The sequence below is a fragment of the Stutzerimonas sp. LR2 genome, from assembly GCF_055755175.1.
The window spans coordinates 112,159-296,878 of the sequence record NZ_JBVTRR010000006.1 but is presented as its reverse complement, the minus strand read 5'-3'; the positions used below and the strand labels follow the sequence as shown (position 1 = coordinate 296,878).

The following is a 184,720-nucleotide window of genomic DNA, read 5'->3' as shown; positions in this document are numbered from 1 at the left end:
TGTCAACCACCTCTTTCAACCGCTTTCGATCAATCCGACCGAAGCCACCAACAGGACTCAACCACCACCCTGTCAGCGCGGCGCATTCTACCCGAATCCGCCACCAGTGCAACCCTTTTATTTAGCTAACCTTTTGATCTACAAGAGGTTTTGCTTGAGGACTGCGCCGGAAGTGGTGCGCATTATAGGCACCTGAAAACAGCCGTCAACCGTTTATTTCGGTTTTGTTGCGAACTTTGTTCTTTCGCGTACGGACTCGCCCCAAAGCAGAAGCCGCGGCTGGAAATCGTAGAGCAAGCAGGATCGCGGCCACGCCAGCATAAAGCGCCCACCTGCCAGCATCGGCACGTACAACCCAGAGCATATGCAGCAACACCACAATGACGATGACGTAGATCAGCTGGTGTAAGGTTTTCCAGCGCTTACCGAGACGGCGCATGCTCCATCGAGAGGAGGTAGCGGCCAAAACTGTCAGCCCCAGCAACCCGAGCATCCCGACGAGAATATAGGGGCGCTCGCTCAACTCTTCGGGCAAACGTGAGAATTCAGCACCCAACAGAAAGAAAAGGTAGCTAGCGAGATGCAGCAATGCATAGCTGAAGCACCAAAGTCCAAGCTGTCTCCGCACAGCGAGCCAGCCGCCCCACCCCGTGACCCGCTGCAGGGGCGTCATGGCAAGCGTCAGAAGCAAGAGAACCAACGCGCCCTGCCCGAGGTTATCCACCAGCACCTTTCCCGGATCGGGACCCAGCGCAAGCGTCCAGGCGAGATACAGCCAGTACACAGGCACGCTCGCGGCGCATAGAAATACGCACAGCCGCCACCACGGGTAGCGCATCAGTAGTCCTTGGTGAGATCCATCGAGGCGTACAAATCCGCCACCTGATCGGCATAGCCATTGAACAGCAGCGTATCCCGCACGTTGGGGCTGAAAAGGCTGCCTGGAAGGCGCCGCTCACGAGCCTGCGACCAACGTGGATGGGAAACTTGCGGATTTACGTTGGCGTAGAACCCATACTCTTCAGGAGCCATCGACTGCCACGTCGTACGCGGCTGCTCGCGTACAAAGCTGATCCGCACGATCGATTTGATGCTTTTGAAGCCATACTTCCAAGGTACGACCAGCCGCAGTGGTGCGCCATTCTGATTAGGCAGTACCCGCCCATACATTCCAACCGCCAGCAGGCTGAGGGGGTGCATCGCCTCGTCCATGCGCAATCCTTCTACGTACGGCCAATCGATCAACGCAAAGCTGGAGCGAGTCCCACGCATCTCGTCGGGGCGGTAGGCCGTTTCGAAGCGGACGAACTTCGCAGCTGAAAGGGGGCGGACCATCTGAACGAGGTCGGCAAGCGGAAATCCCAGCCAGGGGATCACCATGGACCAGGCCTCCACGCATCGCAGCCGATATATCCGTTCCTCCAGCTGGCCTTCAGCAAAAAGGTCATCGAGCGAATAGCGCCCCGGCTTTTCGACTTCGCCATCAACCAACACTGTCCACGGCTCGACTTTCAACTCCGCGGCGTAACGGGCTGGATCGCCTTTGTTGGGACCGAACTCATAGAAGTTGTTGTACTGGGTGGCATCGGCATACGGCGTGATGGCTTCGCCTTGCGCGACGACAGCGCGCCAGCGGGCGTCGCCCAGCTTGCCAACGAACCAAGGCGGGGCTGGAGACGCCGGGACGCCGGGATATTGCTCGGCCGCCCTAGCCAGCAAGGGCACCCCCACCGCCGCCCCAGCAAGCGCCGCCCCCTGAATGAAGCGACGCCGGCTTCGATAGATCGCCTCCGGCGTCACCTCGGATTCATGACAATCACCGCCTGCGGGGATTCTGATGAGCATGGCCAGCTCCGCGTATCGACTACAGACGAGCAATACGCGCAGCCAGGGGGAAAATCAACCCTCGACGCGCTTGCGCCGACGCAGTTGCATCAGGTACTGAACGGGACCCGAAACTGCATAGGCGAGGAAAATCAGCAGGAGAATACGAGGCGGGTCGCTGAATACCACCGCAAACACCAGCACCACGACCAGAATCGCAACGAAAGGAACGCGCCCCTTCAGATCGAGATCCTTGAAGCTGTAGTACTTGATGTTGCTGACCATCAGCAGACCGGCAGCGGCTACCATCAGCGCAAAGAGCATGACCAGCACCAGCGGCAGGTCGACGCCGCGAATACCCGTCTCGTCGAGCGCCCACACCGCCCAGACCCAACCGGCCACCACACCTGCTGCAGCCGGACTGGCCAGCCCGATGAACCAGCGCTTGTCCACCTTGCCGATCTGCGTATTGAAGCGCGCCAGGCGCAGCGCGGCGCAGGCAACGTAGATAAAGGCGACCGTGAGCCCGACATTACCCAACCCCGACAACGCCCATTCATACGCCAGCACAGCGGGCGCCAGACCGAACGCCACCATATCCGACAGCGAGTCGTACTCGGCACCAAAGGCACTCTGAGTATTGGTCAGGCGCGCAACGCGTCCGTCCAGACTATCAAGCACCATCGCGACAAAGACCGTCGCCGCGGCCACATAAAAATTGCCGTTGATCGCCGTGATGATCGAGAAGAACCCTGCGAAAAGGTTGGCAGTGGTGAACAGGTTCGGCAGCAGGTAGATGCCCCGGTGGCGGACCTTGCGGCCGTCGGCCTCCTGGGTTTCCTCCACATGCTCGTCGATCGGCAGAATGCTCTCTGGCTCGACTGGCTTGTTCGGCTCTTCGGATTGTCCACTCATGCGCATTCACCTTCTACAACAGGTACGGATAGATTTCGACCAGATCGGCACACCCACGGTTCAGCCTGGCCAAACCCGCGATTTATACCAGAAGCCTGGGGTGCAGAACGAAAAAACGCGGCCGAAGCCGCGTTTTCTTGAGCAGAAAACCGATCAGTTCTTGCTCTTGTCGACGATCTTGTTCGCCGCGATCCAGGGCATCATCGCGCGCAGCTTCTCGCCGACCACTTCGATGCCATGGGCCGCGTTGTTGCGGCGGTAGGCAGTCATGGACGGATAGTTGGCAGCACCTTCGGTGATGAACATCTTGGCGTACTCACCGTTCTGGATGCGCTTCAGAGCGTTGCGCATGGCAGCACGGGATTCGGCGTTGATGACTTCCGGACCGGTGACATACTCGCCGTACTCGGCGTTGTTGGAGATCGAGTAGTTCATGTTGGCGATACCGCCTTCGAACATCAGGTCGACGATCAGCTTCAGCTCGTGCAGGCACTCGAAGTAGGCCATTTCCGGAGCGTAGCCCGCTTCGACCAGGGTTTCGAAACCGGCTTTGACCAGCTCGACGCAACCGCCGCAGAGAACGGCCTGCTCGCCGAACAGGTCGGTTTCGGTTTCGTCCTTGAAGGTGGTTTCGATGATGCCGGTACGACCGCCGCCGACGCCACAGGCGTAGGACAGCGCGACGTTACGGGCATTGCCGGACGCGTCCTGGTAGATCGCGATCAGGTCAGGGATACCGCCGCCACGGACGAACTCGGAGCGCACGGTGTGGCCCGGAGCCTTCGGAGCGATCATGATCACGTCGAGATCGGCACGCGGCACGACCTGGTTGTAGTGGATCGAGAAACCGTGGGCGAACGCCAGGGTGGCGCCCTGCTTCAGGTTCGGCTCGATCTCTTCCTTGTACAGGCGACCCTGGAATTCGTCCGGGGTGAGGATCATTACCAGGTCGGCGGCAGCAACGGCTGCCGGCACGTCGCTGACCTTCAGGCCATGCGCTTCGGCCTTTGCGATGGAGGACGAGCCCGGGCGCAGGCCAACGGTGACGTCGACGCCGGAGTCCTTCAGGTTGCACGCATGCGCGTGGCCCTGGGAGCCGTAACCGATGATGGCGACCTTCTTGCCCTGGATGATGGAGAGGTCGCAGTCTTTATCGTAAGAAACCTTCATGAATTACCCCTGTTGCCGGCCTCGTGGGCCATTCGATAAAACGTTGCTGACTGACGAGACGAGGTGTCCGCCAGCCGTTAGATACTCAGCACTTTGTCGCCGCGAGAGATTCCGGTGACACCGCTGCGCACCACCTCGAGGATCGAAGCGGTACCAATGGCCTGGATGAAGCTGTCCAATTTGTCACTGGTTCCGGCCAGCTGAATGGTATAGACGCTGGTGGTCACGTCGACGATCTGTCCGCGGAAGATGTCGGTGGTGCGCTTGACCTCGGCGCGCTGGGCGCCGGTGGCCTTGACCTTGATCAGCATCAGTTCACGCTCGATATGGGCGCTCTCCGACAGGTCGACGAGCTTGACCACTTCCACCAGCTTGTTGAGGTTTTTGGTGATCTGTTCGATCACTTCCTCATGGCCCACGGTGGTCAAGGTCAGACGCGACAGGGTCGGGTCTTCGGTCGGCGCCACGGTGAGGCTTTCGATGTTGTAGTTGCGCTGCGAAAACAGGCCGACCACACGAGACAGCGCACCCGGTTCGTTTTCCATCAGCAGGGAAATGATATGTCTCATGATCAGGTCCGCTCCGTCTTGCTCAGCCACATGTCACGCATCGCGCCATCCTTGATCTGCATCGGATAGACGTGCTCGGCGGTGTCGACGGCGATATCGAGGAAGACCAGGCGATTCTTCATGGCGAATGCCTCTTCCATCATCGGCTTGAGGTCCTTGAGATCAGTGATGCGCATGCCGACGTGCCCGTAGGCTTCGGCCAGCTTGACGAAGTCCGGCAGAGACTCCATGTACGAGTGCGAGTAGCGACTGTTGTACACCATGTCCTGCCACTGGCGGACCATGCCCAGCGCACCGTTGTTGAGGTTGATGATCTTCACCGGCAAGTCGTACTGCAGGCAGGTGGACAGCTCCTGGATGTTCATCTGGATGCTGCCTTCACCCGTCACCACCGCGACATCGGCTTCGGGGAAGTTCAGCTTCACCCCCATGGCTGCCGGCAGGCCGAAGCCCATGGTGCCGAGGCCGCCCGAGTTGAGCCAGCGGTTGGGCTTGTCGAACTTGTAGTACTGGCAGGCGAACATCTGATGCTGACCAACGTCCGATGCCACATAGGCCTCGCCCTTGGTCACCTCGCAGAGCACCTCGATTGCGGCCTGCGGCTTGATGATCGAACCATCGCCCTCGTTGTAGGGGAACAGCCGGCCATTGCCGCGCCACTCGTCGATCTGCTTCCACCAGCTGGCCACGGTCTCGGCATTCGGCGCCTGGCCGATCTCCTTGACGATGGCGACCATCTCGGTCAGCACGCTGTCGACTGGGCCAACGATCGGGATATCTGCCTTGATGGTCTTGGAGATGGATGCCGGATCAATGTCGATGTGGATGATCTTCGCATTCGGGCAGAACTTGGTCGCGCCGTTGATGACGCGGTCATCGAAACGCGCGCCGACCGCCAGAATCACATCGGAGTGATGCATCGCCAGGTTGGCGGTGTAGCTGCCGTGCATGCCGAGCATGCCGACGAACTGGCGGTCGCTGCCCGGATAGCAGCCCAAGCCCATCAGCGTATTGGTCACCGGCAGGTTGAGCATCTTCGCCAGCTCGGTCAGTTGTGCCGAGGCCTTGCCTAGGATCACGCCGCCACCGGCGTAGATGATCGGACGCTTGGCGCCCAGCAGCAACTCCGCCGCCTTGCGAATCTGCCCCGAATGCCCACGTACGGCCGGGCTGTACGAACGCAGCTTGGCCTTCTTCGGATAAACGTATTCGAATTTTTCGGCCGGGTTGGTCATGTCTTTCGGAATATCGATGACAACCGGCCCTGGACGCCCGGACTCTGCGAGGTAGAACGCCTTCTTCATCACTTCGGGAATTTCCGAAGGATGCTTGATCATGAAGCTGTGCTTAACGATCGGCCGGGAGATGCCGATCATGTCGGTTTCCTGGAAGGCGTCGGTGCCGACCATGGTGCTCGGCACCTGACCGGAAATGACCACCATCGGGATCGAGTCCATGAAGGCAGTGGCGATGCCGGTGATGGCATTTGTCGCGCCAGGGCCGGAGGTCACCAACACCACGCCGGCCTTGCCAGTCGCGCGCGCATAGCCATCAGCCATGTGGGTGGCAGCCTGTTCGTGGCGAACCAGGATATGTTCGATGGCCTTTTCCTTGAAAAGCGCATCGTAGATATGCAGAACGGCACCGCCCGGGTACCCGTAGATGTACTTAACGCCTTCGTCACGCAGGGAGCGGACGACCATTTCAGCGCCGGATAAGAGTTCCACGTTGTTCACCTCTGAAACGCCAGATAGCGGTCCAAGCCGGAGCCGCCAGAAATAGGTTTACTGCCAACAGGGCATGAGCGACGGTGGTCGCCGACTACGTCAGCCACTGATTGAGCCAGTATTGGAAGAGTCCCTGGTGTCGCGGGCTCTCCACCCAGCGCGAGGTAACGCGTTGCGGGTGATGCAGGTCGGCGCGGGTAGCACCTCATGTCTGTCTAGACTGAGCCGGTATCGCTTGCGGCGAGGCGACTCAGGACAGCAAGCCTCGGATTGTTCGGATTCGGCACCCGCAAGTCAAGCCTGCCGTTGCGTTTGGCCAACCTCGAGCTGTGACGGGGCGCAGAAGCGCGGCGCTGTCTTTTGGGTATAGTGGAGGCCGTTTTCCGACCCGATGAAGGTAACAGCATGCGATTGATGTTTCTTGCGAGCGGCCTGATGCTGGCCCTTTGTGGCAACGCCATGGCGGCCCAGGTGTACAAATGGGTAGACGCCCAGGGCGTCACGCATTTTGGCGCTCAGCCGCCGCAGGGGCAGCAGGTGGAAACCGTGAACACGGTCGTCGCGCCAGGCAAATCGGTAACGCCACCGGCACCGGCGGTTCAGGAAAACGACGCCGAACCCGACCAGCGCACCATTGACCGCAAGGTCAAGCAGCAAGTGGCCGCGCAGGAGGCCGAGCGCAAGCGTTATTGCGAAACCCTGCGTACCAACCTGGCCCAGCTGCAGAACAATCCGCGCGTGCGGGTCGAAGATAATGGTGAAACGCGGCGGGTCACCGAGGAAGAGCGGCAGGCGCGAATCTCGGAAACCCGCGACAAGATTGCGGAAAACTGCAACTGAGCGCCATCTGAGCGACTGGCGCCGCCAAACGCGGCGCTAGCGTGAAGAGCTGTCGATCAGCGCATCGAAGCCGCGCAGGGCCTCAAGCAGCGTCACCACCTGGGACTCCCGATAGACCACTTCGGCCATGGCGCAGATGCCGGAGGCGGCAGGCAAAGGCTGATCTGCCTCGACGATGGCCTTCATCCGCGGCAGGAAAATCCACTGCAACCACTGCTCGAAGCGCAGCGTGTCGACGCAGAACGGCTCCACGCTGGCCAGAGCCTCTGGCGCCGGCGAATCCACACTCCACAGCCCCAGCACCCGCAGCTCGCGCTCGATCAGCAGCAGCTGCTGGGCAATCTCCGGCAGCCGGCGATCCATCACAGACTGACCTTGGCCCGCTCACGGGCCTGGGCCGCACCCGCACTGTCGCCCTGCCGCTCACGCGCCTGGGCGATCAGCTCCCAGAGACTGGCCTGCAAGGCTGGCCGACCACTGGCGTAACTCAACGCTCGACGTGACAACTGTTCGGCCTGGGTCGCGTCGCCCTGAGCCAGACGGACCTGGGCGAGACGGTAAAGCACCTGAGGCTCACGTGGCGCAATGCGCTGAGCGCGCTCGAGGCTCGAGGCGGCACCGTTCAGGTCGCCGCCGCCCTGCTGCTGCTGCGCGGTGGTGAGCAACGCCAGGACCGGGCCATCAAGCTGCTCGTCAGCCGCCAGACCGCTACCTGAGGAAGGAATGCCGCTGGGCATGCTTGGCTGTGGCGTGCTGGGCGGTGCGGAGATCGATGGTGCGGGCTGCCAGGCTGGCTGCGAACCGCTGGCGGCGCCACTGGAAGAAGAAAAAGGCACGTCCGGCGCTGCGAAGGTTTCAAGGGGCGCCGATGATCCTTGCGGCACCATCACCACGACACCGGAATCTTCCTGCTGCTGCCGTGGCACCTGGGCCGGGGCCGTGGCAGCGGGTGCGCGATAGGCCTGCCGCGCGGCCATTTCCTCGGAAACAGGCGCGCCGGCGTCGACGACGGGTATCGAACGACGGTCCACCGTCGCGCAACCCTGGATCAGAACCACTGCTGCTACAACAGCTATCCACTGCTTATTCACTTTCTGACCTCTTCACAAAAAAGCACGGAATGCACGTCGGCTGCACCATCACTGCAACCAGCCACGCACCCAATCCATGACCGACTCTGCAGGGGCCTGTATGCCGCAGCCCGGCCCCGGCGCCGGTTCGCTGCCGCGAATATAGGGCATCTGCACAGCATCCGGGCAGCGTTCGTCGGTACCCAGTCCGCTACGGGCATCGACCCAGGCGTAGGTGACATTGTCCGGAACCGGCATCTGCAACGGCAGCGGGTCGGCCCGTCGCATGAAGTCGGTCCATACCTGCAGCGCCCCGGTGGCACCGGTCAGAGACGTCTTGCCGTTGTCGTCGCGCCCCAGCCAGACCACTGCCAGAAGATCCTGGCTGAAGCCGGCGAACCAGCTGTCACGCGAATCGTTGGTGGTGCCGGTCTTGCCGGCCAGATTGAGCGACTGCGGCAGTCGGTTGTACGCCGAGCGCCCAGTGCCCTCGCGCATGGCGCGCTGCATGGCGTACTGGGTGAGGTAGATCGCACCCGGATCGAAGCGCTGCTGAATCTGGAACGGATAACGCTTGAGCGGCTCGCCGTCGGCCGTCAACACGCTGCGAATGCCCCGCAGCGGGGTGTTGAAGCCACCGTTGGCAAGCGTCTGATACATGTCGGCCACTTCGATCGGACGCAAGCCGCCGGCCCCCAGCAGCATCGACGGGTAAGCCGGCCATTTGGGTGATGCACCCAGGCGCTCGAGCGTCTTCAGCACGTTCGGCACGCCCAGATCGAGCCCGAGCCGCGCGGTCGACAGGTTGTAGGAATTGGCGAGCGCCTGATACAGGTACACCGTTCCATAGGCCTGACGCCCATAATTCTGCGGCTTCCAGACCTGCCCATCGGCACCTTTCACGGAGAAGGGCTCATCCTCGAGCAGACTGGTCAGCGTGTACTGGCTGGGCTTCTCCAGTGCGGCCAGGTAGATGGCCGGCTTGATCAGCGAACCGATCGGTCGTGAGGCATCCAGTGCCCGGTTGAAGCCGGCAAAGCCTGGTTGGCGGCTGCCCAGCATGGCCTGGATCTCACCGGTTTCCGGATTGGTGACGATCATCGCGCCCTCGACGCCCTCGGTGGCCTTGCCGAGTCGCTTGAGGGTTTCGCTCATGGCCTGCTCGGCCTTCAGCTGAAGCACCGGATCGAAGCTGGTGAATACGCGCAGCCCTTCTTCGGTAAGGTCCTCGTCCCGATAGTCCTCTCGCAGCTGGCGCTTGACCAGGTCGAGGAAGGCCGGATAGGAACTGTCCGCCATGCTGCCGCGCTGGGTTACCCCCAGTGGCGCCTGCTTGGCCTTGGCCGCCTCATCGGCGCTGATGACCTGCTGCTCGGCCAAAAGATCGAGCACCAGATTGCGCCTTTCCAGGGCACGCTCGGGATTGCGCCGCGGGTTGTAATAGGTTGGCCCCTTGACCATGCCGACCAGCAACGCCACCTGCGGCAGCTTCAGCTCGGCCAGCGGCTGACCGAAGAAGTACTGACTGGCCAGGCCGAACCCGTGCACCGCGCGACGACCATCCTGACCGAGAAACACCTCGTTCAGATAAGCCTCGAGAATTTCCTGTTTGTCGTAATGCAGCTCAAGCAGCACCGCCATCATCGCTTCGGTGATCTTGCGGGTCATGCTGCGCTCGTTGGTCAGGTAGAAGTTCTTGACCAACTGCTGGGTCAGGGTACTGCCACCCTGGCGAACCTGGCCGGCAGTCAGGTTGACCCAGACCGCGCGGGCAATGGATTTGGGCGACACACCGAAGTGATTGAAGAATTCCCGATCCTCGACCGCAACCAGCGTTTCCACCAGATACGGCGGCACCTGATCCAGCTTGATCAGGATGCGATCCTCGTTGTGCGCGGGATACAACCCACCAATCAGCACGGGCTCCAGACGCGCCACAGGCAGAGCGCTCCCGTTGGCGCTGCTGAGGCCAGCAACGAAATCGCCGGAGAAGCGGACCCGCAACCGTTGCGACTGCTCGGCGCCTTCGTAGAACTGGAAGCCGCGGGTATGCAGTTCGATGTCATTGCCGGCAACCGAAGCGCCGCCCGGGCCGCTGACCGAGCGCTCGCGCCGATAGCCAAGAGCGTCCAGCTCGGCAAGGAAATCGTTCTTGTCCAGCTTCTGACCGACGAACAGTTCCAGCGGCCGCGCATAGACCTTTGCCGGAATCGTCCAGCGCTTGCCGGAGAATTTCTCCTGCACGACAGCATCGAGATAGATGGCGAAACCGGCCAGGATCACCAGGCCGACAATGGAGAGCTTGACCGCCCAGCCCAACCAGGGGCGAGCACCACTGGAGCGGCGCTTGGAGCGATTTCGGGGGGAGCGAGGTTTAGTCATGGCGGCGCATTATACGCACTTTGCCGCAGCGGATTGACGGCCTCTCAGCGGTTTGCAGCGCAACGCTCAGCGGCCATAATGCCGGCGACTTTACGACTGTGTGGACTGCTTCGCAGTGGACTCGCACGCCCCGTTCAAGAACTTCGACAAGGAATGACCGTGAGCCAAGCACTGATCGCCGCCCTGCAGAATCCTGCCCTGTATCCGCACCCCACCGAAAGCTTTCGGGTCATCGAAACCCATATTTCCTGGGTGATCCTCACCGGCCAGTACGCCTACAAGATCAAGAAGCCGGTGGACTTCGGCTTCCTCAACTTCACCGATCTGGCCTCGCGCAAGCATTTCTGCGAAGAAGAGCTGCGCCTCAACCAGCGCATGGCACCTGACCTCTACCTGGAAGTGTTGCCTGTCACCGGCTCGCCTGATGCTCCGGTGATCGGCGGCGACGGCAATCCCTTCGAGTACGTGCTGAAGATGCGCGAGTTCCCGCAGTCCCAGCTGCTGGCCGAGGTCCAGGCCCGCGGCGAGCTGACCGATGCGCATATCGACGCTCTGGCCGAGCAGATCGCAAGCTTCCACCTCAGCACCCCGCAGGTACAGCCGGACCACGCGCTGAACAGCGCCGATGCGATCGTCGCACCGATGCGGCAGAACTTCGAACAGATACGCCCGCTGCTCAGCGAGCCGGAAGACCTGCGCCAGCTGGACGCTCTCGAAGACTGGACCGAAACCAGCATCACGCGCCTGCGCCCACTGCTCGAACAGCGCTGCCAGCAAGGCTTCGTTCGCGAATGCCATGGCGACCTTCACCTGGGCAATGCCACGCTGATCGATGGCAAGGTCGTGCTGTTCGACTGCATCGAATTCAACGAGCCGTTCCGCCTGATCGATGTCGCCTCGGATGCCGCCTTCCTGGCCATGGACCTTGAGGATCGCGGACTGAAATGCCAGGCCCGGCGCTTCATCAATGGCTGGCTGGAGCACACCGGCGACTATGCCGCGCTGGCGTTGCTCAACCTCTATAAGGCCTATCGTGCGTTGGTTCGCGGCAAGGTCAGCCTGTTCCGCCTGTATCAGGAGCAGGACGCCGTGCAGCGCAAGGTTATCCTGCGCCAATACCGCAGTTACGCCAATCTCGCCGAAAGCTACAGCGCGATTCCGTCCCGCTTCCTCGCCATCACTCACGGTGTATCGGCCGTCGGCAAGAGTCACGTCGCGCTACGCCTGGTCGAAGCGCTGGGCGCGGTGCGTCTGCGCTCGGATGTCGAGCGCAAGCGTCTGCACGGCGAGCAGGCCGAGGCGCAGGCGGGCCAGCTCGATAGCGGCATCTACAGCCAGCAAGCCAGCGAAGCGACCTATCGCCACCTGCATCAGCTGGCGACTGCCGCACTGCAGGCCGGGTTCGCCGTGGTCATCGACGCAGCCTACCTGAAGCAGTCGCAACGCCAGACGGCATGGCAGGCGGCCGAAGCGACCGGCGTACCGTTCCTCATCCTCGATTGCGAGGCTCCGGAAGCGGTGATCGCCCAGTGGCTCGCTCAGCGTCAGGCCGAAGGCACCGATCCGTCCGACGCGACAATGGAGGTGGTCCGCGCGCAGCAGGCCAGCCGCGAGCCGCTGAGCGACAGCGAGCGCCTGCACAGCTGCCGGGTCCAGACGCAGGATGCCGGCAGCCTCGACGAGCTGGTCGCCAACATCCGCCAGCGCCTGCCGGGGCTTTGACCGTTAGGCACCGTCGCGGGCAGGCCGCGGCGGTGCCTCTATACTCCCGGTATAACAACCGTGGGAATGCCTATGCCTGCCAGCGAACCCCGCCTCTCCCGAGCCGGAGACAGCGTTCAGCTGTTTTCCAGCCGCTCCGATGACTACGCCCGTTATCGCCCGACCTACCCGGAGGCGCTTTTCGCCTGGCTCGCCAGTCAATGCGAGGCGACCGACAACGCGCTGGACCTGGCCGCCGGGAACGGTCAGGCCAGCCTTCCGCTGAGGAGCCACTTCCGCCAGGTGCTGGCCTGCGATGCCAGCGTCGAGCAACTTGCCGCGGGCGACGGTTGGGCGGACGTACAGCGTTTCGTCGCCCAGGCGGAGCGCCTGCCCCTTCGCAGCGGCCAGCTCGACCTGCTGATCGTCGCCCAGGCACTGCACTGGTTTGCCACGCCGGCGTTTTTCGATCAGGTGCGACAAGCACTGAAACCCGGTGGGCTGTTCTGCGCCTGGTGCTACAGCCTGCTGGAGGTATCGCCGACGCTGGACCCGCTCATTCGACGGCTATACGGGACGACACTCGATGGTTACTGGCCCGCCGGTCGGGCCAGCGTCGATGCCGGCTACAGCGACATCCCACTCCCGTTCGCCCGCACCGATACGCCGGACTTCGCCATCGAAGCGCACTGGAACCTTGCCGAGCTGCTTGGCTACCTGCGCACCTGGTCAGCGGTCAAACAGTGGCAACGCCAACATGGCCGCGACCCCATCGCGCTGCTGGAGCCGGAACTGGCGACCGCCTGGGGGCCACCCCAGCAGCAGCGACCCATCCGCTGGCCGCTGCACCTGCTTGCAGGCTTCCCCAACCGCTAGCACCGCAAGGATGCCGCCATGCACGACGAACTGCTTTCGCTCCGCAATCTCGGCAAGACCTCGGTGCAGTGGCTGCACGCATCGGGCATCCACACTGCTGCGGATCTGCGCCGACTGGGTGCGGTGAGCTCCTATCGCGCGGTGAAGGCACGTGGGTTTGGCGCGTCGAAGGTGCTGCTGTATGCCATCGAAGGCGCCCTGCGAGACGTGCCCTGGCAGCAACTGCCGGCCCCGCTGAAGGAAGAACTGAATCGGAACCTGGGCAGCGAACTCGACAACTAGAGCTAGCTCACAACCTCTGCGCGGCGTGATTTACTCGCTCGCCCGACCAGGCCTATTGTGCGCCGACGTGACCCTGCCAATCGTCTGCCCGTTTCGTTCAAGGATTACCGACATGTATTTACTCGGGGAGCAACCGGCGTACGCCGATCGCCTGATCACTCGCCTCCAAACCATTCCCACCCAGCTGCTGGAAGGTCTGCAGCCATCGGGCCCCAACCTTGAACTCAAACACACCGACGACCTGTGCGCGGAGCTGCCTGCACAGCAGCTGTTCATTATCGAGACCGGGCTGCTGCATGCGCTGATCGATGGCAAGCCACTGTTCTACCTTCAGGAAGGCGACCTGGTCGGTCTGCGCCAGTCGAGCGATCTGCCCGAGTGCCGCTATTGCAGCGACGAGCCCATCAGCCTGGTGCCCTACTCGCGCAACGCCGTATTCCAGCACATCCATGCCGACGAGCACCGCCAGGAGTTGTTCACTCAGTACCTGATCGGTCACACCGCGTTGCTGGGCGACGCCCTGGCGCGCCTCAAGCAGCCGGAGATCCGCCCCGCTACCGGCTTCAAGCATTTCGCCGTAGGTGAGGAGCTCATTCGCCAGGGCGACGAAGCGGACAATGTATTCATCATCATCGAAGGCCACGCCGAAGCCATCGTCGACGGACAGAAGGTTGGCGACGTACAGAAGGACGAGATCTTCGGGGCCATGGCGGTGTTCACCCGCGAGCGGCGCAGCGCAACCGTGGTCGCCAGCGAGCCATGCACTGTCATGGTCATTCCCAAGGAACAGTTCCTCGGCCTGACGCAAAGCAACCCGCGCATCGCCCACAGCCTGATCGAGAGCATGGCCCGACGCATCGACCTGCTGAACAAGGAAGTCACTCACCTGCGGGTCAACGTCGCCGTCTAGCGATCCGCTCGTCGCGGCCGCACATATATTTTTACGAATGCCTGTTGACGCAGAAATGAGAATTGTTATTATTATCGCAACTGATCGCGAGGTCAGCCGATAGCTGAAGGCTCAGGCAGTCGATCCTTCAGGTTATCTCCTCATCAGGCTAATCACGGTTTTGACCCGGCTCTGCCGGGTCTTTTTTTGCCTGTCTTCTGCTCGCGGCAGATAAGGCAGCGCTATTTGCCGCGCTGCCGCAGTTGCTCGCAATGATCCTGCTCTGGTTGTGCCGGTGTATACCAGACGAAGTCTGCCTGCTCGGCGGATACCCTCTCGCCGACCTCGGCAAGCATCAGCACCGTGACAGGCATGTCTGCCAGATCCTCGATATGCAGCGGCACTCCCAGGTCACGCCGCACATGGAACGCCCCCGCCAGCAGCATCGCGGGCTTTGGCGCCGCGAGCAGACGTTCGGCCATGCGTCGATCACGCTGCTGTTGCACCGCCAGCATCGCCGGCAGCTGGCTTGCCGGCAGCATGCCGCAATGCGAGGTTTCGATCTGCGCGAGCAGAGCATCCCTCACCGTGGTCGTTGCCGAAGCGCGCCCCTGCAACCGGGGAGCGGCCCGGTAGATGGACATGATCTCGTCGCGTCCGAGATTTGCCTGCAACAGCGGATAGGACTGCATCAGCGCATGGCTGACCAAAGGCCCGTAGAGGTTCCAGTCCCAGCCCTTCTGCCAGTCCAGCGCCTGGGCAAGATCGCCCGGTGCATGGCCCGCGCGAAGGTCTCGACGCACACTGTCGACACGCGCCTGCTGGCCGGGCTCGAGCATTTCCAGCAGCAGGCTGCCCTGCGGGCGTTGCTGCTCCAGCGCCTGCAGCAGCCAGAGCTGCAGCGCATGGTGATCGGGATTGTCGTGGCGCTCGCCGACCAGCAGGGCCTCGCTGTCCTGCAACCTGGCGACGAGCTGAGCCGGGGTCAGCACAGCGTCATTGCGCAGATCGACGATAAGGCCGAGATCGGCGTGGTCCCGCCCTTCCGGACCCTGCCATTCGGGCAGCGGTGGCAGTACGCTACAAGCGCTCAGCAAGACCACTGTCACTAAAACGATGATGCGCACCACAGACCTCCTCAACGGGCGATGACCAGGGGGTGACCTCGTTCCGGATGCCGCTGGACCAGCACATCCAGGCCGAACACGTCTCGCAGCGGCGCCTCGCGCAGCACCTCGTCCGGCGCGCCGGCGATCTGAGCGCGACCGTTCTTGAGCAGCAACAGGCGATCACAGTAACGGGCAGCCAGATTCAGGTCATGCAGGATCACCAGCGCGGCGCCGCCCTGCTCGGCGAAACCCCGAACCGCCTGGAGGATGCTGTGCTGATGTGCCGGGTCGAGCATCGAGGTGGGCTCGTCGAGCAGCAGCACGCTGCCCTCGTCCCCCGGCCAGAGCTGCGCCAGCACTCGGGCCAGATGCACCCGCTGGCGCTCGCCACCGGACAGCCGCAGATAGCTGCGCCCGGCCAGATGCTGCGCATCCGCGGCCTGGAGTGCAGCGGCCACGATGCGAGCATCAGCCTGACGGCCGCTGCAATGCGGCAGGCGCCCCATCGCGACCACATCCTCGACCTGGAAGGCAAAGCTCAGCGTCGAACTCTGCGGCAATACCGCCAGGCAACGCGCCCGCTCGCGATCCGACCAGCCTTCAAGCGCTCGTCCATGCAGCATGACCTGCCCTCTGGCGGTTTTCAGCTCGCCGGACAGAGCCTCCAGCAAGGTGCTCTTGCCCGCTCCGTTCGGGCCGAGCACACCCGACACCTGTCCCGCCTGCAAGCGCAGAGAAACCCCATCCAGCGCCGTGATGCCACCACGCCTTACCGTCAGATCGCTGCCAACCAGCATCAAACACGCTCCCGGAGCAGCAGGAACAGAAAGAACGGCGCGCCGAGCAGCGCCGTGACGATGCCGATCGGCAACTCGGCAGGTGCGATCACCAGCCGCGCGGCGACATCCGCCAGCAACAGCAAAGTGGCGCCGGCGAGCGCCGAGGCCGGCAAGAGCAGCCGATGATCCGGCCCCACCAGCAGACGCATCAGATGCGGGACGACCAGGCCGACGAAGCCGATCAGGCCCGCGGCAGCAACGGCCGCGCCGACACCCAGCGCGGTACAGACCACCAGCTCGCGCTTGATGCGCTCGACGTCGAAACCCAAATGGCGCGCCTCAGATTCGCCTAGCAAGAGTGCATTCAACGCAGTTGCGCGGCGTGGCAGCCAACCGCCGACGGCAAGCGTGATCAGCAACAGCGGCCATAGCCCCGCGTAGCTGGCGCCGTTCAGGCTGCCGAGATTCCAGAAGGTCAGTGAGCGCAACGTGGTGTCGTCGGCAAGATAGGTGAACAGGCCGACAATGGCACCGGCCAGCGCGGTCAGGGCGATACCCGCCAGCAGCATGGTGGCGACGCGGGTCTGCCCGTCGCGCCGCCCCAGCCGATACACCAGCAAGGTCACCGCGAGGCCGCCGAGGAAGGCGAACATGGACAGCACATAGGGCTGCCAGACCTGCGGCAGCGCGGGCACGAAGGTGCTGCCGACGATCGCGGCAGCCGCACCGAGCGCGGCGCCGCTGGACACCCCGACGAGCCCGGGATCGGCCAAGGGGTTGCGAAAGAGTCCCTGCATCGCCACGCCGCACAGGGCCAGCACGGCACCTGCGGCGCAGCCGAGCAGCGTACGCGGCAGCCGGATCTGGCCCAGGATCAGCTCTGCCTGCTGCAGACCATCATGTCCGATCGGCAGTCCCAGCAGACGCAGCGCCGCCAGCGCGGTGTCGTCCAGCGCCAGGCTCAACGGACCCAGCGCCAACGACAGCCAGACGGCTGCCAGCAACAGCACGCTGAGTACGACAAACAGAATACGTACGGGAACCCGAGTGCCCATCAGGGATGCTTCGCCAGGCGGATGAGGGGCGAAGGATAAGAGCGTGTCGGCGGCGCCGCCACCCCGCGGTTAGCATCGGGCTGCGCACGAGCGGTGCTTGCGGGATAATCGCCGTTCCTGCGAGAGGTCAAGATGATTCGATTGTGCGCAACATCCGAACTGCCGGAAGGGCAGAGCCGCGGTTTCACCGCAGGCGAACTGCAGATCATCGCGGTTCGCCGGGATGGCCGGGCCTACCTGTACGAGAACCGCTGCCCGCACCGGGGCGTGCCGCTGGAATGGCTGCCCGACCGGTTCCTCGACGACAGCGGCAGCCTGCTCCAATGCGCCACCCATGGCGCACTGTTCCTCATCGAATCGGGCGAATGCGTGGCGGGCCCCTGCGCCGGGCAATCGCTACGGCCACTGGATGCGATCGAGCGGGACGACAGCATCTGGTTGCAAACTGTCAGGCAGAGCGACAGTTGAGCACGGGCGCCGAGCTCCGGGCTTGGGTATCATGCCGCCACAGCTTTACCGTGAGATCGCCATGCTTCGCCTGTTGAGTCTGCTGCTTCTGCTCTTCGTGTTACCCGCCAACGCCGGCCTGTTCGACAACAAGCCCAGCGCGAGCTTCGGCGGGCTGAACAACAGCAGCGACTTTCTGCCGGTACGCGAGGCGTTCAAGCTGAGCCTGGTCGAGGCGTCCCCCGAGCGGATCACCCTGCGCTTCGTCGCCGCCGAAGGCTACTACCTCTACCGCCACCGCTTCGCCTTCCAGAGCAGCGACGCGGACGTCACCCTCGGCGAACCACGCATGCCCGATGGCGTCGCCAAGGTGGATGACTATTTCGGCGAGATCGAAGCCTATTACGGCGTTCTCGATATCGAGCTACCGGTAACCAACACCGAAAACCGCCCCTTTACCCTGCAGGTCACCTATCAGGGCTGCGCCGACAAGGGGCTTTGCTACCCACCGGAAACCGAATCGATCACGATCGGCGATGGCGCGGCACCAGGCTCCGCGGCCGCGGCCGCGGGCAGCGAGGCCAACCAGCGCGATGTGTCCTGGCGCTCGATCGCGCTGTTCTTCCTCGCCGGGCTAGGCCTGACCTTCACCCCATGCGTGCTGCCGATGCTGCCGATCCTCACCGGGGTGGTCTTGCGCGGCCAGCCCGGCGGCATGCGCAGCTTCCTGCTGTCGGTGACCTATGTACTGCCGATGGCCGGCGGTTTCGCCGTACTCGGCGCACTGATGGGCGTGTTCGGTGCCGAGCTGAATCTGCAGGCACGCCTGCAGTCGGCGTGGATTCTCGTGCCCTTCGCACTGTTCTTCGTGGTCTTCGCGCTGGCCATGTTCGGCCTGTTCGAGCTGCGCCTGCCGCAGGCCTTGAGCGGCCGCCTCGACCGTCTGGCCGGCAGCGCCCGCGGCGGTTCGTTCACTGGCGCCGCGATGCTGGGCGCGGTGTCCAGCCTGCTGGTATCGCCGTGCGTCTCCGCACCGCTGGCCGGTGCACTGCTCTATATCAGCGCTAGCGGCGACGCCGTGGGCGGCGGGCTGAAGCTGTTCGCCCTGGGCCTGGGCATGGGCGCGCCTCTGGTGTTGTTCGCCACCGGTGGTGGAGCCCTGTTGCCCAAGAGTGGGCCCTGGATGGTCGGCGTGCGCAACCTCTTCGGCGTGCTGCTGCTGGCCGTTGCGATCTGGATGCTCGAGCGCGTCCTGCCAGGCCCCATCGCCCTGGCACTCTGGGGGTTGTTGGCGGCGGGCAGCGCGCTGTTCCTCGGCACCCTGGAGCTCACCAGCAAGACGCCTCGTCAGAAGCTTGCCCAGCTGCTCGGCCTGGCCCTGCTGGTCTACGCCCTTGCCACCTGGGTCGGCGCTTTGCAAGGCGGCTCCGATCCGCTGCGGCCGCTGCCGATGGCCAGCGGCAGCGCGCCGGGCAGCCAGGCCGGCGAAGGTTGGCATACCGTTTCCACGCCTGCGGAATTGGACGCGCAACTGGCCGCTGCCCGTGCCGCCGGCCAGCCGCTGATGCTGGACTGGTATGCCGATTGGTGCATCAGCTGCAAGGTCATCGAACGCGAGGTCTTCGCCAATCCGCAGGTGGCTCCGCGCCTGACCGACTATCGTCTAATCCGCTTCGATATCACCGAGAGCAATGCCGCCCAGCGCAGTCTGCTGGACCGCTACAAACTGTTCGGCCCGCCCGCCATCCTGTTCTTCGGTGGCGACGGAAAAGAGCTGAACGAGGTCCGCGTAGTCGGCGAGATAGACGCCTCCGGCTTCGCCGAGCGACTGGATCGAGCAGCAGCTCTGCGCTAGGTGCGGAGCGCAATCCCCGCGCTTTGTCGCAGATACTCGAGACATCCTCGCGGCCGACGAATGATTGCCGGAATCTTCAGACATAATGCGGGCATTTCCTTCGATCGCGACATGACTGGACAGTCAGCCCTCGCCTGGGGCATAGTTTTTCCCCTCTCGCGACCCGGCCTGCCCCGCCGCGTCGGCGTACCCAGAAAAACAAGGAACACCCATGGCCACCCTACTGGTCCTGCACGGCCCCAACCTCAATCTGCTTGGCACCCGCGAGCCCGGTGTCTATGGCGCGGTGACGCTGGCGCAGATCAATCAGGATCTGGAGCAGCGCGCCCGTGCCGCGGGCCATCATCTGCTCCATCTGCAATCGAATGCCGAGTACGAGCTGATCGAGCGCATCCATGCCGCGCGCAGCGAAGGCGTGGACTTCATCCTGATCAATCCCGCGGCATTCACTCACACCAGCGTCGCATTACGTGACGCATTGCTGGCCGTGAGCATCCCATTCATCGAAGTGCACCTGTCCAACGTGCACAAACGCGAACCTTTCCGCCATCACTCCTATTTCTCCGACGTAGCGGTAGGGGTGATCTGCGGCCTTGGCGCCAGCGGTTACCGACTGGCCCTGGAGGCCGCCCTGGAACAACTCGCTGCTTCCTGATGGGCTCGACGCAGGTGTCGAGTCTTGAAGAAGCGAGCAGCAATGCCCTTTGAACTTACCTGGGAGTCAACGCTTCATGGATATTCGCAAAGTCAAGAAACTGATCGAACTGCTGGAAGAGTCCGGTATCGACGAACTGGAAATCCACGAGGGTGAAGAGTCGGTACGCATCAGCCGTCACAGCAAGCAGGTCGCGATGCAGCAGCCGATCTACGCACAGGCTCCGGCCGCACCGGCGCCTGCTCCGGCCGCCGCTGCCGCCCCGGCTGCTGACGCTGCTCCTGCCGCACCCAAGCTGAACGGCAACGTGGTCCGCTCGCCGATGGTCGGCACCTTCTACCGCGCCTCCTCGCCGGAATCCAAGCCGTTCGTCGAAGTCGGTCAGAGCGTGAAGAAGGGCGACATCCTCTGCATCGTCGAAGCCATGAAGATGATGAACCACATCGAGGCCGAGATCAGCGGCACCATCGAATCCATCCTGGTGGAGAATGGTCAGCCGGTCGAATACGACCAGCCGCTGTTCACCATCGTTTGAACCGCGGAGAGCCAGCGATGTTGGAAAAAGTACTGATCGCCAACCGCGGCGAGATCGCCCTTCGTGTCCTGCGCGCCTGCAAGGAACTGGGCATCAAGACCGTGGCGGTGCACTCCACTGCCGACCGTGACCTGATGCATGTGTCGCTGGCCGACGAGTCCGTGTGCATCGGCCCGGCCTCCTCCGCCCAGTCCTACCTGAGCATTCCGGCCATCATCGCCGCTGCCGAGGTCACTGGTGCCGACGGCATCCATCCCGGTTACGGGTTCCTCGCCGAGAACGCCGACTTCGCCGAGCAGGTGGAAAAATCCGGCTTCACTTTCATCGGCCCGACTGCCGACGTTATCCGCCTGATGGGCGACAAGGTGTCGGCCAAGGACGCCATGAAGCAGGCCGGCGTGCCGACCGTTCCGGGTTCTGACGGCCCACTGCCGGAAGACGAAAAGGAAGCGCTGCGCATCGCCCGCGAAGTGGGCTACCCGGTGATCATCAAGGCCGCCGGTGGCGGTGGTGGCCGCGGCATGCGTGTGGTGCACAAGGAAGAGGACCTGATCGCCTCGGCCAAGCTGACCCGCAACGAAGCCGGCGCCGCCTTCGGCAACCCGATGGTCTACCTCGAGAAGTTCCTCACCAATCCACGCCACGTGGAAATCCAGGTGCTGGCCGACGGCCAGGGCAATGCGATTCACCTGGGCGACCGCGACTGCTCGCTGCAGCGCCGCCACCAGAAGGTGATCGAGGAAGCCCCAGCCCCGCTGATCGATGAAGAAGCCCGCCGCAAGGTCCAGGCCCGCTGCGTCAAAGCGTGCATCGACATCGGCTATCGCGGCGCAGGTACCTTCGAGTTCCTCTATGAAGATGGCAACTTCTACTTCATCGAGATGAACACCCGTGTACAGGTGGAGCACCCGGTCACCGAGATGGTCACCGGCATCGACATCGTCAAGGAAATGCTGCTGATCGGTGGCGGCCAGAAGCTGTCGATCAAGCAGGAAGACGTGGTCATCCGCGGCCATGCCGTCGAATGCCGCATCAACGCCGAAGACCCGCGTACCTTCATGCCCAGCCCGGGCAAGGTGAAGCATTTCCATGCGCCCGGCGGCAACGGCGTGCGCGTCGACTCGCACCTGTACGACGGCTACTCGGTACCGCCGCACTACGACTCGCTGATCGGCAAGCTGATCACCTTCGGCGCGAACCGTGACGAGGCCATGGGCCGGATGCGCAACGCGCTGGACGAACTGATCGTCGACGGCATCAAGACCAACGCCCCGCTGCATCGCGATCTCGTACGCGATCCAGGCTTCTGCAAGGGCGGCGTGAACATCCATTACCTGGAGAAGAAACTGGGTATGGACAAGCACTGAGCCTCGGCTCGGCATGACAGGGGCTGCCTTCGGGCGGCCCTTGTCGTTTCTGCGCCCCCCGCCCGACCGTTTGGGGCAAACCGCGCTGGCCGCCGCCCCCGCTGCTCCAGTAAGCTTGCCCGCTTTCCGCGACCCAACTCGAGAGGCCTTCATGTCCTGGCTGCAGATCCGACTCGCCATCACCCCCGATCAGGCCGAAGCGCTGGAAGACCAGCTGCTGCAGCTGGGTGCGGTCTCGGTCACCTTCATGGATGCCGAAGACCAGCCGATCTTCGAGCCGGACCTCAATACCACGCCGCTCTGGTCGCATACGCACCTGCTGGCACTGTTCGAGGCCGATACCGATCCCGACGCGCTGCTCGCCCATCTGCAGCTTCTGCGCGGCGGTGGCCTGCCCGAGCATCAGACCGAGGTGATCGAGGACCAGGATTGGGAACGCAGCTGGATGGACAACTTCCAGCCAATGCGCTTCGGACGTCGCCTGTGGATCGTGCCCAGCTGGCACGCCGCACCGGAGCCGGACGCGGTCAACCTGCTGCTCGATCCCGGCCTGGCCTTCGGCACCGGCACCCACCCCACCACCGCGCTGTGCCTGGAATGGCTTGACGCACAAACACTGGACGACCGGTCACTGCTCGATTTCGGCTGCGGTTCGGGAATCCTCGCGATCGCTGGCCTGCTGCTGGGTGCTCGCCAGGCCGTGGGCACCGATATCGATCCGCAGGCGCTGGAGGCTTCGCGCGACAATGCCGAGCGCAATGGAATCGCCCCGGAGCGCTTCACCCTCTACCTGCCCGAACAGCTGCCGCAGGAACCGGCCGACGTAGTGGTTGCCAACATCCTTGCCGGGCCGCTCGTCTCACTGGCGCCGCAGATCACCGCTCTGGTCAAGCCGGGCGGCAGGCTGGCGCTGTCCGGCATCCTCGCCGAACAGGCCGACGAGGTTCGCGGGGCTTACAGCGGCGCCTTCGACCTCGACCCGACCGCCGACAAGGACGGCTGGGTACGCATCAGCGGCGTTCGTCGCAGCTGATGTGCAGCGGCATGCGATCGTCCCCGCACACTTGGACAGCAGGCGCGGCGGCCACTGCCGCTGCGCCGCCGGCTTGCGCTAGACTAGCCGGCACCTCCGCGCGGAAACACGCATGACCAGCTTCATCACCCAGTGCCCCAACTGCAGCACCCGCTTTCGCATCAGCCGCAGCCAGCTCCGCGCGGCCCATGGAGCAGTGCGCTGCGGCGCCTGCCTGGAAGTCTTCAATGCAGTCCACCATCTGCTGCGTGACGAGCTGAGCCCGGCCCCGGGGCAGGTTGCGGCGACCACCGCCGCGCAGGCGGAGACTCCGCGCCCGGTCGCAGCCACGCCCGGCGCCGCGCCGACCAGCAAGGCCGATGAAACCCTGTGGATTCACGATGACCTGGATCTGGACAGCCTCGATCTGGACGAGGAACTGGCCAAACTGGAGCAGCAGGAGCGCGAACTGTCGCAGGACCTGCTCAGCCTGGAAACCCGCAGCGGCTCGACGAAGACCGCGCGGGCGTCGGATGCCGCCACCAGCGAGCACGACGAAAGCTGGGCGGAAATCCTGCTGAATGCCGAGCAGACCGCCACGTCCGCCGTACCTGGGAGTGATGGGCCAGTCAGCTTCACCCCGGTCACCGCCGATACCCCGCAGCCACCGAGCCCGCTTGCGGTCAGTGCCCGGCCGCTGTCGGCCGCCAAGGCGCAACAGGCACGCAGCGAACGTGTCGAGCCAGCCCTGAGCCTGCCGGACACCGAGCCCCTCGATCGGCCCGATGACCCTGTCATCCCCCAGCGTGAACCCGAACTGCGCGGCGAGCCGCTGTTCGAACTCGACGACGAGCCGCTGCAACTGGACTGGCAGGAACGCAAGAAACCCTGGGGACGCTGGCTCGGCTGGGGCACGCTGAATCTGCTCGCGGTGCTCGCGCTGGGTGCGCAATACGTCGTCTACAACTACGACGAGCTGTCGCGCCAGCATCAGTACCGCCCCTGGTTCGAGCGTATCTGCCCGACCCTCGGCTGCGAACTGCCGGCCCTGGTCGATATCGGCCAGATCAAGAGCAGCAACCTGGTCGTACGCAGCCACCCTGAGTTCACCGGAGCACTGGTGGTCGATGCGATCCTCTACAACCGCGCCCCCTTTGCACAGCCCTTTCCGCTGCTGGAAATCCGCTTCGCCGACCTGAACGGCAAACTGCTGGCCAGCCGCAGCTTCAAACCCAGCGAGTACCTGTCCGGCGAGCTAGCCGGCCAGACGATCATGCCGCCGCAGGTCCCGATCCACATTGCCCTGGACATCCTCGACCCCGGCGCGAAGGCGGTGAACTACAGCCTGGGCTTCCATTCTCCGGACTAGCTGCCCCCCTCGATCCCGGCCGGTGGCCGGCCCCCCCTCGACATGGGTCAGCCGTTATCCAAACTCTCGGCGATAACGCGGCCGCTGTTCAGAATTTGTTCAAAACAGCCTTTAACCCGTCATGCGTAGCGGGTATTATGCCCACCCTTTTTTGCAGTCCCGATCGACCTAACAAGCAGGCCCCAAGCAGGGAATCTTCATGTCAGCGGTACGCATCGGCCCCTACACCTTGACGAATCGGTTGATTCTCGCGCCCATGGCGGGCGTGACCGATCAGCCGTTCCGCCAGTTGTGCCGCCGCTTCGGCGCGGCCCTGGTGGTCTCGGAAATGCTCACCAGCGATGTGCGCCTGTGGAACAGCCGCAAGTCGCGGTTACGCATGCCCCATGCCGACGAACCCGAGCCACGCTCGGTGCAGATCGCTGGCGGCGACCCGCAGATGCTCGCCGAAGCGGCGCAGCGCAACGTCGAGCTGGGCGCACAGATCATCGATATCAACATGGGTTGCCCGGCAAAGAAGGTCTGCAACAAGGCCGCCGGTTCGGCGCTGATGCGCGATGAGCGGCTGGTCGCGGACATTCTCGAGGCCGTGGTCGCCGCGGTGGATGTGCCGGTGACGCTGAAGATCCGCACCGGCTGGGACCGCCAGAACAAGAATGGCGCGACCATCGCCCGCATCGCCGAACAGTCCGGCATCGCGGCGCTGGCAGTGCACGGGCGCACCCGCGCCGACCTGTATACCGGCGAGGCCGAATACGACACCATCGCCGCCATCAAGCAGGCGGTGTCGATTCCGGTGTTTGCCAACGGCGACATCGATTCGCCGCATAAGGCGGCCAGGGTGCTCCAAGTCACTGGGGCCGATGGCCTGCTGATTGGACGTGCGGCGCAGGGTCGCCCATGGATCTTTCGCGAAGTGGAGCATTATCTGCGCACCGGCGAGTTGCTCGCGGCGCCGACGCTGGGCGAGGTCGAAAGCACCCTGCTGGAACATGTTCAGGCGCTGCACGAATTCTATGGCGAGGTGATGGGAGTTCGTATCGCCCGCAAGCACGTGGGTTGGTATCTCGCAACACTGCCGGGCGCGCGGGACTTCCGCGCCCGTTTCAATCATCTGGAAGACAGGGATGCGCAAGGCTCCAGCATCCGGCAATTCTTTGCCGAACAACGCTCTGGGCCTGGCTCGGTGGATGGAACAGAGGTGGCCGCATGACGCTGTTGAATGAAACATTGGTAAGTGGAACAACATCCGTGAGTGACAACGTGAACCTCAAGCAGCACCTGAACACGCCGAGCGAAGCAGGGCAGACGTTGCGCGGCAGCGTCGAGAAGGCGCTGCACAACTATTTCGCCCGTCTCGAAGGTGCCGACGTCACGGACGTTTACAACCTCGTGCTCTCCGAAGTGGAGGCGCCGCTGCTGGAAACCGTGATGCATTACGTGAAGGGCAACCAGACCAAGGCATCCGAGCTGCTCGGCCTGAATCGCGGCACCCTGCGCAAGAAACTCAAACAGTACGACCTGCTCTGAAGCGACAGCTGGCAGACACGGTCGCCCGGTCCTGCCAGCTTCGCGGCCTCAAGCCTGTAGCCTCTAGGAACCGTCAATGACCGACCAAACCACCCGCCTTCCCGTGCGCCGCGCGCTGATCAGCGTGTCCGACAAGACCGGCGTCGTCGACTTCGCCCGTGAACTCGAAGCCCTTGGCGTCGAGATCCTGTCCACCGGTGGCACCTTCAAGCTGCTGCGCGAGAATGGCATCGCCGCCATCGAGGTCGCCGACTACACCGGCTTCCCGGAAATGATGGATGGCCGGGTGAAGACCCTGCATCCGAAGATCCACGGCGGCATCCTCGGCCGTCGTGATCTGGACGGTGCGGTCATGGCCGAGCACGGCATCGCGCCGATCGATCTGGTGGCGGTCAACCTCTACCCGTTCGCCGCCACCGTGGCCAAGCCCGGTTGCACCCTGCCGGACGCCATCGAGAATATCGATATCGGCGGCCCGACCATGGTCCGCAGCGCGGCGAAGAACCACAAGGATGTCGCCATCGTGGTCAACGCCGAGGACTACGCGGCAGTGGTCGACAACCTGAAGAACGGCGGGCTGACCTATGCCCAACGCTTCGACCTGGCGCTCAAGGCGTTCGAACACACCGCCGGCTATGACGGCATGATCGCCAACTACCTCGGCGGCATCGACCAGAGCACCGAGCAGCTCAGCACCGACAACCGCAGCCTGTTCCCGCGCACCTACAACATGCAGTTCATCAAGGCGCAGGACATGCGCTACGGTGAGAACCCGCACCAGCAGGCCGCCTTCTACGTCGAAAAGCCGGACGAAGCCTGCGTCGCCACCGCCAGGCAATTGCAGGGCAAGGAGCTGTCGTTCAATAACGTGGCCGACACCGACGCCGCGCTGGAATGCGTGAAGAGCTTCACCAAGCCGGCCTGCGTGATCGTCAAGCATGCCAACCCCTGCGGCGTCGCGGTGGTTCCGGAAGACGAAGGCGGCATCCGCAAGGCCTACGACCTGGCCTACGCAACCGACAGCGAGTCGGCCTTCGGCGGCATCATCGCCTTCAACCGCGAGCTGGACGGCGAAACCGCCCAGGCCATCGTCGAGCGTCAGTTCGTCGAGGTGATCATCGCGCCCAAGGTTTCTCAGGCCGCGCGCGACGTCGTCGCCAGCAAGGCCAACGTGCGCCTGCTCGAATGCGGCGAGTGGCCGGCCGAGCGCAGCCCGGGCTGGGACTACAAGCGCGTCAATGGCGGCCTGCTGATCCAGAGCCGTGACATCGGCATGATCACCGAGGCGGACCTCAAGATCGTCACCCAGCGCGCACCGACCGAGCAGGAGATCCACGACCTGATCTTCGCCTGGAAAGTGGCCAAGTTCGTCAAGTCCAACGCCATCGTCTACGCCAAGAACCGCCAGACCGTCGGTGTCGGCGCCGGCCAGATGAGCCGCGTCAACTCCGCGCGCATCGCCGCGATCAAGGCCGAACACGCCGGTCTGCAGGTGCAGGGCGCGGTCATGGCTTCCGATGCCTTCTTCCCGTTCCGCGACGGCATCGACAACGCAGCCAAGGCCGGCATCACCGCAGTGATCCAGCCGGGTGGCTCGATGCGCGACAACGAAGTGATCGCCGCGGCCGACGAAGCCGGTATTGCCATGGTGTTCACCGGCATGCGCCACTTCCGCCACTGATGGTGGCTTGACCGCACTGAAGCGCCCTTCTGCGGCGTTGGCGGCGGACTCGCCGATGCTCATTGCCATCTAGGCAACTGCGCTCGTCGAGCCCGCCGCCTTGCATCCAGACGCTTCATCGCGCCCCGACAGATTTGAATAGGCCGGGCACAGCCCGACACCGGACTCCTAGGGTGGAAAACCGCGCAGCGTTTTCCACCGATGGGCCGCAAGCCACTCCCCCAGGAGGGACACATGAACGTACTGATCATCGGTAGCGGCGGCCGCGAGCATGCCCTGGCCTGGAAGGTCGCGCAGGACCCACGCGTCGCCAAGGTATACGTCGCCCCCGGCAACGCAGGCACCGCCACTGAAGCCAAGTGCGAGAACGTCGCCATCGACGTGCTGGCCATCGAGCAACTGGCGGACTTCGCCGCGGCCAACGTGCAGCTGACCATCGTCGGACCGGAAGCGCCGCTGGTCAAAGGTGTGGTCGATCTGTTCCGCTCGCGCGGGCTGGACATCTTCGGCCCCACCGCTGCCGCCGCGCAGCTGGAAGGCTCCAAGGCCTTCACCAAGGATTTCCTGGCGCGTCACGCCATCCCGACCGCCGACTATCAGAACTTCACCGAAGTCGAACCGGCGCTGGCCTATCTGCGCGAAAAGGGCGCACCGATCGTTATCAAGGCCGACGGCCTGGCGGCCGGCAAGGGCGTGATCGTCGCCATGACCCTGGCTGAAGCCGAGGACGCCGTGCGTGACATGCTCTCCGGCAATGCCTTCGGCGACGCCGGGGCGCGGGTGGTGATCGAGGAGTTCCTCGATGGCGAAGAGGCCAGCTTCATCGTCATGGTCGACGGCGAGCACGTGCTGCCGATGGCCACCAGCCAGGACCACAAGCGCGTCGGCGACGGCGACAGCGGCCCGAATACCGGGGGCATGGGCGCCTATTCGCCGGCTCCGGTGGTCACTGCCGAGGTGCACCAGCGCGTGATGAACGAGGTGATCTACCCGACCGTGCGCGGCATGGCCGCCGAAGGCAACGTCTACACCGGCTTCCTTTATGCCGGGCTGATGATCGACAAGGCCGGCAAGCCTAAGGTCATCGAGTTCAACTGCCGTTTCGGCGACCCGGAAACCCAGCCAATCATGTGCCGCCTGGAGTCCAGCCTGGTGCTGCTGGTCGAGGCCGCGCTGGCCAAGGCGCTGAACAAGGTCGAGGCGACCTGGGACCCGCGACCGACCGTCGGTGTGGTGCTGGCTGCCGGCGGCTACCCGGGCGACTATGCCAAGGGCGACGTGATCGAGGGACTGGACGAAGCAGCCAAGCTGGATGGCAAGGTGTTCCACGCGGGCACCGCTTTGAATGCCGAGGGTCAGGTAGTCACTGCCGGCGGCCGCGTACTCTGTGCCACCGCTATCGGCCGTAGCGTGTCCGAGGCACAGCAGCAGGCCTACCGCCTGGCGGAAAAGATCCGCTGGAATGGCTGTTTCTACCGCAAGGACATCGGCTACCGCGCCATCACCCGCGAGCGTGGCGAGGGTTAAGCTCAGCCTGTCATCAGGAATGCGTGCGGCGCCAGGTTTTATCGCCGTCGCACGCATTACAGGCCGGCTGCGGCATGGCTATAATCCGCCGTCACACTCATGAACGGACTTCTCTAGTGGGTCGGCTCCGGATTGCCATAGCTGTCATCTTCGGCCTGCTGCTGATCAACCTGATCCCGCTGTCGGCCCAGGCTTCCATTGCCCCTTCGCCGGCCCCCGCCACGCTTTCCGCTGATTCCGTACCACAGAACTGGCGCCTGCTGATCGACCAGTCCGGCGGCCTCACGCTGGATGAAGTAGTTTCCCAGCGTGCGCTGTTCCAGCGCCTGGACAAACTTTCCTACAGCGCACCGGCCAGCGATCGGGCGGTCTGGCTGCAGGTCAGCCTGCCGCCACTGACCAAGCCCAAGTGGCTCTGGATGTTCGCACCACGCGCGCAGTATCTGGACTTCTATCTGCTGCGCGACGGCCGACTGGAGCGCCACACAGCGACCGGCGACATGCGCCCGATCAGCGAACGTCCTCTGCCCAGCCGTGCCTACCTGTTCAGCCTGCCCAACGATGGCCAGCCACGTGAGGCCTACATCCGCCTGCAGTCCAGTCACCCACTGATGACCTGGTTCAAGACCGTCGACGAAGCGGGACTGGTGAACCAGAACAAGCCGGCCTATCTGTTCGGTGCGCTGTTCGGCGCGCTCGCGCTGCTGGCGCTCTACAATCTGCTGCGCTTCGCCTACACCCTCAGCTACACCCATATCTGGCTCAGCCTGCTGCACGGTGCGCTGCTGAGCTGCGCCACGGCCAACCTCGGCGTGCTGGCCATATGGCTGCCTTGGTTGACCTACAGCCAGCCGCTGATCGCCGATTTCTCGGCCCTGGCCGCGAGCTGCGCCCTGCTCGGCTACACGCTGGGCTTCTTCAATCAGCGCGGGCGCACCTGGATCACCTGGCTGCTGGGCATCGAACTCAACCTGGTGCTGGCGCTGGCCGCCAGCATCCTGCTTGCTCAATGGCCCTGGTACAGCTGGCTGATCTACTCGCTGGTGCTGGCGGCGGCGTGCAGCGTGCTGGCCGTGGCGAGTTATCACTGGCGGCAAGGCTACAAACCGGCCCGTCTGGTGGTGGCCGGGACGACGCTGTTCGCGCTCGGGATGGTGTTCTTCATGCCAATGCTGCTGGGCTTCGACCAGCTCGATCCGGGCTGGCTCACCGGCGGGCTCTTCAGTCTTGCGACGCTGGCGGGGCTGCTGCTCAGCTTCGCCCTGCTCGAACGGCAGCGGCAACGGCAGTCGGACAGCCGCAGCCAGTACACCGCTGCGGCGGTCAGCACTGCCGAGCTGAAGACCAAGGCCGACTTCCTGTCGAAGATCAGCCATGAGCTGCGTACACCCATGAACGGCGTGCTGGGCATGAGCGAATTGCTGCTGGGCACCTCGCTGTCGGCCAAGCAACGCGACTACGTCCAGACGATTCACAGCTCCGGCAACGAGCTGCTCAACCTGATCAACGAAATCCTCGATATCTCCAAGCTGGAGTCCGGCCAGATCGAACTGGACGAGGTGCAGTTCGACTTCAATGCCTTGATCGAGGACTGCCTGAGCATCTTCCGCGCCAAGGCCGAGCAGCAGAAGGTCGAGCTGATCAGCTTTATCCAGCCGCAGTTGCCGCAAGTGGTCACCGGTGACCCGACCCGCCTGCGGCAGACCCTGCTGAACCTGCTGGAGAATGCCTTCAAGCAGACCGACGAAGGCGAGGTGCTGCTGATCGCGGCGGTCGACGGGCCGACCGAGAGTCCGCGACTGCGCATCACCGTCCAGGACAGCGGCCGTCCGCTGGAGGCCTACGAGCGCGACGCGCTGCTCAACGCCGCGGTAGACAGCCATGACTTCCTCGCGGCGACGCGGCATGGCGGGCGGCTCGGCCTGATCATCGCGCGCCAGCTGGTCCAGCTGATGGATGGCGACTTCGGCATCCAGACCGGGGCCAGCCAAGGCAATACGCTGTGGATCAGCCTGCCCCTGGCCGGCGAGGGTCTGGCACAGAACAACGCGGACCTGGACGGCCCGCTGCAGGGCACGCGCCTGCTGATCGTCGACGACAACGACACCTGCCGCAAGGTACTGCTGCAGCAGTGCAGCGGCTGGGGCCTGGATGTGAGCGCGGTCGCCTCGGGCAAGGAAGCGCTGGCCCTGCTACGGACCAAAGCCCACCTGAAGGAGTACTTCGACGTGGTCCTGCTCGACCAGGACATGCCGGGAATGACCGGCATGCAGCTGGCGAGCAAGATCAAGGAGGACTCCAGCCTCAACCACGACATTCTGCTGATCATGCTCACCGGCATGAGCAGCGCGCCGAGCAAGATCATCGCCCGCAACGCCGGGATCAAGCGCATCCTGGCCAAACCGGTGGCCGGCTACACCCTCAAGACCACTCTGGCCGACGAACTCGCGCAACGCCAGGCAGGCAGCCAGCACCGGCCGAGCCCCACAGCGCAGCCCTTGCCTCCGCTGGAGGTCCCCAGTGACTTCCGCATCCTGGTTGCCGAGGACAACAGCATTTCCACCAAGGTCATCCGCGGCATGCTGAACAAGCTCAACCTGCAACCGGATACTGCCTGCAACGGCGAGGAAGCGCTGGAGGCGATCAAGGCTCAGCCGTACGACCTGGTGCTGATGGATTGTGAGATGCCGGTGCTCGACGGTTTCCAGGCCACGCACCAGTTGCGCGAGTGGGAAGCGCACAATGCCCGGCCGCGTACCCCGGTGGTCGCGCTCACCGCGCATATCCTCAGCGAGCACCGCGAACGTGCCCGAGAGGCCGGCATGGACGGTCACATGGCCAAGCCGGTGGAGCTGTCCCATCTGCGCGAGCTGATCGACCACTGGGTTCGCGTCAAGCAGGCCGAGCACGCCGAATGATGACGTGCCGGCGGCTCAGGATCAGGACGCCCGCGGCCTCACATCGCTGATCAGCAGCCCGCTTTCCGGTTTCGCCGGCATCCGCGAAAGGTCGATCCGCAGGTCCTGCGCCGGCACCGCATAGTCCATCTCCCGAGTCAGCATACGTAGCGCGAGCTTGAGCAGTTCGATCGCCAGCCGCTCGCCCGGGCAGCGATGCCCCTGCGCGGGATCGCCGCCACCCTGAGTCACGAAACTGAAGGCATCGCCCGACCAGTCAACGAAGCGTTCCGGCTGAAAGGCCTCGGGGTCAGTCCAGCGACTCGCCTCGCGATTGGTGCCCCAGAGGTCCAGCATCACGCGCGTGCCGGCCGGGAAGTGATGGCCCTGCCAATCGAAGCCGTCCCGCACCCGCGCGGCCGTGAACGGGAAGAACGCGTGCAGCCGGCGCACCTCCTGGGCGAAAGGCTCGAGCAGTTCGTCCCCGGCGCGCAATCGGTCGCACCAGTGCGGATGCGCCAGCAACTCAAGGGCGGCGTAAGTGATGAAGTAGGCCACCGCAACCGTCGGGCGCAACAGATTGAGCAGCTCGACCGCCGCGATACGGCTGTCCAGCGGTTTGCCGTCCAGGTCCCGATGATGCGCCACGACCATCAGTGCCCGGGTCGGGTCGCCCTGCAGCTCACCGGCACGCACCTGCTCGATCAGGTGCTGCGTCCAGGCCTCGGCCTCGCGACGAGCCTTGCGCGCCGCCAGGTGCCGGGGTCCGATGCCGCCCGCGCCGTCGATCATCTGCGCCAGCTGGTCACGGCGCAGCTCACGCTCGGCGGATGGCAACGGCACTCCGGCCCAGCGGCAGACACTGTCGGTGAGCAGCATCTGCACTTCACCGAGCAGCTGGACTTCGCCCTGTGCCTGCCATTGGCCGATCGCCTGACGCCAGCTCTGCTCGGCCAGGCCGACCAGCTCGTCGACTGCCGCGGCGTCCAGCAGCTGCAGGAACATGCGTTTGCGATGGCGATGCGCCTCGCCATCGAGCCCCTGGACGCCACCCTGTCCGAGCAGCGTCTTCTTCAGCATCCGCGGCATCGCCTTCGCGCGCTGAAAATGGCGCTCGTCATAGAACAGGCGCGCCGCCTGCTCCCCGCTCAGGCAGATGGTGTTCTGCATCAGCAGACGCGCCTGAAAAACATTGCTGTGCAGGCGCTGGCAGCGATCGCGGATGAAGGGATAACCTTCGCCCAGCAGCGCCAGCGAACTATCCAGATGATCATCGCGAGGAATGTCAGTCATGCCGCTCTCCAGTAGCCAGGTCTGCAATCGACAAGCTGGGGCGGGGGACGTTGCCCGAAACAAGGCCCAGGGGTCGGAAACTGAACAAAACTGGCCGGCCGCTGCCGATTACTGGACGAGTCGAAGAAACGGCCAAGGCCTCGATACGCCCATCCGAGCGCGCGCCGTTTCGTCCGAAGGAGCCATGGGATGATGACCCGCCGATGATGAAGAAGAGCGATGTCGCCTGGACCCTCGTTGGGGTCTCGGCTGTGCTGCTGTCCGGCTACTTGCTGTACCACGAGGTTCGCAATATCTCGCTGACCGAGCTGGCCGACAGCCTGCGAGCCATCGGCGCCCGGGGCTGGCTGCTCGCGGCACTGTCGACGCTGGGCGCTTATGTCGCGCTGGCCTGGTATGACCGCATTGCCATGGCCCATCTGGGCAAGACGATTTCTTGGTGGTTCATCGCGCTCTGCTCGTTCACCACCTATGCGCTGGCGCACAACATTGGCGCGTCGGTGTTCTCCGGCGCGCTGGTGCGCTATCGGGCGTATCGCAGCAAGGGCCTGACGCCGCAGGAAATCGGCATTCTGATCGTCTTCTGTTCGCTGACCTTCACCCTCGGCACGCTGCTGGCGGCCGGCGTCGTGCTGATCCTCAAGCCTCAGCTGCTCGATCGCCTGGTCCACAGCGCCGGTTGGGTGTCCCTGGCCATCGGCTGCGGGCTGCTGGCGCTGATAGCACTCTACGTTTTCGGAGCGTGGCGCCAGTTGCCGCCCTGGCGGCTGGGCAAATGGCACATTCAGTATCCGCGCCTGCCGATCGTCGGTCGGCAGCTGCTGGCCGGCCCACTGGAACTGCTCTGCGCGGCGGCGATCATCTATTTCGCGCTACCGGCCGAACACAATCCGGGCTATCTCACGGTGCTCGGGGTGTTTCTCGCGTCCTTCTCGCTCGCGCTGCTGTCCCACGCACCCGGAGGGCTTGGTGTGCTGGAGCTGACGTTCCTTTCGGCGTTGCCGGAGGTGCCCAAGGTGGACGTGCTGGCGGCACTGATCGTCTTTCGCGGTTTCTATCTGCTGCTGCCGTTCGCCCTGGCCATGGTGGTGGTGCTGGTCTTCGAATTCGACCAGTGGCGCAATCGACGCCGCGAAGCGCCGATCCGTTGAGCCGACGGCGGATCGGGAAACACTACGACACCCCATATCGACCAAGATGGTCTGGCGAAGACGCGCCACACAGGCGATCATGCAGCCCTCTTCCGACCTATCCGATGTCATGACCGAAACTGCCCATACCCGCGCCGAACATAAACCGCGCCCGCTGATCGACCTGGCCGTCAGTATCCTGATCCCCTCGCTGATCCTGATGAAACTCAGCGGCGAAGATCGCCTCGGCGCCGATGGTGCCCTGCTGCTCGCCCTGGCCTTCCCGCTGGGCTGGGGGCTTTGGGAGCTGGCCAGATATCGCAAGTTCAACTGGATCGCACTGCTCGGCCTGATCAGCGTGCTACTGACCGGCGGCATCGGCCTGCTGCAGCTGGACACCCAGTGGCTGGCGATCAAGGAAGCGGCGGTGCCGGGCATCATCGGGATCGCGGTACTGGCCTCTACGCGCACCCGCTATCCGCTCATCCGCACGCTGCTGTACAACCCCAAGGTACTCAACGTGGACAAGATCCACGAACAGCTCGAGCGCAACGGCCAGACCGAACACTTCGAGACGCGCCTGTTGCGGGCTACCTACCTGCTCAGCGGCACCTTCTTCTTCTCGTCCTTCATGAACTACGTGCTGGCCAAGTGGATCGTCAACAGCCCGGCAGGCAGCGAGGCGTTCAATGCCGAACTGGGCCGCATGACGCTGCTCAGCTATCCGATGATCGCCATTCCCAGCATGCTGATGATGATGGCGATCTTCTTCTACCTCTGGCGCACCATCCACGGCCTGACCGGCCTGCGCCTCGAAGACATCATGGCTAGCGGAACCCAGGAGCAGGGCGGTAGCAAGTAAACGAAAAAAGGGCTGCCCGGCACGCGCCGAGCAGCCCTTTTAAGCCCCGTCCCGTCAGAACAGCAGCTTGAAGATCCCGATCACCACGATCAGGCCGATGATGAAGATGATGCCCGCGGTTCCGCCAATGAATTTCAGCATGCCGTTCTCTCCCGTTTTTCCAAGTCTGTGATTTTGTGACAGCCCTGGCTCCAGGCCGTTCGACGAAATCCGACCGGGGTAGACGGCGCCGTCAACCTGCGGCCAGCAGCATCCAAAGCGGCAGGCTGACCGCCGCCGCCACGGTGGAAAGGAAGACCGTCGAGCTGACCGCGCGGGTGTCGTCGGAATGTTTCACGAAGGCCAGCACATTGACCCCGCTGGGGCAGGCGGCAAGCAGCACCAGCACGTTTCGCGCATCCTGATTCAGCCCCGGCAGCATACCGCTCAGCCACCAGACAAGGGCCGGGAACAGCGCCAGCTTGATCAGGGTCAGCAGCAGTACCGAAGCGCTCGGCCGCAGCCGATAACGCGACAGACTGATACCCAGCACCATCAGCGCGCAGGGCAGCGCCGCCTGCGCCAGCCAACCGGCGATTCGCCAGAGCGGCTCGGGCAGTTCCAGGCCGGAGAGATTCAGCAGAGCCCCCAGCAGCAGGCCGACGATCAGCGGATTGGCCAGGTTCTTCAACAACGCTGGAACACTGACCTTGTCGCCATCACCGAGCGCCGCATAGAAGCTCTGCAGCGAAAACAGCACCAGGCTGTGGAACACCAGGATGGCGAACACGTATACCAGGCTCTCGGCGCCGAGCAGCGTCGTCACCAGCGGGATGCCGACCAGCACATTGTTCGAGTAGGCGGCCGTGAGACCAAGCGGCGTGGCCCGCCCGGCGCGGCGGTGAGCGACCAGGTTGACCAGCAGGAAAACCAGCAGCACCGGCACGAAGTAGCCCAGAAGGAGCATCGGCGACATGCCATCGCTCAGCTCGGCGCGCGCGATACCGGTGAACAACACCGCTGGCATGAACAGCTTGAAGGTGACGCTGGCCAGCCCGGCAGCACCTTCATTGGTTAGCCACTGACGCCAACCGAACAGATATCCAAGCGTGATCAGACCGAAGATCGGCAGGATCGCCAATACCACTACCATGTGCCCTCCGAGAGCCGAACGTCAGGCCACGCCTTGGCGCGGGGGGCGCAAGAATACACGCTGGGCAGGGAGATCGCACCGGCGGTCCGAGTACCGCCACCGGGTCAGGCGCGGAAGGTCCGCTCCCGCTTGACCGCATTTGCCTCCTGCTGGCGCAGAATTGCCAGCACATCGGCCAGGTCTTCCTGCCAGCGGTGCGGGGCAAGACCGAACGCTGCCTCGAATCGACTGCAATCGAGCACGGACCAGGCCGGTCGCCTGGCCGGCGTCGGATATTGCGCCGTCATGATCGGCGATACCTCGGGCTGCCTGGCGATCAGCCCGGCCGCTTCACCTTGACGGAAGATTTCCACCGCGAAGTCGTACCAGGAGCAGGCAGGCGCGCCGCTGTAGTGGTAGACGCCCCAGGCGAGTTCCGCACCGTCCGCATAGCGCCGGGCCAGCTCGAGCAGCACCGAGGCGATGCTGCCGGCCTGAGTCGGACAGCCGATCTGGTCGCTCACCACACCCAGCGCATCACGCTGGCGCGCCAGGCGCAGCATGGTCTTGACGAAGTTATGCCCATGTACGCCATACACCCAGCTGGTGCGCAGGATCAGATGAGCCGGCAGACAGCTGCGGATCGCCTCTTCACCGGCCAGTTTACTCGCGCCGTAGACGCCGGTCGGACCGGTCTCGTCGCTTTCGGTATAAGGCCGGGTGGCTTCGCCCGAGAACACGTAGTCGGTGGAAATGTGAAACAGCGGAACACCCGCGTGCTTGGCAGCCTCGGCCAGGTGACGCGGACCGTCGCGATTGACCGCATACGCCTGCTCGCCGTGGGACTCGGCATTGTCCACATGGGTATAGGCGGCCGCGTTGATGATCAGCTCGGGACGCTGACGCATCGCGTCGGCCACTTGCTCAGGCTTGGCGATGTCCAGCTGTGCCCGCGCCGGGGCCAGCACATCCAGTCCGAAACGTGACGCCCGCTCCACCAGCTCACGACCAACTTGGCCACCAGCACCGCAAACGAGGATTCGCATTCTTTGTCGCCTCATCGACGACGTTCGCGGCCAGCGCGAACGTCCGAAAATGGTTCTAGCCACGGCATCACGCACGCGTGCGAGGTGTCGCCGCAGGTTCCATCGAAACAGGCAGGAGCGCGTCTTGACGCCGGCTCAAGCGGCGGAGCAGAGCCTGCCCGTGCATGATGGATGTGGTTTCCAGCCACGTTGAGGCCAGACGAAAGGCACTTTGTTCCCGGCCGGATAGAATTTTTTTCCACGTCCCGGCTGCCGACCTTCAGAGCAACACCGGCAAACGTGCGCCGACCCGAAGCTCCACGGGGGACAGCTCGACCCCGTAGGCAAGCACCTCGACACCTGCCGCCACCGCGTCGCGCAGCGCCGCGGCGTACCCCGGATCGATCTCCTCGGCCGGACGGACCGCGTCCACGCCGCTCAGATTGGCGCAGTACAGCTGCACCGCGCGCACCCCGGCGCGCGCCAGCGCCGCCAGTTCGCGCAGATGCCGTGCACCGCGCAGCGTCACGGCATCAGGGAACGCCGCCACTGCCGTGTCGGCGAACCCCAGGGTGACGCTCTTGACCTCAACGTAGGCCGGCCCGCCGTCGAACTCGAGGCGAAAGTCCACGCGACTGTTCTCCACGCCATAGGCCATTTCGCGCTTGAGCGCCGAGAAGCCGGCCAGCTCGGCGATCTGTCCGCCCAGCAATGCTTCCTCGACCAGAGGATTGGCGCGCGCGGTGTTCACGCAGGCCAATCGCCCCTGCGGCGTCTCCACCAGCTCCCAGGTGCCGGGCAGCTTGCGTCGAGGATCGCTGCTGCGCTGGAACCACACCCTCGCGCCCTCGCTCATGCAGTTGAGCATCGAGCCGGTGTTGGGACAGTGGATGCACATCGCCTCGCCCTCGTCGGTGACGATATCGGCGAGAAAGCGCTTGTAGCGCCTGACCAGACGGCCCCGCTCCAGCGGTTGCGCGAAGCGCATCAGGGCCGCCAGCTACGCAGGCCGCAGGCGATGCGCTCGACGGCCTGTTCCAGGCGCGGCAGATCCTGCGTGTAGGCGAAGCGCACATGATGGCCGGCCTGGTGACGGCCGAAATCCAGTCCCGGCGTGATGGCAACGTACTCTGTTTCCAGCATGTGCTGGCAGAACCCATAGGCGTCGCCACCGAAGGCGCTGATGTCTGCATACAGATAGAAGGCTCCCTGCGGCTCGACCGCGATGCCGAAACCCAGCTCGCGCAGGGCTGGCAGCAGGAAGTCCCGACGCCGGGCAAACTCGCCGCGACGCGCCTCGAGGATCTCCAGCGTCGCCGGCTCGAAACAGGCCAGCGCCGCATGCTGGGCCATGCTTGGCGCGCTGATGTATAGGTTCTGTGCCAGCTTTTCCAGCTCGGGCACGGCCGCTGGCGGTGCCACCAGCCAGCCCAGGCGCCAGCCGGTCATGCCGAAGTACTTGGAAAAGCTGTTGAGCACGAAGGCCTCGTCATCGACTTCCAGCACGCTGGCCGCATCCGTGCCGTAGGTCAGCCCGTGATAGATCTCGTCGACCACCAGGTGGCCGCCGCGCTCCTTCAGCGCCGCCGAAAGGGCGGCCAGTTCGGCCCGCTCGAGCAGCGTCCCGGTGGGGTTGGCCGGCGATGCCACCAACGCGCCAACGCTGTCGCCATCCCAATAGCGCTCGACCAGTTCAGGGGTCAGCTGATAGCGCATCTCGGGGCCGACCGGCACGAGCTGCGCGGCGCCCTCCACCAGTCGCAGGAAGTGCCGGTTGCACGGATAACCTGGATCGGCCAGCAGCCAGTGCTTGCCCGGATCCACCAGCAGGCTGGAGGCCAGCAGCAGCGCACCGGAGCCGCCGGGAGTAATCAGGATCCGTTCGGGGTCAATGCTTAATCGATAGCGTTGGGCATAGAAGCCGGCAATCGCCTCGCGCAGCTGTGGCAGGCCACGGGCGGAGGTGTAGCGGGTGTGCCCGGCCGCTAGCGCGGCCTGTCCCGCGGCGATGATGGGCGCGGCGGTGGTGAAGTCCGGCTCGCCGATTTCCAGGTGAATGACGTCGTGGCCTTGAACTTGGAGCTGATTGGCCCGCTCCAACAGCGCCATGACGTGGAAAGGTTCGATTGCGCGACTGCGTGCGCTGTACGACGAGGTCATCTGACCTTCCTGTTGAGAACAAAACGTGAATTCTACCCAAGGTCCCGAAGCCGCTGCAGCCACTGTTGGAAAGGGGAGTAGCGCACCCCGAGCCGATCTGGTAAGTTCGCCCGCTTGCAGCCGCAGGGCCGGCACGGGCCGGCAAGGGACAAATCATCCTGCGCAATGGACATAGCGAGAGGCGTTCATCCATGCCCATTACCAAAGAAACACCGTCGAGCAAGCAACTGATTCGCGCCTTCGAGCCCTACAAGGAAAGCCAGGGCGAGGAATACATGAGCGACAAGATGCGCGCCCACTTCACCGGCATCCTGAACAAGTGGAAGCAGGAGCTGATGGAAGAGGTCGATCGCACCGTGCACCACATGCAGGACGAGGCTGCCAACTTCCCGGATCCGGCCGACCGCGCCAGTCAGGAAGAAGAGTTCAGCCTGGAACTGCGCGCCCGCGACCGCGAGCGCAAGCTGATCAAGAAGATCGACGAGACGCTGCAGCTGATCGAAGACAACGAATACGGCTGGTGCGATTCCTGCGGTGTCGAAATCGGCATCCGTCGCCTGGAAGCGCGCCCCACCGCCACCCTCTGCATCGATTGCAAGACGCTGGCGGAGATCAAGGAAAAGCAGATCGGTTCCTGATCCCGAACGGGGCGCTACGGCGCCCCGCTTCATTTCCAGGCCCTGCACCGTTTCATCCGCCTCGCCATCACCGATCGCGCCGGCCCGCCATGTCCTCCTCCGCCCCGCCCCAGCCCGCACGCTACATCGGTCGCTTTGCACCGACCCCCAGCGGCTACCTGCACTTCGGCTCGCTGATCGCGGCCCTCGCTTCCTATCTCGACGCCCGTTCGGTCGGCGGCCTTTGGTTGCTGCGCATGGAAGACATCGATCCGCCACGGGAGATGCCCGGCGCCCAGCGGGCCATCGTCGAGACGCTGCAGAGCTACGGCTTCGAATGGGACGGCGACATGCTGCGCCAGAGCGAACGTCACGCTGCGTATCGGGACGCCATCGAACGGCTGCTGGATGAAGGCCTGGCGTATGCGTGCACCTGCTCGCGCAAGCAGCTCGAAGGCTACCCGGGCCCCTACCCCGGCTTCTGCCGCGCCGCCGGTCGCAGCCTCGAGGATGCTGCCATCCGCCTGCGCGTACCCGATCGTGAATACGTCTTCATCGATCGTGTGCAAGGCGAGTTCCGCCAGCATCTGGGCCGCGAGGTCGGCGATTTTGTCATTCGCCGCCGCGACGGCCTGATTGCCTATCAGCTGGCCGTGGTACTGGATGACGCCTGGCAAGGTGTCACCGATGTGGTGCGTGGCGCCGACCTGCTCGATTCGACGCCGCGCCAGCTTTATCTGCAGGAAGTCCTCGGCCTGCCACAACCACGCTACCTGCACCTGCCGCTGATCATCCAGCCGGACGGACACAAGCTCGGCAAGAGCTATCGCTCGCCACCGCTGCAAGCCCAGGAGGCCAGCCCGCTGCTGCTTCGCGCGCTGCGCGCCCTTGGCCAGCAACCGCCAGCGGAACTGGACGGCGCGCTGCCGGCGGACATTCTCGGCTGGGCCGTCGCCCACTGGAATGCAGCACGCATCCCGCGGGTCCGCACCCTCGCCGAAGCCCAGCTACGCTGAGCCACGCATGGATCGAACCACCCGAGGCGAGCTTTTGCCTGCCGCTGGTGGCTTGCCGCGTGCCGCTGCTCTACCATCGCCCTCACTTCCGACACGAGACCCGGCATGTATATCTACCGACTGGTGCTGCTCCTGGTGGTGGGGATCTACCTGTTCTCCCCCGCCATCATGGACTGGTGGATCGACCCCAACGGTGCCTGGTATCGGCCCTATCTGCTGTGGCTGATCCTGATCGTGGTGACCTTCATTCTCCAGAGCCAGCGCGATGCAGACGAGCTTTAGCCTGAGCCACCTGATCCTGATCAGCGCCGCCTACCTGTTCATGCTGTTCGGCGTGGCCTGGGTCAGCGATCGCGGGCTGATCCCGCGCTGGATCATCCGCCATCCGCTGACCTACACCCTCTCGCTCGGCGTCTACGCCAGCGCCTGGGCCTTCTATGGCACCGTGGGCCTGGCCTACCAGTATGGCTACGGGTTTCTCGCCACCTATCTCGGCGTGTGCGGCGCCTTTCTGCTGGCGCCGGTGCTGCTCTACCCGATCCTGCGCATCACGCGTACCTATCAGCTGTCGTCGCTGGCCGACCTGGTGGCCTTCCGCTTCCGCAGCACCTGGAGCGGCGCGCTGACCACCATCGTCATGCTGATCGGCATGCTGCCGCTGCTGGCCCTGCAGATCCAGGCGGTCGCCGACGCCATCGGCATCCTGACCCTTGAGCCGCTACAGGAGCGCGTGGCGCTGGGCTACTGCCTGATGATCATGCTGTTCACCATCCTCTTCGGTGCCCGCCACATCGCCACGCGGGAGAAGCACGAAGGGCTGGTGTTCGCCATCGCCTTCGAATCGATCGTCAAGCTGGTGACCTTCGGTGCCATCGGCCTGTACGCCCTGTACGTGGTCTTCGGTGGCCCGCACCAACTGGAGATCTGGCTGCTGCAGAACCAGTCGGCGCTGCAGGCGTTGCACACGCCGCTGCAGGAAGGCCCGTGGCGCACCCTGCTGCTGGTGTTCTTCGCCTCGGCCATCGTCATGCCACACATGTATCACATGACGTTCACCGAGAACCTCAACCCGCGCGGGCTGGTCAGCGCCAGCTGGGGATTGCCGCTGTACCTGCTGCTGATGAGTTTGGCCGTGCCGCTGATCCTCTGGGCCGGCCTTAAGCTGGGCGTCAGCACCAACCCCGAATACTTCACCCTCGGCCTCGGCCTCACCGCACAGAGCGAAACCCTGGCGCTGCTGGCCTTCGTCGGCGGGCTGTCGGCCTCCAGCGGGCTGATCATCGTCAGCACCCTGGCGCTGTCCGGCATGGCCCTCAACCATCTGGTGCTGCCGCTCTATCAACCCTCCAGCGAGGGCAACATCTACCGCTGGCTGAAATGGACCAGACGCAGCCTGATCTTCGCCATCATCCTTGCCGGTTACGGGTTCTACCTGCTGCTCGGCGCCGAGCAGGACCTGTCCAACCTGGGCATCGTCGCCTTCGTTGCCACCCTGCAGTTCCTACCGGGCGTGCTCTCGGTGCTCTACTGGCCGACCGCCAACCGCCGCGGCTACATCGCCGGCCTGCTGGCCGGCATCGGCGTCTGGATGGTGACCATGCTGCTGCCCCTGGTCGGCAATCTGGATGGTTTCTATATCCCGCTGTTCAACGTGGTCTACGTACTCGACGACACCAGCTGGCACCTGGCGGCAATCGCTTCGCTGGCGGTCAACGTGCTGGCCTTCTCGCTGTTCTCGATCTTCAGCGAGACCAGCCCCGAGGAGCAGAGCGCCGCCGAGGCCTGCGCGGTGGAAAACGTGCGCCGGCCGCAGCGGCGTGAACTGATGGCCGCCTCGCCACAGGAGTTCGCCACCCAGCTGGCCAAGCCCCTGGGCGCCAAGACCGCGCAGCGCGAAGTGGAGCAGGCACTGCGCGATCTGCAGCTGCCGTTCGACGAGCACCGCCCCTATGCCCTGCGCCGCCTGCGTGATCGCATCGAAGCCAACCTGTCCGGGCTGATGGGGCCCAGCGTGGCCCAGGACATCGTCGAGAACTTCCTGCCATACAAGAACGGCGCCGAGGGCTACATCACCGAAGACATCCACTTCATCGAGAACCGCCTGGAGGAGTATCACTCGCGCCTGACCGGCCTGGCCGCCGAACTCGACGCGCTGCGCCGCTATCACCGGCAGACGCTGCAGGAGCTGCCCATGGGGGTCTGCTCGCTGGCCAAGGATCAGGAAATTCTCATGTGGAATCGCGCCCTCGAAGAGCTGACCGAAATTCCCGCGCTGCAGGTCGTCGGCTCGCGCCTGTCGACCATCGCCGAACCCTGGCGCAGCCTGCTGGGCGACTTCATCGAGCAGCCCGACGAACACCTGCACAAGCAGCGCCTGGCGCACAACGGCCATCGCCGCTGCCTCAACCTGCACAAGGCAGCCATCGCCGAGCCGCTGGCGCCCGGCAACAGCGGCCTGGTCCTGCTGGTCGAGGACCTGACCGAGACCCAGCAGCTGGAAGACCGCCTGGTGCATTCCGAGCGTCTGGCCAGCATCGGCCGCCTGGCCGCCGGCGTGGCGCACGAAATCGGCAACCCGATCACCGGCATCGCCTGTCTGGCGCAGAACCTGCGGGACGAGCGCGAAGGCGACGGCGAGATCGTCGAAATCAGCGCCCAGATCATCGAGCAGACCAAGCGCGTATCGCGCATCGTGCAGTCGCTGATGAGCTTCGCCCATGCCGGCGAACGCCAGCACCAGCTCTATCTGGTGAGCCTGGCACAGGTCACCCAGGACGCCATCGGCCTGCTCTCGCTCAACCGCAACCGCACCGAGGTGCAGTTCCTCAACCTGTGCCATCCCGATCATGTGGCCGAGGGGGACCCGCAACGCCTGGCGCAGGTGCTGATCAACCTGCTGTCCAACGCCCGCGACGCATCGCCGCCCGGTGGCGTGATCCGGGTGACCAGCGACGTGGCCGAGCAGACGGTCTATCTGACCGTGGAGGACGAAGGCAGCGGCATTCCGAAAGAGATCCAGGACCGCCTGTTCGAGCCGTTCTTCACCACCAAGGACCCGGGCGAAGGCACGGGCCTGGGCCTCGCGCTGGTCTATTCGATCATTGAAGAGCATTATGGCCAGATCGATATCGACAGCCCGGCTGACCCGGAAACGCAACGCGGCACCCGTTTTCGCATCACCCTGCCGCGGCATGTCGAAGCGTCACACGCCGTAAGTTGAAGAGGCGACTGCCGTACCGGCCCGGCGCCGGTTCTGCCTCCAGACCGTCGAGAGAGTACTGATGTCACACATACTGATCGTCGAAGACGAAACCATCATCCGCTCAGCCCTGCGGCGCCTCCTCGAACGCAACCAGTACGAGGTCAGCGAAGCCGGCTCGGTGCAGGAAGCACAGGAGCGCTACAGCATCCCGGGTTTCGACCTCATCGTCAGCGACCTGCGACTGCCCGGCGCACCCGGCACCGAACTGATCAAACTGGCCGAAGGCACACCGGTGCTGATCATGACCAGCTACGCCAGCCTGCGCTCGGCGGTGGACTCCATGAAGATGGGCGCGGTGGACTACATCGCCAAGCCCTTCGACCACGACGAAATGCTGCAGACCGTGGCGCGCATCCTTCAGGATCATCAGCAGAGCGCCGCAGCCCTCGCTCAGCCGAGCCGTGGCAATGGCAGCGCCCCAAGCGACGCGGCACAGGGCGACATCGGCATCATCGGCCACTGCGCACCGATGCAGGACCTGTTCAGCAAGATCCGCAAGGTCGCCCCCACCGATTCCAACGTGCTGATCCAGGGCGAGTCGGGCACCGGCAAGGAACTGGTGGCGCGGGCACTGCACAATCTCTCGCGACGGGCCAAGGCGCCGATGATCTCGGTGAACTGCGCGGCCATTCCGGAAACCCTGATCGAATCCGAGCTGTTCGGCCACGAGAAGGGGGCCTTCACCGGGGCCAGCGCCGGTCGCGCCGGCCTGGTCGAGGCAGCCGATGGCGGCACCCTGTTCCTCGACGAAATCGGCGAACTGCCACTGGAAGCCCAGGCGCGCCTGCTGCGCGTACTGCAGGAAGGTGAGATCCGCCGCGTCGGCTCGGTGCAGTCGCAGAAGGTCGATGTGCGTCTGATCGCCGCCACCCACCGCGACCTGAAAACCCTTGCCAAGACCGGCCAGTTCCGCGAAGACCTTTATTACCGCCTGCACGTGATCGCGCTCAAGCTGCCGCCGCTGCGCGAGCGCGGCAACGACGTGCTCGAAATCGCCAAGGCGTTCCTGGCGCGCCAGGGCGAACGCATGAGCAGCGACGAGATGCGCTTCTCGCGCGACGCCGAACAGGCGATTCGTCACTACTCCTGGCCCGGCAACGTGCGCGAACTGGAAAACGCCATCGAGCGCGCGGCGATCCTCAGCGAGAGCCCGGAGATCGACGCCGAGCTGCTGGGCATCGATATCGAACTCGACGAGCTGGACGATGAATTCGAAGAAGATTCACTCGGCGGCATCCGCGGTATCGCCGGTGGCAACGAGCCGACCGAGGATCTCTCGCTGGAGGACTACTTCCAGCATTTCGTGCTCGAGCATCAGGACCACATGACCGAGACCGAACTGGCGCGCAAGCTCGGCATCAGCCGCAAATGCCTGTGGGAACGCCGCCAGCGCCTGGGCATTCCGCGGCGCAAGTCCAGTAGCGCCGCCGGGTAATTTGTTACCGCCGGCGCATCGTTCGTAACAAAAACCGGGAGCATCGGTAACGACGCCCCGGTTTTTTCTTGCCTTCCGCCAAGCCTGGAAATCACAACTCATTGAAATATAACGATTTCTCAAAACTGGCACGGCAACTGCTTACCTAATGGCACAACAACAATAACAAGCAGATCCCACAATAAGAACAAGACGTAACGGCTCCAGCAAAACAACGACAAGAAGGCGGAGGCGCAGCTAACTGATTCTTTTGGAGAGGACATGCCACGGGGTTCGCCCCACGACCAGGCCGAGAACAACAAAAACTGCATCGAGCAGGCCCTGCACTGGTTGGATCGAAGATCAAGGCAACGTCAGCGACCAAAGAAATCCGTTTGCTATTGGCTCCCACTGTGGGAGCGTTCCCGACGGCCACGGCCCGAAGGACAGGCGAACAACAAGAACAGCAACGCCTGAGAAGACCAATAACAATAAATAAGCACGCGACATTATTCAGAGGGGAGCTTCGGCTCCCCTCAGTGCTATCTGGCTCCGCGGTTTCCTTCCGCACGCCCCGTCCAGACATTTCCTTCCGCGTTGCACCAGGCAGAACCCTCGTCACGCTACACGCGAAGCTTTTTGACACTACCCTGCGCTTCGTTCACCATCCGGCAGTCCCGGTGCTAGAATCCGCGCAGGTTTCGCGGCTTTCGCGACGCCGGCCCGTCATTCCGCCACACAGTTGCCCCTCATGCTGAAAAAGCTGTTCCAGTCTTTTCGTCTTCCGCTGCGCCGCATCCCGCATCCCCGTCGCACACCTGAAATTCTGTCCAGCCGGCAGCATTCCCTGCATCGCAACGAGATCAGCCGTCATGCGGTGAGCGTGGTCGAGCGCCTGCAGCAGGCCGGCTACGAGGCCTATGTCGTGGGTGGCTGTGTGCGCGATCTGCTGCTGCAGCTCAACCCCAAGGATTACGACGTCGCCACCAGTGCGACCCCGGAACAGGTCCGCGCCGAGTTTCGCAACGCACGCGTGATCGGCCGGCGCTTCAAGCTCGTCCACGTGCACTTCGGCCGCGAGATCATCGAAGTCGCCACCTTCCGCGCCAACCACCCGGAAGAAGACGACGAGGATGCCAGCCAGTTGGCCTCGCGCAACGAGAGCGGACGCATCCTTCGCGACAACGTCTATGGCACGCTCGAGGACGACGCCCAGCGCCGCGACTTCACCATCAATGCGCTGTACTACGACCCGACCAGCGAGCGCATCCTCGACCACACCCGCGGCGTGCACGACATCCGCAATCGCCTGATCCGCCTGATCGGCGATCCCGAGCAGCGCTACCAGGAAGACCCGGTACGCATGCTCCGCGCGGTGCGCTTCGCCGCCAAGCTCGACTTCGAAATCGAACGCCACAGTGCCGAGCCCATCGCCGACCTGGCCGAGCTGCTCGACGGCATCCCCTCGGCCCGCCTGTTCGACGAGACGCTCAAGCTGTTCCTCGGCGGCAAGGCCGAGCGGACCTTCGAGCTGCTGCTCGAATACGACCTGTTTGCGCCGCTGTTCCCCGCCAGCGCCGCCGCGCTGGAGCGCAACCCCGAGTATGCCGGCACGCTGATCCGCAACGCGCTGGCCAATACCGACCTGCGCATCCAGCAGGGCAAGCCGGTGACGCCCGCGTTCCTTTTCGCCGCCCTGCTCTGGCCTGCCCTGCCGGCCCGCGTACTGGAGCTGCAGGACCGCGGCATGCCGCCGATTCCGGCGATGCAGGAAGCCGCCCACGACATCATCTGGGAGCAGTGCCAGCGCACCGCGATTCCCAAGCGCTTCACCATCCCCATGCGCGAGATCTGGGACATGCAGGAACGCCTGCCGCGCCGGCAAGGCCGCCGTGCCGACCAGCTTCTGGAGAATCCGCGCTTCCGCGCTGGCTACGACTTTCTCCTGCTGCGCGAAAGCGCGGGCGAGAAGACCGGCGGCCTTGGCGATTGGTGGACCGACTATCAGGAAGCCAACGACAGCGAGCGGCGCAACATGATCCGCGGCCTCAGCGGCAAGGATGACGCCGGCGCGGCCAAGAAACGCCGCCGTGGCGGTCGCCGTCGCCGCACGCCGGGCGACGCCGCCAACCCGGCCGACTGAGATGGAGCGCGTCTACATCGGCCTGGGCAGCAACCTGGCCGATCCCCAGCAGCAGCTGCGTGGTGCTCTGCAGGCTCTGGCCGAGCTGCCAGGTAGCAGGCTGGCTGCAGTCTCCTCGCTCTATGCCAGCGACCCGCTCGGGCCCGCCGACCAGCCACGCTACGTCAACGCGGTTGCGGCACTGGAGACCGACCTCGAGCCGCTGGCGCTGCTCGATGCCCTGCAGCGCATCGAACTGGCGCAGGGCCGTGAACGCAAGGCCGAACGCTGGGGCCCGCGCACCCTGGACCTGGATATCCTGCTGTTCGGCGAGCGACTGATCGACCAGCCGCGCCTCCAGGTTCCGCACTATCACATGCAGGCTCGGGCGTTCGTGCTCTACCCGCTGGCCGAGATCGCTCCGCCGGAGCTGGTGCTGGCCGATGGGCGACGGCTCGTCGACCTGCTCGCGGCCTGCCCGTTCCGCGGGCTGGAGCGGCTCGTCAATACGAGTGTCACCGACGCGGTAACGAACGTAACGCGCAGGTAACACTCGCGATTGACTTACTCTGCCGCCGCCGGGACTATAAGCGCCCTCTGCCACCTGCGGCCGTAGCACCCTTCCGGTGCACCGCCCGGCAATCCTGACCTCCGAGGCTCGAAGAGGACGGCATTCATGCCAGACGTAACCCTGACCACGCTGCAAGGGCTCAAGCAGAAGGGCGAGAAGATCGTCATGCTCACCTGCTATGACGCCACCTTCGCCAAGACGGCCTGCGATGCAGGCGTCGAGATGCTGCTGATCGGCGACTCGCTCGGCATGGTCCTGCAAGGTCACGACAGCACCCTGCCGGTCACCGTCGCCGATATGGCCTACCACACTGCCAGCGTCAAGCGTGGCAACCGCGGCGCAATGATCGTCGCCGACCTGCCGTTCATGGCCAACGCGACCACCGAGCAGACCCTGAACAATTCGGCGCTGCTGATGCAGGCCGGCGCCCACATGATCAAGCTCGAGGGCACCGCCTGGCTGGCCGAGTCGATCCGCCTGCTGGCCGACCGCGGCATCCCGGTGTGCGCGCATATGGGGCTGACCCCGCAGGCGGTCAATCTGTTCGGCGGCTACAAGGTGCAGGGGCGCGAAGAAGCCCAGGCACAGCAGATGCTGGAGGACGCCAAGTCGCTGGAAGCAGCCGGCGCCGCCATGCTGCTGCTCGAATGCGTCCCCAGCGAACTGGCCGCGCGCATTACCCGGGCCGTGCAGATCCCGGTGATCGGCATTGGCGCCGGCAGCGATACCGACGGCCAGGTGCTGGTCCTGCATGACATGCTCGGACTGTCGCTCAGCGGCCGCGTGCCGAAGTTCGTGAAGAACTTCATGCGCGAGCACGGCGACATCCCCGCGGCCATCGCCGGCTACGTCAAGGCGGTCAAGGCCGTCGAATTCCCCGCAGCCGAACACGGTTTCTCCGCATGAACGTCGTCAAGACCATCGCCGACCTGCGCGCCGCGGTCGCCCGCGCGCGCGGCGAGGGCAAACGCATCGGTTTCGTGCCGACCATGGGCAACCTCCACGCCGGTCATATCGCGCTGGTGAAGAAAGCCGGCCAGCGCGCCGACTTCGTGGTCGCCAGCATCTTCGTCAATCCGTTGCAGTTCGGTCCCAACGAGGACCTGGACAACTACCCGCGTACGCTCGCAGCGGACCAGGAAAAGCTGTTCGACGCCGGCTGCCACCTGCTCTTCGCGCCCAGCGTGGAGGAGATGTACCCCCACGGCCAGGCCAACCAGACCATCGTGCGCGTACCCGGCGTATCCGAAGGCCTCTGTGGCGGCAGTCGCCCCGGTCATTTCGACGGTGTCTCCACGGTGGTGAGCAAGCTGTTCAACATGGTCCTGCCGGACCTCGCCGTGTTCGGCCAGAAGGATTTCCAGCAGCTGGCGGTGATCCGCACCATGGTGCGCGACCTGAACATGCCGGTGCAGATCCTCTCCGAACCGACCGTGCGGGCCGACGACGGCCTGGCACTGTCCTCGCGCAACGGTTACCTGAGCGCCGACGAGCGCGCCACGGCGCCTGTCCTCTATCGCACGCTGAACCAGCTCAGGGATGCGCTCCAGGGCGGTCGCCGGGACCTTCCCGCGCTGATCGACGAAGGTCTGGAAGCACTGCGCAACGCCGGCTTGCGTCCGGACTACCTGGACATCCGCAATGCCATCGACCTGCAGCCGGTCACCGACGCCTCCAGCGAGCTGGTCATTCTCGCGGCGGCCTACCTGGGCAAGACGCGGCTGATCGACAACCTGCTGGTCGACCTCCGCACATCGGCCTGATCCCTGCCAATTGCCTGCAGCCTTGATCGCGTTCGAGGCTTCGGGCACACTCTGCGCCGCTTGCGCACCCGCCGGAGGACCCCGCCATGCACGCCATCATGCTCAAGGCCAAACTGCACCGCGCCCAGGTAACCCACTCGGTGCTCGACTATGAAGGATCCTGCGCCATCGACGGCGAGTGGCTGGACCTGGCCGGTATCCGTGAATACGAACAGATCCAGATCTACAACGTCGACAACGGCGAACGCTTCACCACCTACGCCATCCGCGGCGAGGAAGGCTCCAAGATCATCTCGGTCAATGGCGCCGCCGCCCACAAGGCCGGCGTCGGTCATCGCCTGATCATCTGTGCCTATGCGCACTACAGCGAAGCCGAGCTGGCCAACTTCAAACCCCATGTGCTCTACATGGGCGCCGACGGCGAACTGAGCCATACCAGCAACGCCATTCCGGTGCAGGTGGCCTGAGCCCGGCCCCACGCCTGCATTGAATCCAAGCCCGAAGTGTTCCGCACTTCGGGCTTTTTCGTTGGGGCTGGGCGACAGCGGTTGGGATGCGGCATGAGCGCGGGCAGAATAGACGGCGAAAGCCCGGAACGCAGCAGGGGTTTTCCCTGTCTGAGCTGTCTCTGATGGCATAGGATGCGCCTCACCGGCTCGGTGAAAGCCGGGTTCGGCCAGCATCCGCAGCATTCAGGAACGAGTGCCGGCGTGCCCGCACGGTCATACACATCACTGAATTCCGAGGCAATCATGGCGCGCTCGTTGCGCGAATTCCCGGGGTTCAGCGGCCTGTCAAAGCAAAGGAAGCCGCATCACCATGAGCTATTACCAGCATCCGCTCGATGTCACCGGCCTGCCGTCCTGGAAGGCCCTGGAAGAACACCGCCTGGCCATGCAGCACTTCAGCATGCGCGAGGCCTTCAAGGCCGACCCGACGCGCTTCGATGACCTGTCGGTTTCCTGCAGCGGCCTGTTCCTCGACTATTCGAAGAACCTCATCACCCCGCAGACCCGCACCCTGCTGGTCAATCTGGCCCGCGAGGCCGGCGTCGAGCAGGCCGCCCGCGCCATGTTCGAGGGCGAACGGATCAATGCGTCGGAGAATCGCCCGGTGCTGCACACGGCCCTGCGCCGTCCCATGGGCGACTCGGTGATGGTCGACGGCAAGAACATCATGCGCGACGTGCACACCGCCCTGGCACAGATGACCGACATCGTCACCCGCATCCACAACAACCTGTGGCGCGGCTTCAGCGACAAGACCATCACCGACGTCGTGAACATCGGCATCGGTGGCTCGTTCCTCGGCCCACAGCTGGTCTCCGAGGCGCTGCTGCCGTTCACCCAGCACGGCGTGCGGACGCACTACCTGGCCAACATCGACGGCAGCGAATTCCGCGAGGTGACCGCCAAGCTGAATGTCGAGACCACGCTGTTCATCATCTCCAGCAAGACCTTCGGCACCCTCGAGACGCTGAAGAATGCCCAGGCGGCCCGCAACTGGTACCTGGGCAAGGGCGGCACCGAGGAAAAGCTCTACCGCCACTTCATCGCCGTGACCAGCAACAAGCAGGCGGCCGTCGACTTCGGCATTCGCGAGAAGAACATCTTCCCCATGTGGGACTGGGTCGGCGGGCGCTACTCGCTGTGGTCGGCGATCGGCCTGCCCATCGCCCTGGCCATCGGCATGTCCAACTTCAAGGACCTGCTCTCCGGCGCCTACAGCATGGACCAGCATTTCCTCAGCGAGCCGTTCGAAAGCAACATGCCGGTGCTGCTGGCGATGCTCGGCATCTGGTACCACAACTTCTGGGGCGCGCAGAGCTACGCCTTCCTGCCCTACGACCACTACCTGCGCAACTTCGTCAAACACCTGCAGCAGATGGACATGGAATCCAACGGCAAGAGCGTGCGCCAGGATGGCACGCCAGTGTCCTGCAGCACCGGGCCGGTGATCTGGGGCGGTGTCGGTGCCAACGGCCAGCACGCCTACCATCAGCTGTTGCACCAGGGCACGCCCCTGATTCCAGCCGACTTCATCGTGCCGGTCGTCAGTCACAACCCGGTAGCCGATCACCACGAATGGCTCTATGCCAACTGCCTGTCGCAGAGCCAGGCGCTGATGCTCGGCAAGACCCGCGAGGAAGCCGAAGCCGAACTGCGTGCCAAGGGCCTGAGCGAGGCCGAAGTCCAGCGCCTGGCGCCGCACAAGGTGATTCCGGGCAACCGACCGAGCAACACCCTGGTGATGGAAACCATCAGCCCCGGCCGTCTCGGCGCGCTCATCGCGCTGTATGAGCACAAGGTCTTCGTCCAGGGCGTGATCTGGGGCATCAACTCCTTCGACCAGTGGGGTGTCGAGCTGGGCAAGGAGCTGGGCAAGGCCGTCTACAACCAGATGACCCGCTTCGATGCGGCGCCGGCAGAAGACGCCTCGACTCAGGGCCTGATCGACTTCTTCCGCGGCCGTCATCGCGGTTGAACGCACCTGCTGACCGGACGCTGCTGCAGCGTCCGGTCCCCTTCCGTCGCGTGCACCCTGCCCTGCCCGCGGCCGCCGGCGCCTGATCGGGTAACATCGCCAGCTCCCAAGCCTGCAGCGCCGTCACCATGGAATTCATCCGTCGCCCTATCGAAGCACGCGTGCTCAGTCTCACCGGCCTGGCCATCGGCGGGGTGGACTACGAGAACCCGCCGGGCGACCCCGGGCTCTTCGGTCCCGATTCGATCTGCTGGCGGGTGCATGGTGATTTCACCTCGATGATGGTTGGCGGAATCTCCGCGTTGCTGCTGCAGGCCCTGCACCCGCTGGCCCTGGCCGGGGTATGGGATCATTCGAACTTCCGCGAGGACCTGCTCGGCCGACTGCGGCGCACCGGGCAGTTCATTTCCGCCACCACCTTCGGCAGCCATGCTGATGCCGAGCGCCTGATCGAACGGGTACGACGCATCCACCTGAGCGTGACCGGCACGGCGCCGGATGGCCGAGCCTATGCCGCTTACGACCCCGAGCTGCTGACCTGGGTGCACGTCGCCGAGGTCAGCAGTTTCCTCAAGTCGCACCTGCGTTACCGCGACCCTGACCTCAGCGCAGCCGACCAGGATCGTTACTACGCCGAAGTCGCGCTGATCGCCGAGCGCCTCGGCGCAGAAGGCGTGCCACGTTCGCGCGCCGAGGTCGAGACGTACCTCGAGCGCCTCCGTCCGCAGCTGCAGATCGACGCGCGCGCACTGGAGATTCTGCAGATACTGCGCACCGCTCCGGCGCCGAGCCCACTGCTGCGGCCGTTCGGCACGCTGATGCTACATGCCGGTATCGAACTGCTGCCGGAATGGGCCTCAGCAATGTTCGGCCCACCGCTGAGCGACACCCGTCGCCAGCTGATTCGCAGCGGGGTACGCCGTACGGCGCCGGTGCTGCGCTGGGCGGTGCGCAGTGCCTCGGTGCACCGCGCGCGCCGCCGCATGGGCCTGCCACCACGCTAGCAGCGGTTGTCGCGCCGCATTTCTTGCTAGACTGCGCGCCCTCCTTTTTCGAGCCGCGCGCATGCCCTCTCCAGACCAGGCGCTGCGCGCCGCCTTCGATCGCCGCCGCCCACTGCTCGACCAGCTGCACCAGCAGGGCACCGATTGCTACCGCCTGTTCCATGGCAGCCAGGAAGGTGCTGCCGGCCTGACGGTGGATCGCTACGGGCCGCAGCTGATGGTGCAGAGCTTTCACCAGACGCTTGCAGCGGATGCGTTGCTGCGCATCCATGAGCTGGCCATGGATGCGCTCGAACTGCCGCTGCAGCTCGTCTACAACGACCGCTCGCAGGGCAACTCGCGCATCGACCGCAGCCACGCGGCGTACCAGCCGGACGCCGCCGCGCTGGCCGATCAGGTCGGTCATGAATGGGGGCTCGCCTATCGCGTACGCGGGCGCCACGACGGCCAGGACCCGCTGCTGTTCCTCGACCTGCGCAACGCTCGCGGCTGGGTCAAGCAACACAGTGCCGGCAAGTCTGTGCTCAACCTGTTTTCCTATACCTGCGGCGTCGGGCTCTGCGCTGCGGCGGGTGGCGCCCGGGATGTCTGGAACCTCGACTTCGCCGAGCGCAACCTCGCCGTGGGCAGGGAGAATGCAGCGCTGAACCCGGGGCTGGCACCGATGCGCTTCGTCCGCTCCGACTATTTCCCGGCGATCCGCCAACTCGCCGGACTGCCGGTGGCGTCCAGGCGCGGCCGCGCCCTGCCCGACTACCCTCGCCTCGAGCAGCGCCAGTTCGATCTGGTACTGCTCGACCCCCCGGCCTGGGCACGCAGCGCCTTCGGCACGGTGGACCTGCTGCGCGACTACCAGAGCCTGCTGAAACCGGCATTGCTGACCACCGCCGAAGGCGGCGTGCTGATCTGTTGCAACAACCTGGCGAAGGTGCCGATGGACGAATGGCGGACGCAGGTGCTGCGTTGCGCCGACAAGGCGGGCCGGCCGGTACGTGAATGGCAAGTACTGGCACCGGCGGCGGACTTCCCTTCCCATGACGGGCTGCCCCCACTCAAGACCCTGATTCTGCGGCTTTGAGCGCATTGCCGGTATCGCTCGATTCGGGGAACCGCCTGGCCATGCCATACTCCAAGGCATCCATCCGCCAGGAATACTTCCGGTCATGCCCAATGGAATGAAGCGAGCGTTCACCGGCGTGGCGCTCGTGCTGATCTGCTACAGCCTGCTTGGCTTCCTGATCCTGCCGGGTATCGCCCAGCGCATCGCCAATCAGCAATTGGCCAACTACGCCACCGTACCGGCCAGCCTGCAGCGCATCGAATTCAATCCCTTCAGCCTCGAACTCACCCTGTTCGACCTGCGCATCGGCGCGCAGGACGATCGCCAGCTGGCCTTCGAGCGACTCTACCTCGACCTGCAGTGGAACAGCCTCTGGCAACGCACGCTGCACCTGGCCGCCGTACAGCTGGTAGCGCCGCACGCCGAGGTGCGCTTCGCCGAGGACGGCACCCTGAACCTCGGCCAGCTGTTCGATGTCCCCGAAACGCCGCCATCTGCCGACGACGAGCGCGAACTCTTCCCGCTGCGTATCGACCAGTTGCAACTGGTGCGCGGACACCTCGCCTTCCGTGATCGGCGCCCAAGTGAGCCCATCGAGCTGGTCTACGACTCGCTGGATCTCGAGCTGCACAACCTTGCCACCCGCACGGACGGCAGCGCCGACGCCCGCCTCACCGCCACAGGTGCAAGCGGCGGACGCATCGACTGGCAAGGCGACCTCAACCTGCAACCGCTGGCCTCGCGCGGCCAACTGCAGGTCAGCAAACTGCCGCTAAAGGACTTCTGGCCGTATGTGCGCGACGCGGCGCCACTGGTTCTTCGAGAGGGCAGTATCGACCTGAGTACCCGCTACCACCTCGACCTCAGCGACGGCCTGGCCCTGACACTGGACAGCGCCCAGGCCGCCGTGGCCCCGCTGGCCCTCGACAGCCCGGACGGGCGCAAGCTGGTTCGCCTGGAGCGGCTCGAGCTGAGCGAAACCACGCTGGACCTGGCCAGGCGTCAGGTCAGTATCGGCAAACTGCGCAGCCGCCATCTGGAAACCTGGGCCGCCCGCGAGGCCGATGGCGAGCTGGACTGGCAGAAACTGTTCGCCGCGGGCCCGAGCCCGTCGAATGCTGACGAGCAGATCGCGGACAGCGAAACCCAGACAGCCGGCGAACCGTGGCAGGTCTTGCTGCAGGATGCCCAGCTGCGCGATTACCGCGTGCACCTGGCCGATCGCGTGCCGGACGACGAGGTCCAGCTCGAGCTCGGCCCGCTGAACCTGGACATCAGCGATTTCGACAGCCTCGCAACTCGCCCCTTTTCGCTGAAGCTGGACACCGGGGTCGGCAGGCAGGGAGCGCTCCAGGCCCAGGGGCAGCTACAACTCAACCCGATCAGCGGTCAGCTGGCGGTAACTACCCGCGATATCGACCTGCGCATCGCCCAGGCCTACCTGAGCCCGCTGGTGAGCCTGGAGCTGCGCAGCGGCATGCTCAGCAGCGAACTACAGGTCGACCTGCAGGGTACCGAGCCGTTGGCCTTCAGCGTACGCGGCAGCGTCGATGCGACCCAGCTGCATACGCTCGACACCATCAACAACCGCGACTTCGTGAAGTGGCAGCGATTGCAGCTCAGCGGCCTGGACTACCAGCATCCGCGCAGCCTGGACATCGAGCGGATCGATCTGCGCCAGCCGTACGCGCGCTTCGTCGTCAACCCGGATCTGAGTACCAACCTCAACGACCTGCTGGTCAAGCGTGACGAACCGGCTGCCCAGGACGCATCCAAGCAGCAGGCCGCGGAACCGCTGGCCATCCGCATCGGCGGGATCAACATCGCCGACGGTTCGGCCAACTTCGCCGACTTCAGCCTGCGCCCGCCGTTCGTTACCGCCATCCAGTCACTCAATGGTGACATCGGCGTCCTGAGCAATCGCGAGCAAAAAGCCGCCTCGGTGAACATCGCCGGCAAGGTGGACCAGTACGCGCCGGTGAGCATCAAGGGCAGTCTGACGCCATTCGATCCGCTGCAGAGCCTGGACATCGCCACCAGCTTCCGCCAGGTCGAGCTGACCACGCTCACGCCGTATTCCGGCAAGTTCGCCGGCTACCGCATCCGCAAGGGCCGCCTCAATCTGGATCTGCATTACCGGATCGAGCAGGGACGGCTGAACGCCGAGAACAAGGTGGTGCTGGAGCAGCTGCAGCTCGGCGAAAAGGTCGACAGTCCCGATGCCGTGGACCTGCCCGTTCGCCTGGCGGTGGCCTTGCTCAAGGACAGCAAGGGCACCATTTCCATCGAGCTGCCGGTTCAGGGCAACCTGAACGATCCCGAGTTCAGCGTCATGCCGATCGTCTGGCAGACGCTGCGCAACCTGGTGGTGCGGGCGGCCCAGGCGCCGTTCAAGTTCATCGCTGGCTTGGCCGGGGGTGGCGATGACGACCTCAGCCACGTCGCCTTTGCAGGCGCCAGCAGCGAGCTGGACGGCAACGCGCGCAAGACACTGGATACGCTGGCCGCGGCACTGGTGGAGCGCCCGGCCCTGCGGCTTGAGGTTGAAGGCATGGCTAACGCCGCCATCGATGGCCCGATGCTGGCCGAGCAGCGGTTGCAGCAGGAGTTTCGGGAAACCCAGTACCGCATCCTGCAGCGTCGTGGCGACAAGGTTCCGCCAGACCCGTCGGAGATTCGCATCGAAACGAGCGATGAAGCGCCGTTGCTGGAAGGCATCTATCGCAGCCGGCTCAATCAGCAGCCGCCAGCCGAGTGGAAGGAGTTGGACGATGAACAACGCGCCGAGCGGATGCGCCAGGCGGTGATCGACTCCTGGTCTGACAATGCCGCCCTGCTACGCCGTCTGAGCCGCGAGCGGGCCGCCGCGATCAAGGGCTACCTGGTCGACGCGGGCCTGGAGTCCGAGCGCGTGTACCTGCTGGACACCGGAACGACTGAAGAGGCGGATAATGGCCAGGTAGCGACCGTACTGCATCTGGGGAGCGACTGATGAACCTGTACTACCGCCTCGGTGCTGCTGTCCTGCTGATCGCTGCCGCCAATGCCCAGGCCGACACACTGCGCTGCGGCAGCCAGTTGGTCACCACCGGCGACCGCGCGTTCGAGGTCGAACGCAAGTGCGGCGTGCCGCAACACCGCGATCTGGTCGGCTACAGCCTCAGCCGGAACGACCGGCAGGAATTCAGATTGGAAGAATGGGTCTATGGACCACGCAACGGTATGCTCAGCATCCTGACATTCGAAGGGAACCGCCTGGTTCGCATCGAAACCCGCCGTGCCAATTGAAGCACCTGGAGGCACCGATGCATCGTCGCGCATTGCCCCTGCTGCTCTGCCTGTTGCTGGGCAGCCTGCATGCCCAGGCATCCTCTACCTATCGCTGCAACAGCCGCCTGGTGAGCCTCGAAGCGACCACGGCGGAAGTGCTCGCCAAATGCGGCGAGCCAGCCAGCAGCGCACAGCTGGGCTACAAGGAAGTGCTTGACGAATACGGCTATCGACAGGAGGTGGCCGTCGAGGAATGGGTCTACGGGCCGAACAATGGGATGCTGCATTTTCTGCGCTTCGAGGGTAACCGGCTGCGGCAGATCGGCAGCCGCCGCGGAGGCTAACGTAAAAAACCCCGCCAATGGCGGGGTTCTTCGATTCGCGGCGCCCGCCAGTGGCGGGCAGCGACGTCACTCGGCGGTCTTCAGACCGTCTGCAGCGACATCACGGACGCCTTTGATGCCCTTGGCTTTGGCAATGGCGGCTTCTTTTTCGGCTTCGGTGGCTACGGTCCCGGACAGCGAAACCACGCCATCCTTGGTCTCTACTTCGATATCCATGCCGGGGGTGGCGTCTTCAGCCAGCAGCGTGGACTTCACCTTGGTGGTGATCCAGGTATCGGAGGCAGCGTCCCCTGCGTCGTCCATGGTATTGGCAGCGAGCATGACGGTGTCGGTCTTGTCGATTGCAGGCGTGTCGGCCAGCGCAGCACCTGCGAAAGGCAGGCTAAGAGCGGCGGCAATGGCGGCGGCGGTAAGGGTCTGAGTAGTCTTCATAGATGTCACTCCTGTTCTCGTGATTTCTGGGGCATGACTCCGGCCTCAGATGCACAGATAACAGCGCAAGCGGTGTGCCAACTCTGTCACATATTTTTTTCCTTTAAAATCAATTGCTTATAGATAAGCGAAAAACCCGACGACTTGCACAATGCAAGCTTGCGCGTGGCGCTGCTTGCAACTTGCAATATTGGGCGGAGCTGCGGAGACGCGGCGAACAGGCAAACAAAAAGGGCCCAGAGGGCCCTTTCTGTTGACTGCTAGGTTGCCTCAGACGCCCGAGGCTTCCGCTGCAGCCACGTCCTTGATGGACAGTTTGATGCGGCCGCGGTTATCCACGTCCAGCACCAGCACCTTCACTTCCTGACCTTCTTTCAGCACATCGGTGACTTTCTCGATGCGCTGATCGCTAATCTGCGAGATGTGCACCAGGCCATCCTTGCCCGGCAGGATGTTGACGAAGGCACCGAAGTCGACGATGCGCTCAACCTTGCCGACGTAGATCTTGCCGATCTCGGCTTCGGCCGTGATGCTCAGCACGCGCTGCTTGGCCGCCTCGGCCGCTTCCTTGGTTTCCCCGAAGATCTTGATCGAGCCGTCGTCTTCGATATCGATCGATGCCTTGGTCTCGTCACAGATCGCACGAATGGTGGCGCCACCCTTGCCGATCACGTCGCGGATCTTGTCCTGATCGATCTTCATCGCCAGCATGGTCGGTGCGTTGGCCGACAGCTCGCTGCGCGACTGGGCAATGACCTGGTTCATCTGGCCAAGGATGTTCAGACGCGCTTCCAGGGCCTGGCCCAGGGCGATCTCCATGATCTCTTCGGTGATGCCCTGGATCTTGATGTCCATCTGCAGAGCGGTCACGCCCTTGGCAGTACCGGCCACCTTGAAGTCCATGTCGCCCAGGTGATCTTCGTCACCCAGGATGTCGGTCAGGACTGCGAACTTCTCACCTTCCTTGACTAGACCCATGGCGATACCGGCAACCGGCGCCTTCATCGGTACACCGGCATCCATCAGCGCCAGCGAGGCACCGCAGACCGACGCCATGGAGCTGGAGCCGTTGGATTCGGTGATCTCCGACACCACGCGAATGGTGTACGGGAACTCGTCGGCACTCGGCAGCATGGCGGCGACGCCACGACGGGCCAGACGGCCATGGCCGATCTCGCGGCGTCCGGTAGCGCCCATGCGACCGCACTCGCCGACCGAATAGGGCGGGAAGTTGTAGTGCAGCATGAAGGCGTCTTTCTTCTCGCCTTCCAGGGTATCCAGCAGCTGAGCGTCGCGTGCGGTACCGAGGGTGGCGACGACCAGCGCCTGGGTTTCGCCACGGGTGAACAGTGCCGAGCCGTGGGTCTTGTCCAGCACGCCGACTTCTATGGCCAGCGGACGCACGGTACGGGTGTCGCGACCGTCGATACGCGGTTTGCCGTTGACGATGTTCTCGCGCACGGTGCGGTATTCGATCTCGCCGAAGGCATCCTTCACTTCGCCGGCGGAAGGCTGACCTTCCTCACCGGAGAACTTGGCCACGACCTGCTCGCGCAGCTCGTCCAGACGGGCATAGCGCTGCTGCTTGATGGTGATGGTATAGGCTTCGGAGATGGCGGCACCGAACTCGCTGCGGATGGCATCCAGCAGCGCGGTGTTGGCCTGCGGAGCGGTCCAGTCCCAGCGCGGCTTGCCGGCTTCGGCGGCGAGTTCTTCCACGGCCTTGATCACGGCCTGGAACTCGTCATGGGCGAACAGCACAGCGCCCAGCATCTGGTCTTCGGTCAGCTCCTTAGCTTCCGACTCGACCATCAGCACGGCGTCCTTGGTGCCGGCCACGACCATGTCCAGGCTGGAGGCCTTGAGCTGCTCGTAGTTCGGGTTCAGCAGGTAGCCGGTTTCCGGATGGAAGGCCACGCGCGCGGCGCCGATGGGGCCGTCGAACGGAATACCGGAAACGGCCAGAGCGGCCGAAGTACCGATCATCGCGGCGATGTCCGGGTCAGTCTTCTTGCTGGTGGAGACGACGGTGCAGATGACCTGCACTTCGTTCTGGAAGCCTTCCGGGAACAGCGGACGGATCGGACGATCGATCAGACGCGAGGTCAGGGTTTCCTTCTCGGAAGGACGTGCCTCACGCTTGAAGAAGCCGCCGGGGATCTTGCCGGCTGCGTAGGTCTTCTCCTGGTAATGCACGGAGAGCGGGAAGAACCCCTTGCTCGGATCGGCGGTCTTGGCACCGACCACGGTGACCAGCACGCTGACGTCGTCATCGACGGTGACCAGCACGGCGCCAGAGGCCTGGCGGGCGATGCGACCCGTCTCGAGGGTTACGGTCGACTGACCGAACTGAAACTTCTTGATTACCGGATTCACGGTTTTTCCTTCTCTTTGTTGCCTTGGGGAAATCGGCAGAACGCACGGGAGTCGGCCCGAAGCGACCTGCAAGAAAGCCGAAAGCTGGAAGACCGAAGCTGATTGCGCGGGTTGTCCCGGCTTTCAACTTCAGGCTTCCAGCTTCCGGCTTCCAGCTCGGGTGCGTCTTAGCGACGCAGACCCAGACGACCGATCAGGGCGCTGTAACGAGTGGTGTCCTTACCCTTCAGGTAATCCAGCAGCTTGCGACGCTGGTTGACCATGCGGATCAGACCACGACGGGAGTGGTGATCTTTGCCGTTGGCCTTGAAGTGGTCCTGCAGCTTGTTGATGTTGGCGGTCAGCAGGGCTACCTGCACTTCCGGAGAACCGGTATCGCCTTCAGCTTGCTTGTACTCGTTAACGATCTGGGCTTTTTCTTCAACGCTCAGTGCCATGGTAGGGCTCCTTGAGTGAACAGGCCGGGGATTGACCCCGTGTTTAATAAAGAGGCATGACCGTGCCTGCTGACAGCCACCCTCTGACGCAACGCGCGAACGCGCTGCGTACCGGTCATTCCGACCGAATCAGTCGACGCGGCGCAATACGCCCGTCTTCGCTCACCTCACCGATACCGATGAAGCGGCCATTGTTGTCCTGCACGCGCACCATGCCATACTTCGGTGCCTCCGGTGCCCGCACCGGTTGCCCGTGCAGCCAGTAGTAGGCGCTGTGCTCGGAAAGCTGCAGCAGCGGCCAATGCTCCAATCCGCTGTCCACCGGTTGCAGAAGGGCATCCAGCGCCTCGGCACCACCTTCGCCATGCAAACGCTCAAGCGTTTCGAGCGTCACCGTCTGCGACAGGTCGAACGGACCGGCCTGGGTGCGCCGCAGTTCAGCGACATGCGCGCCGCAGCCAAGCTGCTGGCCTAGATCCTCGACCAGCGTGCGGATATAGGTGCCCTTGCTACAGGCGACGGCCAGGCGAGCCTTGTCGCCTTCAAGCGCGAGCAACTCCAAGCGCGCAATATTAACAGAACGCGGCTCGCGCTCCACCACCTCTCCGGCACGCGCCAGTTTGTACAGCGGCTGGCCGTCGCGCTTGAGCGCCGAATACATCGGCGGCACCTGCAGGATGTCGCCACGGAACTGCGGCAACAGCGCCTCCAGCTGCTCGCGCGTCACCGCGACCGGCTTGCGTTCCAGCACCTCGCCTTCGGCATCGGCGGTGGTAGTGGTCACGCCGAGCTGCATGACCGTTTCGTAGGCCTTGTCCGCATCCAGGAGGTACTGCGAGAACTTGGTAGCCTCGCCGAAACACAGCGGCAACACCCCCGTCGCCAATGGATCGAGGCTGCCGGTATGGCCGGCCTTTTCAGCATTGAGCAGCCAGCGAACCTTCTGCAGCGCAGCGTTGGAAGTGAACCCGCGCGGCTTGTCGAGCAGGATGATGCCGCTGACGTCGCGACGTACACGCTTGACCTGGGCCACGCTTATTCTCCGCGCTCGTCGCTGTGCTTGCGATCTTCGGCAACCGCCCGTTCGATCAGCGAGCTCAGCTCGACACCGCGACGGATGCTGGCGTCGTAGTTGAAGTGCAGCTGCGGAACAGTGCGCAACTTCATGCTCTTGCCCAGCTGCATGCGCAGGAATCCGGCAGCATCGTTGAGGATGCGCAGGTTGCCCTTGATTGCTTCCTGATCGTCGTCTTGCCCCATGATGGTGATGAAGATCTTTGCATGGGACAGATCGCGACTGACGTCGACCGCGGTGATGGTAATCAGGCCCAGACGCGGATCCTTGATCTCACGCTGGATAAGCAGCGCCAATTCGCGCTGCATCTGATCGCCGATACGCTGGGTACGACTGAACTCTTTGGCCATAAATTTCTACCCGATTAAAAGCCGAAAGCTGGAAGCTCGAAGCAGTAACCGCACCCAGGCGACCACCGACTCCTTGCTCCCAGCTTTCAGATTGACGCTTGCTTACAGCGAACGCGCCACTTCGACCTTCTCGAACACTTCGATCTTGTCGCCGACCTTGACGTCGTTGTAGCTCTTCACGCCGATACCGCATTCCATGCCGGCGCGGACTTCCGCGACGTCATCCTTGAAGCGGCGCAGCGATTCCAGTTCGCCTTCGAAGATCACGACGTCGTCGCGCAGCACGCGGATCGGACGATTGCGGTGCACCATGCCCTCGGTGACCATGCAACCGGCGATTGCGCCGAACTTCGGCGAACGGAACACGTCACGCACTTCGGCGATGCCGAGGATGTTCTCGCGAACGTCGCTGCCGAGCATACCGGTGAGCGCCTTCTTGACGTCCTCGATGATGTCGTAGATGACGTTGTAGTAGCGCATGTCCAGGCCTTCGGCCTCGACGATCTTGCGCGCACCGGCGTCGGCACGGACGTTGAAGCCGAACAGCACCGCGTTGGACGCCAGCGCCAGGTTGGCATCGGACTCGGTGATACCACCGACACCGCCGCCGACCACGCGCACCTGCACTTCGTCGTTGCCCAGGCCGTTGAGCGAGCCCTGCAGCGCCTCGAGCGAGCCGCGTACGTCCGCCTTGAGCACGATGTTGAGCGTCTTCTTCTCGTCCTGACCCATGGTCTCGAAGATGTTCTCGAGCTTGCCGGCGTGAGCACGGGCCAGCTTCACTTCGCGGAACTTGCCCTGACGGAACAAGGCGACTTCGCGGGCCTTCTTCTCGTCGGCGACCACGGTGAGGTCGTCACCGGCTTCCGGCGTACCGTCCAGACCAAGGATCTCCACCGGAATGGCCGGACCGGCTTCCTTCACCGGCTTGCCATTCTCGTCGAGCATGGCCCGCACGCGGCCGAAGTTCACACCACACAGGACCATATCACCCTGGCGCAGCGTACCGTCCTGAACCAGGACGGTGGCAACCGGGCCACGCCCCTTGTCCAGGCGCGATTCGACCACCACACCGCGACCCGGAGCCGAAGGCGTCGCCTTCAGTTCAAGAATCTCGGCCTGCAGCAGCACCGCTTCGAGCAGCTCGTCGACACCGGTACCGACCTTGGCGGAAACCGGGATGAACGGTGTATCGCCGCCCCACTCTTCCGGAATCACATCCAGCGCGGCCAGGCCGTTCTTGATGTTGTCCGGGTTGGCTTCCGGCTTGTCGATCTTGTTCACCGCGACCACGATCGGAACACCCGCCGCCTTGGCGTGCTGCACCGCTTCCTGGGTCTGCGGCATGACGCCGTCGTCGGCGGCCACGACCAGAATCACGATATCGGTGGCCTTGGCGCCGCGTGCACGCATGGCGGTAAACGCCGCGTGGCCCGGGGTATCAAGGAAAGTGACCATGCCACGCTCGGTCTCGACGTGATAGGCACCGATGTGCTGGGTGATACCGCCGGCTTCGCCGACCGCCACCTTGGCACGACGAATGTAGTCGAGCAGCGAGGTCTTGCCATGGTCGACGTGACCCATGACGGTCACGACCGGCGCACGGGCGACCGACTCGCCTTCGAACTTCAGCAGCTCGGCCAGCTGTTCTTCCAGCGCGTTGTCGCTGACCAGCTTGACCTTGTGGCCCAGTTCTTCGGCGACCAGTTGAGCGGTCTCCTGATCCAGCACTTGGTTGATGGTGACCGGCGAACCCATCTTGAACATGAACTTGATGACTTCGGCCGCTTTCACCGACATCTGCTGGGCCAGTTCGGCCACAGTGATGGTCTCGCCGATCGACACTTCACGCACGACTGGTCCTGTTGGGCTCTGGAACCCATGCTGGTTACGCTTCTTGAGCTTGCTCTTGCCACCACGGCCCCCGCGACGGAAGCCATCGGCTTCGTCTTCACCGCTACGTACGGTACGCGCCAACGGCGCCTTGGTCTTGAGCGAGGGACGATGCTGCGCATGCTTGCGATCACGACGCTCGTCGTCATCGCTGCGAGGTTTCTCGACGCGCCGCGGCTCTTCCTTCTTGCGCTCCGGGGCAGGTGCAGCAGCTTCTACCGCCGCCACTACCTGCGCCGGCTCGGCGCTCGACGCCGACTCGGCAGCGGCCGGAGCAGCCGTTTCGGCAGTCTGGGCCTTGGCCGCTTCGGCCTGGCGACGCGCCTCTTCTTCGGCACGCTCGCGAGCCTCTTGCTCGGCCTTCAGACGGGCAGCCTCTTCGGCAGCACGCTGCTCCTCGAGTTCGCGGCGCTGTTCGGCCTCGATCTCCTCGGCGCTACGCTTGACGAACGTCTTCTTCTTGCGAACTTCGACGCTGATGGTCTTGCTGCCGCCCACTTTCAACTTGGTGGTGGTCTTGCGCTGCAATGTGATCTTGCGCGGCTCGTCCACCTTTGCCCCATGGCTGCTTTTCAGATGCGCCAACAGGGCCTGCTTCTCGTTATCGGTCACTACTTGCTCGGCGCTGGTGTGCGACAGTCCTGCCTCACGCATCTGCTGAAGCAGTCGCTCGACCGGTGTGTCGACCACCTGGGCCAGTTCTTTCACCGTGACTTGCGTCATGCATTTCTCTCCTCAGGCCGCTAAATACTTACTCGAACCAATGGGCTCGGGCGGCCATGATCAGCTTGCCGGCACGTTCTTCATCGATGCCGTCTATGTCGAGCAGGTCGTCGATCGACTGCTCGGCCAGGTCTTCGCGGGTGATGACGCCCCGCACGGCCAACTCGACCGCCAGTTCTTTATCCATGCCATCGAGTGCCAGCAGATCTTCAGCCGGCTGAGCATCCGCCAGCTTCTCTTCGTTGGCGATGGCCTTGGTCAGCAGGCGATCTTTGGCCCGCGTACGCAGCTCATTGACGATGTCCTCGTCGAAGCCTTCGATGCCAAGCATTTCCTCCATGGGGACGTAGGCAATCTCTTCGAGGGAGGTGAAGCCCTCTTCCACCAGGACCTGCGCCAGCTCTTCATCCACGTCCAGCTCTTCGATGAAGTTGCGCAGAATGTCGCCGGTCTCTTCCTGCTGCTTGGCCTGGATATCCGCTTCGGTCATGACATTGAGTGTCCAGCCGGTCAGCTGACTGGCCAGGCGCACGTTCTGACCGCCGCGTCCGATGGCTTGGGCCAGGTTGTCCTCAGCGACTGCGATATCCATGGCATGCGCGTCTTCGTCGACGATGATCGCCGCGACTTCCGCCGGCGCCATGGCATTGATGACGAACTGTGCCGGGTTCTCATCCCACAGCACGATATCGACGCGCTCGCCACCGATCTCTCCCGATACCGCCTGCACACGCGAACCACGCATGCCGATGCAAGCGCCCTGTGGATCGATTCGCTTGTCCTTGGAGCGCACGGCAATCTTGGCGCGCGAGCCCGGATCCCGCGAGGCGCCCATCACTTCGATCAGGCCTTCGGCGATCTCCGGCACCTCGATGCGGAACAGCTCGATCAGCATCTGCGGCGCAGTACGCGACAGGATCAGCTGCGGGCCGCGGTTCTCGGTGCGGATTTCCTTGAGCAGCGCACGAACGCGGGCGCCAACCCGGAAAGTCTCGCGGGCAATGATGTCTTCACGGGCCAGCAGGGCCTCGGCGTTGTTACCGAGGTCGACGATGACGCTGTCACGAGTGACCTTCTTCACCGTACCGGAAATGATCTCGCCGACGCGGTCGCGATAGGCCTCAACGACCTGAGCGCGCTCGGCCTCGCGCACCTTCTGCACGATGACCTGCTTGGCGGTCTGCGCCGCGATCCGGCCGAACTCGATGGACTCGATCTTTTCTTCGAACACGTCACCGAGCTTGGCGTCCGGATTGCGTTCCTGAGCCTGATCGAGCGCCAGCTGGTGAGCCGGGTCCTCGAAGTGCTCATCGTCGACGACCGTCCAACGACGGAAGGTTTCGTAGCTGCCGTTGTGGCGATTGATTTCCACACGCAGATCAACATCGTCCTCGTAGCGCTTCTTGGTAGCCGTGGCCAACGCCAGCTCCAGCGCCTCGAAAATCACACTTGCCGGTACGCCCTTTTCATTGGACACCGACTCCACAACCAGCAGTACTTCTTTGCTCATCGTACGCCTCGCCTTTCGCAATCCATTGGGGTCCGCGGGATCCGCTCTCAGTCAAAACGGGGAATTATGTTGGCCTTATCGATCATGTCGATCGGCAGCAGGTATTCATGGTCATCCACCAGCACCACGACATCCTGCTCTTCCACCCCACGGAGAAGACCCTGGAAATTGCGCCTGCCCTCGAAGGGCGAGCGCAGCTTAATTTTTACCTGATCACCGACATGGGCCACGTACTGTTCAATGGTGAACAGGGGCCTATCCATACCGGGAGAAGAAACCTCAAGGGTGTAGTCCACGCTGATCGGATCTTCCACATCGAGCACGCCACTCAGCTGACGACTCACCTTTTCGCAATCGTCGATGAGAATGCCGTTGGCATGATCGATATAGACTCGCAGCAGTGAATGCCGCCCCTGGGAAATGAACTCAATGCCCCAGCACTGATAGCCAAGCGCCTCAACCACCGGGGCCAACAAGGCCTGCAACTGTTCTAGCTTGCTCGACATCGAAGTCCCTCGCGCATGCTGTACAAATGAAAAATGGGCGAAACGCCCATCCCTTTTGACCGCCTGTAAATGCCGGCGACCTGGCCTCAAGCTAATAAAAAGCCCCTGTACAGGGGCTCTTTATCGACTGGTTGCGGGGGCTGGATTTGAACCAACGACCTTCGGGTTATGAGCCCGACGAGCTACCAGACTGCTCCACCCCGCGTCAAACTGGGCACGAATTATACGACCCGCGACCAACACCGGTCAACCGAAACCCTTAAACACAAGAAAGCCCGCACTAGGCGGGCCTGCTTGTTTGGTACCGAGGAGGGGACTCGAACCCCTACAGCCTATGGCCACTACCACCTCAAGGTAGCGTGTCTACCAATTCCACCACCTCGGCAAAAACCTTATTGCCCTTCTTCCACTTCAGGCAGATCACCTGCAGTATCCGCCGGCTTGCGCTGCTCGAGCACAGGCACATCTTCAACCGCTGGCTTGCTGGCCGGCACTTCCAGCACAGCCGGATCCGGCAGCCCCGCCTGGGACAACTGATCAGCTTGCTGCTTGGCGAAAAACGCCAGACCCAGGCTGGTCAGAAAAAAAACGCCGGCAAGTATAGCAGTAAACCGACTCAGAAAGGTAGCAGAACCTTGGCTTCCGAAAACAGTTGCCGAAGCACCCGAACCGAAAGACGCACCAGCGTCCGCACCCTTGCCCTGCTGCAGCAGCACCAGCGCAACCACACCAAGAGCAACCAGCAGATGCACCACAATCACAACAGTCTGCAACATCTGTTCAGTTCCCCGCGGCGCGACAGATCGCACCGAATTCATCCGCTTTCAGAGAGGCTCCACCAACCAGCCCCCCATCAATATCCGCCATGGCGAACAGCTCAGCGGCATTGTCCGCCTTCACGCTGCCACCATACAGCAGCCTTACACCTTCGGCGATGCGACGATCGCTGCGCGCCAGTTGATCGCGAATGGCGGCGTGCACCTCTTGCGCCTGCTCAGGCGTAGCCGTCAAGCCAGACCCGATGGCCCAGACGGGCTCATACGCAATCACTGCAGACTGGAACGCCTCGACACCTTGATCATCGAGAACCCGTCCCAACTGCCGCGCCACCACTTCCAGCGTTCTTCCAGCCTCGCGCTCCTCGAGCGTCTCACCGAGGCACAGCACAGGCTTCAAACCGCCTGCCTGAGCTGCCGCAAATTTCTGGCTGACCACCTCGTCCGTCTCACCCAATACCAGGCGGCGCTCGGAGTGCCCAACCAATACCCACTCACAACCGAGATCAACCAACTGGTCGGCGGAAACCTCGCCAGTCAGCGCCCCGAAACCCGACTGCAAGGCACAATCCTGAGCACCGACGGAAACTTGCGCCCCATCGACAACATCCAGGACCTGACTGACATGCACAAAGGAGGGAAACACCGCAATCTCAACCGCTGCAGGCAGTGCCTGACGCTGAAAAGACTCGATCAGCTCTGCGACGCTAGCGCGGGTACCGTTCATTTTCCAGTTACCAGCTACCATGGGGCGACGCATGCTTTACCTCATCGGTCAAAGTGGGCGCAGATGTTACTCAACGACTGCGCCCCTGGCAAGCGCGTTCACGCACAAACTTCGGTAACGACCTTGGCCAGCTCTTCCGCCATGCCGCGCACCTGTATTTCGTCGTCACCCTCAACCATTACCCGCACCAGCGGCTCGGTGCCGGACTTGCGCAGCAACACGCGCCCGCGCCCACCCATGCGCTCTGTAACGCTGTCGCAGGCAGCCTTGACGCTGGGATGCGCGATCGGATCTCTATCGCCGGAGAAGCGCACATTGATCAGCACCTGCGGACACTTGTGCCACGCCAGACGCTCCTGAGCGAGGGTCTGGCCACGCCGGCGCAGCGCCAGGACTACTTGCAAGGCCGCGATGATCGCGTCGCCAGTAGTGGTGTGCTGGGCGCAGACGATGTGTCCCGAATTCTCGCCACCGAGAACCCACCCCTTATCCAGCATCTCGGCAATCACGTAACGATCACCCACCTTGGCCCGGCAGAACGGAATCTCGCGCGCCTTAAGGGCGAGCTCGAGCCCGAGGTTGCTCATCAGGGTACCGACGACTCCGCCGGTCAAGCGTTCGCGTTCCTGCAGATCGGTCGCGATGATGTAGAGCAACTCGTCACCATCAACGACCGCACCGGTATGGTCGACCATCATCACCCGATCGCCATCTCCGTCAAAGGCGATCCCGAGATCAGCCCCATGCTCCACCACCGCCTTTTGCAACTGGCCAACATGGGTGGAGCCGACATCGGCATTGATGTTCAGCCCGTCCGGCTGCGCGCCGATCACTACAACCTCGGCTCCCAGCTCGCGAAATACGCTGGGCGCTACCTTATATGTAGCACCATGGGCGCAATCGATGACCAGCTTGAGCCCGGAGAAGTCGGTACTGGTCGGCACGCTGCTCTTGCAGAACTCGATGTAGCGACCGGCCGCATCGTTGATCCGCGATGCCTTGCCCAGCTGTGCCGACTCGACCACAGTCATCGGCGTATCGATCAGCTCCTCGATCATCAGCTCGACCTCGTCGGGAAGCTTGGTTCCGCGACCGGAAAAGAACTTGATGCCGTTGTCGTGATGGGGATTATGCGAGGCGCTGATGACGATGCCGGCCTCGGCATGGAAGGTACGCGTCAGGTAAGCAACCGCTGGCGTCGGCATCGGCCCCAGCAGCAACACATCGGCGCCCGCAGCCGACAGCCCCGCCTGCAGCGCCGACTCGAACATGTAGCCCGAAATACGAGTATCCTTGCCGATCAGGATGCGGCACTTGCCTTGCTTGCGGAAGGCCATGCCTGCCGCCCAGCCCAGCTTGAGCATGAAATCCGGGGTAATAGGCGCTTGCCCAACATGTCCGCGAATGCCGTCGGTGCCGAAATACTTTCTAGTCATGATGTCTTCCCTACTCTGCCGCCTGCACTGCAGCGATCATTCGAATTACGTCAACCGTCTCGGCCACATCGTGCACCCGCACGATCTGCGCCCCCTTGCTGACGGCCAGGGCCGCCAGCGCAAGGCTGCCATACAGCCGCTCACCCACCGGACGCCCCAGCACGCCACCGATCATGCTCTTGCGCGACACGCCCACCAGCAGCGGACGCCCCAGTCGGTGAAGCTTTTCCATATGCTTGAACAGCACGAGGTTGTGATTCAGCGTCTTGGCAAAGCCGAACCCCGGGTCGAGCACGATGCGCTCTGCCAGAATGCCTGCCGCTGCGCACGCTGCCATTCGCTCACCTAGGAACGACGCAACTTCCGCAGTGATATCGTCATAGCGCGGATCGTCCTGCATATCCCCAGGCTCGCCGCGCATGTGCATGAGACAGACCGGCAAACCGGTGTCGGCCGCTGCGTCCAGCGCACCATCGCGTCGTAGCGAGCGCACGTCGTTGATCAGACCGGCACCCAGCCGCGCGCACTCGCGGATCACCGCAGGCGTCGAGGTGTCGACCGAGATCACGACATCCAGCTCGCCGGCAATGGCCTCGACAATGGGGGCAACCCGCTCCAGCTCCTCGGTCGGCGAAACCGAACGCGCGCCCGGACGGGTCGACTCCCCCCCCACATCGATCAGCGTAGCCCCTGCTGCAACCATCGCCCGGGCGTGCCGCAATGCGGCATCGCGCTCAGCGAAGCGACCACCATCGGAAAAGGAATCAGGGGTGACATTGAGAATCCCCATGACATGGGGACGGGAAAGATCGAGGGCTCGACTGCCGCAGACCAGTCGAGCAGGTGAAGACGAGTTGTTCATTCACAAGCCTTGTACGTTCAGGCCGGACGCCCTGGGCAGGCGATCCACGCCAGCTGCACCACCATGGCACAACGGGGTGGACAATTTACACCAGAAGGGGCGCCTATGCGCCCCTTCTGGATACAGCCTTTTGACAGCCGACCGATGAATGTTCGGTCGACGCTACCCTCAATGCTCCCCGGCGGGACCACCAATCGGCGTCTGCGGACGATTGTCATCCGGCACGGCCGGCGTCCCGGACGCGCCGGTACCGCCACCTTCCCAGTCACGTGGCTCGCGCGGCGGACGGCCCGCCATGATGTCATCGATCTGCGGTGCATCGATGGTTTCGTACTTCATGAGTGCTTCGGCCATCATGTCCAGCTTGTCGCGGTTCTCGGTGAGTATCTGCTTGGCGGTGCCATAGCAGTGATCGATGATGCTGCGCACCTCTTCATCGATCAGCTTGGCGGTCTCGCCGGAAACGTTGGCATGCTGACTGCCAGCGCTGCGACCGAGGAAGACTTCACCCTCCTCTTCGGCATACATCAGCGGGCCAAGCTTCTCCGACAAGCCCCACTTGGTCACCATGTTCCGCGCCAACTGAGTGGCGCGCATGATGTCGTTGGAAGCGCCAGTGGTGACGCCTTCGAAACCCAAGGTCATTTCCTCCGCGATTCGACCACCAAACAGCGAGCAGATCTGACTGATCAGTGCGCGTTTCGACAGGCTGTAGCGATCCTCTTCCGGCAGGAACATGGTGACACCCAGCGCCCGCCCGCGAGGAATGATGGAAACCTTGTAGACCGGGTCATGCTCCGGCACCACGCGTCCGACGATGGCGTGCCCAGCCTCGTGATACGCGGTATTGAGCTTCTCTTTCTCAGACATGACCATGGACTTGCGCTCGGCGCCCATCATGATCTTGTCCTTGGCCAGTTCGAACTCGCGCATTTCGACGATGCGCTTGTTGGCCCGCGCAGCGAACAGGGACGCCTCGTTGACCAGGTTGGCCAGATCCGCACCGGAGAAACCCGGCGTACCGCGGGCGATGACCGCCGGCTCGACGTTCTCGCTGACTGGCACCTTGCGCATGTGCACCTTGAGAATCTGCTCGCGACCGCGGATGTCCGGCAAGCCTACGACCACCTGCCGGTCGAAGCGGCCCGGACGCAGCAGCGCCGGATCGAGCACGTCGGGACGGTTGGTAGCCGCGATGACGATGATGCCATCGTTCATCTCGAAGCCATCCATCTCCACCAGCAACTGGTTGAGGGTCTGCTCGCGCTCGTCGTGCCCGCCGCCGAGGCCGGCACCACGATGACGACCGACCGCGTCGATCTCGTCGATGAAGATGATGCAAGGCGCGTGCTTCTTGGCCTGCTCGAACATGTCGCGGACCCGGCTGGCGCCGACACCGACGAACATCTCGACGAAATCCGAACCCGAGATAGTGAAGAACGGCACCTTCGCCTCACCGGCAATCGCCTTGGCCAGCAGCGTCTTACCAGTACCGGGCGGACCGACCATCAGCACGCCACGCGGAATACGGCCGCCGAGACGCTGGAACTTACCCGGGTCGCGGAGAAACTCCACCAGCTCATGCACTTCTTCCTTGGCCTCGTCGCAACCGGCGACGTCAGCGAAGGTGGTCTTGACCTGATCCTCGGAGAGCAGGCGAGCCTTGCTCTTGCCGAAGCTCATAGGCCCGCCCTTGCCGCCGGCACCGCCCTGCATCTGCCGCATGAAGAACATGAACACGGCGATGATCACCAGGATCGGGAAGCTGGCCACCAGCAGCTGTGTCCAGATGCTCTGCTGCTCAGGCTGCTTGCCCTCGATCAGCACATTGTTGTCGAGCAGATCGCCGATCAGGCCGTTGTCCTGGATCGCAGGGCGAATGGTCTTGAAGGTGTCGCCGTCGCTACGCTTGCCGATGATGACAAAACCATCGACGGTCACGCGCTCCACGCGCCCCTCCTTGACCTGCTCAAGGAAGTCCGAGTAGTTCAGCGTCTGCGGCTCGCTCGGGCTGGAGAAGTTGTTCATCACCGTGACCAGGACGGCGGCGATGATCAGCCACAGGATCAGGTTTTTTGCCATGTCGTTCAAATTAACTACCCTCTGGAGCAAACCCGTGTCCGCGGGCCCGCATGACGGCCGGTTGGTTGCTCGGCCTAACTTACTACACAACGCACTGGAACAGGCAGTCGGTCTGTAACCCTATGAAACAGCCTAGTCCTTGCCGTACGGGGCCGTCCATTGGCCGACGCCCGCATGAATAGACCGCCAAACCGGCCTTTTCGCACAAACGGGTCTGTTCGTTCGGCACACCCGTAAAGCCATGGACAAGCAGATATTGCGCACTGGAGCGGTCGCGAGGCCACCGGGGCTTTGCTTGTCTGCATGCTCTCGAACGCCTGCCGCAACGCTTTCAGGTACGCGTCGAGCGCGCATCCTGAAATATCTTGATCAAAAAAACCGAGCCGAATGCAGTATCCGGAGACCGAATCGCGCGCCGTTTCGCAGAAAGCACTACGTCACAACTGGCTGGCAGTCCACACAGCTCTCATATTGGGGCTGCGTTCGCGATCACAAGGTTCCCCACGACAGACTGACTCTACAGCCTGCCAAACCGATCGCTCACCTGTGCGGCCTTGCACCTCTCGGTTACACTAGCCGCCGTTTTTCAAGGGTTCTGACGCAAGGGTCGAAATATGCCGCTCACCAACGAGCAGAAGAAACAGTACAAGTCCATCGGCCATCATCTGAAACCGGTGCTGATCGTTGCCGAAAACGGGCTGACCGAAGGCGTTCAAGCCGAACTGGAGCGAGCCCTGAACGATCACGAACTGATCAAGATCCAGTTCCGCCTTACCGAGCGCGAAGATCGCCGCGCCCTGATGGAAGAGCTGTGCGCAATCGGAAAATGCGAACTGGTGCAGACCATCGGCAAAATGGCGCTGGTCTATCGCAGGAATCCGAAGCCGAACAAACAGCTGTCGAACATCCATCGCTTCCAGGCGTGAAACCGCTGCGGCAGCAGTCTGCCGCCGTCAGTCATTGCTCTCGCCCGGGAACGGGCTGCAATACCAGCATCAAACCGCCCAGCGCCATCGCCAGAACACTGAAACTGGCCCAGTAGATGGACTCGAACCAGCCGGCATTCATCAAAAGATGAGTGCCGGCCAGGGCCATCACCGCCAGCAGCAGCTGCCCCCGCACATCGCGCCACAAACCGCGAAGACCAACAGACTGGACCAATACCAGCGCCTGCAGCGCCACGCAGAACGCGGCGAAGCCGACCATCAGAGGACGCAGACTCCCGGCGACTTCCTCGACCAGTAGCGGTGCCAGGCCGATCCGTCCAAGCGCAGGCAGCACCAGAAACTGCAGCAACCATAGGCCGCCGACCCAGAAGGTCTGGGTCAGCTGCCAGGTGATGAAGCCGGCGCGCGCGGGTTGCCGATCAGATATGGCGGACTTCGACAATCTCGTACTCGATCAGTCCGCTGGGCGTCTTGACCGCCACCACATCGCCCTCTTCCTTGCCGATCAGCGCACGCGCGATCGGTGAACTCACCGACAGCTTGCCCTGTTTGATATCGGCTTCGTCGTCACCGACGATCTGATAGGTCACCTGCTCGTCCGTCTCGACGTTGGCGATGTCCACGGTGGTACCGAAGATCACCTTGCCGGTCGGTGCGATGCTGGCGATGTCGATGACCTGGGCATTCTGCAGGCGACCTTCGATGTCGCGGATGCGTGCCTCGACCATCCCCTGCTGCTCGCGCGCCGCGTGGTACTCGGCGTTCTCCTTAAGGTCACCCAGCTCACGCGCCTCGGCGATGGCCTGGGTGATCTGCGGGCGCAGCACGGTTTTCAGATGTTTGAGCTCTTCTTCCAGGGCGCGAGCGCCCTGGATGGTCATGGGGAATTTTGTCATGCCTTGATTCCTGCATGGAGATCCTGCAAGCGGCGCACGGTCTTCTCGGGACCGAACTTGAGCGCCTCACAGATCGCCTGACCACCCGCGATGGTGGTGGTGATGCAGATCTTGTGTTGCAGGGCGTTGCGACGAATGGAATACGAATCGGCGATGGACTGACGCCCTTCGGTGGTGTTGATGATCAGCGTGACCTCGTCATTCTTGATCATGTCGACCACGTGCGGACGGCCTTCGGTCACCTTGTTCACGCGACGCACCGGCAGCCCGGCCGCCTCGATGATACGCGCCGTGCCAGCGGTGGCAACGACCTCGAAGCCGAGGCCAACCAGATCACGTGCGACCTGTTCGACGTAGGGCTTGTCGTCTTCGCGCACGCTGAGGAAGGCGCAGCCGGAGGTCGGCAGGATTTCACTGGCACCCAGCTGGGCCTTGGCGAAGGCTTCGGCGAAGCTGTCGCCGACACCCATCACCTCGCCGGTGGACTTCATTTCCGGGCCGAGAATGGTATCGACACCCGGGAATTTGGCGAACGGGAACACCGCTTCCTTGACGCTGAAATAGGTCGGGATGATCTCGCGGGTGAAACCGACCTCGGCCAGGCTCTTGCCCGCCATGACGCGCGCAGCGACCTTGGCCAGCGACTCGCCGATGCACTTGGAGACGAACGGCACGGTACGCGAGGCGCGCGGGTTGACCTCGAGCACGTAGATGTCCTCGCCCTGCACGGCCATTTGCACGTTCATCAGACCAACCACGTCGAGCTCCAGGGCCATCTTGCGCACCTGCTCGCGAATCTCGTCCTGGATGTGCTGCGGCAGCGAGTAGGCCGGCAGTGAGCAGGCCGAATCGCCGGAGTGCACGCCGGCCTGTTCGATGTGCTGCATGATGCCGCCAATCACTACCGTCTCGCCGTCGCAGACGGCGTCGACGTCCACTTCGATGGCGCAGTTGAGGAAGTGGTCCAGCAGCACCGGGCTGTCGTTGGACACCTGCACCGCCTCGCGCATGTAGCGCTTGAGCTCTTCTTCCTCGTAGACGATTTCCATCGCGCGACCGCCCAGCACGTAGGACGGACGCACCACCAGCGGATACCCGATGGCCTTGGAGGCAGCGATGGCTTCTTCTTCGCTGCGTGCAGTGGCGTTCTGCGGCTGGCGCAGGTTCAGGCGCTGCACCATCTGCTGGAAACGCTCACGGTCTTCGGCGCGGTCGATGGCATCCGGGCTGGTGCCGATGATCGGCACGCCGGCTTCTTCCAGGGCGCGGCAGATCTTCAGCGGCGTCTGACCGCCGTACTGCACGATCACACCCTTGGGCTGCTCGACGCGAACGATCTCCAGCACGTCTTCCAGGGTCACCGGCTCGAAGTACAGGCGGTCGGACGTGTCGTAATCGGTGGAGACGGTCTCCGGGTTGCAGTTGACCATGATGGTCTCGTATCCGTCTTCACGCATGGCCAACGCGGCATGCACACAGCAGTAGTCGAACTCGATACCCTGACCGATACGGTTGGGGCCACCGCCGAGGATCATGATCTTCTCGCGGCCACTCGGGTTGGCCTCGCACTCTTCCTCATAGGTCGAGTACATGTAGGCGGTGTCGGTGGCGAACTCGGCGGCGCAGGTGTCGACGCGCTTGTAGACCGGCAGCACCTTGAGCTTGTGGCGATGGCTACGCAGGTTCTTTTCGGTGACGCCGAGCAGCTTGGCCAGACGGGCATCGGAGAAACCCTTGCGCTTGAGCTTGTACATCAGGTCACGGTCGATGCTGGACAGGCCGAGCGTCTTGACCTGCTCCTCGTCCTTGACCAGGTCTTCGATCTGCACCAGGAACCACGGATCGATGTTGGTCAGGGCGAACACGTCTTCGACGCTCTTGCCGGCGCGGAAGGCATCGGCCACGAACCAGATGCGGTCGGCGCCCGGCACGGTCAGCTCGCGCTTGAGGGTGCTCTCGGCCTCGGCATCGGCCAGGTTCAGCTTCGGATCGAAACCGGTGGCGCCGACTTCCAGACCGCGCAGGGCTTTCTGCATGGACTCTTGGAAGGTGCGGCCGATGGCCATGACCTCACCGACCGATTTCATCTGGGTGGTCAGACGGGCATCGGCCTTGGGGAATTTCTCGAAGGCGAAGCGCGGCACCTTGGTCACGACATAGTCGATCGCCGGCTCGAACGATGCCGGGGTGCGGCCACCGGTGATGTCGTTGGACAATTCGTCGAGGGTGTAGCCGACGGCCAGCTTGGCGGCGATCTTGGCGATCGGGAACCCGGTGGCCTTGGAGGCCAGCGCCGAGGAACGCGACACGCGCGGGTTCATCTCGATCACGACCATGCGCCCGGTGTTCGGGCAGATGCCGAACTGCACGTTGGAACCGCCAGTTTCCACGCCGATCTCACGCAGCACCGCCAGCGAGGCGTTGCGCATGATCTGGTATTCCTTGTCGGTCAGGGTCTGCGCCGGGGCTACGGTGATGGAGTCGCCGGTGTGGACGCCCATCGGATCGAAGTTCTCGATGGAGCAGACGATGATGCAGTTGTCCTTCTTGTCGCGGACCACCTCCATCTCGTATTCCTTCCAGCCGATCAGCGACTCGTCGATCAGCAGTTCGCTGGTCGGAGACAGATCCAGACCACGGGCGCAGATCTCTTCGAACTCTTCACGGTTGTAGGCGATGCCGCCACCGGTACCGCCCATGGTGAACGACGGACGGATGATGCAGGGGAAGCCGACCTTATCGAGAACCGCGTAGGCCTCTTCCATGTTGTGCGCAATGCCGGATTCCGGGCAGGCCAGGCCGATATTCTTCATCGCCTTGTCGAAGCGCGAACGGTCTTCGGCCTTGTCGATGGTGTCGGCGTTGGCACCGATCATCTCGACACCGAACTTCTCCAGCACACCGTGCTTTTCCAGGTCCAGCGCGCAGTTCAGCGCCGTCTGGCCGCCCATGGTCGGCAGCAGCGCGTCGGGGCGCTCCTTCTCGATGATCTTGGCCACGGTGGCCCACTTGATCGGCTCGATGTAGGTGGCGTCGGCCATGGCCGGGTCGGTCATGATGGTGGCCGGATTGGAGTTCACCAGGATGACGCGGAAGCCTTCTTCCTTCAGCGCCTTGCACGCCTGGGCACCGGAATAGTCGAACTCGCAGGCCTGGCCGATGACGATGGGGCCAGCGCCGAGGATGAGGATGCTTTTGATATCTGTACGTTTTGGCATTTTCTTACTCTCGAATCCTTTGGTCAGTCGGCAGGCTTAGCGGCGCTTGGCCATGGCTTCGATGAAACGGTCGAACAGTGGCGCGACGTCGTGCGGGCCCGGGCTCGCCTCGGGATGGCCCTGGAAGCTGAAGGCGTCCTTGTCGGTACGCTCGATGCCCTGCAGAGTGCCGTCGAACAGCGACTTGTGCGTAGCGCGCACATTGGCCGGCAGGCTGGCTTCGTCCACGGCGAAACCGTGGTTCTGACTGGTGATCATCACCACGCCGGTCTTCAGATCCTGTACCGGATGGTTCGCGCCGTGGTGGCCATTGGGCATCTTCACGGTCTTGGCGCCGGAGGCCAGGGCCAGCAACTGATGGCCGAGGCAGATGCCGAACACCGGGATGTCGGTTTCGAGCACCTGCTGAATCGCCTTGATCGCGTAGTCGCACGGCTCGGGGTCACCCGGGCCGTTGGCCAGGAAGATGCCGTCCGGATTCAGCGCCAGGGCTTCGCTGGCTGGCGTCTGCGCCGGCAGCACGGTGACGCGGCAACCGCGGGCGACCAGCATGCGCAGGATGTTGTACTTCACGCCATAGTCGAAGGCGACGACGTGATAGGGCAGCTCGCTGGCCGGGATCTCGGCATGCGCGTCGTCCTTCAGGCACCAGACACTGGAACGCCACTCGTAACGCTCCTTCACGCTGACTTCCTTGGCCAGGTCCATGCCCTTCAGGCCGGGGAAGCTGCGCGCCAGCTCCAGCGCCTTCTCTTCGGTCGCGTCGGCGCCAGCCAGGATGCAGCCGTTCTGCGCACCTTTCTCGCGCAGGATACGGGTCAGGCGACGGGTATCGATGCCGGCGATGGCAACGGTGCCGTTGGCCTTGAGGTAATCGGGCAGTGATTGCTTGTTGCGCCAGTTGCTGGAAATCAACGGCAGGTCGCGAATCACCAGACCAGCGGCCCAGACTTTCCAGGACTCGGCGTCTTCCGGCGTGGTGCCGGTGTTACCGACATGGGGATAGGTGAGGGTAACGATCTGCTTGGCGTAGGAGGGATCGGTGAGGATTTCCTGATAGCCGGTCATGGCGGTGTTGAACACCACCTCACCAATGGTTTGCCCATCGGCGCCGATGGATTCGCCGCGAAAAATGCTGCCATCGGCAAGGGCCAGAATGGCTGGCGTAAGGGCTGGCTTAGTCAAGAGACCTCCCGTAGATCAAGGCTGGAGCAGACGCAGATTGTAAAAAAGCGGGATGACGTGTGAAGGTCATCCCGCTTTTTGTTTGATTCATTTCTGCGCAACTTTTAGTGGACACACTAAAGCGGGAAGCTTACACAAAACCGCCTTTCCGGTCCAGCCGAAATAGCCGGCCAGCGCACCCGAACGGGGCACAGGGCAACCGGTGCGCGCAGCGAATCATTTCAGGCCGAGCACGTCCTGCATGTCGTAGAGCCCTGCCGGCTTCTCATCCAACCACAGCGCGGCGCGCACCGCCCCCTTGGCGAAGGTCATGCGACTGGAGGCCTTGTGGGTGATCTCGACGCGCTCGCCATCGGCGGCGAACAGCACGGTATGGTCGCCCACGACGTCCCCGGCACGCACAGTCGCGAAGCCGATGGTCTCGCGCGCCCGCGCACCGGTCTGACCTTCGCGACCATAGACGGCAACCTTCTGCAGATCGCGCCCGAGCGCCTCGGCCACCACCTCCCCCATGCGCAGCGCGGTGCCGGACGGCGCATCAACCTTGTGCCGGTGATGCGCCTCGATGATCTCGATATCCACATCGTCACCCAGCACGCGCGCCGCGGTATCCAGCAGCTTGAGGCACAGATTGACGCCAACGCTGAAGTTGGCGGCGAAGACGATCGGGATCTCTCTGGCCGCCGCCACCAGGCGCTCCTTCTCTTCCGGCGAAAAGCCGGTGGTACCGATCACCATGGCCTTGCCGGCGCGGCGGCAAACCTCCAGGTTCTTCAGCGTCACCGAAGGGTGAGTGAAGTCGATCAGCACGTCGAACTCGTCGACAGCCTTGCCGACATCTCCCGTCAGCGGCACGCCCAGCCGCCCGATGGCGGCCAGTTCGCCGGCATCGGCACCCACCAGGGTACTGTCCGGCCGATCGATGGCAGCGGTCAGACCGGCGACGCCGCCAGTCTGCTGCACCGCCTCGATCAGGGTCTTGCCCATGCGCCCGGCGGCGCCCGTCACTGCAATACGTCGCATAGCATCAGCTCCAAGCTGCAAGCCGGAAACCGAGCGCGAGGCCGATGCACCAGGCACCGGACCTCAAGCCCTCAGTTCGACTCAAACATCACCGAAAAAGCGCTTCACACCCTCGAACCAGCCGCTGGCCTTGGGTGAATGGGAGGTGTCGCCCTGTAGCGTGCCGCGGAACTCCTCGAGCATCTCGCGCTGGCGCTTGCTCAGGTTGACCGGCGTTTCGACCACGACGCGACACATCAGGTCGCCCGCCGCACCACCACGCACCGGCGCTACACCCTTGCCCCGCAGACGGAACTGCTTGCCGGTCTGGGTGCCTTCCGGGATTTTCAGCTTGACCCGGCCATCCAGCGTCGGCACCTCGAGCTCACCGCCCAGCGCCGCATCGGCGAAGCTGATCGGCACCTCGCAGTACAGGTGCTTGCCGTCACGCTGGAAGATCGCGTGCTCGCGCACGTTGACCACCACGTAGAGGTCGCCCGCCGGCCCGCCCTGGGTTCCGGCCTCGCCCTCGCCGGAGAGGCGGATGCGGTCGCCGGTATCCACGCCTGGCGGCACCTTGACCGAGAGCGTCTTCTGCTCTTCGACGCGGCCCTGGCCGTGGCAGCTGCCACAGGGGTCGGAAATCATCTTGCCGCTGCCATGGCAGCGCGGACAGGTCTGCTGCACCGAAAAGAAGCCCTGCTGCATGCGCACCTGACCGATGCCGCCGCAGGTAGTACAGGTCACCGGGCTGGTGCCCTTCTTTGCCCCGGAGCCATCGCAGGTCTTGCACTCGACCAGGGTCGGCACGCGGATGGTCACCGTGGTGCCGCGCACGGCTTCTTCCAGATCCAGCTCCAGCGTGTAACGCAGGTCGCTGCCGCGCTGAGCGCCACCGCGGGAGCCGCCACGACCGCCACTGAAGAAATCGCTGAATACATCGCCGAAGATGTCGGAGAAGTTGGCGCCGCCGTAACCGGCTCCACCTGCCCCGGCGCCCATCTGCGGATCGACGCCGGCGTGCCCGTACTGATCGTAGGCAGCCCGCTTGCTCGGGTCGGAAAGCACCTCGTAGGCCTCGTTGGCCTCCTTGAAGGCTTCCTCCGCCGCCTTGTCACCCGGATTGCGGTCGGGGTGATGCTTCATGGCGAGGCGGCGGTAAGCCTTTTTCAGCTCCGCCTCGCTGGCACCGCGCTCAACGCCCAGCACCTCGTAAAAATCGCGTTTGGCCATAACTATCCTGAACCCTCAATTTCATGCCTTCCAGACACGCCGACGCGGGAGCAAGCCCCCGCGTGGCGGTCTTGCCCGCCCCGACGACGTCGAGGGCGGGCTGGAGCGGAAGCAAGCCGGGGCTTACTTGTTGTCCTTGACCTCTTCGAACTCGGCGTCGACCACGTCGTCACCCGGCTTCGCCTGCTCACCTGCGGGCTGACCTTCACCGGCCTGAGCCTGCTCGGCGTACATCTTCTGCGCAACCGGAGTGGAGGCCTGGGACACCGCAGCGATCTTCGCTTCGATCACAGCCTTGTCGTCGCCCTTGATGGCCAGCTCCAGCTCGCCGAGCGCCTTCTCGATCGCAGCCTTGTCATCGTCGCTGGCCTTGTCGCCGGCTTCGGTGAGCATCTTGCGGGTGGCATGCACCAGCTGATCGCCCTGGTTGCGTGCGGTAGCCAGCTCCTCGAACTTGCGGTCTTCCTCGGCATTGGCCTCGGCGTCGCGCACCATCTGCTCGATTTCCTCCTCCGACAGACCGGAGTTGGCCTTGATCACGATGGACTGCTGCTTGCCAGTGGCCTTGTCCTTGGCGGACACGTGCAGGATGCCGTTGGCGTCGATATCGAAGGTGACTTCGATCTGCGGCATGCCGCGCGGGGCCGGCGGAATCTCGGCCAGATCGAAGCGACCCAGCGACTTGTTCTGCGCAGCCTGCTTACGCTCACCCTGCAGCACGTGAATGGTCACAGCGCTCTGGTTGTCGTCGGCAGTGGAGAACACCTGCGACTTCTTGGTCGGGATGGTGGTGTTCTTCTCGATCAGCGGAGTCATCACGCCGCCCAGCGTCTCGATACCCAGGGTCAGCGGGGAGACGTCGAGCAGCAGCACGTCCTTGACGTCGCCCGCCAGCACGGCGCCCTGGATGGCAGCACCCATGGCCACGGCTTCGTCCGGGTTGACGTCCTTGCGCGCTTCCTTGCCGAAGAACTCGGCGACTTTCTGCTGCACCAGCGGCATGCGGGTCTGGCCACCGACCAGGATCACGTCATTGATCTTCGACACATCGATGCCGGCATCCTTCAGCGCGATGCGGCACGGCTCGATGGTGCGCTCGACCAGATCCTCGACCAACGACTCCAGCTTGGCGCGGGAGATCTTCACGTTCAGGTGCTTCGGACCGGACGCGTCAGCCGTGATGTACGGCAGGTTGACGTCGGTCTGCTGGCTCGAGGACAACTCGATCTTGGCTTTCTCGGCAGCTTCTTTCAGGCGCTGCATGGCCAGCGGGTCGCCCTTGAGGTTCATGCCGGTTTCTTTCTTGAATTCGTCGACGAGGTAGTCGATCAGGCGGATGTCGAAGTCTTCGCCACCGAGGAAGGTGTCACCATTGGTAGCCAGCACCTCGAACTGGTGCTCGCCGTCTACCTCGGCGATCTCGATCACCGACACGTCGAAGGTACCGCCACCCAGGTCATAGACGATCACGGTGTGGTCGCCCTTGGCCTTGTCCATGCCATAGGCCAGCGCGGCCGCGGTCGGCTCGTTGATGATGCGCTTGACGTCCAGACCGGCGATGCGACCGGCGTCCTTGGTAGCCTGACGCTGGCTGTCGTTGAAGTAGGCCGGCACGGTGATGACCGCTTCGGTGACCGACTCGCCCAGGTAATCCTCGGCGGTCTTCTTCATCTTCTTCAGCACTTCGGCAGAAATCTGCGGAGGCGCCATCTTCTGGCCCTTCACTTCCACCCAGGCATCACCGTTATCGGCCTTGACGATGGTGTAGGGCACCATCTTGATGTCCTTCTGCACGACATCTTCTTCGAAACGGCGGCCGATCAGGCGCTTGACCGCGTACAGAGTGTTCTGCGGGTTGGTGACTGCCTGGCGCTTGGCCGACTGACCGACCAGCGTCTCGCCATCGTTGGTGTAGGCGATGATGGACGGCGTGGTGCGTCCGCCTTCGGCGTTCTCGATGACCTTGACGTTGCCGTTTTCCATGATGGAGACACAGGAGTTGGTGGTCCCCAGGTCGATACCGATGATCTTGCCCATTTAATTCGCTCTCCAAATTTCGATTGATCCGCGCCTGCCTACCGGCTGCGGGTAACACAAAAACGCTTGGCTACCAGATGGGGATGGGTATGCCGATTTCAAGCCTTCTCATCGATAGAAGGCGGCGCGTCGGCGGGCGCCTTGCTGACCACGACCATCGCCGGACGCAACAGGCGCCCGTTGAGCAGATAACCTTTCTGGAACACCTTGAGCACGCTGCCCGGCTCGACGTGAGTGCTCTCCTCCATCGCCATGGCCTGGTGATGCTCGGGATTGAACGGCTCGCCGTGCGGATCCAGCTGCTCCAGCTGATGACGGGCCAGGGTGTCGAGCAGCAGCTTGAGGGTAAGCTCGACGCCTTCGCGCATCGGCTTGACCGCCTCGTCATCCGGGTTCGACAGCTCGAGACCGCGCTCCAGGCTGTCGGCGACGGCCAGCAGGTCACCGGCGAACTTTTCCAGCGCGAACTTGTGCGCCTTCTCGACATCCTGCTCGGCACGCCGACGGATGTTCTGCAGCTCTGCCGCCACGCGCAGCGACTGATCCTGCGCGGCCGCCAGCTGCTCCTCCAGCGATTGCACGCGGGCTGCCAGATCCTCGGCTACGTCTGCTTGCGATTGCTCTGGCGTTTCCGGGTTCTGGTTATCCAGGTTCTGCTCGTCGGCCATGGGTCCTCCTCTCAGTACGATCAGCGGGCAGCAAGCCCGCGCTTGTGCCGCTATATGGGGGCGCGAAAACCGGCTTCAAGGGTATGCGGCGATGTGCAGCGGGCGAAATGACGAGCGACCGCACATTCATCCTTCTGCGCTTGTGGGCAGCAGGAAAACCACTGTATAAATAGCCAGCCACGCAAAATCGGGAGCCTTGCCATGCTGGTTCATCTGTCGGTTCACAACTACGCCATCGTCGAACACCTGGACCTCGAGCTGAAACGCGGCATGAGCGTGATCAGCGGTGAAACCGGCGCGGGCAAATCGATCATGCTCGATGCCCTCGGCCTGACCCTCGGCGACCGGGCCGACAGCAGCGTGGTGCGCATCGGTGCGGACAAGGCCGACATCCTCGCCAGCTTCGACCTGGACGACATCCCCGACGCCCGCGCCTGGCTGGCCGAACGCGACATGGACAGCGAAGGCCCCTGCATCCTGCGCCGAGTGATCACCGCCGAGGGCCGCTCGCGCGGCTACATCAATGGCACGCCCTGCCCGCAGGGTGACCTCAAGGCGCTGGGCGAACTGCTGATCGATATTCACAGCCAGCACGAGCACCAGTCGCTGCTCAAGACCGACACCCACCGGCGCCTGCTCGACGAGTACAGCGGCAGCCAGGACCTGGCGCGCCAGGTGCAACTGGCCGCGCAGCGCTGGCGGCAGACGCGCCAGACCCTGGAACGGCTGAGCAACAGCAGCGACGAGCAGCGCGCACGCCACCAGCTGCTCAGCTATCAGCTGGAAGAGCTGGAGAATCTCGCGCTCGGCGAGCACGAGCTGGAGCAGCTCGAACAGGAACACAAGAACCTGGCCAACGCCGAGCAGCTGCTCGGCGCCTGCCGCCAGGTCATGGAGCTGTGCAGCGAGAGTGATGCCGGCAACGTGCTCTCCGCCCTGACCAGCAGCCTGCAGCGGCTGACCGCCTTCCAGAATCAGCCGCAGGCGCTGAGCGAGGCGGTCAACCTGCTCGCCAGCGCGCAAATCCAGGTCGAAGAGGCGATCGGTGAGCTCAATCGCTTCGTCGACCATTTCGACGCCGATCCGGAACGCCAACAGATGCTGGAGGAGCGCCTGGACACCATCTACACCCTGGCGCGCAAGCACCGCGTACAGCCGAGCGAACTGCCCAACCTGCACCAGCAGCTGCTGGAAGAACTGGAAGGCCTCAATGCCGATGACGAAGCGGTCGAGCGCCTCGGCGAAGAGCTGGCCGCCTACGCTCGCCACTACGAGGAGAAAGCCGGCGAACTGAGCCGCAACCGTCAGGCTGCCGCCGAACAACTGGCGAGCGCGGTCGAGGCAGAAATCCAGCGCCTGGGCATGCCCGGCGGGCGCTTCAGCGTACAGCTCAAGCCGGCAGCCGAAGGCGAGTACATGCCCTACGGCCTGGAACAGGTGGAGTTCCTGGTCAGCGCCAACCCTGGCCAGCCACTGCGCCCGCTGGCCAAGGTCGCGTCGGGCGGCGAGCTGTCACGGATCAGCCTGGCGATCCAGGTGATCACGGCACAAACCTCGCGCGTGCCGACGCTGGTGTTCGACGAAGTCGATGTCGGCATCGGCGGCCCCACTGCGGAAATCGTCGGCCAGCTACTGCGCCGCCTCGGCGAACGCGGCCAGGTCCTGACCGTCACGCACCTGCCGCAGGTGGCTGCGCAAGGTCACCACCACCTGTTCGTGCACAAGGCCCGCGGTACCGACGAAACCCGCACGGCGGTTACCGAACTGGACCAGGCGGGGCGCGTCGAGGAGATCGCCCGGATGCTGGGCGGCGTCGACCTGACCGAACAATCCCTGGCTCATGCCCGGCAGATGGTCACCTCCGCACAGGCCTGAACGCCAGGCAGAGCGGCATAAAAAAGGCGGCCCATGGCCGCCTTTTCAACATCTATTGAGGATCAGTCCTTCTTGCGCACGTAGAGCACCAGGTTGTGATCCACCAGCTCATAGCCGTGACGCTTGACGATTTCTTTCTGCAGTTTTTCGATTTCCTGGTCGAAGAACTCGATGACATCGCCCGTATCGACGCAGACCATGTGGTCGTGATGCCCGCTATCGGCCAGCTCGAAGACGGCATGACCACCATCGAAGTTGTGCCGAACTACCAGGCCGGCCGCCTCGAACTGGGTCAGCACACGATAGACAGTCGCCAGACCGACATCCTCGCCCGCCTCCATCAACGCCTTGTAGACGTCCTCGGCGCTCATGTGTCGACGGTCGGTCGTATCCAGCATCTGCAGGATCTTGACCCGCGGCAGCGTTACCTTGAGACCTGCTTTACGTAGTTCGCTATTTTCAACCATGGTTGGCTTTCTCGCTGCTGCTGTTTCGCAGCCTCCTTCAATACGGGTATGATCCGGGTTCTTTGCCCAGCCAAGATAGTGGAAGTCACCCACCGATGCAAAACACCAAGCTCATGCTGGCCAGCCTCACCCTCGTGGGTCTGTTCGCACTCGCCGGTTGTTCATTTCCCGGGGTTTACAAGGTCGACATTCAACAGGGCAATGTCGTCACGCAGGACATGATAGACCAGTTGCGGCCTGGAATGACCCGCCAGCAGGTGCGCTTTATCATGGGCAACCCGCTGATCACCGACACTTTCCATCCCAACCGCTGGGATTATCTGTACAGCATTCAGCCCGGCGGCAGTCAGCGCCAGCAGGAGCGCGTGAGCCTGGTGTTCAATGCCAACGACCAGCTGGCCGGCCTGGCAGGCGATTTCATGCCTGGCGTCAGCCGTGACGAACAGATCCTCGGTCGCCAACCCCAGGCGCCGAGCGCACCCGCAGCCACGCCCCGCCAACCGGAAGAGCGCCCGGCGCCCGGATCGCTGCTGGAGCAGATTCAGCGCGAAGTGGACGAAGCGGAAGCCGTTCCGGTACCGATTCCAGAACCACTGGAAACCGAATGAAAAAACGCCCGGCGAGTCCGGGCGTTTTGCTATCTAGCGTTCAAGCATCCTCTGCCTTGTTCTTCGCCGCTTTCGCCGCACGCTGCTTGCGGACTTCCTTCGGATCGGCGATCAGCGGTCGGTAGATCTCGACGCGCTCGCCCTCTTCCAGCACGCGCTCTTCAGGCTTGGGCACGGCCTTGCCGAAGATTCCCAACGGCGCGCTGGCGAGATCGAGACCGGGAAAATGCGCATCCAGCCCGGAACGCAGCGCGGCCTCGCGGACGGTAGTGCCGGCTGGCACGGTCATCTGCAGCAGCTTCTGCTTGTCGGCCAGCGCATACACCACTTCGACGGCAATCGATGACTTATCCATAGAGCTGTTTCGCTCGCTCGCAAAAGGCGTCCACCAGGGTATTGGCGGCCTGATTGAACAGCGGACCAAGCGTCGCCTTGACCAGCGGCCCGGCGTAATCGAAGGTCAGATCGAGGCTGATCTTGCAGGCCTTCTCGCCCAGCGCCTTGAACTCCCAGATGCCGTGCAGGTGACTGAACGGCCCTTCTTCCAATGTCATTTCGATGCGCTTGCCGACTTCCAACGCATTGCGCGTCATGAACCGCTGGCTGAGCCCGGCCTTGGCCACCGTCATGCTGGCGTGCATCTCGGTCTCGCTGCTGGAGAGCACCTCGGTCGCAGAGCACCAGGGCAGGAACTGCGGATAGCTGGCTACGTCGTTGACCATGTCGAACAGCGCGTGCGCGGGGTAAGGCAGCAGCGCGGAACGTTGAATGTGCGTCGTCATGCGGACCTTCTACGTCGTCGTTTCATTGCGCGCCATCCGAACGTCGGCGCAGCCAGCCCGCGACCACGACTTCGACCTTTGCCGAAGCCGCTCAGCGCAAAGCGGGGCACATTGTCGGGGATTAACGGCTGCCCCTCAAGTTTCTGCCGCCAACGCTCCTGCAGGTTGTCGCCAGCCGCAACGGGACTCCCTATAATGCCGCCCCTATGGCCAAACAGAAGAAGCAGTCCCCCGGGACCATCGCGCTGAACAAGAAAGCGCTACACGATTACTTCATCGAGCAGAAGTTCGAGGCCGGCCTCGTCCTTGCCGGCTGGGAAGTGAAAAGCCTGCGCGCCGGCAAGGCGCAGCTGGTGGACAGCTACGTGCTGCTCAAGGATGGCGAAGCCTGGCTGATGGGCGCGCACATCACCCCGCTGACGAGCGCCAGCACCCATGTCATCGCCGACCCGACCCGTACCCGCAAGCTGCTGCTGAACAAGCGCGAGCTGGGCAAGCTGTTCGGCGCCGTGCAGCAGAAGGGCTATGCCTGCGTAGCGCTGTCGCTGTACTGGAAGAAGCACATGATCAAGTGCGAGATCGCCCTGGCCAAGGGCAAGAAGGAATTCGACAAGCGTCACACCGAGAAAGAACGCGATTCCGATCGGGAAATCCAGCGCGCCATGCGTACCAAGGGCAAGGACGACTGATCAGCTCCGGGCGGAGCGCCCACCGCCTCGCCCGCCAACCCCGCAGCACCCATCACCCCGCCTTTTGCGATGCCCCCACTCTCTCCTGCCGGCGCTGCGCGCGCGCCAGCCGCTGGGCTTCCTGCTGGCCTTCGGCAAGCACCTCCTGCACATAGTTGATGTGCCGATGGATGACGTCGCGCGCCTCCACCGCACGCCGCGCCATGATCGCCTCGTACAGCTCGCGATGCTGGCTCATCAGCATGTCGCGGGTCTCGTCGCGCAGGGCGTACATGCCGCCGATATTGGTCACCACGTTGCGCTTGAGCAGATCGAATAGGCCGCGAATGGTGTGCAGCAAAACCGCGTTGTGACTGGCCTCGGCAATCGCCAGGTGGAACTGCGCATCAGCCGCGCCCTCTTCCGCGCGAGTCACCTTGCCCTCACGGGCGTAGCAATCCTGCAGTGCCGAGAAGGCCTCCGTGAGTCGCTTCTGATCCACCTCGGTTGCACGCAGCGCCGCATAGTACGCGCAGCTGCCCTCCAGGGTATGCCGGAACTCCAGCAGGTCGCGCTGGGCATCGCTGTTGTTTTCCAGCAGGTGCAGCAACGGGTCGCTGAAGGTGGAGCCCAGCGACTCGGCGACGAAGGTGCCGCCACCGTGCCGACTGATCAGCAGGCCCTTGGCCGCAAGCTTCTGGATCGCCTCGCGCAGAGAGGGGCGCGACACCCCGAAGCGCTCGGCCAGCACCCGTTCGGCCGGCAGTCGCTCACCGGCCTTGAGGGTGCCCTCCAGAATCATGGTTTCCAACTGCGCGACGATGTCGTCGGCCAGCCGCCGCTGACGCACCATGCCCATGTCCATACCCACCTCAGAAATGGTCTTACCAGTCGGAGAATGCTAGCCGTCGGCCCAAAGCCACACAAGGCCGTCGGCTGCGACCAAAGTCTATGCCCGCCTGATTGACGCTCCCAGACGCAGCTCTTACGCTGGCCATTCGCTTCTGTTAATTGGTCTTACCACTTTACAGAAGCAGCTAACAATAAGAGGACTCAGCATGAGATCTGTGCACAACAACTATTCCACGGTCCGCTCAGGGCCCCATCTGAATCGAACCGTAGGGGACGCCTGACATGTCCAACGGATTGCTCGCACTTTTCGCTTTCACTCCCATTCTGCTCGCGGCCGTGATGCTGATCGGCCTGCGCTGGCCCGCCAGCCGCGCCATGCCGCTGGTCTACCTGTTCACCGCGGCCATCGGCCTGTTCGTCTGGGACATGAGCTTCAACCGGATCATCGCATCCACGCTGCAGGGCCTGGTGATCACGCTCGGTCTGTTGTGGATCATCTTCGGCGCGATCCTGCTGCTGAACACGCTGAAGCACTCCGGCGGCATCACCGCCATCCGCGCCGGCTTCACAACCATCAGCCCCGACCGCCGCATCCAGGCCATCATCATCGCCTGGCTGTTCGGTTGCTTCATCGAAGGTGCCTCCGGCTTCGGCACTCCGGCGGCAATCGCTGCACCGCTGCTGGTCGCGGTCGGCTTTCCGGCAATGGCCGCGGTGCTGCTCGGCATGCTGGTACAGAGTACGCCGGTTTCCTTCGGCGCCGTCGGCACCCCGATCGTGGTGGGCATCAACAGCGGCCTGGACACCGCCACCATCGGCGCGCAACTGACCGCCCAGGGTTCCAGCTGGAGCATCTTCCTGCAGCAGATCACCAGCAGCGTAGCGATCACCCATGCCATCGTCGGCACCGTCATGCCGCTGGTCATGGTGCTGATGCTGACGCGCTTCTTCGGCAAGGAGAAAAGCTGGAAAGCCGGCTTCGAAGTGCTGCCGTTCGCGATCTTCGCCGGTCTGGCCTTCACCCTGCCCTATGCCGCCACCGGCATCTTCCTCGGCCCGGAATTCCCGTCGCTGCTCGGCGGCCTGGTAGGCCTGGCGATCGTCACCACCGCGGCACGCTTCAAGTTCCTGACGCCGAAGACCACCTGGGACTTCGCCGACGCCAAGGAATGGCCGGCCGAATGGCTGGGCACCATCGAGATGAAGCTGGACGACATCGCCGCTCGCCCGATGAGCGCATTCCGTGCCTGGCTGCCCTACGTACTGGTCGGCGCGCTGCTGGTGATCAGCCGCGTGTTCCCGCAGGTGGGCGCCGCGCTGAAATCGGTCTCCGTTGCCTTCGCCAACATCCTCGGTGAGGCCGGCATCAACGCGGGCATCGAGCCGCTGTACCTGCCCGGCGGCATTCTCGTCGCAGTGGTGCTGATCACCTTCTTCCTGCACGGCATGCGTGCCGCCGAACTCAAGGCAGCGGTGAAGGAGTCCAGCAGCGTACTGCTGAGCGCCGGATTCGTTCTGCTGTTCACCGTGCCGATGGTGCGCATCCTGATCAACTCCGGCGTCAACGGCGCCGAACTGGCCAGCATGCCGATCGTCATGGCGCGCTATGTCGCGGACAGCGTAGGCGGTATCTACCCGCTGCTGGCGCCATCGGTCGGCGCACTGGGCGCCTTCCTGGCCGGCTCCAACACCGTCAGCAACATGATGTTCAGCCAGTTCCAGTTCGGTGTCGCACAGTCCCTGGGGATTTCCGGCGCGATGGTCGTCGCCACCCAGGCGGTCGGTGCCGCGGCGGGCAACATGGTCGCGATCCACAACGTGGTCGCCGCCTCCGCCACCGTCGGCCTGCTCGGCCGCGAAGGCTCCACGTTGCGCAAGACCGTATGGCCTACGCTGTACTATGTGCTCTTCACCGGGGTGATCGGCCTGATCGCCATCTACGTGCTGGGCGTCACCGACCCGCTGGTCGGGGTGTAAACGACAGAAACAGACCGTGCCCCCGCTGGGGGCACGGTTGCATTCCAGAAACCGCACTTGACAGTGCTATTGGAAAACGTAGGCGGGGCAGGCAAGACGAGGCAAACGCAGCCAAAGAAAAAGGACTGGGCTCGCATGGGAGTTTAGATTTCCTGAATGAGCGTTCTGAGGCTGCTTTAACGACGTATTGCCAACGCAGTTAGTTTTTCAAAAGCCTGTTTGCGGATAACCGGGCCGACCCGGAGACCAAGCCGATGAGCGAACTCTTCTACAATGCCGCGCCGAACGCCACCCGCGTCGCGCCGCCGCTGCCCAAGCCACGCGAGTATCCAGCCAAGCCGAGCCAGGTCTACCTGTTCGGTACCTGCGTGGTGGATCTGTTCTATCCCGAGGCTGGCCTGGATGCCATCCGCCTGCTCGAGCGCGAAGGACTGACCGTGCACTATCCGCAGGGCCAGACCTGCTGCGGTCAACCGGCCTACACCACCGGCTATACCGACGAGGCGCGCAAGGTCGCCCGCGCGCAGCTGGAGCTGTTCGCCAACGACTGGCCGGTGGTGGTGCCCTCCGGCTCCTGCGCCGGGATGCTGCGCCACCATTACCTTGAGCTGTTCAAGGACGAGCCGGCCACGCTGAAGCAGGCCCAGGCGCTGGCCGAGCGCACCTTCGAGCTGGCCGAGTTCCTGCTCAACGTCTGCAAGGTCGAGTTCAAGGATGCCGGCACACCGACCAAAGTGGCCCTGCATACGTCCTGCTCGGCCCGCCGCGAGATGAACACGCACCTGCACGGCCGCGCCCTGCTCGCCCAGCTGGGCCAGGTCGAGCGTGTCGAGCACGATCACGAGAGCGAATGCTGCGGGTTCGGTGGCACCTTCAGCGTGCGCATGCCCGACATCTCCGGCGCCATGGTGCTGGACAAGACCCGTGCGCTGAAGGAATCCGGCGCGCATCAGGTGGTCAGCGCCGACTGTGGCTGCCTGATGAACATCAACGGCTCGCTGGAAAAGCAGCGCGAATCCCTGCGCGGCCAGCATCTGGCGAGCTTCCTCTGGCAACGCACCGGAGGTGCCCGATGAACGCCGAACAGCGCATCCCAGCGATCCAGATCGAGAACGCCGGCGACCCGGACTTCCGCGCCCGCGCCCGTAAGTCCCTGAAGGACGACCAGCTGCGACGCAACTTCCGCACCGCCATGGATTCGCTGATGACCAAGCGCGCCGCGGCCTTCAGCGATGCCGACGAGCGCGAGCGCCTGCGCGAGATGGGCAACCATATCCGCGCCCGCGCCTTGTCCAAGCTGCCCGAACTGCTCGAGCGACTGGAAGCCAACCTGACCCGCAACGGTGTGAAAGTGCACTGGGCGGAGACGGTCGAGGAGGCCAACAACATCGTCCTCGCGATCGCCCAGGCACGACAGGCGAAACAGGTGATCAAGGGCAAATCGATGGTCAGCGAAGAAATGGAGATGAACCATTTCCTCGAAGGCCACGGGATCGAGAGCCTGGAATCGGACATGGGCGAGTACATCGTCCAGCTCGACCACGAAAAGCCGTCCCACATCATCATGCCGGCGATCCACAAGAATGCCGGCCAGGTCGCCTCGCTGTTCCATGACAAGCTCGGCGTGGAATACACCAAGGATGTCGACCAGCTCATCCAGATCGGCCGCCGTACGCTGCGGCAGAAATTCTTCGAGGCCGATATCGGCGTCTCCGGTGTGAACTTCGCGGTAGCCGAAACCGGCACCCTGCTGCTGGTGGAAAACGAAGGCAACGGCCGCATGAGCACCACAGTGCCACCGGTGCACATCGCCGTCACCGGTATCGAGAAGGTGGTGGAGAATCTGCGCGACGTGGTCCCGCTGCTCTCCTTGCTGACCCGCTCCGCGCTGGGCCAGCCCATCACTACCTACGTCAACATGATCTCCGGCCCGCGCAAGGCGCATGAGCTGGACGGTCCGCAGGAAGTGCACCTGATCCTGCTGGACAACGGCCGCAGCCAGGCCTTCGCCGACAGCGAGCTGCGTCAGACGCTCAACTGCATCCGTTGCGGCGCCTGCATGAACCACTGCCCGGTGTACACCCGCGTCGGCGGCCACACTTACGGCGAGGTCTATCCCGGGCCGATCGGCAAGATCATCACTCCGCACATGGTCGGTCTGGACAAGGTGCCGGACCACCCCAGCGCCTCGTCGCTGTGTGGCGCCTGCGGCGAAGTCTGCCCGGTGAAGATTCCGATTCCGACCATCCTGCGGCGCCTGCGTGAGGAAAACGTCAAGGCACCGGACGACCCGCACAAGGTCATGCGCGGCCAGGGCAGCAAGTACTCTCGCAAGGAGCGGCTGATCTGGGCCGGCTGGCGCCTGCTCAACACCAGCCCGACGCTGTACCGCGTATTCGGCTTCTTCGCCACACGCCTGCGCGGCCTGACGCCATCGAACATCGGCCCCTGGACGCAGAACCACAGCGCACCGAAACCTGCCGCCCGCTCGCTGCACGAGCTGGCTCGCGAGCACCTGGAGGGCAAGCGATGAGCGCCAAGGCCAATATCCTCGCCAAGCTGAAGAAAAGCCTGGAAGGCACCACGCCGGTGGTCGATGACTACGACGCGTCGCTGGTCACCCAGCCCTGGAGCTACGCGCCGGAACAGCGTATCGCTCGTCTGCGTCAGCTGATGGAAGCGGTGCACACCGAAATCCACCTGACCACCGACGCCGGTTGGCCCGCCCTGCTCGAGCAGCTGCTGCACGACCGTCAGCTGCCGAGCCTGCTGATCGCCCCGACCACGCCGTACGGCCAGCGCTTCACCGCGCATTGCGCCGGCCGTGAAGGCCTGCCGGCGCTGAAGGCCTACGATCGCCCAGTCGAGGAGTGGAAGGAAGAGCTGTTCAACGACACCCCGGCGAGCCTCACCGGCACCCTCGGCGCCATCGCCTCCACCGGCAGTCTGATCATGTGGCCGACCCGCGAGGAGCCGCGCCTGATGAGCCTGGTGCCGCCGGTGCATTTCGCCATCCTCAAGGCCAGCGAAATTCACGACAACTTCTACGAAATCCAACAGAAGTTCCAGTGGGCCGCCGGCATGCCGACCAATGCGCTGCTGGTTTCCGGCCCATCGAAGACCGCCGACATCGAGCAGGTGCTGGCCTATGGCGCCCACGGGCCGAAGGATCTGATCGTGCTGATCCTGGAGGACGCATGAACGCCGCCATGCCCCTGGAACGCACTCCGCTGCCGGCGGCGTTCCTCGCCGAGGTCGAGCGGCTGATCCCTGCCGAGCGCCGCTTTGACGACCCGCTTTCCACCCTCGCCTTCGGCACCGACGCCAGCTTTTACCGGCTGATCCCCAAGCTGGTGGTGCGCGTCGAATCCGAAGCCGAGGTGATCGCCCTGCTCAAGCTGGCCCACGCGGAAAACGTCCCGGTGACTTTCCGCGCCGCCGGCACCAGCCTGTCCGGCCAGGCGATCAGCGACTCGGTGCTGATCGTGCTCGGCGACAACTGGAACGGCCGCGAGATTCGCAACGGCGGCGAGCAGATCCGCCTGCAGCCAGGCGTCATCGGCGCCAACGCCAACGCCGTGCTGGCACCTTTTCAGCGCAAGATCGGCCCTGATCCGGCCTCGATCAATGCCGCGAAGATCGGCGGCATCGTCGCCAACAATTCCAGCGGCATGTGCTGCGGTACGGCGCAGAACACCTACAAGACCCTCGCCGGGCTGCGCGTGGTACTGGCCGATGGCACCGTGGTCGACAGCGAGGATGCCGCCAGCGTTGCCGCGTTTCGCCAGAGCCACGCCGCCCTGCTCGAGCAGCTGGCCGAGCTGGGTCGCGAAACCCGCGCCAATACCGAACTGGCCACGAAGATCCGCCACAAGTACCGGCTGAAGAACACCACCGGTTTTTCGCTCAATGCGCTGGTCGACTACGACGAGCCGCTGGACATCCTCAACCACCTGATGGTCGGTTCCGAAGGCACGCTGGGCTTCATCAGCGCAGTGACCTACGACACCGTACCGGACCATCCGCACAAGGCCAGCGCGCTGGTGGTGTTCCCCGACGTGGAAACCTGCTGCCTCGCCGTACCGGTGCTCAAGCAGCAACCGGTGTCCGCGGTGGAGCTGCTCGACCGCCGCAGCCTGCGCTCGGTCGAGCACAAGGCCGGCATGCCCGAGTGGGTGAAGGAACTGTCGCCGACTGCCTGCGCACTCTTGATCGAATCGCGCGCCGCCAGTCAGTCGCTGCTGCACGAGCAGATCAACCTGATCATGACCTCCATCGCGCACTTCCCGGTGGAAAAGCAGGTCGACTTCAGCGAAGACCCGGTGGTCTACAACCAGCTGTGGAAGATCCGCAAGGACACCTTCCCGGCGGTCGGCGCCGTGCGCCAGACCGGCACCACGGTGATCATCGAGGACGTGACCTTCCCGGTCGAGCGCCTGGCCGAGGGCGTCAACCGGCTGATCGAATTGCTCGACAAGCACCGCTACGACGAGGCGATCCTCTTCGGCCACGCGCTGGAGGGCAACCTGCACTTCGTCTTCACCCAGGGCTTCGATGATCCGGCGCAGGTCGCCCGTTACGAAGCCTTCATGGGCGAAGTGGCGCAGCTGGTGGCTGTCGAGTTCGGCGGCGCGCTCAAGGCCGAGCACGGCACCGGGCGCAACATGGCGCCCTTCGTCGAGCTGGAATGGGGCAGCGAGGCCTACGCGCTGATGTGGAAGATCAAGCGCCTGCTCGACCCCAGCGGCATCCTCAATCCGGACGTGGTGCTCTCCGAAGACCCGGACATCCACCTGAAGAACCTCAAGCCGATGCCCGCCGCCGACGAGATCGTCGACAAGTGCATCGAGTGCGGCTTCTGCGAGCCGGTCTGCCCATCCAACGGGCTGACCCTGACGCCGCGCCAGCGTATCGTCATCTGGCGCGATATCCAGGCGCGCAAGCGCGCCGGTGTCGACACCACGGAAATCGAACGGCTCTACCACTACCACGGCGTCGAGACCTGCGCCGCGACCGGCCTCTGCGCCCAGCGCTGCCCGGTCGGCATCAACACCGGCGACCTGGTGCGCAAGCTGCGCGGACGCGAAGCGAGCAAAACAGGAACCGCCAACTGGCTGGCCGATCATTTCTCCACCGCCGTGCAGGGCACCCGGTTCATGCTGCATGCCGCCAATGGTGCGCACATCATTCTCGGCACCAAGCGCCTGGCCAAGCTGTCTGCGACCATGACCAACGCCAGCAAGGGCCGCGTGCCGCAGTGGACCCCTGCGACACCGCAGCCGCTGCAACGCCTGCATCTGCCCAAACCAGCCGTGCAGGACGAGCGTCCACGCGTGGTCTATCTGGCCGCCTGCGTTTCCCGTGCAATGGGCCCGGCGGCACGCGATCAGGAACAGGAGCCGCTGCTCGACAAGACCCGCAGCCTGCTGGAAAAGGCCGGCTACCAGGTGATCTTCCCCGAACAGTTGAACGACCTTTGCTGTGGCCAGCCGTTCGCCTCCAAGGGCTATGCCGAACAGGGCGAGCGCAAGCGCCAGGAAATGCTCGACGCGCTGCTCAAGGCCAGTCGCGGCGGGCTCGACCCGATCTACTGCGACACCAGCCCCTGCACCCTGCGCCTGGTCCAGGGCCTGACCGATCAACGCCTCGACATGTACGACCCGGTGCGCTTCATCCGCACGCATCTGCTCGACAAGCTGGAATTCGTCCCGCAGGACAAGCCGATCGCCGTGCATGTCACGTGCAGCACCCAGCATCTGGGCGAGGCGCAGGCGCTGATCGATATCGCCCGCCGCTGCGCAAACGAGGTGGTCATTCCGGAAGGCATCCACTGCTGCGGCTTCGCTGGCGACAAGGGCTTCACCACGCCGGAACTGAACGAGCACGCACTGCGCAGCCTGAAGAACGCCGTGCAGATCTGCGAGGAAGGCATCTCCACCAGCCGCACCTGCGAGATCGGCCTGTCACGTCATGGCGAGATCGACTATCACGGCCTGGTCTATCTGGTTGACCGTGTAACGCGTCGTAAAACTGCCGACCAACCGCTCTAGCACCAGCGTTACGGCCCCGCTCAGCGGAGCGGGGCCGTTTCGTTTGTGTCGCTTCGATGAACGCTCATGCGCAATCGCAGTCGGATTTTTAGAGCCCCTGACGGGTTCGATTCGACTCGGCGCCGCCGTTTCAGCAGTTCTCAGGCAGGCCCGGGAAGTCCACAAGACTGGAGGACCCACAATGAAAGTTCATGCACTGCTCGCATCCGCGGTACTGCTAGCCAGCCCCGCCGTCTTCGCACAACAGGATCTGTGCCAGACCAACCTGCAGGAAATCGACGACAACATGGCCACCAACACCGCGACCCTGGGTGAGCCGGCCAAGAGCAAAGTCGAGGAGTATGTCCAACAGGCCCGCCAGGCACAGCAGTCCGGCGACACCGAAGCCTGCATCGCCCATTCCACCAAGGCCCTGCAAGAACTCAAGGGCCCAGGCAGCTCCGGCAGCGGCGGCACCGCCGGCTCCGGCTCGGGCGGCGGCAACTGAGCCAAGGCGGCGGGATCGTACCTGCGATCCTGCCGCTGCAGCTGATCATTTTCTAACCAGCATGATTAAAAAGTGATCGACACGCCGTAAAGATCTCCGTACACTTGCGCCCAGCACCACAAGCTGCACCAGGGGCCGATTAGGATTCGACGCCGGTAACGAAACTTGAGGGGCATGCCGAGTTGGTAACAGAACTCGTAAATAAACTGTTGCAAACCTATAGTTGCCAACGACGACAACTACGAAGGGTACGCGCTAGCCGCCTAACCTTCATCTGGTAGCTTCGGCTCCAGCGGTCACTAGGGGATGCCTGTAAACCCGAAATGACCGTCAGATAGAACAGGATCGCCGCCAAGTTCGCTGTAGACGTAACGGCTAAAACTCATACAGCTCGCTCCAAGCACCCTGCCAATCGGGCGGCGCGGAGTTAACTCAGTAGATCTGGCTAAGCATGTAGAACCAATAGCGGAGAGCTGGCGGACGGGGGTTCAAATCCCCCCGGCTCCACCAAACAAACAAAGCCCCGAGAATCTCAAGACTCTCGGGGCTTTTTCTTTGTGGTGTCGGAAGATGGCCGCGGGTCCTGGCAAACATCTCTTGCCCGTTTTCTTGGGCAACGGTATTTCGGTGGCGCCGCGGAATCGCCCATTGCCGGCAGTCAGAAGAACACAGCCCGGTCAGCCGTTGCGTTGACGCTCCCGCAGAATGGCGCCGAGAAGTTCAGGTAGCCACTCAGGCTTGAACGAAGATGGCGCCTCATCTTGCATCTCGCGCAGGCTCCACCACTTCCATCTCTGGATCGTGCCCTGCTCTTCTTCGGTCCATTTTGCAGCGAACACGCTAGTGTTCGCCGGGCACTCTACGAGGAAGTACTTTTCCAACCAACGCGCCGGCGTCGAGCGTGCCACGGCATAGACCTCGTCTCGTTCCTTTAGCAGCTTGCCGATTGGACGCGTAAGGCCGGTCTCTTCATGCAGCTCTCGTGCAGCTGCGTCGGTGTAGCTTTCGCCCGGCTTCAGTTCTCCGCCAGCGGTCGCCCAGAACGGCGGTTGATGTTCGTCCTTGTAGAAAAAAAGCAGCAGCCGCCCATCGGCATCCGCTATGACCAGTCGAGAGCACCTTCTGACTTCCATTGTTTCCTCGCAGTAAATTGGCACGTTGTGGCGTAGGTTACCCAGAGGTCCGGATCAGCGCGCGAGCGTGTCGCGGCCCCCGCAGAATGGCGCTCGGACTGGCCCGCCCCAACCCGTAGACACGCGACCGCAGCCAGCCTCTCGGGGCGTGTTAATTCAGCCCATACGCAGTTCGATCAGCGCCCGGCCCGGATAGTCTCGATGGATGCTCTATGCTGGTTCATTCCAGCCGCCCCATAGCAAGGAGTCCCCATGCCCAGCCTCGAGTATCTGGTTACCTGCCTGGTCGTCGTGCTGATACCTGGCGCGGGTGTGATCTACACGGTATCGACGGCACTGGTGCATGGGCGTCGCGCCGGCATCCTGGCCGCGCTGGCCTGTACGCTCGGGATTCTGCCGCATCTGTTGGCGACCATTCTTGGCGTCGCTGCCATCCTGCATTCCAGTGCGCTGGTTTTCGAGACGCTGCGCTATGTCGGTGCCGCGTACCTGCTCTATCTCGCTTACGCGACCTGGCGTGATCGTTCCGCGCTGGCGGTGGGTGGTGATGGTGCGACACTCGACATTCGATCGCTGGTTGCCAAGGCGCTGCTGGTCAATCTGCTGAACCCGAAACTGACCATCTTCTTTCTGGCCTTCCTGCCGCAGTTCGTCCGGCCCGGCGCCGGTGACGAGCTTGCGCAACTGCTCGGGCTCAGCGCGACCTTCATGCTGATGACCTTTGTCATCTTTGCCATCTACGGCTTGCTGGCCCATGCTTTTCGCAAGGCGGTCGTCGAGTCGCAGCAGGTTCAGGCCTGGCTCCGTCGCGGGTTTGCGGCGTCCTTTGCCGGACTCGGTGCAAACCTGGCGCTGGCCGACCGATGAACGCCCGGGGCGGCTGAAGCCGACCGAGTACAGCAGTCCGAAACCCTGGGCCAGCGCCTCGATCGTCGGCGATGAGGCCGGCCCGCGCTTCTTCTGCGTGACCTGAGTTATGCTGCGGCACGCCCAGCGCTCCAAGCGTTGCGCTTCCATCAGGAACCCTTGCGCCGTGTCGATTCGCTCCCGTCTGGTTTGGCTGGTCATTGCCGTTATAGCCCCGGCATTCGCGTTTGCGCTGTATGGCACCTATGCGGTCTATCGTGCGCAATCGGCGCAAGTCGATCAGGGCATGAAGGAAGTTTCGCGAGCCGTCGCGCTGGCCGTCGATCGCGAGCTGAGTCGGTATGCCACCATCGTCTCGACGCTCGCGGCGTCCCCAACGATCGTCAAAGGTGACGTGCGGACCTTCCACGAGCGCCTTCAGCAGACCGAACATGCGGTGGGCGCCAGCGTGGTGATCTACGATCCGCAAGGCACCCCCTTGGCTGACACGGATCATCCGTTTGGCGCACCCCTGCCAAGCCTGCCGGACTTTCGAACCTTCATAACCACCACGCAGGCCGACGTCAGCCCGGCGTTCCGCGATCCGGTGACGGGGGCGCAGAGCATCGCCATCCGCCACCCGGTGATCCGCGGCGGCGAGGTCGTTTACTACCTGACGATGGACTTTCCGGTTGCAGGCATCGGTGCGCTGCTGGAGCAACAGGCGCTGCCGCAGAAGTGGCTCGGGGTGATCCTGGATCAGAACCAAACCGTCGTCGCGCGCACCCGCGATCCGGACAAGCACATCGGCAAGCGCGCCAGCCCCGATTTCGTCAGCCAACTGCAGGCCGCTGCAGGCGTCGACGGCAAGGTGCAGTCCATCACTCGGGACGACGTGCCGGTAACGACGTTCTTCAGCCATGCACCGGCCTCCGGTTGGACGGCGCTGATCGCCATCCCCCGCAACGACCTGCTGGCCAGCGTGCTTGCGCCGCTGGGGACCGTGGTGCTGGGTATTCTGGTCGTGCTGGCGTTGGCGGTCGTGCTGGCGATCGCGGTCGGTCGAACCATCACCCGACCGCTTGCGCAGCTCGATGATGCGTCCAGCGCGCTGGCGCGAGGCGAGGTATTCGACCCGCCCAGCACGGGAATGGATGAAACCGACCGTACCGCGCAGGTGATGGCCCAGGCCAGCGTGACGATCCATCGCTCCAGCCGGGAGATGGCTCACAGGGTCAAGGAGGCGGTCGCCCAGGCCGAGCGCTCCCATCAGGCCCTGCTCCAGGGGCAGAAGCTCGAAGCGCTGGGCAACCTGACGGCGGGGATTTCCCACGAGTTCAACAACCTGCTGCAAAGCATGACCATGGGCCTGCAGCTGGCCGAAATGCTGACCTCGCATCCGCGCGCCAGGCGTGCCATCGAGGGCTGCCAGCGGTCCGCCCGGCGGGCCACTCGCCTCACACGGCATCTGATGACCTTCAGCAGAAGCCGCACTGCCGACGCCGAACAGGTCGACCTGCGCGTGTTGATCATCGGCATGCACGAGCTGCTGACCGGCGCCCTTCCCAACCGCGTGACGCTGACGCTGGAGCTGCCAGAAGGGGCCTGGCCGACGGTCCTCGATCCGGTGCAGTGCGAGCTGGCCCTCCTCAACCTTGCGATCAACGCCCGTGATGCGATGCCGGAAGGCGGCCCGCTGGTCATCGCCCTGCATCAGCTCACTCTGGTGCAGGACAATCCGTTCGGTCTGGCAGCTGGTCCCTTCCTGTGCGTGGATGTGGAGGATTCCGGCTGCGGCATGAGCCCGGAAGTCCAGGCTCACGTGTTCGAGCCGTTCTTCACCACCAAGCCGGTCGGTGAAGGGACTGGCCTGGGCCTGGCCCAGGTCTATGGTTTCGCCCGCCAATCCGGCGGGACGGTGTCGATCCAGAGCGAGCTCGGCAAGGGAACCCGCGTGTCCTTGCTGCTGCCGCGCATGGAACAGGCTGTCTGCGCCATACCGGAGGATCAGGAGGCGTCCGTGCGGGCCGGCCGCCCGGCACGGGTGCTGGTGGTCGATGATGACGCCGAAGTGCGCGAAGCGATGGTCGCGATGCTCGATGAGCTGGGTTATCAGGTCGACGAAGCACCTTCGGCGGATGACGCGCTGGCGAGGCTGGCCGACCGGCGTCAGCCAGCCATCGACATCCTCCTGTCGGACGTAGTCATGCCTGGGCGGTTGGACGGTGTCGGCCTCGCCGAAGAAGTGCAGCGGCTCTATCCAACGATCCCGATCATCCTCGCATCGGGATACACCACGCGGATTGCCACCGAGCCGGCGGTCAGGGTGCTGGCGAAACCGTTCAGCCATCAGGCCCTGGCCGAGACCCTGTCGGAAATCCTCGACTCGAATACGCCCGCGCCTCCCGCCGCGCCGTGAGCGCCCGGGCAGGCGCCACGCGTGAGAGGGTCGGTTCGCTCCCCTCCCTCCGTCGCTCCGCCCTGCCGCAGCCGCTTACCCGTAGATGGCCGGCTCCCGATAGTGCCGGGTGCACGCCTCGCCGTTCTCGCGGAACAGGTGGCACTTGTCGGCCTTGAGGCCGGCGGCGAAGGTCTCGCCCTCGGTGACGCGCAGGTTGCCGTCGACGCAGAGGGTGATCACATCCTGCAGACGTTCAAGGGTGAGGTGCAGCAGGTTGTACTGGCCCAGGCGCTCGGCCACGGTGATCTGGCCATGGAAGGTGAAATCGGCCTGATCAGGCATGACGAAGTGCTCCGGGCGAATGCCCAGGGTGAGCGGGTCGCCGGGGCTCACCGCGCTGCCGTCCACCGGCAGGGTCAGCGGGAAGCCGCTGGGCAGTTCGATGGTGACGGCCTCGGGGCTGGCGGAGATGGCCCTCACGTCGACGAAGTTCATCTGCGGCGAGCCGAGGAAGCCGGCAACGAAGCGGTTCTGCGGGTAGTGATAAAGGTGCAGCGGCTGACCGACCTGGGCAATCTCGCCGGCGTTGAGCACGACGATCTTGTCGGCCAGGGTCATGGCTTCGACCTGATCGTGGGTCACGTAGATCATGGTGGAGCGGATGCGCTGGTGCAGGCGGGCGATCTCGATGCGCATCTGCACGCGGAGGAAGGCATCGAGGTTCGACAATGGTTCGTCGAACAGGAAAACCTTCGGCTCGCGGACCATGGTGCGGCCGATGGCGACACGCTGGCGCTGACCGCCGGAGAGGTCCTTGGGCTTGCGCTCGAGCAGCTTGTCCAACTGCAGGATCGCCGCGGCCGCCTCGACGCGACGCGCGATCTCGCGTTTCTCGACACTGGCAAGCTTGAGGCCGAAGGCCATGTTCTCGGCCACTGTCATGTGCGGATAGAGCGCGTAGGACTGGAACACCATGCCCACCGAACGGTCCTTGGGGGGCAGGTCGTTGACGCGCTGGTTGTCGATGAACAGGTCACCGGAGGTGATGTCCTCGAGCCCGGCGATCAGCCGCAGCAGGGTGGACTTGCCGCAGCCGGAGGGGCCGACGAAGACGACGAACTCACCGTCTTCGATATCCAGGTCGATATGCCGGGTAATGGGCGTACCGTCGTAACTCTTGCAGATGTCGCGCAGCGTGACACTGGCCATCGTTGTTGTTCTCCGTAGATGTCGCCATGCACTTCGTTCGTTCGCAGCGGCGGGCCGCCCCGCCGCTGCCGGCTCCCTACCGCGCCAGCCGCGCGTAGCCGAAGCCGTGCGCCGGCAACCGCGCCCAGTGGTCATCGTACTCGGCGAAACTCGCCGGCACGTCCACCAGCGGCACCGCCTGTGCCGGCAGCTCGTAGCTGCGTGGCAGGTCGCCGAGGTTGAACAGGCACAACCAGGCTTCCTCGCCCAGCCGGCGCTCGAATACCAGCAGGGCGTCGTCATGGTAGACCATGCGGATGTCGCCCTCGATCAGCAGGCGCTGCTCGCGCCGCCAGCCGAGGAAGCGCCGATAGCAGTTGAGCATCGAATGCGGGTCGGCATCCTGCGCGGCCACCGACAGCGAGCGGTGCGAGTCGTCCACCGGCAGCCACGGCTGGCTGCCAGTGAAGCCGGCGTGATGCGCCTCGCTCTCCCAGGGCATCGGCGTGCGGCAGCCGTCGCGGCCCTTGAATTCCGGCCAGAAGGTGATGCCGTACGGATCGACCAGATCTTCATAGCGCAGTTCCGCCTCCGGCAGACCCAGCTCCTCGCCCTGATAGAGGCAGACGCTGCCGCGCAGGGACAGCAGCAACGCCATCAGCACGCGGCCGCGCTCCGGATCGGGCCGGCCGTCGAGCGCCCAGCGGGTCATCACCCGCACCACATCGTGGTTGCCCATGGACCAGCACGACCAGCCATCGGCCAGCTCGCGCTCGATGCCCTCCACCGTGCGGCGGATATAGGCCGGGCTGCACTGCTCGGTCAGCAGGTCGAAGGAATAGGCCATGTGCAGGGTGTCGCCGCCACTGGTGTAGGCGGCCATGGTGCGCAGGGATTCGTCGCAGCCGATCTCGGCCACCGACGAAGCGCCGGGGTAACGCTGCAGCAGGGCGCGCAGGCGGCGCAGGAAGGCCAGATTTTCCGGACGGGTCTTGTCGTAGATGTGCCGCTGGTAAGCGTAGGGGTTGTCCACGCGCACGCCGATACTGCCCTCGCGGATCTCCAGGTTCGGCGGGTTGTCGCGCAACTCGAGGTCGTGGAAGTAGAAGTTGGCGGCGTCCAGGCGGAAGCCGTCCACGCCGAGCTTGAGCCAGAACTCCATGTCATCGAGCAACTGATCCTGCACGGCCGGGCAGTGGAAATTCAGGTCCGGCTGGCTGGATAGGAAATTGTGCAGGTAGTACTGCCGGCGCCGGCTGTCCCAGCTCCACGCGGGGCCGCCGAAAACCGAGAGCCAGTTGTTCGGCACGGTGCCGTCCGGCTTGGGGTCGGCCCAGACGTACCAGTCAGCCTTGTCGTTGTCGCGGCTGGAGCGGCTCTCCACGAACCAGGGGTGCTGGTCCGAGGAATGGTTGAGCACCTGATCGATCAGCACGCGCATGCCGCGCTCGTGGCAGGCTTCCACCAGCCGGACGAAATCATCCAGCGTGCCGAACAGCGGGTCGACGCCGCGGTAGTCAGCCACGTCGTAGCCGAAATCCTTCATCGGCGAGGTGAAGAAGGGCGACAGCCAGATGGCGTCGACGTTGAGGCTGGCGATGTAGTCCAGCTTGTGCAGCACGCCGGGCAGGTCGCCCACGCCATCGCCGTTGCTGTCGAAGAAGCTGCGCGGGTAGACCTGATAGATCACCCCGCCGCGCCACCAGTTCTGAAGTTGCTCGGACATACCACGTACCTTGAGTGAGCGTGAAGACGGGGCCACTCTAGGTGCGGCAAGCGGTCGCAACATCCTCCGGCGGCGGGCGGGCGCAGGCGTAACAGGCGGGCGTAGCTGGCCTGCCGAGCGAGGGCGTAGAGCGGCCCAGCGAGCCGGTCAGCGCACCCGCGCCGGGTTGCCGACCACGGTGGCGCCGGCCGGCACGTCGCGGGTGACCACGCTGCCGGCACCGATCACCGCATCGTCGCCCACCGTCACACCCGGGAGGATGATCGCCCCGCCACCGACCCAGACGTTGCGACCGATATGGATCGGCCGACCGAACTCCACGCCCGAACGACGCGCCTCGGGGTCACGTGGATGGTCGGCGGTGTAGAGCTGCACCGCCGGCCCGATCTGCGCGCCGGCACCGATGTGCACCTCGACCACATCGAGAATCACACAGTTGAAATTGAGAAAGGCGCCTTCGCCCAGGTGGATGTTGTAGCCGTAGTCGCAGTGGAACGGCGGACGGATCACCGCGCCGGCACCGACCGAGGCCAGCCGCTCGGCCAGCAGCGCCCGGCGCTCGTCCGGCGAGGCTGCCAGCGCTGCGTTGTAGCGCACCATCCAGGCCTTGGCCGCCGCCTGGTCGGCGAGGATTTCCGGGTCGCCTGGGTGGTACAGCTCGCCCGCCAGCATCTTCTGTTTCTCGCTCATCGCCATGGCAACGCCTCCTTCGCTGAAAGCCCGAGGGTGCCACAGCGCCCGCCGCGCCTTCCTCCTCCCTGACGGCCGCGAGCGGATGAGACGATCGACGGTCGCGCCTTCGCATTAAACGCCGGGCTCGACTAGGGTTGTTGCACCTCTCCCCGTCCGGAGCACTGCCCGTGAAACTGATCGGTCGCTACATGTCGCCATTCGTCCGCCGCGTCGGCGTCAGCCTGCATCTACTGGATATACCGTTCACCAACGAGCCCCTCAGCGTTCTGACGGATAGTCTGAAGATCCGCGAGTACTCGCCGCTGGGTCGAGTGCCCGCCTTGGTGCTGGACGATGGCCGGGTGCTGATCGACAGCAACGCCATCCTCGACCATTTCGATCAGCAGGCGGGCGCCGAGCGAGCGCTGCTGCCGCTGTCCGGTGCCGAGCGCAGCGAGGCGATGAACCTGCTGGCCTTCGCCGTCGGTGCCTGCGAGAAAACCGTGGCGGCGTACTACGAACGCGATCGTCGGCCGGAAGGACTGGTGTGGGACGATTGGTACCGCCATTGCGAAGACCAGGCGCGTGGCGCGCTGGCCTTGCTGGACGCACGCCAGGCCGAGCGCGGCGAGCGGCCCTTGCTGGGCGAACGCATGAGCCAGGTGGATATCAGCGCGGTGGTCGCCTATGACTTCGCCCGCCTCACCCTGCCCGACACGCTGGCGCCGGACGGCGCATTCCCCCACCTGGCCGCAGCGTCACAGCGCGCCAACACCCTGCCCGCCTTCGCTCAGACACAGTGGACGGGCTGAGCGCTAGTCGCCCTGAATCTTGCTCAACAGGTCGCGCGCCAGCTGCACGGCCTCGCTGCGGTGGGTGATGTTGAGTTTCTGGTAGAGGCTGCGGATGTGCGTCTTGATGGTGGTCGGCGCGACGTTGAGGTGATCGGCGATCTGCTCGTTGGACTGCCCGGCGTGGATCAGGCTCAGCACCTGCCATTCGCGCCGGGTCAGCGGCGAACGGCGGATCAGCTCGGGCACGTCGGGGCGGTTGATGATGTCCTGGATCACCGCCTCGTCCAGCGTGATGCGAATGGCGCGGCTGAAATCGCGCTGCTGCTGCGCCAGCTGGATCAAGCGCGCGGCGCGCTGGGCCTCGGCTTCATCGAGGGTGCGCTCGTGCAGCAGGCACTTGAGCATGCCGATGATCGGCTTGCCGACGCGCAGGAAGCTGCCGATCGCGCCACTGCCGCTGGCCAGGGTCATGGCCCGCTGCAGGTGGTCCAGTGCCTGCTGGCGCTCCTCGCGCAACCAGTGCAGCTGCGCCAGGAGGATATGGTTGCGGTTGCGGTCCATGATCAGGCCGTGGCGCTCGGCATCGGTCAGCAGCTGGCGCAGGATCGGCAGAGCGCGCTCCAGCTGCCCCAGCGCCAGGTGGGCACGGGCGTGATTGCGTGCATTGAGCTGGGCGAAATGGTTGGCGCCGCCGCACACCGGCGGCGCACTGAGCAGCCACTGGCGGATCGCCTCGCGATCCTGGCTGGAGTCCCAGTAGGCGAGCATGATCGCGTGGGCATTGGCCAGCCAGTCGATGTGGTAGCGGTCGTCGGCGAGCATCGTCTGCAACTGGGCGATGTAGTCGGCACAGGCGTGCTGCTGGCCGCGGGCGTAGGCGACGCCGGCCAGCAGCGCGTAACTCTGCAGGCGCCAGCGTGGGTCGTCCAGTTCGTCGAGTATCTGGATACCCTGCAGCGCGCACTGCTCGGCAGCGTCCAGCTGGTGCCACTCCAGCAGCACCTGGCCGCGCACCCGGTAGATGAACTCGACGATGGGCGTGGCCTGCAGGTTCTGCTGCTCGATGTACTGGATGGCGCGCTCCTGCAGGGTATAGGCCTTCTGCAGATGCCCCTGGGCGATGGCGATTTCCGACAGCTGCCCGAGACTCCAGACCACCAGGTGCGAGGCATTGATCTCCCGCGCGCGGCGCTCGGCTTCCTCGTACTGTTTCTGCGCCTGCGGAAGTTCGCCCTGGACGAAATGCGCCTCGGCCAGGCCCGACATCGCCGCTACCCGTGAGGTGCGCATGATCAGCGGCTCGCGGGTCAACGCCTCCCGCGCCAGGGCGATGGCGCGCTGCTCGTCGCCCTGGTTCATCGCCACCTGCGCGCGTACGGCATTGAACTCGCAGACGATACGCGCCCAGTCCTGCTCCGAGCAGCTGCGCTGCAGCGCCAGCTCGCCGGCCTTGAACCAGCGCTCGACATGATCGAACTGATAGGAGTTCTGCGACACCCAGGCCTGCAGCAGGGTGAGCAGCGGCGAGCCGGCGATCACCGGCTCCGGCAGGGTTTCCAGGCACTGTTGCAGCAACCCGAGACGACCCTGGCGATAGAACGCCCGGCCGTGGCGCTGCAGCATCTCGTCGACCTGCTGCGGGTCGCCGGCCTGCACGGCATGGCGCGCGGCTTCCTCGGGCATGTTCTCGGCCAACAGCGCGGAGGCCGCACGCAGGTGCAGCTGGTTGACCCGCTGCGGCTGGTGGGTGCGCAGCTCGCCCTGCAGGAAGACGGCGAACAGCGGGTGATAGCTGTACCAGCGGCGCAGGCTGTCCAGCGGCTGGATGAACAGGCCGCCACGCTCGAGCCGTTCGAGCATCTCGCGGCCGTGACAGGCTTCGGTCAGGCGATCGGCCAGGGCGGCGTCGAAGCGATCGAGCAGGCAGGTCGCCTCGAGAAAACCGCGCAGGTCCTCGGGCAACCCCTCGATCACCTGTTCGCGCATGTAGTCGCGGATGTCCGGGTGGCCGAGCTGCAGGTTCTCCAGGAACAGGTCCATGCCGCGGCTGGTCTGCACCTCCTGCAGGGCCAGCTGCAGCGCGCAGGGCCAGCCACCGATGCGGCGGTTGAGACGCTCGACCTGCTCGCGGTTGATGCTTGCCGGCACACCCAGTTCCAGCAGCGCCTGTACCTCGTCATCCTCGAAGGCCAGCTGGCGCGCGTCGAGCAACAGCAGCTGGTGCTTGACCCGCAGCTCGGCGACACCCAGTTCGGGCAGGCGTCGGCTGCACACCAGCAGGGTCATCCAGCTCGGCATGTGGCGCAGGAAGAAGCGCAGGCCGGCGATCAGCTCGGCGTCATTCAGCACCTCGAACTCGTCGAGCACGATCAGGATGGCCTCGTGCTCGTCCGGCAGCTCGGCCAGCAACTGGGTGAACAACGCGTCCAGCGATACCCGGCCCTGCTCGGCCAGCGCCACGGACAGAGGACAGCCGGCGTCCAGCTGGCGGTCCAGCGCCTGGGACAGGTAGCGACCGAACTGCAGCCCCAGGTTGTCGCTGGCATGCAGCTGGAACCAGGCGATACGCCCATCGAAGGCCCGCGCCCACTGCGCCGCCAAGGTGGTTTTGCCGAAACCGCTGGCGGCATGCAGCACCGCCAGGCGCACCTGCGGCAGGCGCTGCTGCCACTCGTCCAGGCGCGGCCGTTCGAGCAGGCCCGGCGGCAACATGGGAATCGCCAGCTTGGTGGGGATCAATGGCAGCAGTGGTGGCATCGCGGCATTCATGGACGGTTCCCTGTTCTTGTTCTTGTCGTGGTCTGGCGCACCGGTTCGCACCGCTCCCGCTCCCCGGTTCCGCGCCTCGTTTAACTCAGGTGGTCAGCCCTTCACCCCGCCGGCGGTCAGGCCACCGACGATCCACTTCTGGCAGTAGAGGAACACGGCGGTGATGGGCAGGCCGGAGAGTACCGCGGCGGCGGCGAAGTCGCCCCACAGGTAGTTCTGCGGGTAGAGGTACTGCTGCGCGCCGACCGAGAGGGTGAGCTTGTCCACGTCCATCAGCAGCACCGAGGCGATGGGGTATTCGGTGACGCTGGTGATGAAGGCGAGGATGAACACCACCGCCAGGATCGGCACGCTCATCGGCAGCAGGATATGGAAGAACGCCTGCCAGGTGGTCGCCCCATCGACGATGGCAGCCTCCTCCAGCGAGGCGTCGATGCTTTCGAAGTAGCCCTTGATGGTCCAGATGTGCAGCGCCATGCCGCCCAGCGAGGCGACGATCACCGCGCCGTGGCTGTTCACCCCGAGCCAGCTGACGTGCTGGCCGAGCTGGTCGAACAGGGCATAGATCGCCACCAGCGAGAGCACCGGCGGGAACATCTGGAAGATCAGCATGCCTTTGAGGATCGGCGCCTTGCCGCCGAAGCGCATGCGCGCGAAGGCGTAGGCACTGGTGGTCGACAGGAGCAGGATCAGCGCCGAACTGACCAGGGCGATCTTCACCGAGTTCCACAGCCACAGCAGCACCGGGAACGGCGGGTTCGTCACGCTGCCGTCCTCGTGGGTGTAAGGAATGCCGAGGGCCAGCGACCAGTGCTCCAGTGTCGGGTTCTCGGGAAACAGGCTGCCGGTGGCGAAGTTGCCCTCGCGAAAGGAGATCGACACCACCATCAGCAGCGGGAAGAGGATTGCCGCGACGAAGGCCAGCAGCGCCGCGTGGGTCGCCCAGAGCCGGTAACGCGCGGATTTCGGTTGCACCATGGCCATAACCGTCTCCTTATACCTTCACTTTCGAGAGTTTGAGATTCAGCAGCGCCATGGCACCGACGAGGATGAAGATCATCGTGGCGATGGCCGCGGCCAAGGCGAAGTCCTGCCCGGAATCCTGGAAGGCGATGCGGTAGGTGTAGCTGACCAGCAGGTCCGTGGTGCCCGCCGGTGTGGTCGCGCCGATGATGTCCGGGCCGCCACGGGTCAGCAGGGTGATCAGCACGAAGTTGTTGAAGTTGAAGGCGAAGCAGGCGATCAACAGCGGCATCAGCGGCTTGATCAGCTGCGGCAGGGTAATGCGCAGCAGGTTGTCCAGCGGACTGGCGCCATCGATCGCCGAGGCCTCGTACTGATCCCGCGGGATGGCCTGCAGCAGGCCCATGCACAGCAGCAGCATGTAGGGGTAGCCGAGCCAGGTGTTGACGATGAGGATCATCGTGCGTGCCAGGGTCGGGTCGCTGAACCAGTCCGGACGGATGCCGAACAACCCCTCGAGCAGCAGGTTGATCTCGCCGAAGTTCTGGTTGAACAGCCCGCGGAACACCAGGATGGAAATGAACCCAGGGACCGCATACGGCAGGATCAGCATCAGCCGGTAAAAGGCCTTGCCGCGCACCAGTTCCCATTGCAGCAGGCTGGCCAGCACCAGCCCCACGGCGAGGGTGAAGACCACGGTGAGCCCGGCGAAGGCGAAGGTCCAGGCGAAGATCTGCACGAAGGGTTCACGGATGCTCGGCTCGCTCAGCACCCGGGTGAAGTTGGCGAAGCCGGCGAACACGGTGAAGCCCGGCGGCACCGCCTTGCCCGTCTCGTCCACATAGAAGCCGCGCTCCATGTCGGCAGTCAGGCGTGCACCGCTGCGGGTGTCGACCAGCACACCGGGGCCGTCCTGCCGGTAGACCGGTTCCACCGCGGCGACCTCACGCAGGCCGTACAAGCGCAGCAGGCTGCCGTCCGGTGCCTGTAGTACCCATTGCTCCAGCGCCTTGCGCCGCTGGATGACGCCGCGCACCGGCAGCGCCTCGCCCAGCCCTTCGACGCCCTCGGCCGGCTGCAGCGTCAGCGGCGCCTGCGGGTCCGGCTCGCCGGTCAGCGGCGGGCTGACGAACACACCCAGTTCGCCCTTGTCGATGCGCAGACGCTCGCCATCAGGGCTTGGATGCAGGGTGAAACGGAAGCGCTCGCCGGCCAGGTAGGTCTGGCTCAGGTGGTAGCGCTCCACCTGGGCCTGGCTGAGCAGGTTGCTGCCGCTGTAGTTGGTGAAGCCGATGCCCACCGTGTACAGCAGCGGGAAGATGACGAACACCAGCATCCCGGCCACCGACGGGAAGATGTAGCGCTGCGCGTACATCCGCCGGTTGATGAACAGGTAGCTGGCGATCCCGGTCACCACCAGCCCGAGCAGGGCGAAGGCCATCTGCCCCTGCACGTAGAGCGCGACCACCAGGTACAGCGCAAAGGCGTTGAAGGTCAGCCACGCCAGCCAGCGCAGGCCGTTGGTCAGGGAGCGGGGCAGGCCCCGGGAGGTCGTACGGGTCATGGCTGGGCTGGGCAACTCGGCACGGGCATTCACGGGAGCGGAACCTTTGAGAACGGAGCATAGTCCGCCGGCGCGCCCGAGGCGGCGGCCGGCGACGGGTTCAACGGGTGATGCGCTTGGCGGCATCGTCCAGGGCGGCGTCGACGTCCTGTCGCCCGGAGGTGATGTTGGTCAGCGCGGCGGCCATGGATGACCAGAATGCGCCCATCTCCGGCACGTTGGGCATCGGCTCGCCCATCTGCGCGTTCTCGAAGGTCGCCTTGATGTGCGGATTGCTCGACAGCTCTTCCATGTAGGCGGTGTTGGCCACCGCACCCAGCGGCACGTCGGCGTTCACAGTCTTCAGGCCGTCGACCTCGAGCAGGTAGTTCTCGAGAAACTCCACGGCCAGGTCCTTGTTCGGGCTGGCGGCGTTGAGCAGCGCGGCGGCGACGCCGACGAATGGCTTGCCCGCCTCGCCATCGATGGCGGGGATCGGCGCGACCCCGAAATCGATGCCGCTCTTCTCGATGTTCGACCAGGCCCATGGGCCGCTGATCATCATCGCCGAGTCACCCTTGTTGAAGGCTGCCTCGGCCACGCTGTAATCGGCACCCTTGGGCATCACGCCCTTGTCGATCAAGTCGCGCAGCACCTGTGCACCGGCCTTGGCGCCGGCGTTGTTGACCCCGGTGGATTTGACGTTGTAGCCGCCGTCGGTCTGCTCGAACACATAGCCGCCCTTGGCCGACAGCAGCGGCCAGGTGAAGTAGGTGTTGTTGTAGTCCCAGAGGATGGCGCGCTTGCCCTGGGCGGCGAGCTTCTCGTTCAGCGCCAGGACGTCGTCGAAGCTCTTGGGCGGAGTATCGACCAGGGCCTTGTTGTAGATCAGGCCGATGGTTTCCACCGAGATCGGGTAGCCCCACAGTTTGTTGTCGTAGGTCACCGCCTGCCAGGAGAAGTCGGCGATACCGGACTTGGTCTCGGCGCTGGGGGTGACCGGGGTGAGCAGGCCGCTCTTGGCCCACTCGCCGATACGGTCGTGGGCCCAGATGAAGATGTCCGGGCCGTTGCCGGTGGCCGCCGCCTGCTGGAACTTGTCGGTGGCGCTGTCCGGGTGGGCCACCTCGACCGGGATGCCGGTCTCAGCGGTGAACCGCTTACCGACCTCGGCCAGGCCCTTGTAACCCTTGTCGCCGTTGATCCAGACGACCAGCTTGCCTTCCTCGATCGCTGCCAGGGCCGGCAGCGGCAGGCTGAAGGTGGCCGCCAGGCCAATGGTGGCGAGACACCAGAATTTAGTGTTCATGCTTCGCGTTCCTCGTGGCTTCTTGTTTTTTGTTCCACCCGCTGCCGGCCTTTGGCTCTGGCAGTCGTTCCATCCTCGGCACCTGACGCGCCATCTGCATCCTCCCCTTCGGGGGCACCGAGGGCGTAGAAGCGGGGCGTAGATCGTTCGGCTCAGCTGCGCGAAATACGCCAGGTGATTCAGGCTTACGCCTATACCTGGCCGGCAACGCGCGGTCAAATGTGGCGAAAAAGCACAATGGAGCTTCTCGATGCGTGCCAACCGCCTGCCTGCCCTGCTGCCGCTGCTCTGCTTCTCCCTGCCGCTCTCCGCCCTGGCTGACCCCGAACTGGCCGCCCGACTGGACGACCAGCCGCTGGCGCTGAGCTGGAATGCGCTGGCCAGCGACCGTTACGACATCGAGCTCAGTCTCGCGCCCGGCCAGTTGCAGTTGCGCATGCCTCAGGCCGGCGACGAGGCCGTGCCGCTCGCGCCCTTTCGCCGCCAGCCGCTTGGCAGAGACAGCGCCTACCGCTACGAAGTGCCCGAGGCCGGTCGCTATCGGCTGATCGTCGAGACCGGCGCCGCGCCGGCCCTGCGTCTTCTGCCGATCAAACCCGCCGCTCCGGTGGCAGCCGCCGCGACCTGCAAGCCCTGGGATGGCGGCGAGGTGGAGCTGGTGGTCAGCGAGGTCTTCGGCGAAGGCGAGACCCTGCGCGACGCACTGTCCGGCGCCACCGCGGTGGTCCGCGACGGCCGCGTCAGGCTGCAACCCGCCGCCGGCAGTGACGGTCTGCTGCTGCTCGAACGCGCCGAATCGCCCGAGCAGCCGATCACACGCGACTGGCGCAACGCGATCGTCTACTTCGTGCTCACCGACCGCTTCGCCAACGGTGATCCAGGCAACGACCGCAGCTATGGCCGCGAGCCGGATGGCAAGGATGAGATCGGCACCTTCCACGGTGGCGACCTCAAGGGGCTGACCAAGCGCCTCGACCATATCGCCAGCCTGGGCGTCGATGCGATATGGATCAGCGCGCCCTACGAGCAGATCCACGGCTGGGTCGGCGGCGGCGATCGCGGCGACTTCCGCCACTACGGTTACCACGGCTACTACGCGCTGGACTTCACCCAGCTTGACGCCAACATGGGCAGCGAGAACGACCTGCGTGCCCTCATCAGCGAGGCCCATGCCCGCGGCATCCGCGTGCTGTTCGACGTGGTGCTCAACCATCCGGGCTATTCCACCCTGCAGGACATGCAGCAGCTCGGCTTCGGCGCCCTGCGCGACGGCATGGCCGAGTATCTGCCCGAGCAGTGGAGCGCCTGGCAGCCGGAAGCTCACGAGAATCTGCACGCCTACCACAACCTGGTGGATTACGAGCACCCGAGCTGGGCCGCCTGGTGGGGCCGCGAATGGGTCCGTGCCGGCATCGCCGACTACGACACGCCGCCCAGCAGCACCGTCGATCCACTCAAGGGCTCGCTGGCCTTTCTGCCGGATTTCCGCACCGAGTCCGAGGCGGTCGTCGCGCTGCCGGAGTTTCTCGCGCACAAGGCGCAAACCCGTGCAGAGCCACGCGAAGGCTACCGGGTGCGCGACTACCTGATCGAATGGCTGACCGGCTGGGTCCGCGAGTTCGGCGTCGACGGCTTTCGTGCCGACACCGTCAAGCACGTCGAGCCGTCGACCTGGGCCGAACTGCGCGTGGCGGCCGAGCGCGCCCGCGCCGACTGGGCCCGCGCCAACCCGGACGACCCCATGGCCGGCGAGCCGTTCTGGATGGTCGGAGAAGTGTTCGGCCACGGCCCAGAGGCCAGCGACTATCTCGACCAGGGCTTCGATGCGCTGATCAACTTCGCCTTCCAGGAGCAGGCCGTGGCCGCCAGCGACTGCCTGGCCGCCGCCGAGCCCAGTTACGCCGACTACGCCAGGCGCCTGGCGGAGACGCCCGGTCACAACCTGCTGAGCTACGCCTCGTCCCACGACACCGCCCTGTTCAATCAGCTGGCCAAGGGCGACCTGGCGCACCAGCGCGGTCTCGCCGCCGCCCTGCTACTGGCGCCCGGCGCGGTGCAGATCTACTACGGCGACGAAAGTGCCCGCAGCTTCGGCCCCAGCGGTTCGGACCCGTACCAGGGCACGCGCAGTTCGATGAACTGGGCCGAGCACCAGCGACCCGAGATCGCTGGATTGATCGAGCACTGGCAGCGGATTGGTCAGTTCCGTACGCGCCATCCAGCCATCGGCGCGGGTGAACACAAACTGCTTTCGCCCGGCCAGCCCTATGCCTTCGCCCGCGAGCTGGGCGAGGACAAAGTCATCGTGGTGCAGGCCCGATGAGCGCCGCCTCGTTGACCGCCGCGGCACGGCGCCAGGCCCAGCTGGCCTTTCTCGCCAGCGGCACCGAGTTTCGCCTGGGCCGCCCGGAGGATTGCCCGCTGCCACCGGAACAACTGGCGGCGGTGCGTGGCGACGAGCCCTGGGTACGCGCCTGCCTCGACGACGGCCTGACCGCTCGGGTCTACCGCGTGCAGCTGGCCGGGCGCGACTGGGCGCTGAAGGTCGCCCGGCGGCCCTGTCGTGTGCAGAACCCGGACGGCCAGGCGAGTTTCCTCAACGAGCTGCAGCGCCGCCGCGACCTGGCCCGGCTGATGCGCACACCGGAGCAGGCCGAACGCCTGGCCGGCGTCGTGCCGACGCAGTACGCCTCGCTGCAGCAGGGCATCGTGCTGTCGCCCTGGGTCGAAGGCCGGCGCATCGAGCGCTGGGACGAGCGACAGCTGGTCGAGCTGTTCGACCTGCTGATCGCCCTGCTGCTGGCCGGCCTGTTCGAGTGGGACCTGGCGCCAGGCAATACCCTGGACGATGGCCGCATCCGCCTGTTCGATTTCGGCTACCTCTACCCCTTCGACCCGCTGCGTCAGTACAACAGCGACGGCCTCGCCTCGCCGGGGTTTCATCCGGCCGAACGCTTCGAGACGCGCCAGCTGTTCGCCTGCCTGTTGCGGCTGGAACAGCAAAGCGAGGCCTGGGCGCTGGCCGATTTCGAACTGGAGAAACGCATCGCGCTGGATGCCTACCAGCGCCTGCATCGAGAGCTGACCGCCCGCGGCGCAAGCGAGACGGTATCGGGCTGGCTGAGCGACCTGATGCGTGGCTGGCGAAACGCACTGGCCGGTGATCCGGGCGGGCTGTACCTGCAGGAGGCCTGGCGCTCGCACTGGCTGGACGTGAAGGACGACCTCAGCGGGCAGAGCTGCACGCCGCTTACCCTGCAGCGCCTGGCCTGGCTCCGGGATAAAGCCACTGCCCTGCATGCCGACCTGCTCGCCAGCGGCGCACTGGCCAACACGCGCAACCCTGGCCGCGATGCCTTGCTCGATGAGTTGCGCCAGGCCGAAGCCCAGGCGATTCGCTGGCAGCTGGGCGATACGCAGAATGCCGGATAGCCGTGAGTGACGCGCCGCGGACCCGACGGAAGCTGACTGACCGCAGAGCTGCGTTGGTGGGTTGATGCCCACCGAGCCTGGAGCGGCGCGGCTGCGCACATAGATCTGGACCGAGACCGGTCAACAAAAAGCCCGCCTCACATCGGCGAGGCGGGCCGTCGCTACCGCTTGCGGCTAGAACCGCCCCGCCGTGGTGGCACCCTCGGTGGGCTTCACGCTGTTGTTGGCCCCGCCCTGCCATTGCCGCACCAGCGTTGCATTGGCCTCGTTGCGGATCAGGCACTTCCATTCCACGTTCTGGCCGGCCGGCAGCGAGATGCGACCCTTCCAGGTCGGGTAGCCGCTGGTATCGGTCAGCCGCACCGCAGAAGCCGGGCTCCAGTTGCCGAGCTGGCTGACGTTGCCCACCGCGTAGACGCTGTCGCCGGGTTGCGTCACACCGTTGTCGCAGCGGAAGTTCACGCTGACCAGGGCGCCGGGCTCACCGCCGCCATTGTCACCGCCACCACTGCCGGCGCCGGTCCGCCAGACCCGCACCTGGCCATTGCTGGTATTGACTGCTTCGCTGAAGCTGCCGCTGGCGACCTGGTCGGGATTGCTCAGGTTGGAATTGAGCGCCACCACCAGGGTCTGCTGACTGCCGGTGACGGTGGCGACGAGGCCGCTGTAGCCGCTGTGGAAGCTGATCGCCGAATCGGCACGCACGCCAGCGGCGCGACGCACCTGGATCAGCTGGCGGATGAAGTCGCGGTAGCCCCAGTCGTACATGTGCGACCAGTACACCACCGGCGTGCCGGGGCTGGTGAGGATGTAGGCGTAGGCCTGGCGGATCAGCCCGTCCTGCAGCGGCCAGTGATGCTGCCCACCGTTCTGCCCGGGCGAGTAGCCGGTGTCGTGGTTGTCGACAAAGGTCACAGCCACCTCGCGCCAGCGCGGATCGGGGTTGCCGTTAAGGCCGTTCTTCCAGTCGGCGATCGAGCCGTTCTGCATGCGCTCCTTGAGGGCGAAGTCGAACACCGGGCACTTGGCCCGATCGGACCAGTCCTTGATGATCTGCTGCCAGCTCGCCGTGTTGCGCCAGTCCCAGCTGGGATATTCAGAAGGGCCTTTCCACAGCTCGCCGACGCAGAAGCTGTTGTCGGCACTGTCGGTCATCCAGCTGTTGACCCGCTCCGGTGCGAAGCCGCGGACGAAATCGAAGCGGAAGCCGCCGGCGCCGTACTGGCTGCGCAGGTTGGCGAACTCGTCGCGGAACATGCCGTAGACCTGCGGATGGCCTGTATTGAGGTCCGCATCGCCGCCGACGAAACGATCGCCGTCGTCGCAGTCGTTGGGGTAGTTGCCCGGGTCGGCGCAGTCGTTGCGCCAGAAGCCCTGGCCAGCCGGCAGGTTGATTTCCTTGTTCGGGTAGCCGCGGTTCATGTGGTTGGGCACCACGTCGTAGAGCACCTTCACCCCGGCACCGCCGAGCGCACCGGCCGCCTGACGCAGCTGGGCATCGCTGCCGTAGCGGCCGTTCTTGTTGAAGTCGTGCCAGAAGTAGCCTTCGCCGCCGCCGGACTTGCCGCCTTCGCTCCAGCTGGAGAAGTCACGCCAGGGCACCGGCATCCAGATTGCCGAGAAGCCGTCGGCCGCGATCGTCGAGGCCTGTTGGCGGAGGATGTTGTACCAGTCGTTGGGCGCTTCGCGGACGACGTTCCAGTGGAAGCCCTGGAGGATGATTTCGTCGCCGCCGTGGTAGCGCACCCCGGCCGGGCTCTTGCCGGCCTGATCGGCCAGTGCGGGAAACGGCAGCAGGACCGCCGCCAATACGGCGGCACGCAGGATGTGGCTCATCGCAATACTCCGGTTCTTGTGCTTGTTCGGGTATCCGACGGCAAGGCCGCCGGACGAGGATGAACGCCGGCCGGGTCTTCGACCGGCACCCGCAGGCTGCCCCTGCACGCCCCGGCCACCAACCTCCCCCGCCCAGTTGCAGGCGGCGTAGTGGCCAGGCCGAAGGCCCCTGGCAATCATCTGCGCCCTGCCGGGCGTAGCCCCGCCCCGGGGATTACGCCGCACTCATCCTGATTACGCCCTCGAGCTGCGCCAGCGAAATCTCTGGGCGGGAGGATGCCGCCAGCGGAGCCATCCCCGAGGCTTTCGCCACCGAGCTGCGCCCTGCGACACGCAGCGAAGGCGTGATCGATTCGGCATTAACAAGAAAAACAAGGACCTCGTCATGAAGCACACCGCGCACCCCCTGTTCGTCCTCAAACCCGCCTGCCTGCTTGCCGCCCTGCTGGTCGGCGGCCCGGCCCTGGCAGTCGATTTCCACGGCTATCTGCGTTCGGGCGTCGGCGCCACGGCCGGCGGCGGCGACCAGGCCTGCTTCCAGGCTGCTGGCGCACCGGCGAAATATCGCCTGGGCAACGAATGCGAAACCTACGCCGAGATCGGCCTCGGCCAGGAGGTGTGGAGCGAAGGCAACCGCAGCTTCTACGTCGACAGCATGATCGCCTACCGCTCCGACCAGGGTAACGACTGGGAAGCCACCGGCACCGACACCAACGGCGGCGAGAACAACCCCTTCGACGAGGCCGGCACCACCTCCATCCGCCAGTTCAACGTGGTCGGCAAGAACCTCATCCCGAGCCTGCCGGGCGCGGCGATCTGGGCCGGCAAGCGCTACTACAAGCGCCACGACGTGCACATCAATGACTACTACTACTGGGACGTCTCCGGCCCCGGCGCCGGTATCGAAGACATCGACCTGGGCTTCGCCAAGGCCAGCGTCGCGTGGATTCGCAACACCGACGGCGACTGGGTCTACCAGGGCTCGGGCACCGGCACCAACCTGGCCAACGACACCCTCGACTTCCGCCTCGCCGAGATCGACGTCAACCCGGGCGGCAAGCTGGAGATCGGCTACGACTACGGCAAGGCCAACCTCACCGACGAGCAGGAACGCGACCCCGGCTACCAGGACCAGAAGGGTCATCTGGTCACCCTCGAGCACACCCAGAGCAACTGGTTCGGCGGCTACAACAAGCTCGCCCTGCAGTACGGCACCGACGGCATCATCGGTAGCAGCGGGCGCAACAGCACCGGCAACAGCGACGGCAAGATGTTCCGTCTGGTCAACCAGGGCGTGGTCGGCCTGACCGACAACATCGAGATGATGTACGTGCAGATCTACGAGGACCGCGACTTCGACAACGACTCCGGGCAAACCTGGGCCAGCTTCGGTGTGCGCCCGGTGTACAAGTGGAGCGACGTGATGAGCACCGCGCTGGAGTTCGGCTACGACCGGGTCGATCCGCAGGCCGACGGCGAGCGCACCCGCGACCTGAAGAAGCTCACCCTGGCCCAGCAGTGGTCGGCCGGCAACAGCTTCTGGGCGCGCCCGCAGATCCGCGTGTTCGCCACCTACGCCCAGTGGGACGGCGGCCGCTATCAGGCCGCCAGCGAATCCATCGACGCCGGTGACGACGACGGCATCACCTTCGGCATCCAGGCCGAGGCCTGGTGGTAACCCGCACTGGCTGAACGCCGTTGCGCGCAACGGCAGGCTTTCCGCTCCCACCGTCCAGACGGTGCCTTTTGCCCCGACTCTGGCAGGTCGGGGCATTTTTTATCCGGAGAAGCACCATGCATCCTCTCTCTCTTTTCGCCGCCGGGCTGATCGCCCTGGCACTCGCCGGCTGCAGCAGCGAGCCGCTGCGCCGGGTCGACGCCCTGGCCGCCAGCCCGGCCCCGCTGCAAGGCTCGGTCGAACAGGCCCGTGCCGCGCTGGCGGCCGCGCCGTCCTGCTGCAACGGCCTCGACCAGCTGCCGTACGAGCCCCTGGAGGCAGGCTTCAGCGGCAACGTCGTGATCGACAGCCAGGCACCGGCCTATGCCTTCGAGACCGGCAAGAGCTTCTTGCGCGCCTTCAAGCTGCCGGCCGGCGGCCCGTCGTTCGAGCTGCGCCTGTACAGCCAGGCCGGCAGCAGCGTGCTGGCACCCAATGCCATGCTGCTGGACAGCCGCATGCGCCCGACCCGCCTGCTGGATGCCGACGACTTCGTCTACGTTCCGCCAACCGGGCTCAAGGGCGACAGTCTGGACGCGCGCCTGCGCATCGATCGCTCGCAGCCCGAGCATCCAGGCAACGAGCGCTACCTGATCCTCTACACCAGCGAGGCGCAGATGGCCGGGCAGACCGTCCTGCAACATCCGGCCAAGGCCTACGCCAAGGCGCTGGGCAACGAACCGCCGAGCATCCCCGATCCGGTGGCGCAGCACTCCCCGGTGGGCGTGATCAAGCTGGTGATGATCCCCGACAGTGCCGCCGGATCGAACGCCAAGGGCTACGTACCGGGCTACAGCATCGGCCAGGAGATGGGCAACGAACTGCCCACCGCGCCGGCACCGACGGTGCTGCCGGAAACCTCGGCCTACTATCGCCAGGCGATCGATGCGGCGCTGGCGCAGAAGGACCTGGAGCGCGCCCTGCGCCTGGCCGACGAAGCCGCGCGCGTCGGCGATACCCAGGCGAAGCAGCATCTGCTGCAGCGAATCGAGATTCGCTGACACAGTCGGCAGCAACGGGTGGATGCGCGAGCGAAGTGCTATCCACCCTGCGACGGCTCCCTTGGGCTCTGCTTCAGCGCCGCAGAGTGGAACCCTCAGGACGACCGGCCCTGCCTCAGGCGGTCAATTTCAGCCCCACCAGCCCCGCCAGCAGCAGCACCGCGCTCAGCAACCGCGCCGGCGAGGCGCTTTCGCCGAAGATGACGATGCCCAGCGCCACGGTGCCCAGCGCACCGATGCCGACCCAGATGGCATAGGCGGTACCCACCGGCAGAACCTGCATGGCGCGGGCGAGGAGGAAGAAGCTGGCGGCCATGGCCGCCAGAGTGAGCACGCTCGGCAGCGGGCGGGTGAAACCTTCGGAAGCCTTGAGGCCAATGGCCCAGCCCACTTCGAGCAGGCCGGCGATGATCAGCATGATCCAGGCCGAATGCATGACGATGACTCCAGCAACGGCAGGGCCGTCCCCGCATGATTCGACACGCCCCGGGTCGTCCCGCGGCGGATGCGACCCTAGCACAGTCGCGCACCGTTTTGGACCACTCACAGCGCCCGTTGATCAGTAGCGTTTCTAAGCGGGGATATGCCGAACCATCGCAGATGCCCGCGGTGGATGGGTGAAGCGTCATCCACCCTACGAGTCCCGCGTGGGGTGGAAAACTGCGAAGCATTTTCCACCTCGGATAGCGGACGGATGCCCCTGCCTCAGGCCACCTCATGCCCGCGGGCCGCTTCGCTCAGGTAGAACCAGGCGGGACGGTCCAGCTCCAGGTCGGCGCCCAGCAGCGCCTCCTCGATCCGCTCCCAGCGCAGGCTGCCGAGGATCGGCAACGGCCGGCCGGGCAGCTGCCGCAGCCAGGCCAGCGCCACCTGATTGGCCGTGGCGCCCCGGTCGGCGGCGACTTCATCGAGTGCGCTACATAGCCGATCGCCGAAGCGTCCACCGCCCATGGGCGACCAGGCCAGCACCTGCAGGCCGGCAGCCTGCAACGCATGCAGGCTGCCATCCCATACCCAGTGCTGGGCCTGCAGTGACAGCTCGAGCTGGTTGCAGCGCAGCGGCACGCACTGGGCCAGTGCCTGGCAATGCAGGATGCCGGCGTTGGACAGCCCCACCCAGCCGACCTTGCCGCTGGCGACCAGTCCGTTCAGCGTCTCGGCCACCTCGTCGACCTGCAGCAGCGGGTCCGGGCGATGCAGCAGGAAACCATCGAGTCGTTCCATGCCCAGTCGCGCCAGGCTGTCGTCCACCGCCCGGCGCAGGTAGCCGGCACTGGAGTCGTAGTGCTTGACCCGCCAGCGTGAGCAGTCCTGTCCCGCCGGCACGATATCGGCCTTGCCGATGATCTGCAGGCGCTGGCGCAACCCGGGTGCCTGGCGCAGGGCGGCACCGAAGTGCGCCTCGCATTGCCCGCCGGCATAGATGTCGGCATGGTCGAAGCCGTTCAGCCCGCGCTCGACACAGCGTTCGATAAAGCCCAGCAACGCCTGGGGTTCACCCAGCTCGGGGTATTCCAGCAGGCGCATCATGCCCAGCAACAGCGGCTGGGCGAGCACGGGTGAGGCCATCGTGGCGCTCCGTCAGAAGATGTAGTCGGTGGTCAGGAAGCTCGACTGGCGGTCACGAATGATCCGGTCGACCAGCTCCTTGTTGGCCTCGTTGAAGCGCGTCGCCACCAGGGTACGGATGGAGAACACGCGCAGGGCGTCATGTACCGACAGCGTGCCTTCGGCGGAATTCTTGCGACCATTGAACGGATAGCTGTCCGGTCCGCGCTGGCACTGGGCGTTGATGTTGATGCGCCCGACCTGGTTGACGAAGGCATCCACCAGCCGGCCTACCTGCGCCGGGTCGTTGCCGAAGATCGACAGCTGCTGGCCGTAGTCGGAGGCGGTGACGTAGTCGATCACCTCCTGCAGGTCGCGGTAGGGCACCACCGGCACCAGCGGGCCGAACTGCTCTTCGTGATAGACACGCATGGACGAATCCACCGGGCTCAGCACTGCCGGCTGAAAAAAGGTCTGGTGCGACTCGCCGCCGCCGGCGTTGATCACCCGCGCGCCCTTGGCCACGGCGTCTTCCAGCACCGCATGCAGGTAATCGGTCTTGCCCGGCTCCGGCAGCGGCGTCAGCGCCACGCCCGGCTCCCAGGGCATGCCCGCCTTGAGCGCGTTGACCCGCGCAGCGAAGCGTTCGAGGAAGCCATCGAGCACCGCCTCATGCACGAAAAGGATCTTCAGCGCGGTGCAGCGCTGGCCGTTGAACGACAGCGCTCCGGTCACCGCCTCCTCCACGGCATTGTCGAGATCGACCTGCGGCAGGACGATGCCCGGGTTCTTCGCATCCAGCCCCAGCGCGGCGCGCAGGCGGTGCGGACGCGGGTGCAGTTTCTTCAGGTCGGCGGCGCCCTTGTGCGTGCCGATAAAGGCGAACACGTCGATCTTGCCGCTGGCCATCAGCGCGCTGACCGTCTCGCGACCGCGGCCGTAGATGACGTTGATGACCCCCGCCGGGAAGCTGTCGCGGAAGGCTTCGAGCAGCGGGCGGATCAGCAGTACGCCGAACTTGGCCGGTTTGAACACCACGGTGTTGCCCATGATCAGCGCCGGGATCAGCGTGGTGAAGGTTTCGTTCAGCGGATAGTTGTACGGCCCCATGCACAGCGCCACGCCCATGGGCACGCGGCGGATCTGCCCGAGGGTGCCCTGCTCCAGCTCGAAGCGGCTGGAGCTGCGGTCCAGTTCCTTCAGCGCATGGATGGTGTCGACGATGTAGTCGCAGGTGCGGTCGAATTCCTTCTCCGAATCCTTGAGGTTCTTGCCGATCTCCCACATCAGCAATTTGACCACCGCCTCGCGCTGCTCGCGCATACGCGCCAGGAAGACTTCGACATGGGCGATACGCTCGGCCACGCGCATGGTCGGCCAGGCTCCGCGGCCGTAGTCATAGGCGGCAACGGCGGCGTCCAGTGCACGCAGCGCGGCGTCGGCATCCAGCAGCGGCGTGCTGCCCAGCACCACCTGACGCTCGCTGCCATCGGCCTCGCGCAGAAACACCGGGCTGCGAACTTCCGCCAGCGGGCCGTCCCAGTGCATCAACTCGCCATCGACCAGGTAGTCGCGCTGCTCGACCGGTGCATCCGGCTGATAGGCAGCGGGAATCTCATCGAGACGGGGAAACAGGTCGGCAAGCGGGCGCGCAGTAGTCATGGAACCTCCAGGTAGCGAATCGGGGCGATCACGGCAGGCCCCACGCCCACCGCGATGGGTCGGACGGATTACAGCTCGCGCTGTTCGGCACGCTCGGCGCGCAGGTCGAAGTCGCGCGGCAGTTCGGCTGGCGCTGCGCTGTCCAGCGCCTGCAGGGCCTGGCGCGTGGCGCTTTCGATGGCGGCCCAGTCGCCAGCACGCACGGCCTTGGCGTCGACCATCCAGGTGCCACCGACGCACATCACATTGGACTGCGCCAGGTAGTCCCTGGCGTTGCGCGCGTTGACGCCACCGGTCGGGCAGAAACGGATATTGCCGAACGGCCCGCCCAGCGCCTTGAGTGCGGCGACGCCGCCACAGACTTCGGCCGGGAACAGCTTGAAGCGGCGGTAACCCAGGGCGTAACCGAGCATGATTTCCGAGGCGCTGGCCACGCCCGGCAGCAGCGGCAACGGGCTGTGCAGCGCCGCATCCAGCAGCTCGCCAGTGCTGCCCGGAGAGACGATGAATTGCGCACCGGCCGCCTCGGCCTGGGCCAGCATGGCGGCATCCAGCACGGTGCCGGCGCCGACGATCAGCTCCGGGCGCTGCTCGCGCAGCAGGCGAATGGCGCCCAGGCCCAGCGCCGAACGCAGGGTGATTTCCAGCACGCGCAGGCCACCGGCAGCCAGGGCGTCGGCCAACGGCAGGATGTCCGCCTCACGCTCGATGGTGATCACCGGCAGGATGCGCGCAGCGCTGCACCACTTGTCGATCAGGGCGATCTTGTCGGTCATGCTGACGGCGCGGGTTTGGGTAGATGTCATAAAAGATTCCTTGCGGCCTCAGGGGCACCAGTAGATTTCGAGGGGGCGGGCGAGGAAGGCGCGGATCGGCATCGCTTCATAGGATTCACCGGCCAGGGCCTGGTTGAGCGTGGCCAGCTTGCCCGGGCCGTGCAGGGCGAGCAGGGTCAGCCGCGCGCTGGCCAGCAGCGCCAGAGACATGCTCAGGCGCTGGCGCGGTACGCTCGGCGCCTGCATCGGCAGGCAGCGCCGCGCACCACGCGGGTCGAGCGCCGCTTCCAGGTTCGGGCTGTCGGGGAACAGCGAGGCGGTGTGGCCGTCCTCGCCCATGCCCAGCACCAGCACGTCGATCGGCGGCAGTTTGGCCAATACGGCGTCGGCGCGTTCGGCGGCCTGCTCCAGGCTGGCCGCGCTCTGGTACAGGCCGACCAGGCGCGCCGCAGCGGCCGGCCCCTGCAGCAGATGGCGGCGCAACAGGCCTTCGTTGCTGTCGGAATGGCTGACCGGCACCCAGCGCTCGTCGGCAAGGCTGATGGTGACCTTGGTCCAGTCCAGTTCCTGCTGCGCCAGGCGCTCGAAGAAGGCGATCGGGCTGCGGCCGCCGGACACCACCAGGGTCGCCGCACCGCGCTCGGCGATCGCACTGCGCAGGGCGTTGCTCACCGTCAGCGCCAGTTCGCCGGCCAGCTGGTCGGCGTTGCCGAGGCTGAAACCGAGGGTCTGCACAGGCAGATCGAGATTAGAGATCGTCATACCAACTCCTGCCGTCACGGCTGATCAGGGCAATCGAGGCAGCCGGTCCCCAGCTGCCTGCTGCGTAGGGTTTGGGAGGCGCGCCGACGCGTTGCCAGCCGTCGATCAGCTGGTCGCACCACTTCCAGGCGTATTCGATTTCGTCCTTGCGCACGAAGAGGTTCTGGTTGCCCTTCATCACTTCCAGCAGCAGACGCTCGTAGGCGTCGGGGATGCGCGGGCTCTTGTAGGTTTCCGAGAAGTTCAGCTGCAGCGGGCCGCTGCGCAGCTGCATGCCCTTGTCCAGGCCCTGGTCCTTGGTCATCACCAGCAACGAGATGCCCTCCTGCGGCTGCAGGCGGATGATCAGCTTGTTGCCGATCAGCTGGCGCTGCTCGGGGGCGAAGATGTAATGCGGCGGCGCCTTGAAGTGGATGACGATCTGCGACAGCTTCTGCGGCATGCGCTTGCCGGTCCGCAGATAGAAGGGCACACCCGCCCAGCGCCAGTTGCAGATCTCGGCCCGCAGGGCGACGAAGGTCTCGGTGTCGCTCTGGGTATTGGAGTTTTCCTCCTCCAGATAGCCCGGCACCTGGCGCCCGAGGATGCTGCCGGCCACGTACTGGCCGCGCACCAGCTGCTGACCGAGGTGCTCCGGCGCAATCGGCGCCAGCGCTTTGAGCACCTTGACCTTCTCGTCGCGGATGCTGTCGGCCGAGAGGTCGCTGGGCGGGTCCATGGCGATCAGGCAGAGCAGCTGCAGCAGGTGGTTCTGGATCATGTCGCGCAGCTGGCCGGCCTGGTCGAAGTAGCCCCAGCGGCCCTCGATGCCGACGGTTTCCGCGACGGTGATCTCCACATGGGAAATGTGGTTCTGGTTCCACTGCGTCTCGAACAGGCTGTTGGCAAAGCGCAGGGCGATGAGGTTCTGCACCGTGTCCTTGCCCAGGTAATGATCGATGCGGTAGGTGCGGTCTTCCGGGAAGAAACGCGCCACCGCGTCATTCACCTCGCGGGACGACCCCAGGTCATGGCCGATGGGCTTTTCCAGCACGACGCGGGTGCGTTCGGCCAGCCCCGCCTCCGCCAGCCCGGCGCAGATCGCGCCGTAGACGGAAGCCGGCGTGGCGAAGAAGGCGACGATACGTTCGGCCTGGCCGGCCTTGTCCGCCAGCGCGGCGTAATCCTCGCGGCGGCCGAACTCCATGCTCAGGTAGTCCAGACGGGCCAGGAAACGCTGCAGAACGCTTTCCTCGAGTTCGCGCTCGGCCACATGGCGACGCAGGTGCTCGGCGATCAGCGCCAGATGCGAAGCCGGCTCGCCGCCGTCGCGGGCGAGGCCGAGAATGCGGGTGTCCGCCGGCAGCAGGCCGGCACGGTCGAGCTGATAGAGCGCGGGAAACAGCTTGCGCAAGGCCAGATCACCGAGGGCGCCGAACAGCGCCAGGGTGCAGGGTTCGACAGATAATGGCGTCATGATGTTTGTTCTTCTACTAACACTGCACTATGAATACACGCGAAGCCGCGTTTATTCAAGGATGATGTAGTAATAAAAACAACATTTAGCCAGAAAAGGAGATTCCGGTAGTCGCTCCGCAGCCCGCTCAGTAGCATAGGGCACCTCTGACCCGCCGCATCAGGATCGTCATGGACCGCGTACACAACCTGCTCGAGCAGATCCAGCGTCGCATCGAAGACCTCAACAAGGCCGAGCGCAAGGTGGCCGAAGTCATCCTGCGCAACCCTCAGCAGGCCACCCGCTTCAGCATCGCCGCCCTGGCGCAGACCGCACAGGTCAGCGAGCCGACGGTGAATCGCTTCTGCCGCTCGTTCGGCGTCAGCGGCTACCCGGAACTGAAGATGCAGCTGGCGCAGAGCCTGGCCAGCGGCGCCGCCTATGTCAGCCAGGCGGTAGAGCCCGACGACGGCCCAGCGGAATACACACGCAAGATCTTCGGCTCGGCCATCGCCTCGCTGGACAGCGCCTGCCAGAGCCTCGACCCGCAACTGGTCAGCCGCGCCGTGGACCTGATGATCCAGGCCCGCCAGATCCACTTTTTCGGCCTCGGCGCCTCGGCCTCGGTGGCACTGGATGCGCAGCACAAGTTCTTCCGCTTCAACCTGGCGGTGACCGCCCATTCGGACGTGCTGATGCAGCGCATGCTGGCGTCCGTAGCGCACACGGGCGAGCTGTTCGTGATCATTTCCTACACCGGGCGTACCCGCGAGCTGGTGGAAGTGGCGCGCATCGCGCGCCAGAACGGCGCCTCGGTACTCGGCCTGACCGCCGCCGGCTCGCCGCTGGCCCAGGCCAGCACGCTGAGCCTGAACATTCCACTGCCCGAGGACACCGACATCTACATGCCGATGACCTCGCGCATCATCCAGCTGACGGTGCTCGACGTGCTCGCCACCGGCATGACCCTGCGCCGCGGCGTGGATTTCCAGCCGCACCTGCGCAAGGTGAAGGAAAGCCTCAACGCCAGCCGTTATCCGGCGGACGAGGAGCCGAGCTGACGCCGCCAGCCCGACCGCTCGGGCATCGACAATCCCGAGCGATGATGCGGAGCTCGCAGCCCCTGAAGGAACCACGCACCGCTCCATGATGTTGCTCCAACAACATCATGGATATCGGCCGCGCTAGCCAGGCACGCACGCCAGGGCCTGCTCCAGCGCCACTCCGGCACCTTCGAGCCCCGGATATTCCGCAGTCACCAGCCACACCGGCACGTCGGCGAGATAAGCGCTCATGCAGCCCTTGCTGGCAAAGCCACGGGCGAAGCCGCTGGCGGCGAAGAAATCGGCAAAGCGCGGCACCACACCACCGACGATATACACGCCCGCGCGCGCGCCCAGGGTCAGCACGTTGTTGCCGGCCACGCGACCGAGCCACACGCAGAACTGTTCCAGGGTCGCCGCTGCCAGCGTATCGCCGGCCAGCGCCGCCGCCGTGACCTCGGCCGGCGATGCCAGCCGCGGCGCCTGGTCGTGCAGCAGGCAGAGCGCGCGGTACAGCAGCAGCAGGCCGCCGCCACTGAGCACATCCTCGGCGCGCACATGGCCGAGCCCGGCGAACAGCTGCTGCCACAGCGCCGCCTCGTAGGCATCCGCCAACGGCAGGTCGACATGCCCACCCTCTCCCGGCAGCGCCTGCCAGCCGCCGCCTGCCAGCGGCAGCAGCGTGGCCACACCAAGCCCGGTACCGGGCCCGATCACCAGCGCCGGCGCGCCCGTCTCCGCGGCGCCATTGCAGATGGTGCGCCGCTGCGCTTCGGCGACCCGGGTCATACCCAGCGCCATGGCCGCGAAGTCGTTGATCAGCAGCAGCTCGTCCAGCTGCAGGGCACCACAGAAATCCCTGCGCCCCAACCGCCAGTGGTTGTTGGTGAACACGAACTGCTCGCCCTTGACCGGCCCGGCACAGGCCAGGCAGGCCGCACCGACGCTGCCCGGCGCAAGACCGAGCGACGCTAGGTAGTACTCGACCGCCAGCTCGGGCGTGGCGAAATCCGCCGTCGCCAGCACGCGCACCGCTTCCAGCCGGGCGTTACGCCAGAGCGCGAAGCGCGCATTGGTCCCACCGATGTCACCGACCAGCGCCAGCCTCATCGCAGCACCTCCAGCCCGGCGGTGAACACACTGGCACCCTGTTCCGCCGAGCTGAACGCCGCCCGCATGAAGCCGAACAGCTCGCGGCCGCAACCCTGCACGCCCGTCGCCGACGCCGCTGCCGGCAAGCGATCGGCCAGCTCGGCGGCATCCACCAGCACCTCGAGCACGCCGCCCTGCCCGTCGACGCGCAACAGATCGCCATCGCGCAGCCGCGCCAGCGGCCCGCCATCGATCGCCTCCGGGCATACATGGATCGCCGCCGGCACCTTGCCCGACGCGCCGGACATGCGCCCGTCGGTGACCAGCGCGACCTTGAAGCCGCGGTCCTGCAGCACGCCAAGATAGGGCGTCAGCTTGTGCAGTTCGGGCATGCCATTGGCGCGCGGCCCCTGGAATCGCACCACGGCGACGAAATCACGCTCCAGCTCGCCGGCCTTGAACGCCTCCACCAGCTCCAGCTGATCGGAGAAGATCCGCGCCGGCGCCTCGACCACGCGATGCTCCGGCGCCACGGCGGACACCTTCATCACCCCACGCCCGAGGTTGCCGCTCATCAGCCGCAACCCGCCCTCGACGGAGAACGGCCGCGCCACGGGGCGCAGGATGCTGTCGTCAAGGCTTTGCGCAGCCCCTTCACGCCAGGTCAGCCTGCCATCTTCGAGGAAGGGCTCCTGGGTATAGCGATGCAGGCCTCGCCCCATCACGGTATGCACATCGTCGTGCAGCAGGCCGGCGTCGAGCAGCTCGCGCACCAGCAACGCGACACCGCCAGCGGCATGGAAGTGATTGATGTCCGCCGAGCCATTGGGATAGACGCGGGCCAGCGTCGGCACCACCTCGGAGAGGTCGGCCATGTCCTGCCAGGTCAGCTGAATGCCCGCCGCCTGGGCGATGGCCGGCATGTGCAGGGTGTGGTTGGTCGAGCCGCCGGTGGCATGCAGCGCAACCACGGCGTTGACCAGCACGCGCTCGTCGACCAGCTCGCCGAGGGGCGTGTGGCAGCCCCCTTGAGGCGTGAGCCGCGTGACCTGGCGCGCCGCCTCGATGGTCAGCGCATCGCGCAGCGGCGTCCCCGGATTGACGAAGGACGAGCCCGGCAGGTGCAGCCCCATCACTTCCATCAGCATCTGATTGGTGTTGGCGGTGCCGTAGAAGGTGCAGGTGCCGGGGCTGTGATAGGCCTGCATCTCGGCAGCGAGCAGCTCGTCGCGGCCAGCCTTGCCTTCGGCGTAACGCTGGCGCACCGCGGCCTTGTCCTTGTTGGCCAGGCCGGAGGGCATCGGCCCGGCCGGCACGAACAGCGCCGGCAGATGACCGAAGCGCAGCGCACCGATCAGCAGGCCAGGCACGATCTTGTCGCAGATGCCGAGCAGCAGCGCGGCGTCGAACAGGTTGTGCGACAGCGCCACCGCCGTGCTCATGGCGATCACCTCGCGGCTGGCAATGGCCAGCTCCATGCCAGGCTCGCCCTGGGTCACGCCATCACACATCGCCGGCACGCCGCCGGCCACCTGACCCACCGAACCGATCTCGCGCAGCGCCTGGCGCAGGCGCTCCGGGTACTCCTCGTAGGGCTGGTGCGCCGAGAGCATGTCGTTGTAGGCGGTGACGATGGCCACGTTGGCCGCATCAGGCAGGCGCAGGCGCTGCTTGTCCTTCGCCCCACAGCCGGCGACACCATGGGCGAAATTGGCGCACTGCGCCGCGTTGCGGGCCGGCCCGGCGCTCGCGGCGGCGCGAATCATGGCGAGATAGGCCTCGCGCGTCGGACGGCTGCGCTCGATCAGGCGCTCGGTGACTTCGACGACCCGGGGATGCATGAAACCTCCAAGATTGTAGTTTTTATAACAAACAGGAGCGCATCATAGCCGTACACATCAAGCTTTCGAAGCAATATGTTCGTACTAACAACAAATTTCAGTGCCGCAGCAGCTCGATTTGCCGACGCAACTGGGCGACGTGGGCTTTTTCCGCACGCAACCCCGATGTCAGCTCGGCCTTGTCCTTCTCCAGTCGCACGATCACCTGCCCGAGGCCGTCGAGCAGTTCACGCAACACCGTCAGCTCGCACCGCTGGCTCCTGCGTTCCAGCCACAGCAGCCATAGCAGAACCAGCAGCACCATCACGCTGCACAGCGACCCCCCGATCAGCAGCCAGGCCAGGCTCATCCCATTCATTCCTTCGCTCCTTCCATAACGGCAGAATGCCAATCCAGAGCCGCAACGATATGTAGCCTTATACGACAGGTCGATAATGTTTACTTGAACAGGTAAACAAATGCAGCGGGTTCGCGGTGGCGCAATAGCCATCGCGATCAAGTCTGCGGGGAGCGCTACGCGGGGCGGCTGAGCGACCTGTCGACAAAGCTTACAGGTCGCAAGCAGCTGCCCTATTCGGCCACGTCAACCGCGCGCCGGGAGTCATCGCCGTGGCCAGGGTCGCGGGGCTCCAGCTGCAGAAACAGCGCGGCCGCGAGCATGGCCATGGCACCCACGCAGAGGAAGGTCAGCTGGAAAGCGTGCAGCACCTCGCTGCCCGCCGCACCCTCCACGGTGAAGCCGCCGAGCAGCGCGCCGGCGGTGGCGACACCAAGGCTCATCGACAACTGCACCACCACCGACAGCAGGCTGTTGCCGCTGCTGGCATCGGCATGGCTGAGGCCGATCAGGGTGACCGTGTTCATTGCGGTGAACTGCATGGAGTTGACCATGCCGATCAGCCCGAGATGCACCAGCAGCAGCCAGGTCGGTGTCTGCGTGTCGATGGTCGCCAGGCTGGCGATCAGGCCGCCGAGCAGCAAGGTGTTGCCGATCAGCAGGCGACGATAGCCGAGGCGGTCGATGATCGGCTTGGCCAGGGATTTCACCGCCATCGCCCCCAGGGCCAGCGGAATCATGCTCATGCCCGCCTGAGCCGGCGAATAGCCCAGCGCCACCTGCAGCAACAGCGGCACCAGGAACGGCAGAGCGCCGCCCCCCAGGCGCGCGAACAGGTTGCCGAAGATGCCGACCGCGAAGCTGCGGGTATGGAACAGCGTGGGACTGAACAGCGGCGCATCGATGCGACCGGCGCGCAGCCAGTAGGCAGCCATGCAGGCGGCACCGCCGAACAGCAGCAGCATCACCCGCGCATGCGGCATGTGCATCTCGCCGAGCCCTTCCAGGGCGATGGTGATCAGCACCATCGCGGCACCGAACAGCACGAAACCCAGCGTATCGAAACGCACCCGCTCCGGCCCCTTGAGATCCGGCATGAAGCGCAGCGCGGCGATGCAACCGATCACGCCCACCGGCAGGTTGATCAGGAAGATCCAGTGCCAGGAGGCGTACTCCACCAGCCAGCCACCCAGGGTCGGCCCGAGCAGCGGCCCGACCAGCCCCGGCAACGCGATGAAGGCCATGATCCGCACGAATTCGCTGCGCGGAAAGGCGCGCAGCACCACCAGCCGCCCCACCGGCAGCATCAGCGCCCCGCCCAGCGCCTGCAGCACGCGGGATGCGACGAGCTGGTTGAAGCTGGTGGACAGCGCGCAGAGCAGCGAACCCAGGGAGAACAGCACGATGGCTGCGACAAAGATCCGCCGACTGCCGAAGCGATCGGCAATCCAGCCCGACGCCGGAATCAACAAGGCGACAGTAAGCATGTAGGCGATCACCACACCCTGCATGCGCAGCGGGTTCTCGGCCAGGTCGCGGGCCATGGCCGGCAGCGCGGTATTGAGAATGGTGCCGTCCAGCGTCTGCATGAAGAAGGCGATGGCCACCAGCCACGGCAGAATTCGCGCGGTGCGGGCATCGAGTGCTACGGGCGGTTGCATGAAGTCCCCGGGAACGAAAGGTGCACCATCTTAGAGGATTCCCCCGGCGACGGTTCGCGCCGCCGCGGCTTCGTCAGCGCAGCCGTTCGCTCCACCGGAACGGCGAAGTGCTGCAGCGAGGCTTCGGCACGACCGGAGTCAGTGCCACGACGGCGCTGTGACGACCGGTCGCAGTCAGCCGCCGACGCCCGCCAACAGCGGTCTGCAGCGGCATACGGCTTTGCATACGGGCACCGGTAACAAAATATTTCTTGGGAAATTGACGCGAATCATTATCATTCGGAAGCGCAAGTGCAATCTTCGCCCCGTCCTTTACAGCTTTCCGGAGGCTCCCCAATGCGCATCCCCGCCACGCTCGCCATCACGTCCCTGCTGCTCACCCCGCTCGCCCAGGCGAAGGAATATCCCATCGGCGAACCGCAGCGGTGCGGCGGCATGGAGGTCGGCGCAGTGTACCTGCAACCGGTCGAGATGGACCCGCCGGGCATGATGCGCGCCGCCGCCGAGTCCGACGTGCATCTCGAGGCCGACATCAGCGCCACCGAGGACAACCGCAACGGCTGGCAGGAAGGCAGCTTCGTGCCCTACCTGAGCATCCACTACACGCTGCGCAAGAAGGGCTCCGACGAAGTGGTCGAAGGCGATTTCCATCCGATGGTGGCCAACGACGGCCCGCACTACGGCGACAACGTCAAGCTGCTCGGCCCCGGCAAGTACCAACTGACCTACAAGATCCTGCCGCCGGGCTCCGGCCATGCCATGTTCGGTCGCCACACCGACAAGGAAACCGGCGTCGCGCCCTGGTTCGAAGGCTGCGAGCTGAACTACGAGTTCACCTACGCCGGCATCGGCAAGAAAGGGGGCTACTGATGGGCCGCGCCGGGCGTTCGCTGCTCGGCGTGCTGCCCCTGCTGGCCGGGCTTGCGGGCCCGGTGCAGGCCGCGCTGCCGACCTACGAGCTGACCATCCGTGACGGCCACTTCGAGCCGGCAACCATCGAAGTCCCGGCCCGTCAGCGCTTCAAGATCATCGTGCACAACGCCGGCAGCGGACCGACCGAGTTCGAGAGCACACCGTTGCGCGTCGAGAAGGTGCTGTCACCGGGTGTGACCTCCTTCGTCGTGATCCATCCGTTGAAGCCGGGCCGCTACCCGTTCTTCGACGAATTCCATATGGATCTTCCCGAAGGCGAGATCATCGCCAAGTAGTTTTTCCGAGGAGAACCCCATGGGCCAATCCATGTTCATCGTCTGGCGCGAAAGCGTCGAGGCCCTGCTGGTCATCGGCATCCTGCATGCCTGGCTGCGTCAGCAACCGGGTGCCGGCAACGCCCTGCGCATGCTCTGGGCCGGCGTCGCCGCCGGGCTCGGCCTGGCCGGCGCGCTGGGCTGGGGCGTGCTGCAGGCCGGCGACTGGCTGGCCGGCAGCGGTGGCGAATGGTTCCAGTGCGCGATGCTGCTGGTAGCCAGCCTGCTGATCCTGCACATGGTCGGCTGGATGCACCAGCACGGCCGGACCCTGAAGACCAGCCTGCAGAACAGCGCGGCGGACAAGCTCAGCCAGGGCAGCGGCTTCGGCCTGCTGGTGCTGGCCATGCTCGCCGTTGGGCGCGAAGGCAGCGAGACGGTGGTGTTCCTCTACGGCATCGGCAACCAGCAGCAGGGCCAGGACCTCACCGGCTTCGTCATCGGCGGAGTTCTGGGCTTTGTCCTCGCCCTGCTCAGCTATGCCGCGCTGCAGGCTGGCAGCCGCTACTTCAGCTGGCGGCGTTTCTTCCAGGTCAGCGAGGTGATGTTGCTGCTGCTCGGTGGCGCCCTGCTGATGGCCGCGCTGGATCGCTTCAGCGGCCAGCTGATGGGCATGGATGTACCGGAAGTGTTCTATACGGTGTTCGGCGATCCGCTCTGGGACACCTCCGCCCTGCTGGATGACGGCAGCGCCCTCGGTGGCACCCTGGCCGGCCTCACCGGCTACCGCGCCATGCCGTCACTGGCCGCGGTGGTGATACTCGGCCTGTACTGGCTCGCCGCATGGGCCTGGCTCAAACCCCGGGCCCAGGTGCAGCTCGCTGCGAGGCCGGCGTGATCATCCAGGCGCCGTGGCTGGCGCGACTCGGTGATCTGCTGCGCCAGCATGCGAAGGCCATCCGCACGCTGCAGTGGCTAGTGGTGGGCTTCTACCTGACGCTGCTGGTGATTCCCGCCTTTCTCGACCTGCCGCCGGCCCAGGCCGGCATGCTCGACAACCTGACGGTGCTGGCGCAGTTCATCTTCTGGGGGCTGTGGTGGCCCTTCGTGCTGCTGTCGATGATCTTCTTCGGCCGCCTGTGGTGCGGCGTACTCTGCCCCGAGGGCTCACTCAGCGAGTGGATCAGCTGGCGTGGGCTGAACAAGCGCACGCCGCGCTGGGTGCGCTGGAGCGGCTGGCCGACCATTGCCTTCATCCTCACCACCGTCTATGGCCAGCTGATCAGTGTCTACGACTACGCTCAGGCGGCGCTGCTGATTCTCGGCGGCTCCACCGTCGCGGCGATGCTGGTGGGCTTTCTCTACGGCCGCGGCAAGCGCGTCTGGTGCCGCCATCTGTGCCCGGTCAGCGGCGTGTTCGCCCTGCTCGCCCGGCTGGCGCCGGTGCACTACAAGGTCGATGAGCAGCGCTGGCTGGAAAACCGCGAACCGCACCTGCCGACGCCCAACTGTGCGCCGTTGATCGACATTCGCCGCATGCAGGGCAACGCCGACTGCCATGCCTGCGGCCGCTGCAGCGGACAGCGCGGCGCAGTGCAGCTGAGCGCCCGCTCACCAAACGCTGAAATCCTCATTGTCGGCGGCCAGCGGCAAGGCGAGCACTGGGACAGCACCCTGCTGCTGTTCGGCATGATCGGCCTGGCCATGGGCGCGTTCCAGTGGACGGTCAGCCCCTGGTTCATCGCCCTCAAGCAGGCCGCGGCGGAATGGCTGGTGGATCGCGATATCTTCTGGCCGCTGGAAGCCAACGCGCCCTGGTGGCTGCTGACCCACTATCCGCAGGCCAACGATGCCTTCACCTGGCTCGATGGCGCGGCGATCCTCACCTATATCTTCGGCGCCTCGCTGTTGATTGGCGGCGCACTCTGGCTATTGCTACGTACAGCCGTGCGCGTCATGCGCCGCGGCGACAATGTGTTCCAGCACCTGGCGCTGGCGATGGTGCCGCTGGGCGGCGCCGGGCTGTTTCTCGGCCTCTCGGCGACCACGGTCAAGCTGCTGCGCTACGAGGGCTTTCTGCTGGCCTGGGCACAACCGGCTCGCGCCGCGCTGCTGATCGGCGCCATCGCATGGAGCCTGTATCTGGCCTGGAACGTCATCAGTCGCCACGGCGGCAACGGCCTGCGCCGGCTGCTGGCGTTCGCCTGCGTCAACGCCGGCTGCGCGCTGGTGGGCTATGGCTGGTGGTTGCAGTTCTGGGGTTGGTGAGCCGCCTGCTCATGGTGGACTCAAGCCCACCCGTGTTCCCCTTCTTCACTCCAGCAAGCCCGGCCCCGGGGCCGGGGGCTGCAGGGAGCACCTGCGACTAACCGCGCAACACGAAGGACGGAAACAGCCGATCCAGGCGTTCCCACAGCCGCTGCTGGTCGTAGGGTGCGCGGCTCTCGGCAAGGTTGTCGTCGAGCATGCGCGCGGTGCGCACGCATTGCACGGCGAAGCGTTCGACACCCAGACGGCGCAGGCGCTGGGCCATGTCCCACAAGCTATCGGCATCGAACAGCTGCCAGTGCACGGTGGTCCGGCATTCATGCTCGACACCGCTTTCCAGCAGGTGCTCGAGGCTCCTCCAGTTGGCCTTGCCGCTGCCGTCCACGCCGGTGATCGCCGTGCTCTGCTCGGGCAGCGCCTTGACGTCGAAACCGACCCAGTCCACCAGCGGCAGGATACCGGCGAACAGCTTCGGCTTGATGCCGGCGCTGTGCAGGCCGACCTTGTAGCCCAGCGCCCGCACCTGGGCGATGGCCTCGGGCAGCGCGGTCTGCAGGGTTGGCTCGCCGCCGCTGAACACCACCGCCTCGAGCAGGCCGACGCGTTGCTCGAGGAACGCCAGAATTTCCGACCACGGCCTTTCTTCGTTGCCACAGGCGGGAATCAGCTGCGGGTTGTGGCAGTAGCGACAGCGCCAGCCGCAGCCCTGGCAAAACAGCACGCAGGCCAGATGGTCGGGAAAATCCAGCGTGGTCAGGGGGACCAGCCCCCCGACGCGAAGTGCTGCGGTCACCGCGCCGCCGCTTCAGTGAAGTGCAGGCGCTCGCGATGCTCGGACTGCTTGCCCGGATTGAATGCGGCGACCGGGCGGTGATAGCCCATCACGCGGGTCCAGACTTCGCAACGCTGGCGCTGGTCCTGGGGCAGTTGGTTGGCTTGGGTCATGCTGATGCTCCTTTGCGGGGGGTGAGTATGCGGCGCCGCACCTCATGGCGCGGCGTGACATGGGATCGCAGATCAGACGGCCAGGGCCGCTTCGGCCTGCTGCTTGTGCAGCAGCGCCTCGTCGCATTTCGGGCAGAACTCGTGCTCGCCGGCGAGATAGCCGTGCACCGGACAGATCGAGAAGGTCGGCGTCACCGTCAGGTAGGGCAGGCGGAAGCGCGACAGCGCATTGCGTACCAGCTTCTTGCAGGCTTCGGCCGAGGAAATCTGCTCGGCCATGTACAGGTGCAGCACGGTGCCGCCGGTGTACTTGCACTGCAGTTCGTCCTGCAATGCCAGCGCCTCGAAGGGATCGTCGGTGAAACCCACCGGCAGCTGCGACGAGTTGGTGTAGTACGGCGCCTCGGCCGTACCCGCCTGGAGGATGTCCGGGAAACGCTTGCGGTCTTCCTTGGCGAAGCGATAGGTGGTGCCCTCCGCCGGTGTCGCCTCGAGGTTGTAGAGGTGCCCGGTGTCTTCCTGAAACTGCACCAGCCGCGCCCGCACGTGGTCGAGCACCTCGAGCGCCAGCGCGCGACCGGCTTCGCTGTGCAGCCCCTCGGCGTCATCGGTGAAGTTGCGCAGCATTTCGTGCAGGCCGTTCACGCCGATGGTGGAGAAGTGATTGCGCAGGGTGCCGAGGTAACGCTTGGTGTAGGGGTAGAGCCCGGCATCCATATGCTGCTGGATGACCTTGCGCTTGACCTCCAGGCTCTGCCGCGCCATCTCCAGCAGGCGATCCAGCTGCGCCAGCAGGGCCGCCTTGTCGCCTCGGTAGAGGTAACCCAGCCGCGCACAGTTGATCGTCACCACGCCCAGCGAACCGGTTTGCTCGGCCGAGCCGAACAATCCGCCGCCACGCTTGAGCAGCTCGCGCACGTCCAGCTGCAGGCGGCAGCACATGGAACGCACCTGGTTGGGCTGCATGTCCGAGTTGAGGAAGTTCTGGAAGTACGGCAGCCCGTAGCGCGCGGTCATTTCGAACAGGCGCTCGGCGTTGTCGCTGTCCCAGGGGAAGTCGTGGGTGATGTTGTAGGTCGGGATCGGGAAGGTGAACACCCGGCCGAGGCCGTCGCCGGCCTGCATGACTTCGATGTAGGCGCGGTTGATCAGCTCCATCTCGGCCTGCAGCTCGCCGTAGGCGAAGGGCATTTCCTCGCCGCCGATGTAGGGGATCTGCTCGCGCAGGTCTTCCGGGCAGACCCAGTCGAAGGTCAGGTTGGTGAACGGCGTTTGCGTGCCCCAGCGCGACGGCACGTTGAGGTTGTAGATGAACTCCTGGATCGCCTGCCGCACCTCGTCGTAACCGAGCCGGTCCTTGCGCACGAAGGGCGCAAGGTAGGTATCGAAGCTGCTGAACGCCTGGGCGCCGGCCCATTCGTTCTGCAGCGTGCCGAGGAAGTTGACCATCTGCCCCAGGGCGCTGGACAGGTGCTTCGGCGGGCCCGCCTCGACTCGCCCGGGAATGCCGTTGAAGCCCTCGTTCAACAGCGTGCGCAGCGACCAGCCGGCGCAGTAGCCGGCGAGCATGTCCAGGTCGTGGATATGCAGATCGCCTTCGCGGTGCGCCGTGCCGATCTCCGGGCTGTAGACCTCGTCCAGCCAGTAGTTGGCGGTGACCTTGCCCGACACGTTGAGGATCAACCCACCCAGTGAATAGCCTTGGTTGGCGTTGGCCCGTACGCGCCAATCCTCACGCGAGAGGTATTCGTTCATCGAGGCCGCGACATCCACCACTGCCTTGCGATCACGCCGCAGGCGGGCGTGCCGCTCACGGTAGACGATGTAGGCACGCGCCGTGTCGAAGTGGCCGGCGGCCATCAGCGCACGCTCGACAGCATCCTGCACCTGCTCGACTTCCACTGCCGTGCGGCGGGCCAGTTGTAGCCGCACCGCCTCGGCCAGGGCCTGTGCGACCGCTGCATCGAATTCACCCGTGGCCGCCCCGGCCGCCGCAATGGCGCGCTCGATCTTGGCCAGCTCGAACGCCGCCAAGCGGCCATCGCGCTTGCGCAGCGAGACCGGTTGGTTCACCTCTGCCTGTCTGGGCATCCCCGCCTCCATAACCATATGTAGTGTTATTTTTTCATAAAACCACAATATGGTGTGACTTTAGCGGTGGAACTCCATTGTCGAATTGACCATCGTCAAGCCCGAGCGGCTGGCTGGCGAACGGCATTGACCCTGCGTGACGCGCAGACTTGTCCCTGATCAAGGAACCTCCCGCGGCGGCGCTCCTAGGATGCAGCCAGATAAGACCCGGCCCAGCCCGGGGGAGGAACCATGCTCACCGAAAAGACCCTGGTAGCGGAGCTACGCCGCCATCATCTGTTCAGCCGGCTGCCGGACGCCGCGCTGCAGGAGGTATGCGCTTCGGCCAACCTCAAGCGCCTGCCGGCCGGAGCCTCGCTGTTTCACCAGGGCGACAAGGCCGACCGTTTCTATTTCCTCTTCAGTGGCCAGATCAAGCTGCATCGGGTGGTCTGCGACGGTCAGGAGAAGCTGGTGGAAGTGATGCGCGCCGGCGAGTCGTTCGCCGAGGCGCTGCTGTTCAAGGGCACGCCCTGCTATCCGGTCAGCGCCACCGCCCTCAAGGCCAGCCTGGTGGCAAGCCTGAACGGGCCCCACTACCGACGCATCCTCGAACAGCAGCCGGACATCTGCCTGGACATCCTCGCCACCCTCAGCATCCGTCTGCACCAGCGGATGACCGAGATCGACACCCTGACCCTGGCCAACGCCAGCCATCGGGTGGTGCGCTTTCTCGCGCAGTCGCAGCAGGACGACAGCGGCGTGGTGGTGCTCGATGTGCCGAAACGGCTGATCGCTTCGAAGCTCGGCATCCAGCCGGAAACCTTCTCGCGCATCCTGCATCGACTGATCGACGCCGGAACCATTTCCGTACAGCGTCGGCGCATCGAGATCCTCGACAACCGCAAGCTGGCCGCCTATGACGAATGACCCGCGGCATGTCCGCCCGCCAACCCACACCACTGCCGGGAGCGCGCGATGACCGTCACCCCCATCCCCCTGGTCTATTCCTGTTCCGGCTGCTCGAACGTCGCCCAGCTGGCCAACACCCTGGCCGTGCGTCTCGACCGCGCCGGGCTCGCGGAAATGTCCTGCATCGCCGGCGTCGGCGGCCGCGTCGCGGCGCTGGTGAAGAAGGCCAACTCCGGACGACCGATCCTGGCCATCGACGGATGCCCGATGCACTGCGCCCGCGCCTGCCTGGCACAGCACGGCGTGATGCCCGACGTGCACATCACCCTCAGCAGCTACGGTCTGCGCAAGCGGTATCGGGAAGACTGCAGCGACGAAGAGATCGCGGCGCTGTTCGAGGATATGAAACAGATCATCGCCAGCGACCGCATGCAGATGCGCGCTGTGTGACATCTGCCGAAGCTGACGCTGGCCCGATCAATCCGGGCCAGCGCAACGAGATCACGGTTTGCAGGTGGGCCGAAGCCACCGTTCGTGCCAACGAGCAGAAGCGCCTGTAATTCGCGGCACTCCGGCGTGGCGCCTCGATCAGGCGTTTGCCGCCTGCGCCCGATTGGCCGCGGCCACCTCCTCTCCCGCGCCCTGCAGCAGCTTCCACAGCCAGCTCGGCAGGGTGTCCGGGTCGAGGCTGTCGATCAGGTTCTTGATCGCCAGGCCCAGCTCGGTATCCCCTTCGATGACCAGCCGGCGGCGGAAGAACAGGGTGTCCGGGTCTTCCTGACGGCTGGCCAGCAAGAGGAACTCGCGCCAGTTGCCGCGGATGGTCACCTCGACCGGCGCCTGCGCCGCGATGCGCAGCTTGCCGCGCTCGCAGGTCAGGCACCAGGCGAGCCCCAGATCGGCAACCTCGAGCTTCATCCAATGGCCATCGAGCACATCGAAGGCCCCGTCGTTCAGAGCCTCGGCGAATACCTGATTGAGACTGCGCTCCAACGCCAGGCGCTGGAGCAGGAATGGCGTTTTCGCCGCCAGTGGCAACAGGCGGCCGCTAAGATTCACCAGATGGGCACGCGGATTCAGCATAAACCGGCCTCCTCGGCACCCAGCATGCCCGGCTGGCCATGCCAATAACCATTGCAACCATCCACCGCCAGGGGCGGCAGCGCGCCCTTGCGCACCGCGTCGAAGGCGCCGATCACCTCCTCCATGCCGGCGGCCCGCGGGCTCAGGCGCAGCAGGTCGGCGCCGCTGTCCACCAGCCCCTGATAGTCGGCGAGCAGGTTGCTGACCGAAGCGGACATGGTCTGGATGCCATTGATGGTGAACAGCGCCTCGCCTTCCTGGCTGAGCAGCGGGATGCCCTCGGGGTAGTTCTGGCAGCAGAACTGGCAATCGTCCTTGGGCCGGTTCTCGGCTCGCGCGGTGAAGCAGCGCGCCGAATAGGCCAGTGGCAAGTGCCCGTAGGCGAAGATTTCGATTTCCGGCAGCGCCACGCCCAGTTCCTGCAGTTGCGCGCGGGCGCTCTTGATCAGCTTGCCGGAGGCTTCCACCGGCGGCACCCAGCGGCTCATGCCGCTGGCCACCAGCTCGGCCAGGGCGTGGCCGTTGTAGAGGTTGAGCGCCGGGCCGCCGACGAAGGGCAGCTTGCGCTCGGACATCAGCTGCACTGCGCCCATGTCGTTGGCCTCCACCAGCAGCTCGCCGTTGTCGCACAGGCGGCGCAGGCTGGACAGCTCGGAGGCGGCCTCGACCAGCGTCAGACCGGACAGGACCAGTTGCGCCGACGAGGCTTCGGCCAGGTCGCGGGCCAGCCCCAGCCAGTCGTCGAGCATCATGGCGCGGCGCTTGGAGCACACCGTTTCGCCGAGGTAGATCACGTCCAGTGGCTGTTCCGCCATGTTCGCGTAGAAATCCAGTGTCTGCTGACGATCCCAGTAGAACAGCACCGGGCCGAGAGAGAGTTTCATGCGTGGCTCCTCGTTCATTGCCAGGCTCGGTGGTAGGCACCCAGGGTGGTCTGCGAGCCTTCGGAAAGGCCATCCAGTACCTGCCGCCAGCCGGGTTCGACCGCATAGCGCTGCGGTGCCTTGAGGTAGCTGTCCAGCGCCGCGCGCCAGACCCGGGTGACCTGCTCGACGTAGGCCGGGCTGCGCTGGCGCCCCTCGATCTTCATCGCGGTGACGCCGATGGCGGAAAGCTCCGGGATCAGGTCCAGGGTATTCAGACTGGTTGGTTCCTCCAGCGCATGGAAGCGTTGGCCGTTGACCATGAAGCGACCCTTGCACAGCGTCGGGTAACCGGCCGATTCGCCTGCGGCGTAGCGGTCGATGAGCACGTTGTTCAGGCGCGAGGTCAGCCCCTCAGGCTCCTCGCTCCAGCGCACCGCCTTGGCCGGCGAGCAGACGCCGCAGAGGTTGGGCGACTCGCCGGTGAGATATGAAGACAGATGGCAACGCCCCTCGGCCATGATGCACAGGCTGCCGAAGGCGAACACCTCGATCGGCACCGGACTGCTCGCGGCGACCTGCTTGACCTGCTTGAGCGAGAGCACCCGCGGCAGCACCGCGCGGCTGATGCCGTAGCGCTGCTGATAGAAACCCAGCGCCGCGGCATTGGTGGCCGAGCCCTGTACCGACAGATGCAGCTTGAGCTTGGGGTGGCGCTTGCTGGCATAGCCCAGCACGCCGGGATCGGCGGCGATCAGCGCATCGACGCCCAGGTCGGCCGCCTGATCGACGGCGCGCTGCCAGCGATTCCAACCTTCCGGCTGGGCATAGGTATTGACGGCGATGTACAGCTGCCGCCCCTTTTCACGGATCAGCTGCAGGCCCTTGTCCAGCTGCTTTTCGTCAAGATTGAGGCCGGCGAAATGGCGGGCGTTGGTGTCGTCGCGAAATCCGACGTAGATGGCATCGGCGCCCTGCTGGACGGCGGCCTTGAGCGCGGGCAGGCTTCCTGCCGGGCAGACCAGGTGCATGACAACTCCTAGACATTCGGGTACATGCGCGCCACGCACCGATGGCGTGGCGGTCGTTCGGCTGAACGGAAAACAGCCGGCAGTCTAGGCAGCTGACCAGTGGCCAGCATTGATAGGGGTCAAGATTGACCGGACGTCGCGACTGCGACGAAATGCAGCGAAAAATCCGCGCCGACCGCACGGCCGCCGGCGCAGAGCGGGGCTCTCAGATGCCCTCGTCACCCTCGAATTCCTCGGTGGCGCGGGCGACCATCTGCCGCCAGGCTCCGGACTCTTCGCCGAGCAGGCGCATGGCCTTGAGGCTGGCGGCGAAGGCATCACGGTAATGCAGCGGGTTGTTCTCGCTGGCGGCGCGCTCGGCGAAGGCTTGCGCCTCGTTCAGCAGGGCGTTGAATTCATTGTTGTCCAGGGCCATTGGGCGTTCCTCGAGTGATGACCTGAGGTTAGACCATAGCCGGCCACCGGCGTCCTCGACCGGCCGACAGGCGCTACTTGAGCTTCAGCCGCCGCGCCAGCTTGTGCAGGTTGCTCGGGTCGACATCCAGCAGCCGCGCGGCCTGCGCCCAGTTCTCGCCGGAAGCCTCCAGGGCGTAGACGATGGCCTGGCGCTGCGCCGCGTCCACCGTCTGGCGCAACGGCAGTATCTCGTCGACTGCCACAGGCTGCTCGGCCGGCGCTGGCGCTTCCGTGCCCGCGACATGGCTGTCCAGATCCAGCAGCTCGGGCTCCAGGGTGAGAATCTCGCTGCGCGAGGCGCCCCGGCTGAGCAGGCGCAGGGCCGCGCGGCTGACCACGTGCTCCAGTTCGCGCACGTTGCCCGGCCAGGAATAGGCCAGCAGCGCGCGCTCGGCCGCTGGCGACAGGCGCATGCTGCGCAGCCCCAGGCGCGCGCGGTTGAGTTCGAGAAAATGCCCGGCGAGGATCAGTACGTCATTGCCACGCTCGCGCAGCGGCGGGATCGGCGCCGGGTAGACCGACAGCCGGTGATAGAGGTCGGCGCGGAAATGCCCGTCGCGCACACTGTCGCGCAGGTTTCGGTTAGTCGCAGCGATGATGCGCACATCCACCTGCCGCGGCTTGTCCGCGCCCAGGCGCTGGATCTCGCCGTTCTGCAGGGTGCGCAGCAGCTTGGCCTGCACCGTCAGCGGCAGTTCGCCGACCTCATCGAGCAGCAGCGTGCCGCCGTTGGCGGCATCGAACCGCCCCGGACGGTCGGTGGTGGCGCCGGAGAAGGCGCCCTTGACGTGCCCGAACAGCTCGCTCTCGGCCAGCGACTCCGGCAGCGCCGCGCAATTGACGTGCACCAGCGGCTTGTTGCGACGGCGGGAATGCCGATGCAGCCAGCGCGCGAACAACTCCTTGCCGACCCCGGTTTCGCCCAGCAGCAGCACCGGCAGCTCGGAGTCGGCCACCACCTGCAGCTCGCGCAGCAGCTCGCGGATCGCCTCGCTCTGGCCGAGAATCTCACCCTCGCCGTGCTCCACCGAGGACTCCAGCACATCGCTGCGCGCCAGGCGCAGGCCGCGGTTCTCATGTTCCAGACGGGTCACCCGCACGGCGGCCTCGATCACCAGGGTGAAACGCTGCAGGTCGCAGCGGGCCGCATCGTCGAAGGTGCCGGCATGCAAGGCATCGAGGGTCAGCGCGCCCCACAGCTTGCCCTCGACGTAGAGGCTGACGCCCATGCAGTCGTGCACCGGCAGGGGTTCGCCGACATGCGCGTCGAGCAGGCCGTCGTAGGGGTCGGGCAGGCGACTGTCAGGCTCGAACCAGGTCGGCTCGCGTTGCGAGAGGATCGCCGCCAGCCGCGGGTGCTGGGCAACGACGAAGCGCCGGCCGAGCGCCTCCTGTACCAGACCGACCGCCGCCAGCGGACGCAGGCTGTCCTCGTCCAGCCGCAGCAGCACCACTGCGCCGCAGCGAAAATGCTGGTGCAAGGTGTGCACGAGGCGCTGCAGGCGCACGGCGTTGGGCAGTTCGGTGGTCAGGTCGGCGAGTAGGGCATCAGCCATCATGGTTCTAGTTACCCTCAAGGTTTTCCGAACCATAACCTGCACGGGTAATTTTCACCAGCGGCGTGCTGCAGTTGGCGATTTTCGGTGCCTCCAGCGATGGCACGCCTGTTGCGATGGCTCGGTCATCGTCCATCAGGAACGTTGTCATGAGCACAGACCTTATCGACCAGACCCTCGGCAACCTCGCCTGCTCGCTGCCGGGAGCCACCCGCGTCTTCCGCCACTATCGCCTGGACTTCTGCTGCGGCGGCGATCTCTCGCTGGGCGAGGCCGCACGGCGTATCGGCGTCGAGCCCCAGATCATCGCCGAGGCGCTGCTCGCCCTCGAGCCTGAGGAAGCGCAACGGGACTGGCGCAACGTGCCCGCGGGCGAGCTGATCGACTACCTGCTGGCGCGCTTCCACGAACGTCACCGTGACCAGTTCCCCGAGCTGATCCGCCTGGCCAGCCGGGTCGAGCAGGTTCATGGCAGCCGCCCCGAATGTCCCAACGGACTCGCCCAGCACCTGTGGCACATGCAGCAGGAGCTTGAAAGCCACATGCTCAAGGAGGAGCAGGTTCTCTTCCCCATGCTGCAGCGCGGCATGCGTTTCCCGCAGGCCCAGGGGCCGATCTCGGTGATGCGCTACGAGCATCAGGAGCACGGCAACGCGCTGGAACGACTGGCCGCACTGACCAACAACATCACGCCGCCGGCCAACGCCTGCAATACCTGGCGCGCGCTGTACCGCGGGTTGGAGGAAATGCGCAGCGACCTGATGCAGCACATCCACCTGGAGAACAACGTGCTGTTCCGCAACGCCGAAGCGCCGCTCGCGGCCAGCGCAGACGACGCTCAAACCATCGAGGTGCGGCAGCCATGAAACAGTACCTGCAACCGCTCGCCTGGGGCATGGCCATGGCCTCCATCGTCGCCGTGGCCAGCGGCTTCGCGCTCAGCATGGTGGCCAGTACCGCGCAGGCGGCGATGGCCCACGATCATGGCCCGCACGGCCAGGCAATGATCAGCGAGCCCCCGCCAGGTGCGCGCTGGAGCACCGACGAGGCCCTGCGCGAGGGCATGACCCGCATCCACGAAGCGGTCCAGCGCAGCCTGCCGGACACCCCTGGCCAGCCGATCGGTGACGAAGCCGCCGCCGATCTGCAGCGCGACATCGAGGCAGCGACCAGCTACCTCATTGCCAACTGCAAACTGCCGGAAGCCGCCGATGCCGGGCTGCACGGTCTGCTCATCGACCTGCTCAGGGGCGCCGAGGCGTTGTCCGAGGCCGACCAGCGCGAGCAGGGCCTGCAACGCCTCGTCGAGGCGCTGGAGCGCTACCCGCAGCTGTTCGCCGAGCCGCTCTGGCGTGACGGTTTCGTCGCCCGTCTGCACTGATCCCACGCCGCGGCGACACGACCTATTGGCCAGACCTTGACCGTCATCAACGTCTGGCCTGCGCCATCGCCCAGCACTTGCGCTAGGCTGAAGCCCGACGTTTGTTGTTGTTCAATTGAAACAGGACGCCTTGCATGGTGCTTCACCGCGTACACCACCAGATCCTCCGCAGCCATCACCTGTTCGAACCGCTCAACGAAGAGCAGATGGAAGAACTGCTCAATGCCAGCCAACTGCTCAACCTGGACAAGGGCGACAACCTGTTCCATCAGGGCGAGCCGGCACACAACTTCTACTTCGTCATCTCCGGTGCGGTGAAGGTCTACCGCCTGACACCGGACGGCCAGGAAAAGGTCTTCGAGGTGATCGGCAACCGTCAGACCTTCGCCGAAGCCATGATGCTGATGGACACGCCCAACTACGTCGCCTCGGCCCAGGCGGTCTGCCCGTCGCAGGTCTACCGCTTCTCCAACGCTGCCTACATGCGTCTGCTGGAGGCCAACCAGCGACTGACGTTCGCCCTGCTCGGCAAGCTCTGCGTGCGCCTGCACCAGCGCATCAACGAGATCGAGACGCTGTCGCTGAAGAACGCCACTCACCGCGTGGTGCGCTATCTGCTGACGCAACTGGCGCGGGTGAAGGACGACAGCAACAGCTTCGAACTGCCGATGGCCAAGCAGCTGGTGGCCGGGCACCTGTCGATCCAGCCGGAGACGTTCTCACGGATCATCCGCCGACTGATCGACGAGGGCATCATCACCCAGGAAGGTCGGCAGATCGCCATCCTCGATCGCCAGCGGCTCGAGCAGTTCGAGTGAGTTGATCGCCATCAAAGTCGACGGCGCGAGCAGCGTGTCAGGCTTTGCTGGCGAGGAGGAGCACCACATGCCCAAGTGCCTGTACTGCCAGCAAGACAATCCGCCGGGGGACGCCGAATGCAGCAACTGCGGCATGCCCCTGCCGGAACACGCCGATGGCGCCCCGGAACGCCGCCAACGGCGTTTCCTCTGGTTCTGCATCGCCCTCAGCATCTTCTGCGCGGTGATGATCGTCTGGCTGCCGCGTTATCTGTTCTGATCGCCAGGGCGAATCACGCTTAACCGATCCCCACGAACGGTGCGCCGCGGGCGTGAACAGCGCCATCCACCCTGCATGCCACGCCCGCCGCCCGGCCAACGAACCCCGTCGGTCGCAGGAGGGACCGCGCCTCACCGATTTCACGGAATGGCCATCCACCGAGCGGCTGCTCGGTGGACGTGAAAAGCTACATCCACCCTACCGTCCTGCAATACAGAACCGCGGCGGCTGTAGCACACCGCGATATCCGCCATTGCCCGCCTACGGCTGGGTCAGCTGCTTGTACAACTGCGGCAGGCGGAACGGCAGCTGCTGTGGCTCCTTGATCAGGGTGTAGCCGTTGGCGCCGAACATGTACGGCAGGTAGTCGCCGGCTTCGCGGTCGATGGTGATGCAGAACGGCAGCAGCCCCTGCTTGCGCGCCTCCATGACGGCCTGACGGGTATCCTCGACGCCGTAGCGACCTTCATAGAGGTCCAGGTCATTCGGCTTGCCGTCGGTGACCAGCAGCAACAGCTTGCGCCGCTGCTTGCAGGCACCAAGCAGCTCGGTGGCCTGGCGGATGGCCGCTCCCATGCGGGTGTAGTAACCGGGCTTGAGCGCCTGAATGCGCCCGCGGGTCTCGTCGCCGTAGGGCTGGCGGAAGCTCTTCAGCTCCTGCATGCGCACCTGCTGGCGGCGCAGCGAGGAGAAGCCGTACAGCGCAAAGGGATCGCCCACCGCCGACAGCGCCTCGCCGAACAGCAGCAGGCTGTCGGTCACCACGTCGATCACCCGGTGCTCGTTGTCCAGGTGCGCATCGGTGGACATCGACAGGTCGGCCAGCAGCAGACAGGCCAGGTCGCGGCGATTCTGCCGCTGTTCCATGAACAGGCCGCGCTCGGCGCACTGGCCGTTCTGCCGCTCGACGTGAAAATCGAGCCAGGCCTGCATGTCCAGCTCGGAACCCTGGGGTTGCTGGCGCAGCCACTGGCGGTCGTTGCGCAGATGTTCGAACTGCCGGCGCAGGCGCCGCGCCAGGGGCGACAGGTGCAGCGGCAGCGGCTTCGCCTCGGCGCCACGGGGCAGCATCAGCTGCAGGTTGACGAAGTCCTTCTGCAGGCATTGCTTGCGATAATCCCATTCGGGCAGCTTGATGCCCTCACCCAGCGGCACATCGTCGAAGTCCGCGGCCGGCAGGTCCAGGTCCAGCTTCAGGCCGCCGCCCTGACGCATGCGCTGACGCGACAGAGCCAGTTCATCGAGATCCTCGGCGACACGGGCCGCGTCCAGATCCTCGGTATCGTCGCCGCAGCGATCCAGCTCGATGTGCTCGGACCAGCTGAACAGGTTTTCCAGACGAAACAGCAGCAGGCCGCCCTTGCTCGAGCTTTCCTCGACCCGCCGAGCCCGCTTGCGCTGGCGCGACTCGCCACCGGGCGGGGTTTCCAGATTGCCCTCGCCTTCCTCGGCGCGCTGCGCGGCCTGGGGTTCACCGAGGTTGTCCGCCGGATACAGCCACAGCGGCAATGGCCAGGGCGCGCGCTCGCTACGCGGGAACTGGCTGACGCTGCCCGGTTCACGCAGCGCCTGGCACAGCGCGCGTTCCAGTGCGGCCTCGGCCTTGGGCAGCTGGCTCGGGTCCGGGCGCAACTGCAGATGAGCCTCGACCAGGCGCCGGTAACGCGCACGCATGGCCGGGAACTGCTCGAGGATGGCCTGGGTCCAGCGCTGGTTGTCCCGCGCCCAATGGCGCATCTGCCCCGCCTGCGCGGCGAGCAGCGCCAGCCAGCGATACAGGTCCTGGTTCAGCGAGACTTCCGGGTACACCGCCAGGCTCTGTGGCAGCCGCAGGTTGCTGGCGTCGCACCAGGCCACCGGCAGTTGCTTGCAGGTGCCGGCGACCTGCTGCAGCAGGTTGCGCCGCACGAGCATGTCACGCGCGCTGGCGGCCTCGACACCCACACCGCTGGCGCCGCCCATGGCGCGAAACAGCAGCGACAGCGGCCGCTGCATGCTCTCAAGTTCCACCCGTGCCTCGGGAAAGTCCGGGCTGGCGCGACGGGTGATGAAGCGGTGCCAGACACTGCCGACCCACTCTTCCACTTCGATGGTAAAGGCCATGGCGGGTTACTCCGTGCTGGCAGTTGGAACGCAAAACGGCCCGCTATTACCAGCCGGGCCGTCGATGCTCATTGCGAACCGTCTCAGGCCGCGGCGGCTGCCGCTGCTGCGACCGGTACTCGACCGCGCTGGCGGAAGCTGTACAGGTAGCAGACCAGACCGATCAGGAAGAACACCCCGGCGACCAGGCGCAGCCAGAAGAAGATGGCCAGCTGGTCGGCAGTCGCCATGAAGGACATGGCGGCGCCATCGGCAGGGATGCGTTGCAGCCAGACCTGCACCACGCCGGCAGCAGTCAGGAACAGGGTGATGGCGACCATGGACAGGGTCATCAGCCAGAAGCCCCAGACCTCGACGCGCTGTGCCCGTGCATCCGGTGCCTCACCCAGGCCACGCAGACGCGGCATGGCATAGCTGATCATGGTCATCACGATCATCGCGTAGGCGCCGTAGAAGGCCAGGTGGCCATGCGCAGCGGTCAGCTGCGAACCGTGGGTGTAGTAGTTCACCGGGGCCAGGGTGTGCAGGAAGCCCCATACACCGGCGCCGAGGAAGGCGGTCACGGTGGTGCCGATGGCCCACAGCGAGGCGGCCTTGTTCGGGTGTTCGCGGCGACGACGGTTCACCATGTTCAGGGCGAACAGCACCATGGCGAAGAACGGCAGCGGCTCAAGGGCGGAGAAGATCGAGCCCAGCCACAGCCACACGGTCGGTGCGCCGATCCAGAAGAAGTGGTGGCCGGTGCCGATGATGCCGGTGATCAGCGCCATGGCGATGATCACGTAGAGCCACTTCTCGACCACTTCGCGGTCCACGCCGGTGATCTTGATCAGGACGAAGGCCAGCATCGAACCCATGATCAGTTCCCACACGCCTTCCACCCACAGGTGCACGACGAACCACCAGTAGTACTTGTCACGCGCCAGGTTCTCCGGGTTGTAGAAGGAGAACAGGAAGAACACCGCGAGGCCGATCAGACCGGTCATCATCACCGTGCTGACCACGGTCTTGCGCCCCTTGAGCATGGTCATGCCGATGTTGTAGAGGAAGCCCAGCGCCACGATCACGATGCCGATCTTGGTGATCGTCGGCTGCTCCAGGAACTCGCGCCCCATGGTCGGCAGCAGCTCGTTCTTGGTCATTTCCGCCAGGCCCGCATAGGGCACGAACAGGTAACCGAGAATGGTCAGCACGCCGGCGGCGGCGAACACCCAGAACAGGATGATGGCCAGTTTCGGGCTGTGCAGTTCACGGTCCGCTTCCTCGGGGATGAGGTAGTAGGCCGCGCCCATGAAGCCGAACAGCAACCAGACGATCAGCAGGTTGGTGTGCACCATCCGCGCCACGTTGAACGGCAGCAGCGGGAACAGGAAGTCGCCCACCACGTACTGCAGCCCCATGATCAGACCGAAGAGGATCTGACCGACGAACAGGATCAGTGCAAACACGAAGTAGGGTTTGGCGACCGCCTGCGATTGGAATTTGAGATGCGGGTTAATGATGCCCATCTCGTGGCCCTCCTTTGAATTCGGAAACAAAGACGTTCATCACTCAACCTTCCTTGTTTGGCGGCCAGTTGTTGGTGTCGATCTTCGAAGTCCACTTGAGGAACTCCGCCATATCGTCAACTTGCTGCTCGGTCAGATTGAATTGCGGCATCGCGCGGCGGCCGGGGGCGCCGAGTGGCTGAGCCTTCATCCAGGCGTGCAGGAAGGGCTTGAAGGCCTCCTCACCACCCCGGCGGACGAACACGTTGCCCAGCTCCGGCGCGAAGTAGGCGCCTTCACCCAGCAGGCTGTGGCAGCCGATGCAGTTGTTGTTTTCCCAGACCGCCTTGCCGCGAACCACCGCCTCGGTCATCTCCGATGCATTGGTTCGTTCGGGGAAAGTCTGCTCTGTGTGGTAAGTGAGGCCGAGGAATACCAGGAAGAAGAACACGCTTCCTCCGAAGTAAATATTCCTGGCCATCCCTTTGGTGAAGGTCTCGGACATGGTCGCCTCCTCATGGCTTGGCGTGGCCAGTTTAAGAAGGGGGCTATCGAAACCTGCTTGATGGCAATCAAGAAAAACCCGAACGCAACAGTCAGGCTTTCCAGGGGGATCGAAGGGAGGTCGCAAGCCCTTGCGGGGCAAGGGTTCCAGCGCTTTTCAGGCGCGCCCGCCGGGCATCGTGCCGCTGTGCAACGGGCCTGTGCACCCGCTGGCCGGCGCTGCCGGCGAGGGCGAACGGCAGCGCCGACGGGGGCTCAGGCGCGGCGCTGAGCGGCCAGGCGCAGGCCGGTCTTCTTCAGGATGCGACTGGACACCAGCATCTCGTTCGCGCGACAGGCACTGCCGAGCAGCGCGCGGATCTGGTTGCGGTAGGCCTCGATGTCGCTGGCATCGCGCCCGTGCACCATGGCGAACAGGTTGTAAGGCCAGCCCTCGCGGCGTGGCCGTCGATAGCAGTGGCTGACGAAGGGCTGGGCACCGATCAGCGCACCCAGACGGTCGATCTCGGCATCGTCGACATCCCACACGGTCATGCCGTTGTGCCGGTAACCCAGGCGGTAGTGGTTGGGCACAGCGGCGATCCGCCGAATCGCCCCTTCGGCCTGCAGGCGCTGCAGCAGCGCCAGCGTGTCGTCCACCTCGAGCCCCAGCTCGTCGGCGAGCCAGGCCCAGGGATCGGCCACCAGCGGCAGCCCGGCCTCGGTCAGCTCGACCAAGCGACGCACCAGGACTTCATCAGACAGGGAAGTGCAAACCGACATGAAAGGTTTCCTCCTTCGGCAGGTTGAGCACCGTCAGGCCGGTCTGCGCCTCGATGCGAGCGATGGCTTCGGCGATGCCCGCAGGGGTCTCGCAGCCGAGCACGAACCACATGTTCCACGGGTGCTCGCGGCGGTAGTTGTGGGCGACCTCGGGCATCGCCTCGAGCAGCGCGGCGACCTCGTCGAAACGCGCCTCCGGCACCGCCAGCGCGGCCAGGGTGAAGGCGCCACCGAGGCGGTCGACATCGAACATCGGCCCGAATCGGGTCAGCGTGCCATCGTCGAGCAGGGCCTGGACCCGCTGACGCAGCGTTTCAGCCGAGCTGCCCAGCTCTTCGGTCAACGCCTCCCAGGGATGTCGCACCAGCGGCAGACCGTGCTGCAGGCGGTTGACCAGCAGGCGATCGAGCTCATCCATGGGCAACCTCCCGCGGCGGCGGGGCGAAACGCCCACCGCACTGCTTGAAGGCGCGGGTGCTGAACAGCAGCTGGTGTGGCACGCCGCTCAGGCCGTGCTCGGCCAGCAGCTGCTCGATCAGCTGGCAGACCTGTTCGCGCTCGCGCCCATGCACCATGCAGAACAGGTTGTAGGGCCACTGGGGCAGGCGCCGCGGTCGCTGGTAACAGAGATTGACGCCGGCGGCCTGGCCGAGGCGACGGCCGACTTCGTCCACCTGCTCATCGGGGATGTCCATCACCAGCATGGCGTTGGCCCGGAAACCCAGGGCGCGGTGCTTGAGCACCAGGCCGACGCGGCGGAACAGTCCGACCTGTTGCCACTGTTCCACCTGCTCGAGTACCTGCTGCTCGCTGCAGCCGATCTGCTCGGCCAGCTGACGGTACGGTCGGGCCGCCAGCGGCAACCCGGTTTCCAGCAGGCGCCGCAGCTGCAATGCCCGGGGTTCGTCGAGACAAGCGTTCATCGGATGTCTCCCAGCGGGAAGCCCAGGTCGATACGGAAGGCCTGCTGCATCGGCAGATCGAGCGGCACAAGGCCGGTGTCCGCCTCGATCTCGGCGAGCAGGCGGTCGATATGCGCGCGGTCCGGCCCGGTCAGGACGAACCAGAGGTTGTAGCGATGCTCGCGCAGGTAGTTGTGATTGACCTCGGGAAAGGCGTTGATGCGTGCCGCGACCTGCTCCAGGCGCGCCTCGGGCACGGCCAGCGCTACCAGCGTGCTGGCCCCGGCGCGGCTGTGCTCGAACACCGGGCCGATACGCGACAGCCCGCCCGCCGCCTGCAAGCGCTCCAGGCAGGCGAGCACCTCGCCTTCGCTGCAGCCGAGCTCTTCGGCCATGGCGCGGTAGGGTTCGGCGCACAGCGGCATGCCGTGCTGGTAGCGGTCGATCAGGCGGCGGCTGAGCGTGTCGATCTGCATATCACAGCCCCGTCTCGTGGGCACGGCTGCTGAAGAAGATACCGCTCGGGCTGTGCGCCGGCAGCCGCTTGAGCAGCTTCAGGGTGTAGGGGTCCCAGACCTGGACCTCCTCGCCATCGCGCACCGACAGCCAGAGCTGGTCGCCACGGGCGGTGAACTCCATGTGCAGCACCGCCGGACCGGGCTCCAGGGTGGCGACGATCTCGTGGGTCTCGCTGTCGATGACCTGCACCCTGCCGTTGTCCGGATGAGCGAAGTTGACCCAGATCTGCCGTGCGTCCGGCCGAGCCATGACGAAGATCGGCTGGCCGGCGACGTCGATGGCCGCGGTCTGCTGCCACTTCTGCGAATCCATCACCAAGACCCGGTGCTGGCCGACCGCGGGCACGAAGGTCTGGTTGCCGGCCACGGTCCAGCCCTCCAGGTGCGGCATCTTGTATACCGGCAGCTTCTGCTGACCGCGCCCGTAGCCGTCGAGGATGCGCTCCACGCCACGCTCGGGATGCCAGAGATCGATCTTGGCCATGCCGTCCTCGCCGAACAGGCCGGCGATGTAGTAGCGGCCTTCCGGGGTCAGCAGCGCGTCGTAGGGCTGACGGCCGATGCCTTCGAAGCGGGTGATCCGTGGCTGATTGCCCTGGCTGAAATCCAGCAGCCAGGTTTCATCGGTATCGAACAGGCTGTAGATGAAGCGCCGCCCGGGTACGTCGATGACGCCGACCACTCGCGAGTTGCGGCTGCCATCGGCCAGCGGCGTGGCGGGAATGTCGGCGACCAGCTCCAGGGTCTGGGCATCGAACACCTTGACCCCACCCGGCTCGTAGTTGCCGACGGCGATCAGGCTGCCGTCCTGGCTGATGGCGCCACCAATGCTGTTGCCGCCCTGGATCACCCGACGCTCGATGCGCTGGCGCAGCAGGTCGACCTTGCTCAGGCCTCCATCGCGGCCGAAGACGTAGGCATAGCGCTGATCGCGGGAAAAAACCACCGAGGCGTGGGACAGGTCGCCCAGCCCTTCCACGCGCGCCAGCCGGCTCTGGGTGCTGCTTTCGATGATCTGCAGACTGCCGGTGGCGCGTTCCACCACCACGCCCAGGTCGCCGGTGCCGCGCAGGGGTTGCTGGGCACAGGCGGCGAGCAGGCCGGCCGCAGCCAGCAGCAGAAAGGGGCGCATCATGGCTTGGGATATCCTTCGAGGAGCCGGTCGACCAGCCAGGCGATGTCCTGCTCGTCGAGCAGGGCGTTCCAGCCGGGCATGGCGGTGCCGGGGCGGCCGTGGGTCACGGTGGCAATGAGACTGTCGCGGGGTTTGCCGGCCAGCGCATCGCGCGTCAGCGCCGGGCCGAGTCCGCCGGTCATGCGCAGGCCATGGCAGGAGCCACAGTCCTGAAGCAAGAGATGGTCGAGCTTCGCCTGGCGCTCGGCAGAGGGCGCTGCGGCCAGGGCGAGAGGAATCAGGAGAAAGGACGCCAGGGCCAGCCCCAGACGTGAAACGGCGTGTCGGGCAACTGTCATGGCGTCCTCCGGGAGAGCTTACTTGTGGCTCAGAACCCACTCGGCCAGGATCTTGGCCTCTTCTTCGGTGACCGGGTTTGGCGGCATCGGGATCGGACCCCAGACGCCCTGGCTGCCGTTCTTGATGTGGCCGGCCAGCAGGTCGGCGGCGCCGTCCTGACCGTCATACTTGGCGGCGACTTCCTTGAACGCCGGACCGACCAGCTTGGCATCGATGCTGTGGCAGGCCGCGCAGGGCTTGCTCTTGAACAGCGCTTCACCGTCCTGGGCCAGAGCCGGCTGCAGGGCCAGCGCGCCACCCAGGGCGAGCATCGGGATAAGGATTTTCTTCATTAGAACTATTCCTCAAGGCTAAAGGGGTGAACGTTGCCGCCCACCCAAAGGGTGCTCAGCGAAAGACGCACTGAGCAAGTGCACGGTAAATTTACCGCTTGTGCTAGGCAACCTTTTGTCCTTGGTCATTGTTTGTGGGTTCCGGACCTCAAACGGCTGCGTCGCGACCGGTGCGGGCGAGTTCAGAATGAAGGAGCTGCCTCCCGCCTTCCTTGACTGCAATCAACTCGTTCCGCCGGGCTTCCGCCGGCCGTGTCGGCATTGCCAAAGGCACATGAAAAAAGGGCCGGCGCGGTGCCGGCCCCCTGTTGCCCTGACGCCTTACTGCTTGGCGGCGGTGATGTCGCCCTGGGCGTCGATGCCCAGCGTGTAGCCCAGCGAGACATGGTGGAAACGACCGGTGGCGCTGTCGTCGTGGATGGCGAAGCCGAAGTTGTAGAGGTTGCCGGGTGCCAGTGTGACGTCACCCTCGCCGCCGGCGAACTTGCGGGTGAAGACCACCGACCAGGTGTCGCCGTCGAGCTGGCCCTGAGCATCGACCAGCGCCTGGCCGCCCTCCATCACCCGCTCGGTGGCGACATGACCGTCGAAGGCCTTGTTCTCACCGCTGCGCCACTGGTTCAGGTCATAGAAGATCCCGTTGGCCAGCGAGCCGTCCTTGACGTATTTGGTCTTAGTGTCGGCTGCGCCCGGCATGGTCCGCGCGTCGCCATGGCAGCTGCCCCAGCAACCGCCCGCCTCGGCCAGCTGGACCTTGGAACCGCCTTCGAGCATGTAGGCGATCTTCACCGGGTTATCGGCGTCCATCGGCGCCGCGCCGGATGCTGCTGGCTGTTTCCAGGTGAAGCGCAGGTAGAGGTTCTCGCCGTCGTTGGCAGCCTGGACCTTGGCATTGATGAAGGGCGCCTTGCCGGCGATCGGGGCGGGCTCGAGCTTCTGTCCGCTGGCCATCTTGGCGCCCATGTCGCCGGCTTCCTCGGAGTGGCAGCCGGCGCAGGTTTCGCCTTTTTTCAGGGCGCGCGCCCCGCCGTGCTCGGTGCCCTTGGTGATCCACTCCACCGGCGACACACCGGGGTAGAACAGGGTGACGTCGGTCGCGGCCACCGAGCTCCAGTCGGCAGGCGCGGCGGCCATGGCGCTCTGTGCGCCGAAAGCGATCACCGCCCCCACCGCACTGGCCATCAGAGTCTTTTTCATAGTCGGTTCCTCATCATCGATGGTTGGCTGGCCCGCCAGAACCTGGGTCAGTCTTCGTCTTCTTCGGTCATGCCTTCGGGCAGGTGATGCGCGATGCCCTTGTGGCAGGCGATGCAGGTCAGGCTGTCTTCGCGCGCCATCTCGTGCTGCTTGCGCGCGCGCTGCTTCTGCTTGTCGGAGCTCATGCTCTCGAGGCTGTGGCAGTTGCGGCATTCACGGGAATCGGATGCCCGCATCCGCGCCCATTCACGTCGGGCCAGCGTCAGCCGCTTGGCTTCGAACTTCTCCTGGGTGTCGATGGTGCCGACGATCTTGCCCCACAGCTCCTTGGAGGCCTCGACCTTGCGCACCATCTTGTGCGTCCAGTCGCGCGGGACGTGGCAGTCCGGGCAGGTGGCGCGCACGCCGGTGCGGTTGCTGTAGTGGATGGTTTCCTTGTATTCGGGGTAGACGTTGTTGCCCATCTCGTGACAGGAAATGCAGAAGGTTTCGGTGTTGGTCGCTTCCAGCGCGGTGTTGAACCCGCCCCAGAAGACGATGCCGGCAACGATGCCCACTACCAGAATGCCGCCGAGCGAATAGCGCGTGCTCGGCCGCCGCAGCAGTGCCAGGATGCCGCCGCCCTTTTGTTGCTTGTTGCCGTCTTGATCGGTCATGGAATCGGTTCCCTTGCCAGACCCACCACGCCGGGCGTGGTGGGTGTTAACAGGCAATCCTCGGGCGGATTAGTACACGTCGTGCATGGTGTTGAAGACGTTGAACTTGCCGGTCGGCGTGACGATCGCCGGGTCGGTGATCACCTTCTTCAGCTTCAGCGTCTTGTCGTCGTAGATCACGATCGCGGACTGGTCGGTCTTGCCGCCCCAGAGGGAGATCCACACCTCGTCACCCGCCTCGTTGTACTCGGGGTGGGTGGCACGACGGATCGCCTTGCTTTCCGGCAGGCCGGAGTCCTTGGCGACGTCCAGCCGCTTGGGCGCCTTGCTGAGGTCGGCCAGGTCGTAGACGTAGACGGATTCGGCGACTTCCCGCTCGGGGTTCATCGGCGCGTCGGCCCAGAGGTTCTTCGACTTCGGATGGGTCTTGACGAACAGGTTGCCGGCGCCCGGCATCTTCAGCTCCTGCACCACCTTCCAGTTGTGCTCCTTGTACTTGGCGTACTTCGGATCGTCCGATGCGGTGGAGATCAGCGAGACCACGTCGTCACCCAGGTGGCCGGTGGTCCAGACCGGGCCGAACTGCGGGTGGATGAAGTTGGCGCCGCGCCCCGGGTGCGGGATCTTCGCGGTGTCGACCAGCGCGGCCAGCTTGCCGGTCTTGGTATCGACTGCCGCGACCTTGTTGGAGGCGTTGGCGGCGACCATGAAGTAGCGCTTGGAGTAGTCCCAGCCGCCGTCGTGAAGGAACTTGGCCGACTCGATGGTGGTGGTCTTGAGGTTCTTCAGGTCGGTGTAGTCGACGAGGATGATCTGCCCGGTCTCCTTCACGTTGACCACCCACTCCGGCTTGATGTGCGAGGCGACGATGGACGCCACGCGCGGTTCGGGGTGGTATTCGCCGTCGACCGTCTGGCCACGGGTGGAGACGACCTTGATCGGCTCCAGGGTCTCGCCGTCCATGATCGAGTACTGCGGCGGCCAGTAGGTGCCACCGATCAGGTACTTGTCCTCGTAGCCCTTGAACTTGGAGGTGTCCACGGAGCGGGCATCGGAACCCAGGCGCACGGTGGCGACGGTGGTCGGCTCCTCGTACCACATGTCGATGATGGTGGTCAGGCCGTCGCGGCCCACGGTGTAGACATAGCGACCGGAGGCGGACAGGCGCGAGATGTGCACGGCGTAGCCGGTGTCCAGCACCTTCCAGATGGTGTGGGTGTCGCCGTCCACCAGCGCCAGCTTGCCGGCATCGCGCAGGGTGATGGCGAAGACGTTCTTCAGGTTGATCTTGTTCATCTGCTTCTTCGGACGCTGATCAACCGGAACGATGAGTTTCCAGCTGTCCTTCATGTCCTGCAGGGAGAACTCCGGCGGCACATCCGGGGTGTTCTGGATGTAGCGCGCCATCATGTTGATCTCTTCCTTGGTGAGGATGTCGTCGTAGTTGACCATCCCGCCCTCGGTGCCATAGGCAATGATGTTCTCCAGGCGCTTGGTGCCCAGATTGAGGGTGCCGCCCTCGGTCTTCTTGCCGTCCGCATCGGTCTTGGTCCAGTGCGGTTCGAGGTTCTTGCCCGTTGCGCCCTTGCGCAGAACGCCATGGCAACCGGCGCAGCGTTCGAAATAGATCTGCTTGGCCGCCTCTTTCTCTTCGGCGGTCATCTCTGGGGCGGCAGCCTGGGCGACTGCCAGACCTAGCAGCGAAAGGCCGGCGATCACGCCAGCCAGAATAGGTTTACCGACATTGCTCATCCTTCTCTCCTATGGGAGCGCTCAGGCGCGACTCCTGCTAGTTACGGCGGTGTGGCAGTTCCCGGGGACTTCTTCTTTTTGCGATTCGGATGCTATGAGAGCGCGGAAGCGAAGGCGCTTGACGGTAATCAAGAGGCCCCCCGAGATGCCCCAGACGTGACGCCTTGTCGCGGAGATCGCCGCTACAGCTGCGACAAAGCGCCTCGTTTCGCCGCCTGTTCGTCGCAGATCTCGACGCAGACTTGACCGCAATCAAGCTTTGCCGGCGCACGGCTTGAGGGGGTCGCACGGGGCCGGTAGCGTGGCGATGGAAATAACCAACCGCTGTCGTGAGGTACTGCCTGTGAACGCGCCTGAAATCCGAATCGCCGCTGGCACGCCGGACGCGCCTTTCTATCAACCGCTGGGCAACGAGGAGCAGTTGTTCGAGCAGGCCTGGCAGCACGGCATGCCGGTGCTGATCAAGGGCCCGACCGGCTGTGGCAAGACGCGCTTCGTGCAGCACATGGCGCACCGGCTGAATCTGCCGCTGTACACCGTGGCCTGCCATGACGACCTCTCCGCCGCCGACCTGGTCGGCCGCCACCTGATCGGTGCCCAGGGCACCTGGTGGCAGGACGGCCCGCTGACCCGCGCGGTGCGCGAAGGTGGTATCTGCTACCTGGACGAGGTGGTGGAAGCGCGCCAGGACACCGCCGTGGTGCTGCACCCGCTGGCGGACGACCGCCGCGAACTGTTCATCGAGCGCACCGGCGAGGCGCTCAAGGCGCCGCCGGGCTTCATGCTGGTGGTGTCCTACAACCCCGGTTACCAGAACCTGCTCAAGGGCATGAAGCCCAGCACCCGCCAGCGCTTCGTGGCGATGCGCTTCGACTATCCGCCAGCCGCCGAGGAAGAGCGCATCGTCGCCACCGAGGCGCAGGTCGATGCTGCGCTCGCCGCCCAGGTGGTCAAGCTTGGCCAGGCGCTGCGCCGGCTGGAGCAGCACGATCTGGAGGAAGTCGCGTCGACCCGCCTGCTGATCTTCACCGCGCGCATGATCCGCTCCGGCATGACGCCGCGGCAGGCCTGCCTGGCCTGCCTCGCCGAGCCGCTGTCGGATGACCCGCAAACCGTCGCCGCGCTGATGGATGTGGTCGATGTCCACTTCGGCTGACGTGCTCGCCAGCCCCGCCCGGCGCCTACCGGGTGATCTGGCGATGTGGTTTTTCATCCTCGCCGAGCTGACCGTGTTCGCCATTCTGATCCTGGCGTTCGCGGTCACGCAGATGTTCAACCCGCAGCTGTTCGGCGAAAGCCGCGCGGCGCTGGACAGCTCCATCGGCCTGGCACTGACCCTGAGCCTGCTGACCTCGGGCCTGTTCGCCGCACTGGCCGTCGAGCAGGTTCGCCAGGCTCGGCAGGGACGCGCCGCCTTGCTTCTGCTCGCCGCACTGGGCACCTCATGCGTCTACGTGGTGCTCAAGCTCAACGAGTATGGTCATCTGGCAGGGCTCGGCCTGGGGATGGAGCACAACACCTTCTTCACCCTGTACTGGATTCTCACCGGCTTTCATTTCCTCCACGTGCTGCTGGGCATGGTCATCCTCGCCTGGCTGGCCGAACGCTGCCGGCGTCGTGCCTACCGGCCGGACGACCACGGCGGCCTGGAATCCGGGGTGCTCTACTGGCACATGGTGGATCTGGTCTGGGTGCTGCTGTTTCCGCTGGTCTACGTGCTGAACTGACGAGGCAAACATGTCCGCTTCCAAGGTCCTGGTCGCCTGCTGGCTCGGTCTGGCGGTGCTGTCGATATCCACCGTCGTGCTGGGCAATGCCGGTGCCACCCTCGCGCTGGCAGGCGGCGTGCTGCTCGCTGCGTTCGGCAAGGCCTGGCTGATCACCGATGGCTTCATGGAGCTGCGCCACGCACCCTGGCCGTGGCGCCTGCTGCTGCTCGGCTGGCCGCTGGTCATCGCCGTCGGTGTGCTGCTGACTCTGCTCTGACCGACGGCCTGGCCAGGCCGCGCCGGGCACCAAGGCCGCGCGACTTTTATTGTTTCCGATCAAGGCCAGGCCTATCCCACTCGGTGATCCTGCTGCTCAACCAAGGGGCGGCCAGCACGGCGCGCCCGCTGTGACACGCTGCCGAAGCGGAGCCGCCCATGTTGAGAATCAGCCATTACCTGCGCGCCCTGGCCCAGCCGACCACGCCGGTGCTCGGCGCCCGCAGTGTCAGCGGCAAGCGCCCACCCGTGGTGATCTGGAACCTGCTCAGGCGCTGCAACCTGACCTGCAGGCACTGCTATGCAACCTCCGCCGACAGCGAATTCCGCGACGAGCTGGACACCGCCGAGGCGCTCCGCGTGATCGACGATCTGCACGAAGCCGGTGTGCGCGTGCTGATCCTCTCCGGCGGCGAGCCGCTGCTGCGCGGCGACATCTTCCAGCTGGCCGATTACGCTCGCGACAAGGGCTTCTTCGTCGCCCTGTCGACCAACGGCACGCTGATCGACGAAGGCAACATCGCGCGCATCGCCGCGGTCCGGTTCGATTACGTCGGCATCAGCATCGATGGCCTGGAAGCGGTGCATGACGACTGGCGCCAGCTCAAGGGCAGCTTCGCCGCCTCCATGCACGCCATCGACCTGTGTCGCCAGCACGACATCCGCGTCGGCCTGCGCACCACCCTGACACAGAACAACTACCCGCAGCTGCCCGCCCTGCTGGCACTGATGCGTGAGCACGACGTACAGAAGTTCTACCTCTCGCACCTCAACTACAGCGGCCGTGGCAAGCGCAGCCGCAAGGCCGACGCCCATCACCAGATGACCCGCGATGCCATGCGCCAGCTCTTCGAGCAGGCCTGGGACGACGTGCAGCACGGCCGCGAGACCGACTTCGTCAGCGGCAACAACGACGCCGACGCCATCCTCCTGCTGCAGTGGGTCGAGCAGCACCTGCCCGAGCATCGCGAGCGCCTGGAAGGCATGTTGCGGGCCTGGGGCGGCAACGCCTCGGGCAGCGGCATCGCCAACATCGACAACATCGGCGACGTGCACCCGGACACCTACTGGTGGCAGCACACCGTGGGCAACGTGCGCCGCCAGCGTTTCAGCGACATCTGGCTGCACGCGCCGGCCCCACTGCTGCAGGAGCTGCGCCAGCATCCGCGAGCGGTGAATGGCCGCTGTGCCGAATGCCGCTGGCTGTCGATCTGCAACGGCAACACCCGTACCCGCGCCTGGGCGCAGGGCGACCTCTGGGCCGAGGACCCGGGTTGCTACCTCTCCGACGAGGAGATCGGCCTGCCGACGCCCGAGCGCATTCCCAGCATCGCCATTTGATCGAAGCGGCCGCCAAGCGCCGCCCGCACACCGTAGTCCGATGAGCATTCAGGAGCACCGCATGGACCAGCCACTCACACTTCCCGCTTCGCTGAGCGCCGCGTTCGCCCCCGGCGAAGTCGCTCTGGTCGGCGCCGGCCCGGGTGATCCCGGCCTGCTCACCCTGCGTGCCTGGAGCCTGCTGCAACAGGCCGATGCGGTGGTCTACGACCGGCTGGTCAGCGATGCCCTGATGGACCTGCTGCCTGCCGCCTGCAGCCGCCACTATGTCGGCAAGACCAGCGGTTATCACAGCCTGCCGCAACCGGAAATCAATCAGTTGCTCGCCGACCTGGCAAAGCAGAACAAGCGCGTGGTGCGGCTCAAGGGTGGCGACCCGTTCATCTTCGGTCGCGGCGCCGAAGAGCTGGAGTTCCTTCTGCAGCGCGGCATCGACTGCCAGGTGGTGCCGGGCATCACCGCCGCAGCCGGTTGCAGCGCCTATGCTGGCATCCCGCTGACCCATCGCGACCTGGCGCATTCCTGTCAGTTCATCACCGGCCACCTGCAGACCAACGGCGAACTGCACCTGCCGTGGGACTCACTGGCCCAGGGCGGCCAGACCCTGGTGTTCTACATGGGGCTGGCCAGCCTCGGCGAGATCTCGCGCAACCTGATCGCCGCCGGCCTGCCGGTGGATACCCCGGCCGCACTGATCGGCAACGGCACCCGGCCGGACCAGCAGGTGGTGCGCTGCACGCTACGGCAACTGCCGAACATGGCCGACGAGCAGCACCTCACCCCACCGACTCTCACCGTAATCGGCAAGGTGGTGGGCCTGTTCGCCGAGCGCCAGGTCCGCCACCCGGCGCGCCTGCACGGCGACCCGCTCGCCACCGCGGAGGCCTTATGCAACTGATACCCGCCCTGCTGCTGGCCGCCGCGCTGCCGGCCGCCACCTTCGTCGCCCTCGACATGGCCAGTGCTGCCACGCCGGACGACAGCCAGGCCCTGTATGAACAGCACTGCCAGGCCTGCCACGGCGTCAACCGCCTCGGTGGCGCCGGGCCGGCGCTGCTGCCGGAAAGCCTCAGCCGCATCAAACCGGCCGAGGCCCAGGCGGTGATCCGCGACGGCCGCCCGGCGAGCCAGATGGCCGCCTATTCACACGTGCTGAATGACGCGCAGATCACCGGCCTGGTCGATTACCTGTATCAGCCCTCGGCCGTGCCGCCGACTTGGAGCGATGCCGATATCCGGGCCAGCCACCGCATCCTCACCGACGTCGCCACCCTGCCGACGACTCCGCAGCACGGCGCCGATCCGCGCAACCTGTTCGTCGTGGTCGAGGCTGGCAATCATCACGTGCGGGTGCTGGATGGCGATCGATTCGAGGAACTGGCCAACTTCCAGTCGCACTTCGCCCTGCACGGCGGGCCGAAGTTCTCGCCCGATGGCCGCTTCGTCTATTTCGCCTCCCGCGATGGCTGGGTTAGCGTCTACGACCTGCACAACCTGACCATGCTCGCCGAGGTCCGTGCCGGGCTGAACACCCGCAACCTGGCGGTCAGCAACGACGGCCGCTGGGTGCTGGTGGGCAACTACCTGCCGGGCAACCTGGTGCTGCTCGATGCGCGCGACCTGTCGCTGGTCAAGCACATACCCGCCGTAGGCCGGGACGGCACGCCGTCACGGGTCAGCGCCGTGTATACCGCGCCGCCGCGCGACAGCTTCGTGGTCGCGCTGAAGGACGTGAAAGAGGCCTGGGAGTTCTCCTATGCCGGCGAGCCGACCTTCGAACCGCGGCGCATCGAGGCAGCCGACTTCCTCGATGACTTCTCCTTCACACCGGACTACCGCTACCTGCTGGCCACCTCGCGCAAGGCCCACGGTGGCCAGGTGATCGATCTCGACAACGGCCAGGCAGTCACCGACATTCCGCTGCCGGGCATGCCGCACCTGGGCTCGGGCATCTACTGGAAGCGCAACGGCAAATGGGTGTTCGCCACCCCCAACGTCAGCAAGGGACTGATCTCGGTGCTGGATCTGGACACCTGGAAGCTGATCAAGGAGATCCCCACCGAAGGCCCGGGCTTCTTCATGCGCAGCCAGGCCAACTCGCCCTACGCCTGGACCGACGTGTTCTTCGGCCCGAACAACGACGCCGTGCACCTGATCGACAAGCAGACCCTGGAAGTCGCCCACACGCTGCGGCCGATGCCGGGCAAGAACGCCGCCCACGTCGAATTCACCAACGACGGCCGCTACGCCCTGCTCAGCGTCTGGGACACCGACGGTGCACTGATCGTCTACGACGCCAACACGCTGGAGGAGGTCAAACGCATCCCGATGAACAAGCCATCGGGCAAGTACAACGTCGGCAACAAGATCGAATTCGCCGAAGGCACCTCGCATTAGCACCTTGCGGGTCGCCCGCAGAGAACAGCGGGCGACCGATCATCCGCAAGCCAATACAATCCGTGGTTCCAGCACTTTCATTGCACTGAAGGCCGACCATGGACATCGATCTCGCCCGCACCTTTCTCGAGATCATTCGCAGCGGCAGCTTCATCGCCACCGCCGAACGCCTGCACATCACCCAGACGGCGGTGACCGCACGGGTGCACAACCTCGAGGAGCAGCTGGGTTGCCGGCTGTTCGTGCGCAATCGGGCCGGGGCGCGGTTGACCGATGACGGTCAGCGCTTCGTCGCCTATGCCACTCAGCTGGTGCAGACCTGGGAAGCCGCGCGGCGCGACCTGCCGTTGTCGCAGAGCGGTGACAAGCTGCTGACCCTCGGCTCCGAGGTGAGCCTGTGCAACCCGCTGATGCTGGCCTGGGCCCAGCGCCTGCGACAGGGGTTGGCCAGCCATGCGATACGGCTGGAAGTGGCCAGTGGCGAGGAGCTGCAGAAGAAGCTCGACCTGGGCGTGCTGGACGCCGCGCTGGTGCACCAGCCGGAGTACTGGCCGGGCCTGCAGGTCGAGCAGCTGCTGGAAGAAAAGCTGATCCAGGTGGTGCAGACGCAGAACCCGGCGCCCTACCTGTACGTGGACTGGGGGCCGGCGTTTCGCAAGCAGCACAACCAGGCGCTGCCCGAATGCAGTCGCGCGGCGCTGTCGTTCAGTCTCGGGCCGCTGGCCCTGCAATACCTGGTGCAGTGCGGCGGGCGTGGCTATTTCCGCACCCGCGTCGTGCAGCGCTATCTGGACGAGGGAATTCTCAAGCGGGTGGAACAGGCGCCGGAGTTTTCCTACCCGATCTATCTGGTCCATGCCCGAGCCAGCGAGTCGCCGGCCCTGACCAAAGCCATCGAGCTGCTGCGCGAGATCGCCCTGGACGACTACGACTGGTCGCGCTGGTACTACGCGGAGCTATGAGGCGGGACGCGCGCTGGCGTGGATCGAGCGTTCCGGCAGCACTCAGTCCGGCAACTGTTTGAGCCAGTTGCGATACAGCGCGGCGATCAGGTCGGTCTGGGTGATCATGCCCACCAGGCGCTGCTGCGCGTCGACCACCGGCAGGCAATGCAGGCCGCGATCGGAGAGCAGGTAGACCAGCTCGACCATGTGCGTATCCGGCGTCACCGAAACCACCGGCGAACTCATGATGGCGCGCAGCTTGGTGCCGCGCAGGAAGTTCAGCTGACCGAAGCTGAGCCGCCCCGGGCGCGGGTGGAAGTGCTTGAGCAGGTCGACCTGGGTGACGATGCCCACCAGCCGGAGGTCGTCGCCCTGCACCACCGGCAGCGAGCGCAGCCGATGCGCCTGCAGGGTCTGCCAGGCCTGTTCGATGAAGGTGTCCGGCGTGTGCCAATAGAGGTCGCGCGACATCACGTGCGCCGCGGTGACCTCGCCCATGCTGCGCCGCAGGGCGTGCTTCTCGGTCTGTTTGATCAGCCGTTCCAGGTCATCACGGGTGACGTCGACATACTCGCCGAACTCCTGCAGCGCACGATCCACGTCGTCATGGGTGAAGCTCATGCGCTCGCCCGGCGGCAGGTCGCGGGTGTGATGGCTGTTCGCGCGGCTCAGCCGCGGCTTCGGATAGGGATGCCCGGTCAGGTTGTTGTAGACCAGCGCCACCGCCACCAGGAGCGCCGAATAGAACAGCACGGGCCCGACCAGCATGAAACCGAGGTGATGCAGCTCCGGACTGCCGACCGCCGCCACCAGCGCCAGCGCGATGCTCGGCGGGTGCAGGCAGCGCAGGTAGAACAGGCACAGCAGCGACAGGCACGCCGCCAGCGCCAGCGAAGCCACGCTTGGCAGTCCGCTCATACCCAGACTGATGCCGATCAGCGCGGCCAGCAGATTGCCGGCAAGCACCGCCCAGGGCTGGGCGAACGGGCTGGACGAGGCGACGAATATCAGCACCGCCGAGGCGCCGGCCGGGCCCATGATCTGCAGGGTCAGCGAACTGCCGACCAGCAGATAGCCGCTGCAGAACACCAGCGGCATGACGATGGCGACGCCGAGGGCGGCGCGCAGCCACTCCTTCGGCGAGGCATTCAACGGGGCGGGGATGAACGAGCGAATCCAGAGGGCAAAAGAGTCGTGCATTGGTCCTGCTTGTGTCGAAATCGGAAGAGGCCGCCAGCGGGCGGTGGAGCGGTCCGTCCCTGGACCGGTTTTGAGCGAGATCGCCGGTCGGGCGTTCAGCCGGCCAGCAGCGGCGAAGCCTGCGGCGCGCGCTCTTCACGACGACGGCGCACGGTCAGCCTGGTGTTCAACGCCATCAGCAGCATGCCGCTGGCGAAGATGCCGCCGCCGGCCATGCGCACGACGTAGCCGGGGTGGCTGGCCTGCAGCGCCTCGACGAAGGAATAGGTCAGCGTGCCGTCTTCGTTGATTGCGCGCCACATCAGCCCCTGGGTGATGCCGTTGACCCACATCGAGGCGATGTAGAGCAAGGTACCGATGGCGGCCAACCAGAAGGGCGCGTTGATCAGGCCGAAGCTGTGCATCTGCTCGTGCCCCCGCAGCCGCGGAGTCAGGGTGAACTGACGCACCACGCGGTAGTTGTAGGCAGTGGGTTCGGGGCTGTTGTGCAGTTCGCTCATGCTGCTGGGCGGGCGACGCGGGCGCCAGTGAGCGACCGCGAGATTCACCAGCGCTGCGCTGGCGAGAGTCGACGGACCGGCACGCCGCATCCACTCGCCGCTCCTCCTGATTCGTTGAGTCAGGCGCGGCAGATTGCCGCGCGGACGGGATGCGGGCGGCATTGTCGACAATAACTTCAATAATCTCTAACGAATGTTATTGCTCGTTTGATGCAATTATTTTGAACCAAGCACATCGATGCCGCTCGGCTGGCCATCAGGCGGGATGCCTAGCCCCCGGCGCCGCAGTGCTGGATCACCTCTCCGACAATGCGCATCACCTCGAGATTCGCCTCCTCCATCTGCCCGAGATGCTCCAACGCCCGTTCCAGTGCGTCCTTGCCGAATGCCTCCAGTGCGGCCTGGCCCTGATCGTGGACCTGGGTGTGCGGGCGTTCGATCCGGCGGAAATGCTCCAGGCCCTGCAGCTCACGGTTGCCCTGGCCGTAGTACCAGCGCCCGAAGCGGCAGTCACGCTCGCCGGGAAGCTGCGGCGGGTTGTGCCGCTCGTTGCCCAGCAGGTGGTTGTAGACGACGAACTTGAGCGAAAGCTCATCGAGGTTGGCCAGTTCCACCCCGGCGCGCAACGCCGAGGCCGCGGTGCTCTCGCGCATCACCCCGGCCAGCTGGTGCAGTGTGCCCATGGCCTGTACGGCCTGCTGGGTGGTCTGACTGAAGCCGCGGGCCTGGCTGCCCTGCTGGCGGATGTAGTCGTGCACGTTGGCAATCTCGGCCTGCACCTCGTCGATCTTGCGCACGATATCGCCGGTGGCCAGGGCGGTTTTTTCCGCCAGGCTGCGAATCTCCCCGGCAACCACGGCGAAGCCGCGGCCCGCCTCGCCAGCGCGTGCCGCCTCGATCGCCGCATTGAGCGCCAGCAGATTCGTCTGGCTGGCGATACCGCTGATGAGATCGACGATGCCGTTGATCTCCCGCGAACGCTCGGCCAGGGTGTCGACCTTGTGCGAGGCCTGCTCCAGGCCGCTTTCCATCTCGGCGGAACGGCCCTGCAGTTCACCGAAGTGACGCTGGTTGTCCAGCGCCGCCGTCGCGACCCGCTCAGCGCGGGCGCGGTTTTCTTCCAGTTGTCCGCTGAGGTGCTCGAAGGAGTCCCCGAGATGGGCCACCGAGTGGCTGAAGCGAATCAGGTTGGCCGATACGCCGCGGTAATAATCCAGCTGGCGCTGACCGCAGCGATTGGCCTCCTCGGCCGCGGCCAGCGACAGCTCCAGTGCGGCGATGCGCGCCGCCTGGGCGTCGCACCGGGCATGCAGCGCAGCGAGTTCGTCACGCTGGCGTAGCGCGCGCTTGCTTTCGAACCACATCGGTCACCTCCGTCAGCTGATGGTGTAACCGTTGTCCACCACCCAGTCCTGGCCGAACACACCGCGCGCCCCCTGGGACAGCTGGAACAGAATCACGTTGGCCACCGCCGCCGATTCGAGGAAATGCCCCGGCAGCAGGCGCTTGGTGACGCCATCGGCGACCGCTTCGAGCTGGTCGTCGCTGAGCCCCAGCGTGCCCCAGATCGCCGTTGCGGTCGGCCCCGGCGACACCATGTTCAGGCGCACGTCCAGCGGTGCGAATTCCGCCGCCAGGGTGCGCATCTGCGCAGCCAGCGCCGCCTTGCTGGCGATATAGGCGCCAAGGCCGGGGAATGCCGAGCGGATCAGGAAGGTGCCGATGAACACCACCGAGGCGGGCTTGGCCAGCTCGTTGCGCAACGCGGCGAAGGTGTTCAGCGCGCCGGCGCCGTTGACCGCCCACTGCCGGTCGAAGGCAGCCATGTCCAGCCCGTCGGCGAGTTCGGCGATGCCGGCGTTGGGTACCAGGTAATGCACCGTTCCCAGTTGCGCAGCACGGCGGGCCAGCCGCGCCAGGTCGTCGGCCGACGTCACGTCGCCTTGCAGCCACTGCAGCTGTTCGGCATGGGTTTCCAGCATGGTCTCGAGCCCGCCAAGGCTGCGCGACATCGCCAGCACCCGCGCGCCCCGCTGCAGCAAGGCTGCGCACAGGGCCAGACCGATTCCGGAACTGGCACCGGTGACCACGGCCAGGCGATCCTGAAACTCGCTTTTCATCATCATCTCCGAGCTCGACGCACGCCGAGTCACAGGCTGCCTCCCGGAGGCAGCGGGTTTTGGGTTGGCTGTTGGACGGGCAGATGCGCAGCACCTGCTCCGGTTTCAGGTGCCGCTGTTCAGCCCGGGTGGCCATCCACGCGCGGGGCCAGCAGCATCGGCGCGTAGCGCCAGACATAGAGGGCAAAGGCCAGCGCCCAGCAGATCGCCGCCAGCCACAGACCGGTCACCGGCCAGGCGACCGAGAGAAACACCCGCGACGCAGTGCCCAGGTTGAACAGGACGAAGGCCCCGACGATCCCCGCCGGCAGCTGCAAAGGCCGGCCGGTATGGCCGAGGGTCACCCGGGCGATCATCGCCAGGATCAGTCCGCTCATGGAGCCGACCGTCAGTGCGTGCAGCGCCGGGCTGGACTGCGCCAGCAGGCCGAAATGCCAGAGCGCCAGGCCGAAGGTCGCGACCACCATCCAGAGCATCGCCACGTGCAACGACCAGAGCAGGCCGACCTTCCAGATGCCCTTGTCGTACCAGCGCGCCAGGCGCAGCAGGTGGCCGACACCGATGGCGGCAAACAGCAGCCCCAGCAAGGGTTGCGGGCGCATGGCCAGGCCGAAGGCGTGCAGCAGGGCGATCACACCGGTGCCAACCAGCAGGGCGACGTCCAGCCAGACCCAGGGTTTGACCGCCTCGAGCTTGCCCAGCCCACGCTGGGTGAAGAACGGGATCACCCGGCCGCCGATCAGTGCCATCAGCGCTGCGACCAGCCACAGACCGGCCAGCACACCCTGGCGCTGCAGGGCATCGCTGCCTTGCAGCAAGCCGGTGAGCACCAGCAGATCGGCACCGAACATCAGCGCCAGCACCACCACGATCGGGTAGTTGCGCTTCTGCCGCACGGCCCAGAGCATGCGCGCCATCATCCAGGCCAGGGCCAGCAGGAACAGCAGGTCCAGCGGGGCCAGCCACTCGGCCGGCAGGCCGAACAACCAGCCCAGGCGTGCCGCCAGCCAGAGCAGCGCCAACCCCATCAGGCGATTGCCGGACGGCGCGATCTGCCCGGTCCACGTCTGCACGGCGGTGAGCAGAAAACCGGCGACGATGGCCATGGCGAAGCCGAACAGCATCTCGTGGCGGTGCCAGGCCAGCCAGCCGCCAGTGGGCTGGAAGCCCGGCCAATGGCCGGTCCAGGTCGCCACCCAGAGCGGGATCGCCAGCAACGCGTAAACGCTGCCGGCGAGAAAGAACGGGCGAAATGCGAGCCGCCAGATGGGCGCGATACTCAGGGCTTTTCGCCGATCGATAACTTGCACGGAAGGGCCTCCAGACGTTCTGCGCCCGGCTGCGACAACCGCGACGCGCCGGACTCGATGACCGCTCCCGAATCCGGGAGCCAGGATTACTTTCTACAGGGTAGGTGCCCTCGGCAGACTTGATTGCAATCAGCTTTTTCCGAGGGGGGTGGGAAAGTGACGATCGGCGGGCAAGGGCCGCAGTCAGGCGCACCATGGCGGTGCGAAGCGACGCAGCTGATCGTGCGGAGGTAGGTGGCGGCGGGCACGAGGTGCCCGAGGCAGCCCGTCCAGATGCCGTGGCGCGGCCGGACGGGCTGCTTCGGAGATGACGGCTACTTGAGTTCCTGCTTCACCGTTTCGGTATGGGCGGCGGCCTCGCCTTCGCTCACCGATTTGCGGAACCCGCTGATCGCGCTGCCCAGATCGGAGCCCAGGCCACGCAGGCGCTTGGTGCCGAACAGCATGACCACGATCAGAAGAATGATCAGAAGTTGCCAGACGCTGATACCCATCATTGTGTTATCTCGCAAGTGTCGGAAGACTGGTCGTCACTGTCCGGGGCTCAGTGCCCCGCATGCGCGCCGTGTGCATCGTCGGACAGGTGCCCGTGCATGCCGCCATGTTGCATGCTGGCCGCTTCCTGCAGCAGCGCCTGATCGATCTCGTCGAAGCGCAGCACACGGCCGCCGTGCATGCTCGCCAGGGCCTGGGCGTCCTGCTCCTGGGCGAAGCTGGCGAGCGACGCGCCCATGGCGCCCTTGAGCGTCGTGCCTACCACATAGTAGGCGCTGGTTGCGTCGATCAGATGACCGTCGTCCGGATGTTCCCAGACGCTGCGGCCCATGTCGTGCACGTACAGCCGGGCCTCGAGCAGGCGGTTCTCTGGCTGCAGCCACCAGCCCAGCATCTCGGCGGTGGAGCAGAACTTCTTCACCCCGCCCTTCTCCACCGCCTGACCCTTGGGCCCAGGGAAGTCGCTGATGATCATGCCGCAGACATGGCACTCGTCGCTGGCATGGAAGGCCACCGGCTCGAGCGATTGCCGGACCTCCTCCTGCTCGCCGCAGCCGGCCAGGCCGAGGCCCAGCAGCAGAGCGAAGACGGCGCCGGCGCCGATGCGATGCAAAGTGTTCATGGCGTTCTCCTCGATTCGTGAAAGGTCAGGCCAGGCGCCGGCGGAAGATGCCGTAGGCCAGCAGCAGCGAGACACCGACCCAGGCCAGCAGGCACAGCCAGAGCATGGCCGCCGGCACCGGCAGGTCCGCCCCAAGCGACAGCACGCCCATGGCGCTGCCGCTGCCCTCGAAGCCGGACAGGTTGATCAGCCGGTAGATGTCGGTGGGGTTGAGCAGGAGCAGCCAGGGCAGCAGCTCCGGATTGAACTTGCCTTCGCTGAGCACCAGCAGCGCCAGCAGCACCAGGTCGAAGACCAGCACGAAGAGAAACCAGACGCCGAGCGCAAGGCCCGCGGCGCTGGACTTCTCGTTGACCTTGCCGCTGAGCACGTAGGCAAACGCGAGAAACACCCAGCCGAGCAGCGTAGAGGAGATCATGAAGCGACCGAACGCCCAGAGCAGTAGGCCCAGCTCGACGCCGTCCACCAGCAGGGCGATGGCCAGCGCGGCACAGCCGAAGCCGATCAGCACCGCCAGAGCCAGGATCAGCCCGTGGCCGACGAACTTGCCCAGCAGGATCTGCCCGCGGCCCAGCGGGTAGGTCAACAGCAGCATCAGGGTGCCGCCTTCGTCCTCGCCGACGATGGCGTCATAGGCCAGCAGCAGCGCGATCAGCGGCATCAGAAAGGTGGCCAGGCTGGCCAGGCTGGCGATGGTCGCCGGGATCGAGGTGAAGCCCAGCTGCCCGGAGGCCGCGGCGCCGAGCCAGGCGATGCCCACTGCGAGCACGGCGAACAGCAGGCTGATGGCGAGCAGCCAGCGGTTGCGCAGGCCGTCGCTGAGTTCCTTGCGCGCGATGTTCCAGACCTGGTTCATGGCCGACCCTCCTGGGCGCGCACGTCGCCGGCGCGCTCCATGTAGAAACGATAGAGATCCTCCAGCGACGGCTGGTGGATCTCGATGTCCTCCGGCTCCCCCTCGCCCAGCAGCTGACGCAGCAGCACCAGCTTGTGGCCGTTGACCGCCACCACCTCCAGGCTCGACTCGCTGAGGCCGCGGGCGCTGTGCCCGGCAGCGGCCCAGCGCTGCAGCCAGCTGTCACGCTCGCTGATGCCGCTGGCACGGATGCGCACCGGCAGACCGGCCTCGGCACGCAGGTGCGCCAGGCTGCCTGCGGCCTGCAGGCGACCCTTGGCCAGGATCGCCGCACGATTGATGTGGGCCTCGACACCCGGCAGCACATGAGAGCAGAGGATGATGCTGGTGCCGCGCTGGCGCAGGCGGTCGATCAGCAGGTAGAGGTCCTGGGTGGCGATCGGGTCGAGGCCGACGGTGGGCTCGTCGAGCAGCAACAGCTTCGGTTCGCCGAGCAGCGCCTGGGCCAGGCCGAGACGCTGGCGCATGCCCTTGGAATAGGTCTTCACCCGACGGTCGGCAGCATGGGCCAGGCCGACCTGTTCAAGCAGTTCGTCCACCTGGCCGAGCGCCGCCCCCTTGAGCCGGGCGAAGTGACGCAGGGTCTCGCGGCCGCTGAGCTGCGGGTAGAAGGTGACGTTCTCCGGCAGATAGCCGAGCTGACGGCGCACCTGCGGATCGTTCGGTGCGCGGCCGAGCACCTTAACCTGCCCTTCGCTGGGCGCGAGCAGGCCGAGGATCAGTTTCATGCTGGTGGTCTTGCCGGCGCCGTTGTGGCCGAACAGCCCCAGCACCTCGCCTTCGGCAAGGGTCAGGTTCAGATCGTGCAGCACGGTCATGCTGCCGTAACGCTGGCTTACGCCCTGGATCTCGACGGCGTTCATGACGTTGGTTCCTGCTTGGCGGATAGGAGTTTTTCGGTGGGCAGGCGCATCAGCGGATGGCTGTCCTGGACACCCGGCGACTTGATCACCGGGAAGGCGCGCTGCACCCAGCGCAGCACCTCAATGCTCGGGCTGTTCATCAGCAGACGTACCTGCGGATACAGCCAGAGCAGACGGTCCACGTTGTCGTTGGGCTCGTAGGCGACGTCGCCCAGGCCATCGTCGTTGCGATCCCAACCCAGGTAGTCGCTCCAGTAGTTGCCGCGGCCGTCCACCGACCATTCCTGGGTGCGGCTGGCGACGTACTTGACCTGCTGACGGTTGTCGACGAAGGCATTGCCGCTGATGCGGTTGTCCTCGGAGCCGGCGGTGAGGTGGATGCCCAGCGCGCTCTTCTCGAAATGGTTGTTCTCGATGCTGTTGAACAGCGAGTTGTAGATGAACAGCGCCTTGCCCTCGCCACCGCTGATCATGCTGTCGCCAGTCGACCCGCTGCGCACGTCGCTGACGAAGTTGTCGCGGATGGTCGAGTAGGTGATGTAGTTGAGCAGCATGCCGTAGTTCTGGTCCTGCTCGGAGCGGTTGCCGGTGACGATCAGCTTGCGGCTCTGCATCAGCGCATAGCCGGTACGGGTGCGACGGGTGATGTTGTCGATGAGGCTGTTTTCGTTGGCGAACATGTAGTGCACGCCGTAGCGGACATCCTCGATGAGGTTGCCCTCCATGTGGTTGCCATGAGAGGTATCGATGTAGATGCCATCGCGCACGTCGCGGACCTGGTTGCCGAGGATGCGCGCGCCCTTCACCGCGAACAGGTGAATGCCGTTGCCGCGATCCTGCGAGCGCACGCTGGCGTCGCCGTCGATGCGGTTGCCGCTCACCTCGGCCTGCACGGCGCGATCGAGAAACACGCCGAAGCCCGGGCCCTGCATGCGGTTGTTGCGGATGGCCGCACGCTCGGCCTCCGGCAGGATGAACACGGCCGAGTCCATGGCGGTGAGGTCGCGTCCCCAGTTGCGCAGCGTGCAGCCTTCGACCTGCACATCACTGGCGGCGATTGTCAGCACGTTGCCCTGGCCTTGGGCATCGAGCACCGCGCCTGGCTCGCAGATGAGCTGCAGCGACTCGTCGATGCGGAACTGTCCGGCATATTCACCGGCCGGCAAACGCCAGCGCTGTTCGCCCATGGCCTGCAGCGGCAGGTCGCGGATCGGCTGCGGTGCCGCCTGGGCGAGCCCGGCCAGCAGGGCCAGCGCGCATCCGGCGATCAGCTGAAACGAATGAGGCGCCTGATTTCTGAGCACGACGTTTACCTTCTTCAGCGTTCAGGCAGAAATTCTGGACGGGCCCGACCGCAAGGCCGGGCCCGTGACCGGTACAGCGAACCGGCCCCTGGTCAGCGGGGCCGGCCCCGGCATCAGGCCGGTTCGACCAGCATGCGGCCGACCATCTCCATGTGCAGCGCGTGGCAGAACCAGCTGCAGTAGTACCAGTGCAGGCCCGGCTTGTCCGCGACGAAGGTGATCGAGGAGGTCTGCTGCGGGCTGATCTCCATGCTCACGCCGTGGTTGACCATGACGAAGCCGTGGGACACGTCCTCGATCTGGTCGAGGTTGGTGATGGTCACGGTGACCTCGTCGCCCTGCTTGACGGTGAACTCCTGAACACCATAGCTCGGCGCCATGGAGGTCATGTAGACGCGGACCTTGTTGCCGTCGCGGATGACCTTGTTGTCGGTTTCCAGGTTGATGCCGTCCTTCTTCGCCATTTCCACGGTGGGGGCGAAGAACGGGTCGTTGCGGTCCCAGATCTTCTTGGTCTTGATCTGGTCGCGACGAGCCATGATGCAGTCGTGGGGCTCGGCGTAGGTCGGGCCGTCGTGCACCAGCTTCATCACGTCACCGGAGATGTCGATCAGCTGGTCGTTCTCGGGGTGCAGCGGCCCGGTGGGCAGGAAGCGGTCCTTGGAGAACTTGCACAGCGCCACCAGCCACTTGCCGTCGGCTTCGCTGGTTTCGCAGAGCGAGGCATGAATGTGGCCCGGCTGGTAGTGCACATCGAGCTTCTGCTTGATGTACTCGACCTTCTCGCCCTTGTAGGCGCGTACCGCGTCGGCCATGTTCCACTTCACCACCTGGCTGTCGATGAACAGCGTGGTGTAGGCGTTGCCGCGACCGTCGAAGGTGGTGTGCAGCGGGCCGAGGCCCAGTTCCACTTCCGCCGCCACGGTGTCGCGCGGGTCCTTCAGCTTGCCAGCGAACAGGTCGGGCAGCTTGGCGATCTCGATCATGGTCACGGTCGGCGACAGCTTGCCGTTGGCGATGAAGTACTTGCCATCGGACGAGGTGTTGCAGCCGTGTGGGTTCTTCGGCACCGGGATGTAGCGGGTGAACTCGCTGTCCTTGTCGCCCTTCTTGCGGCCGTCGAGCACCGGCACCTTGGAGTCGCCCAGAGTGATGAACTTGCCGGCCTTGACCGCCTTCTCCGCCGCCTCGATGTCGAATACCACGACCCAGTCGCGCTCGTTGCGCATCATGCCGCCCAGGTCGTAGGCCTTTTCCGAGTTGTAGCAGGTGGACGCGGTGAAGCGGCCGGTGTAGTCCATGTCGGTGTTGTCGAGGTTGCCGTCGACGATGATCTGGAACGCCATCTCCATCTTCTCGGCATCGATGACGTTGTACATGGTGTAGCTGTTCTCATCCTGCAGGTCGAAGACCTTGCCGTCGTTCGGGTGCGGGATGACGAATTCGGCGTTGGCGAACACGTACTTGGTGTATGGCACCTTCTGCAGGCGCAGACCGTGGATGGCCTGGCAGTTGGGCACGGTCAGCATCTTGTCGCACTTCATGATGTCCAGGCGGATACGCGCGACGCGGGTGTTGGCCTTGTCGTTGATGAACACGTACTTGCCGTCGTACTTGCCGTCGGTCATGGAGATGTGCGGGTGGTGGCAGTCGCCGTTGAGGAACTTGGCGCTGTCGCCCATGATCGCGCGGCTTTCGTTGGTCAGGCCCCAACCGCTGGCGGAGTCGACGTTGAACACCGGGATGCGCATCAGCTCGCGCATGGACGGAATGCCCAGCACGCGCACCTCGCCCTGGTGGCCGCCGCTCCAGAAACCGTAATAGTCATCCAGCTCGCCGGGCGCGACGTGGATGTTCTGCTGCGCATCCTTGACCGCGGCGGCCCAGGATTCGCGGGTCATCACCGCGCCGCCGAAGGCGGTGGCCGCAACGGCCGCGCCGGTCACCGCACTGGCGCCGAGGAAGTTACGACGGCTGATGCCGCCCTTCTCCAGCACCTCGGGGTTGTTCTTGCTCTTGTCGCTCATGGGGTTTTGCTCCTTTGGGACATCTGCTTCAAACACACTCGATCGAGCACCTCGCCGGGGCGATGGCTCAGGGTTCCACCACTTGCACTACGGGAATCAGCTCGGCGGATGCCGGCGCCTTCTTGTCGCGCTTCTTGCGCTTGTTCTTGTTCACCAGCGGCGGGCACTTGTGCTCGTTGTGGTAGGTCATCTGGCAATCGAGGCAGTAGTGGCACTCGTTGGCATTGATATGGCCGTCGGGATGGATCGCCTGGATCTCGCATTCCTTGGCGCAGAGCTGGCAGGGGCTGCCACACTCCTTGCGGCGCTTGAGCCAGTCGAACAGGCGCAGCTTGGTCGGGATCGCCAGCGCCGCGCCCAGCGGGCAGACGTAACGGCAGTAAACCTTGCGGGTGAAGATGTTGATGACCAGGAGGAACACCGCGTAGGCGACGAACCACCACTGGCGGTCGAACTTGAGGGTGATGGCGGTCTTGAACGGCTCAACCTCGGCGGCCTTCTCGGCCATCATCATCGACTCGAGGGAGATGCCGAACAGCACCAGCAAGACGATGTACTTGATGGCCCAGAGCCGCTCGTGCACCGCGAAGGGCAGCTCGTACTGCGGGATCTTCAGCTTGCGTGCGGCTTCGTTGATCAGCTCCTGCAGCGCGCCGAACGGACACAGCCAGCCGCAGAACACACCGCGGCCCCAGAGCAGGATGGTGGCGGCGGTGAAGGTCCAGATGATGAAGATCACCGGGTCGGAGAGGAACAGCTCCCAGCGGAAGTCCTGGAACAGCGCGTGGACGAAGGTCAGCACGTTGACCACCGACAGCTGCCCCAGCGCATACCAGCCGATGAACACCACGGTGAACACCAGGTAGCTGCGGCGCAGCCAGTGCAGGAAGCGCGGCCGTTGGGTGAAGGTGTCCTGCAGAAAGAGGATCACCGTGAGCAGGCCGAGGGCGGCGAGGATGACGCCGATCTGGAAGCTCTTCTGGTACCAGATGTTGACCCACATCGGCCGGTTGGCTTCCTCGATGGCAGCCAGTTCCTCGGCGGTGGGCTGCGGCCGCTCGATGTAGCCCTCGAGCATCTGGTAGGGCAGTTCGAAGCTGGTGAACACGCCGCTCACCGGGCCGGTCTGGCGGCGCACCAGCAACTCCAGCACCCAGGGCGAGCCCGGATCGAAGCGGGCAGCCTCACGGACGATGAAGATCGCCATCTCGCTGAAGCGCGGCGCGCCGTCGAGGTAGATGTCGTTCAGGCGTTGGAAGTCGAGGTCGCGGAAGCTGATGATGTCGCCGAACTGGCGCAGCTGGACCCGATCGAAAATGCCGCCGCGCACGTAGCCCGACCCCTTGAACGAATACTCGCCGCTGCCCAGCACGGCGATGGCGTGCTCGCCCGGCTTGAGCTCTTCCATCAGGAAGCGGTACTGATTGTCGCCCAGCAGGTTGCGGCCGATGGTCGGCGGGTTCAGGTCCGCGGCGTAGAGGTCGATGAAGGTCTCGTCGGCGGTCTGTGCGGTGGCCTCGTCGATGCCTTCGGCCTCGGTGCCCTTGAAGGCTTCGTCGATCTGCCCGCGAGTCAGGTGCAGGCGCCGGATCGCGCCACTGCCGGTCAGCTCGGTCCAGTTGGCCGGCTGGTAGACGTCCTGCCGCACGCTGGCGATCTTCGGCCGCGCGTTGCCGGCCCCCTCGATCAGGCCCAGCGAGACGGCCACCTCATGGGCGGCGCGCATGACGATCTCGTTGACCACCATCACGGTCACGGTGGCGCCGGTCACGGCATCGATGGTCACCGCGTTGCTGTCGCTGGAGCGACCGACCACCACGCGCTGGTCGGCCCGGATGCCCTGGTACTTGGCGTTGAAGTCGTGCAGTTTCTGTTCGGGAATGCCGATCAGCAGGATCGGCTCATGGTGCTCCAGCACATAGGCGTCGCGGATCACGCCCTGCGGATCGAGCAGCACCTGCATGTTGATCGGCTTGCCGGAGTAGGCCGGGATCTGAGTGACGTTGATGCTCTGGAACGCATAGCCCAGCACCTCGTCACCCTTGCGCAGGGTACGCACCCGGTAGTCACCTTCGGGCTCGGAGACGCTCTGGACATCGGGGAAGAACTGCTCGATGCGCTGTCGCTCGACCTCGTAATCCTTGGCCTGCAGCGGCAGAACGCCAAAGACCAGACTTAGAAGAACGACAAGCCCCTTGACCCAGGTACCCAAGGCACCGGCCAAGGACGGGAACTCGCGGGGAGCCATCACTTCACCTGCTTCCATGTAAACGTGGCTCGCATGGTAGGTGAGCGGTCGCGCGACTCCCCTTGACTGCAATCAAGGACGTCCTGAGGCGCCGGTTTGGCTGTTCCTTCGTTGTCCCATGTCAATAAACCATGGCGTTCAACTGGCGGCGGGGCGATGCCGGGCCCAGGTCAGGCCCCGGAAATGCGAGGCTGCGCGGCCAGCGAGCCGCGCAGAATCGGCGGGCCCGCGCGATCGAGCGATCGTGCGGCGGCGCAGGCGTTTCGCTCAGTGTCGGCCGGGCGGGGTCAGGTAGGCCGCGGTCGCGCCGCGGGTGGTCTCGCTGGCCATGATCTCCATCTTCGCGATGCTGCGCAGATGCACCTGATCCGGCCCGTCGGCGAAGCGCAGCGCACGGCCGCCGGTCCACATATCGGCCAGCGGCGTGTCCGGGGTCAGGCCCATGGCGCCGTAGACCTGGATGGCGCGGTCGACGACATTGGTGTGCATGCGTGGCACCAGCGCCTTGATCATGGCGATCTCCTTGCGCGCGGCCTTGGCGCCGACCTCGTCGATCATCCAGGCGGTCTTGAGCACCAACAGGCGCGCCTGTTCGATCTCGATGCGCGACTCGGCGATCCAGTCGGCGACGTTGGAATACTGCTGCAGGTACTTGCCGAACGTCTTGCGTTCCTGGCAACGCTCGACCATCAGCTCCAGGGCCAGCTCGGCCATGCCGATCGAGCGCATGCAGTGGTGGATGCGCCCCGGCCCGAGGCGTGCCTGGGCCATCATGAAGCCGTCGCCTTCCTTGCCGAGCAGATTGCTCGCCGGCACCCGCACGTTGCGCAGCAGCAGTTCGCTATGGCCTTCCGGCGCGATGTGGTTCATCACCGGAATGTTGCGCAGCAGCTCGACGCCGGGCGTGTCGAACGGCACCAGAATCATGCTCTGCTGCTGATGGGTCTCGGCGTCAGGGTCGGTCTTGCCCATGACGATCAGGAGCCTGCAGTTGGGATGCGAGGCGTTGGTGATGAACCACTTGCGTCCGTTGATCACGTAGTCGTCGCCGTCGCGGCGGATCAGCGTCTGGATGTTGGTGGCGTCGGAAGACGGCACGTCCGGCTCGGTCATGGCGAAGGCCGAGCGGATCTCGCCGTTCAGCAGCGGCTCGAGCCAGCGCTGGCGCTGCTCGGGCGTGGCGAACAGGTGCAGCAGCTCCATGTTGCCGGTGTCCGGCGCGTTGCAGTTGAACACTTCGGAAGCCCAGTGCACGCGCCCCATGATCTCCGCCAGCGGCGCGTACTCCAGGTTGCTCAGCCCGTTACCCGGCTCGTCTTCGCCAAGCGATGGCAGGAACAGGTTCCACAGTCCCTCCTCCCGCGCCAGCGCCTTCAGGTCCTCCATGAACGACACGGGGTACTGGCCGGCAGCGACTTCCGCGTGCCAGGCGCCGATGCGCGGCACGATGTGGTCGTCCATGAAGGCCTGCAGCTGCTGCCGCAGGGCCTCCACACGCGGGCTGTAGGCGAAGTTCATGGCAGACCTCTGCTGACTGGAATGGATGCAGCCACCTTAGTCGCCGATACGGCGAACGCAACGAGACTGCAGCCACTGAATCGGCCCCGATAAGCACCACGAAAAGCGCCGGCAAACTTGACCGGAATCATCACTCCGCGCGGCGGACCTGCTAAGGCGCCGGACGGATGAAAGCGGGCGTCGACTACCAGTGCAGGTAGAACATGCCCTTGGCCAGCAGCACGATGCCGATCATCTGCAGGAAGATCGCCCAGTGCAGCGTCCGGTAGCGCGCCGGCGTCATCCGCCCCTTGCGCAGCAGCACGGCCACCAGGCCGAAGGTGAGAAACACGCCGACCGCCAGCACGATCTTCAGCGTCAGTTGTGTGGCGAAGCTGCTGGCGAACGGATTGGCCAGTGCCTGGCGGTGATACCAGGCCAGGCCGATACCGGCGCCGTAGACGAACAGCACCACCCAGTGCAGCACCACCCGCGAGCGCGCACCTACGGCGCGCGCCACCAGCGGCATGGTCTGCTCGCCGATCTGCTGACGGATACGGCCGAGGATCATCACCTCGAAGAACAGCGTGCCGATGAAAAAGATCGCGGCCAGCAGATGCACCACATGCAGAACGGAATAACTCATCAGTGCCTCCTCGATGACGGTCAGCCGCGATCATCCCCCATCCGACGGCCGGCGGACCAGCCGCCGTGCATCAGCGGGTCGACGCGGTGACCCGCGCGCCATCGCGCTCGATGTGCTGACCCTGCAGAAAGCGGTCATCCGAAGTGCGGATGCGGGCGATGCTGCCATCCTCGCGCTTGACCACATACAGCGTCTGCTCCAGCCCGGCGGCCTGCTGCGTGCCCTGCCCCATCAGATACCCGACCCCGCCACCGATCAGCGCCCCGATTGGGCCGCCCGCTGCGGCCCCGATCATGAAGCCGCTGAGCCCACCGAAGCCGCCACCGACGGCGCGGTCCTTGTGCACTTCCAGAATCTCGTCCGCACTGGCCAGTCCGCTTGCCAGGATTGCCGCTGCCGCCACCAGAACCTTTGCGCTTTTCATGTAATGCTCCTGTCGTGATTGATTTGCCGCCAAGGCTTCACTTCAGAAAGCGTGCCGCTTTTTACTCCTTTTAAATCATAAAGATATGCATTAGATGGTTGTCAAAACCCAATCGCATAGGGTCTTATTTACCCTTTTACCAGTAAAATAAACCACACCTCAGCTAACGAACGGTCTAGGCTGGATTACCGATAACGAGGGAGGTCTGGTGATAATTCAGTGCAAACGCGCCTATGCACCCGCCGAGGTCACGGACGGCCGCCGGATACTGGTCGACCGGCTATGGCCGCGGGGCTGCGATCGTCAAGGGTTGGCGCTAGAAGCCTGGCTGGCGGATCTGGCGCCATCGACCGAGCTGCGCAGGGCGTTCAAGAACGGCACGCTGAACTTCGCCGAGTTCCGCCGGCGCTACCGCAGCGAGCTGGCGGCGCATCCGGAGCACTGGTGGCCACTGCTGGAGATGGCCGAAGGGGGCACCCTGACGCTGGTCTACGCGGCTCGGGATGAGCACCAGAACAACGCACGGGTACTGGCCGAATGGCTGGAGCAGGAGGGTGAGCGGCTGAACCGCCCGAGCTCGCCGGCCTGCATGGCCGGCGAACTCGATCGCGGCCTCAGCGGCGACGATTGACCGTCATCGCGGCGCGAATCAGGTCCGCACCGATTTCGGCCTCGTAGGTTTTCCATACCGGCAGCATCTGCTCGCGCCAGGCCTGGCGTTCTTCCGGCGTGAGGGTGATCAGCTGGCTGCTGCCGCTGGCCAGGATGCGATCGCGGTCGCGCCGATTGACTGCCGCAGCCTCACGATTCACCGCCTGGGTGACCTCGAGAATGATGCCCTCCAGCTCCGAACGCACGGCGAACGGCATGCTCAGCCAGAATTCGTTGTTGGTGATCAGCATGTAGTCGAGCACACCGTGGTTGGTTTCGGTGATGTACGGCTGAACGCTGTGCATGTTCTGGCTGAGGATGTTCGACCAGGGGTTCTCGGCCCCCTGCACCACGCCGCCCTTGAGCGACTCGTAGACCTTGGCGAACGGCAGCACCACCGACTTGGCACCGACCGCCGCGAACTGCGCCTCAAGCACCGGCGAGGGCTGGATACGGAAGGCCAGACCCGCCGCATCGCTCGGCTTGCGCAGCGGCGCCGTGGCTGAGAGCTGCTTCAGG

At 64.9% G+C, this 184,720-nt stretch carries 171 protein-coding genes, 2 tRNA genes, 1 other RNA gene and 1 pseudogene (1 of these 175 cut by a window edge); 73 read left to right on the top strand and 102 right to left on the bottom strand.

The genetic code is table 11. The features are described 5' to 3' along the window. Positions 1-196, top strand: a pseudogene (locus tag ACVRRC_RS20805) (hypothetical protein); the annotation flags it as partial. Between the two features lie 9 nt (positions 197-205). On the opposite strand, the gene msrQ reads toward ACVRRC_RS20805, so the two are convergent. The 6 genes from msrQ to ACVRRC_RS20775 form a co-directional block, all read right to left on the bottom strand. Further along, complete coding sequence (gene msrQ / locus ACVRRC_RS20800; RefSeq protein WP_017245532.1) at positions 206-838, bottom strand: protein-methionine-sulfoxide reductase heme-binding subunit MsrQ; 633 nt, start codon at positions 836-838, stop codon at positions 206-208. After that, on the bottom strand, positions 838-1,845 hold the full coding sequence (msrP, locus tag ACVRRC_RS20795; protein WP_043942249.1) for a protein-methionine-sulfoxide reductase catalytic subunit MsrP: 1,008 nt from the start codon (positions 1,843-1,845) through the stop codon (positions 838-840). The genes msrQ and msrP overlap by 1 nt, the downstream gene beginning before the upstream one ends. A 54-nt stretch (positions 1,846-1,899) precedes the next feature. Further along, on the bottom strand, positions 1,900-2,739 hold the full coding sequence (gene pssA / locus ACVRRC_RS20790) for a CDP-diacylglycerol--serine O-phosphatidyltransferase (protein ID WP_013983827.1): 840 nt from the start codon (positions 2,737-2,739) through the stop codon (positions 1,900-1,902). A 153-nt stretch (positions 2,740-2,892) separates the two neighbouring features. Further along, positions 2,893-3,909, bottom strand: coding sequence for a ketol-acid reductoisomerase (ilvC, locus tag ACVRRC_RS20785; RefSeq protein ID WP_013983829.1), 1,017 nt, complete (start codon positions 3,907-3,909; stop codon positions 2,893-2,895). A gap of 77 nt (positions 3,910-3,986) precedes the next feature. After that, complete coding sequence (gene ilvN / locus ACVRRC_RS20780) at positions 3,987-4,478, bottom strand: acetolactate synthase small subunit (RefSeq protein ID WP_013983830.1); 492 nt, start codon at positions 4,476-4,478, stop codon at positions 3,987-3,989. 2 nt (positions 4,479-4,480) lie between these two features. Then, a complete protein-coding gene (locus ACVRRC_RS20775) occupies positions 4,481-6,205 on the bottom strand; it encodes an acetolactate synthase 3 large subunit (RefSeq protein ID WP_014597557.1) in 1,725 nt (574 codons plus the stop codon). Between the two features lie 405 nt (positions 6,206-6,610). Here ACVRRC_RS20775 and ACVRRC_RS20770 point away from each other — a divergent pair, with 405 nt between their 5' ends. Then, positions 6,611-7,045 (top strand): DUF4124 domain-containing protein, encoded by a 435-nt coding sequence (locus tag ACVRRC_RS20770; protein ID WP_423567453.1) that lies wholly within the window; start codon positions 6,611-6,613, stop codon positions 7,043-7,045. A 36-nt stretch (positions 7,046-7,081) separates the two neighbouring features. Here ACVRRC_RS20770 and ACVRRC_RS20765 read toward each other — a convergent pair whose 3' ends face one another. From ACVRRC_RS20765 to mrcB, 3 genes are read right to left on the bottom strand one after another with little or no spacing between them, the layout of a single operon-like run. Next, positions 7,082-7,408: a YqcC family protein gene (locus ACVRRC_RS20765; protein ID WP_013983833.1), complete on the bottom strand. Its 327-nt coding sequence runs from the start codon at positions 7,406-7,408 to the stop codon at positions 7,082-7,084. After that, complete coding sequence (locus tag ACVRRC_RS20760; protein WP_013983834.1) at positions 7,408-8,136, bottom strand: tetratricopeptide repeat protein; 729 nt, start codon at positions 8,134-8,136, stop codon at positions 7,408-7,410. The genes ACVRRC_RS20765 and ACVRRC_RS20760 overlap by 1 nt, the downstream gene beginning before the upstream one ends. A 48-nt stretch (positions 8,137-8,184) precedes the next feature. Next, on the bottom strand, positions 8,185-10,497 hold the full coding sequence (mrcB, locus tag ACVRRC_RS20755; RefSeq protein WP_011914326.1) for a penicillin-binding protein 1B: 2,313 nt from the start codon (positions 10,495-10,497) through the stop codon (positions 8,185-8,187). Between the two features lie 159 nt (positions 10,498-10,656). Between mrcB and ACVRRC_RS20750 the strand changes: the two genes are divergently transcribed. From ACVRRC_RS20750 to ACVRRC_RS20735, 4 genes are all read left to right on the top strand, one after another. Continuing rightward, the gene (locus ACVRRC_RS20750) at positions 10,657-12,219 is read left to right on the top strand and encodes an AAA family ATPase (RefSeq protein ID WP_254162885.1); all 1,563 of its coding nucleotides are present in this window, start codon (positions 10,657-10,659) and stop codon (positions 12,217-12,219) included. A 72-nt stretch (positions 12,220-12,291) separates the two neighbouring features. Continuing rightward, positions 12,292-13,074, top strand: a complete 783-nt coding sequence (locus ACVRRC_RS20745) for a class I SAM-dependent methyltransferase (protein WP_126526102.1) — start codon at positions 12,292-12,294, stop codon at positions 13,072-13,074. 18 nt (positions 13,075-13,092) lie between these two features. Next, positions 13,093-13,356 carry a TfoX/Sxy family protein gene (locus tag ACVRRC_RS20740; protein WP_011914329.1) on the top strand — a complete coding sequence of 88 codons (264 nt, stop codon included), beginning with the start codon at positions 13,093-13,095 and terminating at the stop codon, positions 13,354-13,356. A 112-nt stretch (positions 13,357-13,468) separates the two neighbouring features. Beyond that, positions 13,469-14,266 carry a Crp/Fnr family transcriptional regulator gene (locus ACVRRC_RS20735; RefSeq protein WP_013983838.1) on the top strand — a complete coding sequence of 266 codons (798 nt, stop codon included), beginning with the start codon at positions 13,469-13,471 and terminating at the stop codon, positions 14,264-14,266. 221 nt (positions 14,267-14,487) lie between these two features. Here ACVRRC_RS20735 and ACVRRC_RS20730 read toward each other — a convergent pair whose 3' ends face one another. From ACVRRC_RS20730 to ACVRRC_RS20720, 3 genes are read right to left on the bottom strand one after another with little or no spacing between them, the layout of a single operon-like run. Then, the gene (locus tag ACVRRC_RS20730) at positions 14,488-15,372 is read right to left on the bottom strand and encodes a ChaN family lipoprotein (protein ID WP_472997456.1); all 885 of its coding nucleotides are present in this window, start codon (positions 15,370-15,372) and stop codon (positions 14,488-14,490) included. An 11-nt stretch (positions 15,373-15,383) separates the two neighbouring features. Further along, complete coding sequence (locus tag ACVRRC_RS20725) at positions 15,384-16,151, bottom strand: heme ABC transporter ATP-binding protein (RefSeq protein WP_170800906.1); 768 nt, start codon at positions 16,149-16,151, stop codon at positions 15,384-15,386. After that, complete coding sequence (locus ACVRRC_RS20720) at positions 16,151-17,188, bottom strand: FecCD family ABC transporter permease (protein WP_014597566.1); 1,038 nt, start codon at positions 17,186-17,188, stop codon at positions 16,151-16,153. Before ACVRRC_RS20720 ends, ACVRRC_RS20725 begins: the two co-directional genes overlap by 1 nt. Positions 17,189-17,320: 132 nt before the next feature. Here ACVRRC_RS20720 and ACVRRC_RS20715 point away from each other — a divergent pair, with 132 nt between their 5' ends. From ACVRRC_RS20715 to ACVRRC_RS20660, 12 genes are all read left to right on the top strand, one after another. Continuing rightward, positions 17,321-17,656, top strand: a complete 336-nt coding sequence (locus ACVRRC_RS20715) for a Rieske (2Fe-2S) protein (RefSeq protein ID WP_013983842.1) — start codon at positions 17,321-17,323, stop codon at positions 17,654-17,656. A gap of 31 nt (positions 17,657-17,687) precedes the next feature. Next, positions 17,688-19,490 carry a protein-disulfide reductase DsbD gene (locus ACVRRC_RS20710; RefSeq protein WP_185750613.1) on the top strand — a complete coding sequence of 601 codons (1,803 nt, stop codon included), beginning with the start codon at positions 17,688-17,690 and terminating at the stop codon, positions 19,488-19,490. Between the two features lie 211 nt (positions 19,491-19,701). Next, positions 19,702-20,145 carry a type II 3-dehydroquinate dehydratase gene (gene aroQ, locus ACVRRC_RS20705; protein ID WP_011914336.1) on the top strand — a complete coding sequence of 148 codons (444 nt, stop codon included), beginning with the start codon at positions 19,702-19,704 and terminating at the stop codon, positions 20,143-20,145. A gap of 76 nt (positions 20,146-20,221) precedes the next feature. After that, on the top strand, positions 20,222-20,680 hold the full coding sequence (gene accB / locus ACVRRC_RS20700) for an acetyl-CoA carboxylase biotin carboxyl carrier protein (RefSeq protein ID WP_011914337.1): 459 nt from the start codon (positions 20,222-20,224) through the stop codon (positions 20,678-20,680). A gap of 17 nt (positions 20,681-20,697) precedes the next feature. Continuing rightward, positions 20,698-22,047: an acetyl-CoA carboxylase biotin carboxylase subunit gene (accC, locus tag ACVRRC_RS20695; protein ID WP_011914338.1), complete on the top strand. Its 1,350-nt coding sequence runs from the start codon at positions 20,698-20,700 to the stop codon at positions 22,045-22,047. A gap of 151 nt (positions 22,048-22,198) precedes the next feature. Continuing rightward, positions 22,199-23,080, top strand: a complete 882-nt coding sequence (prmA, locus tag ACVRRC_RS20690; protein WP_472997455.1) for a 50S ribosomal protein L11 methyltransferase — start codon at positions 22,199-22,201, stop codon at positions 23,078-23,080. Positions 23,081-23,192: 112 nt separating this feature from the next. Continuing rightward, complete coding sequence (locus ACVRRC_RS20685) at positions 23,193-24,428, top strand: DUF3426 domain-containing protein (protein ID WP_221292597.1); 1,236 nt, start codon at positions 23,193-23,195, stop codon at positions 24,426-24,428. A 199-nt stretch (positions 24,429-24,627) separates the two neighbouring features. Next, positions 24,628-25,641: a tRNA dihydrouridine synthase DusB gene (gene dusB / locus ACVRRC_RS20680; RefSeq protein WP_019406993.1), complete on the top strand. Its 1,014-nt coding sequence runs from the start codon at positions 24,628-24,630 to the stop codon at positions 25,639-25,641. Then, the gene (gene fis, locus ACVRRC_RS20675) at positions 25,638-25,958 is read left to right on the top strand and encodes a DNA-binding transcriptional regulator Fis (protein WP_003279911.1); all 321 of its coding nucleotides are present in this window, start codon (positions 25,638-25,640) and stop codon (positions 25,956-25,958) included. The genes dusB and fis overlap by 4 nt, the downstream gene beginning before the upstream one ends. 76 nt (positions 25,959-26,034) lie before the next feature. Next, entirely contained in the window at positions 26,035-27,639 is a 1,605-nt protein-coding gene (gene purH, locus ACVRRC_RS20670; protein WP_084899685.1) for a bifunctional phosphoribosylaminoimidazolecarboxamide formyltransferase/IMP cyclohydrolase, read from the top strand. Positions 27,640-27,873: 234 nt separating this feature from the next. Further along, a complete protein-coding gene (gene purD, locus ACVRRC_RS20665) occupies positions 27,874-29,166 on the top strand; it encodes a phosphoribosylamine--glycine ligase (RefSeq protein ID WP_472997454.1) in 1,293 nt (430 codons plus the stop codon). A 116-nt stretch (positions 29,167-29,282) separates the two neighbouring features. Next, complete coding sequence (locus tag ACVRRC_RS20660; RefSeq protein WP_472997453.1) at positions 29,283-32,084, top strand: hybrid sensor histidine kinase/response regulator; 2,802 nt, start codon at positions 29,283-29,285, stop codon at positions 32,082-32,084. A gap of 21 nt (positions 32,085-32,105) precedes the next feature. Here ACVRRC_RS20660 and ACVRRC_RS20655 read toward each other — a convergent pair whose 3' ends face one another. Further along, the gene (locus ACVRRC_RS20655) at positions 32,106-33,356 is read right to left on the bottom strand and encodes a cytochrome P450 (protein ID WP_472997452.1); all 1,251 of its coding nucleotides are present in this window, start codon (positions 33,354-33,356) and stop codon (positions 32,106-32,108) included. Between the two features lie 203 nt (positions 33,357-33,559). Between ACVRRC_RS20655 and ACVRRC_RS20650 the strand changes: the two genes are divergently transcribed. Together ACVRRC_RS20650 and ACVRRC_RS20645 are read left to right on the top strand one after the other, a co-directional pair. Then, positions 33,560-34,507 (top strand): lysylphosphatidylglycerol synthase transmembrane domain-containing protein, encoded by a 948-nt coding sequence (locus ACVRRC_RS20650; protein WP_013983852.1) that lies wholly within the window; start codon positions 33,560-33,562, stop codon positions 34,505-34,507. Positions 34,508-34,616: 109 nt separating this feature from the next. Continuing rightward, positions 34,617-35,348 carry a VC0807 family protein gene (locus tag ACVRRC_RS20645; protein ID WP_011914347.1) on the top strand — a complete coding sequence of 244 codons (732 nt, stop codon included), beginning with the start codon at positions 34,617-34,619 and terminating at the stop codon, positions 35,346-35,348. Between the two features lie 54 nt (positions 35,349-35,402). Here ACVRRC_RS20645 and ACVRRC_RS20640 read toward each other — a convergent pair whose 3' ends face one another. From ACVRRC_RS20640 to ACVRRC_RS20620, 5 genes are all read right to left on the bottom strand, one after another. Beyond that, positions 35,403-35,489, bottom strand: a complete 87-nt coding sequence (locus tag ACVRRC_RS20640; RefSeq protein WP_443977743.1) for a small membrane protein YohP — start codon at positions 35,487-35,489, stop codon at positions 35,403-35,405. 91 nt (positions 35,490-35,580) lie between these two features. Next, entirely contained in the window at positions 35,581-36,480 is a 900-nt protein-coding gene (locus ACVRRC_RS20635) for an AEC family transporter (RefSeq protein ID WP_011914348.1), read from the bottom strand. Between the two features lie 104 nt (positions 36,481-36,584). Further along, positions 36,585-37,505: a dTDP-4-dehydrorhamnose reductase gene (gene rfbD / locus ACVRRC_RS20630; RefSeq protein ID WP_019406988.1), complete on the bottom strand. Its 921-nt coding sequence runs from the start codon at positions 37,503-37,505 to the stop codon at positions 36,585-36,587. A 259-nt stretch (positions 37,506-37,764) separates the two neighbouring features. Continuing rightward, on the bottom strand, positions 37,765-38,472 hold the full coding sequence (gene sfsA / locus ACVRRC_RS20625) for a DNA/RNA nuclease SfsA (RefSeq protein WP_472997451.1): 708 nt from the start codon (positions 38,470-38,472) through the stop codon (positions 37,765-37,767). Beyond that, positions 38,472-39,644 (bottom strand): pyridoxal phosphate-dependent aminotransferase, encoded by a 1,173-nt coding sequence (locus tag ACVRRC_RS20620; RefSeq protein ID WP_472997450.1) that lies wholly within the window; start codon positions 39,642-39,644, stop codon positions 38,472-38,474. Before ACVRRC_RS20620 ends, sfsA begins: the two co-directional genes overlap by 1 nt. A 191-nt stretch (positions 39,645-39,835) precedes the next feature. Between ACVRRC_RS20620 and dksA the strand changes: the two genes are divergently transcribed. The 16 genes from dksA to ACVRRC_RS20540 all read left to right on the top strand — a co-directional run bounded on the left by dksA (position 39,836) and on the right by ACVRRC_RS20540 (position 58,571). Then, positions 39,836-40,282, top strand: a complete 447-nt coding sequence (dksA, locus tag ACVRRC_RS20615; RefSeq protein ID WP_013983858.1) for an RNA polymerase-binding protein DksA — start codon at positions 39,836-39,838, stop codon at positions 40,280-40,282. An 89-nt stretch (positions 40,283-40,371) separates the two neighbouring features. Continuing rightward, positions 40,372-41,277: a tRNA glutamyl-Q(34) synthetase GluQRS gene (gluQRS, locus tag ACVRRC_RS20610; RefSeq protein ID WP_011914353.1), complete on the top strand. Its 906-nt coding sequence runs from the start codon at positions 40,372-40,374 to the stop codon at positions 41,275-41,277. A gap of 105 nt (positions 41,278-41,382) precedes the next feature. Next, positions 41,383-41,559, top strand: a complete 177-nt coding sequence (locus ACVRRC_RS20605; RefSeq protein ID WP_003095129.1) for a hypothetical protein — start codon at positions 41,383-41,385, stop codon at positions 41,557-41,559. After that, entirely contained in the window at positions 41,543-44,497 is a 2,955-nt protein-coding gene (locus ACVRRC_RS20600) for a sensor histidine kinase (RefSeq protein ID WP_472997444.1), read from the top strand. The genes ACVRRC_RS20605 and ACVRRC_RS20600 overlap by 17 nt, the downstream gene beginning before the upstream one ends. A gap of 61 nt (positions 44,498-44,558) precedes the next feature. Then, positions 44,559-45,974, top strand: coding sequence for a sigma-54-dependent transcriptional regulator (locus ACVRRC_RS20595; protein WP_011914355.1), 1,416 nt, complete (start codon positions 44,559-44,561; stop codon positions 45,972-45,974). 730 nt (positions 45,975-46,704) lie between these two features. Beyond that, entirely contained in the window at positions 46,705-48,096 is a 1,392-nt protein-coding gene (locus ACVRRC_RS20590) for a polynucleotide adenylyltransferase PcnB (RefSeq protein ID WP_017245555.1), read from the top strand. 1 nt (position 48,097) lies between these two features. Then, entirely contained in the window at positions 48,098-48,625 is a 528-nt protein-coding gene (folK, locus tag ACVRRC_RS20585) for a 2-amino-4-hydroxy-6-hydroxymethyldihydropteridine diphosphokinase (protein ID WP_013983863.1), read from the top strand. Between the two features lie 126 nt (positions 48,626-48,751). Beyond that, complete coding sequence (gene panB, locus ACVRRC_RS20580) at positions 48,752-49,552, top strand: 3-methyl-2-oxobutanoate hydroxymethyltransferase (protein ID WP_013983864.1); 801 nt, start codon at positions 48,752-48,754, stop codon at positions 49,550-49,552. Beyond that, positions 49,549-50,409: a pantoate--beta-alanine ligase gene (gene panC, locus ACVRRC_RS20575; RefSeq protein ID WP_013983865.1), complete on the top strand. Its 861-nt coding sequence runs from the start codon at positions 49,549-49,551 to the stop codon at positions 50,407-50,409. Before panB ends, panC begins: the two co-directional genes overlap by 4 nt. Positions 50,410-50,495: 86 nt before the next feature. Further along, positions 50,496-50,876, top strand: coding sequence for an aspartate 1-decarboxylase (panD, locus tag ACVRRC_RS20570; protein ID WP_014597581.1), 381 nt, complete (start codon positions 50,496-50,498; stop codon positions 50,874-50,876). 352 nt (positions 50,877-51,228) lie between these two features. Next, positions 51,229-52,893, top strand: a complete 1,665-nt coding sequence (pgi, locus tag ACVRRC_RS20565) for a glucose-6-phosphate isomerase (protein ID WP_013983866.1) — start codon at positions 51,229-51,231, stop codon at positions 52,891-52,893. 128 nt (positions 52,894-53,021) lie between these two features. After that, positions 53,022-53,897 (top strand): oxygenase MpaB family protein, encoded by an 876-nt coding sequence (locus ACVRRC_RS20560; RefSeq protein ID WP_017245557.1) that lies wholly within the window; start codon positions 53,022-53,024, stop codon positions 53,895-53,897. A gap of 61 nt (positions 53,898-53,958) precedes the next feature. Further along, positions 53,959-54,975, top strand: a complete 1,017-nt coding sequence (locus tag ACVRRC_RS20555) for a class I SAM-dependent rRNA methyltransferase (RefSeq protein WP_017245558.1) — start codon at positions 53,959-53,961, stop codon at positions 54,973-54,975. 85 nt (positions 54,976-55,060) lie between these two features. Then, positions 55,061-57,949 carry a DUF748 domain-containing protein gene (locus tag ACVRRC_RS20550; protein WP_472997443.1) on the top strand — a complete coding sequence of 963 codons (2,889 nt, stop codon included), beginning with the start codon at positions 55,061-55,063 and terminating at the stop codon, positions 57,947-57,949. Further along, on the top strand, positions 57,949-58,245 hold the full coding sequence (locus ACVRRC_RS20545) for a DUF2845 domain-containing protein (protein WP_017245560.1): 297 nt from the start codon (positions 57,949-57,951) through the stop codon (positions 58,243-58,245). The genes ACVRRC_RS20550 and ACVRRC_RS20545 overlap by 1 nt, the downstream gene beginning before the upstream one ends. A gap of 17 nt (positions 58,246-58,262) precedes the next feature. Further along, positions 58,263-58,571, top strand: coding sequence for a DUF2845 domain-containing protein (locus ACVRRC_RS20540; RefSeq protein WP_045159902.1), 309 nt, complete (start codon positions 58,263-58,265; stop codon positions 58,569-58,571). Between the two features lie 66 nt (positions 58,572-58,637). Here the strand turns inward: ACVRRC_RS20540 and ACVRRC_RS20535 are convergent, their stop codons facing one another. The 15 genes from ACVRRC_RS20535 to ftsH all read right to left on the bottom strand — a co-directional run bounded on the left by ACVRRC_RS20535 (position 58,638) and on the right by ftsH (position 73,765). Continuing rightward, entirely contained in the window at positions 58,638-59,003 is a 366-nt protein-coding gene (locus ACVRRC_RS20535; RefSeq protein WP_011914367.1) for a BON domain-containing protein, read from the bottom strand. A 270-nt stretch (positions 59,004-59,273) separates the two neighbouring features. Then, positions 59,274-61,379, bottom strand: coding sequence for a polyribonucleotide nucleotidyltransferase (pnp, locus tag ACVRRC_RS20530; RefSeq protein WP_437235728.1), 2,106 nt, complete (start codon positions 61,377-61,379; stop codon positions 59,274-59,276). A gap of 167 nt (positions 61,380-61,546) precedes the next feature. Continuing rightward, positions 61,547-61,816 carry a 30S ribosomal protein S15 gene (rpsO, locus tag ACVRRC_RS20525; protein ID WP_011914369.1) on the bottom strand — a complete coding sequence of 90 codons (270 nt, stop codon included), beginning with the start codon at positions 61,814-61,816 and terminating at the stop codon, positions 61,547-61,549. 115 nt (positions 61,817-61,931) lie between these two features. Continuing rightward, on the bottom strand, positions 61,932-62,849 hold the full coding sequence (gene truB, locus ACVRRC_RS20520; RefSeq protein ID WP_011914370.1) for a tRNA pseudouridine(55) synthase TruB: 918 nt from the start codon (positions 62,847-62,849) through the stop codon (positions 61,932-61,934). 2 nt (positions 62,850-62,851) lie between these two features. After that, positions 62,852-63,241, bottom strand: coding sequence for a 30S ribosome-binding factor RbfA (gene rbfA, locus ACVRRC_RS20515; protein ID WP_011914371.1), 390 nt, complete (start codon positions 63,239-63,241; stop codon positions 62,852-62,854). A 102-nt stretch (positions 63,242-63,343) separates the two neighbouring features. Continuing rightward, positions 63,344-65,857 carry a translation initiation factor IF-2 gene (infB, locus tag ACVRRC_RS20510; protein ID WP_011914372.1) on the bottom strand — a complete coding sequence of 838 codons (2,514 nt, stop codon included), beginning with the start codon at positions 65,855-65,857 and terminating at the stop codon, positions 63,344-63,346. Between the two features lie 28 nt (positions 65,858-65,885). Beyond that, on the bottom strand, positions 65,886-67,367 hold the full coding sequence (nusA, locus tag ACVRRC_RS20505) for a transcription termination factor NusA (RefSeq protein WP_011914373.1): 1,482 nt from the start codon (positions 67,365-67,367) through the stop codon (positions 65,886-65,888). Positions 67,368-67,414: 47 nt separating this feature from the next. Beyond that, complete coding sequence (rimP, locus tag ACVRRC_RS20500) at positions 67,415-67,873, bottom strand: ribosome maturation factor RimP (protein WP_013983874.1); 459 nt, start codon at positions 67,871-67,873, stop codon at positions 67,415-67,417. Positions 67,874-68,001: 128 nt separating this feature from the next. After that, positions 68,002-68,078 (bottom strand) — tRNA-Met (locus ACVRRC_RS20495). A gap of 94 nt (positions 68,079-68,172) precedes the next feature. After that, a tRNA-Leu gene (locus ACVRRC_RS20490) sits at positions 68,173-68,258 on the bottom strand. Between the two features lie 7 nt (positions 68,259-68,265). After that, positions 68,266-68,649 carry a preprotein translocase subunit SecG gene (gene secG, locus ACVRRC_RS20485; RefSeq protein WP_013983875.1) on the bottom strand — a complete coding sequence of 128 codons (384 nt, stop codon included), beginning with the start codon at positions 68,647-68,649 and terminating at the stop codon, positions 68,266-68,268. 4 nt (positions 68,650-68,653) lie between these two features. Beyond that, complete coding sequence (tpiA, locus tag ACVRRC_RS20480; RefSeq protein WP_061373063.1) at positions 68,654-69,409, bottom strand: triose-phosphate isomerase; 756 nt, start codon at positions 69,407-69,409, stop codon at positions 68,654-68,656. Positions 69,410-69,474: 65 nt separating this feature from the next. Next, positions 69,475-70,812 (bottom strand): phosphoglucosamine mutase, encoded by a 1,338-nt coding sequence (gene glmM, locus ACVRRC_RS20475; RefSeq protein WP_013983877.1) that lies wholly within the window; start codon positions 70,810-70,812, stop codon positions 69,475-69,477. Between the two features lie 10 nt (positions 70,813-70,822). Then, positions 70,823-71,674 (bottom strand): dihydropteroate synthase, encoded by an 852-nt coding sequence (folP, locus tag ACVRRC_RS20470; protein ID WP_472997440.1) that lies wholly within the window; start codon positions 71,672-71,674, stop codon positions 70,823-70,825. 168 nt (positions 71,675-71,842) lie between these two features. Beyond that, positions 71,843-73,765: an ATP-dependent zinc metalloprotease FtsH gene (gene ftsH, locus ACVRRC_RS20465; RefSeq protein WP_014597588.1), complete on the bottom strand. Its 1,923-nt coding sequence runs from the start codon at positions 73,763-73,765 to the stop codon at positions 71,843-71,845. Between the two features lie 605 nt (positions 73,766-74,370). On the opposite strand from ftsH, the gene ACVRRC_RS20460 reads away from it, so the two are divergent. Further along, the gene (locus tag ACVRRC_RS20460) at positions 74,371-74,682 is read left to right on the top strand and encodes a YhbY family RNA-binding protein (RefSeq protein WP_011914380.1); all 312 of its coding nucleotides are present in this window, start codon (positions 74,371-74,373) and stop codon (positions 74,680-74,682) included. 31 nt (positions 74,683-74,713) lie between these two features. On the opposite strand, the gene ACVRRC_RS20455 is transcribed toward ACVRRC_RS20460, so the two are convergent. The 8 genes from ACVRRC_RS20455 to grpE all read right to left on the bottom strand — a co-directional run bounded on the left by ACVRRC_RS20455 (position 74,714) and on the right by grpE (position 84,942). Next, entirely contained in the window at positions 74,714-75,145 is a 432-nt protein-coding gene (locus tag ACVRRC_RS20455) for a hypothetical protein (protein ID WP_019406375.1), read from the bottom strand. After that, positions 75,123-75,599, bottom strand: coding sequence for a transcription elongation factor GreA (greA, locus tag ACVRRC_RS20450; RefSeq protein ID WP_011914382.1), 477 nt, complete (start codon positions 75,597-75,599; stop codon positions 75,123-75,125). The genes ACVRRC_RS20455 and greA overlap by 23 nt, the downstream gene beginning before the upstream one ends. Next, complete coding sequence (gene carB / locus ACVRRC_RS20445) at positions 75,596-78,817, bottom strand: carbamoyl-phosphate synthase large subunit (protein WP_011914383.1); 3,222 nt, start codon at positions 78,815-78,817, stop codon at positions 75,596-75,598. The genes greA and carB overlap by 4 nt, the downstream gene beginning before the upstream one ends. Before the next feature lie 36 nt (positions 78,818-78,853). After that, positions 78,854-80,002: a glutamine-hydrolyzing carbamoyl-phosphate synthase small subunit gene (carA, locus tag ACVRRC_RS20440; RefSeq protein WP_014597590.1), complete on the bottom strand. Its 1,149-nt coding sequence runs from the start codon at positions 80,000-80,002 to the stop codon at positions 78,854-78,856. Positions 80,003-80,218: 216 nt separating this feature from the next. Then, positions 80,219-81,025, bottom strand: a complete 807-nt coding sequence (gene dapB / locus ACVRRC_RS20435; protein WP_013983883.1) for a 4-hydroxy-tetrahydrodipicolinate reductase — start codon at positions 81,023-81,025, stop codon at positions 80,219-80,221. Positions 81,026-81,106: 81 nt separating this feature from the next. After that, positions 81,107-82,237 (bottom strand): molecular chaperone DnaJ, encoded by a 1,131-nt coding sequence (dnaJ, locus tag ACVRRC_RS20430; RefSeq protein WP_013983884.1) that lies wholly within the window; start codon positions 82,235-82,237, stop codon positions 81,107-81,109. Between the two features lie 123 nt (positions 82,238-82,360). Next, positions 82,361-84,274: a molecular chaperone DnaK gene (gene dnaK, locus ACVRRC_RS20425; protein ID WP_045159894.1), complete on the bottom strand. Its 1,914-nt coding sequence runs from the start codon at positions 84,272-84,274 to the stop codon at positions 82,361-82,363. A 98-nt stretch (positions 84,275-84,372) separates the two neighbouring features. Further along, positions 84,373-84,942 (bottom strand): nucleotide exchange factor GrpE, encoded by a 570-nt coding sequence (gene grpE / locus ACVRRC_RS20420; protein WP_011914388.1) that lies wholly within the window; start codon positions 84,940-84,942, stop codon positions 84,373-84,375. 201 nt (positions 84,943-85,143) lie between these two features. Between grpE and recN the strand changes: the two genes are divergently transcribed. Then, positions 85,144-86,817, top strand: coding sequence for a DNA repair protein RecN (recN, locus tag ACVRRC_RS20415; RefSeq protein WP_125884040.1), 1,674 nt, complete (start codon positions 85,144-85,146; stop codon positions 86,815-86,817). Positions 86,818-86,879: 62 nt separating this feature from the next. On the opposite strand, the gene fur is transcribed toward recN, so the two are convergent. Beyond that, complete coding sequence (gene fur / locus ACVRRC_RS20410) at positions 86,880-87,284, bottom strand: ferric iron uptake transcriptional regulator (protein ID WP_011914390.1); 405 nt, start codon at positions 87,282-87,284, stop codon at positions 86,880-86,882. A gap of 95 nt (positions 87,285-87,379) precedes the next feature. On the opposite strand from fur, the gene ACVRRC_RS20405 reads away from it, so the two are divergent. Then, on the top strand, positions 87,380-87,892 hold the full coding sequence (locus ACVRRC_RS20405; protein WP_013983887.1) for an outer membrane protein assembly factor BamE: 513 nt from the start codon (positions 87,380-87,382) through the stop codon (positions 87,890-87,892). A gap of 40 nt (positions 87,893-87,932) precedes the next feature. On the opposite strand, the gene ACVRRC_RS20400 is transcribed toward ACVRRC_RS20405, so the two are convergent. Next, positions 87,933-88,247: an RnfH family protein gene (locus tag ACVRRC_RS20400; protein WP_011914392.1), complete on the bottom strand. Its 315-nt coding sequence runs from the start codon at positions 88,245-88,247 to the stop codon at positions 87,933-87,935. Further along, positions 88,240-88,674 (bottom strand): type II toxin-antitoxin system RatA family toxin, encoded by a 435-nt coding sequence (locus ACVRRC_RS20395; RefSeq protein WP_011914393.1) that lies wholly within the window; start codon positions 88,672-88,674, stop codon positions 88,240-88,242. Before ACVRRC_RS20395 ends, ACVRRC_RS20400 begins: the two co-directional genes overlap by 8 nt. A 206-nt stretch (positions 88,675-88,880) precedes the next feature. On the opposite strand from ACVRRC_RS20395, the gene smpB reads away from it, so the two are divergent. Next, entirely contained in the window at positions 88,881-89,363 is a 483-nt protein-coding gene (smpB, locus tag ACVRRC_RS20390; protein ID WP_011914394.1) for an SsrA-binding protein SmpB, read from the top strand. A 52-nt stretch (positions 89,364-89,415) separates the two neighbouring features. On the opposite strand, the gene ACVRRC_RS20385 is transcribed toward smpB, so the two are convergent. Continuing rightward, positions 89,416-90,207: a GntR family transcriptional regulator gene (locus ACVRRC_RS20385; protein ID WP_472997438.1), complete on the bottom strand. Its 792-nt coding sequence runs from the start codon at positions 90,205-90,207 to the stop codon at positions 89,416-89,418. 269 nt (positions 90,208-90,476) lie between these two features. Here ACVRRC_RS20385 and ACVRRC_RS20380 point away from each other — a divergent pair, with 269 nt between their 5' ends. The 7 genes from ACVRRC_RS20380 to ssrA all read left to right on the top strand — a co-directional run bounded on the left by ACVRRC_RS20380 (position 90,477) and on the right by ssrA (position 99,218). Beyond that, positions 90,477-92,171 carry an L-lactate permease gene (locus ACVRRC_RS20380; RefSeq protein WP_013983888.1) on the top strand — a complete coding sequence of 565 codons (1,695 nt, stop codon included), beginning with the start codon at positions 90,477-90,479 and terminating at the stop codon, positions 92,169-92,171. Between the two features lie 254 nt (positions 92,172-92,425). Then, positions 92,426-93,247, top strand: a complete 822-nt coding sequence (locus ACVRRC_RS20375; RefSeq protein ID WP_013983889.1) for a (Fe-S)-binding protein — start codon at positions 92,426-92,428, stop codon at positions 93,245-93,247. Next, entirely contained in the window at positions 93,244-94,704 is a 1,461-nt protein-coding gene (locus ACVRRC_RS20370) for a LutB/LldF family L-lactate oxidation iron-sulfur protein (RefSeq protein ID WP_011914398.1), read from the top strand. Before ACVRRC_RS20375 ends, ACVRRC_RS20370 begins: the two co-directional genes overlap by 4 nt. Continuing rightward, complete coding sequence (locus tag ACVRRC_RS20365) at positions 94,701-95,372, top strand: LutC/YkgG family protein (RefSeq protein WP_014597598.1); 672 nt, start codon at positions 94,701-94,703, stop codon at positions 95,370-95,372. The genes ACVRRC_RS20370 and ACVRRC_RS20365 overlap by 4 nt, the downstream gene beginning before the upstream one ends. Continuing rightward, a complete protein-coding gene (locus ACVRRC_RS20360; protein ID WP_472997437.1) occupies positions 95,369-98,221 on the top strand; it encodes an FAD-binding and (Fe-S)-binding domain-containing protein in 2,853 nt (950 codons plus the stop codon). The genes ACVRRC_RS20365 and ACVRRC_RS20360 overlap by 4 nt, the downstream gene beginning before the upstream one ends. Before the next feature lie 181 nt (positions 98,222-98,402). Continuing rightward, positions 98,403-98,708 (top strand): hypothetical protein, encoded by a 306-nt coding sequence (locus ACVRRC_RS20355; protein WP_013983892.1) that lies wholly within the window; start codon positions 98,403-98,405, stop codon positions 98,706-98,708. Between the two features lie 131 nt (positions 98,709-98,839). Then, positions 98,840-99,218: a transfer-messenger RNA gene (ssrA, locus tag ACVRRC_RS20350) on the top strand. A 167-nt stretch (positions 99,219-99,385) separates the two neighbouring features. Here ssrA and ACVRRC_RS20345 read toward each other — a convergent pair. Next, entirely contained in the window at positions 99,386-99,841 is a 456-nt protein-coding gene (locus tag ACVRRC_RS20345) for an NUDIX hydrolase (RefSeq protein ID WP_472997435.1), read from the bottom strand. A gap of 252 nt (positions 99,842-100,093) precedes the next feature. On the opposite strand from ACVRRC_RS20345, the gene ACVRRC_RS20340 reads away from it, so the two are divergent. Beyond that, a complete protein-coding gene (locus ACVRRC_RS20340; protein WP_472997434.1) occupies positions 100,094-100,708 on the top strand; it encodes a LysE family translocator in 615 nt (204 codons plus the stop codon). A gap of 166 nt (positions 100,709-100,874) precedes the next feature. Then, positions 100,875-103,106, top strand: coding sequence for a hybrid sensor histidine kinase/response regulator (locus ACVRRC_RS20335; protein WP_472997433.1), 2,232 nt, complete (start codon positions 100,875-100,877; stop codon positions 103,104-103,106). A gap of 75 nt (positions 103,107-103,181) precedes the next feature. On the opposite strand, the gene malK is transcribed toward ACVRRC_RS20335, so the two are convergent. The 3 genes from malK to ACVRRC_RS20320 all read right to left on the bottom strand — a co-directional run bounded on the left by malK (position 103,182) and on the right by ACVRRC_RS20320 (position 106,698). Next, positions 103,182-104,297 (bottom strand): maltose/maltodextrin ABC transporter ATP-binding protein MalK, encoded by a 1,116-nt coding sequence (malK, locus tag ACVRRC_RS20330; RefSeq protein WP_013983939.1) that lies wholly within the window; start codon positions 104,295-104,297, stop codon positions 103,182-103,184. Between the two features lie 76 nt (positions 104,298-104,373). Then, the gene (locus ACVRRC_RS20325) at positions 104,374-106,002 is read right to left on the bottom strand and encodes an alpha-glucosidase (protein WP_017244392.1); all 1,629 of its coding nucleotides are present in this window, start codon (positions 106,000-106,002) and stop codon (positions 104,374-104,376) included. Positions 106,003-106,149: 147 nt separating this feature from the next. Then, positions 106,150-106,698 carry a sugar O-acetyltransferase gene (locus ACVRRC_RS20320; protein ID WP_011914504.1) on the bottom strand — a complete coding sequence of 183 codons (549 nt, stop codon included), beginning with the start codon at positions 106,696-106,698 and terminating at the stop codon, positions 106,150-106,152. A gap of 164 nt (positions 106,699-106,862) precedes the next feature. Here ACVRRC_RS20320 and ACVRRC_RS20315 point away from each other — a divergent pair, with 164 nt between their 5' ends. Further along, positions 106,863-107,486 carry a glutathione S-transferase family protein gene (locus ACVRRC_RS20315; RefSeq protein ID WP_020306039.1) on the top strand — a complete coding sequence of 208 codons (624 nt, stop codon included), beginning with the start codon at positions 106,863-106,865 and terminating at the stop codon, positions 107,484-107,486. A 3-nt stretch (positions 107,487-107,489) separates the two neighbouring features. Here ACVRRC_RS20315 and malT read toward each other — a convergent pair whose 3' ends face one another. The 4 genes from malT to malE all read right to left on the bottom strand — a co-directional run bounded on the left by malT (position 107,490) and on the right by malE (position 114,052). Further along, complete coding sequence (gene malT / locus ACVRRC_RS20310) at positions 107,490-110,237, bottom strand: HTH-type transcriptional regulator MalT (RefSeq protein WP_472997432.1); 2,748 nt, start codon at positions 110,235-110,237, stop codon at positions 107,490-107,492. Between the two features lie 93 nt (positions 110,238-110,330). Next, positions 110,331-111,221, bottom strand: a complete 891-nt coding sequence (gene malG / locus ACVRRC_RS20305; RefSeq protein WP_003283570.1) for a maltose ABC transporter permease MalG — start codon at positions 111,219-111,221, stop codon at positions 110,331-110,333. A 10-nt stretch (positions 111,222-111,231) separates the two neighbouring features. Next, positions 111,232-112,797 carry a maltose ABC transporter permease MalF gene (gene malF / locus ACVRRC_RS20300; protein ID WP_472997430.1) on the bottom strand — a complete coding sequence of 522 codons (1,566 nt, stop codon included), beginning with the start codon at positions 112,795-112,797 and terminating at the stop codon, positions 111,232-111,234. A 67-nt stretch (positions 112,798-112,864) separates the two neighbouring features. Further along, a complete protein-coding gene (gene malE, locus ACVRRC_RS20295; RefSeq protein WP_045633478.1) occupies positions 112,865-114,052 on the bottom strand; it encodes a maltose/maltodextrin ABC transporter substrate-binding protein MalE in 1,188 nt (395 codons plus the stop codon). 250 nt (positions 114,053-114,302) lie between these two features. Here malE and ACVRRC_RS20290 point away from each other — a divergent pair, with 250 nt between their 5' ends. Beyond that, the gene (locus tag ACVRRC_RS20290) at positions 114,303-116,375 is read left to right on the top strand and encodes an alpha-amylase (protein WP_472997429.1); all 2,073 of its coding nucleotides are present in this window, start codon (positions 114,303-114,305) and stop codon (positions 116,373-116,375) included. Continuing rightward, entirely contained in the window at positions 116,372-117,484 is a 1,113-nt protein-coding gene (locus tag ACVRRC_RS20285) for a hypothetical protein (RefSeq protein WP_472997428.1), read from the top strand. The genes ACVRRC_RS20290 and ACVRRC_RS20285 overlap by 4 nt, the downstream gene beginning before the upstream one ends. 174 nt (positions 117,485-117,658) lie before the next feature. Here ACVRRC_RS20285 and mta read toward each other — a convergent pair whose 3' ends face one another. Further along, on the bottom strand, positions 117,659-119,320 hold the full coding sequence (gene mta, locus ACVRRC_RS20280) for a glucan 1,4-alpha-maltotetraohydrolase (RefSeq protein ID WP_472997427.1): 1,662 nt from the start codon (positions 119,318-119,320) through the stop codon (positions 117,659-117,661). 385 nt (positions 119,321-119,705) lie between these two features. Between mta and ACVRRC_RS20275 the strand changes: the two genes are divergently transcribed. Both ACVRRC_RS20275 and ACVRRC_RS20270 read left to right on the top strand, forming a co-directional pair. After that, on the top strand, positions 119,706-120,998 hold the full coding sequence (locus tag ACVRRC_RS20275; RefSeq protein ID WP_013983953.1) for a maltoporin: 1,293 nt from the start codon (positions 119,706-119,708) through the stop codon (positions 120,996-120,998). 116 nt (positions 120,999-121,114) lie between these two features. Next, positions 121,115-122,038, top strand: a complete 924-nt coding sequence (locus ACVRRC_RS20270) for a MalM family protein (RefSeq protein WP_019407048.1) — start codon at positions 121,115-121,117, stop codon at positions 122,036-122,038. A 115-nt stretch (positions 122,039-122,153) separates the two neighbouring features. On the opposite strand, the gene sugE is transcribed toward ACVRRC_RS20270, so the two are convergent. The 6 genes from sugE to zwf form a co-directional block, all read right to left on the bottom strand. Further along, positions 122,154-122,474 (bottom strand): quaternary ammonium compound efflux SMR transporter SugE, encoded by a 321-nt coding sequence (gene sugE / locus ACVRRC_RS20265; RefSeq protein ID WP_472997426.1) that lies wholly within the window; start codon positions 122,472-122,474, stop codon positions 122,154-122,156. 269 nt (positions 122,475-122,743) lie between these two features. After that, positions 122,744-123,607 (bottom strand): aldo/keto reductase, encoded by an 864-nt coding sequence (locus tag ACVRRC_RS20260; RefSeq protein WP_472997425.1) that lies wholly within the window; start codon positions 123,605-123,607, stop codon positions 122,744-122,746. 12 nt (positions 123,608-123,619) lie between these two features. Continuing rightward, positions 123,620-125,248, bottom strand: a complete 1,629-nt coding sequence (locus tag ACVRRC_RS20255; RefSeq protein WP_472997424.1) for an NADP-dependent glyceraldehyde-3-phosphate dehydrogenase — start codon at positions 125,246-125,248, stop codon at positions 123,620-123,622. Positions 125,249-125,316: 68 nt separating this feature from the next. Next, a complete protein-coding gene (locus ACVRRC_RS20250; protein ID WP_472997422.1) occupies positions 125,317-126,054 on the bottom strand; it encodes a bifunctional 4-hydroxy-2-oxoglutarate aldolase/2-dehydro-3-deoxy-phosphogluconate aldolase in 738 nt (245 codons plus the stop codon). A gap of 18 nt (positions 126,055-126,072) precedes the next feature. Further along, on the bottom strand, positions 126,073-126,786 hold the full coding sequence (gene pgl / locus ACVRRC_RS20245; protein WP_048329824.1) for a 6-phosphogluconolactonase: 714 nt from the start codon (positions 126,784-126,786) through the stop codon (positions 126,073-126,075). After that, entirely contained in the window at positions 126,773-128,242 is a 1,470-nt protein-coding gene (gene zwf / locus ACVRRC_RS20240) for a glucose-6-phosphate dehydrogenase (RefSeq protein WP_011914520.1), read from the bottom strand. Before zwf ends, pgl begins: the two co-directional genes overlap by 14 nt. A 170-nt stretch (positions 128,243-128,412) precedes the next feature. On the opposite strand from zwf, the gene ACVRRC_RS20235 reads away from it, so the two are divergent. Further along, the gene (locus ACVRRC_RS20235) at positions 128,413-129,282 is read left to right on the top strand and encodes a MurR/RpiR family transcriptional regulator (RefSeq protein WP_013983959.1); all 870 of its coding nucleotides are present in this window, start codon (positions 128,413-128,415) and stop codon (positions 129,280-129,282) included. A 123-nt stretch (positions 129,283-129,405) separates the two neighbouring features. On the opposite strand, the gene ACVRRC_RS20230 is transcribed toward ACVRRC_RS20235, so the two are convergent. The 4 genes from ACVRRC_RS20230 to mdtD all read right to left on the bottom strand — a co-directional run bounded on the left by ACVRRC_RS20230 (position 129,406) and on the right by mdtD (position 134,195). Then, positions 129,406-130,374, bottom strand: coding sequence for a glucokinase (locus ACVRRC_RS20230; protein ID WP_125849736.1), 969 nt, complete (start codon positions 130,372-130,374; stop codon positions 129,406-129,408). Then, positions 130,371-132,197, bottom strand: a complete 1,827-nt coding sequence (edd, locus tag ACVRRC_RS20225) for a phosphogluconate dehydratase (protein WP_472997421.1) — start codon at positions 132,195-132,197, stop codon at positions 130,371-130,373. Before edd ends, ACVRRC_RS20230 begins: the two co-directional genes overlap by 4 nt. A 97-nt stretch (positions 132,198-132,294) precedes the next feature. Beyond that, complete coding sequence (locus ACVRRC_RS20220; protein WP_026006493.1) at positions 132,295-132,555, bottom strand: hypothetical protein; 261 nt, start codon at positions 132,553-132,555, stop codon at positions 132,295-132,297. A 212-nt stretch (positions 132,556-132,767) separates the two neighbouring features. Next, positions 132,768-134,195 (bottom strand): multidrug transporter subunit MdtD, encoded by a 1,428-nt coding sequence (gene mdtD, locus ACVRRC_RS20215; protein ID WP_048329826.1) that lies wholly within the window; start codon positions 134,193-134,195, stop codon positions 132,768-132,770. 336 nt (positions 134,196-134,531) lie between these two features. On the opposite strand from mdtD, the gene ACVRRC_RS20210 reads away from it, so the two are divergent. From ACVRRC_RS20210 to ACVRRC_RS20195, 4 genes are read left to right on the top strand one after another with little or no spacing between them, the layout of a single operon-like run. Further along, the gene (locus ACVRRC_RS20210; protein WP_472997420.1) at positions 134,532-135,065 is read left to right on the top strand and encodes an iron transporter; all 534 of its coding nucleotides are present in this window, start codon (positions 134,532-134,534) and stop codon (positions 135,063-135,065) included. Then, positions 135,065-135,403 carry a cupredoxin domain-containing protein gene (locus tag ACVRRC_RS20205; protein ID WP_011914527.1) on the top strand — a complete coding sequence of 113 codons (339 nt, stop codon included), beginning with the start codon at positions 135,065-135,067 and terminating at the stop codon, positions 135,401-135,403. The genes ACVRRC_RS20210 and ACVRRC_RS20205 overlap by 1 nt, the downstream gene beginning before the upstream one ends. Before the next feature lie 19 nt (positions 135,404-135,422). Then, positions 135,423-136,280: an FTR1 family iron permease gene (locus ACVRRC_RS20200; RefSeq protein ID WP_472997419.1), complete on the top strand. Its 858-nt coding sequence runs from the start codon at positions 135,423-135,425 to the stop codon at positions 136,278-136,280. Further along, entirely contained in the window at positions 136,277-137,650 is a 1,374-nt protein-coding gene (locus tag ACVRRC_RS20195; RefSeq protein WP_472997458.1) for a 4Fe-4S binding protein, read from the top strand. Before ACVRRC_RS20200 ends, ACVRRC_RS20195 begins: the two co-directional genes overlap by 4 nt. Positions 137,651-137,747: 97 nt before the next feature. On the opposite strand, the gene ACVRRC_RS20190 is transcribed toward ACVRRC_RS20195, so the two are convergent. From ACVRRC_RS20190 to ACVRRC_RS20180, 3 genes are all read right to left on the bottom strand, one after another. Further along, positions 137,748-138,443: an anaerobic ribonucleoside-triphosphate reductase activating protein gene (locus ACVRRC_RS20190; RefSeq protein ID WP_013983965.1), complete on the bottom strand. Its 696-nt coding sequence runs from the start codon at positions 138,441-138,443 to the stop codon at positions 137,748-137,750. Beyond that, complete coding sequence (gene nrdD / locus ACVRRC_RS20185; protein WP_011914531.1) at positions 138,440-138,595, bottom strand: anaerobic ribonucleoside-triphosphate reductase; 156 nt, start codon at positions 138,593-138,595, stop codon at positions 138,440-138,442. The genes ACVRRC_RS20190 and nrdD overlap by 4 nt, the downstream gene beginning before the upstream one ends. A gap of 72 nt (positions 138,596-138,667) precedes the next feature. After that, on the bottom strand, positions 138,668-140,686 hold the full coding sequence (locus ACVRRC_RS20180) for a ribonucleoside triphosphate reductase (protein ID WP_011914532.1): 2,019 nt from the start codon (positions 140,684-140,686) through the stop codon (positions 138,668-138,670). A gap of 231 nt (positions 140,687-140,917) precedes the next feature. Between ACVRRC_RS20180 and ACVRRC_RS20175 the strand changes: the two genes are divergently transcribed. Beyond that, positions 140,918-141,595: a Crp/Fnr family transcriptional regulator gene (locus ACVRRC_RS20175; protein ID WP_011914533.1), complete on the top strand. Its 678-nt coding sequence runs from the start codon at positions 140,918-140,920 to the stop codon at positions 141,593-141,595. 48 nt (positions 141,596-141,643) lie between these two features. Beyond that, entirely contained in the window at positions 141,644-142,027 is a 384-nt protein-coding gene (locus ACVRRC_RS20170) for a putative zinc-binding protein (protein ID WP_106442305.1), read from the top strand. 138 nt (positions 142,028-142,165) lie between these two features. Here the strand turns inward: ACVRRC_RS20170 and ubiT are convergent, their stop codons facing one another. From ubiT to ACVRRC_RS20140, 6 genes are all read right to left on the bottom strand, one after another. Next, a complete protein-coding gene (gene ubiT, locus ACVRRC_RS20165) occupies positions 142,166-142,660 on the bottom strand; it encodes a ubiquinone anaerobic biosynthesis accessory factor UbiT (protein ID WP_200632373.1) in 495 nt (164 codons plus the stop codon). Further along, a complete protein-coding gene (locus ACVRRC_RS20160) occupies positions 142,654-143,544 on the bottom strand; it encodes a U32 family peptidase (RefSeq protein ID WP_472997418.1) in 891 nt (296 codons plus the stop codon). The genes ubiT and ACVRRC_RS20160 overlap by 7 nt, the downstream gene beginning before the upstream one ends. A 14-nt stretch (positions 143,545-143,558) precedes the next feature. Next, a complete protein-coding gene (gene ubiU / locus ACVRRC_RS20155; RefSeq protein WP_170800610.1) occupies positions 143,559-144,554 on the bottom strand; it encodes a ubiquinone anaerobic biosynthesis protein UbiU in 996 nt (331 codons plus the stop codon). A 205-nt stretch (positions 144,555-144,759) separates the two neighbouring features. Further along, positions 144,760-144,969, bottom strand: coding sequence for a hypothetical protein (locus ACVRRC_RS20150; RefSeq protein ID WP_011914537.1), 210 nt, complete (start codon positions 144,967-144,969; stop codon positions 144,760-144,762). A 73-nt stretch (positions 144,970-145,042) separates the two neighbouring features. Beyond that, entirely contained in the window at positions 145,043-146,569 is a 1,527-nt protein-coding gene (norR, locus tag ACVRRC_RS20145) for a nitric oxide reductase transcriptional regulator NorR (RefSeq protein WP_079327481.1), read from the bottom strand. 4 nt (positions 146,570-146,573) lie between these two features. Next, entirely contained in the window at positions 146,574-146,717 is a 144-nt protein-coding gene (locus ACVRRC_RS20140) for a hypothetical protein (protein ID WP_285585468.1), read from the bottom strand. Between ACVRRC_RS20140 and ytfE the strand changes: the two genes are divergently transcribed. The 4 genes from ytfE to ACVRRC_RS20120 all read left to right on the top strand — a co-directional run bounded on the left by ytfE (position 146,716) and on the right by ACVRRC_RS20120 (position 149,024). After that, positions 146,716-147,432, top strand: a complete 717-nt coding sequence (ytfE, locus tag ACVRRC_RS20135; protein ID WP_472997417.1) for an iron-sulfur cluster repair protein YtfE — start codon at positions 146,716-146,718, stop codon at positions 147,430-147,432. The genes ACVRRC_RS20140 and ytfE overlap by 2 nt on opposite strands. Further along, on the top strand, positions 147,429-147,947 hold the full coding sequence (locus ACVRRC_RS20130; protein WP_020306005.1) for a hypothetical protein: 519 nt from the start codon (positions 147,429-147,431) through the stop codon (positions 147,945-147,947). Before ytfE ends, ACVRRC_RS20130 begins: the two co-directional genes overlap by 4 nt. 134 nt (positions 147,948-148,081) lie before the next feature. Then, the gene (locus ACVRRC_RS20125) at positions 148,082-148,765 is read left to right on the top strand and encodes a Crp/Fnr family transcriptional regulator (RefSeq protein ID WP_011914541.1); all 684 of its coding nucleotides are present in this window, start codon (positions 148,082-148,084) and stop codon (positions 148,763-148,765) included. A 67-nt stretch (positions 148,766-148,832) separates the two neighbouring features. Continuing rightward, the gene (locus ACVRRC_RS20120; protein WP_013983973.1) at positions 148,833-149,024 is read left to right on the top strand and encodes a hypothetical protein; all 192 of its coding nucleotides are present in this window, start codon (positions 148,833-148,835) and stop codon (positions 149,022-149,024) included. Between the two features lie 261 nt (positions 149,025-149,285). On the opposite strand, the gene ACVRRC_RS20115 is transcribed toward ACVRRC_RS20120, so the two are convergent. The 13 genes from ACVRRC_RS20115 to ACVRRC_RS20055 all read right to left on the bottom strand — a co-directional run bounded on the left by ACVRRC_RS20115 (position 149,286) and on the right by ACVRRC_RS20055 (position 160,711). Then, positions 149,286-151,127, bottom strand: a complete 1,842-nt coding sequence (locus ACVRRC_RS20115) for a nitric oxide reductase activation protein NorD (RefSeq protein ID WP_049340509.1) — start codon at positions 151,125-151,127, stop codon at positions 149,286-149,288. Between the two features lie 83 nt (positions 151,128-151,210). Next, positions 151,211-152,635 (bottom strand): cbb3-type cytochrome c oxidase subunit I, encoded by a 1,425-nt coding sequence (locus ACVRRC_RS20110; protein ID WP_011914544.1) that lies wholly within the window; start codon positions 152,633-152,635, stop codon positions 151,211-151,213. 43 nt (positions 152,636-152,678) lie between these two features. Beyond that, a complete protein-coding gene (locus tag ACVRRC_RS20105) occupies positions 152,679-153,119 on the bottom strand; it encodes a c-type cytochrome (protein ID WP_011914545.1) in 441 nt (146 codons plus the stop codon). Between the two features lie 254 nt (positions 153,120-153,373). Beyond that, entirely contained in the window at positions 153,374-153,880 is a 507-nt protein-coding gene (gene ahbB / locus ACVRRC_RS20100; RefSeq protein ID WP_011914546.1) for a siroheme decarboxylase subunit beta, read from the bottom strand. After that, positions 153,855-154,298, bottom strand: coding sequence for an Lrp/AsnC family transcriptional regulator (locus ACVRRC_RS20095; RefSeq protein WP_472997416.1), 444 nt, complete (start codon positions 154,296-154,298; stop codon positions 153,855-153,857). Before ACVRRC_RS20095 ends, ahbB (ACVRRC_RS20100) begins: the two co-directional genes overlap by 26 nt. Further along, positions 154,291-154,803 carry a siroheme decarboxylase subunit beta gene (gene ahbB / locus ACVRRC_RS20090; protein WP_014597675.1) on the bottom strand — a complete coding sequence of 171 codons (513 nt, stop codon included), beginning with the start codon at positions 154,801-154,803 and terminating at the stop codon, positions 154,291-154,293. Before ahbB (ACVRRC_RS20090) ends, ACVRRC_RS20095 begins: the two co-directional genes overlap by 8 nt. After that, positions 154,800-155,258, bottom strand: a complete 459-nt coding sequence (locus tag ACVRRC_RS20085; RefSeq protein WP_011914549.1) for an Lrp/AsnC family transcriptional regulator — start codon at positions 155,256-155,258, stop codon at positions 154,800-154,802. The genes ahbB (ACVRRC_RS20090) and ACVRRC_RS20085 overlap by 4 nt, the downstream gene beginning before the upstream one ends. A 1-nt stretch (position 155,259) precedes the next feature. Then, positions 155,260-156,435: a cytochrome D1 domain-containing protein gene (locus ACVRRC_RS20080; protein WP_472997414.1), complete on the bottom strand. Its 1,176-nt coding sequence runs from the start codon at positions 156,433-156,435 to the stop codon at positions 155,260-155,262. After that, positions 156,432-156,773 (bottom strand): c-type cytochrome, encoded by a 342-nt coding sequence (locus ACVRRC_RS20075; protein ID WP_014597678.1) that lies wholly within the window; start codon positions 156,771-156,773, stop codon positions 156,432-156,434. The genes ACVRRC_RS20080 and ACVRRC_RS20075 overlap by 4 nt, the downstream gene beginning before the upstream one ends. A gap of 18 nt (positions 156,774-156,791) precedes the next feature. Beyond that, positions 156,792-157,106, bottom strand: coding sequence for a c-type cytochrome (locus ACVRRC_RS20070; RefSeq protein WP_011914552.1), 315 nt, complete (start codon positions 157,104-157,106; stop codon positions 156,792-156,794). 321 nt (positions 157,107-157,427) lie between these two features. Then, on the bottom strand, positions 157,428-158,303 hold the full coding sequence (locus ACVRRC_RS20065) for an ethylbenzene dehydrogenase-related protein (protein ID WP_472997413.1): 876 nt from the start codon (positions 158,301-158,303) through the stop codon (positions 157,428-157,430). A 47-nt stretch (positions 158,304-158,350) separates the two neighbouring features. Next, positions 158,351-158,959 (bottom strand): cytochrome c3 family protein, encoded by a 609-nt coding sequence (locus tag ACVRRC_RS20060; protein WP_472997412.1) that lies wholly within the window; start codon positions 158,957-158,959, stop codon positions 158,351-158,353. Between the two features lie 69 nt (positions 158,960-159,028). Then, positions 159,029-160,711, bottom strand: a complete 1,683-nt coding sequence (locus ACVRRC_RS20055; RefSeq protein ID WP_011914555.1) for a nitrite reductase — start codon at positions 160,709-160,711, stop codon at positions 159,029-159,031. Positions 160,712-161,018: 307 nt separating this feature from the next. Between ACVRRC_RS20055 and ACVRRC_RS20050 the strand changes: the two genes are divergently transcribed. The 7 genes from ACVRRC_RS20050 (at position 161,019) to ACVRRC_RS20020 (ending at position 167,396) form a co-directional block, all read left to right on the top strand. After that, complete coding sequence (locus ACVRRC_RS20050) at positions 161,019-161,867, top strand: CbbQ/NirQ/NorQ/GpvN family protein (protein WP_408102980.1); 849 nt, start codon at positions 161,019-161,021, stop codon at positions 161,865-161,867. Continuing rightward, entirely contained in the window at positions 161,851-162,438 is a 588-nt protein-coding gene (locus ACVRRC_RS20045; protein ID WP_020305994.1) for a cytochrome c oxidase subunit 3, read from the top strand. Before ACVRRC_RS20050 ends, ACVRRC_RS20045 begins: the two co-directional genes overlap by 17 nt. Positions 162,439-162,448: 10 nt before the next feature. Next, positions 162,449-162,697: a cytochrome C oxidase subunit IV family protein gene (locus ACVRRC_RS20040; RefSeq protein ID WP_011914558.1), complete on the top strand. Its 249-nt coding sequence runs from the start codon at positions 162,449-162,451 to the stop codon at positions 162,695-162,697. A gap of 158 nt (positions 162,698-162,855) precedes the next feature. Then, positions 162,856-164,037, top strand: coding sequence for a heme d1 biosynthesis radical SAM protein NirJ (gene nirJ, locus ACVRRC_RS20035; RefSeq protein WP_472997411.1), 1,182 nt, complete (start codon positions 162,856-162,858; stop codon positions 164,035-164,037). 61 nt (positions 164,038-164,098) lie between these two features. Further along, positions 164,099-164,935 (top strand): uroporphyrinogen-III C-methyltransferase, encoded by an 837-nt coding sequence (gene cobA, locus ACVRRC_RS20030; protein WP_011914560.1) that lies wholly within the window; start codon positions 164,099-164,101, stop codon positions 164,933-164,935. After that, positions 164,926-166,434 (top strand): cytochrome D1 domain-containing protein, encoded by a 1,509-nt coding sequence (locus tag ACVRRC_RS20025; protein WP_472997410.1) that lies wholly within the window; start codon positions 164,926-164,928, stop codon positions 166,432-166,434. Before cobA ends, ACVRRC_RS20025 begins: the two co-directional genes overlap by 10 nt. A 98-nt stretch (positions 166,435-166,532) precedes the next feature. Then, positions 166,533-167,396 (top strand): LysR family transcriptional regulator, encoded by an 864-nt coding sequence (locus tag ACVRRC_RS20020; RefSeq protein WP_048329852.1) that lies wholly within the window; start codon positions 166,533-166,535, stop codon positions 167,394-167,396. 42 nt (positions 167,397-167,438) lie between these two features. Here the strand turns inward: ACVRRC_RS20020 and ACVRRC_RS20015 are convergent, their stop codons facing one another. The 15 genes from ACVRRC_RS20015 to ACVRRC_RS19945 all read right to left on the bottom strand — a co-directional run bounded on the left by ACVRRC_RS20015 (position 167,439) and on the right by ACVRRC_RS19945 (position 183,550). Further along, positions 167,439-168,578 carry an HPP family protein gene (locus ACVRRC_RS20015; protein WP_061373030.1) on the bottom strand — a complete coding sequence of 380 codons (1,140 nt, stop codon included), beginning with the start codon at positions 168,576-168,578 and terminating at the stop codon, positions 167,439-167,441. 95 nt (positions 168,579-168,673) lie between these two features. Further along, positions 168,674-169,168: a cbb3-type cytochrome c oxidase subunit I gene (locus ACVRRC_RS20010; protein WP_472997409.1), complete on the bottom strand. Its 495-nt coding sequence runs from the start codon at positions 169,166-169,168 to the stop codon at positions 168,674-168,676. Between the two features lie 179 nt (positions 169,169-169,347). Continuing rightward, entirely contained in the window at positions 169,348-170,442 is a 1,095-nt protein-coding gene (locus ACVRRC_RS20005; protein WP_049325938.1) for a methyl-accepting chemotaxis protein, read from the bottom strand. Positions 170,443-170,454: 12 nt separating this feature from the next. Continuing rightward, a complete protein-coding gene (locus tag ACVRRC_RS20000; RefSeq protein ID WP_011914566.1) occupies positions 170,455-171,198 on the bottom strand; it encodes an SDR family NAD(P)-dependent oxidoreductase in 744 nt (247 codons plus the stop codon). 119 nt (positions 171,199-171,317) lie between these two features. Continuing rightward, on the bottom strand, positions 171,318-172,508 hold the full coding sequence (locus ACVRRC_RS19995; RefSeq protein ID WP_011914567.1) for an NnrS family protein: 1,191 nt from the start codon (positions 172,506-172,508) through the stop codon (positions 171,318-171,320). Between the two features lie 314 nt (positions 172,509-172,822). Next, positions 172,823-173,005 carry a twin-arginine translocase TatA/TatE family subunit gene (tatA, locus tag ACVRRC_RS19990; protein WP_080977644.1) on the bottom strand — a complete coding sequence of 61 codons (183 nt, stop codon included), beginning with the start codon at positions 173,003-173,005 and terminating at the stop codon, positions 172,823-172,825. Between the two features lie 47 nt (positions 173,006-173,052). Beyond that, positions 173,053-173,625, bottom strand: a complete 573-nt coding sequence (locus ACVRRC_RS19985) for a nitrous oxide reductase accessory protein NosL (protein WP_011914569.1) — start codon at positions 173,623-173,625, stop codon at positions 173,053-173,055. 25 nt (positions 173,626-173,650) lie between these two features. Then, the gene (locus ACVRRC_RS19980; RefSeq protein ID WP_013983996.1) at positions 173,651-174,481 is read right to left on the bottom strand and encodes an ABC transporter permease; all 831 of its coding nucleotides are present in this window, start codon (positions 174,479-174,481) and stop codon (positions 173,651-173,653) included. After that, positions 174,478-175,404, bottom strand: a complete 927-nt coding sequence (locus ACVRRC_RS19975; protein WP_186416276.1) for an ABC transporter ATP-binding protein — start codon at positions 175,402-175,404, stop codon at positions 174,478-174,480. Before ACVRRC_RS19975 ends, ACVRRC_RS19980 begins: the two co-directional genes overlap by 4 nt. Beyond that, a complete protein-coding gene (locus ACVRRC_RS19970) occupies positions 175,401-176,708 on the bottom strand; it encodes a nitrous oxide reductase family maturation protein NosD (protein ID WP_014597695.1) in 1,308 nt (435 codons plus the stop codon). Before ACVRRC_RS19970 ends, ACVRRC_RS19975 begins: the two co-directional genes overlap by 4 nt. Before the next feature lie 113 nt (positions 176,709-176,821). After that, positions 176,822-178,735 carry a TAT-dependent nitrous-oxide reductase gene (nosZ, locus tag ACVRRC_RS19965; protein WP_011914573.1) on the bottom strand — a complete coding sequence of 638 codons (1,914 nt, stop codon included), beginning with the start codon at positions 178,733-178,735 and terminating at the stop codon, positions 176,822-176,824. Positions 178,736-178,802: 67 nt separating this feature from the next. Continuing rightward, positions 178,803-180,983, bottom strand: a complete 2,181-nt coding sequence (nosR, locus tag ACVRRC_RS19960) for a transcriptional regulator NosR (RefSeq protein ID WP_472997408.1) — start codon at positions 180,981-180,983, stop codon at positions 178,803-178,805. A gap of 267 nt (positions 180,984-181,250) precedes the next feature. After that, positions 181,251-182,501, bottom strand: coding sequence for an acyl-CoA dehydrogenase family protein (locus ACVRRC_RS19955; RefSeq protein ID WP_472997407.1), 1,251 nt, complete (start codon positions 182,499-182,501; stop codon positions 181,251-181,253). A gap of 184 nt (positions 182,502-182,685) precedes the next feature. Next, positions 182,686-183,126 carry a CopD family copper resistance protein gene (locus tag ACVRRC_RS19950; protein WP_472997406.1) on the bottom strand — a complete coding sequence of 147 codons (441 nt, stop codon included), beginning with the start codon at positions 183,124-183,126 and terminating at the stop codon, positions 182,686-182,688. A 70-nt stretch (positions 183,127-183,196) separates the two neighbouring features. Beyond that, on the bottom strand, positions 183,197-183,550 hold the full coding sequence (locus ACVRRC_RS19945) for a hypothetical protein (RefSeq protein WP_013984002.1): 354 nt from the start codon (positions 183,548-183,550) through the stop codon (positions 183,197-183,199). Positions 183,551-183,761: 211 nt separating this feature from the next. On the opposite strand from ACVRRC_RS19945, the gene ACVRRC_RS19940 reads away from it, so the two are divergent. Then, the gene (locus ACVRRC_RS19940; RefSeq protein ID WP_472997457.1) at positions 183,762-184,181 is read left to right on the top strand and encodes a DUF488 domain-containing protein; all 420 of its coding nucleotides are present in this window, start codon (positions 183,762-183,764) and stop codon (positions 184,179-184,181) included. Here the strand turns inward: ACVRRC_RS19940 and ACVRRC_RS19935 are convergent. Continuing rightward, positions 184,165-184,720, bottom strand: partial view of a TRAP transporter substrate-binding protein gene (locus tag ACVRRC_RS19935; protein WP_011914579.1) — the 3' portion only. It continues 443 nt past the right edge of the window; only the last 556 of its 999 coding nucleotides appear in the window; its start codon lies off the right edge, out of view; the stop codon is at positions 184,165-184,167. The two genes, ACVRRC_RS19940 and ACVRRC_RS19935, sit on opposite strands and share 17 nt — an antisense overlap.

Bases quoted from the DNA above. Each gene is read 5' to 3' on its own strand.
- ACVRRC_RS19975 (WP_186416276.1), bottom strand. From the start codon at position 175,404: ATGAACGCCGTCGAGATCCAGGGCGTAAGCCAGCGTTACGGCAGCATG.
- ACVRRC_RS20620 (WP_472997450.1), bottom strand. From the start codon at position 39,644: ATGACCTCGTCGTACAGCGCACGCAGTCGCGCAATCGAACCTTTCCAC.
- ACVRRC_RS20080 (WP_472997414.1), bottom strand. From the start codon at position 156,435: ATGATGCGCCCCTTTCTGCTGCTGGCTGCGGCCGGCCTGCTCGCCGCC.
- ACVRRC_RS20555 (WP_017245558.1), top strand. From the start codon at position 53,959: ATGCCCTCTCCAGACCAGGCGCTGCGCGCCGCCTTCGATCGCCGCCGC.
- zwf (WP_011914520.1), bottom strand. From the start codon at position 128,242: ATGACGCCATTATCTGTCGAACCCTGCACCCTGGCGCTGTTCGGCGCC.
- ACVRRC_RS20400 (WP_011914392.1), bottom strand. From the start codon at position 88,247: ATGGATAAGTCATCGATTGCCGTCGAAGTGGTGTATGCGCTGGCCGAC.
- ACVRRC_RS20740 (WP_011914329.1), top strand. From the start codon at position 13,093: ATGCACGACGAACTGCTTTCGCTCCGCAATCTCGGCAAGACCTCGGTG.
- rpsO (WP_011914369.1), bottom strand. From the start codon at position 61,816: ATGGCACTGAGCGTTGAAGAAAAAGCCCAGATCGTTAACGAGTACAAG.
- panD (WP_014597581.1), top strand. From the start codon at position 50,496: ATGCACGCCATCATGCTCAAGGCCAAACTGCACCGCGCCCAGGTAACC.
- ACVRRC_RS20270 (WP_019407048.1), top strand. From the start codon at position 121,115: ATGCATCCTCTCTCTCTTTTCGCCGCCGGGCTGATCGCCCTGGCACTC.
- ACVRRC_RS20055 (WP_011914555.1), bottom strand. From the start codon at position 160,711: ATGAGCAATGTCGGTAAACCTATTCTGGCTGGCGTGATCGCCGGCCTT.
- folP (WP_472997440.1), bottom strand. From the start codon at position 71,674: ATGAACAACTCGTCTTCACCTGCTCGACTGGTCTGCGGCAGTCGAGCC.
- ACVRRC_RS20385 (WP_472997438.1), bottom strand. From the start codon at position 90,207: ATGGACATGGGCATGGTGCGTCAGCGGCGGCTGGCCGACGACATCGTC.
- ACVRRC_RS20075 (WP_014597678.1), bottom strand. From the start codon at position 156,773: ATGACAGTTGCCCGACACGCCGTTTCACGTCTGGGGCTGGCCCTGGCG.
- ACVRRC_RS20635 (WP_011914348.1), bottom strand. From the start codon at position 36,480: ATGGTAGTGGTATTGGCGATCCTGCCGATCTTCGGTCTGATCACGCTT.
- ACVRRC_RS20380 (WP_013983888.1), top strand. From the start codon at position 90,477: ATGTCCAACGGATTGCTCGCACTTTTCGCTTTCACTCCCATTCTGCTC.
- ACVRRC_RS20550 (WP_472997443.1), top strand. From the start codon at position 55,061: ATGCCCAATGGAATGAAGCGAGCGTTCACCGGCGTGGCGCTCGTGCTG.
- folK (WP_013983863.1), top strand. From the start codon at position 48,098: ATGGAGCGCGTCTACATCGGCCTGGGCAGCAACCTGGCCGATCCCCAG.
- dusB (WP_019406993.1), top strand. From the start codon at position 24,628: ATGTCAGCGGTACGCATCGGCCCCTACACCTTGACGAATCGGTTGATT.
- fur (WP_011914390.1), bottom strand. From the start codon at position 87,284: ATGGTTGAAAATAGCGAACTACGTAAAGCAGGTCTCAAGGTAACGCTG.
- malT (WP_472997432.1), bottom strand. From the start codon at position 110,237: ATGAATGCCGCGATGCCACCACTGCTGCCATTGATCCCCACCAAGCTG.
- ACVRRC_RS20290 (WP_472997429.1), top strand. From the start codon at position 114,303: ATGCGTGCCAACCGCCTGCCTGCCCTGCTGCCGCTGCTCTGCTTCTCC.
- ACVRRC_RS20015 (WP_061373030.1), bottom strand. From the start codon at position 168,578: ATGCACGACTCTTTTGCCCTCTGGATTCGCTCGTTCATCCCCGCCCCG.
- msrP (WP_043942249.1), bottom strand. From the start codon at position 1,845: ATGCTCATCAGAATCCCCGCAGGCGGTGATTGTCATGAATCCGAGGTG.
- ACVRRC_RS20105 (WP_011914545.1), bottom strand. From the start codon at position 153,119: ATGTCCGAGACCTTCACCAAAGGGATGGCCAGGAATATTTACTTCGGA.
- nosR (WP_472997408.1), bottom strand. From the start codon at position 180,983: ATGGCTCCCCGCGAGTTCCCGTCCTTGGCCGGTGCCTTGGGTACCTGG.
- ACVRRC_RS20720 (WP_014597566.1), bottom strand. From the start codon at position 17,188: ATGGGCACTCGGGTTCCCGTACGTATTCTGTTTGTCGTACTCAGCGTG.
- ACVRRC_RS20210 (WP_472997420.1), top strand. From the start codon at position 134,532: ATGCGCATCCCCGCCACGCTCGCCATCACGTCCCTGCTGCTCACCCCG.
- ACVRRC_RS20040 (WP_011914558.1), top strand. From the start codon at position 162,449: ATGTCCGCTTCCAAGGTCCTGGTCGCCTGCTGGCTCGGTCTGGCGGTG.
- grpE (WP_011914388.1), bottom strand. From the start codon at position 84,942: ATGGCCGACGAGCAGAACCTGGATAACCAGAACCCGGAAACGCCAGAG.
- nosZ (WP_011914573.1), bottom strand. From the start codon at position 178,735: ATGAGCGACAAGAGCAAGAACAACCCCGAGGTGCTGGAGAAGGGCGGC.
- ACVRRC_RS20600 (WP_472997444.1), top strand. From the start codon at position 41,543: ATGCAGACGAGCTTTAGCCTGAGCCACCTGATCCTGATCAGCGCCGCC.
- ubiU (WP_170800610.1), bottom strand. From the start codon at position 144,554: ATGCACCTGGTCTGCCCGGCAGGAAGCCTGCCCGCGCTCAAGGCCGCC.
- ACVRRC_RS20200 (WP_472997419.1), top strand. From the start codon at position 135,423: ATGGGCCAATCCATGTTCATCGTCTGGCGCGAAAGCGTCGAGGCCCTG.
- ACVRRC_RS20370 (WP_011914398.1), top strand. From the start codon at position 93,244: ATGAACGCCGAACAGCGCATCCCAGCGATCCAGATCGAGAACGCCGGC.
- glmM (WP_013983877.1), bottom strand. From the start codon at position 70,812: ATGACTAGAAAGTATTTCGGCACCGACGGCATTCGCGGACATGTTGGG.
- nrdD (WP_011914531.1), bottom strand. From the start codon at position 138,595: ATGACCCAAGCCAACCAACTGCCCCAGGACCAGCGCCAGCGTTGCGAA.
- ACVRRC_RS20220 (WP_026006493.1), bottom strand. From the start codon at position 132,555: ATGAATGGGATGAGCCTGGCCTGGCTGCTGATCGGGGGGTCGCTGTGC.
- ACVRRC_RS20765 (WP_013983833.1), bottom strand. From the start codon at position 7,408: ATGGATCGCCGGCTGCCGGAGATTGCCCAGCAGCTGCTGCTGATCGAG.
- panB (WP_013983864.1), top strand. From the start codon at position 48,752: ATGCCAGACGTAACCCTGACCACGCTGCAAGGGCTCAAGCAGAAGGGC.
- ACVRRC_RS20045 (WP_020305994.1), top strand. From the start codon at position 161,851: ATGTCCACTTCGGCTGACGTGCTCGCCAGCCCCGCCCGGCGCCTACCG.
- ACVRRC_RS20125 (WP_011914541.1), top strand. From the start codon at position 148,082: ATGGTGCTTCACCGCGTACACCACCAGATCCTCCGCAGCCATCACCTG.
- carB (WP_011914383.1), bottom strand. From the start codon at position 78,817: ATGCCAAAACGTACAGATATCAAAAGCATCCTCATCCTCGGCGCTGGC.
- dksA (WP_013983858.1), top strand. From the start codon at position 39,836: ATGCCCATTACCAAAGAAACACCGTCGAGCAAGCAACTGATTCGCGCC.
- malG (WP_003283570.1), bottom strand. From the start codon at position 111,221: ATGGCCATGGTGCAACCGAAATCCGCGCGTTACCGGCTCTGGGCGACC.
- infB (WP_011914372.1), bottom strand. From the start codon at position 65,857: ATGACGCAAGTCACGGTGAAAGAACTGGCCCAGGTGGTCGACACACCG.
- ACVRRC_RS20170 (WP_106442305.1), top strand. From the start codon at position 141,644: ATGACCGTCACCCCCATCCCCCTGGTCTATTCCTGTTCCGGCTGCTCG.
- ACVRRC_RS20375 (WP_013983889.1), top strand. From the start codon at position 92,426: ATGAGCGAACTCTTCTACAATGCCGCGCCGAACGCCACCCGCGTCGCG.
- ACVRRC_RS20250 (WP_472997422.1), bottom strand. From the start codon at position 126,054: ATGACATCTACCCAAACCCGCGCCGTCAGCATGACCGACAAGATCGCC.
- ACVRRC_RS20320 (WP_011914504.1), bottom strand. From the start codon at position 106,698: ATGGCGATGAGCGAGAAACAGAAGATGCTGGCGGGCGAGCTGTACCAC.
- ACVRRC_RS20060 (WP_472997412.1), bottom strand. From the start codon at position 158,959: ATGACCGATCAAGACGGCAACAAGCAACAAAAGGGCGGCGGCATCCTG.
- malK (WP_013983939.1), bottom strand. From the start codon at position 104,297: ATGGCCAGTGTCACGCTGCGCGACATCTGCAAGAGTTACGACGGTACG.
- mrcB (WP_011914326.1), bottom strand. From the start codon at position 10,497: ATGACTAAACCTCGCTCCCCCCGAAATCGCTCCAAGCGCCGCTCCAGT.
- nirJ (WP_472997411.1), top strand. From the start codon at position 162,856: ATGTTGAGAATCAGCCATTACCTGCGCGCCCTGGCCCAGCCGACCACG.
- ACVRRC_RS20010 (WP_472997409.1), bottom strand. From the start codon at position 169,168: ATGCGGCGTGCCGGTCCGTCGACTCTCGCCAGCGCAGCGCTGGTGAAT.
- ahbB (WP_014597675.1), bottom strand. From the start codon at position 154,803: ATGAACGCTTGTCTCGACGAACCCCGGGCATTGCAGCTGCGGCGCCTG.
- ACVRRC_RS20365 (WP_014597598.1), top strand. From the start codon at position 94,701: ATGAGCGCCAAGGCCAATATCCTCGCCAAGCTGAAGAAAAGCCTGGAA.
- ACVRRC_RS20540 (WP_045159902.1), top strand. From the start codon at position 58,263: ATGCATCGTCGCGCATTGCCCCTGCTGCTCTGCCTGTTGCTGGGCAGC.
- ACVRRC_RS20230 (WP_125849736.1), bottom strand. From the start codon at position 130,374: ATGAGGCTGGCGCTGGTCGGTGACATCGGTGGGACCAATGCGCGCTTC.
- panC (WP_013983865.1), top strand. From the start codon at position 49,549: ATGAACGTCGTCAAGACCATCGCCGACCTGCGCGCCGCGGTCGCCCGC.
- ACVRRC_RS20545 (WP_017245560.1), top strand. From the start codon at position 57,949: ATGAACCTGTACTACCGCCTCGGTGCTGCTGTCCTGCTGATCGCTGCC.
- tpiA (WP_061373063.1), bottom strand. From the start codon at position 69,409: ATGCGTCGCCCCATGGTAGCTGGTAACTGGAAAATGAACGGTACCCGC.
- ACVRRC_RS20085 (WP_011914549.1), bottom strand. From the start codon at position 155,258: ATGCAGATCGACACGCTCAGCCGCCGCCTGATCGACCGCTACCAGCAC.
- ilvN (WP_013983830.1), bottom strand. From the start codon at position 4,478: ATGAGACATATCATTTCCCTGCTGATGGAAAACGAACCGGGTGCGCTG.
- ACVRRC_RS20130 (WP_020306005.1), top strand. From the start codon at position 147,429: ATGAAACAGTACCTGCAACCGCTCGCCTGGGGCATGGCCATGGCCTCC.
- ACVRRC_RS20000 (WP_011914566.1), bottom strand. From the start codon at position 171,198: ATGAAAAGCGAGTTTCAGGATCGCCTGGCCGTGGTCACCGGTGCCAGT.
- rbfA (WP_011914371.1), bottom strand. From the start codon at position 63,241: ATGGCCAAAGAGTTCAGTCGTACCCAGCGTATCGGCGATCAGATGCAG.
- ACVRRC_RS20355 (WP_013983892.1), top strand. From the start codon at position 98,403: ATGAAAGTTCATGCACTGCTCGCATCCGCGGTACTGCTAGCCAGCCCC.
- ACVRRC_RS19950 (WP_472997406.1), bottom strand. From the start codon at position 183,126: ATGAGTTATTCCGTTCTGCATGTGGTGCATCTGCTGGCCGCGATCTTT.
- greA (WP_011914382.1), bottom strand. From the start codon at position 75,599: ATGACAAAATTCCCCATGACCATCCAGGGCGCTCGCGCCCTGGAAGAA.
- cobA (WP_011914560.1), top strand. From the start codon at position 164,099: ATGGACCAGCCACTCACACTTCCCGCTTCGCTGAGCGCCGCGTTCGCC.
- ACVRRC_RS20050 (WP_408102980.1), top strand. From the start codon at position 161,019: ATGGAAATAACCAACCGCTGTCGTGAGGTACTGCCTGTGAACGCGCCT.
- ilvC (WP_013983829.1), bottom strand. From the start codon at position 3,909: ATGAAGGTTTCTTACGATAAAGACTGCGACCTCTCCATCATCCAGGGC.
- mta (WP_472997427.1), bottom strand. From the start codon at position 119,320: ATGAGCCACATCCTGCGTGCCGCCGTATTGGCGGCGGTCCTGCTGCCG.
- ACVRRC_RS20205 (WP_011914527.1), top strand. From the start codon at position 135,065: ATGGGCCGCGCCGGGCGTTCGCTGCTCGGCGTGCTGCCCCTGCTGGCC.
- ACVRRC_RS20005 (WP_049325938.1), bottom strand. From the start codon at position 170,442: ATGTGGTTCGAAAGCAAGCGCGCGCTACGCCAGCGTGACGAACTCGCT.
- norR (WP_079327481.1), bottom strand. From the start codon at position 146,569: ATGATGGCTGATGCCCTACTCGCCGACCTGACCACCGAACTGCCCAAC.
- ACVRRC_RS20640 (WP_443977743.1), bottom strand. From the start codon at position 35,489: ATGCTGAAATTCATTGGCGGAACCGCGGGCATCATCTTCATCATCGGC.
- ACVRRC_RS20735 (WP_013983838.1), top strand. From the start codon at position 13,469: ATGTATTTACTCGGGGAGCAACCGGCGTACGCCGATCGCCTGATCACT.
- ACVRRC_RS20150 (WP_011914537.1), bottom strand. From the start codon at position 144,969: ATGGCCCTGGACAACAATGAATTCAACGCCCTGCTGAACGAGGCGCAA.
- gluQRS (WP_011914353.1), top strand. From the start codon at position 40,372: ATGTCCTCCTCCGCCCCGCCCCAGCCCGCACGCTACATCGGTCGCTTT.
- recN (WP_125884040.1), top strand. From the start codon at position 85,144: ATGCTGGTTCATCTGTCGGTTCACAACTACGCCATCGTCGAACACCTG.
- ACVRRC_RS19980 (WP_013983996.1), bottom strand. From the start codon at position 174,481: ATGAACCAGGTCTGGAACATCGCGCGCAAGGAACTCAGCGACGGCCTG.
- dnaJ (WP_013983884.1), bottom strand. From the start codon at position 82,237: ATGGCCAAACGCGATTTTTACGAGGTGCTGGGCGTTGAGCGCGGTGCC.
- ACVRRC_RS20115 (WP_049340509.1), bottom strand. From the start codon at position 151,127: ATGGCCTTTACCATCGAAGTGGAAGAGTGGGTCGGCAGTGTCTGGCAC.
- ACVRRC_RS19985 (WP_011914569.1), bottom strand. From the start codon at position 173,625: ATGAACACTTTGCATCGCATCGGCGCCGGCGCCGTCTTCGCTCTGCTG.
- ACVRRC_RS20395 (WP_011914393.1), bottom strand. From the start codon at position 88,674: ATGACGACGCACATTCAACGTTCCGCGCTGCTGCCTTACCCCGCGCAC.
- ACVRRC_RS20560 (WP_017245557.1), top strand. From the start codon at position 53,022: ATGGAATTCATCCGTCGCCCTATCGAAGCACGCGTGCTCAGTCTCACC.
- ACVRRC_RS20340 (WP_472997434.1), top strand. From the start codon at position 100,094: ATGCCCAGCCTCGAGTATCTGGTTACCTGCCTGGTCGTCGTGCTGATA.
- secG (WP_013983875.1), bottom strand. From the start codon at position 68,649: ATGTTGCAGACTGTTGTGATTGTGGTGCATCTGCTGGTTGCTCTTGGT.
- ACVRRC_RS20715 (WP_013983842.1), top strand. From the start codon at position 17,321: ATGATTCGATTGTGCGCAACATCCGAACTGCCGGAAGGGCAGAGCCGC.
- ACVRRC_RS20345 (WP_472997435.1), bottom strand. From the start codon at position 99,841: ATGGAAGTCAGAAGGTGCTCTCGACTGGTCATAGCGGATGCCGATGGG.
- msrQ (WP_017245532.1), bottom strand. From the start codon at position 838: ATGCGCTACCCGTGGTGGCGGCTGTGCGTATTTCTATGCGCCGCGAGC.
- sugE (WP_472997426.1), bottom strand. From the start codon at position 122,474: ATGCATTCGGCCTGGATCATGCTGATCATCGCCGGCCTGCTCGAAGTG.
- ACVRRC_RS20180 (WP_011914532.1), bottom strand. From the start codon at position 140,686: ATGCCCAGACAGGCAGAGGTGAACCAACCGGTCTCGCTGCGCAAGCGC.
- ACVRRC_RS20140 (WP_285585468.1), bottom strand. From the start codon at position 146,717: ATGACAACGTTCCTGATGGACGATGACCGAGCCATCGCAACAGGCGTG.
- ACVRRC_RS20405 (WP_013983887.1), top strand. From the start codon at position 87,380: ATGCAAAACACCAAGCTCATGCTGGCCAGCCTCACCCTCGTGGGTCTG.
- ACVRRC_RS20020 (WP_048329852.1), top strand. From the start codon at position 166,533: ATGGACATCGATCTCGCCCGCACCTTTCTCGAGATCATTCGCAGCGGC.
- dnaK (WP_045159894.1), bottom strand. From the start codon at position 84,274: ATGGGCAAGATCATCGGTATCGACCTGGGGACCACCAACTCCTGTGTC.
- pssA (WP_013983827.1), bottom strand. From the start codon at position 2,739: ATGAGTGGACAATCCGAAGAGCCGAACAAGCCAGTCGAGCCAGAGAGC.
- ACVRRC_RS19945 (WP_013984002.1), bottom strand. From the start codon at position 183,550: ATGAAAAGCGCAAAGGTTCTGGTGGCGGCAGCGGCAATCCTGGCAAGC.
- mdtD (WP_048329826.1), bottom strand. From the start codon at position 134,195: ATGCAACCGCCCGTAGCACTCGATGCCCGCACCGCGCGAATTCTGCCG.
- ahbB (WP_011914546.1), bottom strand. From the start codon at position 153,880: ATGTCGGTTTGCACTTCCCTGTCTGATGAAGTCCTGGTGCGTCGCTTG.
- ACVRRC_RS20070 (WP_011914552.1), bottom strand. From the start codon at position 157,106: ATGAAGAAAATCCTTATCCCGATGCTCGCCCTGGGTGGCGCGCTGGCC.
- ACVRRC_RS20360 (WP_472997437.1), top strand. From the start codon at position 95,369: ATGAACGCCGCCATGCCCCTGGAACGCACTCCGCTGCCGGCGGCGTTC.
- ACVRRC_RS19955 (WP_472997407.1), bottom strand. From the start codon at position 182,501: ATGAACTTCGCCTACAGCCCGCGTGTGGAGGCCCTGCGGCAGCAGCTG.
- tatA (WP_080977644.1), bottom strand. From the start codon at position 173,005: ATGATGGGTATCAGCGTCTGGCAACTTCTGATCATTCTTCTGATCGTG.
- ACVRRC_RS20685 (WP_221292597.1), top strand. From the start codon at position 23,193: ATGACCAGCTTCATCACCCAGTGCCCCAACTGCAGCACCCGCTTTCGC.
- prmA (WP_472997455.1), top strand. From the start codon at position 22,199: ATGTCCTGGCTGCAGATCCGACTCGCCATCACCCCCGATCAGGCCGAA.
- ACVRRC_RS20605 (WP_003095129.1), top strand. From the start codon at position 41,383: ATGTATATCTACCGACTGGTGCTGCTCCTGGTGGTGGGGATCTACCTG.
- malE (WP_045633478.1), bottom strand. From the start codon at position 114,052: ATGAACACTAAATTCTGGTGTCTCGCCACCATTGGCCTGGCGGCCACC.
- ACVRRC_RS20120 (WP_013983973.1), top strand. From the start codon at position 148,833: ATGCCCAAGTGCCTGTACTGCCAGCAAGACAATCCGCCGGGGGACGCC.
- ACVRRC_RS20160 (WP_472997418.1), bottom strand. From the start codon at position 143,544: ATGAAACTCTCTCTCGGCCCGGTGCTGTTCTACTGGGATCGTCAGCAG.
- ACVRRC_RS20325 (WP_017244392.1), bottom strand. From the start codon at position 106,002: ATGTCCGAGCAACTTCAGAACTGGTGGCGCGGCGGGGTGATCTATCAG.
- edd (WP_472997421.1), bottom strand. From the start codon at position 132,197: ATGCATCCCCGGGTCGTCGAAGTCACCGAGCGCCTGATCGAGCGCAGC.
- ACVRRC_RS20460 (WP_011914380.1), top strand. From the start codon at position 74,371: ATGCCGCTCACCAACGAGCAGAAGAAACAGTACAAGTCCATCGGCCAT.
- ACVRRC_RS20655 (WP_472997452.1), bottom strand. From the start codon at position 33,356: ATGACTGACATTCCTCGCGATGATCATCTGGATAGTTCGCTGGCGCTG.
- ACVRRC_RS20275 (WP_013983953.1), top strand. From the start codon at position 119,706: ATGAAGCACACCGCGCACCCCCTGTTCGTCCTCAAACCCGCCTGCCTG.
- ACVRRC_RS20535 (WP_011914367.1), bottom strand. From the start codon at position 59,003: ATGAAGACTACTCAGACCCTTACCGCCGCCGCCATTGCCGCCGCTCTT.
- ACVRRC_RS20595 (WP_011914355.1), top strand. From the start codon at position 44,559: ATGTCACACATACTGATCGTCGAAGACGAAACCATCATCCGCTCAGCC.
- ACVRRC_RS20025 (WP_472997410.1), top strand. From the start codon at position 164,926: ATGCAACTGATACCCGCCCTGCTGCTGGCCGCCGCGCTGCCGGCCGCC.
- nusA (WP_011914373.1), bottom strand. From the start codon at position 67,367: ATGAGCAAAGAAGTACTGCTGGTTGTGGAGTCGGTGTCCAATGAAAAG.
- ACVRRC_RS20285 (WP_472997428.1), top strand. From the start codon at position 116,372: ATGAGCGCCGCCTCGTTGACCGCCGCGGCACGGCGCCAGGCCCAGCTG.
- ACVRRC_RS20260 (WP_472997425.1), bottom strand. From the start codon at position 123,607: ATGGCCTCACCCGTGCTCGCCCAGCCGCTGTTGCTGGGCATGATGCGC.
- ACVRRC_RS20710 (WP_185750613.1), top strand. From the start codon at position 17,688: ATGCCGCCACAGCTTTACCGTGAGATCGCCATGCTTCGCCTGTTGAGT.
- rimP (WP_013983874.1), bottom strand. From the start codon at position 67,873: ATGTCGAGCAAGCTAGAACAGTTGCAGGCCTTGTTGGCCCCGGTGGTT.
- ACVRRC_RS20725 (WP_170800906.1), bottom strand. From the start codon at position 16,151: ATGCTGGTTGGCAGCGATCTGACGGTAAGGCGTGGTGGCATCACGGCG.
- ACVRRC_RS20065 (WP_472997413.1), bottom strand. From the start codon at position 158,303: ATGAAAAAGACTCTGATGGCCAGTGCGGTGGGGGCGGTGATCGCTTTC.
- ACVRRC_RS20175 (WP_011914533.1), top strand. From the start codon at position 140,918: ATGCTCACCGAAAAGACCCTGGTAGCGGAGCTACGCCGCCATCATCTG.
- ACVRRC_RS20650 (WP_013983852.1), top strand. From the start codon at position 33,560: ATGATGAAGAAGAGCGATGTCGCCTGGACCCTCGTTGGGGTCTCGGCT.
- pgi (WP_013983866.1), top strand. From the start codon at position 51,229: ATGAGCTATTACCAGCATCCGCTCGATGTCACCGGCCTGCCGTCCTGG.
- purH (WP_084899685.1), top strand. From the start codon at position 26,035: ATGACCGACCAAACCACCCGCCTTCCCGTGCGCCGCGCGCTGATCAGC.
- ACVRRC_RS20095 (WP_472997416.1), bottom strand. From the start codon at position 154,298: ATGGATGAGCTCGATCGCCTGCTGGTCAACCGCCTGCAGCACGGTCTG.
- ACVRRC_RS20110 (WP_011914544.1), bottom strand. From the start codon at position 152,635: ATGGGCATCATTAACCCGCATCTCAAATTCCAATCGCAGGCGGTCGCC.
- ACVRRC_RS20255 (WP_472997424.1), bottom strand. From the start codon at position 125,248: ATGACTACTGCGCGCCCGCTTGCCGACCTGTTTCCCCGTCTCGATGAG.
- ACVRRC_RS20770 (WP_423567453.1), top strand. From the start codon at position 6,611: ATGCGATTGATGTTTCTTGCGAGCGGCCTGATGCTGGCCCTTTGTGGC.
- ubiT (WP_200632373.1), bottom strand. From the start codon at position 142,660: ATGCTGAATCCGCGTGCCCATCTGGTGAATCTTAGCGGCCGCCTGTTG.
- accC (WP_011914338.1), top strand. From the start codon at position 20,698: ATGTTGGAAAAAGTACTGATCGCCAACCGCGGCGAGATCGCCCTTCGT.
- ACVRRC_RS20745 (WP_126526102.1), top strand. From the start codon at position 12,292: ATGCCTGCCAGCGAACCCCGCCTCTCCCGAGCCGGAGACAGCGTTCAG.
- sfsA (WP_472997451.1), bottom strand. From the start codon at position 38,472: ATGCGCTTCGCGCAACCGCTGGAGCGGGGCCGTCTGGTCAGGCGCTAC.
- ACVRRC_RS20235 (WP_013983959.1), top strand. From the start codon at position 128,413: ATGGACCGCGTACACAACCTGCTCGAGCAGATCCAGCGTCGCATCGAA.
- dapB (WP_013983883.1), bottom strand. From the start codon at position 81,025: ATGCGACGTATTGCAGTGACGGGCGCCGCCGGGCGCATGGGCAAGACC.
- ytfE (WP_472997417.1), top strand. From the start codon at position 146,716: ATGAGCACAGACCTTATCGACCAGACCCTCGGCAACCTCGCCTGCTCG.
- rfbD (WP_019406988.1), bottom strand. From the start codon at position 37,505: ATGCGAATCCTCGTTTGCGGTGCTGGTGGCCAAGTTGGTCGTGAGCTG.
- pgl (WP_048329824.1), bottom strand. From the start codon at position 126,786: ATGACGATCTCTAATCTCGATCTGCCTGTGCAGACCCTCGGTTTCAGC.
- aroQ (WP_011914336.1), top strand. From the start codon at position 19,702: ATGGCCACCCTACTGGTCCTGCACGGCCCCAACCTCAATCTGCTTGGC.
- purD (WP_472997454.1), top strand. From the start codon at position 27,874: ATGAACGTACTGATCATCGGTAGCGGCGGCCGCGAGCATGCCCTGGCC.
- smpB (WP_011914394.1), top strand. From the start codon at position 88,881: ATGGCCAAACAGAAGAAGCAGTCCCCCGGGACCATCGCGCTGAACAAG.
- accB (WP_011914337.1), top strand. From the start codon at position 20,222: ATGGATATTCGCAAAGTCAAGAAACTGATCGAACTGCTGGAAGAGTCC.
- fis (WP_003279911.1), top strand. From the start codon at position 25,638: ATGACGCTGTTGAATGAAACATTGGTAAGTGGAACAACATCCGTGAGT.
- ACVRRC_RS20645 (WP_011914347.1), top strand. From the start codon at position 34,617: ATGACCGAAACTGCCCATACCCGCGCCGAACATAAACCGCGCCCGCTG.
- ACVRRC_RS20590 (WP_017245555.1), top strand. From the start codon at position 46,705: ATGCTGAAAAAGCTGTTCCAGTCTTTTCGTCTTCCGCTGCGCCGCATC.